Below are 230686 nucleotides of genomic sequence, written 5' to 3'. Positions count from 1 at the left end.
AACACGCTGGGTGGGCGAATCGGGAGTGACCAACTCAGGGTGCTCAGCCTCCAACTGCTGTAAGCGCTGAAATTTGCGATCGTAGTCAGCATCCGTGAGCGTCGGTTCATCGAGCACGTAGTAACGGTAGTTGGCCTCGTCCAAGGTGGCCCGCAGTTGGGTAATCTCTTCCAGCGGTTGAGAATCAGACTGACTCATTTGAATGGGTTCCAGACTCGCAGCAAAAGTGCAAAAATTTGAAAATACAAAATGTGCTGCGTATTGAACAGAAACACCCGCCTTCTGGCAAGAAGGCGGGTGTTACGCAGCAACTGATGCGTCGACGGTTAATGGTCGACGTTTACCGCGCTTGCATCTGACGGTGTAGCCTATGCCGACGCTCAAACTCACGCACTCGCTGGCGGGCGAATTCGATTGTTTGTGCGGTCATCACACTACGGTTTTCGTCTTTAAGCTCGCCGCCCATATGGCGAACCACGACCATGGCGGTTTCTACCATCGCCTCAAAGGCGGCTGAGCTATCAATAGCGCCGGGCAGCGGCATCAGCAGCGTGATACCGGGGGTCATAAACTCACCCATCTCTTCGATGGGGAAAGTGCCCGGTTTCACCACGTTGACCATCGAGAACTGCAGTTCGCTATCGTGACTCTCGGTTTCAAAGCGGTGAAAAACACCCATTGCACTACTGTAGCGCAACCCGCAAACCATCATCAGTTCCAGCAGTTTGGTACCGTCGAAACCTTCGGGGTCTCTAGAGAGAACGCTAATGACCACGACTTCTTCAGCACTGGAGAGTGTTTCCTTGGCGTGTTCACCGCTTACATCGTGGCGCAGGGCTTTTTCCAACGTTGGATGTATGCGGACACTCTCATTCACTCCAAGCTCGCTTTCAGCGTGGCGGTCATCAACGCCAAAGCTCTCTTCAAAACCCTCTTCAAAACCCTCTTCGTGGGCGGCATACTCACTGCCTTCATAACGAAGCGCTTCTTCATCGACAGCATGCTGCTGGGCAGCGAGCCTATCTGCAGCGGCCGCACTGGCCGCCGCTGCTTCACGATTTCGTTCTTCACGAGCTAGGGCCTGCTCTTGAGCGAGGCGGGCGCGCTCTGCTTCAGCGGCCTCTTTGGCTTCACGCTTCTGCTCTGCTTCCAGCGCTTTGCGTTCGGCCTTCTGCTTGGCCAAGGCTTGATCACGCACCGCTTTCTCAGCTTTCTTACGCTGTTTCTCTTTACGCCGCGCAATCAAACGACGCTTTAGCGAGCGCCCCATGCCTTCAAAGTCGACTAAGCGATACTCATCAACTTCATCATCGTCCAACTCGTCATATTCGCCCACTGTATCGGAGCGCAGTTGACGCCGTTTAGGTGATGAGTGCTGATTGGCATGTTTGGCAAATACCGCGTCTTCCGGCTCCGCTCGAAGTACAGGTTCTTGCTCTGAATGTGGCGGCACCATTTCACTAGTTGCTTCACTGGCGGCTGTTTCACTGCCAGCGGTTTCGTGAGCGGTAAGCGGTGACGTCTCAGCAGCGACAGATTGAGGCGTTTCAGCATCCGCTTCTGTCACTGAAGGAGTCGCCGTGTCAACGGCAGAGTAAGCAGGCTGCTCGGTATAGGGTTTCGATTGTGCAGAGGAATCCGGTTGTGAAGACGAATCCGGCTGCGAAGACATAGCCGCCTTGGTCTGCAACGTTTCTGTTTGCAAAGACTCATTTTGCAAAGAGTCCGTGATTGAGATACTGGGTTCGCGACGCTCATATTCAGCCGGCGAAGCAGTAGAAGTAGCCGATGCAGAAGTCATTGGCTGCTCTGCCTTAACCTCCGGCTTATAGGCTGTCTTAGCAGCAGTGCTATTAACGGCAACACTTGCCGCTGGTTTTGCAACTGGTGCTGCTCTATCCCGTTTCTCTGCCTTATCTGCTTTGCGCTTTGCCGCTTTAGCAGAGGCCGAACGTCTAAACTCGGAGAGCACCCTAGAGGGCCCAGGATGCTCTTGACGTTCTAACTTTGGTTTATTACCTAAGCCACTATAGTCTGCGGGTTTAACAACTCGAGCACCGCCATTAGGAAGTTCCCAATTGATCTCCGCGGCTTTAGCAGCCTCTTCGGGATCATCTAGCGAACTGCCGGAAAGATCTTTCTCCGCCTGATCTAGACGGGGTACACGTCGCTGACGCTGAAGCCTTCGCGCACCATCAATAACGATGAGCGATACCAACGCCAGTCCTAATATGATTAGCCACTCTCTTAGTTCCATGTCGAACGTTCCATGGTCGTCTTGCCGTTTGCTAAGGCACAGGGTCTAAAAAGGCATGCCTGAATTTGATAACTGTAACTGCTATTTAATAAGTGCTTGCCACCAAGCATAGCGCGATTATAGTGAAAATGGCCAATTTTTGCTGCATTTAACGCGATTTTCACGGCTTGGCAAAATTTTGAGACGCCTTAAGGCGAGAAATTTCGACCTTAACTTCAAACAAAAGTGCCACGATCATTTGATCTAACATCTATAAATAGCTTTATAAAGGAATCCTGGAAGCAAGAAAAGCCGTTTTCACAACCAACTCACCTGCCAGTGCATATTTTCTCTATAAGCAGTTTAACCATCCCCAGCGCTCTATTACTAAGGGTAATATAGTTAAGTTGGAGGCTTTGGGATATTTTTTTACGCTTTTAGCCTAGCATCAATCTCCCAATGTTAATCGCGTTCACGCTGATCTGTTACTCGCGCCCAGAAGTTTTCGGCCGCAACGCTTAATGGGGCTACTGGTCTCACGAGATGGATTTGCAACGCGATATCCCAGCTTTCATCAAACGCCCGCACCAATCGGCCATCGCTAATCTCTTGCTCTGCAAGGCTTTTTGGCAACCAAGCTACTCCTTTCCCCTCTAATGCCATCGACATCAATACAGCGGCGAGATGGCTACTAAACTGTGCTTTAAGCGCTAACACCTCGCCATTGTCGTATAAACGGTGAGCCACAATGCGCCCAAGGCCCGACGCTTCCGTATAAGCCAAATAAGGCAGTTGGTTGGCAGGGTTGCTCTCCCGTAACGAGCGAGCTACTAGTGCTATCAGGATGTCGTCGCCCACGTTTTGACTCACAAAGTGCTCCTGGGTCAATGGCGAAGGCACCTCAGGATGGCGATGACAGAGCAAAAAGGGTACCTCGCCACGCACCAAAAGTTGCTCGCAGCCCTGCATGCTGTCTGAGTGAAGTTGGATCGCTTCAATCGGCGCGCCATTCTCGGTTTGGCGAATCCAGCGCGGAAAAAAGGTAAAAGAGAGCGAATGAGTGGCGGCGAACTGAAGGGTCTTTGCCGCTTTACCGGCCACCTCTTGTGCTTCTTCGCGCAGTCGATACAGGCGATTTGTCGCTTCAAACGCTCTGGCTTGAATATGACTACCAGCTTCGGTAAGCGTGGTGCCCTGCGGTGTGCGTATAAACAGGCTGACACCCATCCACTGCTCTAACGAGCGAATGCGGCGGCTGAACGCTGGCTGGGTGATATGTCGCGCTTCTGCTGCCCGTACGAAGCTGCCGTGTTCTGCCAGGGCGATAAAATCTTCGAGCCAAACAAGTTCCATGAGCAATGCCGTTTCAGCATGGGGTAGCGCAGTAATAGCATTGGTCGCGCTGTATTGTCACGCTTAATGTGGAGCTGTTCACCACTCAGGAGCACACCATGCGCATCGTTGAAATTCGCGAGAAAACCGTTTCTATCGCTTCGCCCATTGCCAATGCCTATATCGATTTTTCCAAAATGACCTGCTCGCTTGTTGCCGTGGTCACGGATGTGATCCGTGACGGTAAGCCTGTGATTGGCTACGGGTTTAATTCTAACGGCCGCTATGGACAGGGTGCGCTGATGCGCGAGCGGTTTTTTGACCGTATTAGCGAAGCTGACCCTGAAAGCCTTATTGATCAAGCGCATAACAATCTTGATCCCTTTGCGATCTGGAAAACCTTAATGACCAATGAAAAGCCCGGCGGCCACGGTGAGCGCTCCGTAGCGGTAGGCACAATCGACATGGCCGTTTGGGATGCGGTGGCCAAAATTGAAGGTAAGCCACTCTATCGGCTGCTGGCTGATCGTTACCGTAATGGCCAGACAGACGACAAAGTGTGGGTCTATGCGGCAGGCGGCTATTACTACCCCGGTAAGGATCACAGCAAACTACAGGATGAAATGCGCAGTTACCTGGATCGTGGCTATAGCGTGGTCAAAATGAAAATCGGTGCTGCATCGTTAGCAGAGGATCTACGCCGAATCGAAGCGGTCATCAAGGTCGTTGGTGATGGTAGTCGCTTAGCAGTGGACGCCAATGGTCGTTTTGATCAAGCCACCGCTATCGCCTACGCCGAAGCGCTAAAACCCTACAAGCTGTTCTGGTACGAGGAGGCTGGTGACCCACTCGACTATGCCCTTCAAGCAGAGCTTGCCAACCACTACGAGCTGCCTATGGCCACCGGTGAGAACCTGTTCTCACACCAGGATGCGCGCAACTTGCTCCGCCACGGCGGTATGCGTGCCGACCGCGACTATGTGCAGTTTGATTGCGCACTCTCCTACGGCTTAGTGGAGTATATGCGTACCCTAGAAGTGATGGATGAGCTTGGCTGGTCATCGCGCCGCGTGGTTCCCCATGGCGGCCACCAGATGTCGCTGAATATTGCCGCGGGTTTACAGTTAGGCGGAAACGAATCCTACCCGGACGTTTTCCAGCCTTTTGGCGGCTTCGCGGATGGTATTCAGGTGGAGAATGGCTATGTGGGGCTGCCCGATATCCCCGGCGTGGGCTTTGAAGCGAAATCGGCGCTTTATGCGGTAATGCGCGAGCTTGGTGAAGGTTAACCTAATCAACCAATGCGGCTGCCTCTTCAATACCTACCGAGACTAACCGCGAGACGCCAGGCTCCTGCATGGTGACCCCCATCAGGCGCTCGGCGGCTTCCATGGCAATCTTGTTGTGGGTGATGTAGATAAACTGAACGTTTTCAGACATCTCTTTCACTAACCGGGCATAGCGGCCCACATTGGCGTCGTCCAAGGGGGCATCCACCTCATCCAGCATACAGAACGGGGCCGGGTTAAGCTGAAAGATCGCGAATACCAGCGACAGCGCGGTAAGCGCCTTCTCGCCGCCCGAGAGCAGATGAATGGTGCTGTTTTTCTTACCCGGCGGGCGGGCCATAATCGCCACGCCGGTTTCCAACAGGTCATCGCCGGTTAGCGTTAACCAGGCGGCACCGCCACCGAATACCCGCGGGAACAGGGTCTGTAAGCCGGTATTAACCTGATCAAAGGTTTCCCGAAAACGTACGCGGGTCTCCTGATCGATGCGCTTGATTGCCCGTTCAAGGGTTTCAAGCGCTTCGGTCAGCTCGGCGTGCTGCGCTTCCAGATAGTTACGCCGTTCGGCCTGCTGATCGTACTCTTCAATAGCAGCAAGGTTGATCGCCCCCAGGCGGCGAATCTTGTCCGTGGTGCTTTCCAGACGCTCCTGCCAACGTGTCTCAGTGGCCTCCTGAGGCAGTTGCTCGGTCAGGGTTTCGACGTTATGTCCTAATTCAGCCAGCTGTTCGTCCTGAGTCGCGGCTTTGAGTGCTAGCGCCTGGGCATCCATTCGCCGCTGCTGGAGTTGCTCGCGGCTCTGCTCCAGGTTGCGCTCGTGCTGTTGGCGGGCAAGTTCATCATTGCGTAGCTGCTCTGCCAGTCCCTGAGCCTGCTGTTTAGTGGCATTTAAGCGCCCCTCCTGCTGCTCGCGCTGGTGCAGCAGCTCTTCGAGCTCTTCTCCCGCCAGTTCGTCGGGCTCAAGCAGCATTTCCCGCGACTCTTCCAACTCGGCAATACGTAGCGAGAGGCGCTCTTCAGAGTCACTGGAACGCGCCTGCTGGGAGCGCAGGCTATCACGCTCGGCACTTAAGCGTTCCCTCTCAAGTGCCAGCGCCTGCTGCTGCGCTTTGAGCGGAGCGAGCTGTTGGGTTAACTGATCACGTGCCTCACGCTGCCGGTTGCGCTGCTCGGCGCTGGTTTCCCGTGCTTGCGCCGCGCTCTCTAACTGCTCCATCGCCACATGCCAGCGGGCGCGCTGCTCGTCGAGGGTAAGCGCTAACTCAGCTTCATCCTCTTGTAGCTGGGCAAGCTCTTCATCAAGCTCAGTGGCGCGACTCTCCAGATGCTCCAGGCGCTGGGCCAGGCTGCGCTCTTTTACCGCCAGCTGCTGCAGGGTGGCAGCGTGGGCACGCTCCTGCTCGGCCTGCTGCTCACGGGCCTGCTCCAGCGACTCAATGGCTTCACTGGCCGCTTCACACTGCGCTTCAGCGAGCGCCAGCGCTTCCTCTTCACTTTCACGTTGGGCGGTCAGTTCGGCGTAGCGGCGGCGGGTTAATAGCAGCCCATCAATGCCTTCACCGTTGGCCTGCTGGTTCAGCCAACCGCGGCCCAGCCAAACGCCATCCTGGCTTACCACGCTTTCACCGGGAGCCAGGTGCGCTACCTGCGCCTCCGCTTCCTCTGCCGTTTGCGTATAGTGAATGCTTGCTAACCACTCACCCAACGCACCAGCGCCCTTGACCAAACTGTCTAATCTTTGGCCGGACGTTGAGGCGGCTGGCGGTGTTTGATCAATCAGCCGCCACTCCGTGGCTAAGGCTTCCGGCAAAGCCGCTAGCTGATCACGCGCAACCAGGCGAGCATTAAGCCAGGGAGCCAGCAGCCAGGACACCAGCGTTTCCCAACCGGGCTCGACCTGCAGCACTTCACCTAACTGCGGGGCATCCGCCAAGCCATGCGCTTCCAGGGTCGTGCCGATAGCCGGATCGTGATCCACCAGGGCGGCATCAATCAACGCTTGAAGTGAGGCCAACTCACCCTGGCGCTGGCTGAGTTCAGCGCGCTGATTGTCCCGCGTCTGAGTGGCCTGCTGGTAGGCCGCCTTGGCGTCGCCATAGCGCTGCTGCCACTCATCGCGTTGGGTTTGAAAACCGTCCGCCAGCTCCTCTGCTTCGGTTAACTGGGCCTGACACACCGCATGCTCTTCGCGCAGCGCTGTCAGATCGGCTACTTCGCTGCGCTGCTGACGACGGCGCTGATTCTCCGCCTGTAAACGCTGAATACGCTGTTCAAGGTCGCGCAGTTGATCCTGGCTGCGGTCCGCATCACGGCTGGCATCGCGCCAGCGGGTTTCGGCATCGGCCCACTGCTGTTCAGCGGCTTCCAGCGCGGGGGTTGCGTCGGCTAGCGCCTGTTCCAGGCGTTCGAGCTGCTCCTCTAGCGCTTCATGCTCGGGGAGTAAATCTTCAAAGCGCTCGTCAATGGCGGCTAAACGCTCCTGATCCCCCTCACTAACCCGTCGCTGCTCATCCAGCTCACGTCGGGCGGTGGCGATATCATTGGCCAGCTGGGTTTCGCGGCTGCGTCGGTGAGCCTGATCCTGCTCTAAACGCGCAATCCGCGTGGTGGTCTCAAAGAACTGCTGCTGGTGGCGATCAAGCACCTCTGAGAGTTGGTCATGCTGCTCCCTGGCCTGCTCCAGACGGGTTTCGCACTGGCGGACACCGAAAACATCTTTTTCAACGGCTATTTCCAACTCGCGGACACGGCTCTCCTGATGCGATTGCTCCGCCCGCAAGGCGCGCCCGCGTAAAAGCGCAAGCTCGCCCTTGAGCCGATACTCCTGCTCCTTTAAGTCTTGATAGCGCTTGGCGGCTTCGGCCTGACGCTTGAGACGCTCCAGCTGTTTATCCAGTTCTTCGCGAATATCGTCCAGACGCTCCAGGTTCTCCTGGGTGCGCCGCATGCGGTTTTCGGTTTCCCGGCGGCGCTCTTTGTACTTGGAGATCCCTGCGGCCTCTTCCAGGGTCGAGCGCAGGTCATCGGGACGCGCTTCGATCAGCCGCGAGATCATGCCCTGGCCAATAATCGCGTAGGAGCGCGGGCCCAGGCCGGTACCCATAAACAGATCAGCAATATCGCGCCGACGGCACTTCTGACCGTTAAAGAAGTAGTTGGATTGTCCGTCCCGGGTGACCAAACGCTTAACGGCAATTTCCGCATACTGAGCGTAAACGCCCCCCATGCCGCCGTCGCGGTTGTCGAACTTGAGCTCTATGGAGGCTTGGCTGATCGGTTTACGGCCAGTGGAGCCGTTAAAGATAACGTCAGCCATGGATTCGCCGCGCAGGGTTTTGGCGGAGGACTCCCCCATGACCCAGCGAACGGCGTCAATAATGTTGGATTTACCACAGCCGTTGGGGCCCACGATGGCGGTCATATTGCCATCGAAAGGCACCGTGACCGGATCCACAAAGGATTTAAACCCGACTAAGCGAATCGACGTTAAGCGCATACCGAAGCGGCGTTCCCGTTGCGATTATTCAAAGACACGGTTAATCACCACTTCAACCGCCTCCGCGTCATTAATAGGCCCAATGCTGACGCTCTCAAGGTCGCCAAACAGATCCCCCGGTTGGGGCGTTGCTTGGCCAGAGGGAGAAACACGCACTATTAAGCGCGCTTCTCGCACCTGTGAGATCTGCGCCTGGGGCGACATAGCAGCGCTGTCATCTAGCGTCACCGTCATGGGCAGCTCAGATACCTGGGCGCGCACCACGGCGAGGGGCGGCAACTCACCCTCACTATCGCGGGCGGTAATAAACACGCTGTCATTATCGTCAACGCGCCCAGCAAGTTCGCTGTCTAACGCAACGCGAACCCGAATACCATTGCCCTCGGCAACGGCCTCCTCAGGTTCAATGCCCATGCGCTCCTGAGCCACGCGAATACCGTCGCGCAGCGAAGAGACAGTATTGGGGTCTTCGATATTGGCGATGGCCCGACGCCAGTGGTCGATGGCCTGTTGGTAATCACCGTTGTCGAAGGCATTGATGCCCAGTAAGCCCAGCACGGTGGGCTGGCGGGGATCCTGTTCCAGCGTCTCATCGACCAGTGCCTGCACTTCGTCGGTCAGCTCGCGTTCGGCCATAAAGAAACGAATTTGCGCCAGCTGCGCAAGCAACGGTGGAATGCGCCCTTCAATCTCGATCAGGCGCTCCAGGGCGTCCACCGCCTCGGGCATTTGCCCGGTTTCCCGGTAGAGCGGAAACAGCGTGCTCCACACGTTGGGATTATCCGGCTGGCGCTCGGCCTGCTCCTCCATTCGCTCGATATACATGGCGAGCGATCCGTCAGGGTCGTTGCGCACTTCTTGCTGCACGGCCAGTAGCACCAGGTCGCCCTCAGCGCCCTTTTGCTGATACCAAATGACGCTAACGGCCACCACAGCGAGCATGATCACGGGCACGACGATGCGGCCGGCGCTGGCTGTTTTTAACGGTGGACGCTCGCGAAAAGCGGTGTCCTCCAGCAGACTGCGCTCAAGCTCGAGACGGTCTTCCTCAAAACGTGCGGCATCTATATCGCCGCGTTCACGGGCGGCTTCCAGTGACGCCAAGCGGCGTTTAAAAATCTCCACGTTCTGCTCGGCGGAGGTGTCGTTGGCTTCAAAATCGCGCTGCTGGTCATGCAGGGCACGCGCGTTTCTGAGCGGCGAAACCAGCAGCCACAGCGCGGGAACCAGTAAAACGGCAATCGCAATCCAGAGCAGCGTCATGAAGACCTCTTACGGTTAGTCAGCGCTTCTATACGTTGGCGCTCTTCGGGGCTCAACGCTTTAGCAGAGGCGTTTCGGCGGGCGCGAATCATCAGTACGACCACAATAGCGCCCAGCAATACCAGACCAATGGGCAGGCCCCAAAGCAGATAGGTACGGCTCTCTAAACGGGGGTTATAGAGAATATATTCGCCAAATCGCTGCACCATATGATTGATAATTTCGATATCCGACTGGCCATCTTGCAGCAGTTGATAAACGCGCTCGCGCATATCTGCCGAGATAGGTGCGTCGGAGTCGTCAATCGCCTGGTTTTCACACAGTGGGCAGCGCATGGAAGCAGTTAAGTCGCGGTAACGCTTCTCCATCACCGGGTCGTCAAATTCGCGCAGCTCGATACCGCCTGCCGCTGCGCCAAACGCTATGAACAACAGTAGTAACGCTGCCATGGTTCGCATTAGCGCCATTTCTCCACCTCCGGCAGAATACGTTCCCGCACGTCTTGGGGTGATACATAGCCTTTATGGTGATAGCGAATGATTCCGTCGGCATCGACCAGGAACGTCTCCGGGGCACCGTAGACGCCAAGATCAAAACCCAGCTCACCTTCGGGGTCAAAAATATTAACCTCAAACGGGTCGCCAAACTCGCTGAGAAACTGCATGCCTTTCTCGCGGGTATCGCGGTAGTTAACTCCAACCATGCGAATGCCGCGATCAGCCAGTTCCAGCAGTTGCGGCATCTCCTGCTTACAGGCAGGGCACCACTCGCCCCATACGTTCACCAGGGTCACTTCGCCTTCTAATAGCGTTTGGTCTACGCGGCGATTTTCATCACGCAGGGTGGTAGCTTCAAAGCTCGGAAACTCCCGCGCCATCAGCGCTGAGTCACGCTGGGAGGGATCCAGCGAGAGGCCTTGATAAAAGAACAGTGCCAGGCCTAAAAACCCCACCGGCAGCAGCAGTAGCAGTAGCCGTCGCTTCATACCGTGGCCTCCCGCGCGCGACTGCCTTCACTGACCACTTTCGGCGCTTCACGGGTGACCACGTTGCGACGATAGCGTTTGTCGAGCACTGCCAGCACGCCGCCGAACGCCATCAGCAGGCCACCCAGCCAGAGCCAGCGGACGAACGGTTTGTACTGTACCCGCATCGCCCAACTGCCATCGCCAAGGTCTTCGCCCATGGCCACATAGAGGTCACGGAACAGCCCTGGGCGCAGGGCCACTTGAGTCATCGGCATACCGGTGGCCAGGTAAAGACGCTTTTCAGGTCGCATGGTAAAGCTGCGGCCTGAGTCGCCTCGCTGAACCTGAAGCATGGCGGTATCCGCCAGGAAGTTGGCCCCGCGCCGTTCGGTTAGCTCGGTCATGGTGAACTGATAGCCGGCGACTTCCACCGTGGTGCCCGGCGACATGCGTACGTTGCGCTCGATGTTATAGTTGGAGACAACCGTCACGCCTACGATAGTCACGGCAACGCCGATATGCCCCAACACCATGCCCCAGTAAGCCAGGGAGAGTTTACGAATACCGGCGATAAATGAGCTGGCGTGGCGGGTTTTATCAAATACATCGCGCACCATCGGCAGCACAATCCAGAGCGCGGAGATAATGCCCAAGGAGACAAACAGGTTCCATTCACCGCGGTACAACAGCGGCATCAATAGGCCTATCAGCAGCGCGGCAACGCCTGCTAACCACAATTTACGGGTCAGTTCCCCGGCCGCCATGCTCTTCCAACGCGTTACCGAGCCGAGCCCCATAAAGATACACATCACCACGGTAAGCGGCACAAACAGGGCATTAAAGTAAGGCGGGCCCACGCTGATTTTGCCCAGCCCCAAAGAGTCCAGGATGAGCGGATAGACCGTTCCCAGCAGCACGGTGACGGTCATAATCACCAGGAAGATATTATTGACCAGCAGCAACGCATCCCGGGAGAGCCAGTTAAAACCGACTTTATGACTCACGCGCGGCGCGCGTAGGGCAAACACAAGTAGCGACAGCGTTACCGTAATCGCCAGCAGCATCAGGATAAAGAAACCACGGGCCGGGTCGTTGGCAAACGCATGTACCGAGGTCAGTACCCCGGAGCGCACCAGGAAGGTGCCCATCAGTGAGAGCGAGAAGGTCGAGATCGCCAGCAGCACAGTCCAGCTTTTAAACGAGCCGCGCTTCTCGGTGACCGCCAGCGAGTGAACCAGCGCGGTGCCCGTCAGCCAGGGCAGTAGCGACGCATTTTCGACCGGATCCCAGAACCACCAGCCACCCCAGCCAAGCTCGTAATAGGCCCACCAGCTTCCCAGCGCGATACCTACGGTCAGAAACGCCCAGGCGATATTCGTCCACGGCCGTGCCCAGCGCGTCCAGGCGGCGTCCAAACGCCCCCCCATCAGCGCCGCAATGGCAAATGCAAACACCACGGAAAAACCTACGTAGCCCATGTAGAGCATTGGCGGATGCACCACCAGCCCGAAGTCTTGCAACAGCGGATTAAGATCCGCGCCATCCTGGGGCATATCGGGTAGCAGCCGCTCGAATGGGTTCGAGGTGATCAGAATAAACAGCAAGAAGCCGACGCAGACCATGCCCATCACGCCCATTACCCGCGCGACCATATCCCGCGGCAGATTGCCGGTGAACAGGCTGGCCGCAAAGCCCCAGCCCGCAAGCATAAAGCTCCACAGCAGCACTGAGCCTTCGTGGTTGCCCCACACGGCACTGAACTTGTAGTACCAGGGCAGCAGCGAGTTGGAGTTATTGGCCACGTTCGCCACGCTAAAGTCATCGAGCATATAGCTGGCGGTCAAACAGGCGTAGGCAATGGCAATAAACACAAACTGCCCCACGGCCATGGGCTGGCCGTAGGCCATCCATAGTGGGCGCCTAGTCGCCGCACCGGCCAGCGGCATCACCGCCTGCACCGCCGCCATTAGCAGTGCGATGATGAGGGCAAAGTGGCCAATTTCAGGGATCAGTTTGATAAGCATGTGTGCTCCGCTTGGGGCTTATTTGGTAAAAAGCCTAACCCTGGTTTTACTGTTTTGGTGTACTAAATTCTGCTGGTACTAGTATTCGCTTGCCTGGGGAACGCCCTCTTCATCCAGCCGCTTACCTACCTCGGCAGCTTTGGCCTGATAATCGGCAGGCGAATAGCCCGCCTCTTCAAGCGCCTGGGCCACTTCGGGGGGCATATAGTTTTCGTCGTGGCGGGCAAGCACCTTATCGGCGTACAAACGCCCGTCGCCCTGAAGCTCACCGACCACCACCACGCCTTGGCCTTCACGGAACAGGTCGGGCAGGATGCCGCTGTAGTAGACCTGCAGGTCATCGACGTAATCGGTCACGGTAAACTCGACGTCCAGGCTCTCGTGATCCCGGGATACCGAGCCCTCCTTTACCATGCCGCCAGCGCGAATCTGCCGCTCCATGGGCGCATCGCCCTGGGCGATCTGCACCGGGCTAAAAAACAGATTGATGTTAGAGCGCAGCGCGTAAAGGGTCAGCCCCACCGCAATCGCGGTCAGCGAGACCAAGCCAAGAATAACAAAGAGTTTCTGCTTACGTTTCGGTGTCATTGGGCGTTCCCCCTGGCGCTGTTGGCGCGTCTTGCGCGGCGTTTCAAGCCTTTGAGCAGTTGACGCTGTTCAGCACGCGCATGCCATACGGTGGCGAGCAGCAGCAGCGCAGTTACCCCCCAGGCAGACCATACATAAGGCGCGTGGCCACCCATGGCGAGAAATTCGGCAAATGAATCAAATGCCATTAGCGAGCCTCCTCGACCTGGCCTTTGACCAGATCCTGTACCCAGCGCTTGTTAGCTTCGCGGCGAAGAATTTCGCTGCGCGTACGCATCAGCGTTAAGGCAATAAAAAAACTGTAAAAACCCAGCACCATAATGACTAACGGCAGCCACATTTCGGTGGGCATTGCCGGGCGCGAGGTCAGAGTAAAGGAGGCAGGTTGGTGCAGGGTGTACCACCAGTCCACTGAGTACTTAATGATCGGGATATTGATCACCCCCACCATGGCCAGCACCGAAGCTGCCCGTGAGGCGCTATCGCGGCTGGTAAACGCCCCACGCAGGGCAATCACGCCCAAGTACAAAAACAGTAGAATCAGCATGGAGGTTAGCCGTGCATCCCACATCCACCAAGTCCCCCAGGTGGGCACGCCCCACACGGCGCCGGAGAACAGCGCCACAAAGGTCATGGCCGCGCCAAGAGGCGCCATCACTGCTGCCGCCATATCGGCGACTTTAATTTTCCAGACCATAAACACCAAGCCGGAAACCGCCATGGCGATAAAAATGGATTGGGCTAAAAAGGCCGCCGGCACATGAACGTAAATAATCCGGAAGCTATTACCCTGCTGATAATCCGCCGGAGCAAACGCGAGCCCCCACAGGGAGCCAGTGACGATCAACAGCGCCGCCGCAGCCCAGAACCAGGGCTGCAATTTGGCACTAATGCCGTAGAACCACTTGGGTGATCCCAGCTTATGTATAAAGGCCCACATAGCGTGTCCTGTCCTTAACCGTTGATACTGATGCGCAGCGATGCGGCAATCGCCCACGGCGCCAACATGAGTGAGGCGGCGAGCAGCGCGCCCAGAATCGCCAGATGCGCAGAGACACCGTCACCTAAAATGGCCGCTTGCACCGCGCCAGCGCCAAAAATGAGCACCGGAATGTACAGCGGTAGCACCAGCAGCGATAGCAGCACTCCGCCCCGCGCCAGGCCGACGGTTAACGCCGCACCGATGGCGCCAATCAAGCTCAAGCTTGCCGTACCCAGCGCCAGCGACAGGGCCAGCACGGCGTAACTACCCGCTGGCAGCGCCAGCATGATACCCAATATTGGCGCCATCAGTGCCAACGGTAGTCCGGTCAGCAGCCAGTGCACGGCCACTTTGGCCAAACTCAGCGCGACTAACGGCTGCGGCGCCAGTAGCAGTTGCTCCAGACTGCCATCGTCATAATCGCTACGAAACAGGCTATCTAATGAAAGCAGCGCGGCTAACAGCGCTGCGACCCACAGCAAACCCGGTGCGATCACCGCTAACAACTCAGGATCGGGTGAAATAGCGATCGGGAACAGCGTGATCACCAGGGCAAAAACACCAGCGGGTTGAGCACCTCGCCACGGCGTCTCAGCATCAGCGTTAAGTCACGCATGAGCGTGGCCTTCACTGCGGTCATTAACCCACCATTATGCTCACGCAGTGGCACTGCTAAAACCTGTTGATTGGTCTCCGAGCTTTGTGAAGAGCTGTGCAACCCTTTCTCCTTTACCCTAGGGATATCCGTCTGAGCAACGGTGAAGCGGTTAACTCGTGGTGTGTCGTTACCAGCACGCAGCCTCCCGCCTGAGCGTGGGCAACCAGCTGTTTCTCCAGATCAGCGACGCCGTGGCGATCAATCGCGGTAAAAGGTTCATCCAGTACCCATAGGGCGCGCGGCGTTAACGTTAAGCGCGCCAGGGCAACACGGCGCTGTTGGCCTGCCGAGAGCTGCCCTGCGGGCATGTCTTCAAAGCCTGCCAACCCAACCCGTTCAAGGGCTTCCAAGCGCTGCTCTTCATGCCCCCCTTCCCCGCTTAACGCCTGATACCAGGCTAAATTTTCTAACGGGGAAAGCCCTGACTTAATGCCCGGCGCATGCCCTAAATAGAGTAAATTCGCCAGGAAATGTTCACGTGCCTCGTTCATCGCAGCGCCATTCCAGAACAGTTCGCCCTGGTAGTCGCTGAGCTGCCCGGAGAGAATTTTCAAAAGGCTGGTTTTACCACTGCCATTGGGCCCTTCAATTCGCACTATCTCACCGCTGCGAACCTCCAGATCCAACCCTTGAAACAGCCAGCGGTCGTCGCGCTCACAGGCAAGTTGTCGGGCTTGTAGACACAGGCTCAAGCGTCTCTCCTGGCATATTGATTTCGCGTCGAACTCTACACGTAAAGGCCCTTTCTCGCCACTCACACAATGCGGCGCTGGGTCGCAGCGTGACCTCAATCAATATGTCGTTAGACTAATTATCGCTAGCACTGTATGCAAAAACAGGTCTACAATAAAAACCACTGTATGAAAGAACATGCAATGGAGATTTCCCAATGGCACTATCGATGGCAACACCTACGACTACGTTCGCCCGCAGACAACCCGCTCCGCGCCCTTACGCCATGACCTCTAGCGTTACCCGACGCAACACCTATGCACTCAAAGTGCGCGGCAATGCACTGCGCGATTGCAACTTGTTCGATGGCGATGTCATTATTATCCGTCGCTATCAACACGATACCCATACAGAAACCGCCGTTGCCGAAATTAACCAGCAAACGATTGCCTTGAGGCAGCTCTCTATCAGCCGCTTTGGCGTAGAGTTATGGCCAGAGGATACGTTGCAGCCAGCGCTGTTTTTGCATAACCGGGATATTCAGGTACTCGGTATGGTGATGGGTGTCGAACCACATCCCAGCGTTCATTTGAAAAGTGAGCCTACCTTCACGGAGCATTAATGCGCTATCGGGTTCCCGAGCTACCCATTGGGTCATGGCATACGGCCGACATCGAAGTCGAAAAAAGCCAATTTATCACCTGGATGTGCCACGCCCCTGATATTGATGCATTCACCCACCTGCTGACTGCGGCGAAAAATGCACACCCTACTGCCAGCCACCACTGCACTGCTTACATTGCCGGGCCACCCGGCGAGCAAAACCTGATTGGCTTTTCCGATGATGGCGAGCCTGGCGGCACCGCTGGCCGACCCATGTATCAGGTTCTCCAGGGTAGCCAACTAGGCCAGATTGGTTGTGTGGTCATTCGATATTTTGGTGGCACCAAGCTCGGCACCGGCGGTTTAGCCCGCGCTTACGCTCAGGCGGTTAGCCATGCCCTTGAAACGCTGCCTACCCGAGAAGTCGTTGAGCGCGATAGGTACACTCTGCGCCTCACCTTTGCCAATGAGGCGATTGCCCGCACCTGGTGTGAAGAGCGCGATGTCCCTATTGAACAAGCCGACTACGATGCTGATGGCGTGCGTCTAACCATTGGCTGGCCAAGGGACTGCCCGCTTGATCTTGCCCCGTTAGAAAACCGCTTGAAGAGCGCTATCGACATTTTCACTGACTAGATAGCCCGTCGGAATAGTCCATCGGAATAGCCCATCAAAAAAACGCGACATACTGCAAGTGTCAGTACGCCGCGCTTCTTTATTCACTCGTTCAACATTAACCCAGGTATTTAATCATTACCCCGGCCGCGACTGCCGAACCAATGACCCCCGCCACATTGGGGCCCATTGCGTGCATCAGCAGGAAGTTATGCGGATTGGACTCCAGCCCCACCTTGTTCGCCACCCGCGCCGCCATAGGTACGGCGGAAACGCCCGCAGCACCGATCAAGGGGTTGATGGGCATTTTGCTCACCAGGTTCATCAGCTTGGCCATCAGCACCCCGGCAGCCGTGCCGATGCCAAAGGCGACAATGCCCAGGCCTAATATCCCCAGCGTCTCAAACGAGAGGAAACTCTCGGCCATCAGCTTGGAGCCCACCGACAGGCCGAGGATTATCGTAACGATATTGATCAGGGCGTTTTGCGCGGTATCTGACAAACGTTCGACCACGCCACATTCACGCATCAAATTACCGAAGCAGAACATCCCCAGCAGCGGAGCTGCATCGGGCAGAAACAGCGCCACCAGAATCAGCAGCACCAATGGAAAGACAATCTTTTCCAGTTTTGAGACCGGTCGCAGCTGCGTCATCTTGATTTGACGCTCTTTCTGGGTGGTCAAAAGGCGCATAATCGGCGGCTGAATCAACGGCACCAACGCCATATAGGCGTAGGCGGCCACGGCGATAGCCCCCAGCAATTCCGGTGCCAGCACGCTGGAGACATAGATAGAGGTCGGGCCATCAGCGCCGCCAATAATACCAATGGCGGCGGCCTGGTTAAGCGAGAAATCCATGATCCCCACCGAGCTTAACGCTACAGCGCCAAACAGGGTGGCAAAAATACCAAACTGAGCGGCCGCGCCTAAAAACAGCGTGCGCGGGTTGGCCAGTAGCGGGCCGAAGTCAGTCATGGCACCCACGCCCATAAAGATAATCAGCGGGGCAATACCCGAGCCAATCGCGACTTTATAGAAGCTGTAGAGCATGCCATCGCTGTAGCCGGAGCCCACGGCAATGTCACGCGCGGCACGCAGTTGATCCGGCGCAACGCTATCGTGGGCAAGCGCTTTTAGCGACTCTCGCCAGGCTTCCGCATTTGCCAGTGGATCCAGCGTGGCGCCTAGCGCTGCCGCCATTTGCTGCAGCACGGCAGGTTTCGCCACCTCAATCGCTTGGTCGAGCGCTGAAATCGCCAGCCCCGCTTCGGGGATGTTGGCCAGGATGCCGCCAAAGCCAATCGGCACCAGCAGCAGTGGCTCAAACTTTTTATTGATGGCCAGGTAGAGCAGCAGTAGCCCCACCATAATCATGACCGCTTGGCCAAGCTCAAGGTTATATAGCCCAGAGCCTTCCCATAAGGTGACTAATTTATCCATTACCGGGCCCTTAGAGCTCGACCAGCGTATCGCCTACGGCTACGCTGTCGCCCTCGCTGACGTTAACCTTAGATACAGTGCCTGCGCTGCTGGCACGCACCTCGGTTTCCATTTTCATCGCTTCCAGGATGATCACCACATCACCTTCTGCGACGCTGTCGCCGGGGCGAACATTCACCTTGAAGATATTGCCTGCCAGCGGCGCATCAATGCTCTCACCTGTAGGAGCAGACACTTCCTCTTTGGGGGCGCCAGTGCTGGCGACCGTTTGCTCCTGCACTTCGCCCAGCTCACCACCTTCAGAAACCTCCACTACGAAGGCTTTGCCATTGAGCTTGACGGTGTAGGTTTCCGGGCCTTGGCTTGCGACCGGCGTTTTGCTTTCCGCCTTGACGGGCACCTTCTCTGCGCTAGCTTCAGCTGCTTGGGGAACAGGCTCAAAAGCGTCTGGATTGTCGCGGTTTTTAAGGAATTTCAAGCCGATCTGCGGAAATAGCGCGTATGTCAGCACGTCATCCACTTCGCGCTTACCTTCCGCCAAGCGGATACCCTCAGCGCTGGCCTTCTCTTTGAGCTCGGCGGCCAATCTATCCATTTCCGGCGACAGGTTATCCGCCGGGCGACAGGTAATCGGCTCCCCGCCTTCCAACACGCGCTTTTGCAGCTCGGCGTTAAAGGGCGCCGGGGCAGCGCCATATTCGCCTTTGAGCAGCGCCTGCACTTCCTTGGAAATCGACTTGTAGCGCTCGCCCATCATCACGTTCATCACCGCCTGGGTGCCGACGATTTGCGAGGTGGGTGTGACCAGCGGAATAAAGCCAAGGTCTTCACGTACGCGGGGGATCTCGCTGAGCACGTCGTCCAGCTTATCGCCCGCGCCCTGCTCTTTGAGCTGGCCTTCCATGTTTGTCAGCATGCCGCCCGGCACCTGAGCAATCAGGATGCGCGAATCAATACCGCGCAGCGAACCTTCAAAGGCAGCGTACTTCTTACGCACTTCACGGAAGTAGCCGGCGATATCCTCCAGCAGCTCAAGATCCAGACCGGTATCCCGGCCGGTGTCTTTCAGCATTGCCACCACGGATTCGGTGGGACTGTGACCATAGGTCATCGACATGGATGAGATCGAGGTATCGACGTTATCGATGCCCGCTTCTACCGCCTTCAAAATAGTCGACGTTGAGAGACCGGTAGTTGCGTGACAGTGTAGGTGCACCGGAATCGATAGCTCTTTCTTGAGCCGTGTGACCAAGTCGAACGCTGTGTAGGGCGTCAATAGCCCCGCCATATCCTTGATAGCCAATGAATCCGCGCCCAAACCGGCAATGGTTTTAGCGAGATCGACCCAGCTATCCAGGGTATGTACCGGGCTCACGGTGTAAGAGATGGTGCCTTGGGCGTGGCCTTCCACGTTACGCACTGCCTGGATAGCGCGCTCGAGATTACGCGGATCGTTCATGGCATCGAAAACGCGGAAGACGTCAACGCCATTGGTTTTGGCCCGCTCGACAAACTTATCGACAACGTCGTCCGCGTAGTGGCGATAGCCCAGCAGGTTCTGGCCACGCAACAGCATAGCCTGAGGTGTGTTAGGCATGGCCTCTTTTAAAGCACGAATACGCTCCCAGGGGTCTTCACCCAAATAGCGAATACAGGCGTCATAGGTGGCTCCACCCCAGGTTTCCAGCGACCAGTAGCCAACGCGATCCAGCTTTTCGGCGATCGGCAGCATATCATCCAGCCGCATCCGCGTGGCAAACAGCGATTGATGGGCATCGCGCAGCACGACATCGGTAATGCCTAGAGGGCGTTTTATTTCGTTCATGGTCTTGGCTCACAGTAGTAGAGTTGTAAGTTTGTAGTAAAAATAACAAAAAAATAGCCAAAAGAGGGCTGAAATGAAAAAAATTGAGAAAGTTAGCGACGCCGGGTTGAACGGTAACGGTGCACTGCAGCACTGATCACAGCCATAACCTCGTCACTTTGCGCTGCGGGGGGCGATGAGGGCGATGCTTTCTTACCCGTATCAACCGCAGCGGGAACGGGTTGAAAACGCCCAATAAGTTTCGACATCAGCGTAACGCTAATGACTAAAATCGTAAGAAAAACAAACACTACGCCCATTCCGAGCGCCATTAACGCCAATCCATCCTGCAACAGTTCCAGATCCTGCATAAGGCGCTCTCCTTGAAGCGAGGTGTCTTGAAGCACAGTTCAAGCACCATTGTTACGCACATCATTACGCCAATACGGTGAAAGGCGCTTGGCGCAGTAAGAGGAATGCACTAACCTGCCACACCCAGCATAAAATGCAATGGCGCGATAGTGGAAGTCATGGTTGTTAATTTACTACATAACGGCAGAATCGGCCTAGCCCCGATGGAAGGAGTGATCGACGCTCTGACCCGCGACCTGCTGACCCGACACGCAGGGTTCGACTGGACAGTCACGGAGTTTGTCCGCGTTGTTGATACCCGCCTGCCACCCAGAGTGTTTTATAAACACTGCCCGGAGCTGACGCAACCGCCTGTGGCAACGCCAAGTGGCATTCCCGTGCATTTACAGCTGCTGGGCTCTGACCCAGCCGCCCTGGCGGCCAATGCGCGACAGGCGCTTAGCCTGGGCGCGGTGAGCATCGATCTTAATTTTGGCTGCCCCGCCAAGCTGGTCAATCGTCACGACGGTGGCGCTTCGCTGCTACGCCAGCCTGAGCGCGTCTATCAAGCGGTCAAAGCTGTTCATGACGCTTTAGAGGGGGAAATCCCAGTGACCGCCAAGATTCGCCTTGGCTTCGCCAACCGCCGCCTCGCGGTTGCCTGTGCCCAGGCCACCGAGGCAGGAGGTGCTGCCCAGCTTGTGGTGCATGCGCGTACTCGAGACGAGGGCTACCGCCCACCGGCACACTGGGAATGGATCGGCAAAATACGCCGCCAGGTGTCCATTCCGGTGGTTGCCAACGGCGATATATGGACGCTGGAAGACTACTGGAAGGCTCGCACCCTGTCCGGGTGCCGCGATGTGATGCTGGGACGTAGCGCGCTGGCCGACCCTTGGCTGGCACCACGCATCCGCCATTGGCTGCAAACCGGCGAGCGGCTACCCGAAAGCAGCTGGGCGATGCGCGCCAATGTGCTCAAAGAGTACGCCGCCCTTCAGCGCCAACAGCTACCAGACCGCGTCGTGGTCTCCCTGGTAAAGCAGTGGCTCGCCCAAATGCGCCAGGGCAGCAGTGAAGCTGAACAGAATTTTCAGCGTGTGAAGCGGCTCACCGAGCTGGATCAACTACTCGACAGCCTGATTGTCGACGAACAGCACGCCGCGCTGGCCTAACCCCTCTCTCGACCCCCATCAATCAACAGGCAAAAAAAAGCGCCCTACCGTAAAGCGGGGCGCTACACACGATCGCAAGACCGGGGTGCGAGCCTTAGCCGGTCGGGCTGGAAACAGGTAATAAAGTCAGAAATAGGCGTTCAAAGTTCAGACTGGAAACAGAAAACCCGCCCTCAATGAAGAGAGCGGGTTTTGGAATCTGGCGCGCCCGGGAGGATTCGAACCTCCGACCCCCTGATTCGTAGTCAGGTACTCTATCCAGCTGAGCTACGGGCGCGTAATAGTTTGCTAACACTTAAACTTACCAAGCGCCACTTATCGAGACACTGACAATATATCAAAACACTGACAATGGAGAATAAGCAGCTAACCGAAAGGTGGCGCGCCCGGGAGGATTCGAACCTCCGACCCCCTGATTCGTAGTCAGGTACTCTATCCAGCTGAGCTACGGGCGCATACCTTCTAACATGCAATTGGCGGAGAGAGAGGGATTCGAACCCTCGATAGGGCTATAAACCCTATACTCCCTTAGCAGGGGAGCGCCTTCAGCCACTCGGCCACCTCTCCTTAACGGCACGGCGCGAATATTACCGATTTAGCCTTCTTGTGTCTAGTCTTCGACGGATTTTTTTCGCACCGGCCATATCTTACGTATAAGCTTACGCTTTAAGCATCGGTTCATTATGCGAGCCCGCGAGTCTTATTCCACTTCGTCTTCGCTGTTTCGTTCACGCTGAATACGCTGGTAAATCTCTTCACGGTGAACTGCCACATCTTTCGGCGCATTAACGCCAATACGTACTTGATTGCCTTTCACACCTAGCACGGTGACGGTGATTTCATCACCAATCATCAGGGTTTCGCCAACACGGCGAGTTAGGATGAGCATGGCTGATCTCCTTTTCAGACGTTTTATGCAACGGGATATGTCAGCCGGAGGCAACACCCTGCCATTATGCGACATAGTGCTGCCTGTCACCAATGACTCCGGCTCCATGACACCTTATACCTCCCGTTGAAAGAAAGCTCACCACCACACGGCAGTAAGTACCCCTTCAGCGTAGAAGGATTAAGGCATAAATGTTATTCAGATTCGATATCTGCCTTATCTAAACCAAAAGCTTTGTGTAACGCATTAACGGCAAGTTCCATATGCTTCTCATCAATAACGACCGAGATTTTAATCTCAGAAGTGGAAACCATACGGATATTGACGTTTTCGTCGGCGAGTACGCGGAACATTTTCGATGCGACACCCGCATGAGAACGCATACCTACACCCACTAAAGAAACCTTAGCAATATTATCATCGCCACGCAGCTCGCCGCCGCCTAAATCAGGAATCACCGTCTCTTCGAGCAGCTTCTTAGTGGCCTTGTAATCGCCTTTAGCAACCGTAAAGGTAAAGTCGGTATAGTCACCGGCCGGCGCCACGTTCTGCACGATCATATCAACTTCGATATTGGCATCGGCAATTGGGCCCAGGATACGTGATGCAACACCTGGCACGTCCGGGGTATTAAGCAGGGTTAATTTTGCTTCATTCTTGGTAAAGGCGATACCGGAGATCAGTGGTTCTTCCATAGCGTCCTCGTCTTGGTCTGCTTCTGCAACAATTAGGGTACCGGGACCATCTTCAAAGCTAGACAGTACCCGCAGGGGTACGTTGTATTTACCGGCAAACTCTACCGCACGGATCTGCAGCACTTTAGAGCCGAGACTGGCCAGCTCCAGCATCTCTTCGACGGTGATGCTCGTTAGCCGCTGGGCCTTGGAGCAAACACGGGGGTCGGTGGTGTAAACCCCATCAACATCGGTGTAAATTTGGCACTCATCGGCGCCTAGCGCGGCGGCTAACGCCACCCCGGTGGTGTCGGAACCACCGCGGCCCAGGGTGGTAATATTGCCTTCTTCATCAACCCCTTGGAAACCAGCGACGACCACTACCTGCCCAGCGTCCAGGTCGGCCTTCAGGTCTTCGGTTTCAATGCGCTGAATACGTGCCTTGGTATAGGCACTATCGGTATGAATACCTACCTGGGCGCCCGTGTGCGAAGTGGCTGGCACGCCGATTTGCTGAAGCGCCATGGCAAGCAGAGAAATAGTCACCTGCTCACCGGTGGACAGCAGCATATCCATCTCACGTGGCGCGGGATCTTCATTCAGCGCCTGCGCCATATCGGTAAGGCGGTTAGTTTCGCCGCTCATGGCGGAGACCACGACCACTACCTGATGACCTTGGTCGCGGAAACCCTTAACCTTTTCCGCTACGGCCTTGATACGCTCGACAGAGCCCACCGAAGTGCCGCCGAACTTCTGTACGTATAATGCCATATGCCGTTTTTCCTATGCGTTCGGGAATGGAGGGTGAAGTTGTATTTAAATAAATGAAGGCCGGTGACAATAATGCCACCGGCCCAAAGGTTTAGCTAAGTACGTTTTCCAACCATACCGGTACGCTCTTCAACGCATCCGGCAAGGCGTCGGGTTGACTACCTCCCGCTTGAGCCATATCGGGGCGGCCGCCGCCCTTTCCTCCCACCTGCGAGGCAACATGGTTCACCAGCTCACCGGCTTTCACTCGACCGGTCAGGTCTTGGGTTACCCCAGCGATCAGGCTTACTTTGCCCGACGCCTGGTCGGCAACACCGAGGATAATCACTCCGGAGCTTAGCTTGTTTTTAAGCTGATCGAGGATGCCACGTAGATCTTTGCCCGACACACCATCCAACTGTGTCGCCAGCAGCTTAACACCGTTGATCTCTTGCACCTGGCTGAGCATGTCGCTACCCGCAGCGCTGGCCAGCTTGGCCTTGAGCTGCTCAAGCTCTTTTTCCAGGCTGCGGTTACGCTCAACCAGTGACTCTACCCGGGCTTCAACCTGCTCAGGCTTGGTCTTCAACCGCTCGCCCAAGCGCTCAAGGCGGGCCTCCTGCTCGCGGAAATAGGCCAGCGCATTTTCGCCGGTGATCGCTTCGATACGGCGCACGCCGGAAGCAATACCTACCTCGCTTATTACATGACAGCAGCCAATATCGCCGCTGCGCGCCACGTGGGTACCACCGCACAACTCGATAGAGAAGTCGTCGGCACCAATGGTCAGCACGCGCACGTTCTCGGCGTACTTGGCCTCAAACAGCGCTGCCGCTCCCTTGGCCTTGGCTTGATCGAGGCTCATCTGCTCGACCTTGGTCGGCGCGTTAGCCAATATCTGCTCGTTGACCAGACGCTCGACTTCTGCCAGCTGTTCGGCGGTCATCGGCTCGAAGTGGCTAAAGTCGAAGCGCAGTCGCTCGGCGTTGACCAGCGAGCCTTTCTGCTGCACGTGGTCACCCAGCACCATGCGCAGCGCTTGGTGCAACAAGTGGGTGGCCGAGTGATTGCGGAGGGTGGCAGTGCGCAGACTGGCGTCTACTTCACCGCGTACGCTGGCACCGATGCTTAGCGAGCCTTCGACCATCATACCCTGGTGCAGGTGATGACCGTTCTTCTTTTGGGTATCGGTAACCTGGAAACGGCCACCGTCGACATACAGGTATCCGGTATCGCCCACCTGCCCACCAGACTCGCCATAAAATGGCGTGCGATCCAGCACCACGATGCCCTTCTGCCCCGCCTCCAGCGCGGCCAGGGCGTTGCCTTCGCTGTCGACCAGCGCGGTGACCTTGGCCTGGTCTTCCAAACGGTCGTAGCCGGTGAAGGCCGTCTCACCCTCCAGCTCGATGGAGGCGCTGTAGTCGGCACCAAACTGGCTGGCTGCCCTTGCACGTTCACGCTGGGCCTCCAGGGCTTGCTGAAAGCCCTCTTCATCCAGGGTGACACCACGTTCGCGGCAGACGTCGGCGGTAAGGTCGAAGGGAAATCCGTAGGTGTCGTAAAGCTTGAAGACGGTCTCACCCGGCAGCACCTTGCCGTCCAATTCCGCCAGGGCCGCGTTCAATAGCCCCATGCCATGATCCAGGGTGCGTGCAAACTGCTCCTCTTCTTTTAGCAGCACGCGGGCGATTTGATCGCTCGCTTCACGCAGTTCCGGATAGGCATCGCCCATCTCCGCATCCAGCGCTGCAACCAGCTTATGAAAGAACGGTTCTACCGCACCCAACTTATGGCCGTGACGAATCGCCCGGCGAATGATCCGACGCAGCACATAGCCACGCCCTTCGTTGGAAGGCAGCACGCCATCGGCAATCAGAAAGGCGCAGGAGCGGATATGATCGGCGATGACGCGCAGCGAAGGTGTCGAGGTGTCCGGATGCCCGGTCGCTTTGGCAGCGGCTTTCAACAGGTTCTGGAACAGGTCGATCTCGTAGTTGGAGTGCACGCCTTGCATGACAGCGGCGACACGCTCCAAGCCCATACCGGTATCGATAGAGGGTTTTGGCAGCGGGTTGAGCGTGCCCTGGGCATCACGATCAAACTGCATGAAGACCAGGTTCCAGATTTCTATAAAACGATCGCCGTCCTCTTCCGGCGTTCCCGGCGGGCCACCCCACACTTCAGGGCCGTGATCAAAAAAGATCTCCGAACAGGGGCCGCAAGGACCGGTATCGCCCATCTGCCAGAAATTATCCTTTGCGCCGATACGCGCAATGCGCTCGTGAGGCACGCCAATATCGTCGGCCCAAATGTTGTAGGCCTCGTCATCTTCGGTAAAGACGGTAACCCATAGTTTGTCTGCAGGCAGCCCAAGCCGCTCAGTGAGAAACTGCCAAGCGAAACGAATGGCGTCGTGCTTAAAGTAATCACCGAAGCTGAAGTTGCCCAGCATTTCAAAAAAAGTATGGTGGCGCGCGGTATAGCCCACGTTGTCTAAATCATTATGTTTACCACCGGCTCGCACGCAGCGCTGGGCGGAAGTCGCCCGCACATAGGGGCGCGGGTCGCGGCCTAAAAGACGTCTTTAAAAGGCACCATGCCTGCATTCGTGAACAGTAGGGTGGCATCGTTGCCAGGTACCAGTGACCCTGTTGGCACGATGGTGTGCCCCTGCTCTGCAAAGTAATCAAGAAAGGCCTTTCTGAGTTCTGCGCTCTTCATAGGGTATCCGTAACAAGAAAGCGTGATGTCCCAGGGCGCTGTCACCGCTACCCTCAGGGGTCGCAAAGCAGCCATTATAGCGCAGTTGTCAAACGACTAAAGCCAGACTTAGTGGCAGAATGGCAAACAGCTGTGTGGACAGCCAGATGAACAAGCGTATTAGAGCGCTATTAGAAATGTAAGAGGGGATGGGTTACGGGCTGTAGAAAACGTATTAGAGGCAGGAGAGCGCGTAGCGAATTTGCTCAAAATCGAAGCCGCGGCTGGCGAGAAAGCGCTCGCGTCTAGCGCGCTCTTTGGGGGTCTCACCAGGGCTATCAAAGCGCCGCGCCAGGGTTTCCCGGGCTAGCTCAAACCAGTCGACCTGCTCGCCCTTCTCCACCTCTTCAAAAGCGGTGGTAAGGGTTTCCTGGTCAACGCCGCGCTGGCGCAACTCGCCTTTAATACGAATAACGCCTTGGCCGCGCAGAATACGCGTGCGTACGAAACTGGCCGCAAAGCGAGCGTCAGACTGCAGCCCTTGTTCAACCAAGGTGTCCAAGCACTCATCAATAGCGGCATCGTCGAAGGATTTTTTCTTCAACCGCTGGGCAAGCTCGGCGCGGGAGTATTCGCGCCGAGCCAGTAAGCCAATGGCGATGTCACGGGGCGTGGCATCGCGCTGGGAGCTAAAGGCCATCAGACGCTCTTCGCTAACATCGGCTTCGCTAGCATCGTCTTAGAGCAGATCGTCATCGCCCGCGTCCAATTCTGCTGCTTCGGCTGGCGCATCTTCCTTCTCCTTTTTAGGGTCAGGCTTGGCCAACAGCTGCTCACGAATCTGCGTTTCGATTTCGAGCATAATTTCCGGGTGCTCTTCCAGGTAGAGCGCTGAATTGGCTTTACCCTGACCGATTTTCTTACCTTTATAGCTGTACCAGGCACCGGCTTTGTCGACGAGGTTACACTGCACGCCCAGATCAATGACCTCACCGGCGTGGTAGATACCCTTACCGTAAAGAATCTGGAATTCAGCCTGACGGAATGGCGGTGCCACCTTGTTTTTGACTACTTTCACGCGGGTTTCGTTACCGGTGACTTCATCACCCACTTTTACCGACCCGGTGCGGCGGATATCCAAACGCACGCTGGAGTAGAACTTCAGCGCGTTACCCCCCGTGGTGGTTTCAGGGCTACCAAACATGACACCAATTTTCATGCGGATCTGGTTGATGAAGATCACCAGGCAGTTGGCGTTCTTGATATTACCAGTGATTTTACGCAGCGCCTGAGACATCAAACGCGCCTGCAGCCCGACGTGGGAGTCCCCCATTTCGCCTTCGATTTCAGCGCGCGGGGTTAACGCAGCCACGGAGTCGATAACAATCACATCAACACCGCCGGAGCGAACCAGCATGTCGGTAATTTCCAGCGCTTGCTCGCCGGTGTCCGGCTGAGAAACCAGCAGGTCATCCAGGTTAACGCCCAATTTTTCGGCGTAGCTGGGGTCAAGGGCATGCTCGGCGTCCACGAAGGCACACACTTTGCCCTGCTTTTGCGCCTGAGCAATCACCGAGAGGGTCAGGGTGGTTTTACCCGACGACTCCGGGCCAAAGATTTCGCACACGCGGCCAAACGGCAGGCCGCCGATGCCGAGTGCGATATCCAGACCCAATGATCCGGTGGAAACCGACGGCATGACGACACGCGGCGCGTCGCCGAGACGCATAACGGTGCCCTTGCCGAACTGACGGTCGATTTGGGTGAGTGCAGCGTTTAGCGCTTTAGTGCGGTTGTCATCCTGAGCCATTCGGTGATTCCTCATAACAAGCTGTATAATTAGCCAGTAGTATGCCAAAGATTACGCCGTAAACAAATCCTTGATCACGCTTTCTCTCATCTATTTTCTTATGCGCCGTTCTGGATAAGCACCTTTTCCTTACCACTAGTGCGTCTTGCTCGCCTTTTCCCGCTCATTCAGGCGCGCCACCAGCCCTACCAAGGCCTGACGTACCGCCTGCTCTCGCACAGCCTGGCGATCGCCAGGGAAGTGAAAGCACTCTGCCTCCTGGGCAGCGGTATCTCCCCAGGCCAGCCAAACCGTCCCCACTGGCTTCGCATCGCTGCCGCCATCCGGCCCAGCCACGCCGCTAACGGCAACGGCCAATCCTGCGCCACTTTCACGGCAGGCCCCTGCGACCATGGCATTAACCACTTCTGCGCTTACCGCACCGTGCTCGGCCAGCGTGGCCTCAGGCACGCCTAACAAGCGAGTTTTAGCCGCATTCGAATAGGTCACATAGCCAGTCGTAAAGTAAGCAGAGCTTCCCGCAGTGGAGGTGATAGCGCTGGCAATGCCGCCCCCTGTGCATGACTCCGCGGCGGTCACTTCCACATCCAACTGCTTACACAGCCGCCCTAGCCGCTGAGCCAACAGGGTTAAATCAAGATTTTTCAGGCTAGTTTCGCTGGGCACTATCTTCGCTCCTTCAAGTGTGTCGTCTGTTCAGGCAAGCCGGGCTGCCGAAGCTAAGCGTTCATGCCAGCAGTGTAGACAACACATCGGTCTGCTCGGCAAATTTCTTCGCATTGGATTTTTTCAGTTGCACTAAATTGCGCAGTTTCCAACGAATACCCGGAAGTTGCTCTAGATGAGCAATATCCATCAGCGACCAATCAGGCTCTCCGGCCACTAGCGATAGCAAAAAACGACGTTCGCTTTCGTCTAGCCCCATTCGAAGTTCGCTTATCATTCGTTCGCGTGTTGTGAGCAATGCTTCGAGCGTCACGGGCTGGGACGTCATCCCATCGAAATTGTGTTTGTAGTCATAGCCGATATCCCTCCGTTGTGGACATAAAACCTCATGCACCGGACGGTTGTGACTGGCGAGGTAAACAACGAAGGCGCGGCGAATGCCGGGGGTGATCCCCTCATTTTCAAAAAGTTGAGACACATCGAATAGATCGCGTGGGTGCTGACGATCCAGGGCGGCGACCAGCTTGCCGCCATAGAGATCCTCCAACGAAGCGACGGGTATTTCCAGATCGGCCATCAATACATCACTGGCAACAGAGGTAAGAGAAGCTCGACGCACGGGCTGCACAGTGCCACGCAGCACACAATTAACTTCGATTTTAACCTCTGTGCCTCCTCGTCGCACCAGCAGCTTAGTCTCACCGGCTTCAGCAGGGGGTAAATGTGCTTGGAATCCCTGTTTAGTCAATCGATCAGCCGACTGCCGAATAGCGTCACTAATCCTCGCTAGTGCTTGCTGACGCGGTAGCCTGTAATCACAAAACAGCAAGTCGAGATCAACTGACAATCGCGGCATATCGCGCACAAAAAGATTGATGGCCGTACCACCTTTCAGCGCAAAGGTATCATCCACAAATACCAGTGGGGCGACTTGCGTGAGTAGGCGTGCTGTATCGAGATACGCAGAATTCATGGCTTTAGCACCAACAGACCATCAGCAGATTTAGACACCCAAGGCCGGTCACTGCCAGTCGGCAATATACTTGGATCAAGCTTGTCAGCCCACGGCAGCCCCCCTTCCCGACCAAGCTGTAGGCACAGCCTTACTGTCTTAACGCTGGAGCAACACTGCAAAAGCTCTTGCAGTACTTTAACGCGCAGGTTATAGGAACTTTCCACCAGTTCCTGGGCTTCCTGTAACGGCTGCCGCAAGCCAACTTCACTCAACAGCTCAAGCAACGCTCTTTCTGGCGACGAAACCAGCGGCGCCCCATCCCGCCTTTCAAAGGGGCGAACGTGCAGTAATGCATCGGGGTGTTCATCGAAAATGCGCTTGCGGTGATAATCGGCCGGGAAACGCTCTACAAACCAGCTCGGCAGCTGTCCGTCAGCCCAACCGTATAAGCGTAGAGTAGGCTGTTGCGCGAGGTAATGGCGCACCCCGTACCAGTCGAGCGCCGACTTACCGCCAACGTGAAGTCCCTTAAGCTTGTGTTGCAGCAAGAGAAGGCAAGGGTTCAACTGTAGCTCATCGTTTGGTCGGCAGTAGACGCCACGTGCCAAACGCAGTAGCCAGCCTGCTCGCACGTAGTACACAGCAAGGTCTGCCGAAATACCCAGAGACATCAGATCGGCTGCGGTAAAAGGCGCCCCTGGAGTCAGCTTGGTATAGAGAGCTTTTAGTTTGCCTGAAATATTCGTAGCCATGCTACGTTTTATACACCTTTTCCAAATAGAGATCTATTTAGCTTAACCTTTATAATCGTAGCCTGACTACGATTATATGCATTTTTACAAACCATCGTGGAAACACTCAAACACAACATATTGGGAGTCGAATATGGCGTCAGGCAAATAGCGGATATTTTTTCAGGCTAGTTTCGCGGGGCACTATCTTCGCTCCTTCAAGTGTGTCGTCTGTTCAGCGTAGAATACTGCGTTTAGCTTGCTCAAAGAACTTGAACCAAGAACTGGCTCAACGAACACGCCGTAAGCCGTAATGGTTTGCGCTACGCTTAATCAGGATGCCCATGTCACAGGCTATTCCCGCCAACACGCCAATGATCACCCAGTATTTAAAGATCAAACGCGAGCACCCCGAGGTACTGCTGTTCTACCGCATGGGGGATTTTTACGAACTGTTTTTCGACGACGCCAAGCGCGCCGCCGCGCTGCTGGATATTACCCTTACCCAGCGCGGCCAGTCGGGCGGCAAACCGATCCCCATGGCGGGCGTACCTTACCATAGCGCTGAAGGCTATCTCGCGCGTCTGGTTGCCGGTGGCGAGTCGGTGGCGATCTGCGAGCAGATTGGCGATCCCGCCACCAGCAAAGGCCCCGTCGAGCGCCAGGTGGTACGTATCGTCACCCCCGGTACGCTCCACGATGAAGCGTTGCTTGATGCCCGCCGCGACAACGTACTGGTGTCAGTCTCCCCCGGCAAAGAGAGGTGGGGGCTTGCCTGGCTGGAACTCTCCAGCGGGCGTTTTAACGTACTGGAAGTGGAGAGCGAAGCGGAGATGCTGGCGGAGCTCACTCGCCTCTCTCCCGCCGAACTGCTGGTGCCCGAAAGCCTGACGCTACCCGATACCTGGTCGCAAAAGCGCAGCCTGCGCCGCCAGGGGGAGTGGCTGTTTGACCTGGAGAGCGCTACTCGCAGCCTCTGCGACCAGTTTGAAGTGCAGGATTTACGCGGCTTTGGCTGTGCGCACTTATCCACGGCGCTGATTGCTGCGGGGGTACTGATCGATTACGCCCGGGACACCCAACGCTCGCGCCTCCCCCACGTGACCGCCATCAGCGTTGAGAACCGCGACGATGCGGTGGTAATCGACGCCGCCAGCCGCCGTAATCTGGAAATCGATATCAACCTGGGCGGCAGTAGCGATAACACTCTGGCCAGCGTGCTGGACACCTGTACCACCGCCATGGGTTCGCGGCTGCTCAAGCGCTGGCTCAACCGCCCGCTCCGCCAACGCGATATCGTGCAGGGGCGCCATGCAGGGGTGGCGCTGTTAAGCCTGGATGCCGCCTATATGCCACTGCGCGAAACGTTAAGCGCGGTGGGCGACGTGGAGCGCATTCTCGCCCGCGTGGCATTGTATAGCGCCCGTCCGCGCGATTTGGCACGGCTGCGCGATGCATTGGTAACGCTCCCGGAACTGGAGCAGCAGCTAAGCGAGGTAGAGAGCGGCAGCGCTTTGGACAACCTGCGCCCGCATATTCGTCCCTACCCGGAAATGGCCGATATGCTCAGCCGCGCGCTGGTGGAAAACCCGCCGGTGGTGATCCGCGATGGAGGGGTGATTGCCGACGGTTTTGATGCTGAACTTGATGAGCATCGCGGCATGGCCGAGAACGCGGGTGACTACCTTATTCAGCTAGAGCTGCGCGAGCGCGAGCGCACGGGCCTTGCCAACCTCAAAGTGGGCTACAACCGGGTACACGGCTACTTTATCGAGCTGCCGCGCTCCCAGGCTCAGCAGGCGCCAGCCGACTATATCCGCCGTCAAACGCTAAAAAATGCCGAGCGGTTTATTATTCCCGAGCTTAAAGAGTTTGAAGATAAGGCGCTGTCGGCCAAGTCCCGAGCGCTCACCCGTGAAAAATGGCTCTATGACCGCCTGCTGGGCGATCTCAATAACAGCCTTCACGCGCTGCAAAGCACTTCTCAAGCCTTGGCGGAACTGGATGTGCTGTGCGCCTTTGCCGAACGCGCCGAGGCGCTGAACTGGGTGCGTCCGACACTCACGGAAACCACCGGTATTCAAATCGACGCGGGGCGTCACCCGGTGGTCGAGCAGGTGAGCGAAACTCCCTTTGTGCCTAACGACGTGACACTCAATCCTGACCAGCATATGTTGATTATTACCGGCCCCAATATGGGCGGTAAATCGACCTATATGCGTCAAACGGCGCTCATCGCCCTGCTGGCCCACTGCGGTAGCTTCGTGCCCGCCGATGCCGCCGAGATCGGCCCACTGGATCGAATATTTACCCGCATTGGCTCATCGGATGACTTGGCGGGCGGGCGCTCTACCTTTATGGTGGAGATGACTGAAACCGCCAATATTCTCCACAACGCCACCCAGCAAAGTTTGATCCTGATGGATGAGATTGGCCGTGGCACCAGTACCTTTGACGGTTTATCCCTGGCCTGGGCAAGTGCGGAGCATCTCGCCAAGGGGCGTGCGCTAACCCTGTTCGCGACCCACTACTTTGAAATGACGGCGCTGCCTGAGCATATGGAAGGCGTGGCCAATATCCACCTCACGGCTACCGAACATGGCGACAGCATTGTGTTTATGCACCGCATCGAAGCGGGCCCGGCCAGCCAGAGCTACGGCTTGCAGGTGGCGCAATTGGCGGGTGTGCCCAATCATGTGATTAAGCGTGCCCGCGAAAAGCTGGTGAGCCTGGAACAACGCGATGTAGATAACACAGCACAGGCGCCGCGAACCACTCCCCAGCAAAACGATCTGTTCGCCGCCGCGCCGCATCCGGTGGTAGAGGCGTTGGAAAACATCGATGTGGATGATTTAACGCCGCGGGAAGCACTTGCACTGTTGTATCAGTGGCGAGACCTGATCTAATAGTGCTCATAACTTGGAAGGCCATAAGTGAGCTTCTAGTGCCAGGGCAGGTTGGAGCGAGGGTCTTGAAAAAGTAGCGCCCTAGGATGGGCTCACAGCGCCCTCGCGGAAACCTGTACTAGCATTGCTACCAACGAGAATCATATGGCGCTTGCCGACAGGTAGGCGCACCTCTAGAATGTCGCTCAAACTTTTAGCTTATAAAAAACGGCTGATTTATAACCATTCACGATTGACCATGGCTGAGAGACTCTCGGCCCTGCAAGAGGGATAGCAAGATGACGTTTGTCGTTACCGAGAACTGCATCCAGTGCAAATACACCGACTGTGTGGAAGTCTGCCCGGTCGACTGTTTCTACGAGGGCCCGAACTTCCTGGTCATTCATCCGGACGAGTGTATCGACTGCGCGCTGTGTGAGCCCGAGTGCCCCGCCGAGGCGATATTCTCCGAGGATGAGCTGCCGGATGGGCAAGAGGCCTTTATCGAGATTAATGCTGAAATGGCCGAAGTGTGGCCGAACATTGCCGAAAGAAAAGATCCGTTGCCGGACGCCGAAGAGTGGGACGGCAAGCCAGGTAAGCTTGAGAAATTAGAACGCTAAGGCTGACTATCCACTCATCAGCACTTCTTTTTAAAACCAGCGACCACGCTGGTTTTTTTATTGTGTCGCCGACAGTGGGTCGTCAAAAAGTGTGTTGTCCCAAACCCCAGACAAAAAAAGGCGGCCCGTAGGCCGCCCGCTCCAAGCACTTCCTCTGACCACTCCCTGGATCAACCTCCTCAGATGACATCCTTGCCGGGACTTACCTCACTGTATCACCCGGCGCATCTGACCTACATCCCGCTGCATCCTGACTGAAGCGTCCTTGCCTCCCCTAGTCCTGAATGCATTGTGGCATATCACAGCGGCTTCTCAACAAAGCCAAAATGCAAAAAGGCGAGCCTTTGCGGCTCGCCTTATTTTAAAAAACCAACAAAAACAAAAACTTAAAGTTAAATTAGTGAAAAAATAGGCAATTTCTTACCCAAAACGAGCGAATTTCGTCGGCATTTGTAAGATATCTCTTACAAAATTTTGAGACATCTCTTACAAACGCCTCGCAAAATTCGCTCGAAATTGGTTTTTTACTGCCCCTTAATTGCCTTCAAACCTGGGTAGGTTACCTCACCAAGCTCCGCTTCAATCACCAGCAAACGGTTGTACTTGGCAACCCGGTCAGAGCGGCACAGGGAACCCGTTTTGATCTGCCCGGCACAGGTACCCACTGCCAAATCGGCAATGGTGGTATCTTCGGTTTCACCGGAGCGGTGAGAAATAACCGCCGTAAAGCCCGCATCCTGGGCCATCTTGATGGCATCCAGCGTCTCAGAAAGCGAGCCGATCTGGTTGAATTTGATCAAGATAGAGTTACCAATCTTCTCATCAATACCGCGCTTGAGAATCTTGGTGTTGGTGACGAATAGGTCATCGCCCACGAGCTGTACTTTATCGCCCAACTTATCCGTTAGCGCTTTCCAGCCCGCCCAATCGGATTCATCCATGCCGTCTTCGATGGACACAATCGGGTAATCGGCGCACAGGCCTGCCAGGTAATCGGTAAAGCCTTGGGCGTCGTAGCTTTTGCCTTCACCAGAAAGGTTGTACTGGCCGTCTTTATAGAACTCGGAAGACGCACAATCCAACGCCAGGGTAACGTCTTTACCCAGTACGTAACCTGCATCTGCCACGGCCTGTTTAATCACCGCCAGCGCATCAGCGTTAGAGGCCAGATTAGGCGCAAAGCCGCCCTCGTCACCGACGGAGGTAGAGAGCCCTTTCGCCGCGAGCACTTTTTTCAGCGCGTGGAAAATTTCAGCGCCCATGCGCAGCCCTTCACGGAAGTTGGGCGCGCCCACTGGCTGCACCATAAATTCCTGTATATCGACGTTATTATCCGCGTGCTCGCCGCCGTTGATGATATTCATCATCGGAACCGGCATGCTGTACTGACCCGGCTGGCCATAAAGCTCGGCAATATGGGCATACAGCGGCACGCCTTTGGCGTTAGCAGCGGCTTTAGCGGCAGCCAGCGAGACGGCTAGAATGGCGTTAGCGCCCAGATTCGCTTTGTTCTCGGTGCCATCCAGCGCCAGCATGGCATCGTCCAGGCCACGTTGGTCACGGGCATCCATACCCAGCAGCGCATCACGAATTTTGCCATTGACCGCATCGACTGCTTTCAGCACGCCCTTACCCAGGTAGCGCGACTTATCGCCGTCGCGCAGCTCTAACGCTTCCCGGGAGCCGGTCGAGGCACCACTGGGTGCACAGGCTTCGCCGACAGCGCCACTGGCAAGGCGTACATGCGCCTGCACGGTGGGGTTACCGCGTGAATCCAGCACTTCCAACGCACTGATAGCAACAATTTTGGTCATGGCAGTGTCCTTTCCTGTTAGTTAGATAAAATTATTAATATAACGCCCTACTCAACGACGCCCTGATTAGCAAAAACAGCTTAGCGAATGGTTAGCGGTTCAAACCCCTTGACCAGCGCATCCAGCTGCACAAGCTGAGTTAAGAACGGCTCTAGCTGATCCAGCGGCAGCGCACAGGGGCCATCGCACTTGGCGTTGTCTGGGTCAGGGTGGGCCTCTAAAAACAGCCCGGCAAGGCCAACAGCCACACCTGCACGCGCTAACTCCGCCACCTGTGCGCGGCGCCCGTCTGCACTGTCGGCCCGCCCACCAGGGCGTTGCAGCGCATGGGTCACATCAAAAAATACCGGATAGCCGGTCTGCTTCATATCACCAAAGCCGAGCATATCCACAACCAGGTTGTTGTAACCAAAGCTTGAGCCACGCTCGCAGAGCATCAGCTGATCGTTACCCGCTTCCTGGAACTTGCTGAGGATATGGCGCATTTCATGGGGCGCCAAAAACTGCGGCTTTTTGATATTGATGACGGCGCCGGTTTTGGCCATGGCCACGACCAAATCAGTCTGGCGAGCCAAAAAGGCCGGCAGTTGAATAATATCAGCCACTTCAGCGGCTGCTTGCGCCTGCCACGGCTCATGCACATCGGTAATGATCGGCACGTTGTGGCGAGCTTTGATATCGGCAAGAATCTGCAGCCCTTTTTCAATACCAGGGCCACGGTAGGAGTGGATGGAGCTGCGGTTGGCTTTATCGAAGCTGGCCTTGAAAACATAGGGCAACCCCAGCTTCTGGGTCACAGTCACGTAGGCTTGAGCGACTTCGTCGGCAAGCTCCGCAGACTCCAGCACGTTCATACCGCCCAACAACATTAGCGGCAAGGAGTTGCCGGCGGTTAAGCCGGCAACGTTAATATGGCGCTCTTGCGATCCATCTTGAGACGGCTCTTGAGAACGGTCTTGAGAAGCCATGCTTTTGCCCTCTTATTCCTGCGCATTCGCATGGGCGCGACTACGCGCTGTTTTGTGATCCAGGGCGGCGTTAACAAAGCCCGAGAACAGTGGGTGTCCATCACGGGGCGTCGACGTGAACTCTGGATGGAACTGACAGGCCACGTACCAGGGGTGATCCGCCAACTCGACCATTTCCACCAGCGACTGATCAACGCTCTTACCCGAGATAACCAGCCCGGCTTTTTCAAGCTCATCGATAAACTGGTTATTAACCTCAAAGCGATGGCGATGGCGCTCCACAATCTCTTCGGAACCATAGGCCTCGCGTGCTTTAGAACCCGATGCCAAGTGGCACACCTGGCCACCTAAACGCATGGTGCCGCCTAAATCGGACGCCGCATCACGCAACTCGATTTTGCCTTCCGGGCTCAGCCATTCAGTAATCAACCCGACCACAGGATGCTGGGTTTCGTGAGTGAACTCGGTGGAGTTGGCATCCTTCCAGCCTGCGACGTTACGGGCGAACTCAATCACCGCTACCTGCATGCCCAGGCAAATACCTAAATAGGGTACGTTGTTTTCGCGGGCAAATTGAGCGGTCATAATCTTGCCTTCTACGCCACGCTCGCCAAAGCCCCCGGGCACCAGAATGGCGTCTTTACCCGCCAGTCGCTCGGTGCCGTGGCGCTCGATATCTTCAGAGTCAATATAGTCGACGTTGACCTTGATGCGACCTTGGATGCCAGCGTGAATCAGCGCTTCGTTGAGCGACTTATAGGCATCCAGCAACTCCATGTACTTACCCACCATGGCGATGCTGACTGATTTAAGCGGGTTGAGCTTGGCGTCCAACACCTTCACCCACTCGGAGAGATCGGCTTCGGGCGCTTCAAGGCGCAGCTTGTCGCAAACGATCTCGTCCAGGCCGTGTTCGTGGAGCATCAGCGGAATGCGATAAATCGTATCGGCATCCTGAAGCGGTACCACGGCACGCTCTTCGACGTTGGTGAACAGGGCGATTTTGCGCCGCTCGCTCTCTTCGAGCTCTACTTCGCTGCGGCAAATCAGGATATCAGGCTGGATACCGATGGAGCGCAGCTCTTTAACGCTGTGCTGAGTCGGTTTGGTTTTGGTCTCGCCCGCCGTTTTGATGTAGGGCACCAGCGTCAGGTGCATAAACAGCGCGCGATTGGCGCCCTGCTCGCTACGAATTTGGCGGATCGATTCCAGGAAAGGCAGCGATTCGATATCACCAACCGTGCCGCCAATTTCTACCAGCGCCACATCAAAGCCTTCACCGCCCGCGTACACGCGCTCTTTAATCTCATCGGTAATATGCGGGATAACCTGAACGGTACCGCCCAGGTAGTCGCCACGGCGCTCTTTACGCAGCACGTGCTCGTAGACACGTCCGGTCGTAAAGTTGTTGCGCTGGGTCATTTTGGTGCGAATAAAGCGCTCGTAATGGCCGAGATCAAGGTCGGTTTCGGCGCCATCTTCGGTGACGAACACCTCACCGTGCTGGAAGGGGCTCATGGTGCCCGGATCCACGTTGATGTACGGGTCGAGCTTGAGCATGGTGACCTTAAGGCCGCGGGCCTCTAAAATCGCCGCAAGCGAGGCGGAGGCGATGCCCTTGCCAAGAGAGGACACAACGCCGCCGGTCACGAAGATATATCGTGTCATGGATAACCTGTCGAAACGTGATCAGAAGGCACGGCAGAAAGCCACGCCAGGATGGGTCGACAGACTAGCAGATTACGGCTTAAGGCTCAATTTGAACTGAGCAGTCATTAAACCGCCCCAGCGATAGGTCTACGCGAGGGCGCTGTGAACCCTTCCCTGGGCGCTACTTTCGCCATCCTTGGCGAAAGACCCTCGCTACGACCTATCCCTGGAGCTGCTCTATGCATCAGACACGTTCTATACGCCTAGGTAATCCAGAATACCTTCCGCCGCCTGGCGGCCTTCGTAAATCGCCGTGACCACCAAGTCAGAGCCGCGCACCATATCACCACCGGCAAAGATTTTTTCGTTGCTGGTTTGGAAGGCGTACTGGCCGTGTTCCGGCGCGGTAACGCGATCGCGCTCGTCGACCTGAATATTGGCGCTATCGAACCACGGCGCTGGGCTGGCTTGGAAACCGAAGGCGATCACCACGGCATCCGCCGCAATGATCTCTTCAGAGCCGGGTACTACTTCAGGACGCTGACGGCCATTTTCGTCCGGCTCACCCAAGCGGGTGCGCACGACCTTCACGCCTTCGACCTTCTCTTCACCGACAACCGCGACCGGCTGACGGTTGAACAGAAACTCCACGCCCTCTTCACGAGCATTGGCGACTTCCCGGCGTGAACCCGGCATGTTGCCCTCGTCACGACGGTACGCACAGGTCACGCTGGTGGCGTTTTGACGAATCGAAGTACGGTTACAGTCCATCGCCGTATCGCCGCCGCCCAGCACCACCACGCGCTTACCCTCCATGGAGATGTAGTCGTTCGGGTCTTTTTCAAAGCCCAAGCAGCGGTTTACGTTGGCAATCAGGAAGTCGAGGGCCTTGTACACGCCGGGCAGGTCTTCACCGGGGAAGCCGCCTTCCATGTACTTGTAAGTACCCATGCCCAGGAATACCGCGTCGTACTCTTGCATCAGGGTCTCAAACTCGATATCGGTGCCGATTTCGGTATTCAGGCGGAACTCGACGCCCATCTCCTCAAAGACCGCCCGGCGGCGCTCCATCACGCTCTTTTCCAGCTTGAACTCGGGAATACCAAAGGTCAGCAGGCCACCAATTTCCGGGTACTTATCAAACACCACTGGCTTTACGCCGTTACGGGCCAATATATCCGCACAGCCCAGGCCCGCCGGGCCTGCACCAATAATGGCGACTTTTTTATCCGTCCAGGTGACGTGGGACATATCCGGACGCCAGCCCATGGCAAACGCGGTGTCGGTGATGTACTTCTCCACCGAGCCGATGGTGACCGCACCAAAGCCGTCATTTAGCGTGCAGTCACCTTCGCACAGGCGATCCTGGGGGCACACGCGTCCACATACTTCGGGCAGCGAGTTGGTTTTGTGCGACAACTCAGCGGCTTCAATAATGTTGCCTTCCACCACCAGCTGTAGCCAGTTGGGAATGTAGTTGTGCACCGGGCACTTCCACTCGCAGTAGGGGTTACCGCAGTGCAGGCAGCGATGCGCTTGACTGGCCGCATCAGTGGGCTTGAACGGTTCGTAAATTTCCGCAAACTCTTTAGCACGAGTACGGGCATCTTTCTTCTGTGGATCCTGACGACCCACATCGACAAACTGAAAATCGTTATTTAAACGGTTAGCCATGATCTCTCTCCTGTCAGCGTGAGGGGCATAAGCGGGTTATTGCGGCTGACGCCGAGACTGATCCAGCAAACTACCTAAACTGGCCGCTTTTGGCTTCACCAGCCAGAAATGGCGCGCATAGTCGCTGAAGTCTTCCAAAATAGCCGCCCCACGCGCGGATTCCGTCGCGGCCACATAGGCTTCGATCATTTCACGCAGGTGACGACGATACGCCTCCATCGCTTCAGTGTTAACGCGGTGAATTTCGACCAATTCGTGGTTGTACTTGTCCACGAAGGTGCGCTCTTCATCCAACACATAGGCAAACCCACCGGTCATGCCCGCACCGAAGTTCACGCCTGTCTCGCCGAGTACGCAGACCAGACCGCCGGTCATATATTCGCAGCAGTGGTCGCCGGCCCCCTCGATCACCGCGGAAGCGCCCGAGTTACGCACTGCAAAGCGCTCGCCCGCGGTACCGGCGGCGAACAGCGTCCCACCAGTGGCACCGTAAAGGCAGGTATTGCCGATAATGGCGGTTTTATGGCTCTCAAACTGACTGACTTTGGGCGGCACAATGACGATACTGCCGCCGTTCATGCCCTTGCCGACGTAGTCGTTGGCATCCCCTTCCAGGAAGAGGTTCAAACCACGGGCGTTCCACACCCCGAAGCTCTGCCCCGCCACACCGACAAAGTTTGCCGTAACCGGTGCCGCTTCCAGCCCCTCTTCACCGTAGCGTTTGGCGATAGCACCAGAGGTGAGTGCGCCCACACTGCGGTCACAGTTGGTAATGGTGAAATCAAACTCACCGCCCGACTGGCTTTCAATAGCATCTTTCAGCGCCGCCAGGACTTCCTGGTTTTTAGCGCCCGGATCGTGGGGCACGTTGCGGCTAACCCTGCAGAACTGCGGCGCATCTTTGGGTACAAAATCATTGGCCAGCAGCGGCGTTAGATCGAGCTTGCGCTGGGAAGCGGTATTGCCTTCCAGTACTTCCAGGAGGTCGGTACGGCCAATCAAATCAGTCAGCTTGCGCACGCCCAGCATGGCCATCAACTCACGCACTTCTTCAGCGATAAAGCGGAAGTAGTTCTTGACCATGTCCACCGTGCCGCGGAAGTGCTCGCCGCGCAGGAAGTCATCCTGAGTGGCGACCCCGGTGGCGCAGTTATTGAGGTGACAGATACGCAGGTACTTACAGCCCAGTGCCACCATGGGGGCGGTGCCAAAGCCGAAGCTCTCAGCGCCTAGAATCGCCGCTTTGACCACATCCAGCCCAGTTTTCAGGCCGCCATCGGTCTGCAGGCGAATCTTGTCGCGCAAGCCGTTGATCCGCAGCGCCTGGTGCACTTCCGGCAGCCCCAGTTCCCAGGGGGAACCGGCGTGTTTGATCGAGGTCAGCGGGCTGGCCGCTGTCCCGCCGTCGTAGCCTGATACGGTAATCAGATCCGCGTAGGCCTTGGCCACGCCGGTGGCGATGGTGCCAATTCCCGGCTCGGAAACCAGCTTCACCGACACCTGGGCATCCGGATTGACCTGCTTAAGGTCAAAAATCAGCTGGGCCAAATCCTCGATAGAGTAAATATCGTGGTGGGGCGGCGGTGAAATCAGCGTCACACCGGGCACCGCGTAGCGCAGCCGGGCAATCAGTTGGTTTACCTTACCGCCGGGCAACTGACCGCCCTCACCGGGCTTGGCGCCCTGGGCAACCTTGATCTGCAGCACTTCTGCATTGACCAGGTACGCCGGGGTAACGCCAAAGCGACCAGAGGCGATCTGCTTGATTTTCGAGCTGCGAATGGTGCCATAGCGGGCTGGGTCTTCACCGCCCTCACCGGAGTTGGAGCGACCACCGGCTTCGTTCATGGCCTGGGCTAGCGCTTCGTGTGCTTCCGGCGATAGCGCTCCCAGCGACATGCCGGCGCTATCAAAGCGTGGCAGCAGCTCTTCAACCGGTTCTACTTCTTCCAGGGCAATCGGGGTCTCGGCAGGCTTGAGCTTGAGCAAGTCACGAATGGTGGCCACCGGGCGCTCGTTCACCAACTGGGCGAACTTCTTCCACTTGGTATAGCTGCCCTCCTGAACCGCCGCCTGTAGCGACATCACCACATCGGGGTTATAGGCGTGATACTCGTGGCCGTGAACATACTTGAACATGCCGCCCTGGGAGATGCCTTTACGGGGAATCCAGGCATCTTTGGCCAGCAGTGCCTGCTGCATCTGAAGCTCGGCAAAACCGGCCCCTTGAATGCGCGAGGCCATACCCACGAAGCACAGATCCATTACTTCATCTGCCAAGCCCACGGCTTCAAACAACATTGAGCCACGGTAGGAAGCCAGCGTCGAGATACCCATTTTAGACAGGATCTTGAACAAGCCCTTCTGTATCCCTTTACGGTAGTTCTCACGTCCATCCGCCGGGTTACCGGTCAGTTCGCCGGTGCGGTGCATATCCGCCATGACCTGATAGGCGAGCCACGGATAAACCGCCGTAGCACCCACGCCAAACAGCACCGCCATTTGGTGGGCGTCGCGAGCGTAGCCGGTTTCCACCACGATGTTGGCATTGGGACGCAGCGCCAAACGGCCCAAGTGAGAGTGCACGGCACCCACGGCCAGGGCGGCCTGAATGGGGATCAACCCTTTGGCAAGCTCAGCATCGGTGAGTACCAGAATGACTTTACCGGCGCGCACCTGAGCTTCGGCCTCTTCACACAGTGCCTTCAGCGCCTGATGCAGGCTCTGCTGCTCAGGATCATAGCCTAGCGAAAGCGTATAGCTGGCAAAAGCCGGGTCGTCCTGGCTGACCAGGGCGGTAAACTTGCGCGGCGACAATACCGGCGTGGTCAAGATCAAACGGTGGGCGTGCTCGGGCGTCGCTTTAAAGACGTTAAGCTCCGCGCCACAGCAGGTTTCCAGCGACATCACGATCGCTTCACGCAGCGGGTCGATGGGCGGGTTGGTGACCTGGGCAAATTTCTGACGGAAGAAATCCGTGAGCAACCGCGGACGGCTCGACAGCACCGCCATGGGGGTATCGTCACCCATGGAGCCCACGGCTTCCTGGCCACTCTCCGCCAGCGGGCGCAGCACCTGGTCACGCTCTTCAAAACTCACCTGGAACATCTTCTGCTGAACGTTGAGCGAATCGGCATCCATGGTTTGGAAACGCGCCAGTTCGGTCAGCGCCGACTCCAAATAGCTGGCTTCCTGCTTCAACCAACGCTTATAGGGATAAGCAGATTTCAACCGTTCATCGATATCGGAGGTGTGCAATACTTCGCCGGTTTCGGTATCCACGGCGAGCATTTGCCCAGGGCCAACGCGGCCTTTAGCAACCACGTCTTCTGGCTTATAGCCGTAGGTGCCGATTTCAGAGGCCAGGGTAATGTAGCCGTTTTTAGTAATTACCCAGCGCGCCGGGCGCAGGCCGTTACGGTCAAGCATACACACCGCTTGACGACCGTCGGTCATCACCACACCCGCAGGGCCGTCCCACGGCTCCATATGCATAGAGTTGTATTCGTAGAAGGCGCGCAGCTCGGCATCCATGGTTTCAACATTTTGCCAAGCGGGCGGCACCATCATGCGTACCGCACGGTGCAGCTCCATTCCGCCAGTCAGCAGCACTTCCAGCATGTTATCCATGCTGGAGGAGTCAGAACCAGTGGTGTTGACGATTTCATCCAGCTCGGCGATATCCGGCAGGCGTTCGTTGACGAAATTCGCCTTACGCGAGTTCGCCCAACCACGGTTGGCTTCAATGGTGTTGATTTCGCCATTGTGGGCCAACAGACGGAACGGCTGGGCCAGCGGCCAGCGCGGTGCGGTATTGGTGGAGAAGCGCTGGTGGAACACGCAGATCGCGGTTTCCAGGCGCGGGTCGTTCAAGTCCTGATAGAACGCCGGTAGGTCTTCCGGCATCACCAGGCCTTTATAGGAGACCACTTCTGACGATAGCGAGGCGACGTAGAAATCCTCTTCATCGCGCAGCGCCTGCTCGGCACGGCGGCGGGCCATAAAGAGGTCAACGTCGAAGTGTTCGCCGTTGCCCGGCTGTACAAATAGCTGACGAATACGCGGCAGGCAGTCCAACGCCATGGGGCCACACACACTGGAATCAGTCGGCACATCGCGCCAGCCCAGCACGTTAAGGCCGCGCGCTTCCAGCTCGCGAACCAGGGTATCGCGGGCACGTGTTTCCCGGGCATCATCGTTGGGTAGAAATACTACGCCCACGGCAAAGCGGTCGCCCAGCTCGGCATCAAACGCCTCTTTGGCCAACGCCTGCATAAAAGGAATAGGCATTTTAAGCAGCAGACCGCAGCCGTCGCCTGTTTTGCCGTCGGCAGCGATACCGCCCCGGTGGGTCATGCAGGTCAGGGATTCAATGGCAGTTTTCAGCAAATCGTGGCTAGCCTGGCCTTCCATATGGGCAATCAGGCCAAAACCACAGTTATCGCGAAACTCGCCAGGCTGGTGAAGACCTCTATTCATGGGCGTGCCTCTACTAGTCAGCGTATTTTTTTAGCAGCGTGCTTGTGGTATAAAGGCAGGTTTTGCTTTTTTTATGGTGCTTATAACCTAGCCAGAATGGGGTATTTCCCACGTTCGCTGCCGCAACAAAATGGCCGGTCAGCATAGCGATTGGCACACGCTTTGCGCAATCTCTTGACGCCTACATCGTTACAGAAACCCTTTTCAAATCCTGTATTTGCATTCTCATTCAAAGAAAAAATACATATACTTCAAACACTTGTAATCGCATAAAACGTTATTTTAACGCTTTATATTTTCCATTAAACTTTAGTCTAAATAGCGCTTACAAGCCCATGCCGATAGCGCATAAGGCATACGGATTATATAAAAACAGCGTTCGACAAATGGGCTCACGATGTAGCCGAGCGAATAAAAACCCGCCCAATGAAACCACTCCTTCTAAAGAGAGGCACATTGGGCGGGCATAGTTGACCGGGTTTGCAACCCCCGGCCCTTAAGAGGAAGTGTTTGAAGGCTTCTGATTGGCCACTTAGCCAGACCAATCAGCGGCGCGGATAGCCATCCAGCAGAGTGCGTAGAACGTCTACGGGCGTGGCATCGCTGACGCAGGCATCGCCCAAGGCGTTAAGCAGCACCAGGCGAAGGCGGGTATCGATATTTTTCTTATCCAGCCGCATGCGGGCTAAAAAGTCATCACTGGACATATTCGTCGGTGCCGCCAACGGCAGCTCGGCGCTCTCAATCACTGCCAGGCTGCGCGCCAGGGCTGCGTCGTCGATCCAACCCAAGCGGTTAGAGAGCGTGGCCGCCATGGCCATGCCAGCGCCCACAGCTTCGCCGTGCAGCCAGTTACCGTAGCCCTGGTGGGCCTCAATGGCGTGGCCAAAGGTGTGGCCCAGGTTTAACAGCGCACGCACGCCCTGTTCGGTTTCATCCTCAGCGACAATATCGGCTTTGATTTGGCAACTGCGGGCGATGGCTTCGGCTACCACCTCGGGCTCAACATCAAGCAGTGCTGGCATATTGGCTTCCAACCAGCTTAAAAACGCTTCGTCGCGAATCAAGCCATACTTAATCACCTCGGCCATACCCGCCGACAGCTCTCGGCGGGGTAGGCTCTTAAGTGAATCAATATCCACCAGCACGGCCTTGGGCTGCCAGAAAGCGCCGATCATATTTTTACCCAGCGGGTGGTTAACGCCGGTTTTGCCCCCCACCGACGAATCCACTTGGGAAAGCAGCGTGGTGGGCACCTGGATAAACGCTACACCTCGCTGATAGGAAGCGGCGGCGTAGCCGACCATATCGCCGATTACCCCACCGCCTAAAGCAATTAGCGTGCAGCGACGATTAAAACCGGCCTCCAGCAGGACATCCCAAATACGCTTGACCTGCTCGATGGTTTTATACTGTTCGCCATCGGGAAGCACCACCGTGCGCACCTCAAGATGCTCCGGCAAGCTGGCGCAGAGCTTTTCCAGGTAGAGCGGTGCGATGGTCTCGTTGGTCACCACCATCACCTGCTGGCCGGCCAGATAAGGCGTTAGCATATCGGCACGGCCAATCAGCTCGGTGCCAATATGAATCGGGTAGCTGCGCTCGCCTAAAGCAACGTGAAGGGTGCGTGGCGCACTGGCTGTCGAGGTCATGGCGATACCTTATGGTTAAGCGTTCCAGCCGACGGAGATGAGGGCTCGAGTGGATCCACCAGCCGGTGCACCCGGCGCAGGATTTCATTGACCACCGCCCGAGGGCTGCGCCGGTCGGTGCGCACGGCAATATCCGAGGTGGCGCGGTAGAGCGGATCGCGCTGGGCAAACATATCGTTGAGCACCTGCTCACGATTGGCGCACTGCAGTAGAGGCCGGTTGCGATCTTTCGCCGTCCGTTTGAGCTGCTGGTCGACGGTGGTCAACAGGTAGACCACCGTGCCCCGCTCGCGCAGAGCGCGGCGATTCTCCTCCCGCAGCACCGCACCGCCGCCGGTGGCGACCACCACCGGAGAGAGCTGGGTTAACTCATCAATCATATGAATTTCCCGCAGGCGAAAGCCCTGCTCCCCCTCGACATCAAAAATCCACGGGATATCTGCCCCGCAGCGGTCTTGGATGGCGTGGTCACTGTCGTAAAACGGGCGCGAAAGCTCGGCCGCCAACAGGCGACCAATAGTGCTTTTGCCAGCCCCCATGGGGCCAATGAGAAATAAATTGGGTAAATCCTGCATCAGCGAACCGTTAAGCCATCGTCTAGGAGTCGTGGAGTAATAAAGACTAACAACTCTACCTTTTCATTGCTCTCTTCGGTATAGCGAAACAGTCTACCGAGCAAAGGAATATCACCCAAAAGCGGCGTTTTGGCGATTTGGCGCAGCTCTTCAGTGGTCAAAATCCCGCCTAACACCACCGTTTGGCCGTTATCTACCAGCACTTGGGTCTCAATTTGGTTGGTATCAATCGGCGGCTCACCGCCAAACTCCGATTCACGGAAACTATCATTTTTGATCACCAGATCCATAATAATACGGTTATCCGGGGTAATCTGCGGGGTGACTTCCAACGAAAGTACGGCTTCTTTAAACTCGGTATCCGGATTGTCGTTGCCATCGACACTCTGGAAGGCGCGCTCTTCACCCTGGCTAATTTTGGCGGTACGTTGATTGGCGGTGATAATTCTAGGCTGTGAAATGGTCTGGCTTTTCCCTTCGCTCTCCAGTGCGCGCAGCTCCAGATCCAGCAGGATATCGCCGGATAAATAGCCAAAGCTAAAGCCGGTGCCTGGCCCTGTGGCGGCGCCTAGATCTACTGCCAAACCTCCCTGCGCTCGGTTAATGCCATTCGGGTTGATATCGCGCCGACTGAAGGTGCCGTCTTCCCCCTCTTGAAAGCCGCGGGTGCTCGACACCCCCCAGTTAACCCCCAGTTCGCGGGAAGCGGTGTCCCTGGCGATGACAATGCGCGCCTCTATTTGCACCTGGCGGACGGCCACGTCCAGGCGGTCTATGATGCGCATGATATCGCGCACCTGGTCAGCCGTATCCTGCACCAGCAGCGTATTAGTGCGTTTATCAACGCTCACCCGACCGCGCTCGGTCAGTAGTCCAAAATCGTCGTCCCCGCGCAGCAGTTGGGATAAATCCTCGGCCCGGGCGTACTTGATCTGGATAAACTCGGTGACCAGCGGTGAGAGCGTTTCACGCTGGTTACGCGCCTCTAGCTTCTGGCGTTCCAGCTCGGCCAGCTCGTTGGCGGGGGCCACTACAATCACATTGCCCTGTTCACGGCTCGATAGCCCCTGGCTTTGTAGAATCAACGCCAACGCCTGATCCCAGGGCACGTCATTTAAGTTGAGCGTTACCCGCCCGGAGACGCTGTCGCTGGCGACCAAGTTTAACCCGGTGAACTGAGCCAGCGTGGCCAGCACCGAGCGTACTTCGATATCCTGAAAGTTAAGGCTCAAGCGCTCGCCGGTGAAGCGTTCACCCGTTGCTTCAGCGGATTGTGATTCCGGACTGGCGGGCTGCACTTCCACGCTCAGCACGCGACCACTTTGCGAAGAGATCATCGCATAAGCGCCCTGGGTGGCAACGGCCAACTGGGTGTTGCCTTGACTGGCGCGGGGCGTAATCCGGGTAATCGGCGTGGCAAAGTCGGTAACATCGTAGACCTGGTTTAGCGAATCTGGAATCGCCACATCGCGCAGATCTACCATCACCTGACCGGGCCCGCCTTCCCGCACGTTGGCCTCGACGCCTTCGCGATCAAAGGTGACGATCAACCGTCCGGCGCCGTCCGGGCCGCGGCGAAAATCAATATTTTCAATCTGCGGCCCTTCGTCCGTTTCAAGCCCCGCTGAAGCGACACGGGGAGAAGCATTAGACGAGCGGCTGGCGTCTGCAGCAAAGGTAATACGTAGACGATCCCCCAGCACACGGGACGTGAACGTCTGGGACTCGCTGAGATTGATCACCAAACGCGTACGGCCATTGCCCTCCAGCGCGGTAATGTGCTCGATACCGTGACGATTAACATTGATGCGCCGATCAGCAAGCCCGCTCTGTGTTGCCGCCAAATCCAGCGATACCCGGGGTGGAGAGTCCAACCGGTAGCTGCGCAGCTCCGGAATGCTGCCGGTAAACCGCAGGTCAAGGTGGGCGCCACCGTTCTCAGCGGGCTGAACATCAATATCAGTCAGCACCGAGGCAGTCGCCAATGAGGGCAATAGTGAAAATAGTGCGGCCATGGCCATGTAGAAAGTCATTCGCCAAGCTGTAACTGCCATGAGCTATTATCCGCTTACTCGTTGTTTTCGTTGATGACTAGCGACACTTGCCGCTCCTGCCACCCTTCAGGCTGGGTGAACACCCGTTCTGTCACGCGTATCTCTTGAGCGTTGATCTGGGCAATACGCCCATAGTCGGTGCCCAGATAGTTCCCCTCTTTCACGCTGGTCACGTTGCCATCCGGGGAGGCAATCAACGCCACCTGCCGCCCTCCCATACGCATGGTACCGACCAACCGCAGCTCTTGCAGTGAGAAGCGCTCCAGCGGCTCTGGGGTGCGCTGCAGGTCAGGTGCTAAAGCGCCTTCATTACGACTGGTGCCCTCCTTCTCCACTGCCTCTGGCGGCAGAAAGGGGCTACGTCCGTCGCTATACAAGTAGCTCAGCTCCTGGCCTTCGGGCAGCGCGACAGCCATAACCGACGGTTGCCCCCCAGGGGAGTGGCGAATGGCCGCCAACGTATCTTCTAGCTGTGCTAAACCGGCATCCGCACAGCCCGTTAGCGCTGCCGCTGAGAACGCCAGGATAATAGCCGAGACGGCCCTGACTGCAGGTGGCGCTGTTTTTTGTTTAGCGGTCATGGCGTATCCGCCCCCTCAGTAGAGGGTGCTTCGCTCTCCTCTACATAGCGGTAGGTACGCGCGAGTAGCGAAAGCCGCAGCGTATCACCACGACCATCAATGGGCTCCAGGGAAAAATCGTGCTGGGTCACCATACGGGGTAGCGAGGCAATGTCAGCACTAAAGCGCGCCAATTGGTGATAGCCACCGCGCACCTGTATATCCAGCGGTTGCTCGACATAGTGGGGCTGGGTTTGCGTTGGGCGCAGCCGAATCGTTTCAATGGTGAGGCGGTTGTCGACGGCGGCGTCGCTAATGCTATCCAGTAGCGAGGGGATTTCCGCATCGGTAGGCAGCATGGTACGTAAACGCCCCATCTGCCCCTCCAGGGTCGCCAACTGCTCGCGCATTTCCAGCAGAAAGGCCTCTTGAGAGGCTTGGCTGCGGTATTCGCTCAACAGCCTGACTTCTTGGCGCTGGGCGGCCATCAAAGCTTCGCGCTGTTCGCTCACCACTAACCACATCATGACACTCAGTGCGGCCAGCAGCGCCAGACAGCAGCTCAACACCTTTAATAGCCACGGCCAGCTGCCGGCCTCTTTGATGTCTAAATCCCGCCAGTCAACATCGCGCAGGCGCTGCCACGTGATAGCCCACTGTGCGCGGTTAAGCGTCATGGAAGCGCCTCCTCGACACTTTGCGGCAACGGAGCGGTGAGCTGCTCCACTTCAAAACGAAATACCCGGCCTGAGCCATTTTGCTCACTCTCTACTGCTGAGAGCGAGGGAACGGCAAACCCTGGCAGCGCGGCAATCCGGCGCAGCTGTTCGGAAACCTGACGCTCGCTGCCTGCCACCGCTGTAACGCTGACGCTGTTACCGTTTTTCGCTAAGCGTTGATAAATAACGCCATTGGCCACGCTCTCCGCCACGTCATTAAATAGCTGCACAGCAACCGTTCGTTCGGCCTGCAGCGCCTGAAAAACGGCGATCTGCTCGCCTAACCGTTGCGCGTCGCTGGCGTAGCGTGAAACGCCCTCAATATCGGCATTAAGACGCTCGATGTGGTCACTAATAGTGGCATTACGCTGCTGCTGGGCGGCCAGCTTGAGCTGATAAACATACGCGACAAGCAAACCCAGCACGACGCCAAGCACCAGCATGCCCGCCACCACGGCGTAGAATTTGCGGGTGCGCCGTTCACGCTGCGCTTCCCGCCAGGGCAGCAGGTTAATCGTCATGCTCATTGGTTAACTCTCACTGACTAACCCTCATGGCCAGACCACCCGCGGTAAGCATTGCCGGGGCATCATTGGTTAAGGCCTGAAGGTTTAACCGCTTATTCACCCGCATGCGCTGGAAAGGGTTGGCAATGGTCACCGACATACCGCTATCTTCAGCAATGCGCTCGGCAAGCCCGGGAATCACGCTCGATCCACCCGCCAGTACAATGTGTTTCACCTCTTGCTGACGCCCGGCGGTGTAGTAAAGCTGCAGGGAGCGTCCCACCTGCTGCACCACGGTTTCCAGAAAAGGGTTAAGGACACGCTCATGGTAATCGTCGGGTAGTCCGCCACGCTTTTTAGCGAAGCCCGCTTCCTCCATACTTAAGTCATAATGGTCGCGAATCGCATCGGTGAGCTGACGGCCGCCAAACACGGTGTCGCGGGTATAGACGATATGCCCACCGCGAACGACGTGGAAGGCATTCATATTGGCGCCAATATCCACCAACCCAACGCAGGCGGTGGGGCCATTCTCTACGTTTAGCTGGCGACGCAGCTCGGCGAGCGAACGCTCCATGGCAAAGGTTTCCACGTCCACTGCCGCAGGCTCTAAGCCCGCTCGCTCAAGCGTGTCGGTAAGCTGCGTCACATCCTGCTGCCGACAGGCGACCAGCACCACCTGCTGCTGCTCGTCGTCAAAGGGGGCGGGACCAAGGCACTCAAAATCAAATGCCACTTCATTGAACGGAAACGGAATATGGCGGTCTGATTCGGCCACGATGCGCTCTTCAATTTCCTCTTCACTTAGCCTGATAGGGAAGCTAAGCGTCTTGGTGATTGCGGCGCTGGCGGGAACAGCCACCGCCGCTTTACGGGTAGAGGGTTTGGCGTGCTCCACGGCGCGGCTAAGCACGCTGGCCACGTCATCAATATCGCGGATTCGGCGCTCCACGACGGCCCCTTCACGCAGCGGTCGTACGGCATAGCTTTCTACTTGGTAATTATCGTGGCACTGTTTAAGCTCAAGCAGCTTGACGGTCGCCGAGGTAATATCGACGCCGATCAACCCTTTACCAGGTTTTAGAAAGCGCATATTGGGTATGGCTCCGCCTGCTTATCACCCATTTTTCACATGTGGTTTGAGGTTACATGATTTTTAGTGACGTCACACGTGGATCAACTTAGCGACTATCAACACTGGTGGCCGCCGCCTCAGGTTCCTATAATGGCTGCCAATTGCATGATACGGCCGTTTAGATGCCGATCTTTTCATTCTTCCCAGGGTGCTCTCCGTACATGACGTTTCTTCGAAACCTTATTGTGTCGCTGTTTTTTCTCATCGTGTCGTTGGTCGGTGCTAGTGCGTTAGCCGTAGTGGGAGCCGCCATTTACTTTGCGCCGGGTCTGCCAGATGTACGCCAACTGCAGGACTTTGAACTGCATACGCCGCTGCGTATTTTTACCCAGGACGGTAAGCTGATTGGCGAATTCGGTGAAGAGCGCCGTATGGCGATCAACTTTGACGAAATTCCACAAGATATGATCGACGCCTTGACCGCGGCCGAAGATGCCAGCTACTTCGACCACGCCGGGGTGGATCCGCGTGGCTTGGCGCGGGCCGTGGTTCAACTGGCGATGAGTGGCGACATTCAATCCGGCGGTTCAACGATCACCATGCAGGTCGCACGTAACTATATGTTGACGCTCGATCAGACGTTTACACGCAAAATTCGTGAAATCCTGCTGGCGCTGCAAATGGAGCAGATACTCAATAAAGAGCAAATCTTCGAGCTTTACGTGAACAAGATTTTCCTGGGCAATCGCGCCTATGGTATCGCCGCCGCCGCTGAAACCTATTACGACAAGCCGCTTGCCGAGCTTAGCCTGGCGCAAACGGCCATGATTGCCGGTTTACCTAAGGCACCTTCTACCTTTAACCCGCTGGCTAACTCCGAGCGTTCGCTGATTCGTCGTAACTGGATCCTCTTCCGTATGCGCGAGCTGGGGCATATCGATGACGCCACCTACCAAGCGGCCGTTCAGGAACCCGTCACGGCCCGTCGTCACTACACCCAAGCTGAAGTCGATGCCTCCTATGTCTCCGAAATGGCGCGACAATATGCGGTAGAACGCTTTGGTGATGAGGCCTACACCGGCGGCTATCGGATTTACACTACGATTGATAGTGAGCTGCAGCCCTTTGCCCGCCAAGCGCTCGCCAACGGGCTAACGGCCTATGACCTGCGCCATGGCTGGCGCGGGCCAGAGCAGCGCGAGATTGCTGCAAGCCTTGTGGAAGCCCAGGAGCAAACCGCTACCCAAGGGCTTGAAGAGGAGCTTTCCGAGTCTCCTGAGATTCGCCAGACCGCACGTCAAGCTGCCCAGCGCAGCCAGACGGAAGTCGAAGGCATTGATGGCGACGTCAGCAACTGGGTGCAGGTGCTTGAACGTACCCCCAACTATGGGCTGCTCCAGCCTGCCATTGTGGTAGAGAGCAGTGGCCGCGAAATGCAGGTACTGACGCGTAACGGCGGTCTACAAACCATCGCCTGGGAGGGCCTCAACTGGGCGCGCCCTTATCTGAGCCCACGTAGCCGCGGCGCAGAGCCCAGCTCGGCGGAGGAGATTGCCGTACGTGGTGATATGATCCGCGTCGTTGAGAATGAAGATGGTTCACTGCGGCTATCACAGCGCCCGGACGCTGAAGGCTCGCTGGTCGCCCAAGACCCACGCACTGGTGCTATCCTCGCCTTACAGGGCGGTTTCGATTTTAACGCCAGCAAGTTCAACCGCGCAGTTCAGGCCCAGCGGCAGTCAGGCTCTATCTTTAAGCCGTTTATTTACTTAGCGGCCCTTCAGGATGGGGAAATGAACGCCGCCAGCGTAGTCAACGACTCGCCCGTAGTACTCAACGATGGCAGCAACTCGCTTTGGCGACCGGTCAACTCCAGCCGTGATTTCCAAGGCCCCATGCGCCTACGCCCGGCCCTTGCCCGTTCGCGCAACCTGGTGACTATTCGTGTACTACAGACCATGGGGCTTGACCACACCATTAGCTACCTGGAAGGCTTCGGCTTCTCTTCAGAGCGGCTGCCCCACGGGTTGTCGCTGGCACTCGGCAGCGCGACCTTAACCCCCATGGAAATGACCAACGCCTACGCGGTCATCGCCAATGGCGGCTTCCAAGTGTCACCCTGGTTTATTGAGCGGGTAACCCGTGACGATGATAACGAAGTGATTGATGAAGCCACGCCGCAGGTCGCCTGCCCCAGCTGTGCCGAAGATCAGGAAACGGTAGAGATCGATGGTCGCGAATACCCGATCGCCAAACGGGTAGCCGACCCGGCGGCGGTGTATATCCTGCGGGATATGCTGCGTGACGTCATCACCTCGGGTACCGGCCGCGGCGCACTGAGCCTTAACCGTGAAGATATCGTCGGCAAGACCGGTACCACTAACAGCCAGCGCGACGCTTGGTTTGCGGGCTTTAATAGCAACCTAGTGACCACGGTCTGGGTCGGTAAAGACAGCAATGAAACCATCTCTGAGTATGGCGCTCAGGCCGCTCTACCCATATGGGTAGAGTTTATGGGCGATGCCTTGGAAGGAACCCCGAATGCCGTGCCCGAACGCCCCGCGACGATTGTTACCGCCCGTGTAGACCCAGACACTGGCCAACGCTTAGCGGACGGCCAGTCTGGCGGGATTACCGAGCTGTTCCATCAGGATCACCTGCCGGATTACCAGCAGCGTCGCATTAGTCGCGAGCTGGAAGAGGCCAGTGGCTCTCAGGGTTCAGGCACCGCTGAGTCGATCTTCTAAACCAGCCAAACCCGTAGCACACCACACAAAAGGCTCACCAAGCAAAAGGCCCGGAGATTATCGCTCCGGGCCTTTTCTGTTACTGGCTACCCTTTGGTCGGTATGTAGGGTCGCCTAACGTTTAACCGCTAACGGGGGCCACAGGCGCTTCGCGCTTGCTGGCCAGCCAGTTAGCACCTATGGCAACGGTCATGACCACCACCCCGGCAATTTCGGTCATCAGATTGGGGTAGAACACCCCAAAAATCGCGGCGGTAATGGCGATGCGGGGCAGCCACGACATTCTGGTAAACAGATAGCCCTCCAACGCTGCGGCAAAGGCACCTAACGCCAGAATGGCAATCACCCCGTTCCAGATCACCACCGGCACTGGCCCGCCCATAATGATTTCTGGATTAAAGACCATAAACAGCGGAATCAAATAGAGCCCTTTGGCAAATTTCCATGCCTGGAAGCTGGTTTCCATTGGCTTGCTACCCGCAATCGCTGCCCCGGCAAAGCCTGCCAAGGCTATCGGTGGCGTCACGTTGGAGTCCTGGGAGTACCAGAACACCACCAGGTGAGCGACCAGAAGCGGAATGCCAAACTCCTGCGTAAGCGCAGGGCCCACCAGCACGATCAAGACGATGTAGCTGGCGGTGACCGGCAGCCCCATTCCTAAAATCAAGCTAGCCAACAGCACCATTAGCAGCGCGAGTAGAATGTTGCCGCCGGAGAAGGCCATCATCATGGATGAGAATTTCAACCCCAGCCCGGTTAACCCCACCACGCCAACGATAATGCCCGCCACTGCGCAGGCCATCGACACCGCCACTGCATTACGCGCACCCAACTCTAGTCCTTCTACCAGCTTCGCCAAGCCAGCACGCAGCATTCCTTTGGTAGCGCTCGCCGTTACCGGCTGGCCCTGCCTGGGCGCCACAAAAAAGAACCACAACCCATAACGTATCACCGCTACCAACACCATGGTGACAACTGCGTAGTAGCCTACCCGCATGGGCGACATACTCATTGCCAACAGCCAAACCAGCACGGCCAACGGCAGCAGGAAGTGCCAACCATCCTTCATGACTTGTCGCATCTGCGGCAGCTCGTCTTTGGGCAGGCCCTGCATTCCTTGTTTGAGAGCGATAATATGCACAAACAGATAAACCGTGGCGAAATACATAATCGCCGGCAGAATACTGACTTTGACGATATCCAGGTACGGCGTATTGGTGTACTCAGCGATCAAGAATGCCCCCGCCCCCATCAGCGGCGGCATAATCTGCCCACCGGTGGAGGCCGCGGCTTCGATACCGCCCGCCTGCTTGGGCTTGTAGCCCAGCCGCTTCATCAACGGAATAGTAAAGGCACCGGTGGTGACCACGTTGGCAATCGCACTGCCAGAAATCGAGCCCATACCCGCCGACGCTAATACCGCCGCCTTGGCTGGCCCGCCGCGCTGGCGGCCCGTCGCCGCATAGGCCATATCAATAAAGAATTTGCCTGCCCCGGTGCACTCCAAAAAAGCGCCAAAGAGGACAAAAATAAAGATATAAGTTGCCGCGACGCCTAGCGGCAAACCGAAGATACCCTCTTGCCCTAAATACAGTTGCCCAGCAACCCGGTCAATGGTGTATCCGCGGTGTTCAAGAATGCCCGGCATCCACTCACCTAGCCACGGCAGCTCGCCCCGCGGCCCGGCAAAGGCGTAGACAATCGCCAATAGGCCAATCACGGTCATACCAAAGCCTACCGCGCGGCGGCTGGCTTCCAGTACCGTTACCGTGGCAATACAGGCGACCAGAATATCGGTACTGTTCCAAAAGCCCGCACGGCTAAAAATCTCATCCAGGTTAAGTACTAAATACCCACCAGTGATGATCGCCCCAGCAAAAAAGACTAGATCAAGCCCCCAGCCCAATACACCACGCTTGCGAGTGGGGCCGAAGGCGGGAAACATTAGAAATGCCAGCACCATAATCAGCGCCAGGTGAATACTGCGCTGATAAAAAAGCCCTAAGGGCTGAATACCAGCGGAATAGAGCTGAAACAGGGAAAGACCCACCGCCACAATGGTGATCGACCACAGCACCATGCGGGGTTGAATCACATTACCGCCAGGCACCACGCTCGACGGCTGATTGGATTCGCTCATGAAGTCCTCGGAAGCGTTAACTAATGTCGTTTTTATTCACGCGGGGATGCGTGAGGGTCTATCAACTGAATGGTCACGCGTTTTCCAGCGGCGTGCTCACTTAGGCTCACTGATGCATGCTCACCGCTTGGCCACACCACACGATGATTAACAGCCGGTGACCCCACCCTCAACACATAACGGTTATTTGCTACAGGCTCGTTAATGGCATTAATCCAGTAACCGCCCTCACCGTCTGACACCTGCTCGCCGCGGCCAAAAATATGCCCAAGTCCGGCGGCGAAATCGGGTTGATGGCTACGCTCCAATTGCATGACGCCCGCTACATTACGATAGCAGTCCATCACCGTGAAATGTTCAACGGAGTGTTGCCACTTAATACACCAGCGACCGTCAGTAGGTACCGCTTCATCCACTAGCGTGTCGCCCTGTTCGGTCACTACAGCCAGGCGCATAAACGCCGACGCCGAAGCGGGGGAAGCCCCCACTTCGGCAAGCGGACAACATGCAATGAGTAGCGCCAACAGCCGTTGCTGCCACTGCATGGCAATATCCTTTCAGATCCTTTAGCGGTTACGGACGCAGACGATCCGGGATCTCAGCACCGACTTCTTCAAAGTAGCGTATTGCGCCCGGGTGCAGCGGTACGGGGGTTGACTCCATGGTGAACTCAACGGTGGTATCGTTAGCTGCTGGGTGAACCGCGATCAGCTCATCGGTGTTTTCAAACAGCAGTTGGGTCAACTGATACGCCAACTCTTCGTCCATATCGGCATTGACGACCAGCACGTTGGGAATACCGATGGTCTGAACAGCTTCGTCCATACCGTCATACATACCCGCAGCTAGCTCGTAGGGTGCAAATACCGCTTCTTCTTCCTGGGCATTGGCCACTTCTTCATCAGACAGGCCGATCAGGCGAATATCGCGGGTGGCTGCCAGATTAAGAATCGAGCTGGTCGGCGGCCCAACGCTCCAGAAACCGGCATCGATATCGCCATCGCGAATGGCATCAGCGGTTTCGTTGAAGTTAAGGCGTTGGGGAGTGAAGTCCTCATAGCTAATACCATTGGCTTCTAACAGCGCGCGGGCGTTTAGCTCGGTACCGCTACCCGGTGCACCAACAGAGACGCGCTTGCCAGCCAAGTCAGCGATGGATTCAATATCTGATTCTGCCAGGGTGACCAGCTGTACGGCGTTAGGGTAAACCGAGGCAAGCGCACGGGTGTTTTCAATCTGGCGACCTTCAAAGTCATCCGTGCCGGTATAGGCCTGGTAAGCGGTATCTGCGAGTACCAGCGCTAGGTCAGCATCACCGCGCATGATCAGCCCCATATTCTCAACCGAGGCACCAGTGACTTCGGCGGTCGCCTGGGCGCCTTCGATATGGTTGTTGATCATTTCGGCAAAACCGCCACCGATAGGGTAGTAAACGCCACCGGTACCACCCGTCGCGATTGAGAGCTGTTGAGCGCTTGCTGGAAGCGCAACCGCTAGCACAGATGCGGCGGCTGCCGTGGTGTATAGAGAGCGTAGAGTTCGCATGAGCGTTTCCTCTGTCCTGCTTGGACTTATAAGTATGGTTGACGATAAAGGAAGTGCTAAATCCCTGCTTCGGCTTGCCAACAACAGCCAACCTGAAGCGGTGAAGGAGAAGTTAGCACGGCTAATGCGTTAGATGCTAATAGGAGGTTATCAGCGCTGCAGAGGCGTGACCTCCTAGCCGTTGAGTCAAAAAGCGACGTATTAACCTCATGAAACGCTGCATAAATATCTTACACTATGCCAAATTGTTAATATTTATTGATAATGACCGTCAATTCCCGCCTCACCTTTATTATTGATTCTGCACAGGAGCCACACTGCTATGGAGCCCGGTTTTAAAGCGGAAACCAGTCAGGAGAGAGACGCGCCGCGGCAAAATCTCGCCATCAGCGCCTACCGTCAACTCAAGCATGACATCATTCGCGGCCGCTATGCGCCGGAACAGAAGCTCTTGATGAGCCGCCTGAAAGAGCAGTACGGCGCCAGTACCGGACCACTGCGGGAAGCACTCTCACAGCTGGTCGCTGACCGCTTGGTGGTGGCCATTAGTCAGCGCGGCTACCGGGTAGCGCCAATGTCGCTGGCCGAACTCAACGACATTTATGACGCCCGCGCACAGCTCGAAGGGCTGATCCTGCGCTTGGCTATCGAACGCGGCGACGATGAGTGGGAAGCCACGGTGCTGGCCACCGCGCACCGGCTGGCCAAGGTTACCGACATCAACACCCCCGACGACCTGCTCGACATCTGGGATCAGCGACACAAAGCGTTCCATACCGCCATTGCCAGTGGATGCAACTCCCCTCACCTGCTGCAAATGCGCAATACCCTGTTTGATCAGGTGGAGCGTTACCGCCACCTGTGGCTACAGGAAACGGTGATGTCGTCTAAAGCGTTAGCGCTTAAACGCCAGGAGCATGCCGCCCTGGTGGAGGTCATTCTAGCTCGTGACACCGCCCAGGCTGACACCTTAATGCGCGACCATTTGATGACCCCAGTGCCGATTATCACTCGTGTCCTCGAAGCACGAGGTATTAACTAAATTCTGCGTTTTAAAAAAATGTAGATATTTTTAAAAAACGGCGATACATTGGCTGCAAGCTATTTTGCCTCTATTCCTGACCACTTTCCGAGGAATCCACGCCATGACGCATTTCAACTGGGACGACCCGCTACTTCTGGAACAACAGCTCACCGATGAAGAGCGCCAGATTCGTGATGCGGCCTACGACTACTGCCAGGAAAACCTTCAGCCCCGCGTGCTGACCGCCTTCCGTGAAGAGCGCTTTGACCGCGAGATCATGACCGAAATGGGCGAGCTTGGTCTGCTCGGCGCCACCGTATCCCCCGAGTATGGCGGTGCAGGCGTTAACCATGTCGCTTACGGTTTGATTGCCCGTGAAGTCGAGCGCGTGGACTCTGGCTATCGCTCCGCCATGAGCGTGCAGTCATCGCTGGTGATGTACCCCATCGAGACTTACGGTTCTGAAGAGCAGAAACAGAAATACCTGCCCAAGCTTGCCAGCGGCGAGATGGTCGGCTGCTTCGGTTTAACCGAGCCCGATCACGGCTCCGACCCCGGCAACATGATTACTCGGGCGGAAAAAGTCGACGGCGGCTACCGCCTGACCGGCGCAAAAATGTGGATCACCAACAGCCCGATTGCTGATATTGCCGTGGTCTGGGCGAAATCAGCGGCTCACGACAATCAGATTAAAGGCTTTATTGTTGAGCGCGGCACCGAAGGCTTCACCACCCCCAAAATCGAAGGCAAAGTCTCGCTCCGCGCCTCGATTACCGGTGAGATCGTGCTGGATAACGCCTTCGTTCCCGAAGAGAACCTGCTGCCCAACGTTAGCGGCCTTAAAGGCCCGTTTGGCTGTTTGAACAAAGCGCGTTACGGCATCGCCTGGGGCGTGATGGGTACCGCGGAGTTCTGCTGGCACGCAGCGCGTCAATACACCTTAGACCGCAAGCAGTTTGGCCGCCCGTTGGCCGCCAACCAGCTGATTCAGAAAAAGCTCGCCGATATGCAGACCGAGATCACCCTGGGCCTGCAAGCCGCATTGCAGGTGGGTCGCTTGATGGATAGCGGCAACTGGGCACCGGAAATGGTCTCGCTAATCAAGCGCAATAACTGTGGCAAAGCGCTGGATATCGCCCGCCAGTCCCGCGATATGCACGGCGGTAACGGCGTTTCTGATGAGTACGGGGTTATTCGCCATATGGTCAATCTGGAGTCGGTGAATACCTACGAAGGTACCCACGATGTGCACGCACTGATTCTGGGTCGTGCTCAGACAGGCATTCAGTCGTTCTTTTGATCACCGCATTTTGACCACTTGTCACTTATTAACGGAGCCCCTATGAGCGAGCTAACCAAACCACTGGCCGGTATTAAAGTACTCGATATTTCCCGTGTGCTGGCCGGGCCTTGGTGCGGCCAAATGCTTGCGGATATGGGGGCGGACGTGATCAAGGTTGAACGCCCCGGTAGCGGCGATGACACTCGCCACTGGGGCCCTCCTTGGCTCGCGGGCAGCGAAGAGTCGGCCTATTACCTATGCGCTAATCGGGGTAAACGCTCGCTAACCGTTGATATGGCCAAGCCCGAAGGCCAGGCGGTGATTAAACAGCTGGTCGCTCAATCAGACGTGTTGATAGAGAACTTCAAGGTCGGCGGCCTGAAACGCTACGGCCTGGATTACGCCAGTTTAAAGACGCTTAATCCCAGGCTGATCTACTGCTCCATCACCGGTTTTGGCCAGGAGAGCCCCTACGCTCATCGCGCTGGTTACGACTTTATGATCCAAGCCATGGGCGGGATCATGAGCCTGACCGGCAAACCTGACAACGAGCCAGGCGGCGGGCCGGTAAAAAGCGGCGTCGCCTTTACCGATATTTTCACTGGGCTGTACGCCGCCAATGCGATTTTAGCGGCGCTTTATCAGCGCCGAGATAGCGGCCAGGGGTGTCATATTGATATGGCACTAATGGATGTCCAGGTGGGGGTACTCGCCAACCAGGCGCTCAACTACCTAACCTCTGGCAATGTGCCTCAGCGGTTGGGTAACGCTCACCCTAACATCGTGCCGTATCAGGCGTTTGCCACCCAGGATGGCCATATGATTATGGCGGTCGGCAACGACGAGCAGTTCAAACGTTTTTGCACGGTGCTTTCGCTACCGGCATTGGCGGAAGATCCTCGCTTTGCCACCAACGGCGCTAGAGTTAATAACCGCACGCTTCTCGTACCGCAATTGGAAGCGGCATTAGCCCAGCGCAGCACTGATGAGTGGCTAGCCGCCTTTGAAGCCGTTGGCGTCCCCTGTGGCCCGATCAATACGCTGGATCGGGTATTCGACGACCCTCATGTGAAAGCCCGCGGACTCAAGCAGACCCTGCCCCACGATCAGGCGGGTCAAGTGGATCTGGTCGCCAACCCTATCCGTTTTAACGGCGCCCAGATGAGTGCCACCACAGCACCGCCCCATCTGGGCCAGCACACTGAAAGCGTACTAGAGGAACTTGGCATTACCCTCGAACAGCGCAAAGCACTGCGCGATGCCGGGATTATTTAGCAACGCCAAGAATTACTCTTCCCCTCCTTAGCGCCTCACCCGGCGCTTTTTTTATGCCGTTAAGTGCCGCCGGGGTTGCGAGCCAGTAGATAAAGAGCAATTGGTTAGTACTTCACAGCAAATAGCTATACAATACCTGTACAAAAAACAACTCAACATATAAGCTGGTTAACGTTGAATGCTTCGATCTAGGCTTGAGGCATTATGCTTTCTCATATGATGACATTAATAGCGACATACGATCCCCTACCCAGGAGCAGCTATGAGTCAGTGTGCCCGCGTTAATGACCGTTGCAAACGCTGTGAAGGCGACTTGCCCTTCGAGTTCACCATGGCTTTTCAGCCCATTGTGGATCTGACGCTGGCGAAAATCGTTACCTACGAAGCACTGGTGCGTGGCCCACAAGGTGAATCCGCCTGGAGCGTTATTTCACAAGTCACGGATGATTTGCTGTATCGCTTTGACCAAGCCTGCCGGGTGAAAGCGATCGAAATGGCCAGCGCACTGGATATGCAAACCGACCTCTCGATCAACTTCTTACCCAACGCCGTTTATGAGCCGGAAGCCTGTATTCAGGCGACGTTAGACGTTTCCAAGCGCGTGGGCTGGCCCACCCGTCGACTTATTTTTGAGATTACCGAAACCGAACGCGTCCGTGACCGGCAGCATCTATGCAATATCATTGATGCCTATCGCTCCATGGGTTTTAAAACGGCACTGGATGACTTTGGCAATGGTTACGCCAATTTAGACTTACTCACCGATTTAACGCCGGACAAGCTCAAAATCGACCGTGAGCTGGTGATGAACTGCGATAGCGATTGTCGCCGCCAAGCGCTGTTAAACGCGATTATATTACTGGCAAAAGAGCTGGGTACAACGCTGATTGCCGAAGGCGTAGAGACCCGCGCAGAAGCGCTTTGGCTGGCCCGCGCCGGTATTGTTCGTCAGCAGGGTTTCTATTTCGCCAAACCCGCAATTAACTCCTTGGGCGCCGACATCACTCCCCTATTAGTGGGCTTAAAAAGTGAAGCAGAAAGTAGTTCAGGAGCGGTGAATGAAAGAGATTAGCCCCGATAAGCTCTACCAGCTTTTTAACCGCTCACAGCGCAATACGTTCAATGTTATTAAGACCGCTCCCATAGGGATCTGCATTACCGATTCCAAGGGCTTTTTTGAAATGGTCAACCCCGCCTACTGCGAGTTTTACGGCTACCGCGAAGATGAGCTTATCGGCCAACATTTTACACTGGTCGTCCCCGAGGCTTACCGCACACGTCTCTCGAAGCTCCATGATGCGTTTATCTTGGGAAGCGAGCATCAAGATCATCGTCAAGAGTGGGAGGTACGCTGTAAAAATGGTGAAGCTCGCACCATTATTGCCGAAGCTTCCCGCATTGAGGGAGATGACGGCGTACCACATAAAGTCACTTATATCGTTGATATTACCCAGCGAAAACGGTTGGAAGAGCGCCTTAAACAAGCCAATGAACGCCTGGAATATATGGCTCATCACGATGAACTCACAGGACTTTTAAATCGTCGTCAAGGGCTTAAACGCCTGGAAGAAGAGCTTGAACGCTGCAAACGGTATGGCAGTGCGTTAAGTATCGCGATGTTTGATTTAGATGAATTCAAAACAATCAACGACACATACGGCCACAGTGTCGGCGATGACGTGCTTCTGGAAGTCACGGAAGTTGTTAACCAACACCTGCGCTCGACTGACGTACAGATGCGCTTGGGTGGAGAGGAGTTTCTGATTCTCATGCCCGAAATCGAGGCGGAGTCAGCCTACATTGCAGTGGAACGTATCCGCCAGCGCGTTGCCGAAGTATCCTATTCCAAACATAAACTCAACATCACGCTATCAGCGGGCATCGCCAGTTACGCTGAAGCATCCAGTACGCGGCTACTTGATCGTGCCGACAAAGCGATGTACCAAGCTAAACAGACGGGGCGTAACCGTGTTGTCATTGCCTCGTCATCCCCGTAAGCAACGTTACTTATTACCACCATCAGCCCCCCTATCAGGCACCACTATTAAGCACTATGCTAAAAGATCAATCCTCATCAATTAGGAAGTAAGCCATGAGCAGCAATGCCGAACTGAACGAGCTAAAACATAAATACGTCGCTGCTGGCGCCGCAAGCCCCGCAACGGCGTTCGCCGACCACGCTGAAAACGCTGAGATTTGGGACGCGGACGGTAACCGCTTTATCGACTTCGCGGGCGGCATTGGCGTACTCAACGTAGGCCACCGCCACCCCAAAGTGGTCGCGGCGGTAAAAGCACAGCTCGATAAGTTGATGCACACCTGCCAAACGGTCATGCCTTATGAAGGCTACGTGAAAGTCGCCGAGAAGCTCAGCCAGATCGTGCCGGTGCGTGGCCATGCCAAAGTCATGCTGGCCAACTCGGGTGCGGAAGCGCTGGAAAATGCGGTCAAGATCGCGCGCGCGGCCACTGGGCGTTCCAACGTGATCTGTTTTGATGGCGGCTATCACGGTCGTACCTTCTTCACCATGGCCATGAACGGTAAAGTGGCGCCTTATCAGAGCGACTTCGGCCCGATGCCGGGCACCGTTTTCCGTGCGCCCTACCCGGTGCCTTACCACGGTGTTAGCGAAGACGAGGCCATTCGCGGCTTGAAGATGACACTAAAAACCGATGCCAACCCCAAAGACACCGCAGCCATCGTGCTTGAGCCGGTGCTGGGCGAAGGCGGTTTCTACCCGGCCTCTACCAGCTTCCTGACCAAGGTTCGCGAAATCTGCGATGAGCACGGCATGCTGATGATCATCGATGAAGTACAGTCGGGCTTTGGCCGTACCGGTAAGATGTTTGCCATTGAGCATAGTGGCGTTGAGCCGGACATTATGACCATGGCCAAAAGTATGGCCGATGGCATGCCGATATCTGCCATTGTAGGCACAGACAAGGTGATGGACGCTTCAGGCCCCAACTCGCTGGGCGGCACCTACACCGGCAGCCCCACCGCCTGTGCGGCAGCGTTGGCGGTCATGGAAGTATTTGAAGAAGAGAACATTCTGGAGAAGAGCCAGGCCCTGGGCGACAAGTTGGCCAAGCGCTTCAATCTGTGGGCCGACAAGTTTGATTGCATCGACAACGTGCGCAACATGGGCGCCATGGCGGCATTTGAGCTGGTGTCGAACAAGGCCGACCACACGCCTAACCCCGAGCTCGCTGCCGCACTGTGCAAGAAAGCCCGGGAAGAGGGCTTGATCCTGCTCTCCTGCGGCATGTATGGCAACACCATCCGCTTTTTGATGCCCGTCACCATTCAAGATGATGTGCTCAATGAAGGGTTGGATATTATTGAGTCTTGCCTGGATTCACTGGTGTAACACCATTTGAACCGAAACAAACGCCGCCCAATCGGGCGGCGTTTTGGTTTAACGAGGCCGACGATCGCCTTCCAAAAAGTTAGCCGTAAATACCGCTTTGCCATGGGTCTCAAACGACCACTTCATCACCTCGCTTAACGCTGCCATCACGGCATCGAACTCGCCAAATACCTGAGTGCTCATACGGTTGGGGTGTACTTCCAATCCCGTTGCCTCAAGACGTTTCACCACCTCTTTCACCACCTCTTTGACCACCGGCTTGAAGTCATCGGCCAGTGGGTAGTAGCTAAGCTGTACGGAAAGATACATAACGCCTCCTTACGCTGTGTTTGATGCTCTGCTAGCGGCAGACAATCGCTGCCAAGCAGACAAAATAGCGGCACGGGTCTCATCTGGGTGCTCCATAGGAAACATATGCGTGCCAGGGACTTCACTGACCGATAAGCCCTTTCGCTTCAAACGCTTGATCCGCGAAGCGGTCAGCAGATGAGACTCTTTTCCCGCCACCAGCTCAAGCGGCACACCCAAACGTTTCGGTAGGCGCGAAAGGTGATCGGGCAGATGGCGGAAAATCTCCACCTCAATCTGCGGATCAAAGGTCAGTTGCGCACTGCCGTCGTCTAACAAACGCGTCCCTGCTTCAATGTAGTCGTTGAGTGCCTCGGGGGTAAAGCGGCGAAACAGACCACGGCGACCCAGCGAGCTTGCCATCGCTTCGCGGCTCGGCCACACGGTGCGCCGGCCCAAGGTTTTACCTGCGGGTGTGACGCGGTCTACAAAGCCAAACCGCTTGGCAGCTTTCATTGCCCAGGCATCGGTGCCCAGCATCAACGGGGGATCAAGCATGATCACCCCGCAGAAGCGCTCAGGCTGCTTATCGGCGGCCATGGCCATCAAGGTGCCACCCAGCGAATGCCCCACACCCAACAGCGGCGTATCGCTTTCGGGTAGGTAGCTCAGCAACTCATCAACCAGGTTGCCCCAGTTGTGGTTCACCGGATAGTCAGGGTGGTGCCCCAGGCGATCCAGAGGATGGAGGTCAAACATCTCTGCCAGTGGATTTAGCAGGCTGCGATAGCTCAACCCTGGGAAACCATTGGCGTGGGCAAACACTAAAGGGGGACGTGAAGCGGCATCGACAGACATAGCGGGGCTCGTGGGTGGCCAAACGGAAAATGAATTATTCAAACTATCATACGTCTGTTTTAACGTGCTCCCGACACGTGGTCAATCGGGCAAAGGGTTAACAGGCTAATTAAAACAGCGACAGTTGATGCTCTTGGCTGTTTTCCGCCAGCCGGTAGCCCACACCCAGCAGACGCACGGGCCGCTCGCCTCTGGCCCAGCCAACGTTAAGCAGTGTTTCAAACTGCTCGAGGTTAGGCGCGGGGTCGGCGTGTTCGACGGTGGTTTGGGTAAAGTCGTTGAACTTCACTTTTACGATCAACCCGCGTACCGCCAGGGGTGGATCAAGCCGTGCGTAGCGACGCTCTAAATCCTCAATCAGCGCTGGTAACTCACTGCGGCAGGCATCCAGGCTGGGTAAATCCTGAGAATAGGTCTGCTCGGTGCTAATCGACTTACGCTCGCGGTGGGTTTTCACCGGGCGTTCGTCGCGCCCCCAGCTTAGCTCGTGCAGCCGCCGCCCAAAGCGGCCAAAATGTTCGACCAGTTCCGTTAGCTGGCGGCTACGCAAATCGGCGCAGGTGTGGATATCCAATCCCGCCAGCTTTTCCGCGGTGCGTGGGCCAACGCCATGGATTTTTTTCACTGGCAGTTGCTGCACGAAGCTGTCGACTTTGTCCGGCGTGATGACGCAGAGGCCATCAGGCTTGTTCCAGTCGCTGGCGATCTTGGCCAGAAACTTATTGGGCGCCACGCCTGCCGAGACAGTGATGCCCACTTCGCGGCTCACCCGTTCACGGATTGCTTCGGCCATGAGTGTCGCGCTGCCGTGATGCTGGGTGACCTCCGAGACATCCAGGAAGGCCTCATCCAGGGAGAGCGGTTCGATCAGTTCAGTCACATCGCGATAAATGGCGAAGACCTGACGGGCGACCTCTTTGTACTTGGCCATATCGCCACGAATGACGGTTAGATGCGGGCAGCGCTTGAGCGCTTGGCCCATGGGCATCGCGGAGTGAATGCCAAACTCACGGGCAGGATAGTTACAGGTGGCAACCACCCCGCGCTGCTCGACGCTACCGCCAATGGCAATCGGTATCTCTCGCAACGCGGGGTTATCACGCATTTCCACCGCAGCATAAAAACAGTCACAGTCGCAGTGAATAATCTTGCGCACTGGCTACCCGCCTAACTGTAAAAAACACAGTTTAGCATAGGCGCTATGTACCACAGAAGGTTCTTAGCACCTGCTCATTTTCCGTTGCAGGCGCTGCCAAACGGCGCGCTTCAACCGACTCATCGAACGGCTTGGTCACTACTGCCAATAACGTATGGAAAGGCGCAAAATCACCGTCGTAAGCGGCATCAATGACTTCTTGAACCCGATGGTTGCGAGGAATAATGACCGGATTGGCGTGACGCATGGCAGTGAATCGTTCGCTATCTTGATTGGCCACTTGCTCGTGTTGCCAGGTATCCAACCAGGTTGATAATTCATCAGGCTGCGTCGTCAGCGCCAGCAGCGCCTCACGGTGCTCATCACTCGGCGAGGAGGCGTATTGGGTGAGCGCATCAAAGGTGGCCGTCATATCCATCCGGCCCTGATGCATCTGAATTTCCAACGCTTCCATAAGTGGCACGGCCTGGTCGCTGCCTGCTGCAAGGCCAAGTTTATCGGCATGCAGGCGACGCTGTTCGGCGCTGAACAATGGCTCAAAGCGGCGAATGGCATCGGTGGCCTGCTCCACCAACGTCTCTCCTTCTTCATTCATTAACGGAAGCAGCGTTTCGGCAAAGCGGGCCAGATTCCACTGGGCTATCGCCGGTTGGTTGTCAAATGCATAGCGCTTACCCTGATCGATGGAGCTATAAACCTTCTGGGGATCAAACTGCTCCATAAAGGCACAGGGGCCGTAATCGATGGTTTCCCCAGCGATGCTGCAGTTATCGGTATTCATCACGCCGTGGATAAAGCCGACGCTCATCCAGCGGGCAATCAACACCGCTTGGCGGGCGACCACTGCCTCCAGCAGCGCCAAATAAGGGTCTTCGGCGCTGGCGGCTTCCGGGTAGTGACGCTCAATGACATGATCTGCCAGCGCTTTTAACGCCTGCTCGTCACGGCGAGCAGCAATAAACTGGAAGGTGCCCACGCGAATATGACTGCTGGCCACGCGGGTAAACACCGCCCCGGGCTCGGCCATTTGCCGCACTACGCGCTCTCCACTAGTCACCGCAGCCAAGGCCCGAGTGGTGGGAATGCCCATGGCGGCCATGAACTCGCTGACCAAATATTCACGCAGCACCGGCCCAAGCGGCGAGCGGCCATCGCCACCGCGGGAGAACGGCGTGCGGCCGCTGCCCTTTAGCTGCACATCGCGGCGCACGCCGTTCTGGTCGATCACTTCGCCCAGCAGCAGCGCCCGGCCATCGCCCAACTGCGGCACAAAGTTGCCAAACTGATGGCCCGCGTAACCTAAGGCCCCCGGCTTGGCATCGGGCATGGGCTGGTTGCCGCTGAACCACTCAGCAAGCGTGGCTGAGTCAGGAATCTCTTGAGCGCCCAGCTCATGGGCAAGCGGCGCATTGAACGCGATCAGCGCCGGGCTGGCCACCGGCGTCGCTTGGGTGGCGATCCAGAGGGGTTCCGGTAAGGTGGAATAGAGATGTTCGAATGGCAGCACGATAAGCTCCGCTTTATGTGGCAATGGCTATCTAATACCCTAGCATTCTACTCAACTAAACGCCGAGACGATGTTGCCAAACATGCCAAATGTTAAAAACAGCCAGCTAACGCCCCTCCCCCGTGATTTCTATAATCGCGACACGCTTGAAGTGGCGAGAGACATGCTCGGTTGCTGGCTGGTGCGCGAACATAACGGCGAGCAGATGGCGGCAAGAAAGCGCGCTAGCGCCTTTGCAGGTACCCCACAGAAGCCACACCATAGAAAGTGGCGGCACACTGTCATTCGCTGTTACAACCCATGCTATAGATACTTGCCTCTTCAATGAAGCGAGGCCGCAGCACGGTGGTGCAGAGGCCTCTGGCGAAGCTATTTTCTTAGCTTTAGAAATGTATCTTTAATCAGATATTTTGACCACCGGACACTTCAATCCGCTGCGCATTAACCCAGCGATTTTCAGCCCCAAGCAGACTGGCGACCACCGGACCAATATCGTCGGGTACGCCGACACGGCCAAGGGCCGTCATGCTAGCGAACGCGTCGTTATAATCTGGCGTATCACGTACCGCACCACCCAAAAAGTCAGTCTCAATCGCACCTGGGGCAATCGTGTTTACAGTAATGCCGCGGCTACCCAACTCTTTGGCCAAATAAACACTGAGTACTTCGATGGCACCCTTTGCTGCAGAATAGGCTGAGAACCCCGGGAAGGCGGCACGCGTTAGACCGGAAGAAAAGTTCACGATGCGTCCGCCATCGGTAAGCAATGGGAGAAGCGCTTGAGTCAGGAAGAACACGCCTTTGACATGAACATTGAATAGCAGGTCGAATTGAGCTTCTGTCGTCTCGGCAAAAGGCACCATTTCACCATGCCCCGCGTTATTAACAAGATGGTCAAAGCTGTCTCGCCCCCATTTAGACTTTAACGCCGAACGGACACTTTCGACGAAAGCGGGTATGGCATCGATCTCGCTAACGTCGAGGGGCAGCGCAACGGCTTTACGCCCCATGCTTTCAATTTCAGCTACAACGGCGTTTGCGCCCTCAACGCCACTGCGATAGGTGAGGATGACATCGCCGCCATGGCGGGCAATATTGATAGCAGTATTACGGCCAAGTCCGCGGCTGCCACCGGTAATAATTGAAATAGTCGTCATGAAAAGCTCCTGTGCTGGTGAGCATTGTGCCCATCAGTACTATCGCCGACACGCTCCTATTCTTGTTGCTGGATACTCGGCACCTTTTGCCTATTCCTCCAACAATGTTGCGAGACGAAAGGGTAGCGCTTAATGTTTAATTCATGAATGAAAACCTACTTGAGACAGTGCACCGATATGCAGAGGCACGCGTTGGTTCGACGACCAGCGTTACTCAAACACCTATCCCTGGTTTGACGATTATTCGTCAGACTAGGCCTACTGCATTACACTTCAATATAGACAAACCATTGGTGGCCATGGTGCTTCAAGGCAGCAAACGAGTCATCATGGGAAACCGCACTTATGACCTTGGTGCAGGCGAGTCCCTCGTGATTACCGCTGACGTCCCCACCGTTAGTCAGATCACGCGGGCTAGTATTAAAGCCCCCTACCTCTCGCTCGTACTTGAACTTGATCCCACCGTCATTGAGGATCTTGCCGTTGAGATAGATGCCAGCTCGCTAGACACCGATAGGCCCGTCCGTGTTGATACAACAGAGAGAGACGTTTCTGACGCTGCATTGCGCCTAATGCGTCTTATTGAGCGCCCAGGATCATTGGCTATACTCCAGAATCAGTTAATTCGAGAGCTACATTTTTGGCTGATGACAGGACGCCATGGCGCTGCAATTCGGCGCCTTGGTGTTGTTGGCAGCCACGCCAATCGCATTGCACGCGCGGTGTCATTCATCCGTCAACATTTTGCTGAGCCGCTCCGCATAGAGCAACTGGCAGAAACCGCCGGTATGAGCCTATCTTCGTTTTATGAGCATTTCAGATCCATCACTTCCCTGACGCCTCTCCAATTTCAAAAACAGCTCCGTTTGATCGAGGCTCGTAGGATGATGTTGTCGAAGGGAGAGATAATCAGCCACGCGGCTTACGCAGTTGGTTACGAGAGTGTCTCGCAGTTCACGCGCGAGTATAGCCGTCTGTTTGGATTGCCCCCAGGACGCGATATAAAAAACATCAAAGCGCGAACGCAGTCAGTGGCGTAGCCAGGCTCTTATTTCTCTTGCGACAAGCAATTGATCCCAAAGGGGTTACAAACAGTGCTAAGTATCCTGCAAACAGCGAACAGCCTGCTCCAGCACCGGTGTTAACGGCGCCCGCCACTGGTGGGTTAACAGCGCATCGGCCCGGGTCACACCGAGGGAAAGCGATGCCAGCGGTATGCCCCGATCATGGGCGGCGCGGCAGAAGCGGTAGCCGGAAAACACCATTAATGAAGTGCCTACTGCGAGCACTGCATCCGACTCAGCTAACGCTACCTGCGCGGCCAACCGCCGTTCGGCGGGCACCACATCGCCGTAAAACACCACGTCAGGTTTAAGAATGCCGCTACAGCGCGGGCAGTCGAAAATATGAAAGCTGCTGAAGTCAGTCTCTAAATCGGCGTCGCCATCCGGAGCGTGTCCCGCCTGCAAACCTGCAAAGCTAGGATTCATACGCGCCATTTCGGCATGCATGGCGTGGCGCATCATTTGATAGTCACACACCATGCACTTCACCATATCTGCCCGGCCATGCAGGTCGATCACCCGGCGCGAACCGGCGCGCTGATGCAAGCGGTCAACGTTTTGGGTCACCAACTGCTGGATATACCCCTGGGACTCCAGCGCGGCCAACGCGCGGTGCGCGCCGCTGGCTTGGGCTTCGCGCATGGCGCTAAAACCGATCAGCGCGCGGGCCCAGTAGCGCTGGCGAACGTGATGAGAACTCATGAAGTCGCCATGCTGCACCGGGGGTGGCCGCTTCCACTGGCCATCCGCATCACGATAGTCCGGAATGCCGCTGTCAGTACTCACACCGGCACCGGTAATCACCCACAGTTTGGGGTGCTGCTGAATAAACGCCGCCAGCTCCTCTCCCGCCTGAGCAATGCTTTCTGCCATTTCCACGGCCTGCGTCAATCGTTCACCTCTAGGCAATGTGGTTCAAACTCAACGATACTGTATAGCAACAGCGGGCCATGCAACGCGCCCTTTAACGGTTATTGTGCACCCAGGAGATACTCTTATGCAGCACGATCATGACATTATTATTGTCGGTGGCGGCATGGTGGGCGCCGCCCTGGCGGCCCGTGTGGGTCATGCTGGCTTCTCCGTCGGGCTGGTGGAGCAAGGCGACATCCCTGCTGAACCTAGCGGTGACTATGACCTGCGCATTTCATCGCTAAATGCACGCTCGTTAGCCTTTGTTAAGGCCAGCGGCACAGCGCTGCCGGAAGAGCGTAGCTGCCCGTTTCGGCATATTGATGTCTCCAACCAGGACGGCACCGGCCACTCGCTGTTTTCCGCTCAGGATAGCGGCATGGATGATTTCGGTATCTTTATCGAAAACCGCACGCTGCAGTATGCCTTATGGCAGCGCTTGGAACAGTTGCCCAGCGTCACCTGCTATACCCAGTGCGCGCCATTAAGCACGATCACCTCGAGCACTGGCCGCCTGCTGGAGCTGGATAACGGCAAAACCCTCAGCGCCCGCTTAATCGTCGGCGCTGACGGCGCAAAATCGACCCTGCGTGAGCTAGCAGGGATCAGCGTTAGCAGCTACGACTACCACCAGCGGGCCATGATCATTAATGTGGAAACCGAACTGCCCCAGCAGGATGTCAGTTGGCAGGTTTTCACCCCCACGGGCCCCATCGCCATGCTGCCCCTGCCTGGCCACCGCGCTTCCCTGGTGTGGTACGACACCGAGCAAGCCACCCAAGACCGTGAACAGCTGGACGATGAAGCGCTGAAAGCAGCGATTGAAATGGCCTTCCCCAAACGCCTGGGTAACCTCATCCGCATCGTCGCCCGGGCCAGCTTCCCCATCAAGCGCCAGCACGCCCACCGCTATATCGGCAAACGCCTGGCGCTGATTGGCGATGCCGCCCACGTGGTGCACCCGCTGGCAGGCCAGGGATTAAATATCGGCCTACACGACGCCGACACCCTGGCCGAGATTATCATTCAGGTCGCGACCCCGGTGACTACCTCAACCTACTCCGCTTTGAGTGTCAGCGCCGCGCGGCTAACCAGGCGATGATTGCCGCCACCGACAGCTTCCACCACCTGTTTACCGGCGCCAAGCCGCTGCGCCAGCTAGGCGATTTAAGCCTGCAGTTGGCCGAGCGCTTTCCGTTCGCCAAGCGCATGATGATGCAGCAAGCCAATGGGTTGAATCCGTTTAAAATGCGCTGAGTCTCGTTTGGGCCGACACCGCTTTACATGCATACAGCCAAAACGGCAGGCCAAGCAACCGACGATGGCATTAGCTTCAGCCGCGAGGACAGCCCACAGCTTCTCCTCGCGGGTGGCGGCGAAGCCACCGGCGCTGCATCACTGGCCATCCTCTGCTTCAGAGGTCGCCTGTACATGTCTCTCTACGGCATCAATCAGCGCTTGCATACCAAAGGGGTCTAAAGGTTCGCCATTGATGAAAAAGGTCGGTGTTTGGCGAATATGGTTTGCTCTGACATCCGCCATGTCTTGGTCGATCACCGCCTGTACGTCAGCAGAGATAAGTTGTTCCTCGGCAGCCGCTCGATCAAGACCCGCTTCGCTGGCGATATCCAGGATAGCGGATTCATCAAAACTGCCATGAGATGCCCACTGCTCCTGGCGAGCCAGCAGTGCTTCCAGTACCGGTTCGAACACCCCCTGACGACGCGCGACTTCCAACACACGAATGGCCTTATCAGATACGTCGCCGTGGAAAGGCGTGTAGCGCACGATTAGCCGCACTTTTTCCGGATAGGTTTCCAGAATACGTTTGGTAAGTGGGTAGAAGGCGCGGCAGGCTTCACAGGCTGGGTCGAAAAACTCAACAATCGTCACTGGCGCGTCTGCTTGCCCCAGGATTGGGGAGTGTGAACGCATCAAGGAACTATCGGCCTGGGCACCATTCTCACTGGCCGCCTCAGCTTGCATATCCAAGAGTGCAGGTTTTGATACCATCACGATGGCAGCCGTTAGCATCAACGTCCCCGCAAGCATAAAAGACGTTTTTTTGAACATTTTTCTCTCTCTGTTTAAAAGGTGTAGTTAAAAAGCCAGGTCGGGACGCTACGGCATTTAGCCAAATGGTAAATAGGCATCTAAACGAGCGTGCTTTGGCCTGTTACTCATGCCCATAAAGGTTGGCATCCTGATGCGCGTGATCAACATGCTCAAACTCCAAGCTGGAATGGACAATGTTGAAGCGCTTTTTTAGCTGATCTTTGATCGCTGCTTTCACTGATTCAAGCCGCTGCCAACCTGCTTCCGTCATGACCACGTGGCAATCAAGGGCGGCCGCATTTTCCTGCATCTGCCACAGGTGCACATGATGAATATCCTGGACACCCTCGATGTTCCGTACGGTTTCAATGACGCCTTGCCCGTCAATGTCAGGCGGAGATCCCAGCATCAGCGTGCGGATAGGGCCACCAATTTCTGAGAAGGCTAGGTAAAGAATATACAGCGCAATCCCTATCGTAATGGCGGGATCTACCCAACGCATGTCGTACAGCAAAATCAGTGAGCCACCGACGATCACGGCGATAGAGGCTAACGCATCGGATAAGTTGTGCAGAAACAGGGCGCGGATATTGACGCTTTCTTTCTGCATCGACCAAGTGAGCATGGCGGTAAGTGCATCGATCACCAGTGCGACGCTACCAATGATCACAATGATCCACCCCTCTATTTCAGGGGGATTTATCATGCGCATGGCGCCTTCATAAATCAGATAGACGCCGACGATAATGAGCGTGGTGTAGTTAATGAGTGCTGCCACTATCTCGATGCGGCCATAGCCAAAGGTCATGTGCGCATCGGCGGGCCGTCTAGCGATTTTGCGGGCGGCAAAGGCAATGACCAGCGCGGCCATATCAGAAAAATTATGCAGTGCATCCGCGATCAGCGATAGGCTTCCCGAAATAATGCCACCGACGATTTGGGCGACGGTTAAGAGCCCGTTCGCCCAAATGGCAATACTGACACGCCGGTCACCAGAGGCAGGATCCATGTGGACATGGCCATGATGATGTTCCATCTATTAATCTCACTTAGACTATTCGATTCCATTACTATAAAACCTCTAGCCACTAAAGCTTCAATCCCCGGACGCTGCCTATTTACACCACTAAGGGAAATACGCCTAATCGACTTCCGCCTCAAACGCATAATGACGTGACTGAATCCATTTAAAATGCGCTAGGGCCTACTACGCTGAGAGGATGGCCGTCTGCTGCGGCCTAAAACAATCACAACTACCCCTCTCTTAAGGTAAAACAACCCAATGGCATCTAAACGACAAACGCTGTTCACAACCATACTATGTTCCAGCCTTGGCCTGCTCTTGGCCTCTCCCCTTTGGGCTTGGGATGGCGTCGTAGAGAAGCAAACCTTCGAAATGGAGAGCTTCACCACCCAGGGCGGCGAGACAATTCCCAACGTGACAGTGGGTTGGGAAGCCTACGGTGAATTAAACGACGCCCGCGATAACGCCATTCTGATTACCCACTTCTTCTCAGGCACCAGCCATGCGGCAGGCCGCTATGAAGCAGATGGCGAACCCACCGGCTACTGGGACGCGATCATCGGCCCCGGCAAGCCACTGGATACCGATGAGTACTACATCATCTCCTCAGATACCCTGGTCAACCTCGGCGCCAATGATCCCAACGTCACCACCACCGGGCCTGCCTCTATCAACCCTGACACCGGCGAACCCTGGGGTATGGACTTTCCTGTGGTGACTATCCGTGACTTTGTCGAGGTACAGCGCGAGCTACTTGAAAGCCAAGGTATTGAAACGCTGCATGCGGTAATGGGTGCCTCCATGGGTGCACTGCAGGCGATTGAGTGGGCCAGCGCCTACCCTGACCGGGTCGAGCGCCTGATACCCGTTATCGGCGGCGGCGTAGCCGATCCCTGGCTGCTGGCCACGCTAAGCGCCTGGGCAGCGCCGATTCGGTTGGATGCCAACTGGAACGAGGGTAACTACTACGACGGCGAGCCCCCCACCGACGGCCTAAAGGAAGCACTGAAGCTGGTCACCCTAAACGCCAACCACTGGCAGTGGGCCAACGAAACCTTTAACCGCGACTGGGCCGATGAAGAGCGCGACCCAGCTCAAGATATCAACGCCCGCTACGCGATTGAGCAAACGCTGGATGATATCGCCGCCGCACGCGCCGCCACTTCTGATGCCAACCATCTGCTCTATCTGGTGCGCGCCAACCAAACCTTTATCGCAGGCCATGGCGACTCGTTGGAGGAAGGACTTGCCGCTATCGAGGCGCCCACGCTAATGCTCTACAGCGAAGACGACCTTGTCTTTGCCCCGGAAGGCGTTCGGCGCACAGCGGAGCTAATTGAAGCAGACGGCACTGAAGTGACGCTTGAAACCCTGGATGGCAATCGAGGCCACTTGGATGGCGTTGTTTCTATCGACCAGGCGAGTGATACGTTGCGGGCATTTTTGCAGTAAAGAGTGGAAGCGCTGGCCTCCCTGGGAGCCAGCGCGCTAACTCAATAGGATGCTCGAACGTGTCCAGAATCCTCCCAACCGAGATATGCAAAACTACATCCTCAAGTCAGTGGATAAATATTGTCTAGGTTAACTGCGTAGCCGTGCCGGTGGCAGCAGGTTGTTGAGTGCGGGCCGGTAGCGCGCTTGGCGTTGCGAACATTGCCCATATTGCCTTCTCACCCTTGGCGCTGAACACAATGGCCCGGGAATTCTCCGCTCGCTTCGCCCAGCCAAGCGCTTCTATACGGTTGAGAAACGCGGCGCCGAGGGCCCCCGCCAGATGGTCTTTGCGCTCACTCCAATCGAGGCATCCCCTACAAAATGAGCGTTTTGAAGACGCAACTTCATCTGTATCGATGCCTAATTGCTGAAACCAAACGCGCCCATACTCGGTGAGCTGCAACCCTCCCGAGTGCAGTTGAAAAATACCGGCCTGGAGCATCTGCTCATATACCCATACACCCAACTCCCCAGCAAGGTGGTCGTAACAGACACGAGCCTTACGGAGGGCGGGGTCACGCGGCCCGGTAACAAGATGGATACCTTCGCTTCTGACAGCGAGGCCCATCAGCGTCTCCAGGAGTTCAGCCACCTGCGTGCCCGCAAGCCTAAAATAGCGGTGGCGGCCCTGCTGCTCAACAGTCACAAGCGCTTCGTCCAGCAGCTTGCCCAGATGAAAACTCATGGTCTGCTTGGTAACACCGGCCATATTGGCCAGTTCAGTTGCGGTCAGCGCACGACCGGACATTAAGGCGCAAAGCACCTCCGCCCGAGCGTTATCGGCGATAAGTGCGGCGACACGCACAATGTTAGGGCTTTCACTCATCGTTCGATCCTGGTCGAACCACTCGGGGTGGTAATTCCCTATCTTTCATATTCGCCTTTCACGTTAGCCCTTTACATTAGCTTTCCGCATTAAACTTCCAAGGAGATAACCCCATGAGTATAACCTGCGTCATCCGCTACGAGATCGATCCCTTCCAGCTCAGCACCTTCAAGCAGTACGCCGAGAACTGGGGGAAAATCATACCGCGCTGCGGTGGCCACCTTATCGGCTACTTCCTTCCTCATGAGGGCACAAACAATGTTGCCTGGGGCCTAATTGCATTTGAGAGCCTGGCTGCCTATGAGGCCTACCGAGCGCGACTGAAGAGTGACGATGAAGGCCACGCGAACTTCACTATGGCCCAAGAGCGCAGGTTTATCCTCAAGGAAGAGCGCAGCTTCGTCGAAGTGGTGAACGGCACGCTGGGAATTGAACCCCTCAACATGGGGGGTGCTTTATGATCGCCGTGATATTTGAGGTGCTTCCCAATACGAACCGAAAACAAGACTACCTGGATACAGCTAACGCTTTGCGCCGACACCTGGAAGAGATCGACGGTTTTATATCGATAGAGCGCTTCGAGAGCCTTACGCAGCCTGGAAAAATTCTTTCGCTCTCTTTTTGGCGGGATGAAGGAGCCATAAGACAGTGGCGGACACTCGAACCTCACCGATCTGCCCAGAAAGCGGGTCGGCAGACGATCTTTGCCGACTACCGGCTCCGCGTCGCCACCGTTATCCGAGACTACGGGATGAACGACCGGCGCGAGGTGCCTGAGGATTCGCTTCAAGCACACCCATCATAGATCGGAGCGAGCTTTCCTTTCGCCGCCGATTGCCCAACGCTTTTACGTTCATCCTCCTAAGCTTTGTCTGAAAAGTCGGCGAGCGAAGGCCAGACAAGGCAAAAATTGACGAACAGACGGAGTTTACGTGGTGTAAATGAGTACTTTGAGCCGATTTTTAACGCCGTATGGTCGAGCGCAGCTAGTTTTCAGACAGAGCCTAGAGCCCAATTTGTCCCCATCAACAAGCGTGACACGGGTATGGTTCGGGAGCTCTTCAAGCTCAAATAAAATGCCTATAAGTTTATTTTTCACACCTCTTGACCTCAACCTAACTTGAGGTTTCAGAATAGCCTACGTCAAAGCCAACTCAAGCTTATTGCTTCAGATAACATTTTATTAAAACGTGTAGCTAAAAACCAAACCAACGCTCTTGAAAAAAGCAATTCAGAGGACTTTAAAATGAAAGTACTTGCCTTCGGCGCTAGCAACAGCAAAAGCTCCATTAACAAAAAGCTGGCCTTTTATGCAGCACAACAGATCAAAAACGCAGATATTTCGTTAATCGACCTTAACGACTTTGAAATGCCAATATTTAGTGAAGACAGAGAAAAGGAGTCTGGCATCCCTGAATTGGCGCATGCTTTTTATAATGCTATCGGTGAGGCAGATGTCATTGTCATGTCATTCGCAGAACACAACGGATCCTATACGTCAGCCTATAAAAATCTATTTGACTGGACATCACGAATAGATATGAAAGTATTTCAAAATAAACCCGTTCTTATGCTCTCTACCTCCCCTGGCCAAAGTGGGGCACAAAGTGTTTTAGCTTCCGCACAAGCGTCAGCGCCCTATTTTTCAGCAACCGTTATAGGTGCGCTTTCCTTACCAAGCTTTTTCGACAACTTTGATTTAGAGCAAGGTGTCGTCACTAATCAGCCATTTAACCGAGACTTAATGGGCCTGTTGAGTAACTTTTGATTTTATCTATTTTGGGAAAAAACCGTTTACAGGTTCGCACCCTCAGGCGCTATAGATACTTATAGCGCCTGCCATCACCAGTTACATAACCGGCATAAAGCGGAGATTGTGCACCCGCTGCGAGGCTGGGTTCTGAACAGCTAGCACTAACCTCATTTCAGTTCGGCGCCTATAGGGCTAGCGGTTGGCGTTTTCCTCGGCCACCTGGCGAAGCGCATCGACCAATACGTCGGCGGGCTGAGCACCCGAGACCAGATAGCGTCCATCAAAAATCAATGCCGGTACGGCGTTTACCCCTGCCTCCATAAATCGCTGTTCTGCTGCTCGAACTTCTTCCGCATACTGATCCGACCGAGCGATGGCCTCGGCAGTATCGCCGTCCAGCCCCACCTTAATGGCCTTCTCGCGCAGAACCGCTGGGTCGGCAGGATTTTTCGCTTCACCGAAGTAGGCATCAAACAGGGCCAACTGCAGGGGCGTTTCCAGGTTTTGCGTTCCGGCCCACACCAGCACGCGGTGGGCAGCGAAGGTATTGTTCGCCCGGCGCTCCAGGGCACCACGGAAATTTAGCCCAAGCTCCTCGGCCACCGCCATAATCTCGCGCTGGGACTGCGCCATGCTGGCAGCATCCTTGCCGTACTTGCGGCATAGGTGCTCTAGGATCGGCTCGCCCTCGGGCGGCATATCCGGGTTCAGCTCAAAGGGCTGCCAGACCAGCTCAACGTCGATCTCGCCATCCAGTATCTCTAACGCTTGCTCCAGGCGCCGATAGCCGATCGCGCACCACGGGCAGGCGACATCGGACACTAGGTCAATTCTTACCTTTTGCATTTTGTACATCCCTTCGACATATCCCAAAATTCGATCAAGCTAAAGAAAGTATGTTACGTGTATATAGTGAGTAACGGCAGTACTGGTAAGGAGACAGCCATGGAAAAAGCAGCGTTAGCGTTAAGTACCCTATTACTTATCAGCGGGTGTGCTCAAAACAGCAACCCCACCACATCAGGCGCGCCGGACTCAGGTGCGTCAACCGAGCACAGCGAGCCCCACCACCAGATAACCGATCAATGGGTTGGTCGATGGACTGGCGTAGAAGGATTATTCCTGGACATCAGCAAGAACGAGCCTGCAGGCCCCGGCCACTATCTGCTTGAAATGCAGTACGGCCTGGATGCAGATCAAAGCGGGACATACGAAGGCCAAGCAACCGCCGAGGGCATTCGCTTCAGCCGCGAGGACGGTCAACACCTGCTTCGCGCTGGCGACGGAGAAGCCACCGGCATGAAGTGGCTATTGGAAAAGGAAGATTGCTTAATAGTCGCAACAGGTGAAGGCTATTGCCGCGACTGATCTGCGCGACTGACCTTCGCGAAAAGCACTCAAGGAGCGGCGGGATGAAATCGGCTATTCGCCCGCCATTTCAGAAAAGTGGCCCGCTTTATCCAGGGTGTATTCACTAAAATCCCGCGCCAGGTAAAGCGAGCCCGAATAGGCGCGCAGGGCCTCTTGGCGGATCTCCTCAATGGAAGGCGAGGCAAGGGGGTGGAGCTGGTAACGGGGGCTAAAGTGCGTCAGCACTAGGTTGGGCAGTTGTGCTGATTCGGCAAACACCGCGACAAGCTTGGCGTAGCTATGCCCGACATCACTGGCCTTCTGGGCCATCTCTTCGGTGTAGGTGGCTTCGTGCACCAGCACCTGTGCCCCTTCGCAGGCATCCCTCAACAAGTCAGGCTGGTCATTGTCACCTGCGATCACTATTTTCCTGGGCTTGTTTTTGAAGATCAAGAAGTCATGGCTTTTTAACTGCTCGCCCGCGAACTCAATATCAAACCCTTGCTTCAACTGCCCCCACATGGGCCCTCTCGGAATGCCTTTTTGGGTCAGCTTTTCAATGTTTAAATCAGCGTCGACCTTTCGCTCCGTAAATCCATAAGCATAGGACGGCGCCCGGTGTGAAAGCCTGAACGTGGTAACCGCCATGCTTTCAAACTCAACGCTGGGCAGCTCGTCCGAGTCGATAAACTCCAAAGCGAAAGGTAAACATAGCTGCGTGACCTCACAGGTGGCCTCCAACCATGCCTTGATGCCTGCGGGCGCCACAATGGACAGTGGCGCTTTTCGGCCACCCATTCCCGCACTCGCCAGTATGCCCGGCAGCCCATAGCAGTGGTCGCCGTGCACGTGGGTAATAAAGATGGCTTTCAGCGAATGAAACGACAGCTTGGTGTGCAAGACCTGATGCTGAGTGCCCTCACCGCAATCGATCAGGTACCAGCCCTTCCCCTTGCTCTCGCGCAAGGCGATACCGGAGACGTTTCTGGTTTTGGTGGGTACGCCGGCGGAGGTTCCAAGAAACAATAAGTTCATAGTTTGATCATGATCTCGCTTATTCACTCGCTTTAGGGCTAAGGCACCGGATTGTCAGTTAGCTAAATTTAAACAGTAGTGCTTTTACAATGAACATCAGGCGTACATTAATGCAATTGAGGTCTATATATACTGCAAACTTGGCGGATACAGCTGGTGATTATAGCATTTAGTATCAAACCAATAACGCCGCGCTCTGCGTGAAATTTGTGCGACAGCAGCACTTTGTTATACGCTTCACTCTGCATCAGGTTACAACATCCACCATTTCTTGATAGTGCTTTTCGTCCAGTTCTTTAATCCAGTCAAAAATATCGGAAATAACAGAAAAACCTTCACCAATAAGGTTTTCAACGAAGTCTTCATTTGTTTCGATCAGGTCATTATGTGAATATTCGTTGATGAACTTCCGTATCTTCTCTTTGCCTTCATCTTCTGGGTTCACACTGGCTGAAACAGCTACATTGAATAGATTGGCAAAGTTGCCCCGATTTTTGGGAAACCTGAAGGATAAAAAGGCTTCCAGTAATTTGCGGGATAGATTAGCTGCAAGAAAGTGATCATCCGTTTCGAGGGCTTGCTTGTTCTTTAATGAATGCAGCCGTGAAAATATGTAGTGATATTCCGAATTATAAAGCGTCAATGCTGGTTCAGCATCCGCATATGTTGAAGCCCTTGGTCTTTCGTTGTTCGCTTTTACCACATAGAAATTTGCTATATTTTTATTGTCACGCTGATTCTTTCTAGAAATCCAGTCGCGAACCAATTTGAAGAACGTAAAATTGTGGGTCAATACAAATAATTGCTTTGCTTTCTCGCAATTCATTTTCATAAATGAATATGCGTGAAAAAGATGGTTTGAGTCGAAACTTGAAATAGGGTCGTCTACAACAACAATTGTGTTTTCAATATTGTTGCCGTTTTCCTTTAGCTTGGTAATAAAATAAACAAATGCAATGGCTGTCTTTTCACCTTCGCTCAAATTACCGTCAACAGGATCGGAATTATTACGGAGTATTTCATAGCCTTTTTTTACCGGGTTGAAACGAAGGGTTAATTCACTGCGACCAAGGAACTTATGAAGTGATTCATTAAACTGATCAGCGCCTAACCCTTCATTTGATAGCGAATCTTCAAGGCTTCGAATCTCACTGTTTCGATTGATTATATTTCCCTTTAACGCATCATTCGCGGCTGCACGGTCAACAACTTCCTTTTTCTTTTCGTGGTAACCGAAAGACTTAACTTCTGTGGTTGCATAGTGAAGTTCAAGCTGTTTCTTAGCGTTATCTGTTTCTTCTTTGAAGTTTCCCGACTTGTGGTTGTGCTTGCCAACAGCTGCGCCAATCGCTGTCATAGCGTCGTTAAAAGCCTTTATCGCAGATAAATTAATGGCTTCGATCGTAAAATCAGTTTCAAGCGGATTTTCGGTCTTCTCTTGCAGGGCCGTGTGCCAAGATGATATTTCTTCATTGAGGTCTGTGGTAGCCTTTTCCAAGGCTGTACAGGCTTCGCTGTACTCCTTTTTGATTTCTTCGTAAAAGTCGCTTTCTGCTGGCAGTAAAGGGGCTTGAATGTATTGACCTACTAGCCAACCATCAGCTTTCACAAGTCTGTCTTGAAAGGCTTTGTAATCGTCATTGAAATGGGCTTCAAGTTGTTTGGTGCGTTCGTCGCTAATGGTATGACCACAAAATTCACACTCGTTTGTATCGTGTCGCTTGTGAAGATCAAGACCAGTTTCAACCCAAGTTTTTATATCACCATGTTCAACAAGTCGTTGAATGGTTTTACTGACCACGCTGGTCTTCAGAAGATCATCAAGGCGTTCTTTTGCTTTGGTGAATGTTTGCTGTTTAATGGTCTGTTGTGTGAAGGTAATCGGGGTCTTCTGGTCTGGTTTAGCCGCATTGGTTAACTCGATAATTTTATCTTCATTAAGAAGCGGGTCACCTGTCTTCGTGACTTCAATATTTGCAGTAACAAACGCTTCAAATTTTCGTTTATCGTAATTTAAGTAATAGCGATCCGTTGTATCAATTGACTGAAGGCTTGTCTTCATGTGTCTTGCGCTATCAGTTCCAAATTTTGATACCGCGCCGTCAAGCTTTTTAATTTCTTCTGATTCTTTGCCATGCGCTTGCAAATCTATCTTTTGCTCTTCCTTCAGCTTCTCCAGTCTTTCACGCTCTTCAATCTTCGCTTTGTCTATAAGCAAAATACTTTTAACTACGCTATTCCATGAAATATTTTCGTCAATGAAGTCCTGATTAAAAGTGTAGATATTAAGATCTGATTCAGCGATGTTTGCATGGGTAATCGCCGTTCCGCCATCAACAATTATCGTAAATTCAGATGAAGGAAATTTAACTGGACTAATTTTATTTTCGATGCAACGAAAAACACCAGAAAGCGTAGACTTACCGCTTCCGTTCCAACCATAAAACAGGTTGTACCTTCCAAAATCTTTGGCATTGGCGTTTGTATGATTCAGAAAGATACCAAACTGCTTTAATTTTTGTATATTTTTTATTGACATAACATCCCTTATCTAAAAATCAAGCAGTGTTCAATTAGCGTATAACACATTGCTTACCGGTAAATTAGTCGCTAAGCGACTAATTTATCCGTTTTCAGCAACTTGTTATCCATTATTTTAACTGCGGCACGCCGTCAATATTTTCAAGCCACTTGTTTATCGATGATGTTTGCCTCTCAGAGATTTTACCCTTTGAAACGATAGTGCTTCTGACACCAGTTAGAAAATCAGCCTTTTCTGGCGGTAGCTTATTTATAGCCACATCAATCCAAAACAAGTAATTGTATATTCTTTGTAGCACTGGTGGACTCAGATTTTTTGGAGCTTTAGCCGCAATATTATTTATGTGGCTAATGTCAGATTCTGAAAGCCCATTACTGTTGTGCTTTTCATAGTATTCTTTCAATACTGAATATGAGCATTTGAGTTCTTTTACAAGCTTATGCTCTCTTAATATCAAGTATTCAATCGCTTTTTTCACAGGGTTGTCCTCGGATGCCCGACCTCGCCCTCCAGTACCACCACCTTCTCGATCATTTTTTGATAAAGTAAACTTTGTTAAATCAGGAATTCCAGATAACGCATCTTCCCCGGCATTATTTTTTGCACACGTCGGCCCTGCGTATGACAACTCTCCGGTCTCTAAATTTTTTAAAACATAGGCTTTAAGAGAAGTTAAATTCTTCGGACAGAAATCGCACTGCCTGGTAGTTTCAGTCAGATCACGTCTAATTACCTGATATTTCACAGTACCTCCTTGGATTCATAACGCCGCATTCAGCGGCTTGTCCGCTGCAATGTTTTGTGATGCCTTCTTAGCTGACATATCGCGCAAATCATATGCTTTGCCACTCTTCAGGAACCAGGGCTGGCGGCTTTGTCCAAGGCTCTTCGACCAACGATTCTTGAAACCAGTGGTCACGAAGGTTCGCGTGCTCGGTGATGATCAGTTGGAAACCGGGAACCTCCTCCTGAGTGAACTTTAGCAATAACTCAAACAGTCGGCGCACTGCATCTAGGTCAGCGTCGGCCTCTGTCTTCTGTATTGATCCATCGGCGTCGTTATAGACCTGCTCAGACGGAAAATATACCTGGGTCGGCTGATCGATCAGCAGGAAGCGAGGGATTGGCCGGTTATTCTTTGCAGCGAAAAGATGCAGCGCAAGCAGTGCCGATAGGTGGTAGGCCAGATGATTTTCGCCGCCTCCAGTCCGCGCCATCGGAACCGGGCGTTCGGGGCGATCAAAAATTATAGTCAACTGTGGCAGATTTAACCGCGCTGGGTAAGGACTGAACTCGGCATTGAACTTATGAATATAACGTGACAGGTTTACTGAGATATTGTTGAGGATCGAGGCTAAGCGCTCGTTGCTGTCATCGGCGCCAATCTGGTCTTCAAGCTGCTTAACCTTGTTATTAAGACGACGATTCTGCGCTTTCAACCGAGCGAGCTCGTCGTTCGGCAGAAGCGTCTCCAGAAACAGGCTGATGCGACCAACCACGCGCGCTGCCGCATTGTTGCGGGTGCCCATTTGAGATAAGACCTCGTTAGCCGAGATCGCCGCAGAGAGCTCTGCTTCCTTCTGCTTAATGGCGCCCACTATCTCGTCCACTTTGCTCGTCAGTTCAGCGAGGTAGGATTCGAGCTTTGGTCGCTGGCCAGTCGCGATACGCAATTCGCGGTCAAGCGACTCCAACTCGCCGAGCAAGGCCGCTGCGATTGAAGACTCCATCGCTAGGTTTCGTTCGCTAAACGGCCATTGCCATTCGCCGTTGTCCGGATTTTTCGGCAAAGCCTTGATCGACGCCAGTCGATCCAATTGTTCGAATGCCTCATTCTCGTAGCCACCCGCCCGCTTGGCAAACTGTCGTGCCGCATCGATCCTCGCTTGGGTGTCGCGCCGATCCTGGCGAAACTGGCTTAGCTCTTCTTCCAAAAGCGAAATCCGGCTGCCGTCATCGTCGGGTACCATTTCGGGTTTCCACGACAGCGCAGACCTCAGCGCCTCGATGATCCCGCTTCCGTTCGTGCTCCCCCCACTGCCAATGACGCCGACGCTTCTGGCTTCAGAATAGAGGCCGATGGCCTGCTCGTGCGATGTGTCGATAGCGTTGCGCGCCTGTTCCAACTGCTTGCTGTTAATCCTTAAATCCCGCAGGGCTGTGCGCAGCCGAGATTCCAGTTCATAGCGGTCGTGGGAAGAGACGCCGAGAAGGATCGGCAGCGTGTCACGGATGGCCTGAGGCTGGTACTGCTCGTTCTGGCGATAGAAAAGCTGATCTTTGTTGGCTATCAGCCCTTGCTTCTGGAACAGATAGTAGAGCGTGTGCTTGACGTTCGCGGCGTAACTGTCGCGGCTGTGTTCAAGCGCGACATCAGTGCAATTCTCGGGAATACCGAGCAGGCGCGACAGCAACTCCACAACGCTATCGTCATCAGCGTTGGCCGCCAAATCCTTGAACTCAGGCGTCTGCAACTGAGTACCACGTCGGAGCATCGCCATGCTGCAACTGGCTCCTGCGCTAGGTGGGCTCGGCTTAGCCACCAGAACCTGTTCTTTCTCGAACTGATAGATCACAGCGAACCACGCCACCTTGTCGCGAATAACGCCTTCGGGAACATTGAATGAGGAACGACCCATGCAATACTCTATGATCTCGGAGAGTGCAGACTTGCCGGTAGAGGAGCGTCCGGTGATGACGTTGAGCCCTTCGACCCTAAAGCAGATATCTCGGCGTTGACCGTCGTGGCTGTAGATATGGATAGAGCTAATCTTCATGGGCGAATCCCAAAAGTCGTGTAAACGGTCACCGGATCGGCAATGCGTGCGAATTCCCGTCCTAGGATTCGTGCCACTTTCTGGCAAGAGACGGTCTCGTCAGTTCCCCGGATGGTCTTGCGCACCTTGTTGGGCACGGTCTGAATGCAACCGTCATCCGCAACGACGATGCACCCCCGCTCCATCAGCAAGCCGAATCCTTCGAAGACATAGGGCAGCATCTTTGTCACTCGATCAGCGAATCCCAGTGTAATCTGCTGGTTCTTTTCCGTGGTCTTGAGGAGATAACTGCGCGGACTGCCTGCAAGGACTTCTCGCGAATCTTTGTGCAGGCACAATGGCAGTACCAGCAGAGAAAGAGAGAAAGGCATGCCACGAGTATCTTGTTCCTCGTAACTAGAGAGGGCACGGTACAGAACCAAACCGCAGAACGCTGGGTTGAACAGATTCCGAATCTCGACGGGGCGCAGGTTCCATTGCTTCACAAGGCCACTCCCAGCACTTTGCCAAGACGATCAAGGAATCCAGGATGCCAGTAGACCCTAGGTTCGGGCGTGGCATCAGCCAAAATATGAAAGCTTCCGCGGAGGACATAAGGCTCAGTAACCCGGGCGCGGATGCGTAAGGATTCGAGCTTACCTGTCTCGAACTCCGCCCAGTTATAGAGAGTCGCGCCGGCTTCACGAAGCGCGTTCTCGGCGCTATCATCTGCCAACTTTTCGAAAATGACATCCTTGTAGCGATTCCACTCGTCGGCAAGACGATCTTCGTATTCCTCGACCTCTCCTGACACCAGCAGGTTCTCGCGTGCCCAAGCGGATCGCTGCTCGAACGCACGATAATAATCTAGGACGGCGCTTCTGATCCGGCTGGAGGAGAGGCCGATCTCGCGGAGTTGCGCGACGAACAAGCGAGGATCTTCCTCGATATCAATCTCGCCTGCGGGCTGCTTTCCTCGGAAGGTGATGGGGAGGTTGTCCGTTTTGTATTCCTCGGCAAAGTTGGAGAGTTTGTCTGATACCTCGTAACCGAAAATTTCTTCCGTCCGCGCGTGTGTCAACTGCTTGATCACGGCGTCAGTCCACCAGCCTTCCAGTCGCTCGAACACAAACTCGCGGTGCTCGCGCCGGATGCTTCGCATGTGCTTATCCCTGATGATCGACGGGATATCATCGATACGCGGGCTGCCGTCTAGGATCAGAATACGTTCGAGAAAATCCTGCTTCTCTGGCTCACTCAGCTCGTTGAACGACACAGCGATCGGCGCGATGAGTTGCGACCTCGAGTTGGCGAGCGAGGCATTCGCCAGTTCAGTTAGTGTCGCCAAATCGCCTGAAGGCACGGGCTGGTCAGGGAGAAGACGTTCGAGAAACGAGCCAGCACTGACGGTACCAGTAGTAAACAGGAAGAACTGCAAGTTCGATGCGGAACCTCCATCACGTTTGTACCGCTCCAGCCAGATGTTCACCGACTTCCAAAAGTCTGTGGACAGATCGGCCAGCCTGTCTCCGACCGCCTTGTGCTTGAGTGATGCTAGGGATTTTCCGCCATCACCGTCGATGAAATCGAGGTCGTCGTCTTTTTCCAAGAAGACGGCGGTGTCCTCCGGCAATTGCAATAAATGGAGCAGGGCGAGACGCGCCTGGTAGATGTATCCCAAGCCTTGTTCGCTGGCTGAATATTTGTCGGTTTTTGTTGTCGTCATTGGCTCAGCCGATACCTAATTATATTATCAGAGGTCGCAGTCTACCCAGCGTCAATGTTGGCGACCATCCTTCTGATGGCCTTGATCCATACGGCACTGATTGCGATTACTCCCTCCGGCATAACAGTTAAGCATTTATACGCTTGTGCGGAGCATGGCGTATAACCGTGATTATATGGAAGGCTGCATAACCTCAATAAACTTGCCCAGTCATTCATTTAGGTTATGTAGCCACATCATTCGACTCTATCTCATTGATTCGCCTGAAGGCAAAGAAAAAATAGGCAACATAGCCACAAGCAAGGAGCTAGCGCGTTTTGCTCTGCCTAATCATACAGCCTAGAAAAGCACCACTACGTTATAAGAATCAGGCCTACGACGCTTATGAGCCCGTTAGCAGCCAACCAAAGCCAAGCGTGAAATGTCGAGGCGCGTAGAAGCACTAAAGATATGGCTTCTAACTAAGCGACACACTCACAACCTCCCCCTCAAACCACTGCTGCTTAAGCCCCCGCTGCTTTTCCAGAAGTAGCGTAAGGTAGTCACGCAACGGATGGGCAGATGGCAGCGAGGCAAGATGCTTACGAAGCCTACGTTGGTAATAAAACTGCTCAGCAGGCACGTGCAGTGGCGTGGCGTGTTGGATAAGCCATTCGATATCGGGCAGGAGTAAATGAGTGGCGCTGCTGTCAAGCGCTAGCGTGACGCCTTTAACATCGAAGTCACCGGCGTAGATGTGTGTTCGGCGGGTTTTGTGCCAAGCGTCGGAGAGTAAGGCAAAGCCGCCGCCGTAGTGGCTGTCGCCGCGGTAGACGACCAGCGGGTTTACGTAGCCGCTTAGCGCTGTTAGTTCCGGCGAGAACTCATAGAAGCTGTCCAGGTTTTCAACCTGAATGAGGGCGCTGAATGCGCTTAGCTTTAACCCCAGTACATCTACATCGCGAATAGCGCGTGGTTCGTTGGCAAGCCCGGTTGTTGGTTGAGGCGGAAAGCTGACGAGTACCCGCCGCGCACGGGGGCTTTCGCGGGTTGCCTTGTCTTCTTCCACACCCTCTTTCGCTTGGGCGCTGCTGGTCAGGCCGCTGAGTGAGCGGCCTAGTGGTGCCAGGCGGGCGCTTTCGAGTACGTCATTAATCTGAGCCAGCAAGGCCGCGTCAAAGCGCAGCGCTTTACTGTTAATTCGCGTGGCCAGGTCAATGTCGTGCTGATGGCACCAAGCCACTACGTCGTCTACCCACTGGCGGCGGGGCTTCTCCACCGTGGGCTGGCGGAGAAGTTCGCGGGCCACACCGTTAAGGCCATTGCGTGCGCGGCTGGGTAGGTTCATACGGCCAGCTGCAGTTCTACATCGTGGATCAGGCGCAGGTGATTGAATTGGCTGGCTTGGCTCTCCTGCTGTTTAAGTCGAAACGCCTTCTGGTCGCTGCGCGGCAGGCCCTGGTATTCGGAAATCACCTGGAAGAGCCAGATCTCATCCGGCCATTCCAGCGGGCTTGCGTGCAGGTACTCAAGGGCGCTGACCGGCTCCGCCTGGGGCTGGTCGATCACGCTTAAATAGAAGTGCTCCACATCCTGCTTGAGCGCCTGCTGGCGGGCGGCGGCTAGGCTGCTTTCTTGGGCTTGGGCAGGGGCTGCGGCTTCAACCGTTTGCGTGGTGTGGCGCGGCTGGGGTAGTTGGTGCAGCAGCTCGGCGAGCAACCGGCTATCCAGGTTGCGATCCAGCGCCGGGGCGGCGGCGGCGCTTAGCGGTGCGGCTTGATTGACCAGCCCTGGTACCTCGCTGCGCCTTGCATAGTTGCCTGGCACAAAGCCGGGGTGTTCGCGCATAAAGGCGGCCATGCCGCTGATCAGGCGGCTGCGCGCCTGCTGCTTGCGAAAGCGCGCCATCAGTTCGATCAAGCGGCGCTGCACTTCGCGCAGACCGGTGTAGTGGTTACTTAACTGCTGCTGCAGCTGGCTGATCAATAGCTTGCGCAGGCTGCCGTCGCTGCCCACTAGCTCGATCAGCTCGTCGAAGTCGATCAGCGCCAGGCCATCCAGTAGCCTCGCGATCTGCTTCTGGGCGCGGTCGTTTTCGCGGATTTTGTCGTTGAGCTGGCTGACGAAACCAAAATCGCTATTCAGCCGCTGCCATAGGCTGTCGATGGCATCGGCGAAGCGCCCATTCAGGTCATCGACTTCCTGGCGCAGGCGCATTAACTGCTGCTCCAGCCGCCAGTGCTCGCCGCGGCTGCGCGCCTCCCGGTAGCTGTGAACCAGCGCGCGAATCAGCTCCAGGGTTTCCGCTACATCGGCATTCACATGGCGGCGGGTCTCGTCGGCAAGCATCTCGGCGATCAGTTCGCGCACCTTGGGCGCCAGCTTCACGCCGCTTTGCTCGTCCGGCCGCCATAGAATGCGCGCCGCCAGCAGCTTACGCAGGGCGCTGTCGCTGAGTGATTCCAGCGGCACTTCATCGCGGGTGTAGGCCTGCATGAGAACATCGGCATGCTTGCCGAGCAGCGCCAGCCGCTCGCTACCGGTTTTCAGCAGGCGGCTTTCCAGAGCGTGTTCTCCACTATTCACACCCCTACTCACAACAGGGCCTCCTGGGAACCGGAGCCCTCCTCGCTGCCCTCTTCGATGGGCAGGTTCTCTTCATCGCGAATAAAGCGCACCAGATCCACCAGGTAGTCGATCTTGCCGGTGACCACGAATACCTGCCGCTCTGAATGGGGCTGGAGCAGGTAGCCGTGCTCTTTCAAGCGCTTGAAGACCTGCTTCACCTGGGCATCGAGCTGGTCACTCTGGGAGCCAAAGAAGCTGTCGGTAGCCAGGCGCTCCAGGCGTTCGCGCAGGCTCTGGTTGTCTTCGCACTTGGCGCTGAATTCGGCGGGTTTGAGCACATCGCCGGGGGCGGCCAGGGTATCGCGGCCTAGGGCTTCTTGAACCAGCTGCAGCCACTCCAGCAGCGGCAGCAGGCTATTGAGGGTATCACCGAGCTGGCGGGAGAGCTGATCACGGGCGTTGTCATTGAGCTGACGCCAGGCCAGAAAATAGACGCTGCCATCTTCATTGCTGGCCAGCCGCCGGTTAAGCGGCCGCAGGTAGGTGTCGATCTCTTCCCGGGTCTCTTCATTGGTGAGATGACGATAGCCGCTCTCATCGCTGATCGGGCAGACAAACTCACCGGCCAGCAGGCGCTCTAGCAGTGGGCCATGTTCGATCATACCGTCACCTCCTGCTGACGCTCCTGGAGCCGTTCGGCCAGGCGGCTTAGCCGTGGCTCGATGCGTTTTAACACTCGCTTGTTGGGGTTGGCCTCATCGCGATCAATCAGGTAGCGGTTGGCGAACAGCAGCAGCACATCGGACTCGGGGTTGGGAAACGCGCCGACGATATGAATGCGGTTGCTGTCGCAGGCGTCGAACAGTTTTTCGACGTTGTGGTACGCCAGGGTACCGATCTCATCGATGGGCCAGTGAATAGCGATTTCCGCATCGCCGCGCAACAGGCGGGTGAAGGCGAGCAGGAATTTACACAGAATCAGATACGCCATGCCGTGGCTGGAGGACTCCAGCAGTTGGCGGTCATTCTTGATCACCAGATCGGTGCCGCCCTCGTTCAGGTGCAGTTCCAGGCGCAGCAGGCTTTCGAAGCTGTACTGCTGGTCGCTGCGCAGCAAATCGACCACATCCGCCAAGGCGTTGAGGTAGTCGTCGCTGGGTAGCGTCTGGCCGGATTCCCGCCACTCTTTATAGCGCTGGGCAAACAGCTTCAGCGGCTCCCAGAAGCCGAGTTCATCGATGGTGGACTGGATGCGCACTTCGGCCTTGGTGATGCCTTCCAGCCGCAGGTCATCGGCAACCTCTTCAGAAAGCCGGCGGCTCTGGGCGCTGATGCGCCGGTTCAGATCGCGGAACACGGTGAAGAACTTATCCAGGTCGTCGCTCAGGTTGCGCCCTTCCTGAATCAGCTGCTGCTGTTGATCTTCGAGCAGTTTGAGCATATCGCGCAGTAGCGGCAGCTGTAGGCGCGGATTATCGCTCTGCAGCTTGCTGCGTTCGCTCTCCAGCGCTTCGGCGAAGCCGCTGCTGGCGTCCTTGATCAGTTGGCTTTCCACTTCCAGGCAGCCACGGCGCAGCTGCTCGATAAGCTGGTGGCGATTGCCCAGTGCCTGGCGGGCGCGCTCGATGCGCTCGTCCACATCGCCCAGTGGCGTGCCGGGCGCCTGGCCGTCGGGTTCAATGGCCAAGGTTTCCAGCTGGGTGAGTAGCGGCTTCAAGGCTTCCAGGCAGGCGTATTCGCTCTCCCGCTGGGTTTTCAGCGTGCTGATCGTGCTTTGGTGGGTTTTGCGCGCCGCCTGAAAGTCATTTTTCAGGTGCTCTTTATCGCGTTGAAGCTTTTGCTCCGCCTGCTCCAGCTCGGCTTCTTGCGCGACCAGCTGCGGCTTATGCTGGCCCCACTCGACCCGCATAAAGCGGGTGTATTCGGTGAGTTCATCCTGTCGGGCGGCGGTGACGCGGATGCGTTCATCCTGGCTTGCCAGCCGCTCCTTGGTATCTTTTAGCTTGGCGGGGTCGACACCCTGCTCGGCCAGTTCCTGGCTAAAGGCCTCTTCCAGTTCCGCGCGCTGGCGTTTGTGTTCGGCATTGGCGTCGCTCAACTGCTGCTTATACTGGCGCAGTTGGGCATCCAGGCTATCCACCTGGCTTTGGCCGTCGGCTTTTAGCTCTAACAACTGGCTTTGATGGGTCTCGCTAAGGGCGGCAAGGGCCTGCTGCTTCTCTTCGCGCAGCTCCTTTTGCGCCTGCTCCTGGCTGGCTAACGCGGTTTGATGGGCGGCGCGCCGCTCCTGCTGGCGCTTGGTATGGCGCTCCTGCTGCTGGCGTCGGGCCTCTATCGCAAACTCGACTTCCTGCTCGGCGCGCTTGTGGGCCATGCGGCCCTGATCCTGGGCTTCGTCGGCCTGCTGTACGCGCTCGTTGTGCTGTTTAAGCGCTTTCTCGGCGGCCTGGCACTCTGACTGAACGCGGCGCTTGGCGGTGTCCGCCTCTTCGATGGCGGCCAGCAGGCTGGCTTCATCCTGGGCATAATCTGGCAGGGCAATGGCGGAAAGATCCAGCGCCAGCCCGAACAAGTCATCGCTCGCGCCTTCTGCCAGCTGCGGGGCAAGGTCACGCCGCTCTAGCAGCTCTGGCGCAATCACCTTACCTAACTGCTGCTCCCAACCGGGGCGGTGATAGCGCAGGAAGTGGCGCAGGCTGCCCTGCTCCGGGTCGCGCTGCTGATAGAGCGCAAAGCAGCGCTGCTCGGCGCGCTCCAACTGCTGGCGAAGTTGCACCAGCTGCTGTTCGGCACTGTCGCGCTCGCGTTTGCGGCTTTCAAACTCCCGGCGCAGGCCATCCAGGGTAGCGGCGGATGCGTTGCGCTCCTGCTGGGCCTGATCCAGCCGCGCCTGGGCAAGCTCCGCTTCGGATGCCTCTTCGGCGGTCTGGGTCGAGAGCGAGAGCTGCGCTTTTAGTTCGGCGAGCTGCTCGACGCCGAGCTCCAGCTGCGCCTGATACTCGCCCTCCAGGCGCTGGCGCTCCTTTTGATAGCGCTCGTTGAGCTGCTGTTCGGCCTCCCACTGCTGCTCCCGGCGCAGGGCTTTCTCTTCGACCAGGGCGTCGATCAGTTCCTGGGATTCACGGGTCTGGCGGGCCAGCGCCTCAGACAATTCGCGCAGCCGACCGTCCAGGCGCGCCTGGCTCTCTTTTACCGCATCCTGCATCACGTTCAGGTGCTTTTGCAGCTGGTCGCGCTGCTCCCGCCACTGGGGCAGCGCGTTGATGTCGCGCTCCAGGGCGGGCATATCCGCCTCGGCGTATTGCTCGTACTGGGTTTGCAGATCGTTGAGGCGGCGCTGGGTCTGCTGCAAATCGCTGACCACTTCGCTGTGGCGGTCGTTAAGTTTATCCCGCGCTTCAGCGTAGTCGCTCTCCCGCTGCTGGAATTCGCGCTGATGGTGGGCAAGCTCAGCATCCAGATCGGCCATTTGCCGCTCGGCCCGCTGGCGGTCATCTTCAAGCTGGGGCTTTAGTTGCCATAGCGTGGCATCTAGATCGGCCAGCTCACGGTCGATTCCGCCCAGCCGGGCCAGCGATGCCTGCAACGGCTCCAGGCGCATGGATTGGCGCATCTGGGCGATCCACTCACGGGCCTTGGTGTTGCGAATCCGGGTCACCGGGAGTTCGACGCCATCCTCTTCGAAAATCGCCGCCAGCATGGTTTTGAGGGTGTCCATCTTGCCCTCTTTGGCGTGCACCGCCGAGACCAGCTTTTCGATATGGCGGATACGCCGCTCGGGTTTGACCAGGCTGAACTGCGACGCGATCTGGCGCAGCTTAAGGCCGTCACGGCTGTTGCCATGCAGTTGGGTAAAGTCGTTCTGGATCACCGAGCGAAATTCAGAGGTCGCGCCCAGCTTGGGCGACACCGGCGTGCCGTTGCGCCGCAGGCCGCTGGCCCACTGGGTGTAGTCCAGCGCCGCCACGCCCGCGTCGCTTTCCACCAGATAGTCTTCCGGCTGGTAGGGCGCGCCGACAAAGCGGTACTCCACCCCGCCATCGGCCTTGCGGGTCAGCACCGCCTGGCAGATGTTACCCGCTTCGCGGCGGTATTCGTACACCAGATAGCTATTGCGGTGAGGCAAATAAAACGCGTCGAACTTCATACGCGTCTTGGGCACGACCTTGTTGGGTAGCTCGCCGTAAAATACCGGCACCAAGCGCTGTAGCGTGGTTTTACCGGAGGCGTTGGTGCCACAAATATTGGTGTGGCCATCCACACTCAGTTCCACCACCCCTTCCAGGTGGCCGTGAATCATCACGATGCGTAGCAGGTGGGCCATGCCGTGTCCTTTCGATGACTATTTCAATGACGATCCGGATCGTTTGCTGATCGCTGAAGGTAGCCATTTTGCCAGACACCTTGATGGCTTGTCTTACTCATTACGCCTTACCCAGCAACCCCTCAAAAAAACTCACCGCATTGGCTTCCAGTCCTTCCAGGTAGTAACCGCCCTCCTGTACCACCAGCGTAGGAACATTCAGACCCGCCACCCTGCGGCCAAGCTCACCAAACCCCGCGGTTGAAACGGCGACCTTGGCTTGGGGGTCGAGTTCGTAGATATCGAATCCCAGCGCCAGCACAATGGCGTCCGGCTCGAACAGGTGAATGGCTTGGCAGGCTTGCTCCAGGCGGTCAAAAAACACTTCCTCTTCTGAGTTATGGGGCATCGGTAGGTTGATGTTGTAGCCTAGCCCGGCTCCCTGCCCACGCTCATCATCGAAGCCGGTCACCGCTGGATAGAAGTTGGTGGTATCGCCATGGATCGAGATATACAGCACATCGTCGCGCTGGTAGAAAATCTCCTGAATGCCCTGCCCGTGATGCATATCAGGGTCTAACACCACGATGCGCGGGTAGCGGGTTTTGAGATGCTGCGCGGCAATGGCGGCGTTATTGAGAAAGCAGAAGCCGCCGGCGGAGTCGATGCCCGCGTGGTGGCCCGGCGGGCGCGATAGCGCATAGGCAAACCGATCACCGGCCAGCAGGGCCTCGGCGCCGGCGACCGCGCTTTGCGCTGACCAGTATGCCGACTGCCAGGTATGTTGCCCAACCGGCGCGCTGCCGTCGGCCATATAGCGTCCGGCTTCTGCCAATATGCCGCGTAAGGCGTTGGGCGAACGCACAAAGATATTGGAGATCACTTCCTCTCCCCAGTCTTCGTCAAGAGCATGCCAGCGCCGATAGGCGCTTTCGAGAAAGCGCAGATAGGCCAACGAATGCACCGCCCTTAGCGGCGCGACACCGTAGTCGGCAGGAGATTGGGTATCAAAACCCAGCCGTTTGGCCGCCGCCAGTAGGTGCGTGGCACGCTCGGGCACTTCCTGGGGCGTGCGCATTTTGCCACGGGAGAAGTACGTTTGCGGGTGATGAAGCAGTTGGTCAGCGTGGAAGAACGTCTTCATCGGCACTCTCTCCGGTTTCGCCCACCCCCTTGACCACAAATTTGCGAGCAACGCCTATGTGGTAGTCGATCGCCTCACGGCAAGCGTCAGGGCGGCCGCTATCCAGCGCTTCCAGAAGTTGGAAGTGGCTTGTGGCGATGGTCTCGGGGGCTTCATGGGTTTTGGTGATTAGGGTGATGCACAAGCGCAGCTCATGGGTTAGATCATCAAAGGCGCGCAGCAGCCGCTCGTTGCCCGCGTAGTGCAGCATCAGCCGGTGAAACTGCAGATCTTCTTCAATGCGCCGGGTGCCATCATTGCTTTCAGCTGCCTCACACAGCACCTCCACCTGCTGCGCCAGCGCACGCTTGGCCTCAGGCGTATAGCGTTCCACCAAGCGGTGAATGGCATGGCGTTCAAGACACAGCCGTAAATCAAACACATCTTCGAGTTCAACGGCATTCAACGCACGAACAAAGAAGCCACGCCGGGGTTTTGAGATCAATAAGCCGCGACTTTCGAGCAGCCGGGCAGCCTCGCGAACCGGCGCGCGGCTAACGCCCAAGTCCCTGGAGAGCTGCACTTCAGAGAGCCGTTCGCCGGGTAAAAAGTGTTGGCTAATAATCGCTTGGGTCAAATAGTCAGCCACCTGCTCGACCAGGTTCTGCTGCTGAATAAAGGCCCTGGGAGCCACCGTTGATGAAGCCATAAAATTTACTCATAGGGCATAGTGCGTACTTTCCAGTATGACGAAAAATACACACCTGTCGACGAACGATTGCCGACTGTCGACAGTTTTACCAGTGACTGCTATGGTCAAAACAGGCTCTTAATAACCATCACAACTGGGCCTAACAGACACGCCTCGCTCGCCTAACGACGACGTAATCCCCTTACGTTCTAATAAACCGAGGAGCAGGAAACATGAAAAAACCCTTAGCGTTGGCTATTTCCGCTGCAGCACTTGCCTTTACCTCCGCCGCTCTGGCCGATGACCCCAAGTCGGGCGGAACGGTTAACACCATTATTCAACCTGAGCCGCCAGGCCTGGTGCTGGGCATGGTTCAAAATGCCCCCACCCGCACCGTATCGGGCAATATCTACGAAGGCCTGCTGCGCTACACCACCGACCTGGAACCGATGCCCCAATTGGCGGAGTCCTGGGAGGTAAGCGATGATGGCCGTACCTATACCTTCCATCTGCGTGAAGGCGTTACCTGGCATGACGGTGAACCCTTTACCGCCGATGACGTGGTGTTCTCCGCCGATGTGTTCCACCGCGAGTTGAACCCCAGTGCCCGCGCCGTGCTGCAGCATGTGGAGAGCATCGAAGCCACCGACGACCACACCGTGGTGTTTACCTTGACACAGCCCTTTGGCCCCTTCCTGCTCTCCTTTGAAGCGGGCACCTTTACCATGGTGCCAGAGCACCTCTACGCAGGCACAGATTTCCGCAATAACGAAAACAATGATCACCCGATAGGCACCGGCCCGTTTAAGTTCTCCAACTGGGAGCGGGGCACGGTGATTGAGCTGGTCAAAAACGATGACTACTACGAAGAGGGCCTGCCCTACCTTGATGGCGTAAACTGGCACATCATCCCCGACGGCGCCTCCCGCGCGGTGGCGTTTGAGAACGAGACCATCGATGTGTTGCCCAGCGGTACCGTCGAGAACTTCGATATTCCCCGCCTGGCCGAGATGGATAACGTCTGCATGACCGAAGAGGGCCACGAGTACTTCAGCCCCTTTGCCATGCTGTGGATGAACAATCGCGAAGGCCCCACGGCGGATAAGCGCTTCCGCCAGGCGGTGATGTACGCCATGGATCGAGAATTTGCCAAAGATGTGTTGTGGAATGGCCTGGGCAATGTGCCGCTCTCCGCTTTTGGCTCCAATGCGCGCTTCCAGAACGACGACCTGGAACCCTACGACCACGACCCAGACCGCGCCCGTGAGCTGCTTGAAGAGATGGGCTACGACGGCGAAGAGATCACCATTCTGCCGCTGCCCTATGGGGAAACCTGGACACGCTGGGCCGAGGCCGTGCAGCAAAATCTGCGCGAGGTGGGTATTAACGTTGAAACCCAAGCCACCGATGTGGGCGGCTGGAACCAGCGCCTGGGCGACTGGGATTACGACCTAGCCTTTACCTACCTGTTCCAGTACGGCGACCCGGCGCTTGGCATTTCGCGTACTTACCTCTCGGACAACATCGAAAAAGGCTCGCCCTGGAATAACGTCGAAGGCTACGAAAACGAGCGCGTCGACGAACTCTTCAACGAGGCCGCCACGGCATTCCCCGACGAAGAGCGGGAGGCGCTTTACCGCGAGGTACAGGAGATCCTCCACGAAGATGTACCCGTTGGGTGGCTGATGGAGCTGGGCTTCCCGACTTTGTATCGCTGTGATGTGCAGAACCTGGTCACCTCCGGCGTGGGTGTCAACGACGGCTTTAAGGATGCCTGGCTAGACCGCTAGTTTTAGCCAAATCCGCGCCCAGGAGGTGATCACCTCCTGGGCGATTCAGCCATGTCATGAAGGTATCCGTCAGGAAGATCTCTATGGTTTACGCTCGCTTAATTCTTATGCGGCTACTTAAGGCCGTCGTTGTGCTGTTTTTAATCGTTATTTTTAATTTCGTTCTTATTCAAATGGCCCCTGGCGATCCGGCGGCTATTTTAGCGGGGGAAGCGGGCGCCACTGACCAGGAGTTTTTAAATCAGCTACGCGAACGCTTCGGTCTCGATCAGCCTATTTACGTGCAGCTGTGGCGCTACGTATCGGGCATCGCCATGCTCGATTTCGGCTACTCCTACCGGCTGGGCGTGCCGGTGTTTGACCTCATCATGGCGCGCCTACCCGCCACCCTACTGCTGACCGGTACCGCCTTTGTGCTTTCGCTGGTGCTCGGCATTGTGGCCGGTTCAATGGCCGCGGCAAGGGTCAAAAAGCCCTCTGGTTCGATCATTATGGCGCTAGCGCTGATCTTCTACGCCACGCCGCTGTTCTGGGTCGCGCTGATGTCGGTGGTGGTGTTTTCTGTCTACCTGGGCTGGCTGCCTGCCTACGGCCTTTACACCGTGGGCGCAGGCCATACGGGCTTGGCTCTGGTGCTTGATGTTGCCAAACACCTTGTCCTGCCAGCGACCACTTTAGCGCTGTTCTTTATGGCGATTTACACCCGCATGACGCGCACCTCCATGCTAGACGCCGCTCAGCAGGATTACGTCAAAACCGCCCGTGCTAAAGGTTTGAAACCAAGCATTATTCAGCGCCGCCACGTGCTGCGTAACGCCCTGCTGCCGATCATCACGTTAGCGGGCCTGCAGGCGGGGCAGATGGTCGGCGGCGCGATCCTGACCGAAACCGTGTTTGCCTGGCCAGGCATCGGGCGGCTGATGTTTGAAGCGCTGCAGCAGCGCGACTACAACCTGCTGCTGGGTATTTTCTTCTTCTCGGCGGCGCTGGTCATCGTCTTCAATATCATCACCGATTTGGTCTACAGCCTGGCTGATCCACGCATCAAGAAGGGGGCCGCATGAGCTTTTTCGCACGCTTCGCGCAAAACCGTGGCGCCCTCGTCGGGCTGATCATCCTGCTGCTGATTATCGCCATGGCGATACTGGCGCCGCTGCTGTTTCCTGAATCGCCCTGGCGCATGGTGCAGCGGCCCTTTTTACCGCCGCTATCCCAAGATGGTTTTCCCCTGGGCACCGACACCATGGGCCGCAACGTGGCCTCCGGCTTGATGCACGGCGCCTGGGTCTCGCTGTTGATCGGACTGGTATCCACCAGCGTGGCACTGCTGATTGGAGTCCCTTTGGGGGCCATTGCTGGCTACTACGGCGGCATTATTGACGACGTATTGATGCGCTTTACCGAGTTCTTCCAGACCATCCCCAACTTCGCCCTGGCAATTGTCCTGGTGGCCATCATGCAGCCCAGCATCACCTCGATTGTGTTGGCGATTGCGATTGTCAGCTGGCCGCCGGTGGCCCGCTTAGTGCGCGCCGAATTTATGTCGCTGCGCAACCGTGAGTATGTCGAGGCCGCGCGCTTGGTCGGCCAGTCCAACACCACGATTATTCTGCGCCAAATTCTGCCCAATACGCTGTCGCCGATTATCGTGCTGGCCTCGCTAATGGTCGCCACCGCGATTTTGCTGGAGTCGGCGCTGTCGTTTCTCGGCCTGGGCGATCCTAACGTGATGTCCTGGGGCTATATGATCGGTGCGGCGCGCACGGTGATTCGCCAGGCTTGGTGGCTAAGCTTCTTCCCTGGGGTGGCGATTCTGCTCACCGTGCTGGCGTTAAATCTCGTCGGCGAAGGGTTGGATGACGCCTTGAACCCCAAACTGTCCCGCGAGCGCTAGGCGTTTGTTATGGCTGGAGTACCTGTTATGAATGAAGCTTCAACAGAAACCGTGCTTAGCATTCGCGACCTCAACATTGCACTCCCCAAAGGGGCGGATCGCGCCCTAGCGGTGGAGGACGTTAGCTACGAGGTGAAGCGCGGGGAAATCATGTGTGTAGTAGGCGAGTCCGGCTCTGGCAAGTCGATGGCTGCCAACGCCGTCATGGGGCTGCTGCCCAAAGGCGTTCGGGCCACCCAGGGCGAGATACTGTTCGAGGGGCAGGATCTTCTCGCCCTGACCGAGAAGCAGCATCGAGCCCTGCGCGGGCTCAAAATCGGCATGATATTTCAGGAGCCAATGACCGCCCTCAACCCCTTAATGCGGGTAGGCGCGCAGATTGCTGAAGTGTTTGAGGCTCACGGCCAGCTCACCCCCAAAGAGCGCCAGGCCCGCGCGCTGGAGCTGCTGATCGAAGTGGGCATTCCACAGCCGGAAAAGGCTATTCGCGCCTACCCGTTCGAGCTTTCCGGCGGCCAGCGCCAACGGGTGATGATCGCCATGGCACTGGCGCTGGAACCCATTCTGCTGATTGCCGACGAGCCCACCACGGCGCTGGATGTCACCACCCAGGCGCAGATTCTGGAGCTGATCCGCGACCTTCAGCAGCGCCGCGGTATGTCGGTGATGTTTATCACCCACGACTTTGGCGTGGTGGCCGAAATTGCCAATCGCGTCTGCGTGATGCGCCACGGCAAGATTGTTGAACTGGGTGACGCCAAACCGGTGCTGCAAAACCCGCAAGATGCCTACACTCAAGCACTAATCGCGGCGATTCCCAGTAATGCAGTACCGCCCCACCGAGAGACCAGCCAGGTTGCCCCGCTACTGGAGATCAAACAGCTCAATAAGGTGTTCCGCTCACGAGGCGGTTGGCTTAAACCTGCCCGGGAAGTGCGCGCCCTGGAAGATGTCTCGCTTACTCTCGCTCGCGGCGAAACGGTGGGGATTGTGGGAGAATCCGGTTCTGGCAAATCCACCCTTGGCCGCTGTGTGGTGCGCTTGGAGTACCCTGACAGCGGCGAGCTGCTATTGGATGGGGTGAACCTTTCCCAGCTCAAAGGCGATGCGCTGCGCCGTGAGCGCCACCGGGTGCAGATGATCTTTCAAGACCCCTACGCCTCGCTCAACCCACGCACCAAAGTGGGTATGGCGATTGCCCAGGGGCCGATTGCCAACGGCACGCCCAAAGCCGCGGCGCTCAAGCAGGCGGGCGAACTGCTCGATATGGTGGGCTTGGGTGCCAGCGCCGTGGAGCGTTTCCCCCACGAATTTTCCGGTGGCCAGCGCCAGCGCATTGGTATTGCCCGAGCACTGGCGCTAAACCCCGAGCTGATCGTGGCGGACGAAGCCGTCTCGGCGCTGGATGTGTCGATTCAAGCCCAGGTACTGGAACTGCTGGAGGAGCTTAAACAACGGCTGTCGCTCTCGCTGCTGTTTATCACCCACGACCTCCGTGTCGCCGCGCAAATTTGTGACCGCATCGTGGTCATGCAGTATGGTCGCATCGTCGAGCAAGGCAGCGCCGAGCAGATTTTCCTCGCCCCGCGTGAGGCGTATACCCAAGACCTGCTCAAGGCGATTCCCGGCCGCGAAGCACCCGTGGCCGCAACAGCGTAATTTACCGAATGGACAAGACAAGCTAAGGAACACCCATGCAAATAACCCTGGAGACGCTGCGCGCCATTGTCGGCCCGACCCACGTGTTAACCGGAGATGATGTCAGTAGCCGCAGCGTCGATTGGATGACCGGCACGCCCTGTCAGGCAGGTGCTATTGTGCGCCCGGCGGATACCGAACAGGTCGCCGCGTTAATGCGAGCTTGCCACACCGCACAGCAGCCTGTTGTCACCCACGGCGGCTTAACGGGCTTGGTACACGGCGCGGAAGCCAGCCCCGATGAACTGGTGATATCTCTTGAACGCATGAGCTCCATTGAAGAGATTGATCAGGTGGGGGGCACCCTCACCGTGCAGGCGGGCGCACCGCTGCAGCGGGTTCAGGAAGCGGCTAAAGAGGTCGGTCTGCAGTTCCCGCTGGATCTGGGCGCCCGGGGCAGTTGCACCATTGGCGGCAATATCGCCACCAACGCTGGCGGTGTTCGGGTGATCCGCTACGGCATGATGCGCCAGCAGGTGCTGGGTCTGGAAGCGGTGATGGCGGATGGCCGCGTGGTCAGTTCCATGAACCGCATGCTGAAAAACAATGCCGGTTTCGATTTAAAGCAGCTGTTTATCGGTAGCGAAGGTACCCTGGGCATTGTGACCCGCGCGGTACTGCGCCTGCAGCCGCCGACTCCCAGCGAGCAAACGGCGATGGTGGCCTGCCCTTCGTTTGAGGCACTTACCGGGCTGCTTAGCCATATGGGCAAAGCACTCGGCGGTAGCCTCGGCGCTTTTGAGGTGATGTGGCAAAACCACTACCGACTGCTTACTGAAACCCTGGGCCGCCACACCCCGCCGATTGCCACTGAACATCCCTTTTATGTGATCATTGACTCCCTGGGCAGCGACGCCGAGCGCAATGCCACCCAGTTCAGCGAAGCATTGGAAAGTGCGTTAGAGCGCGAGCTGATTGTCGATGCGGTGATTGCCCAATCCAGCACCCAGCGCGATGGCCTATGGGCGATTCGTGAAGATATCGAAGGGCTGGTCAAGGGCTTGGCGCCAGTGCTTACCTTTGACGTTAGCCTGCCCATTGCCGATATGCAGCGCTATACCGATGCCCTGGAAGCGCAGCTAACCCAGCGCTGGGCAGAGGCGCGCTTGGTAGTGTTTGGCCACCTGGGCGATGGCAACCTACATATTTCTGTTTGCGCCGGGAGTGCCGAGCCTGAAATACGGCGTGAAGTGGAGGCGATGGTTTACCAGCCGCTGGCCACACTGGGCGGTTCAGTCTCCGCCGAACACGGCATCGGCCTGGAAAAACGGCCCTGGCTAGGCACCTGCCGCTCCAGTGCCGAGATTGAGTTGATGCATACGCTCAAGCAGTCGCTAGACCCACTCTGCCTTCTCAATCGCGGTAAAGTATTGAGCTAATTATTGTTTTTAGGAAATCAACATGCCCCGCTACCCCAACCACTTAACCAGTGAAGGCCCTGTTAATCCGTTTCCGGGCATTAAGGTGTTAGAACGCCGACTTGGCAAGGAAATCCCCCATCGGCTGGGCTCTAACGAAGGTCTGGATATGCCTCACCGCGCCCTGCGCGAGCACTTTGGCGATGCCCTGGCCGAACACGTTTACTGCTACGGCGACGCCGAGGCGCTGGGTGTTCGCCAGCGCTTGAGCGAACAGCAGGGTATTCCACTGGAAACGCTACTGGTGGATGCGGGTGCTGACAGTCTGATCGCCCTGGCCCTGCGCACTACCTGCGAACCAGGTGAAAGCGTGGTGGGCACCGCAGGTACCTACCCCACCTTTGGCTATTTCGCCAAAGGCCAGGGGTGCCACTTGGTTGAGCCTAGCTATTATGAAGCACCCGGCGTGTTGGCCCCCGACCTGGAAGCCCTGACCGCCGCTGCCCATCAGGAAAACGCCCGCTTGGTTTATCTGGCCAATCCGGATAATCCCAGCGGCCACTTGCACAGCGACAGCGCCATCCTCGAGCTGCGCGACGCGCTGCCCGATACCTGCTGGCTGCTGCTGGACGAAGCCTATGGGGACTTTCGCGACGATGCCAACAGCGAGTTCGCTGGCAAAGCAATCCCAGGAGTGATTCGTCTACGCACGCTTTCCAAGGCCCACGGCCTGGCGGGGCTGCGCATCGGCTACGCCATCGCCGACCCTGAAGTACTGGCGATGATGATGAAAGTGCGCATTCACTACGCGGTATCGTCGCTGACCCTGGCCGCCGCCGAAGTGGTACTCGATCATCCAGACGAAGTGCATCAGCACGTTGCCGATGTAAAAGCCCGCCGTGAGCAGTTGGCAGAACACTTTCGCGCACTCGGTGCCGACGTACTCCCCAGCGCCACCAACTTTATCGGCATTCGTCTGCCCAGCGCCGACCTCGCTGCCGAGGTACACCAGCAGCTACTCGCCGAAGGCGTTTTGGTCGCGCGTTTGGCGCATCCAGAACTTGCCAATGTGATACGTATCACGGCGGTACAAGCAGCACTGGAGCCTGGAAAATTGGCGGCTCTCGAACAGGCTATTAAGGCTTAAGCCGGCGTTAACCAATGCCTGAAATCGTCCAGCTCTCCGCGTACCGCCTGGCGATATAAGCCCTGCAGTTGCGCCGTCACGCTGTCGGGGCTGATCGGCTCATTGACAGGCGGCGCACCCACACGGGTGCCGATATGGCGCCCATCCAGCTCGCGAAGAGGCAGTATTTCGGCGGCGGTGCCAGTTAGGAACGCTTCATCGGCGGTATACAGCTCGTCGCGGGTAATCCTACGCTCACGCACTTCGATACCCAGCACTTTTTGCGCCAGTTGAATCACGCTGTCCCGGGTAATGCCTTGCAGGCACGACGTCACTTCCGGGGTGTGCAGCACGCCATCGCGGAGTAAAAAGACGTTAGCCGCCGAGGCTTCGGCCACATAGCCTTCTGGGTCGAGCATGATGGTTTCATCAAACCCGGCTTTGAGGGCGGTGTTCAACGCCAGTATCGAGTTGACGTAATGGCCGTTGGTCTTTGCCCGACACAAGCTGATATTAACGTGGTGACGCGCCCAGGAGGAGGTTAGTGCGCGCAAGCCGTGGGTCGCGGCCTGGGGCGAAATGTATGGGCCTAAATCCCAGGCGGCCACCATAACGTGGGTGGTTAAACCTTGAGCACGCAATCCCATACCTTCCGCGCCGAAAAACACCGTGGGCTTGAGATAGGCACTGCTCAGGTTGTTTTTCGCCAGGCACTGGCGCTGGGCGTCGATCAGTTCCGCTTCGCTAAACGGCAGCGGCATATCCAGTGAGTGGGCGCTCTCCGCCAATCGTCGGGTGTGCTCGGCAGCACGAAAAAGATGCGTGCCGCTGGGGCCTGCGTAGGCGCGTATGCCCTCGAAACAGCCCATGCCGTAGTGCAGTGTATGAGACAACACATGCACCTTGGCGTCGCGCCATGCGCGCCATTCGCCATCCTGCCAAATCCAGCCATCGCGGTCATAAAGCGGTGTCATTGTTTGCGTTGCTCCCACTGTTGGCGCCAGTCGTCTATTAACATCTGCTGGTGCGGTTGCAGGGCCTGGTAGCCCCAGGCGGAAATTTCATCGTTTTGCGGATCGGGCACAGCAATGGCACTGCCCGCCAGGGTCTGGATCACCGCGTGGCCGCAGAGCGGCGCATAACCTTCGGAGTAGCCGCCTTCGTGAATAAATACCAGCTTGCCTTCACAGCAACGCTCGGCCAGGGCTTTAAGCTGGGCGGTCATGGTGGCAAACGCTTGGCTATTGAGCAGCATTTTACCCAACGGATCTTTGGCGCAGGCGTCGTAACCGCAGGCCACCACGATGAGCTCAGGGTTAAAGGCTTCCAACGCGGGCAGCACCAGTTTTTCCATGGCGTAGGCGTAGGCACCCAAGCCACAGCCCGGCGGCAACGGCAGGTTGAGATTGGCGCCCAGGCCTGCGCCTTCGCCCTGCTCGTCAAAACTGCCGGTTTCCAGCGGGTAGTTCGCCGCCTGATGAAGTGAAACGGTCAACACATCGGGCTCGCCATAAAATGCCGCCTGCTGACCGTTGCCGTGATGAACATCCCAATCGAGTATTGCCACGCGTTTGACCTGCCCCAAGGCGCGGGCGCGCATTACTGCCACGGGAATATTGCCCAGCAGGCAGAAACCACGGCCCTGGTCGGCTTCGGCATGGTGACCCGGCGGGCGGCATAAGGCGTAGGCGTTACTTACCTCCCCCAGCGCCACGGCTTCAACGGCGGCGACGGCCAGCCCTGCGGAGTGTGTTGCTGCTGCCCAACTGCCGGGCATATAAGGTGCGCAGTCGCCGCCGTTGCCGCCTCGGGCTTTATCCCCCGCCTGTAGCTGATCTAAATAACGCGGGCTATGAAAGCGCAGCAGATCATCCAGCGTCGCGGCCGTCGGTTTCACCACGCGGAGCTCATCCATCAGCCCGCTGACTTCGAGGATATTCTTCAGCCGCCGTTTGCTCTCCGGGCTTTCCGAGGCGGCCTGGGGCTGTAAAAACTCACCGGGCGCGGAAAACACCCCAATCGCGCCCAGATCGTGCCAAAAGCAGCGTTCGTGCCAGTAAAAACCGGTTGTGCTCATGCCGTAAAGCCCTGCATAAAGGCAGCCAGGTTGGCGCTTAGATGTTCGGTAGGGTAGCCGCCTTCTTGCACCACAACGGTGGGCAGCGCCAGCGCAGCCAAACGTTTACCAAGCTCGACAAAGGCGTCTGTTTCCACGGTGAGCCCTGCCAGCGGGTCATCCTTATGGGCGTCTAAGCCTAATGCGACGACCACGGCCTCTGGCTCGTAGCGCTGCAGGTGATCAATCAGAATCGCCAGGGCATCGAGATAAACGTCTCCATCGCTGCCTACCGGCAAAGGCAGGTTAACGTTAGCGCCTACGCCCTCCTCGCAGCCCTCTTCATCAACGCCGCCCCAAAAGAAGGGATAAAAATCGCTAGGGTCAGCGTGCAGCGAACCTGTCCATACATCGCTGCGTTTATAGAAAATATCCTGGGTGCCGTTGCCATGGTGCAAGTCCACGTCAATGATCGCCACCTTGGCAAAGCGCTCGCGCAGCACCGTGGCGGCCAGCGCTGAATTGTTCAGCAGGCAAAAGCCCCCGGCGCGCTCAGGCCCGGCATGATGACCCGGCGGGCGGCACAGTGCGTAGGCGGCTGGTGCGCCATTAAGCACCTCTTCTGCCGCCGCTTCGGCGCTAGCCGCTGAGGCGAGAGCGCCTTGAAAGCTCGTCGCTCCCAGCGGGCAGGCCATATCGTGCAAATGCCAGCCTGCCTGGCCAATCGGATGGCGCGGGTAGTGGTAGCCACCTCCGCAAGGGTGAATGTTGGGCGCAACCACTTCCGCCGCACTGGGCAGCGCCTGCCAGCGAGCGTAAATGGTGTCCAAAAACGCGAGATAACGCGGCGTATGAATCTGTTCCAGGCGCTTGCGCAGCGTAGGTGAATCGGCCTCGGCAGGCGTGGACAGGGTCAGCCCTGCCGATGCCAGCCCCTGGGTAAGCAGATCAGCGCGCACCGGCCCTTCCGGCGAGGGCGCGGGCTGGCCGCGCAGCAGAAACGTCGGCGGCGCATGCAACGCCTGGTCAGGGTGATAAAAACACTTCATGGGTCGCAGTCCTTAGCCAAATTACAGCAGTGACGGAATCCAGGTAGAGAGCGCTGGAAACGCCGCCAGCAACACAATCACCACCAGGAACGACACGTAAAACGGCAGCGATGCCACGATTGCCCGTTCATAAGGCACCTCGGCTATTCGCGCGGCGGTCATCAGCGTCATCCCCACTGGCGGTGTCACGTTGGAGATATTGAGCACCACGATCATCAGGATCGCGAAGTGGAGTGGGTCAAAGCCCAGCTGGATCATCGCTGGCACCAGCACCGGGGCAATGACCACCAGTGCGGGCAGCACATCCATCACCGTGCCAATCACCAAGAGTAGCAGACACACCAGCATCAGTTGCACAAAGGCCGCATCGCTCAAAGTGGTGATCATGCTGGCCGCATCCCTGGCGATGCCCGAGCGGGTAACGAACCAGCCCAATACCGCCGAGGTTGCCAGTAGAAAAACACCACGCCGGAGAAGCGCACCGTGGTCACCAGCGCATCCCAGATTTTGCGCCAGGTCAGATTACGGTAGAAGATCACGCCAATCACGATGGCGTAAACCGCCGCAAAGCCGGAGGCTTCGGTAATCGTGGTGAGCCCCGAGAGAATCCCGCCAAGAATAATCAGCGGCACCACCATCGCAGGCAGCGCGACTAACAGTGCGATGATGGCCGCCTTAAAGGGTGTAGATGCCTGTTTCGGGTAGTTGCGCTTCCAGGCTAGGAAGAAGCTGACGCCCAGCAGCGCCAGCGCCATCAACAGACCGGGGATAATGCCACCGGCAAACAGGTCAATCACCGAAATATCCCGCAGCAGTGTGGCGTACACCACCATCACCACGCTTGGGGGAATAATCGGCCCGATGATGGAAGAACAGGCGGTCACCGCAGCGGCGTATTCGGCATCGTAGCCCTGCTTTTTCATCTCAGGAATCATGATCTTGCCGATGGCGACGGTATCGGTGACCGCCGCGCCGGTGAGACCCGCAAAGAATACCGAGACCGAGATATTCACGTGGGAGAGTGACCCGCGCACCCGGCCGAACAGCGCATTGTTGAAGGCGATCAGCTTGTGGGTCAGCCCGCCTTGGTTCATCAGCTCAGCGGTGAAAATAAAGTAGGGCACGGCAATCAGCAGAAAGCCCGAAACGCCGGAGAACATGCGGTCGGCAATGATACCGAGCATGCGCTCTCCGCCGATGGCAAAGCCACCCGCCAACCCCGACATGGCCATCACCACCGCTACCGGTGCGCCGATAAACAGCAGCACGACAAACGCAATAATTGCAGGGGTCATGAGCGGTGCTCCCCGTCAGTGGTGTCGATGAGTTCGCTAATCACGTCCTGCTCATCAATGAAGTGCTCAAGCAGGGCAAAGCCATGCACAAGATGCAGCAACATGATGACGCCACTGAGAGGCACCACGATAGCGGTCACCTTGCTGGGAATACGGATTTGATCGGAGACCATGTAAACCTGGGTGGCACTGGCGAAGTAATCCCAGCCGTACCACGTCAGCAGCAGTGCAAACAGGCCAATCACCGCCAGGCAGAGCCCGGCAGCCACTTGCACCATCACGCGGGGCAAGCTGCGAACCAGCAGGGTCATGGCGACGTGCTCGCCATAGCGCAGCGAAATCGTCATGGAAAGAAAGCCGATCCAGGGCAGAAACAGCCGCGCCAGCGAGTAAGTCCAGCTAAGCGTGCTGCCGGTGATCAGCTTGTAGAGAAACGCAGTGAACGAGATGCCCAGCATCGCCAGAATACAGCCCACACACATCACGATGGCCACCTGATTGACGAGGTCGCTCAAGCGGCGCAAAGGAGTTAAAACGCCCATGGTTTTTCCTCACGCTGGGGCCTCACATCGCCCCAGCGTATATCGTTCGCTAACCGTTATTGGCTCTGTTTTTATTGACCCCGGTTTTACTGACCCAGGCTTTATTGGCCCTGCATTTATTGACCATAAGTGCGGTAGTCGTCTTCTGCCAATTGCTGACCCACGCGCTCGACTTCGTCAAGCAGTCCCTGTACGCGGGCTTCGTCCATGCCGAAGTCATCGACGATCCACTCCTGCCAAGCGGGGCGGGCAATTTCCGCCATCCGCTCACGCTCGGCGTCGGGCATCAGGTAACACTCTTCAAAGCGTTCACAGGACTCCATCCAACTCGCCGTTGCCAGTGCGCCAGACATGCCGTGGCTCAGTTGAATCGCTTCCCTAGCGGAGCTGATCACCGCCTGCTGATGCTCTTCCGGCAGGGACTGATACCACGACTCGCTGACCACCCAAGGGGCGCTGTTATACACATGCCCGGTGAGCGTGGTGTAGTCGGTGACCGCATCGAAGTTGAAGGTGGTGTTGAGCACCGGCGCATTGAACTGGCCATCGGCAAGACCGGTTTCCAGCGCGGTAATCAGCTCGCCCCAGGGCAGGGGCGTGGCGGAAGCCCCCAGAGAGCGCATAATCGCCACATGGGCAGGGTTCTCTTCGGTACGAATATTGAGCCCTTCCAAGTCTTCGACGGTCTCAATCAAACGCACGTTATTGGTAAAGGCGACAAAACCACCGCCATCGTCGAAGGTGCCCAAATAGCGCATATCGGCAGCTTCGACGGTGCCGGACATAAAGTCGGCGAACCATTCGCTGTCAAAGAAGCTCCACGCCTGGCGCCAGTTGGTAAACAGGAAAGGCGCCGTGACGACTTGATAGTCTTCGTAGAAGGAGGACATCGCCCCGGCAGACATAATCGTCGACTGTAGCGTTCGCCCGCCCTGCACTTCCGAGCCGTTTTCTACCTCGGAGCCCAACTGGCCGCCGCCGAAGATCGTGACCTCAAGATCCCCGTCGGTGCGCGCTTCTACCAAATTCTTGAAGTGCACCAGCGCCGGATAGATCTCGTTATTGCTCATATCCTCGGGCAACTGCGTGGCGATCACCATTTCATAGGATTGCGCCTGGGCATTAGTGCTGGAGATGGCCAGCGGCAGTGCCGCTAGCGCGGCGATAAATACGTTTTTTTTAGCGTTCATAACACACCTCGTTTTGATTATTGGTCGGTCTTCGTTATGAGTGACGTGGCTACCCATCGGGTAGCGATGGTGTTGTTGTTATGGCAATCGTTATGACTGTTCGGGCAGTGACTCCCACACTTCAATAGCGGCGGCTAAATCTTCCAGTGAAGCGCCTACCGATTTGAAAAGCGTGATAGCTTCCGGTTTAGAGCGACCCGGTTTGGCCCTGGAGAGCACCTCGGCAAGCTCCGCCTGGATCTGCTCGAACTGGAACTCACCTTCATCGATGGCTTGCAAAATGTCGCCCGCCTCGCCTTTGGCACCGGCGTAGGTGTCCACAAACACCTCCGCGCGGCGCAGGCATAAGGCATCGGTTTCGCGCATTTGTGGGCGAAACGCGCCGATCAAATCCAGGTGGGTGCCGGGCGTTAGCCACTCACCCTTGATCAGCGGCTGAGTGGAGAGCGTGACACAGCTAATGATGTCCGCTTCTGCCACGGCATCCGCTAATTCCTCCACCACGTGGGTTTCGAAGCGTTCGGCGTACTCGTCGGCAATCGCCGCCGCTTTGTTGGGATTACGGCCCCAGATCAGCACCCGCTTGATGGGACGAACGCTGGCGTGGGCTTCGATCACCATGGGCGCCAACTTGCCGGTACCCACCACCAGCAGCGTTTCTGCGTTTTCATTGGCCAGGGCCTGGGCGGCCAGCGCAGAAGCCGCCGCCGTGCGACGCCGGGTTAGCTCGCTGCCATCAATACAGGCTAACGGCTGGCCGTGCTTACCCTCGCTGAGCAAATAAAGCCCAGAGATCGCCGGGATACCGTGGTCGGCATTTTGCGGAAACACGTTGACCATTTTGACGCCGATATAGCCCGCCGCTTCCCAGGCGGGCATTAGCAGCATGGTGGCTTCGCCATCCGGCCGGTGCATCGCATGGTGATGGCGGGGAGGAGACTCCACGCCATTCACGAACGTCGTGTGTAGCCGCTTGATCAAGCCGTCCCATGTCAGGTGGCGCGTGACCTCTTGGGCAGAAACAACCCGCATATCAGGCCTCCGGCAGCGCGGCTACCACCATGATTTCCACCTTCCACTCGGGCTTGGCGAGCTGGGCTTCAAGGGCTGCACGCACCGGCGGGCGACCGGGTACCACCCAGGCGTCCCAAGCGGCGTTCATCTGGTCAAACTCCGCCATGCTGGTGACCCAGATTTGTGCTGAAATCAGATGCTCTTTCGAGGTGCCCGCCTGAGCCAGCAGTTGATCAATACGCGCCAGTACCTGCTCGGTTTGGCCGCGCATATCCACCGTAGCATCAGTGGGAACCTGGCCTGCGAGGTAAACGGTGCCGTTGTGAATCGCCACTTGGCTCATCCGTGCATTGCTGTCCTGATAGGTAACGCCCATGGTGTTTCTCCTTGAAAAAAGCTTTTCTGATATAAGGCTTCTTCAAAGACTAAAGCGCACGGCAATAAATTACTTGCCCGACACTGAGGTAGATTTGCCCGTAAGTCATGCAGGCAGCTTTCAGCGAGAATCGAACGGGAGGGAGGGCACTAACGGTCTGTGGAAGGGGAGATCTCAAAGTAGCGCCGATAAGCGCGGGAGAAACTGCCCTGGTCGCGAAAGCCGACCAGCATGGCAATATGCCCTAGGCTAAGGGTGCTATGGCGGACTAACGTACGCGCGTGTTCCAAGCGCCTGCGCTGCACATAGGCCAGTGGCGTCACGCCGGTTAGTTCGCGAAAGCAGCTGTGAAAATGCCCGGGGCTCAAGGCACATAGCGCGGCGAGCTGCTCTACACGAATCTCGTCGGCCAAGTGTTGATCCAGCCAAGCGTCCAAACGGGCCAGGTCGAGGCGTTCACTAATACAGTGCTGCCCCAGTTGCCCAGCGGCGGTGGGCGTCGCATCCTGCAAATACATATAAAGCGCGCGCAGCAGCAGAATCGCAATTTCGTTCTGTAGCGCCGGGCACTGTTCAAGCTGATTGGCCAGGGCGTGGGTGAGCTGGTTTAACGCCGGAGGCACGCTAAAAAAGCGCGGTTTATCGAATAGGCGCTCAATCTCGCTGCCTTTTTCAAGCGTGGCCAAGTGCGCCACCGGGATATCCAGCACCAAGGTACGGTTGCTGCCATCTCCCTGAAACTCGTGATGACGCGACGAGGGAATCAGACAGCCACGGCGGGCGGTCACCCTTTCCCCTTGCCCTTCCATGGAGAGCTCTGTGACGCCACAGGTGGCCAAAATCAACTGGTGAAAATCATGGGTATGGGCCACCTGCTCTTGGGCTAAGTTGCGGCTATGCAGCTCAAAAAGGGCCATGTGAAATACCATTTTCGATAAATGCGAGTTATTCACTATAAAACGGCTAAGCAGCAAAAAGCGAGGAGATCGCCAACCGTGGGTAAACGCTCCACTGGAGTGGCACCATGCGGATGAAAAGCTGTCATCTGCCAGTCATGGGCTCGGGTTAGGGTGGAAATAAGCTGCCATTAGAGTTCAAACAACATGCCTCAGCGTCGACGCCCTCCTCTCAGCGCTTCTCTCAGTGACCAGGAAGTCGCAGCCCTCACCCAGTTAGCCAATGGAAATGCGCTGCACCGGCAGCGTGAAGCTGACCGTCAGACGCGGCAGGCATCTGCGTTGGCGCTGCTTCACGCAACGGCGTCACCGGCTGAGACGCAGCCGGGAAGCATAAAAATATTGATGATTTCGGATGTCTACTTCCCCCGCGTCAACGGCGTGTCTACATCTATCGCCAGTTTTCGCAGTGCCCTTGAGCGCCTGGGCCACTCGGTCACGCTGATCTGCCCCAATTACCCATTGGGCCAAGTGGACGAACCAGGCGTGATACGCATCCGTTCGCGCCGGATACCCGGCGATCCGGAAGATCGCATGATGCGCTATCGTGATCTGCTCGCCCTGACACCGCAGCTTGCAGATGTGACTTTTGACCTTATTCATGTCCACACGCCCTTTACCGCCCACTATGCCGGCATTGCTCTGGGTCGTCGGCTTAACATTCCAGTGGTTGCCACGTATCACACGCTTTTTGAAGAGTATATTCATCACTATATCCGCTGGCTTCCGCGGCGCTGGCTACGCCTTGCCGCGCGGCGGCTTTCGGCACACCAGTGCCAGCAACTCGACGCCTTAGTGGCCCCCTCCCACGCAATGCAGCAAGCGCTCACTCGTTATGGTGTCACCGCGCCCACCAGGGTGATTCCCACCGGTCTTTCGCTGGAGTCGTTCTGCCACACACAGGGAGCTCAGCATGACAGCGACTTTCGATCCCACTATGGCCTGCCCCAGGAAGCGCGACTGCTGCTCTATGTGGGTCGTGCCGCTTTTGAGAAGAACATAGACTTTCTGATCGACATGCTGCCCAAGGTATTAGCCGAACACCCCACCACCCGGCTCATCATTACCGGCGAAGGCCCGGCCCATGACTCGCTGGTTCAGCGCGCCCAGGAAAAAGGCGTGGCCGAGTCGGTGCTGTTTCTCGGTTATCTTGACCGCAACGGCCCACTGCAAGCCGCCTACCGCGCCGCCGACGTTTTTGTGTTTGCATCACGCACGGAAACCCAGGGGCTAGTGCTGCTGGAAGCGATGGCCCTAGGCACACCGGTGGTTTCCACCGCCGCGATGGGCACGCTGGATGTACTAAAAGAAGGAGAAGGTTGCCTGATTGCCGAGGATAACCATGACGACTTCGCCGCCAAGGTCAACCGCCTGCTAAACGATAACCCCCTGCGCCAACAGCTCGCCGAACGCGCCCAAACCTACGCCGCTAGTTGGCACGAAGATGCTAAGTGCGTAGAACTCGTGAGTCTTTACCGAAAGCTTGCGACTGAGCGGTTGGCTAGTGTGAGAAAGTAAGCGCCGAACTCTCCGTTGACACTTTGTGGACACATTCGGGCACCTAGGAAGGGAAAAACTCAAATTATGGGCACAAAAAAAGGCACCTAAGTGCCTGATTTTAAAGTTGGTGCCGGTGGCCAGACTCGAACTGGCACACCCGTAAAGGCGGCGGATTTTGAATCCGCTGCGTCTACCAATTCCGCCACACCGGCAATGGCTGCGCATTATACGTAAATGTCGAGGTAGGTCAATCACATTGACTGACTTTATGCAGCCAAAGCGCTATCCTATGCCGCCTGTTTGATCAACGTTAAGAGTTATACGCCATGCAGCGCGCGGATTTTCATTACGAACTACCCGACGAATTAATTGCTCGCTACCCTTCTGAACAGCGTAGCGACTGCCGTTTGCTGTGCGTGGATGGCCAGAGCGGCGCGTTGGAACACCGCCGTTTTCCCGATTTGCTTGAGCTTTTAGAGCCCGGCGACCTGTTGGTGTTTAACGACACCCGGGTGATTCCAGCGCGCCTGCACGGCCATAAGGCCAGCGGCGGCAAAGTAGAGATGCTGCTGGAGCGCCCGCTGGATGCCCACCGTGGCTTGGCGCATATTCGTTCGAGCAAATCGCCGAAACCCGGTACCGAGCTGATTTTCGAAGGCGATGTTCATGCCATTGTAGAAGGCCGCCGTGATGCGCTGTTCGAGCTGCGCTTTTTGGGCGATACGCCGATGATTGCGCTGCTGGAAAAGCACGGCCATATGCCGCTGCCGCCCTATATCACCCGCGAAGATGAGCTGAGCGACCGTGAGCGCTACCAAACTGTTTACGCCCGGCGCGATGGGGCCGTCGCTGCGCCGACCGCAGGATTGCACTTTGATCAGCCGCTGCTGGATGCCCTGGCGGATAAAGGCATTAACCGCGCCTTTGTTACCCTGCATGTGGGCGCAGGCACCTTTCAGCCGGTGCGGGTGGACAATATTCTTGAACACCATATGCACAGCGAGTGGATCGAGGTTACCGAAGAGACCTGCCAACAGGTGCGCGAGACCCTGGCAGCAGGTAAGCGCGTAGTGGCAGTCGGCACCACCAGCGTGCGCTGCCTGGAAAGCGCCTGCATGAAAAGCAGCGATGGCCAGATCGCGCCCTATAGTGGTGACACCGACATTTTTATCTACCCCGGTTACCAGTGGCGCTGTGTGGATGCTTTAATTACCAATTTCCACTTACCTGAATCGACCCTGCTGATGCTGGTCTCCGCCTTTGTGGGCTATGACACCATCATGCACGCCTATCAACGGGCAGTGGCCGAGCGCTATGCGTTTTTTAGCTACGGCGATGCCATGTTGTTAACCCGCTAGTTGTTGACTCAACCCTGCACCCGTCGCGCCAAACGAACGAGATTAACGAGTTACTTTATATGCGAAACGAATGCTTTATGCGCTTTGAGCGCCTGGCCGACGATGGCCGTGCCCGCCGTGGCCGCCTCCACTTCCCCCGCGGCACAGTAGAGACCCCAGCGTTTATGCCGGTGGGCACCTACGGCACGGTCAAAGGCATGACGCCGGATTCCGTCAAAGAGATCGGCGCTGAAATCATCCTGGGCAACACTTTTCATCTGTGGCTGCGCCCCGGCACCGAGGTCATCGAAGCCCACGGTGATCTGCATGACTTTGCCCAGTGGGATAAACCCATCCTCACCGACTCCGGCGGCTTCCAGGTCTTTTCGCTAGGCGAGACGCGCAAGATTACCGAGCAGGGCGTGCATTTCCGCTCGCCGGTGGATGGCAGCAAAGTCTTTATGGGGCCGGAAGAGTCCATGGCGGTTCAGCGCTCGCTGGGCTCGGATGTGGTAATGATCTTTGACGAGTGCACCCCCTACCCGGCCACCTTTGAGGAAGCCGAGAAATCCATGGAGCTATCGCTGCGCTGGGCCAAACGCTCCCGCGAAGCTCACGGCGATTCGCCTTCTGCGCTGTTCGGTATCATTCAGGGCGGCATGCACCCAGAGCTGCGCGAGCGTTCGCTCAAAGGGCTGCTGGAGATCGGCTTCGATGGCTTGGCGATTGGCGGCCTCTCGGTGGGCGAGCCTAAAGAAGAGATGATCAAGGTGCTCGACTACCTGCCCACCTGGATGCCGGATGAGATGCCTCGCTACCTAATGGGCGTCGGCAAACCCGAAGACCTGGTGGAAGGCGTGCGCCGGGGTGTGGATATGTTCGATTGCGTGATGCCCACGCGCAACGCCCGTAACGGCCACCTGTTCACCTCGGAAGGCACGGTCAAAATTCGTAACGCCAAGCACCGTTTGACACCCGTCCGCTTGATGAAGAGTGCGATTGCCATACCTGCCAGAATTTCTCGCGGGGCTATTTGCACCATTTGGATCGCTGTAATGAAATGCTCGGCTCGATGCTCAATACCATCCACAACTTACGCTACTACCAGCGTGTAATGGCTGATTTGCGCGCGGCAATTGAAGCGGGTACATTGACGACCTTTGTGGAAGGCTTCTATGCACGGCGCGGCTTACCAGTGCCCCCGCTCAGCCAGCCCTGACGAATTAATCGCCACGCGCCTTGGCGGGTGGTTTAAACTGTTTGGCCATGTTTTAAAAAACCATGTTTTAAAAACCAGGCTTTTAAAAACCAAGCAACTAAAAACCTAAGCTTTTCTAACTCAGGAGTTCTCTGCAATGCTGGATTTCTTCATCTCACCAGCTCATGCCCAAGAAGCCGCTGCTGGCGGTGGTATTGCGCAAATCGTCATGCTGGTCGGCTTCGTGCTGATTTTCTATTTCCTGTTGTGGCGCCCGCAAGCCAAACGCGCTAAGCAGCACAAGCAGCTGGTGTCCAATTTGGACAAAGGCGATGAGATCGTCATTGGCGGCGGTTTGGTAGGTCGTATCACTAAGGTGAGCGACGAATTCCTCACCATCGAGATCTCTGAAGGCACCGAAGTTAACGTGCAGAAGAACGCCGTTGCCGCCGTACTGCCTAAAGGCACCATCAAGTCCATCTAAGCCGTGTAACGCCCCCTGCCGATTAAGTGCCAGCCACCCCGGCAGGGGTGACATGGTATGAATGATGGTGAACTTTGCTGTGTACGGCTTGTCCGTGCACAGCATTCCGTTTGTAATTGAAGGCAGGGCTTGCATGCTCAACCGTTACCCCCTGTGGAAGTATCTACTGATACTGGTCGTCCTGGTGGTTGGCCTTATCTACTCGCTTCCCAATCTATTCCCCGAAGACCCCGCCATCCAAATCAGCAGCGCCCAAGGCGACTCGCTGGATGCGCGCCAGATAGACCGCGTTGAAACCGCGCTTAGCGAAAACGACATTGAGATCAAAGCTCTCGAAGAAGAGAACGGGCAGTGGCTCATTCGTTTGCGCCATGACGATGATCAACTCAACGCACGCGACATTGCCTCTGACCTGTTAGGCGATGATGCAACGGTAGCGCTGAACCTCGCCGAAGCCACCCCCGAATGGCTTCAAGCGTTCTCCGCTTCGCCCATGACGCTGGGCCTTGATTTACGCGGCGGTGTGCACTTCCTGCTCGAAGTGGATATGGATGCCGCGCTTACCCAGCGCCTGGAGGTTAACGCCAGCGCCATGCGTGAGCTGCTACGCAGTGAGCGTATTCGCTATCGCAATACCGATGTCGAAGAGCGCACGCTGTCGATCGATTTTGCCAGCAGCGAAGACCGCGACACCGCGAGGCGCCTGATCAGCCGTGATTTCCCTGACTTTGAATACAGCAGCGAAGGCGATGGTCGTGCCTCGACGCTCGTCATGACGCTTAGCGATCAATCGGTCAGCGAAATTCAGGATTACGCGATCAACCAGAACTTGACCACCCTGCGCAACCGGGTCAACGAACTGGGGGTTGCGGAGCCCATGGTGCAGCGCCAAGGCCCCAACCAAATCGTCGTGGAACTGCCCGGTGTTCAAGACACGGTGGCGGCCAAGCGTATTGTGGGCGCTACCGCCAACCTGGAATTCCGTTTGGAAGCGCGCAACGATACACCGGATAACGAAACCGAAACGTTTAACTTCCGTAACGACCCTGCCCGCTCAGCAGAGCTAATGCGCGATGTGATTATTACCGGCGATAGCGTTTCCAGCGCCAGCAACAGCTTCGATGAAAATGGCCGTCCCCAGGTCAACATCAACCTGGATGGCACCGGTGGCACGCTGATGAATCGCGCCACACGCACCAATATCGGTCGCAATATGGCGGTGCTGTTCATTGAGCATAAGAGTGAAGACACCGTCGTGGTCGACCCGGAAACGGGCGAAGAGACCATCGAGCGGGAGCCCTATGTTGAGCGTGGTCTGATTAGTCTGGCGACAATTCAGAGTGCCCTGGGCAACAGCTTCCGGATCACCGGATTAGACTCGCCAACGGAAGCTGCGGAACTGGCCTTGCTGCTTCGCTCTGGCTCCCTGGCAGCCCCCATCTACTTTGTGCAAGAGCGTACGATTGGGCCAAGCCTGGGCGCTGAAAATATCGAGCGTGGACTGCTTTCAGTGCAGATTGGTCTGCTCCTGGTCGTGCTGTTTATGCTGGTGCGCTACAAGGTGTTTGGTGTGTTTGCCAACATCGCCCTGGCACTGAACTTAACGCTGCTGGTCGCGGTGATGTCGATGCTGGGCGCCACGCTAACGCTGCCGGGCATTGCCGGTATCGTGCTGACACTGGGTATGGCAGTGGATGCCAACGTGCTGATTTTTGAGCGAATACGCGAAGAGCTGCGTAACGGCATGTCCGTCCAGCAGGCCATTCAAGCTGGCTACGAACGTGCCTTTTCATCAATAGTCGACGCTAACATCACTACGCTGCTGGTAGCCGTTATCCTATTTTCGATTGGCACCGGCCCCGTCAAAGGGTTTGCGGTTACGCTCTCTATCGGCATTTTGACGTCGCTGTTCACCGCTCTAATGGTGACTCGCGCCATGGTCAACTTGGTTTATGGCAGCAAACCCGTCAAAAAGCTGTGGATTTAATCCACGTGCTTAGCCCAGAACTTAAGAGGTGGTAATGAAACCCCTATCACATCTGCAAATCGACTTTATGGGGCGGCGCAAGTTTGCGTACATCGTCTCGGCTGCCATGTTAATCGCGTCGATTGCTGCCATCATTATTCTACAGCTGAATTTCGGGCTGGACTTTACCGGCGGCACGCTAATTGAGGTGCGCTACGGCGCAGCCCCTTCATTAGACGCCATTCGGGTACTGCTTGAAGATAGCGGCTTTCAGGATGTCTCCGTGCAAACCTTTGGAGCCTCAACTGAAGTATTGATTCGTCTTCAGCAGGCGTTTGATGCCGACGTAGGTGGTGAGGTCGTTAACCTGCTGCGCTCCAGTGGCGATAGCGTGGATCTTGTGCGCTCTGAGTTTGTTGGCTCCCAGGTGGGTGATCAACTGCGCGACCAGAGCGGGCTGGGTATGCTGGTCGCCCTCGGCGTGGTAATGCTCTACGTCGCCTTCCGCTTTCAGTACAAGTTTGCGATCGGCGCCCTGCTGGCGCTACTGCACGATGTAGTGATTGTGGTCGGCGTTTTTGCGCTGTTTCAGCTCGATTTCGACCTTACCGTATTGGCGGCGATCCTGGCGGTTATCGGCTACTCGTTGAACGATACCATCGTGGTTTATGACCGCGTCCGCGAAGCCATCCGCACCTCGCGGATCGACGACATGCCGCAGATCTTCAACGAAGCGATTAACGCCACGCTCTCGCGCACACTGGCAACCTCGGGCACCACCATACTGGTACTGCTCGCGCTGCTACTGTTGGGCGGGGATATGATCGAGAACTTCGCCATTGCGCTGCTGGTCGGCATCGTGGTGGGTACGTTCTCATCGATCTATATTGCTGCGGCACTACTGCTACCGCTGAAGCTGTCGCGGGAAGATTTGATTCCCACCAAGAAAGAGCTCGACGAAGAAGAGGAAGAGCTGCCTTAACGGCGCACCCTTTACTCCTCTTATTTAGCCTACAAAAATGCCTCTGCTGGAAACCCAGCAGGGGCATTTTTTCGTCTTGAAAGCTTATGTCTTTAAAGCTTTTGCCTTTAAAGCTTATGTCCTGAAAGATTCAGCAGCGCTGCTTAAAAGTGCGGCGTTAACTGCTTAATCAGCGCCTTGTAGAGACGCGGCCCAGCGGCCATTAACTGCCCTTCCACTTTCACTGTGGGCTGGCCGTCCGGCGTGCCCATTAAGGCGCCCGCCTCTTTCAGGAACAGCGTGCCTACTAGCATATCCTGCTCTTCCAGGCCAAGCACGAAAGCGCTATCCACTCGCCCAGTGGCCAACTCACACAAATCCAGCAGTCCACAGCCGGTGGCCAGCAGGTTCTCTACCTGTGGGGCAAGCTGCTGTGAAACGGTTAAATAGGCAGGTAAATTGCGCGGGCGTAGCCAAACTTCCGGCAGGCTCATGGCCATACGCGTACCGGTAATGGCGGTTGGCTTGCTAACGCGCATGCGCTTGTCGTTGTGCTGGGCGCCGCGACCGCGGCTGGCGATATATTCATCGTCGGCGAACGGGCAGATAATCACTGCGTGTTCGGGACGACCTTTAATAAGACACACCACTGAGAGTGCAAAGCCCTTACCGGCGACGGCTAAATTGGAGTAGCCGTGCATTGGTTCAATTTTCCAGACGATATCCGCGCCTTCGCCTTCTCCTGCGCGATGCGGGGTGAAGCGGCCGGTAACACCGTGCTGGGGATAACCTCGCTCCAACTGCTGAACAATCGTCGCTTCGGCCTTGCGCGCCGTCTCGTCGAGCAGGCGGTCAAGGTTAAATTCATCGTGCGCGTTTTCAATACGTTCGCGTACGCGTAGGAAGTGTTCAACGGCGCCGCGTGCAGCACGCAACGTAAATTGGACCATCGGATTCATGATCGGGCCTTGTGACAGTGATGTTAAAGAACGTGATGCTAAGCATAGAGCATTAAGTAGGCGCAGGGGCCGCCTTTGGCGCGCAATTCTAGCAGACCGCTCTCGGGCATACCACCGACTCATGCTAGACTGCGCGCTTTACGCGATAATAATCACCCTCTTTATTCACCGATCCTTTTTATTCACCGAGCCTTATTCATGCTTGAGCGCATACGTATTATTTTAATCGGCACCAGTCATCCTGGTAACATCGGCGGCGTCGCCCGCGCCATGCACAATATGGGGTTGGCCGATTTGGCCCTGGTCGCTCCTCGTTGTGAAGTGATCACCCAGGACAGTATTTCCCGTGCTTCCGGTGCGGATCACCTGCTGCACCAAGCCAAAGTTCACGCCACGCTGGAAGACGCAGTAGCCGACTGCACCCTGGCGGTGGGCGCCAGCGCTCGCTCGCGCACCCTGCCCTGGCCAATGCTGTCGCCCAGGGAGTTAGCTGACCGCCTGCCTACCGAGTGCCAGGCCGCTGATGCTCGCGTGGCACTGGTGTTTGGGCGCGAAGACAGCGGCCTGACCAACGCCGAGCTACAGCGCTGCCACGCCCACGTGCATATTCCCACCAATGCCGACTTTAGCTCGCTCAATCTGGCTGCGGCGGTGCAAGTACTCGCCTATGAGTGCCGCATGGCCTGGCTAAATCAAGCAGATGGCAAAGCGGGTGCGTCCGCACCAGTGCCCAGCGATAACGATGACCTGGCCACCCACGCCGAGCTAGAGCGCTACTTCGAACACTTAGAGCGCACGCTGATTGGCATTGATTTCCACGACCCAGATCAGCCACGACAGCTAATGGCGAGACTGCGCCGCTTATACCTGCGCGCCCGCCCGGAGCGTATGGAAATGAATATTCTGCGCGGGATTTTGTCGGCCACCGAGAAGGCGGCGAACATCAAGCCACCCAAGCCGTAAACAGTGAGAACAGTAGCGTTAAACTTGAAGTTGACGCTGCACGCCCCAACTTCGCTACTCTTAACGTGATTCCACTATTGATACTCCAAGCACCCGTGGTGATATTTCAATAGCCAGACGCCGCCCTTTAACGCCAAGGAACACCTCATGTTTCAACGTCTACGTGAAGACATCAACAGCGTATTTGACCGCGACCCGGCCGCACGTAACTTTCTTGAGGTGCTGACCAACTACCCGGGCCTGCACGCCCTATTGCTGCATCGCTGCGGCCACTGGCTGTGGAAAAAAAACCTCAAGTGGCTGGCACGGACGCTATCGACATTTTCACGCTGGCTGACCGGCATTGAGATTCATCCAGGCGCCACTATTGGGCGACGGTTTTTTATTGATCACGGCATGGGCGTGGTGATTGGCGAAACAGCGTTAGTGGGCGATAACGTTACACTCTATCAAGGGGTCACCCTGGGCGGCACCAGTTGGAACAAAGGCAAGCGCCATCCCACCTTGGGGGATGGAGTCATTGTCGGCGCGGGTGCCAAAATATTGGGGCCCTTTACGGTGGGCGCTGGGGCAAAAATTGGCTCTAATGCAGTCGTCACCAAGGAAGTACCGCCGGGCGCCACGGTGGTGGGCATTCCCGGTAAAATCGTTAAACGCGCTGACCCCGATGTGGAAGAGGCGCTGGATGTAGATCCGGCACGCCGCGAAGCGATCTGTCAGAAGTTTGGCTTTGATGCCTACGGCGTCAGCCAGGATATGCCCGACCCCGTGGCCCGCTCCATGCAGGCGATGCTCGACCATATGCACGCCGTGGATGAGCGCATCGAGCGCATGTGTTCGACCCTGCGCAAGCTGGATGACAACTACCGCGACGGCCAGCTACCGGCGCTGCGTGACGAAGATTTTGCCGACATCCTGGACGAAAGCGATACCGGCTGCGCTGGCCTTGGCAAGCACTCGGCAGACGCGTCGGCCAGTGAGCAAGAAACGCTGCCGCCGCGTAATGGTTGACCAAAGCACTCAGGTTTTCCCATAATGGCAGCACATTTGCCGTTAGTGCGCTGAGCATACAGCGTCGAGGGGCTTGCCATGCGCTTGACCACCAAAGGCCGTTACGCCGTTACTGCCATGCTCGATTTAGCCTTGCATGCCCACAACGGCCCAACCAGCTTAAGCGATATCTCCCAGCGCCAAGAGATATCGCTCTCCTATTTAGAGCAGCTTTTTGCTCGCCTGCGCCGTGCAGGTTTGGTCAATAGCGTGCGCGGCCCAGGCGGCGGCTATCTGCTTTCGCAGCCGGCGGATGCCATCAGCGTTTCAAAGGTGATTGACGCGGTAAACGAAAGCGTCGATGCCACCCGCTGCCAGGGGCTTTCCGACTGCCAACAGGGTGACACCTGCTTGACCCACCATTTGTGGTGCGAGCTCTCTGTGCAGATACGCCATTTCCTTGACGATATGACCCTGGCACAACTGATGCTCCGCCCTGATGTCATACGTATTGCGTCGCGACAAAAACAGCGTGCTGAGGCAGGCATTCTCGCCTCTTCACCCTGACGCTACAGTACAGACCCGATTACCCAAAACGATCAACCGCTGGAACGTAACGATGACCACACCCACGCTGCCCATTTACCTGGACTACGCCGCCACCGCGCCGGCGGATGCCCGCGTGGTTGAGGTGATGCAGCGCTACCTGACGGTTGACCAGCTATTTGCCAACCCGGCTTCGCGCAGCCATATGTTAGGCTGGCAGGCAGAGCAGGTGATTGAGCAGGCGCGACGCCAGGTGGCCGACGCCATTGGTGCCGATCCGAGAGAGATCGTCTGGACCAGCGGCGCTACCGAAGCAGACAACCTGGCGCTGATTGGCTTTATGCGCGCTAACCGCGAGCGCGGTCTGCACTTGGTAACCTCAACTATCGAGCACAAAGCGGTGGTGGATACTGCCCATGCGCTGGAACAAGAGGGCTTCGAGGTCACCTGGCTAACGCCGGGGCGAGATGGCTGCATTCAACCCGAGCAGCTGCGCGCCGCGATGCGCGACGACACCGCGCTGGTCTCACTGATGGCGGTTAACAACGAGCTGGGCAGCATTAACGACATTGCCGCTCTATCGGCCGTTGCCCATGAGTTTGGCGCAGCGTTTCATACCGATGCCGCCCAGGCGGTTGGCCGAATCCCCCTGGACGTGGTCGGCCAGCAGATTGATCTGATGTCGCTGTCTGGCCATAAAACCTACGGCCCCAAAGGCGTTGGGGCGCTGTATGTGAAACGCCACCCGGATATTCGCGTTGAGGCGCTGATACATGGCGGTGGCCATGAACGCGGTATGCGTTCAGGCACCCTGCCGACCCACCAAATTGCCGGCATGGGTGAAGCCTTTGCGCTGATGCAGCAGCAGTACGACGAAGACAACGCCCATATTACGCGCTTGCAACAGCGCTTTCTGGACGGCCTGGAAGGCGTCGAGGGCATTTTTGCCAATACACCTCTCGACCGTGCTGTTCCCAATATTCTCAACCTGGCGTTTGAAGGCGTGGATGGAGAGTCGCTGCTAATGGCGCTGCGCGATGTTGCGGTTTCGACCGGTTCGGCGTGCAACTCTGCCAGCGTCGATCCATCCTACGTGCTGCTCGGCATCGGCACGCCCCGCGCGCTGGCACTCTCATCGCTGCGTTTTAGCTTCGGGCGCTTTACCACTGAAGCCGACATTGACCATGCGCTAACACTCATACGCCATGCGGTGAGCGGTTTACGTACACCGCCCCGTCAAGCGGCTGACTAGCTGACTATTTTAAGGAGGACGCCCCATGGCAACACTCAATATTACCCCGGCTGCCGCACAACAGATTCGCCACGTGCTCGACGAGCGCGGCCAAGGCCTTGGCCTACGCGTCTCGGTCAAGCCAAGCGGCTGCTCTGGCTATAGCTATGTGCTTGATTTTGCCGATACCGTCAATGATGACGAAGTGCATTTTGAAGCCCATGGCGCCAGCGTTTATGTCGCCCCCGATGCGGTGGAGATGCTCAACGGCAGCGAAGTGGATTACGTCAGCGAAGGGCTGAACCGCTTTTTCCGCTTCAATAACCCCAACGTCAAAGATGAGTGCGGCTGCGGTGAAAGCTTTACTGTCTAACGCCAACTTCATCGCCGGTATTCATCCCCGGGCTTAAGCGCTATAATCGCGCCCCTGGATACACAGGCTCCGGTAGCTGGGTTACGCCAGCATGCTTTTTTCAATGCACTGCTGCTTAAAAACGCTAGCTGCCGAAGCACTATTAACTGACTCATTTCTGGGCCGCCCTGGCCTTCTAGGGCGGCACTTTTTGCTTAAGCCTTTTTCAAGGAGACCATTTACATGGCTACTGAACGCACTCTTTCTATTATCAAGCCTGACGCCGTTGCCAAAAATGCCATCGGCGAGATCATTGCCCGCTTTGAAAAAGCTGGCCTAAAAGTCGTCGCAGCCAAAATGGTTCATCTCTCTGAAGAGAAGGCGGGTGGCTTCTATGCAGAGCACAAAGAGCGTCCGTTCTTTAAAGACCTGGTGGGTTTCATGACCTCTGGCCCGGTCGTTGTACAAGTGCTTGAAGGTGAAGGCGCCATCGCTAAAAACCGTGACCTGATGGGCGCGACTAACCCGAAAGAAGCGGCACCCGGCACTATTCGCGCCGATTTCGCGGAAACAATCGACGCCAATGCTGTCCATGGTTCTGACTCCCCGGAAAGCGCTGAGCGCGAAATTAGCTACTTCTTTGGCAACGACGAAATCTGCCCGCGCTAAGCCTTTAAGGTAGCGCCGCCGAATCAACTTTCGTTGCCGGCCATTTTGCGGGGGCTAGTCCCCCGCCCCTTTCTATAACGCTGACCGCCATGACCACCACTGTAGCCCAACATACGCCCGCCCCACCGACTGACGCCAATAGCTCAGATGCCGCCAGCACGCCTGCTGCAAAAGCGCCCCCTGAGCGTCAAAACCTGCTTGGCATGTCCCGCGAGCAGATGGAAGCCTTCTTTCTGTCGATTGGCGAAAAGAAGTTCCGTGCTGCGCAGCTGATGAAGTGGATTCACCAGGAAGGCAGCGATGACTTTGCTGCCATGACGAATCTCTCCAAAGCGCTGCGTGAAAAACTGGCCAGACTGGCAGAGATACGTGGCCCTGGGGTTGTCTATGAAGGCACCTCCAGTGATGGCACCCGTAAGTGGGTGTTGGAAGTGGAGGATGGCAGCTATGTAGAAACGGTGCTGATCCCGGCGGAGAACGGCAAGCGCCGCACGCTATGCGTTTCCTCCCAGGTCGGTTGCTCGCTGGACTGCAGTTTCTGCTCCACCGGCAAACAGGGCTTTCAGCGCAACTTGACCGCTGCTGAAATTATCGGCCAGGTGTGGGTCGCTCAGCGCAGCGTTGGCCCGCGGCGGGATACGGCGAACCGTCCGGTGACCAACGTGGTAATGATGGGCATGGGCGAACCGCTGCTCAACTTCGATAACGTTGTGCCCGCCATGAAGCTGATGCTCGATGACAACGGCTATGGCTTGTCCAAGCGCCGTGTGACGCTGTCGACCTCTGGCGTGGTGCCGATGATCGACAAGCTTGGCGACGAAATGGACGTTAGTCTGGCGATTTCACTGCATGCGTCGACTGACGAATTGCGCAATGAGCTGGTGCCCATCAACCGTAAGTACAATATTCGCGCGCTGTTGGATGCTTGCCACCGCTACCTCTCCAAGTGCCCGGATAACCGTCAGGTCACCATTGAGTACACGCTGATCAAGGACGTCAATGATCAGCAGGAGCACGCCGAGCAGCTTGCTGCACTGCTTAAAGAGCTGCCGTGCAAGATCAATTTGATCCCTTTTAACCCGTTTCCCAACTCTGGATACGAAAAACCGTCGCGCAACCAAGTGATGCGCTTCCAGCAGTGGTTATATGATTTAGGCTACAACGCGACGGTAAGAACGACCCGAGGTGAAGATATTGATGCCGCTTGTGGTCAGTTGGTTGGTCGCGTGAAAGACCGCACCAAACGCAGTGCACGCTATATCCAGTCAGTACAGCTTGATGCGGACTAGGGTAAAGGGTAGAAAACCGGCCTTGTCTTGACTTCCGCTTGGCACGGCGCTTTGATGGTCACGGTTTTTATTTAGATGAACACTGTTGTATGTATTGCCTTACGAGCTGTTGGACGTTCACCACACGAGGATTTACATGATCGCTCACTGCAGGCGCCAACACCCATCACGGGTGCCCATGCTCACCGTACTGATCGGTAGCTTGTGGCTGGCCGGCTGTGCCTCGTCCAACAACCATACAGCGCAAACCAATCCCGCGGCGGCAGACGCTTATACCCAGCTAGGCGTTGCCTATCTGGAGCGTGACAATCTTCCCCGCGCACTCAACGCACTGGATCGAGCGCTTGAAATTGCCCCACGCCATGCCGAAGCACTGCAGGCACTGGCCCTGGTTTACCAGCGTCAGGGCGAAAGCGACCTTGCCAACGACTATTTTCAACAGGCGGTGAATGCCGAACCTGACTTCACCCGCGCCCGTAATAACTATGCCGCATTCTTGTACGGCCAGGGCCAGTTCAATGCCGCCTGTGAGCAGTTAGAAACCGCATCACAGGATGCCCAGTACGCCAACCGTGCCCAGCTGTTTACTAACCTGGGGCAGTGCTACCTGGCGCTGGAAGAATATGACAAAGCGCGTGCTCGGTTGGAGCGCGCGCAAAGTATTGATCCGCGTAACTCACGCGGCTATTTAATGTTAGCTGAACTCGAATATTCGCAGGGCAATTACTCTCAGGCCTGGGCACCGCTGCAAACCTATTTACAGCTTGCCGAGCCCGACCAAGCAGCGCTAAGAATGGCGGTTGATATCGCACAGAAGCGCGGCGAGCATAGCGTCGCCGCCGAATACCAGCGCCTGCTTGGCAACGACTGACTGATAGACGCCCTGATCACCGCTTATTTAATGAAGGATGCTCAGCCATGAGCGATACACAGTCACAAGAAAACGTCATTGATAGCCCAAGCACTCACGTTACACCCACTAGCGCCTCTCCTGGCGAACTACTTGCACGCCAGCGCGAGCAGTTGGGCATTCCGCTCACCGACGCGGCCCGGGCGCTCAACTTGCGCCCCGCCGTGGTGGCAGGGCTTGAGCGGGATGACTACCAAGAGATTCCTGTCGCTACTTATCGCCGCGGCTACCTGCGCTCTTATGCCAAATACCTGGGCATGGATGACCGGCTGGTGCTTGAGGCTTATCAAGCCCGTAGCGGCGCCACCGACACCGAACGCAAAGTCACCCCGGTCTCCACTGCCAGGCCGCCCTCCCGCATTGGCGCTTGGCTGTTTAAGCTGGTGACTCTGCTGGTCATTGTGGGGCTCATTGCCGTCACCGTGATGTGGTGGCAGAGCCGGGGGGGTAACGAGCCGCCGGGCTTTGGCTCCACTACCCCGGAAGAGACCGCTACTGCACCAGCAGAACCTGCCAGTGAAGCAGCTGAAACAGAAGAGAGCGACGGTTCAAGCTTCACCAGTGGCGACGAAAGCGCGACGCTGCCCAGTAATGCCACCAACGTCACGCCTTCATCGACGGCTGAGCAAGATCAAGCTCCTAGTGCGCAGGATGACGCTGACGCCATTGCAGGGCTGGACGAGTCTATTCTGGATAGCGACAGCGGCGCTGACGCCGAAAGCGATGAACCGAGCAGCACTGGCCAGGGTGAAGGTGAGCAGAGCGCTACCGAGCAGGACAGCGCCGAGAGTGAGCAAACCGCTGGCACCGAGCAAACCGCCAATGCCAATGTCCTTGAGCTGACGTTTAACGAGCAGTCATGGACGGAAATTTTTGATGCCACCAACCAGCGCGTCTTCGTTGGCCTACAAACGCCCGGCACCTCGACGACCGTCGAGGGTGAGCCCCCGTTTCGTTTAACCGTGGGAAATGCCACCGGCGTCGAACTGCGCTACCAAGGCGAGGAAGTCGACCTTCCCGCCCGCGCAGGCGCCAACAACGTCGCCCGATTTACCTTGGGAGAGTGACCCGTCTTATGCACGCCCCTTCTCCGATAAAACGCCGCCATTCCCGCCAGATTCAGGTCGGAAACGTCGCGGTGGGCGGTGATGCCCCCATTGCCGTTCAAAGCATGACCAATACCAACACCCTGGATGTCGCCGCGACCATGGCCCAAATCCAGCAGCTGGAAAAAGCCGGTGCGGATATCGTGCGCGTCTCAGTGCCCGATATGGACGCCGCCGAAACCTTTGGTCAGATCAAAAAGCTGGTCAATGTACCGCTCGTTGCCGATATCCATTTTGACTACAAAATCGCCCTACGGGTCGCCGAACTCGGCGTTGACTGCCTACGCATCAACCCAGGCAACATCGGCCGTGAAGACCGGGTACGCGCGGTGGTTAGCGCCGCCCGCGACCATGGCATTCCGATCCGGATCGGCGTCAACGCAGGGTCGTTGGAAAAAGACCTGCAGAAGAAGTATGGCGAGCCCACCCCAGCAGCGCTGGTGGAATCCGCCATGCGCCATATTGATTACCTGGATCGCCTGGATTTCCCCGACTTCAAAGTCAGCGTCAAAGCCTCGGATGTGTTTATGGCCGTGGCCGCCTATCGCGACCTTGCCGCACGCATCGAACAACCGCTGCACTTAGGCATTACCGAAGCGGGTGGACTGCGTTCGGGCACGGTAAAATCATCGATTGGCCTGGGCATGCTGCTGATGGACGGCATCGGCGACACGATTCGCGTCTCGCTGGCGGCCGACCCGGTGGAAGAGATCAAGGTCGGCTTTGATATGCTGCGCAGCCTCAAACTGCGCTCTAAAGGTATTAACTTCATCGCCTGCCCCAGCTGCTCGCGGCAGAATTTTGACGTTATCAGCACCATGAACCAGCTCGAAGAGCGGCTGGAAGACGTGATGACGCCGCTCAACGTCTCAGTGATCGGCTGCGTGGTCAACGGCCCCGGCGAAGCCAAAGAGACCGATATCGGCCTGACCGGCGGCAGCCCCGCCAACCTGGTGTATATCGACGGCAAGCCCGCCAGCAAACTGCGTAACGACCACCTGGTAGATGACCTGGAGCAGCTGATTCGCGAAAAAGTGCGCGAAAAACAGCAGCAGCAAGACGCGATGATTGCCCGCAGCGTTTAACCGCTGGGGCTGGCTGCCAGCCTGGGTGAACCACGCCTGATGGCAGAATAAGGAGTTTTCTTTGAGCAAGTCCGCCGTTAAAAAGATTCAAGCCATTCGTGGTATGAACGACCTACTGCCCAGCGATAGCCCACGCTGGCAATTTTTTGAAGCCAAAGTACGCCAGTTGATGCTGCGTTATGGCTTTAATGAAATTCGCACGCCTATCGTTGAGCAAACCGCGCTGTTTGCACGCTCGATCGGTGAAGTCACCGATATCGTCGAAAAAGAGATGTACACCTTCGACGATCGCAACAGCGAGAGTTTGACCCTGCGCCCCGAAGGCACCGCCAGCTGCGTGCGCGCGGCCATGGAGCACGGCCTGCTGTACAACCAGACTCAGCGGCTGTGGTACCAGGGGCCGATGTTCCGCTATGAGCGCCCGCAAAAAGGCCGCTACCGCCAGTTCCACCAGATTGGCGTTGAGACCTTCGGTTTTGATGGTCCGGATATCGACGCCGAGGTGATCCTGCTTTCGGCACGCCTGTGGCAAGAACTGGGGTTGATGGAGCACGTCACCCTGGAGCTTAACTCGCTGGGTTCCTCTGAGGCGCGGGCGGCTTATCGGGATACGCTGGTCGGCTACTTCGAGCAGCACCTAGACATCCTCGATGAAGACTCCAAGCGCCGTTTAACCAGTAATCCACTGCGTATTCTTGACTCAAAGAACCCGGCCATGGCGGAGATGCTCGACGCCGCGCCACAGCTGATGGATCACCTGGATGACGAATCCCGGAAACACTTTGAGCAGCTCACCAAGATGCTCGAAGCGGCGGGAATACATTATGTGATTAATCCGCGCCTGGTGCGTGGGCTCGACTACTACTGCCGCACCGTCTTCGAGTGGACGACGACGGCACTGGGCAGCCAGGGTACCGTCTGCGCTGGCGGGCGTTACGATGGCCTGGTCGAACAGCTGGGCGGCAAGCCAACCCCGGCAGTGGGCTTTGCCATGGGTATTGAGCGGCTGATCCTGCTACTCGACACCCTTGAGCTGATTCCCGCGGACGCCCTGGGCGGCTGCGATGTCTACTTGCTGCCCATGGATGATAGCGCCACCACGGCCGCCATCACCCTGGCGGAGCAACTGCGTGGCGAGCTGCCTGAACTGCGACTGCAGCTTCATTGCGGCGGCGGCAGTTTTAAAAGCCGCATTAAAAAAGCCGATAAGAGTAGTGCCTCAATAGCTATCCTGCTCGGCGAAGATGAAATCAACCAGCAGTCGGCCACCGTCAAATTTCTGCGCGACGACCGCGAACAGCAAAGCGTCTCCCAAGCAGCATTGGGTCACACGCTGCGCGAACTACTAACCACTGACGCGTAAGCCCAGGCCGCGCGTATAAGCTTGGCAGGCGGCTAGCCTGCTCGAACACGACTGTTTGCACATATGAACATTTTGCATGTGAACATCTAGAAATAGGAGCCCGCCCGTGGTGGAGCTGAGAAGCGAAGAAGAGCAGCTAGACGCCGTCAAGCGCTGGTGGAAAGAGAACGGCATGTCGTTGATTGCAGGCGCTGTCCTGGCAGCGGCGGGGGTATTCGGCTGGAACGCCTGGCAAAACTATCAACAGGGCCAAGCCGAAGCAGCCTCCATGCGCTACCAACAGCTGGTCAATATGACCGCTGGCGACGAGCTTGACGAAGAGCAGTTGGCAAGCGCCCGGGAAATGGTCAGCGAACTGACCGACGAGCATGGCAAAACGCTCTACGCCGAACTCGCTCTGCTGCTTGATGCACGTCTGGCGGTTCAACAGGGCAATTTGGAAGGCGCGCGAACCGCACTGGAAAGCGCAGCCAACTCCTCACGCCGCTATGTGCAGAGTCTTGCGTGGCTGCGGCTGGCCCGAGTCGAGCTCGCTGACGGCAACCCGACCCAGGCACTGGCGCTGCTAGACGAGCCGATTAGCGACGCGCTAGCGGCCCAACGCGCCAACGTGCGCGGCGATGCCTTTTTCGCCCAGGGCGATACCGAGGCGGCCCGCGAGGCATGGGAGACCGCTCTGCAACTGGCACAAACTCAAGACCAGCCGCTTTACGGCGTGCAGTTCAAGCTTGATGATCTCGGCGCTGAGGAGGCGACACAATGACGTTTGGTAACCCAACGAAACAGCTAGTACGCGCAAGCTTAGGCGCGCTGTCGCTGGCCCTGCTGGTCGGTTGCGCGAGCAAAGGCGAACCTGCTTATACACCTAAAGAGCTGCGCAGTTTCGACGAAACTTCCTCGTTAGAGACGCAGTGGCGGCGCAATGTGGGCGATGGCCTGGGCCATGCCCGTTACCCCATCGCCCCTTCCCGTGAAGGCGACACCGTGTTTGCGGCAGATGCCGAAGGTGTGGTGATGGCGATGAACGCCGATAGCGGCGACGTCGAGTGGAAAATCGACCTGGATACGCCTATTTCCAGCGCGTTAACGGCGATTGCCGGTCAGGTTTACCTGGCCAGCGGAAACGGTGAAGTGATTGCGTTGGATCAACGTGACGGCAGCGAAGAGTGGCGCTCACGGGTCTCCAGCGAAGTACTCGCCGCGCCCCAGGCTAACCAGCAACTGCTGGTCGTACAAAGTGTCGATGGTCAAGTGACTGCTTTGGATCGCGCCACGGGTTCAGAGCGCTGGGTATACACCAGTTCACAGCCGTCACTCACCCTGCGCGGCACCGGTACGCCGATGGTCATTGATCCGGTCAGTTTCGTTGGCTTGGCCAATGGCCGCCTGGCCACCCTGGATAACCGCAGCGGCCAGCCGCTGTGGGAGATGCAGATAGCCACCCCACGCGGGCGGAGCGAAGTAGAGCGCTTGGTTGATCTTTCCGGCCAGCCGATCATCAGCCCCGATGGCCGCCTGTTTGTGACCAGCTATAACGGCCGTGTGGTGGCGCTGGAAGCGACCCAAGGTGACGTGCTTTGGGAAGCGGATCTCTCCAGTCGTCATACCCCGATTCTGGTTGGCGACTTCCTGTTTGTGGTCACCGATGACAGCCAGGTGGTCGCTCTCGACGCTAATAGCGGCCGCGAAATTTGGCGCAACGACGATTTAGAAGATCGCTGGTTGACCGCCCCGGCCTTCGCCGATGGCCGCTTGGTCTTTGGTGATTTTGAAGGCTATCTACACCTGATCGATGCACGTGAAGGCAACATCGTCGGCCGTACTCGGGTGCACAGCTCGGGCATTAGCGTTCGTCCGGTCACGGAAGGCAGCACCATTCATGTCCAGGCCAACAACGGTCGCCTGGAAACCCTGGAAGTAACTCCATGACACCCGTCATTGCTTTAGTCGGTCGCCCCAATGTGGGTAAATCGACGCTGTTTAACCGCCTAACGCGCTCGCGTGATGCACTGGTGGCCGACTTTCCTGGCCTCACCCGCGACCGCAAGTACGGCAATGGCATGCTGGGCGATAAGGTCTATACCGTGATTGATACCGGCGGTATCAGCGGTGACGAAGAAGGCATCGACGCCGCCATGGCGGAGCAGTCACTCGCCGCCATTGATGAAGCCGATATCGTGCTGTTTATGGTCGACGCTCGCGCCGGCCTTATCGCCGCTGACCAGGCGATTGCCAACCACCTGCGGGTTAATCAGAAAAAAACCTGGCTGGTGGTGAATAAAACCGACGGGCTGGAAGAGCATTCGGCTATGGGCGACTTCTGGTCGCTCGGCCTCGGCGACCCCTGGCCCATTGCGGCCGCCCATGGGCGCAACGTTTCCACTCTGATTGATGTGGTACTCGAACCGTTTCCCGAACGTGATGCCAGCATTCCCGCGGACACCGGCAGCAAAGGCATTCGCATTGGCGTCATTGGTCGCCCCAACGTGGGTAAATCGACCCTGGTCAATCGCCTGCTGGGCGAAGATCGGGTCGTCGTATTTGATGAGGCGGGCACTACCCGCGATGCCATCGAGATTCCTTTTGAGCGCCGCGGCAAGCCCTATGTACTGATTGATACCGCGGGTATTCGGCGGCGCAAGAACGTGCGCGAAATCGCCGAGAAGTTTTCCATCATCAAGACACTGGATGCGATCAAAGAGTCCCATGTGGTGATCATGGTACTGGATGGCTCCAGCGGTCTGGTGGAACAAGACCTGCACCTGCTCGACTACGTATTGACCACCGGTCGTGCGCTGGTACTGGCGGTGAATAAGTGGGACGGCCTGGAAACCGAAGCCAAGGATAAAATGCGCACCGAGGTGAAGCGCCGCCTGGGCTTTGCGGATTACGCCGAGCTGCACTTTATTTCGGCCCTGCACGGCACGGCGGTGGGTGATCTCTACCCCTCGATTGATCGCGCCTTTGCCGCCGCTAATGCCCATTGGTCTACCAACCGCCTCACCACCCTGCTCCAGGACGCGGTCAGCCAAAACCCACCGCCGATGGTACACGGGCGACGCATTAAATTGCGCATGGCTCACCAGGGCGGCAGCAACCCGCCGATTATCGTCGTCCACGGCAACCAAACCGAAGCACTGCCGGAAGCCTACCGTCGCTACCTGACCAACACCTTCCGCAAGGTGCTCAAGGTACGTGGCACGCCGATACGCTTCGAGTTTCGCTCGGGCAGCAACCCGTTCGATAACATGGCGGGCGCCAGCGACAAAGAGAAAGCCAAAAAGCGCGAGCTGAACCGCACTAAAGAGGCGCGCAAGAGCCGTCGCTAGAACGTCTAGTTTATTGCTATTTGAATTCGCCCGCTTGTATCGTCAAGCGGGCGTTTTGGTTCTAGCCTTAAATAAGCGCCTGAGCGCTCAAATTCTCTTGACAGAAAATGACTTCGGCCCTCAAATAGCCGCGTTTATTAGCCCGAACCTAGTAAGTTCGCATCAATACCTTACGCTTGGCATTGTTATATCCCACTACCTTACGCCCTACTTAAGGGGAGTCTTATGCTTTATATTGCTCGCTACTGGCGTTGGCTGACCCTGTTTGGCTTTGCCAGCCTGCTCACGGGCTGTCTCGCTCTCCCCCAAACCGGCCTGTTTGCGTTTCGTTTGGCGGTAACCTCACTGGGGGTCGAGGATGTTCGCATTGGGCCTTACAGTATCAATGCGGGGCTAGATACAAGTGATCTAACCAGCCTGATTGCTTCCAGCCTTGGCGCTGGCAGCCTGCCCGTTCAGGCCACCATTGCCATGGGACTGGGCTTACCCGCAGGTATGCCCCCGGTGGAGATGTCGGGCTTTCGCTGGATGCTCGACATGCCTGGCGTTGATCCTGTGGAAGGTAACTATGAACAGGACGTCACGCTGACCTCTGGCGACGATGCCAATTTACGCCTACCGGTTGCCTTTGATGTTCTCGCCACCGACACCCAACGCATGGCGCCCGTGCTGGAGCTTGCCAGCCAGCTGGCCTCCCAAGGCGAGCTACCGCCCGGCAGTCAACTGGCCATCACGCCAGGGGATCTGCGCGGCTTAGGCATGCGGCTTCCTGCTGGTTTGCTAACGCCCACCATTCGACTAAACGTAGGTGCCGACGGGCAGTTAGTCCCCCAGCGTTGAGGATTTGTGTCTAGGAGCTTGCAGCCGATCGTCTGCGACCTAGCCTTGGTTCAGAGGTGGCCAATTCAGCATCCATACTCATCCTCTAGGTGGGTTATGATGGGGGGATTGATTTACTGCTATCAGCGGTTATCTTGTGTCCAAGAAACCTATCCGTCTAGAAGGAAACCGTCTTATGCGCTGGCTTCGCCCCCTTGCTATTACCGCACTAAGTGCGTCTATCGCCGCTTGTACTACCTCGCCTACCGGGCGCTCACAACTGTTGTTGCTCTCGGATAGCGAACTAAACGAGATGGGCCGTCAGGCATTCACGCAGTATCAGCAGGAACTACCCACGGCCGATCAGGCCAGTCATCGCTACGTGCAGTGTATTGCCGACGCCATCGTGGCGGAGCTCCCCGCCCAACAGCAACAGCTAGATTGGCAAATTCGCGTATTTAAATCCGAACAACCCAATGCCTTCGCGCTACCCGGCGGCTATATGGGCGTGAATACCGGCATGCTGGATATTGCCACTAGCCAAGACCAGTTGGCTTCCGTAATTGGTCACGAAATTGGTCACGTACTGGCCAATCATGCCAATGAACGCGCCTCTACCGAGAGCGCCACCTCGTTAGGCCTGTCAGTTATTTCCAGTAGCTCGGGCATGCAGTCCGCCGGAGGTCAACAATTGATGGGCGTACTCGGTATGGGCGCGCAGTACGGCATTGTACTGCCGTTCTCACGAGCCCATGAGAGTGAGGCAGATGTCATCGGCCTGGATCTAATGGCACAGGCCGGTTTTGATCCACGTGAAAGCGTTACCCTGTGGGAAAATATGCAGGCGGTTTCGGGCGGCGCATCACCGCCTCCCTGGATGTCGACCCACCCAGGACAGGGCCAGCGCATTGAAGGCCTGCAAGCCAATATGGATCGTGCCCTGGCCCGCTATGAACAGGCGCGCAGCAGTGGTCGCACCCCCAACTGCCCACGTCCTTAACGGCGCTTGAGGTTTAAATGGTTAAGCTGGGTTTACTGCTGCTGGTATTGCCGCTGTTTGTGCTAATGGGCGTCTACTTTTGGGAGCTCAACGACGTCCGTGCGTGCCAGCTTGATGGCGGCCATTGGGACTATCTCGAGGGGGTCTGTCGCGACACGCCACAGCCGTTTGTCTCCTGGCTCCAACGCTCGCCGCTGTTAGTTAATGGCGGCATGCTGCTTTCAGTAGTGGGGCTGGCGATGTGTACGGTGGGGTTGTACGTTAAGCGCGCTAAGTGAAGCGTATTTAGCAGGGTCACTAAACAACGGGGGCGGATACTGTATCCGCCCCCGCTTTTTTAGCAGCGTTAGTTGGATGCGGCTATGAATAGTTAAGTGATTGCCGCAGCATTTCGCGCACGGACGCGGTTTCAGGACGCACATTGCGCCACAGGAAAAACGACTCGGCGGCCTGTTCGACCAACATGCCCAATCCGTCGAGCAGTTTCGCCCCCCGTGGGCCCGCCCACTGTAAAAACACGGTCGGCTCGGATCCGTACATCATGTCGTAGGCCCAGGCGTTAGCATTAAACAACGTATCCGGCAATGGCGGTAAATCGCCTGAGAGGCTGGCGCTGGTGCCGTTAATCACTACATCAAATGTACCGTTCACGGTATCAAAACCGCCGCCGCGGATAGACCCTAGATCGGCAAAATCGCTGGCCAATTGCTCGGCTTTGGCGGCGGTGCGATTAACCACGACGACTTGCCTGGGCTGCTCGGCAAGCAGTGGCTCCAGAATACCGCGCACAGCGCCACCGGCGCCTACCACCAATATACGCTTTCCCGCTAACGCCACGCGGTGATAGGCCAAATCGCGTACCAAGCCAATGCCATCGGTGGTATCGCCGTAGGTACGGCCATTGCCGCCCAGAATCAGCGTATTCACCGCCCCCGCACGACGGGCGCGGTGACTCAAGGTGTCGCACAGCGCGAAGGCATCCTCTTTGAACGGCACGGTCACGTTGGCACCCCGCCCCCCCGCATCGATAAAGGCGCGCCAGGCACTGGCAAAGCCATCCACCGGCGCCTCTTCAGCGCTGTACTCAAGCGCCTGCTGGGTTTGATGGGCAAACTCGGCGTGGATCTGCGGTGATTTCGAGTGCTTGACCGGATTGCCAAACACGCAGTAGCGATCAGTCATGATGGCTCTCCGCTATGGGTTGGGAGACATCTCCAGCAAATTCACCGAGCCAGTCACGGGGTTGCAAGAACGCCTGCAAACGCGCTTCGGCGCTACCCGGCTCTGGCTCAAAAGCATACTCCCAGCGCGCCATTGGCGGCATAGACATCAAAATTGACTCCGTGCGCCCGCCGCTCTGTAGCCCGAACAGCGTGCCGCGATCCCATACCAAATTGAACTCCACGTAGCGGCCACGGCGGTAGAGCTGAAAATCCCGCTCGCGCTTGCCCCAGGCGTCATTTTTGCGACGCTCAACGATGGGTAGATAAGCCGCTAAGAAGCTGTCGCCCACCGCTCGCTGAAGGGCAAAACAGTCGGCAAATTCACCTTCGTTCAGGTCATCGAAAAACAGTCCGCCTACGCCGCGGGTTTCATCGCGGTGTTTGAGGTAGAAGTACTCGTCGCACCAGGCTTTATAGCGCGCATAAACGTCGTCGCCAAAGGGCTCGCAGGCGGCTTTTGCCACTTGGTGCCAGTGCACCACGTCTTCCATCACGGGATAAAACGGCGTTAGGTCAAAGCCGCCGCCAAACCACCACACCGGCGGCTCGCCGGCTTTCTCGGCAATAAAGAAGCGCACGTTGCCATGGCTGGTGGGCACATGGGGATTTTCCGGGTGTAGCACCCAGGAAACACCCACCGCGTGAAAGCTGCGCCCGGTCAGTTCAGGGCGCGCGGCGGTGGCCGAAGGCGGCAACTGAGTGCCATAGACATGGGAAAAGTTGACGCCACCCTTTTCAAACACGCCGCCATGGGTCATCACCCGTGATCGACCGCCGCCCCCCTCTGCACGCTCCCAGCTATCTTCCTGGAACTGTGCAGCGCCATCGGCTTTCGCCAATCCGGCGCAGAGCCGATCCTGCAGATCAAGAAGGTAGCGTTTAACGTCATCAAGGTGCTCGTGGGCCACGGGAACTCCTGGGGCATTGGTGGGTGGTAATGGGTAAATAGTGAATAGTGAATGGAGAATAGTAAGTCGTTAGAGAGCCGGTTAAGAGCGCATGATTTTACCGGTGGCCAGGTCTCTAATGGTGCTGGGCTTAGCATTGCCGCCTAGCTCGCCTTGCACCACATGAGCCACTTCATCGCCAAAAATTTTAGTAATCTCGTCAGCGCTCATGGCGGGCGGCTCCCCCGAACGATTGGCCGAGGTGGAGACCAGCGGGCCCCCAAAGGCTTCGCACAAGGCTTTCATTACCGGGTGGTCGGTCACCCGCAGCGCTACACGGTCGTGGGCACCGCGCACCAGCCCATGGCTGCGACCATAATCAGGCACTAGCCAGGTATTGGGCCCCGGCCAGCTTGCCGCCAGGGGCGCATGCATCGCAAGGGGGAGCTGGCTCAGCCAGGGTTGAAACTGGGCCACATTAGCAGCAACGAGGATAACGCCTTTGGCGGGGTCGCGCTCTTTCATGCGCATTAGATGGGCTAAGGCTGCGTCGTTTTCGGGGTCACAGCTCAGCCCCCAAACCGCTTCGGTGGGGCAGGCAATCACCCCACCGGCACGTAACGCGCTAATCGCAGGGGCTAGATCGGTCGCCAAACTCATGCTCTCTCCTCACGGCTAACATGCCTTTAATGGCTTTATCCTATCATGGCCTTGGCAGCCGCACCCAGCCTCCCGCCTGCTGGGTTACCCACCCCTCTAACTCCAGCATCAGCAAGCGCTGCTGGCAGTCGCTGACCGCCACACCGGTGGCGTGCACCAACAGATCAATCGGCGTCGGCGTGGCCGAGAGTGACATTAATAAGGGGTCGGGCAAGGTCTCGGGCAGCGGCGCTTGTTCAGGTGGTTTTTCGGCTTGCTCGGGTGAGGTTGGCTGAGTGGCGTCATCGGACGGGATAAACGCCTCCGCCCAGTGGCCAAGATCGCTAATGATGTCGTCGACACTGCAGGCCAGGTGGGCGCTGCCCTGACGCAGCAGTGTCAGGCAGCCGCGGGCCTGGACGTTGTGCAGCGAGCCGGGCAGCACAAACAGCTCCCGATCTTGCTCTAAGGTGAGCCGCGCGCTCACCAGCGAGCCGCTTTTTTCGGTGGCTTCGACCACTAACGTGCCGAGTGAGAGGCCAGTAACGATTCGATTACGGCGCGGAAAAAATGCCGGGCGGGCCACGGTGCCTGGCGGATGTTCCGACACCACCAGGCCACCGGGTAGAGAACTAAGCTGCTCGTGAAGATCACGGTGGGAGGCGGGATAGATCACATCCACACCGCAACCGAGTACGGCAATTGTGCGCCCACCGGCATTCAGGGCCGCCCGCTGGGCTACGCCGTCAACCCCTAACGCCATGCCGCTGACCACACACCAACCGCGGCGGGCCAGATCTCGGGCAAAAATTTGCGCATTGTGGTTACCTTCGCCGGTTGGACGGCGCGTGCCGACTATAGCAAGTTTGGGGCCCTCCAGGGCGTCAAGATCCCCCTGGGCCCAGAGCACCACGGGTGGGTCGGGCAACTCATTTAACAGCGCAGGCCAGGCGGGGTGGTCGCGATGCAGCACATGGCGACTTGGGCCGCTCTGCTGCCACGCCAGGGCCTCATCAACCACCTTTTGCAACGAGCTGCGGGCGGGATGTTCAAGCCACAGGCGCAACTCGCTGGCTGCACGGCTGGGCAGCGCTGCCAGCCAGCCTTCCGGCCACTGCGGCTGACGAGCTAATAATTGCGCAATTCTCAGCGCCCCCATACCCGGCAACGCATTGACCACCAGCCACGCCTGGGCGTCCATACTCCCTCCTATCTTTAAACGTCTTGATTTACCGCCCGTTAGTTCGTCGCTGACCCAACCTCATCGCCCACCTCCAGCATCCGTGACGCCTGGGTCACCAAGGCATAGCTGACGCGATCATAGGGCTTAAATACCATCACTGTGCCCGCTTCACTGCTCGGCAACTGAACCAGTTCTTGGGTACGCGGGTCGTTAATCAGCTCACCCTGTTGATTGACTTGCAGCACATGACCCGCCTGTAACCCATCCAGGGTGCCAAGATCCAGCGCGACGATCTGGAAACGGCCAATAAAGCGCACGCCACCTGGCACGGCAATCACATGACCTTCGACGGCATTGAGCGGCGCACGGGGCAAAAACTCCTCGCTCAGCTCGCGCGCCTCCAATGGCAACACGATATCGTTAACCCGTACTTCCTGATGGGAGCTAACGACGTCAAGCTGCGCAATATCGCCGTCACTGCTGACATGGCGAGCGAGGCCCACGTTAATCAGCTCTAAGCCCAGCGGCGTGCCATCCATTGCCAGGTAGGGCTCCGACTGCCGATAGATGCCCAACTGACCATGGCGTGGCACATCACCCCGCACGTATAACCGATCCCCCGCACCGCTGATCAAGCGGCGATCATCTCCCGCCACTACGTAGGCCAGCTCCTGCAACGCCTCGGCATCATCGACAACGCGGTGCTCGCGTAGAAAGGCTCGCGCTTCCTCCAAGACGATAGGTTCGATCGCTTCACGATGGGGCAAAGTACGTACCTGCGGAGAGAGTTTTATGACGCTTTGATCACGCTCCCCAGCAGCGGCATCGACACTCAAAAGCAGCACTGCACTCATCAGCAAACCGCTTAAAGCTAACCGATAGGCGTATTGCTTTACCGCCATTCTGCTCTCCCCCAATAAAATGCATCAGCGCGATGATTATGTTGCTGCTGAAACCCTGTGCGTATCGGGTGCGCATGCCCAGAAACGTTGACAGCATGTTATAGTGACCCATCATAAAGTACCTAGGTTAGAAGACGCTCGTCACTGCCTAGCTTGACTTAATTCAGACTCAGCATAACGGTGATTGTAACGCCATGGCCAAACTTCCTATTCTTGAATTCCCCGATGAGCGCCTGCGCACCAAGGCCGCTCCGGTGGAAACCGTCGACGATGAGGTACGCCAACTCGTCGACGATATGCTGGAGACCATGTATGACGCACGGGGTATCGGCCTAGCCGCGACCCAGATCGATGTCCATCGCCGTGTCGTGGTCATGGATGTCAGCGACGATAACTCCCAGCCGCTGGTGCTTATCAATCCGCGCTATACCCCGATTGGCGACGAGAAAGAGCCGCTCTCAGAAGGCTGCCTGTCGATTCCCGAGCATTACGCCGAAGTGCCGCGCTACCTTAAAGTGCAGCTCAACGCGCTGGATCGTAATGGCGATGCCTACGAACTGGAAGCGGAGGGCCTGTTGGCACACTGTATCCAGCACGAGTACGACCATCTTGAGGGCGTGCTGTTTGTGGACTACCTGTCGCCGCTAAAGCGTGACCGTATCCGCAAGAAAATGCAGAAACGCCATAAGCAGATGCAGGACGCCTAAGCCTTTTTCCTACTTACATTTCAGCTAAGCCAGGTAGCCCTCTCTCTATGTCAAGATTGCGCGTTGTTTTTGCCGGCACGCCTGAATTCGCCGCCTCCAGCCTTGCCGCGCTGCTGGAAAGCCAGCACGAGGTGGTGGCGGTGTATACCCAACCCGACCGCCCCGCTGGCCGTGGCCGCAAGCTAACGCCCGGCCCGGTCAAACAGCTGGCTCTGGCACACAGCCTGCCTGTCTATCAGCCCCAAACGTTAAAAGCGCCAGAGGCTCAAGCCGAGCTGGCCGCGCTCGAGGCCGACATTATGGTTGTCGTCGCCTATGGTCTGCTGCTACCCCAGGCCGTGCTGGACATACCGCGACTCGGCTGCATTAACGTTCACGCTTCGCTGCTGCCCCGGTGGCGTGGCGCAGCGCCGATTCAGCGCGCAATTGAAGCGGGCGACAAGGTATCCGGCGTAACCATTATGCAGATGGATGCTGGCCTGGATACCGGCGCGATGCTCACGGAAGTGCGCACGCCTATTACAGAGCGCACCACCGGCGGCGATTTGCATGACCGCCTCGCCATTCAAGGCGCCAATGCGCTGATCAATACCCTGGACGATCTGGCCACTGGCACCGCTCGCGCCACGCCTCAGCCGGAAGAGGGCGTTACCTATGCCGCCAAGCTGAGCAAAGCGGAAGCCGAGCTCGACTTTAACCAGCCAGCTCACCTGCTCGCCAGCAAGATTCGTGCCTTTAACCCCTGGCCGGTGGCCTGGTGCGCATTAGGCGATGATCGCTTGCGGCTACTAATGGCGAACGTCGAAGAGGGCGAGCATCCAGCCTGCGAGCCCGGCACACTACTCAATCACGGCGATGATCATCTGCGGATTGCCTGTGGGCAAAACGGCCGCGAGGTACTTTGTGTGACTAGCGCACAGTTGCCTGGCGGTAAAGCCATGTCCGTACGTGACTTACTGAATGCGCGCCACGCGCGCCTTGCTACCGGCACTCGTCTTGGTGCTCGTTTTGATGCTCTTTTTGATAAACCAGCGGCCCAGGCCAGCGAAGGAGAAGCACCATGAGCCAAAAGCGCTCCCCTCAAGGTGGTGGCAGTGGTCAGGAAGTCCGCGCTGCTGCGGCCCGCGCCTTGGCCCCGGTGCTTAGCGACCAGGGTTCCCTGGCGGGGCTGGATGAGCACAGCGTGGTGGCCCGCGACCGCGGATTGCTCAAAGAGCTCTGCTTCGGCACCTGCCGCCGCTTACCACGCTTGGAAGCCCTTGCCGGCGTGCTGCTGAAACAGCCGTTTAAAAAACGCGACAGCGATATTCAGGCGCTGCTGCTGCTGGGTATTTACCAGTTGCTGTATATGCGTATTCCCGCCCATGCGGCGGTAGGCGAAACCGCTGGCGCTGCGCGCTTACTGAATAAGGAGTGGGCCACTCGCGTATTAAATGGTTGCTTGCGGCGGCTACAGCGCGAATCCGAGGCACTCCAGGCCCAGGTAGACCGGGACGAGAGCGTCGCGCTAGAACATCCGCCGTGGCTCCTCAACGCCTTGCGTCAAGCATGGCCAGAGCAGTGGCGCAATATTATTGAGGCCAACAACCACCCTGGGCCGATGACATTAAGGGTCAATCAGCGCTACAACGACCGTGAAGCCTATTTGGGCATGCTCACCGAACAGGGGTTAAACGGCCACTTATGCCCCCACGCCCCAGACGCCATCACCCTGGAAACGCCCTGCGATGTCACCGCGTTGCCCGGCTTTGACGAGGGCCACGTTAGCGTTCAGGACGAGGCCGCTCAGCTCTCAGCGGCACTGCTTGGCCCAGCCCTGGCACCACGGCCAGGCGCTCGCGTACTTGATGCATGCTGCGCGCCAGGCGGTAAAACGGCCCACTTGCTCGAGCAGTTTGATATTGCCCTAACGGCGATCGATAGCGATAACCAGCGCTTGGCGCGGGTGGAAGATACGCTCAGCCGCCTGGGTGTTGAGGCGGTGCTAGAACACGCCGATGCCACCGAGCGCGACTGGTGGAGCGGCACCCCCTTTGATGCCATTCTGCTCGACGCCCCCTGCTCCGGCACTGGCGTTATTCGCCGCCATCCCGATATCAAAAAGCTGCGCCGCAAGGATGATATCCGGCCGCTTGCCAAGCTTCAGCGCCAGCTGTTAGACAACCTTTGGCCCATGCTGCGCGAAGGCGGTACCCTGCTGTACGCCACCTGCTCGGTGCTACCGGAAGAGAACAGAGAGCAGATCGAGGCGTTTCTCGCCCGTACCCCCAACGCCCACGTCACCACGCCTAACGATGTTGCCTGGGGAATCACCAGCGGCGCGGGTCGCCAACTGTTTCCGGCCCAGAGCAGTCACGATGGCTTTTTTTATGCCAGACTAGAGAAGCGCACTGCCTAGATGCTAACTGTTGCTGTGTGGCAGTGAATTTATGACAAGGAAGGAGACATTTATGAGTCATCACACCTACAAGCATGTGGAACTGACCGGCTCTTCCGAGAAGGGTATTGAGGAAGCGGTACAGAACGCACTGGCCAAAGCATCAGAAACGATTAACCACATGCGTTGGCTGGAAGTCGTCGATACCCGCGGCCATATTGAAGATGGTCAAGTAGCCCACTGGCAGGTCACGGTTAAAGTGGGCTTTACGCTAGAGTAATCCCCACCTGCTTTTCGGCGGCGGCTGGTTTACACTGGCCGCCGTCTTTATTGCAGCGCATGATAGGTCACCGACCGGCCTTACCGCTTGGTCTTAATGGCATCGCGCGCTGGCGCTTTTAATGGAACCGATGCTCAGCAATGAAAATCATCATTCTCGGCGCCGGCCAGGTCGGCGGCACACTGGCAGAGCACCTCGCCCGCGAGGAGAACGACATCACCGTCGTTGATACTGACGCCAAAAAACTGCGTGAGCTGCACACCAAACTCGATATCCGCACCGTCACCGGAGCGGGCTCCTACCCCATTGTACTGCGCCAGGCGGGCTGCGAAGACGCCGATATGCTGATCGCCGTCACCAATAGCGACGAGATCAATATGATCGCCTGCCAGGTTGCCCACACACTATTCCGCACCCCGACCAAAATTGCCCGGGTGCGCGCCACGGCGTACCTGACCCGTAAAGGCCTCTTCGCTCACGAAGCGATTCCCATTGATGTACTCATCAGCCCCGAGCAGGTGGTCACCGACCACGTACGCCGCCTGATTGAGCACCCCGGCGCCCTACAGGTGCTGGAGTTTGCCGGTGGGCTGGTACAGCTGGTGGCGGTGAAAGCCTTCTACGGCGGCCCGCTGGTGGGCCAGGACTTAGCCTTTCTGCGCCGCCATATGCCCAACGTGGATACCCGCGTAGCCGCCATTTACCGGCGTAACCGGCCGATCATCCCCCGCGGCGACACGGTGATCGAAGCCGACGATGAGGTCTTCTTCCTCGCTGCCCGTCGTGATATCCGCGCAGTGATGAGCGAGCTACGCCGGGTCGAACGGGATTTCCGCCGCGTCGTGATTGCCGGGGGCGGCAATATCGGCGAGCGGCTGGCGGAGCATTTGGAGCATAGTCACCAGGTCAAGATCATCGAACACAGCCTGGAGCGCTGTACCACCCTCTCCGAGCGGCTAGATCGCACCGTGGTGCTCCACGGCAGTGCCACCAGCAAGCGTCTACTGGAAGAGGAGAATATCGAAGAGTGCGATATCTTCTGCGCGCTGACCAACGACGACGAAGTCAATATCATGTCGTCGCTGCTCGCCAAGCGCTTGGGGGCGAAGAAGGTGCTGACGCTGATTAACAACGCTGCTTACGTTGACCTTGTGCAGGGCGGCGAGATCGATATTGCCATCTCACCCCAGCAGGCCACCATCGGCAGCCTGCTCACCCACGTGCGCCGGGGCGATATCGTCAACGTCCACTCCCTGCGTCGCGGCGCCGCCGAGGCCATTGAAGCCATCGCCCACGGCGATAAGCAGTCATCGAAAGTGGTGGGCCGCACTATTCGTGAGATCGACCTGCCCGATGGCACCACGATTGGTGCGATTGTGCGCGGCAAAGAGGTCATCATCGCCCACGGCGATGTGATGATAGAGAGTGGCGACCACGTGATTCTGTTTGTGATCGACAAGCGCCGCATTCGCGATGTGGAGCGCCTGTTCCAAGTCGGTTTAACGTTCTTTTGATAACCCCCGAGCTACTGCCAATGGCAGCTAATAACAGGAGCATGCGACAACCATGAGTCTGCGGGTTATTTTGCGTATTTTAGGGCTGCTGCTCATGCTGTTCAGCCTGACCATGCTCCCCCCTACGCTGATCTCACTGTGGTTTCGCGACGGCGTGTGGAGTGCCTTTATTAGCGGCATTGCGATCTCAGTCTCCACCGGGCTGCTGCTCTACCTGCCTAATCGACGCTCGCAAAAAGAGCTGCGCATCCGCGACGGCTTTATTATTGCCGCGATGTTCTGGACGGTGCTGGCACTGTTCGGCTCGCTTCCGCTAATGCTATTTGGTGAAGGTTCACTGGGTATCACCGATGCGGTGTTTGAGTCGTTTTCCGGTTTAACCACCACCGGCGCCACGGTGATCACCGGTATCGATTTTTTACCCGAATCGATTCTCTACTACCGCCAGCAGCTTCAGTGGCTGGGCGGCATGGGTATCGTCGTTCTGGCCGTTGCCATTTTGCCGACCCTGGGGGTGGGTGGTATGGCGCTTTACCGCACCGAGATCCCAGGGCCGCTTAAAGACTCCAAACTCACACCGCGTATCACCGAGACCGCCAAGGCGCTGTGGTACATCTACGCCACGCTGACGTTAGCTTGCATGATTGCCTATATGCTAGCGGGCATGAGCTGGTTCGATGCCTTGAGCCATAGCTTTTCGACGGTTGCTATCGGTGGTTTTTCCACCTACGACGCCAGCATCGGCTACTTCGATAGCGCCGCCATCGAAATGATCTGTGTCGGCTTTATGTTGATTTCAGCGTTCAGCTTTAGCCTGCACTTTATCGCCTGGCGTGAAAAAAGCTTGATGCACTACTTTCACGACCCCGAAGCGCGTTTTTTAATGCTATTTTTGCTCGCGCTGTCAGTGATCACCGTGCTCTCTCTTTGGTTAACCGACACCTATGACGCGCTGCGCGGCCTGCGCCACGGGGTTTTCCAAGTTGTGTCGGTGGCCACCACCGCAGGCTTTAGCGTTGCCGACTTCTCCATGTGGCCCGGTGCCCTGCCCTTTCTGCTGTTTGTGGCAGCCTTCGTAGGTGGCTGCTCCGGCTCTACCGGCGGCGGCATGAAGGTTATCCGGATTATTTTGATCATCAAACAGGGCATGCGCGAGATTATGCGGCTGATTCACCCCAACGCGGTGATTGCGGTCAAAGTGGGCAAGGTCAGCGTTCCCGACAGCATTGCCCAAGCAGTCTGGGGGTTCTTTTCGGTTTACGTTCTGCTGTTCTTTTTAATGCTGGTGGGGGTAATGGCAACCGGGGTTGACCAGGTAACCGCCTGGTCGACGGTGGGCTCGGCCCTCAACAACCTCGGCCCTGCGCTGGGTGAATCCCACACGCACTACGGCGACATGCCCAGCCTGGCCAAATGGATATTGGTCATGGCCATGCTGCTCGGTCGCCTGGAAATTTTTACGGTACTGGTGCTGTTTACGCCCGCTTTCTGGCGGCGTTGAACCTCCACCAGACCCACTTATTTGATCGAATTGAGAGCTGTTAATGAACCACGATGATACATCTCCCCAAGAAACGCCCAACGCAGAGGCGGGGTCGCTGGCTGAAACAGCGACCCCGCTTCCCCCTACCAGTGGGCCATTAAAAACGTTCACCATTGGCGAAACCCGCTACACGCTGCTGGGCACTGCTCACGTGTCGGCGGAAAGCGCCGACGATGTTCGCACCCTATTGGATAGCGGTGCGTTTGACGCCGTCGCCATTGAGCTCTGCGATGCCCGTCACCACAGCATGGCTAACCCGGATGCCATGGGCGAACAGGATCTGTTTCAAGTCTTTAAACAGGGTAAAGCGGGCATGGTGGCCGCGAGCCTGGCGCTGGGCGCCTTTCAGCAGCGGATTGCCGATCAATCCGGCATTCAGCCGGGTGCCGAAATGCGTGCCGCCGTTGAGGAAGCCAGCCGTCGTCAGCTACCGCTGCTGCTGGTCGATCGCGATGTCGGCATAACGCTGAAGCGCATTTACAGCAATGTGCCCTGGTGGCAGCGCTTCTCGCTCTTCTCAGGCCTGCTGGGCAGCGTGTTATCCCGCCAGGATATCTCCAAAGAGGATATCGAAAAGCTCAAAGAGGGCGATATGCTGGAGGCCACCTTCAGCGAGTTTGCCGCCGAATCCGAAGCGCTCTATACACCGCTGATTCGTGAACGCGACCGTTATATGGCGCTGCGTTTGGCCGAGGAGGCGCCGCCGGGGCGCTACCAACACGTGTTAGTGGTGCTTGGCGCAGGCCACCTCAAAGGCACCGGCGAGCATCTTGAAGCCCCACTGCCCGCCGAGCCAAAGGTCGAGCGCGAAGCGCTGGAAGCCACCCCGCCGCCGTCCAGGATTTGGAAAGCGCTACCATGGTTGATTACCGCACTGGTGCTGACCGGTTTTGCGATTGGTTTTTCCCGCAACACCGACCTTGGCTGGCAACTGGTCGTTGAGTGGTTCCTGATTAACGGGATTCTCTCCGGCGGCGCAACCATTATCGCCATGGCGCATCCGGTGACCGTGATTGCCACCTTCTTTGCCGCGCCGCTCACTTCGCTGAATCCCACTATCGGTGCGGGCTTTGTGGCGGCGGGGGTTGAGCTCTTTATGCGCAAACCCAAAGTGCGCGATTTTTCATCGCTACGCCACGATGTCACCCAGTTAAAAGGCTGGTGGCAAAACCGGGTATCGCGCACCCTGCTAGTGTTTATTCTCGCCACGCTAGGCTCCGCGGTGGGCACCTGGGTGGCCGGATTCCGAATTGCTGGCGCTCTGTTTGGCGGCTAGGCGCCGCATCGCCGCAGTAGGCGGGTCGATTTTATGATGCAATCGGCTCGCCGCATAGCTATCGTTGAACACATCAAAGTAGTCATCCAACACGTCCGCTGCCGCTGTATCGCCCCCCTGGCGGAGCAGCTCAATTGCCACTTCCGCCGTGCATAAATGCGCTTTTGACGCCGGTTTGCGCAGCCGATAGCGCGTCTCGCGTTCGGTTTGCAAGGGCAGCACAGGCAAATCATCCAGGTAAGGGCTTTTGCGGAACATACGCCGCGCCTGACGCCAAGTACCATCCAAAATAACAAATACCGGGATGCGCGCCTGGGCTTTCGCCGCATGAACAGTTTCTATCCCCACCACACGGTCGGCATAGTCGGGCTGATCGTCCGGAAAAATCACAAAGGGCGCGTAGCGGGGATCTTTCAGCAACGCGGCTAGCTGGGCATCCGGCGCCGTACGGTACCAGGTAAACACCTGGGTCGTGGTGATCACATCGCCAATCAAGCGCCCGGTATTGGTCGGTTTAAAGTGCTCCAAGGGGTGCGTTAACAGCCACACCTGAGCCACGCTCTCCGCCTTCACTTTATACGGGCACAAGCAATTGAGTACCGGCAAATTGCAGCCTTCGCAGCGGGTAACAAAACTGCCGCGGGCTTTAAACTCACGCCTGGGCGGCCGCGGATATTCACTGGTGGGAACATCTTCAGAACCAACGACAGAGCGATCATTCACAGCGCTTTCAAAAGCAGACATCCGCGCTCCAGAAGAGGGAAACAACTAACAGTGAAAAGGGCGTGGAGTATAAATGAACGCGCCATATTTTGACGAATGTTTCCACCACACCACCGTAAACCTAAAAACCTTTCAACGTTGACACCCAAAGCGCAACGCCGCTAAAGTCTCGTCAACTATTAAAGGTAAAAAGGTTTACACCCCATGACCGTGCCCCATGAGCTATCCCACCAGCAGCGCCAAGAGCAAGGCTATCCGCAGCGTCACGACTGGACGCTGGATGAGATCAACGCGCTGTTTGCGCTACCGTTCAACGACCTGCTGTTTCAAGCCCAGCAGGCACACCGTGCCCATTTCGATGCCAACGCGGTGCAGGTCTCAACTCTTCTCTCGATTAAAACTGGCGCCTGTCCAGAGGACTGCAAATACTGCCCACAATCCGGCCACTACAATACTCAGCTAGAGAAAGAGAAACTGCTGGAAATCGAAAAAGTCGTCGAACAAGCCAAGGCAGCGAAAGAAGCCGGTGCCAGCCGTTTTTGTATGGGCGCGGCATGGCGCAGCCCCCGGGATAAAGACTTGCTGCTGGTGGAAGAGATGGTTCGTCAGGTAAAAGCAGTGGGCCTGGAGACCTGTATGACGCTGGGTATGGTGGACGGTGAACAGGCCAGCCGACTGGCCACCGCCGGGCTCGATTACTACAACCACAACCTGGATACCTCGCCGGAGTTCTACGGCGAAATCATCACCACTCGCACCTACAGCGACCGACTGGAAACCCTCTCTAACGTGCGCGATGCAGGCATGAAGGTCTGCTCCGGCGGCATTCTCGGCATGGGCGAAGATGCCCAGGATCGTAGCGCCCTGCTGCAACAGCTGGCCAAGCTCTCCCCGCACCCGGAATCCGTGCCCATCAATATGCTGGTGAAAGTCCCCGGCACACCGCTGGAAAACGTCGAAGATCTAGACCCCATCGAGTTTATCCGCGCCATTGCTGTCGCCCGTATTATGATGCCCCAGAGCCATGTGCGGCTCTCCGCTGGCCGTGAGCAGATGAACGAATCGACCCAGGCGCTAGCGTTTTTGGCAGGCGCCAACTCGATCTTCTACGGCGACAAACTGCTGACCACCGGCAACCCTCAGGCGGATCGTGACCGTGCTCTATTTGCTAAGCTGGGCCTGCATCCGGAAAAGCGTGAGACCTGCGAGAGCGAAGATACCCAAGCGGCGCGCCTCGCCCAACAGGCCCAACAGCAGGTGCACGCCGAACTGGTTGCCGAGCTGGCGGTAGATGCCAGTGTCTAAAGCGTGGCAACAGCGTCTGGCCGACGCCCGCGCCCATCGTCAACACACGGAGCGCTGGCGAACTCGTCAGGTAGCCAAAAGCAATACCCTCGACTTTGCAGGTAACGACTACCTGGGTCTTGCCCAAGACCCGCGTGTTAGCGAGGCCCAGGCAGCGGGCGCTCGCCTTTACGGTGCAGGCGCCGGTGCATCGCATCTGGTCAGCGGCCATAGGGAAGTTCACGACGCTCTGGAAGAGGCCCTGGCGCGCTGGACAGGCCGCGAGCGTGCTCTGCTGTTCTCTACCGGCTATATGGCCAACCTGGGCGTGCTGCAAGCGCTGGCAGATCGTCATACCGCTATTTTCCAAGATCGCCTCAACCACGCATCGCTCATCGATGGCGCTGCGTTAAGCGGCGCCCGCTCACGGCGCTACCATCACCGTGACATAAGCGATCTGGAAAACCTGCTGGGGCGCAGTGAGTGCGCACATAAACTCGTGGTTAGCGATGGCGTGTTTAGCATGGATGGCGATGTGGCTGACATCGCCAGTTTGGTCACCGTCAGCCAACGCCAAAGTGCATGGCTAATGGTGGACGACGCTCACGGCGTAGGCGTACTGGGTGAAAATGGCAGCGGCTGCGTGGGTAGCGCCTGGGGCAGTACCGAGGTGCCGATTTTGGTTGGCACCCTGAGCAAAGCACTGGGTACCGCTGGGGCCTTTGTGGCCGGCGATGCTGCCCTTATCGACCACCTGATTCAGTTTTCGCGCAGCTATATTTACACCACCGCCCAGCCGCCAGCCATTGCCGCCGCCACCCTCAAAGCGCTTGAGATCGTTCAGGGTGAACCCGAACACCGTGCCCAGCTCAACGCCAATACTACTTACTTCCGCCGCGAAGCGCTGAAACTAGGGCTACCACTCAGCAGCTCTGCCACACCTATTCAGCCGCTAATCTTGGCAGATGAAGCGCGCACTTTACGCTGGGCGGGTCAGTTGCAAACACGAGGTATTTCCGTGGGCGCCATTCGCCCGCCAACGGTGCCCAAGGGAGAGGCCCGGCTGCGCATCACCCTAAGCGCCCGCCACCAGCGGTGCGATATTGACTCGCTGTTAGCCGCGCTCGACCAGTGCCAGCATCAAGAGGCGTTATGCAGCCCCTGCGTTTAATGCTGCTCTCCGGCTGGGGAGTCGACCAGCGTATCTGGCAGCCACTGGAGGAGCACTGGCCCGCCCATTTGGCTGCCCAGGGGGTCGATTGGCCTGGTTATGGCGAAGCCCTTGCGCTAGGCGCTAACGCTACGCTTTCAGGGCTCGCGAAGGAGATGGCCGTGCCACTAGCCAGCGATGCGGTATGGGTCGGCTGGTCATTGGGTGGGTTACTGGCAGCGGCACTACTTGAGGAACTGCCCCCACCACGCGGGCTGATTCTACTCGGTGCCGGTAACACCTTCTGCGCTACCGACGGTGTCACTTCCGGCGAACTAAGCGCCTTTCGACGCGCCTTTCAGCGCGACCCCACCGCGACCTGGCAGCACTTTTTGCGCTGGCAGGCGCAAGGCGAGCCCAGCCCCAGACAGGCATACCGGCAGTTGGGTGATTTACTGGGGGATACGCTACCCGCCGACATCACCACACTCGCTGCAGGCCTGGACTGGCTGGCGTCGATTGATAATCGCCAGCGCCTAGCGGCGGCACCTTGCCCAGTGGTACGGCTCACTGGCGAACACGATCCATTAATCGGCCCCGCCCAACGCCGCGCCAGCGAGCTTTTAACCGGTGTTGGCCACTGTCCCATGCTCTCCCAGCCCCAGGCGCTGGCTGCTGCGATTACCCACCATGCCACCCAGATGGCTAACGCCGATAGGGCGGTTTTATGAACGCGCTAACGATGAAAAGCGATGCCAACTGGCAGGCACGGGTTGCTCACGCTTTCTCCCGGGCCGCCCCACGCTACGATATGCTCGCCAGCGCACAGCGGCAAATAGGTCAACGGCTGAGGGATTCGCTACCCGACAGCGCCTATAAAATACTCGATCTAGGGTGCGGCACCGGCTACTGGACGCAGCGCTTGGCTGAACGCTACCCCCGCGCTCAGGTGACCGGGTTAGATTTAGCGCCCGGTATGCTGGCGAAAGCCCGCCAGCGCTATGGTGACAATATCCACTGGCAGCAGGGCGACGCGGCGGCGCTACCGTTTGATGCCCATGCCTTTGATCTGGTGTTTTCCAACTTGGCGGTGCAGTGGTGCCGCGATATCGGCGCGGTGATGCATCAGCTTTACCGCGTTCTCACTCCCAGAGGGCAAGTGCATATCACTACGCTGCTACCCGGTACTCTGGAAGAGATCGCCTTTGCCTGGCAGCGCCCCGAAGCGTTGCTGCAACCACCTCATCGCGCCAACGTCGAACGGGCTATTAGTAAAAGCGGCTTAACTATCAACCAACAAACGACCACCGTTGAGCGCTTTTACTACCCCGACCTGCAAGCCGTGATGGCATCCATTAAAGGCGTTGGCGCGCAGCTTCCCCGGCCGAACACAAGCCTTACCCGAGCGGATATCGCCGCTGCAAAGCGCGCTTTGAGCAACTGCGCCAGCCGGAGGGCCTACCGGTGAGCTATCGCTGTTTAACGCTGCAACTGGAAAAATCGCCATGAACGTCTGGTTTGTAACGGGCACCGATACCGATGCGGGTAAAACATTAGTGACCAGCGGCTTACTGCACGCCGCCCACCAACAGCAGTTGAGCACGCTGGGCCTTAAGCCGGTGGCTTCAGGTAGCGAGCAGACCAGCGAAGGCCTGCGTAACGATGATGCAGTGGCGTTACAGCAGCAGAGTGTGCCTCCGGTCGACTATGCCACGGTGAATTCCATCGCCTTTGCCCCCGCCATAGCGCCTCATCTCGCCGCGAAGGAGGCGGGCCAGCCGCTTGAGGTTAGTGCCATCGTGAGTTCACTAGGCGAAACGCTTAGCCAAACACCCAGGGACTTCACCCTGATTGAAGGCGCCGGTGGCTGGCGCGTGCCATTAAACGACCAGCAGGATTTTGCCGACCTGGCGATAGCCCTAGAGTTACCGGTGATCCTGGTCGTCGGCTTAAAGCTAGGCTGCTTAAATCATGCCCGCTTAACGGCGGAAGCCATTCGTGCCGACGGCTTGGCACTCGCCGGTTGGGCGGGCAGCGTGGTGGATCCTGCCTTTGCGGCCGAACCTGCCCGTTTTGAAGCCAACATCGCGCATCTAAATACTAAACTGGCCGCCCCCTGTTTAGGCATTATTCCCCATCTTGATGCCCCCAGTGCAGAGGCTGCCGCCCCCTATCTCTCCCTGGAGCCGTTATGAAAACACCGGTTTGGCATCCTTATGCACACCTAAAAACCCAAACGCCCGCGCCCAAGGTGATGGGCGGTGACGGCGCTCACTTTGTGCTTGAGAGCGGCGAGCGTCTGCTGGATGCCACCTGCTCCTGGTGGTGCATGATCCACGGCTACGGCCACCCACGCCTGGTATCGGCCATTCGCGAACAGGCCGGCGAGCTGTGCCATGTGATGCTTGGCGGCTTAACCCATGAGCCCGCCGACCACCTGGCCCGCGAACTGGTGCGCATTACCCCCGCCGGTCTGAATCACGTTTTCTATTCGGACAGCGGCTCGGTGGGTATGGAAGTGGCGATGAAAATGGCGCTGCAGTACCAGGTGCTTACCGGCCACCCCGGCAAGCAAAAGATGCTCTCGCTGATGAAGGCGTACCACGGCGACACCACCGGCTGCATGGCGGTGTGCGACCCTGAAGAAGGCATGCACAGCCTGTTTGCCAGTCTGCTGCCCCAGCACCACTTCGCCCCGGCGCCCACAGCCCCTTTTGATGCCACCGATGAGCAGATCGAACACGATCTTAGCGCTCTGCGTAGCGTATTGGAGCGCCACCATCATGAGATTGCCGCGCTGCTGATGGAACCGCTTTTACAAGCGGCGGGCGGCCTCAATATGACCTCGCCCGCCTATGTTGCTGGCGCCAGGGCACTGTGCGATGAGTTTAATGTGCTGCTGATCTTTGACGAAGTGGCCACCGGTTTTGGCCGCACCGGCAAGCTATTTGCCGCTGACCACGCGGGCATTACGCCAGATATAATGGTTCTCTCCAAAGGTTTGACCGGCGGCTATTTAGGCCACGCCGCCACCTTGGCGACGGATCGAGTTCACGACGCCTTTATCGGCGACAGCCCCCAGCACGCCTTTATGCACGGGCCGACGTTTATGGGCAACCCGCTGGCCTGCCGCGTGGCACTGGAGAGCCTGCGGGTATTCGAGGAAGAGGATTACCTTGGCAAGATAGCGGCACTTAACCGCTTACTGCGCCGCGAACTGCTGGAAGACCGCGCGCTCAACGCGCATACCGGCGTTGCCGACGTGCGGGTGCTGGGCGCCACTGCGGTGATTGAAGCGCACTCCGCCGAGGCACTAAAAGGCGTAGGCGACTTCGCCCGGGAGCGGGGCGTCTGGCTGCGCCCCATTGGCCGCTGGCTCTATACCATGCCCGCCTATATCACCTCTGAAGCGGAGATGGCAAAGATTACCGACGTCATGAAAGCGTGGTTTCTGGATCAATAAACAGCTCAGGAAAGCAGTAGATTACCCTGCTGTTTCCAGCGATTTACCAGCGCTGGCACCCCCTCACCGGCGGTGGTGTTAATCGCCAGCACGCCCGGCGGGCTAAGGCTATCCGCTTCTGGGTCGACCAGTGCGCAGGGGGTGTCGTAATCGATGTACGAAAGCAGCGAAGCGGCGGGCATGACCGCCAGCGACGTACCGACGACCAGCAAAAAGTCGGCCTGACTAACAAGCTCACAGGCATCGGCAAACAGCGGCACTGACTCGCCAAACCAAACCACATCGGGACGTAGCTGGCTGCCTTTATCGCAGACCTGACCCAGCTCAATTCCCCCCTTGAGCAGTGGGTAGCGCATGCGTTCGTCGATGGAGGAGCGCGCTTTCAAGATTTCACCATGTAAGTGAAGCACCTGGCGGGAGCCTGCCCGCTCGTGCAGGTCATCAATATTCTGGGTAATGATACTGACGCTGAAACCGTCTTGCTCAAGAGCAGCCAACGCTCTATGGGCGGCGTTGGGCTTAGCGCGGCGAATCTGCTCCCGGCGCTGATTGTAAAAATCCAACACCTGCTGCGGGTTACGCTGCCACGCTTCGGGGGTAGCCACATCCTCAACTGGATGGTTCTCCCACAGGCCATCACTGGCACGAAAGGTTTTAATCCCGCTCTCGGCGCTAATCCCCGAGCCGGTAAACACCACCAAATGCGGGCTTGCTGCCATGACTACCTCGTCGGTTATGATTCACTACACCTTCAATCGCCATCTAATATACTAGCTGGCCAATACTGCCTGCAAAGCGCTGCTTATTGCGATAAGGGTAAACATCAATGACGCGACCATCGATAATAGCCTGCTGCAGTTCCAGCCAGTAATCCGGGTCAAAGAGTTCAGGATGCTGGTGCATGAACATATCGCGCAGCGCTTTATTGGCAAACATAAAAGGCCCAAACTCTTCTGGAAAGATATCGTTGGGGCCGATGGAGAGCGTTTCGCCTCCCTGAAAGTCATTACCGTAGGATTTTGGGATATGTCGGAAACGGCACTCGGTGAGGTAGCAGACCTCATCATAGTCGTAGAAGATCACCCGGCCATGGCGCGTCACACCAAAGTTTTTCAGCAGCATATCGCCAGGGAAAATATTCGCTGCCGCCATCTGCTTAATGGCGTTGCCGTAATCCTTGAGTACCATCTCCTTTTCTTTGTCGTTGCACTGCTCCAGATAGATATTCAGCGGTGTCATCATCCGCTCGGTATAGCAGTGCTTGATGATGACTTTGTCATCTCGTAGCACCACCGTTGAAGGCGCCACTTCCAGCAGATGCTCCAAACACTCGGGGGCAAAGTGATCCTGACGAACAATAAAGTTTGAAAACTCCTGGGTATCAGCCATGCGCCCTACCCGGTCATGGCGCTTTACCAGCCGATACTTCTCGCGCACCACGGCATGGGTCACCTCTTTGGCCGGGTCGAATTTATCTTTAATGATCTTAAACACGGTGCGAAAGCTGGGCAGTACAAACACCGCCATGACCATGCCGCGCACCCCCGGCGCAATAATAAATTGATCTGCGCGCTTGGCGACCTGACGGTTCAAGGCCCGGAAAAACTCGGTTTTACCATGCTTAAAGAAGCCGATAGCTGCGTAGAGTTCGCCTTCCGGTTTGTGCGGCATCAACTGCTGAAGGTAGTCGACAAACTCCCTGGGCACCGCTACCTCAACCTGGAAGTAGGCGCGGGTGAAGGAGAAAATAATCGACACCTCGTCGGTTTCGATCAGTACCGTATCAAGGTGCAGGCTGGAGTCGCCCCCTTGCTGCTCACCAAATCCTTCCCCGTGGAGTACCGGCAGTACCAGCGGCACCTGCTCGCCGCCGCCCAGGATCCGCCCCACCAAATAGGCGCCTTTATTGCGATAAAAGACACTATTCAGCAACTCGATTTCAGCATCACTGGCGTTCAAAATCGCCGAGGGTAAGTGCTGCCGTAAGAAGGTGGCGCCGAGATGGGTATCCTGGTCTATTTCCGCAAAGCGATTTTCGAAGGGCGCATCGATAAGCGCCCATTTGAGCGCGCCCTGCCAGTCGCCGTTAACCTGTTTGCGACGGCATAGGTCAATTCCCGAGCGGTGGGCGGCATCCTCCCGGGAGCTATATACAAACATCCAATCGTTGCGGATATGGCGGTGGTGGAAAATGGCGCAGAACAGCGAGTTAAAGAAGGTTTCAGCGAGTTCATAATCGAGTCGGTGACTGATCAACTCAGCGTAGTGGTTGCGCGCCTCGCGCCAGCACTCACAGTGAGAAACCACCTCGGGATCAAAAGTACGCTTTAAGCGCCCCAGAGTGTCATCAATCTTTTCCTTATAGAGATTGATGCGCTCGGCGGATGCTTGCTGCGTTTCGCGCCACGCCGCGTCACGGAAACGACGGCTGGCATCGGCAGTGATCTCTTTAAAACGCGCGCGATACTCATCGAAGCCATGCAAAATCGTCGTCGCTAAGCGGTATGCAGGGGAGTGCTTCACGGGCCAGGCTCCAGATTATTTTTACCAGCTTCGCGTAACTGGAAACCATATGCGAGACGACCTTGGTGGGTACCCTGTGCTCAGTTAGCGCAAGGGCTCTATATGTTTGACCTCTAAGCAAAAGGCTCCGGAAGTGCGGTCAGCAATCAAAAAGCCGAGCTGGTGAATCTCGCTTGGCGTTATTGCTGGGGCGTCACTCAATACCGTTCCCCGCTGCACTGCCTCAAAAGCATCCCATGAAAAGTGCAGCGTCTCCCAGGCATCTTGATCAGGTGCAAATTTCACTCGGTACGCTGAAGCATCGCCCAGAGCGGTGCTTTTCAGACGTAGTTGATAGGTACGCCCGTCGCCCCGCACGGTCAGCGCGATGCCCTGCGCATCCGCTAGTGTTGGCTCAAAACCGTTGGGCTCGCGGCGAACGGAGGCAAAGCCACCCCCGTTTTCAAGCGACACCTCGCCCTGAAAGCGACCTACGCCATCGGTAACGCAAAAACCACTCCTTGAAACGCCGCCCATCACGCCATCATCAACGGAGTACCAGCGCTGCTGCTCGTTTCGACTATTAAATGTCAACGCCATGGCGACTCCTTATCATTAGCCAGAAAAGCCTCTTTGCCGCAGGGCAAAGAGGCTTGTTCAGCCTAGGCGATTAGCCTCGCAAATTACAGCTTCGCTGTCGTGACCGCTGGTTCTGAATCACTATCATCCAGTTCTTCAGGTGACGCGACCACCAGCGCAAACTCCTCCTCGGCGGTTTTCGCTACGAGGTGATTCTTGCTGTAGAGGAAGAAGTAAGCTGCACCAACAATAAACAGCACGATGGTGTAGTTAAAGGCGCGTGGGTCGAAGGCATATACCCCGGTGAGCGCGACCAGAGAAAGCACCAGTGCAATCCCTGAGGTGACGACACCACCAGGTGTTTTATACGGACGCGGCAGGTCGGGCTGTTTTACCCGCAGTAGAATATGGCTAAGTGCCATCAGTGCATAAGAGATCGTCGCACCGACCACGGCCATTCCCAGCATCAGGTCGCCTTCACCGCTTAACGACACCAGAAAGCCAAACACGCCGGGCACGATCAGGGCAAGATAAGGCACTTTACGGCCACTGGTCAGCGACAGTGCCTTGGGCAGGTACCCCGCACGGGAGAGCGCAAACACCAACCGGCTGTAGCCGTAAATGATAGAGAAGAAGGAGGCAATCAGCCCCGCCAGGCCCAGCACGTTCACCACGGTTGCCAGGGTCGGGTTACCTGCTGCATTCAACGCATCCACCAGCGGCACGCCGCTTTGACCGATCATCTCGGCACCCGCCGCACCGGCCAGCAGCACCACGACTAACAGCGCGGTGAAGAGCAGGAACAGCATCGCACCGATAATGCCTTTGGGCATGTCCCGGGCAGCATCCTTAGCCTCTTCGGCAGCCAGCGGTACGCCTTCTACCGCCAGGAACAGCCACATACCAAAGGGTAGTGCCGCCCAGACGCCGTACCAGCCAAAGGGCATAAAGGTGCTCGCACCCGCCGCATCGGTGGGGGCAATATCGAACAGGTTGGCGGCATCAAAATCACCGATCAGGGCGACCGCAGTGGCCAGGATGGCAAACACTGCCAAGCCACTGATGACCATCATGACCTTTAGCGCTTCCCCCACACCCGCCAAGTGAATGCCGATAAACAGCGCGTAGAAAATGAGGTAGACCAGCGGTCCGTTGATACCCAGCAACGACTCTACGGCGGCACCGATGAAGATCACAATGGCCGCCGGTGCCAGGGCATACTCGATCAATACGGCCAGCCCGGTCAGATAGCCGCCAGCAGGCCCCATTGCCTGGCGGGCAAAGCTGTAGCCGCCCCCAGCCGCAGGTATCGCCGCCGACATTTCCGCCAGTGAAAGCACCAGCGCTAAATACATCAGTGCCATTAAACAGGCAGCAATCGCAAAGCCGCCCCACCCCGCTTCGGCGATACCAAAGTTCCAGCCAGCGAAGTCACCGGAAATCACATAGGAAACCCCTAGCCCCGCCAGCAGCATCCAGCCGGCGGTGCCTTTGCGCAGTTGGCGCTTGGCCAAATACGCTTGATCAACAGATGGTTGTGTCATCTTTTTACCCTCATGGTGTGGAACGAAAGTGTCGTCAGCGGCGTGCTTTGCTATAGGCTGCTTACTGCGTTCCATATTGTTATGGGAGAATTGTTACGCCCTGATTGTTAAACGTTTATTGTTATACGTCTGCTGCTATACAGCGTTTGCCGTGGGCCAATGTCGTTAATCAGCGACCAGAAAGTTGCGTGTTGAACCGGAAGAGGCATCACCTTCCAGCACATCGTCTTCACTGCGGTCTTTTAACTTAACCCCGGATACCTTGAGCTGCCGGGCCTCTTTTAACAGCAGAAAGAAGCGTCGAGCAGCCTCCTCCACTTGTAGACCTGCCGGGCGTACGTTGGAAATACAGTTGCGCCGATCATCTTTTAGCCCCGGTTCCGGTGCCCAGGTCATATACAGCCCCAGGCTGTCCGGCGAGCTTAGCCCTGGTCGTTCACCGATCATCACCAGCACGGCATCGGCATTAAGCAGTGCACCCACCTCATCACCTATGGCCACTCGGCCCTGCTCAACTATGGTTAGCGGCGCTAGCTGCCAATCCGCGGCATCTTTATCAAGCATCTGATAAAGCGCGCTAAGAAACGGCGCACTGTTTTGCTGAACGGCCAGCGCAGAAAGCCCATCGACAATCACCACCGCAAGGTCATAGCGCTGCTGAGACTCAGCGGCTTTCTGTAGGTACTCACGGGTCTGGTCGTTAAGGCGACGGCCATAGTCGGGCCGCTGCAGGTACATGGCACGATCCTGGGCGTGGCTGTGCAGGCGGAGCGGTGCTTCAGACAAACTTAGGGCTTGGGTTAGCTCTGCGGAGAGTGCTTCCACATCCAGCGGGCAGTGAACCGCATCCTGGGCTTGGGCATGGGCGAGTTGAAACGCCAGCAGTTTGCTGGTCGGCAGGCTGACCCCAGCGCGCCCCAGGCCAATTCGTGCGTCGGTAAAGGCGTTTAGCCGCTCCCAGGGGTTCTCCACCACGATGGGTGATGATGGATCATGTGCCATGGTGCGGCTCCTTGGGCAGGTGGCGCAGGCTGTTGGCAAAGGCGGCGGGAAACTGGTCGTTGAGCCGGTGGGTGCTCACATCCTGGAAAATCTGCATCTCTTCGAGCCAACGCTCAAACTCCGGCGCGGCCTTCAGCCCCAGCACCCGCCGGGCGTAGAGCGCGTCGTGAAAGGAGGTAGTCTGGTAATTGAGCATAATGTCATCAGAGCCGGGGATACCCATTATGAAGTTGCAGCCCGCCACGCCGAGCAGCGTGAGCAGGTTATCCATATCGTTCTGGTCAGCTTCGGCGTGGTTGGTGTAGCAGACATCGCAGCCCATGGGCACGCCCAGCAGCTTGCCGCAGAAGTGATCCTCCAGCCCGGCCCGGGTGATCTCTTTACCGTCGAACAAGTACTCGGGGCCGATAAACCCCACTACGGTGTTAACCAACAGCGGATTAAATTTGCGCGCCACCGCGTAAGCGCGAGCCTCGCAGGTTTGCTGGTCGAGCCCGTGATGAGCGTCAGCGGAGAGCGAGCTGCCCTGGCCGGTTTCGAAATACATTACGTTGCGCCCCACTGTGCCGCGATTGAGCGACTGCGCCGCTGCTTCGGCTTCGGCGAGAGTACTCAAGTCAAAACCAAAGCTACGGTTGGTGGCCTCGGTGCCGCCAATGGATTGAAACACCAGATCGACCGGGGCGCCCTGCTCTATAGCTTCCAGCGTGTTCGTTACGTGGGTAAGCACGCAGGATTGGGTGGGGATCTGATACTTCTGAATCACCTCATCCATCAGGCGCATCAGCTTGACGCTCTGGGCGACGTTATCCGTCGCGGGGTTGATGCCAATCACCGCATCACCGCTGCCGTAGAGCAGGCCATCCAGTATGCTCGCCGCAATGCCGGTCACATCATCGGTGGGGTGATTGGGCTGCAGTCGTGTGGAGAGTCTTCCCGGCAGACCAATCGTATTGCGAAAAGCAGTCGTGACTTGGCACTTTTTAGCCACGAGGATCAAATCCTGGTTGCGCATCAGCTTGCTGACGGCAGCGGCCATTTCGGGGGTAATACCCGCTTTTACCTGCGTTAATACGTCACTAGTCGCGTGATCGGAGAGTAGCCAGTTACGAAAATCGCCGACGGTAAGGTGACGGAGGGGGGCGAAAGCGTCGGCGTCATGGTCATCGATAATCAGCCGAGTGATTTCATCCTCTTCGTAGGGGATCAAGACCTCATTCAAAAAGGTGGTGAGCGGCAGTTCCGCCAAAACCATTTGAGCGACCACCCGCTCTTCGGCGCTCTCGGCCATTACCCCGGCCAAGCGGTCGCCGGAACGGGGCGGTGTGGCTTTGGCCATCAGCTCAGCTAGACTGGCAAAACGGTAGCGGCGGCTCCCCACCGTCGTGTGATAGGTCTGCGTCATGGGGCCTTCCTTTTTTATATTTCAATTTCTACGTATATTTTTAGACACAGCGTCAGGCATACGCGTTGAGGTATAAAACTTGCTTGTTTCTACCATAGCGCTATCACTAGTCAGGTAGTATCGAGTTTTGGCAAACCCACTAACATTTCACAAATTCAAATAAATACAAAACGTTATGGCAAAACATAAATTATGATTAGCCAAATTAACACTGCGAGGTGCGCTTCATGACCACGCTCGACAGCTCATTTGCACCAACAAGGTGCATTCAAGAGGCCTTTGATGCCGATGAGCATGCGCAAAACCTGACGCGCTGGCAGCAGGAGTACGATCAGCTTAGCCCTGGCAGCTTCTATGGCCGCCTGGATGAAGTGGCACTTGAAACCATGCAGGTGTTTAAGGAGTACACCGGGCAGGCACTACGTCAGGATTGCCGGGTGTGGCCAAACTCGCTGTGGATCGGGATTCCTACCACTCGCCAGGGTACGCGTATCAATGGTCAACCGCTTAGCGCGGGCGAGGTGATGTGCCGCCCTGGCGGACGGGACTTTGAGCTGGTCACCCCCGAAACCTTCGATATCTATGGACTAGTGATTCAGCTACCAGCGTTAGCAGAGGCTGCCCAACGGCAGGGTGTGAGCCTGGATAAACGCTGGCAGGAGAGACCACGTCGGCCTGCGCCCAAGCAGACGCTGAATGCCTTATCGTTTCTTATCGAACGTTTACTCACCAGCCAAACGCTGACGATCGCCAGCCATATTCATCAAGATATTCTGCTTATGGCGCTACTGGAACTGCTACAGGCAGAGCAGCCTAGCGCCGAACTGCCCCCCAGCTACGCCCATCGCAAGGACGTGGTTGATCGTGTTAAGCGCTATGTAGACGAACATTTGGATGGCCCGGTGACCATGGAGGAGCTTTGCCAGTTGACCCATGTTAGCCGTCGCACGCTGCAATACAGTTTTACGACCATTTTAGGCATTAGCCCACTACAGTTTTTACGCCTGACACGGCTGAATCGCGTACGCCGGGCGCTGCGGGCGGCATCGCCGGAGCAGTCGGTAACAGACATTGCGACCTATTGGGGCTTCTGGCATCTGGGCCAATTTGCCCACGACTATAAGCAGCAGTTTGGGGAGTCACCTTCTCAAACACTTAATGGGAAAGCGTTTTGAGCCAATCGCGGATAGGCTATACAAGCCAGCCTTCCGCGGGCCTGATTAACTGCGGTAGTTATTAAACACGCGTTAGTAAGCTTAGTTAAAGGTCGGCAGGTGCTTGGATTCACGCCCTGGCAGACCACAATCAAACCAACTGTGGTGCGCCTTGCTGTTGTCCCAAATGTGATAATGCAGTTGCGACAGCATCACCGGGTCATCTAGAAAATCCAAACGCTCCAACCGACTCATCGCCGCTGGCCCCATTCTTACACCACGTGCCACCCGCTCGGCCCGGCGTCGACGTATTGGTTCAACATCGGTATGCCGTGATGTAGCTAAGGCAGTGGCCAACGCATTGGGCACAGGGTCTACCACCACTTGGGCAAAAGAGGGCGCCGCCATGCCTGTGTTCATACGGGAGAGCAAGCTCACCATGCGCCGCAGTACCCGAGGCGGTTGCGTTTCGTCGGGAATCCGGAACAACCGCCTTCGGAAGCAGAACCGCCCTAACGAGACACGGCTCGACAGCGCGGATACCGGGATCGACAGCATCAAGGCGACGACGATGGGCGAGAGCCACCACAGAAAGGTTGGTTCCATAACGTAAACACCCGCTGCCCACACAGCCCCTATTAGGGTTTGACTCCAATGAGCGCGAAAGGCATCCCCCCAGGTCGTGTCGCTATTTTCCCGCGATGGTGAGCGCCACTGAACCGCCCGCCCCATTAATGACGTAAGCACAAAGCGAGTGTGAAACAGCATCCTGACTGGCGCCAATAGCATCGAGAATAGCGACTCAAGCACCATGCTCGCCAACACCTTGAGTGGCCCGCCAAATTGACGACTACCCTGTATCCACACCAGCAATACGCTGAGCAGCTTAGGCAAGAACAGCAGTAAAGCCGTCACACCAAACAGTCCTACTGCTAAGGAGGGGTTCCACTGCGGCCAAACAGGAAACAGCATCCCCGGCTCAGGAAAGTAGTCGGGGGTGCTAAACGTATGTACGGCTAAAAGTGCGGTAGACAGTACTAGGAAAAGACACCATAGCGGCGCAGAAAGATAAGACATTAAACCGGTCAGAAAAACGGCACGGTGCACGGGATGAATGCCTTGGGAAAAAAACAGCCGGAAGTTCATCAAATTGCCGTGGCACCAACGTCGGTCGCGATTGAGCTCATCGAGCAGATTCGGCGGCATTTCCTCATAGCTGCCTTCCAGTTGGTAGGCAATCCATACCCCCCAACCGGCGCGGCGCATCAGCGCCGCTTCGACAAAATCATGGGATAAAATCTCCCCAGACATCGAGCCTTTACCGGGCAGTGGCGCCAGGATGCAGTGCTGCATAAACGGGGCGAGGCGAATGATCGCGTTATGGCCCCAGTAATGCGACTCACCTAACTGCCAAAAATGCAGCCCGGCGGTAAACAGCGGCCCGTAAACCCGCGTCGCAAACTGCTGCATGCGCGCGTATAAATTGAGACGTCCGGAAGCACGTGGCGCCGTTTGGATAATACCAACATTGGCGTGCACCTCCATCATTTGCACCAGCCGGGTAAGGCATTGGCCACTCATGACGCTATCGGCATCCAATACCAGCATATAGCGATAGAGTGCTCCCCAGCGCCGGCAAAAATCGTCAAGGTTTCCGCTCTTACGTTTCACACGACGCTGTCGACGGCGATAGAAGACCTGTCCGAAGGCCTCCAGGTCGCGGCACAACACCAACCAGGCATAGGTTTCTTGAATGGCAGTATCGGGATCGGACGTATCGCTCAGGATGAAGATGTCAAAATGGCGATCATTACCCGTGCTGCGCAAAGACTCCAGAGTGGCGCGCACCCCGGCAAATACCCTGGCAACGTCCTCGTTACAGATGGGCACCAGCAACGCTGTGCGTGCCTCATCATCAATCGGCTCGTCGCCAACCTCGCTGTCTATGGCGTAGCGGTCATGGCTTCGTAATAGCTGGAAAAACCCCATCAAGGCAGTCCAAAACCCGGCGGATACCCAGGCGAATAGCAACACAAATAACGACAGGATAGCTATCTCAAGCCACTGCAGGCCCTGGCCAGGGAGGACGGTACGCATCTGATTGGCAGCGATGATACTTTGACCGAAAATCAGCACTAGCAAAACCCAGCGTCGCCTAGTGGCGACCCACTTCCAGGACGCGGAGGGTGACTCTCTTCTGCGCCGACGAAAATCACCATTTGCCCAGCGCTTGAAGCGGCGACCAATATTCACAAAAGGATTCGTCGACCACTGCTGGGGGGCCAGCGGCGTTCGCTTCATTGCTGGCGCAGTGCGGAGACGTGTAATGCCCGATGCGTCCGTTGACAGCACTTCCGGTGGCGCTAGTGGCGGCTCTGCATAAGCAAGCGCCAAGCGCCTACCCACTGACAAGGCTGCCGGATCATCACTCTCTTTACTCTGCCACTCTCTCTCACCACCCAACGCCGCGTGAAGCGAAGCCATCTCGTGTTTATCAAGATCACCGACCAGTAACTTGTAGCGCTCCTCACGATCCTGGGTCTCCAGCGCTAACCGCTCTAAATAGATATCCGTTGGCGTTGCCTGCAAAGAAGACAGTGTTTCAGCCATTGGCGGGCAACCTATAGTACCAAGTCTCAGATAGTGGCTTGCCATCAAGCATTAGCCTGGCCCTGATATCCAAAGGCTGATTGCCGTTATTGCGCTTCACATTGACAAACACACGCCAACCGTTCGTGGCCGGATTATGCACAACGCGACTAGCGGCCAATTCGCCATTATCGCCTACGCTGGCTTCAACGCTCAGATTGGCGCCGTTGCCGATACCTTCAAGCGAGGGCCCGACAAAGTCTAGAACGAAGGCAAGTGTACCATCGGGCTCACGCACCAGGTCATCGCGAATCACCTCACCCCGTGAGCGACGCGTCTCTGCCACCCAGGCAAGCTCAGGATCAAGGTGACGGCTTTCATTTGCGGTGAACGTAATGCGGTAATCGAATTCCAGCGGTGCTCCTGGTTCATACGTTTCGTCAGCCAGCCACATCGAGACGATGTTGTCATTGGTCTCGTTGTCTGTCGGAATCTGAATCAGCTCAACGCTACCGGCTCCCCACTCGTTGCGTGGCTCAACCCAGGCGCTTGGGCGCAAATCATAACGTGCATCAATATCCTGATAATCGCTAAAATTATGGCCACGCTGCATCAAGCCATAACCGCGTAACTGAGGTGTGGCATGCCTATTCATCATCAATCTGGCCGGATTGGCTAGCGGGCGCCACAGCCAGCCATTCTGAGCATCGCTGATTAATAGCCCATTCGAGTCATGCATGGCCGGGATATAGTGTTGTGTCGAGGAAGGCTGCTCCGGGCCGTAGAGATACATACTGGTTAACGGTGCAATCCCCAGCTTCTCGACAGCCCGACGCAAATATAGCCGCGACTGTACGTCGACGATGGTGTCTTCTCCGGGACGTAGCACGAAGCGGTAGGCACCGGTAACGCTTGGCGAGTCAAGCAGGGCGAAAATCGTCAAGTACTGACTTTCTGGGCTTGGTTCGACAATCCAAATTTCGCTAAAGCGTGGGAACTCTTCGCCCGACGATAATCCTGTGTCAACGGCCAACCCTCGTCCTGAAAGACCGTAAACCTGACCACTGCCCACGGCGCGAAAATAGCTTGCGCCTAGAAATACCATCACCTCCTTACTATCAACGCCGTTGGGTGAGTGGTTGATTCTGACGCCGGCGATACCCACGCCATCGCTCTGCATAACATCGTCGGAGATGTCTAAATCACCATAGGTAAAGTCGTCAGGACTGTAAGCAAAGCCGTGAACCTCGCCCTCCTGATCAATACTGTTTAATTGGATAGCACTGGCATAATGCATTCCTTCAGGGATAAAGCTCAGCGTAAAAGGTGCGCCTTTACCGCTCCATACGTCGCGATCGCGCTTGTACTGTATTTGCGAATACTCGGTATAGCTGAGTTCACGCAACTGATCCGGCAAGGACGTTTCTGGGGCACGGTAGCCCTGCTGGGCCAGTTCCTCGGCCCTTCGAGCGACATCATCAAAGCCAAACGCAAAAGCCTCAAGGGGGATGCTCCCAACAAGCAGCCCGCATAGAAGCGCTGCTGAAAAACAACCTTTGCGACTTGAGAATTTACTTTGCAGGGTCGATTCACTCATTTAGCGCAATGCTCCTGTACAATCCTTTGACTGAATTCAAATTCGCTTATTTGCCGAACCGACATACGTATAGAGTCCTTTCGATCAGCTAAATGCGTCCTTTTGCTATTACTCACCATCGCTAAAGCACACACCGTGAGCGCATATGAAGTTGAGATTACAGCTTAGGTATAGCATGAGTCTAGACTACTTGGCACCCTGACTGACCGGGCTTTTTGAAAGGGATGAAGAAAAAATTAGAACTTGCTCAATATGTTGAGCAAGTGTGATTAGGCGCTATAGTAAGGTGGTCGTCTACAGACTTAAGCCTTTTCACTGAGAACTATTGTAAGCCGCAGTAGCCATTGGCATGCATAACCTTTCATAACCTAGCTGCCTAAGCTAACTGAGCCAACGATGGGCAAACTGTGAAGCTGCCAAGGGCCGATCAAAGTAGTAGCCTTGCCCCTGGGCACAGCCCATTGCGAGCAATGCATTAATCTGGTTGCGGTTTTCAATCCCTTCCGCAATGGTCTCTAGACCCAGCGTATTCGCCATGGCAATAATCGTTGCCACAATGACACGGTCATTGTCGCTGGTGAGCATATCGCGGACGAAGGAGATGTCGATTTTGATCTTATCGGCGGCAAAGCGCTTCAAGTAAGCAAGCGACGAGTACCCGGTGCCAAAATCATCAATAGACAACCCTAACCCCTTGCTCTTTAACACTTCAGTGATTGCAATTGCCTTTTCAGGGCTCTCCATGATGCCGCTTTCGGTAATTTCAAGACTCAGCTGTGACGCTTCAACGGCGAACTGGGCACAGCGATTGAGTACGATGGCGACCAGGTCATCCTCTTCAAACTGCTGGGCGGCAATATTAATCGCCAACTGGCCAGGCATGGAGTGCCCCTGCTCTCGCCATGCAGCAAGCTGCCTGCAGGCTTCTTCAATGACCCAGTTGCCAAGCGCAACGATCATGCCGCGCTCCTCGGCAATGGGGATAAATTTGCCCGGTGAAACCTGGCCCAGCTCCTCATCGTGCCACCGGCACAGTGCCTCGGCGCCAATTAACCGGCCGCTGTGTAAATCTACCTGAGGCTGAAAGTGCAAACTCAGCTGTTTCTCTGCAATGGCTGATGCTAAGCGTTTGGCGATATGCAGCTGTTCAGCCACAATGCGCTCCATCCAGGGCTCAAATACGCACACGGGAAGCTTTTGCCGTTTTGCTTGGTACATGGCAATGTCGGCGTGTTTCAGCAGCTCTAATGGCGTTACCGCATCCTGGGGATAAAGCGCGAGGCCGATGCCCACGGAAAGCTCGAAAGAGTGTTGCTCAACCATAAAGGGCAGTGCGATGCTGTCACACAGCCGCTGAGCCGTCGCTAACGCGCTGTTTGCCTGGACACCGGGGCATACCACCACAAACTCATCGCCACCTAAACGGGCCAGGTACTGCCCCTCCGTTAGCGACGCCGCAAAGCGTTCGGCCACGGCCTTAAGGACTAAATCACCCAGATCGTGGCCAGCGGTATCATTGATCTCTTTGAAATGATTAAGATCCAGCAGCAATAGCGCCAGTTCAGTGGTTTGGGGATCAGCGACCACGCATTCCAAGTGGCGCATAAAGGCCGACCGATTAGGCAATTGGGTGCCAGCATCACAAAAGGCCAATTGGCGAATACGTACTTCGTCTTGCTGGCGCTCTAGCTCTGAAGCGGCCCGCGCGGCGAATATCTGCAGTACGTTGCGCATCACCTCCACATCGTTCAGCGGCTTTTTAAACATGACACCAATAAGCCCCATGGGCTGGCCATGGCTATCATCCAACCGCCGCCCAACATAGCCGTTTACCCACGAAAGCGCCCCGTTGCTCTCGGCAGGCAGCATAATGGCGGCGCCCTCGTGCACGATACACTCCTGCTCTATCATGACCTTGTGACAAGGGACGCCGGGAAGATAATAAGCAAAATTATCCTGGCACTGACCATGGAAATACAGCGTTAAGGTATGAGCAATATCGGCATCCTGCTCATCCAGTAACGCTATAAACCCCACTTCGGCAGATAACGCCTCAGCCATATGGGCGGTTAATTGATGCAGAAACGCTTCGCCATTTTCCGCTGATACAGCAGTGGCCACGCTAACCACAGCGTGCTGGAAACGTTGCTGCTCATGAAGGGTGTTAATCAAATCTTCGTTGTATCGACCAATGCGCTGCAGCGCTAGCTTTTTATGTAACAGACGTTCGCGTGTTTGACTCTCCGCTAACTGGCGCGCCAATTCGGCGCCTGCCAACGCCGCTGCGATACGTAATACTTCGTCGGCATACGGAGGAAGCCTCAGGACAGAGGAGTGCATCAGTACAATAGCGCCCAAAAAGCCGCCGCCAGGTGCCGCGATAGAGATGCCCAAATACCCTTCTGCCTTCAAGGCCGCCAGACGCTGGTCATCCGGAAACTGCTCGCGAATCTGGCAGGCAACGAATAGACGTGAGTGATTGGCGACCTGCTGGCATGGTGTGTCCTGGAGCGAATAGGGAGCCAGCTCAATGAACTCACCTTGAGACCACACCGCCAGGGTTGTCGAAATACTCTGATGGCTATCAACATGTTCAACAACAACGTGATCCACGCCGAGAATATCCGCCAAGGATCTCACGAGGTGGTGAAAAAACCCCTCTTCACTGACATAGGACAACTTATCCGCCAGCTGTCGAAAAATCTCTGGTGCAGAAGTAGGGTGCATGCTATTAAGCGCCTTCAGATTTAAATATCAAGCTTCTATCCCGTTTTCTTGAACACTCTATTTGAAAAACACATACGTCTACCGCACAAACGTTATTCGACAGTTTTATTCAAACGCTAAAACTTAAAAAACGAACATCATTCAACGCTAACGATAACTCTTCTTTAAAACATTGATGCCAATCTTAAAAGCAAACTCAACTCAAACACGAACATTCAATCTATTCAGCTTCTACCTCTCAAATAACCTTCAGCCGTGCACTTCATAGCTGAGGTTTTTCATTTCTCCAGCTATGTTTTTAGATAGTTGATTAAATTCATATCCGACAATTATTCATTTCAGCGAGTAAGCAAATGAAACAAAAAGTAACTATCAGCATCCAAATCAACCTTAGAAGATGATATTCAACCTAAACAGTCCTTCATGTCAATAGGTCGTTCCTCAACCATCTAGGTCTAATGGAGGGCATCGTGAACAAAACAGAACAGGAACGGCTAGCGGGCAGTATTGGCCGAGCCATTGCCAAACAGCGGGTTCGCAGTCAATTGACCCAAGAAGAGGTTGCTGAGCGCTTAGGCGTTGGCAATGAAGCCGTTTCGCGTATCGAGCGCGGGCGGGTGATCCCTAATATCGTGCGCTTAATTGAGCTTGCTGAAATTTTCAACTGCGAAGCCGCGGAGCTGCTTGGCCAAGCAAGCTTTCATATTGATGACCAGTCAAGCAGAATGAAGCAACTTTTAGCCCCTTTAAATCAAAATGATAGAAAATTAGTGATCGATATTGTTGAAAACTTAACTACGCGCCTTCAGAAAGGGTAAAAAAATAATGACAACAACACATCCACGATTTAAAAATCAGACCATAATAAACCTTATAATCAAAAAAATTAATCTTTTTCAAAACTCAAAAATCTTGATTCAACATAAATAAAGGAACTCATTTTTAAATATCAGACTTATAAACCAGCACCACACCGTCAGTGCCCTATTGGTTGAATAATGGCGTTTATGCTATAGGTAACCAGTCACCACTGCTCAGCCATCGCAGCGCTGCGCTGCAAAGAGGCGCTATGCTCAACACCACTGCCTGGAACCGACTGCGCTATACGGTTTACGCACCTTTTTATGATCCGGTCGCGGCCCGCGTGTTTCGCAGGCCGCGGCGCATAGCGCTTGGCCAAGTGGACTGGGAGCCCGGCATGCGCGTGCTGTTGGTAGGCGCGGGGACAGGGTTGGATCTGCCTTTCCTGCCCCAGGACATCGAATTACACGCCACTGATATAGCCCCTGCCATGGTCAAGCGAACGGTTAAACGGGCGGCTGCGCTGAATAGAGACATGGAGTGCGGTGTGATGGATGCCGAAGCACTCAGTTACCCCGATGAGCACTTTGATGTAGTGGTTATGCACTTGATTCTGGCGGTGATGCCCGACCCACGACAAGGGCTTGCCGAAGCGCACCGGGTGCTTAAAACCGGCGGGCAACTGTGTGTAATGGATAAGTTTCAGTCGGATGCACAACCTGCAGGGCCAGGCCGGCGCATCTTGAACCTGCTTACATCAGCCCTTGCAACCGACATTACCCGACAAGCGGAGCCTCTGCTCACCGACGCTGGGTTCCTGATTCGCCACGACGAACCGGTGCTAATGAATGGCCTATTTCGTGCACTCCTAGCCGCGAAACCCACACCCTCTAATCGCTAAGCGTGTGACTTTTTACCGCTGTGTGTAGGCTAGCAGTTGCTAAGTAAACTATCTAAGCTGTCTCTCTCTTACCGATGCCACTCGGATCCAGCGAATGACAGCCTCAACCCTCCCCTCTATCCACACTGGCAAACTGCTTTTTGCCCTGATTAGCCGCCTGCACCTCTATATCGGCCTCTTCGTCGGCCCTTTTATACTAATTGCGGCCCTCTCCGGCATCGCTTACTTACTCAGCCCACCGCTTGAAGAGTGGCTTTACCACGACACCCTGTATGGGGTTAACCAGGGAGAGCCTCAGCCACTTGCCGAACAAATTGCGGCGGCACAACGCTACCTGGACAGTGCCACCTTGCCAAGCGCAGTGCGCCCGGCACCGGAACCCGGCAGCACGACCCGACTGATGTATAGCGAGCCAAGCCTTGGCCCATCAGAGCACCGCGCTGTATTCGTTGACCCCATTTCGTTGGAAGTGACGGGTGATTCAACCGTTTACGGTACCAGTGGCATCTTGCCACTACGCACCGCGATTGATCACTTTCACCGCCAGTTGTTAATGGGTAACGTAGGGCGTCTTTATAGTGAACTGGCCGCCTCATGGCTATGGGTGGCTGCGCTAGGCGGTGTGCTACTATGGATTCGTCAGCGCCGCTCGCTGGGAGCGCTTGTCAGCCCTCACCGGACTCGCCGGCGCCACGCAACGCTTGGGCTGGTACTCTCGCTGGGGTTACTGTTCTTTTCAGCCACCGGGCTTACATGGTCACAGTGGGCGGGGGGCAATATTGCGGAACTTCGTCATGCCTGGGGCTGGGGCACGCCAAGCGCCTCAACGGCGTTGAACGATACCGATAGCCAAGTCGTCGACGAACATGCCGAACATCACGGCCATATGGCTATGGTAGCCACGTCTATTACGCCAGAAGATTTTGATCGGGCACTGAATGCTGCTCGTCAGGCGGGCCTCAGCGCAGCGCGCATGCAACTAACGCCCCCAAGCACTCCCCAGCAGGCATGGCGGGTAGCGGAAATTGACCGTCAATGGCCCACTCAGGTAGATCAAGTGGCACTGCATCCACGCTCAATGGCAGTGACTGATCAAACCGACTTTGCCACTTTTCCTTGGGCAGCCAAACTCACCCGCTGGGGGATTGACCTGCATATGGGGGTGCTGTTTGGTGTTGCGAATCAAATCGTGCTGGCGTTGATCGCCGCCGGGCTTGTGACATTGATCGGATGGGGTTATTTAATGGCCTGGAGGCGGTTACGCGCAGCAAGCGGTCAGCGCTTTCCGACGGTGGCTGAGCCATTTTCGCAACTGCCGCTCTCGGCCAAAATAGGCCTGCTGGCAGGTGCTATTGCAGTGGGCCTGGCGCTGCCTGTATTGGGCGCCAGCCTAGCGATTTTTGTGGTGATCGATGCGCTGCGCTGGACTATTAAAAAGCGCTACACTGCCCGCACACTAAATGCCCGCCATTCGAATACCATGAGGTGAACGATGCCCAAAGCCCCCGTTAAGCGCTTTCGCCGCTTACCCGATGACGAGCAGTCGCGCATCATTGAAATGGCCTGGGAAGACCGCACGCCATTTGAAGCCATCGAAACACTGTTTGGCCTTGGCGAGCCGGATGTCATCGAGGTGATGCGTCATCAGCTCAAACCCGCCTCGTTTCGCCTATGGCGCAAACGTGTCACCGGCCGTACGACCAAACACCAAGCCCTGCGCTCGCCGGATGTGCTACGTGGATATTGCCCGACGCAATATAAGCGCTGAGATCCAATAGCAGATACGAAACTGACCAGACCTCCTCTGAAACAGGTCTTCCTCGAAGCACTTATAGTGTTATATTATCACATAACATAAACCCGTTTAGAGGTGACCTAGCAATGACCGCATTTACTCCCTTGCCCGTGACGGTGCTCTCGGGTTTTTTGGGTGCTGGTAAAACCACCGTCCTCAATCATATTCTCGCCAACCGTGAAGGCCGCCGGGTGGCGGTCATCGTTAACGATATGAGCGAGGTGAACATCGACGGTGCACTGGTGCGGGGTGGCCCTGGTGAGTCGGCGCTGGATGGCGATGTTGCTCTGAACCGCTCTGAAGAGCGCTTGGTAGAGATGAGTAACGGCTGTATCTGCTGCACCCTGCGCGAAGACCTGCTGATTGAGGTCAGCCAGTTGGCCCGGGAAGGCAAGTTCGATTACCTGGTCATTGAGTCCACCGGGATTTCCGAGCCGCTGCCCGTGGCGGAAACCTTCACCTTTGAAGATGAAAGCGGCCAGAGCCTCTCCCACGTCGCCCGGCTGGATACGCTAGTGACCGTAGTGGATGGCGCCAACTTTCTTGAACAGTACCGCGAAGCGCAAAGCCTCGCTGAAGCGGGCGAAAGCTTAGGCGAAGACGACGAGCGCAATGTCGCCGACCTGCTGGTCGATCAAATCGAGTTTTGCGATGTGCTGTTGATCAGCAAGACTGACCTGATCAGTGAGAAAGAGTTAGCAGCGCTAAAGGCTATCCTATACTCGCTGAACCCCGACGCTGAGCTGGTGCCGATCACCCAGGGCGGCGTGCCACTGGATAAAGTTCTGGATACCGGCAAGTTCAACTTTGAGCGCGCCCAACTAGCCCCAGGCTGGCTAAAAGAGATGCGCGGCGAACACGTTCCCGAAACCGAGGAGTACGGCATTGGCAGCTTTGCTTATCATGCCCGTCGCCCCTTCCATCCGCAGAAATTTCATGACCTGCTCAATCAGGAGTGGTTTGGTAAGGGCCTGCTGCGCTCGAAAGGCTTCTTCTGGCTCGCCACTCGCCCCCAAGCCGCCGGTCAGTGGAGCCAGGCAGGCGGCATCGCCCACCACGGCCCAGCCGGGGTATTCTGGAAGGCAATTCCTGAAGAGCGTTGGCCTACCGACCCCGAAACGCGTCAGTTTATTATGGAGAAGTGGCAGGAGCCGTTCGGAGATATGCGCCAGGAGCTGGTGTTTATCGGCCAGAACCTGGATCAAGCCAAGATGCGTGAAGCACTGGATGCCTGTCTGCTGAGCGAGGCGGAGCTACTGGAAGGCGTGGAAGTATGGAAGGGACTGCCCGACCCTTTCCCGGCCTGGGAGTAGGTGCTAGCAGTTAGCTTAAGAACAAAAAGAGAGGCTGCAGCCTCTCTTTTTTTGCCACCTATTTTTTAAAGCTAAGCGTCTTACTGCAGCATACTGGGCAACCAAGTCGCGAGGCCCGGAAACACGATCAGCACCGCCACCAGCAGCATCGAACAGAGGATATAGGGAATCGCCGCCGAGTATATTTCGCTCATGGTCGTACCCGCGGGCGCAACACCTTTCATCACAAAAAGCAGTAGTCCTAACGGTGGCGTTGAGAAGCTGATTTCAAGCGCCAGCAGAACAACGATACCGAACCACACCAGGTCAAATCCAAGCGCCTGGGCAAGTGGGAAGAAGATCGGCACGGTGAGCATCATGATGGAGATCTGCTCCATAAAGGTGCCCAGTACCAGTAGCACCGCAAACATTGCCAGGAGCATCAGAATCGGCGACAGATCAAAACTGGTTGCCCAGCCGATCAAACCACCTGAAGCACCTGAGAAGCCGAGCAACTGGCTAAAGGTTGCCGAGCCAAACACGATTAAGTAAGCCATCAGCGTGACTTTCAGTGCCCCGGTGACCGACAGCTTAAACGCCTCCCAGGTCATGCAGCGGAAAATAAACGCCAGGATAATCACGCCCAAAGCCCCAAAGGCGGCGGCTTCTGAAGGCGTAGCAAACCCCATCAGCATCATCGCGACAATGATCACCATTACGCTGAGCATGGGCAGAATATCGGTCACTATCAACTTGAGCTTGGCGCTAAGCGGCACCGGCTCTAACTCATAGACTGGCGCGGCCTCCGGATCCAACTTGGTCTGGATAAAGATAGTGGCGATATAGAACCCCGCCAGCGTTAGCCCCGGCAGAATACCGGCGATAAGTAGCGCACCAATATCCACTTTCGCCAAAGTAGCTAACAGCACCGCCAACGCAGAAGGTGGAATAATGATTGCCAAACCGCCGGTGCCCAGAATGGGGCCAATCGCCATTTTCTTCTTATAGCCGCGCCGCTCCATTTCCGGCACCAGCAGCGATCCCATCAGCGCCGTAGAGCCCATGGAGGAGCCGCTTAAGGTAGAAAACGCCGTGCCACCGACCACCGTCACATACGATAAGCGCCCCGGCAGCTTGCCCATCAACTGGTCGACGGCATTGAACATTTTCATGCCTAAGCCAGTACGGAAAAACAGTTCACCCATCAGCAAAAACAGCGGGATAGGCACCAGATTAAAGCTCGATAGTGCGCCAAACCCGTTGTTGAGCATCTGCAAGATGCCGGTTTGGCCGCCCATAAAGTGCCAGGCACCAATCACATTGGCGGCCAAAAATGCCAAGGCAATGGGCGTACCAATCGCCATGAAAAGGAGAATCAGCGAGAGTAGGAAAGCGAGCGCAAAGTACCATTCCATTATTCTTTAATCCCCGCTTCGCCGCTGTGAAGAATTTCATGGCCCACCACAAAGCGGCCAAACTCGATCGCCATCAGGGTAAAGCTGATAGGGAAGACAATGGTGAGTATCCATTTCGGCACAAAGAAAGCCCGCACGTCATAGTCAGTGCGCTCAATATTGAGCAGCACCAGATCAAGCCCCTTCCACGCCAGCACGCCGCACACCATGACACAGAGCAGTGACACCCCACGGCTTAGGATATTCAGCGTGGCTGGTGGCAACACCGAGGTCAGCAGTTCAATGTGCACATGCCCTTTTTGGCGCACCAGCCAGGGAGCTCCGAGCAGAGTGAGGTAGAACATGGCGTATTCGGTGGAGAGGAAAAACCATGCTGAGGGCTGAAGACCCAAGTTACGAATCACCACCGAAAGCACCACGGCCACCATCAGCCAAACCAGCATGATGGCGGCCAGCAGGGCCATGCCGTTGAGCAGCAGCAGATAGCCGCGTTGTGCGTAGCGCATAAGAAACCCTAGAAAATAGCCACACAAATAGGGCGCTTGATCGCTCGGCGCCCCTACGTTTCTATAAATCGTTGAATTTTTCGATCAGCGTATCGTAATGTTCAAGCCCCATAGGATGGCGCTCCATCTGGCCGCGCATACGCTCCCAGGTAGCATCCCGGGCAGCGTCTGCGAAACGCTGCGCTGCTTCGCCTTCCAGAGTGATGACCTGCATGCCCTCGGCCTCAAGCTGAGCCTGCTGCTCCTTGGCTAATTCAGCCAGTTGTTCGGCGCTGTCGCGCTCATGCTCAATAGCGACCTCCTGAAGAATTTGCTGCGACTCTTCGCTGAGCTGGTTCCACTTATCCAGGTTAACGATCACCCCCATATCGGTAGAGAAGAAGGCAGGGTCAACCCGATAGTTAAGAAAACGATCCCAATTGAGGTCTTTCAGGCCAATTTGCGTCCAGCCGGTCGCGTTCACCACGCCCCGCTCCAGGGCCGCGTAAACATCGGTGGTCGGCAGGCTGATGGGCTGCGCGCCCAGGTACTCCTGGAAGAAGGCGTCATATACCGGGTTACTGCGTAAGCGTAGGCCTGAAACGTTTAGATTACCTTCGCCATCAATAGTGGGCTCATCAATGGTGTAGAAGTTGTAGCTGACCCCGCTGTCGAACCAGCCCAAGTAGTAGGTGCCCATCTTCTCCTGATGAATTTCATTAAGCAGGTCGATGCCGCCATTTTCACGGGCGAAAATAGCATTGGTATTGGAGGCCACCATGGCATCGCGCTCAGGCACGGTACCGGCGTAGAAACTTGCCGCAGTGTAGGCCATATCGACCACCCCGTTGCGCACTGCGTCGGGCTGTTCGGAGAGACCGATGACTTCAGGGCCGCCACGCACATTGATCTTCACCACGCCTTCACCGCGTTCGTTAACCTTATCGACGAACTCGAGAAAGCTCTGGGTATAGATCAGCGAGGGGGGAAACGCATGCACGGCGGTGATTTCATCAAGCGCCAGCGCCTGGGCGGAAGCCAGGGCGGTGAGCATGCCCAGGGTAAGCGTTACTTTTTTCATTCGTTAGTCTCCTGCACGAGGTAGTCTGCGTTATAGCGTTTATTGTTTCTGTGTCTTTCTTATAAGCCGTTTTTATAAACGTCTGCTGTAAGCGTGCGTGCTGTTTTTATGGACATTCACTCTTGGTATAGCGTTACTGCCACTACTCTTTACTTATAATGGCGCTTTCTGGCGGCTGCGCCGCCGTCCAGGGGAACTGCGCTGCGTAGTGGGCTGCGAACTCGGTAATGGTGCCAGCATGCTGGCGAGTCATATCGATATCATCCCAGCCGTTGAGCAGTTTGGTACGCCATACGGGGTTAATGGAAAAACTGACTTCCACTTCGGCGACACGAATAACCTGCTTCTCCAAATCAACGTAAATTGCGGCCGGTGCATCACCAAGGGCTGCCAGCAGGCGTTCGGCGTCATCCTCTTCAACGACAGCAGGCAGTAAGCCATTATTGACGGCGTTTGAGGCAAAAATATCGCCAAAGCTCGGCGCCACCACGCAGCGAAAGCCGTAATCGACCAGCGCATAGACCGCCGCCTCACGAGAGGATCCCGCACCAAAATTACGCCGACTGACCATCACCTCGGCCTTATCCGCGTTGGGGCGATGCAACGTAAACTCTAGGTTGGGTATGCCCTGCTCGTCGTGGCGAACGTCGTAAAGCAGAAACTGACCGTACCCCACGCTGCGCGGCTCTTTCATAAAGCGTGCAGGAATTAGCTGATCGGTATCCACGTTCGCTGCGGCAAGCGCCACCCCAAGGGTGTTTAATACGGTAATCGGTTGCATTAGCGCGCTCCTGAAGGCTGACCGGGTGAAGCAGCGGCCATTGGAAGCGTACGTACATCCGTCAGCCGTCCATTGACCGCTGCCGCCGCCACCATGGCAGGTGACATCAAGTGGGTACGCGCACCAGGTCCTTGGCGGCCCTTAAAGTTGCGGTTGGTGGTGGAGGCGCAGCGTTCACCGTTGGCGACCAAATCCCCGTTCATGCCTACGCACATGGAGCAGCCTGAGTGGCGCCACTCAAGCCCCGCATCGATAAAGATACGGTCTAACCCCTCGGCTTCGGCCTGGTTTTTTACCAGGGTCGAGCCGGGTGAGACCATGCCAGGTACGCGGCTCTTGTGACCGGCCAGCACGGCGGCAGCGGCGCGTAAGTCTTCAATGCGAGCGTTAGTGCAGGAGCCAATAAAAACCCGGTCAATGGTGATATCAGTGAGCTTTTGCCCCGGCGTTAAGCCCATATAGGCCAAACTATCCCGAGTCTGGCGAGCTTTTGCAGAGTCGCTAAGCTGTGCGGGGTCAGGTACGGCGCGATCAATAGGCAGCGCCTCTTCGGGAGAGACGCCCCAGGTCACCGTGGGCGCGATTTCGTCCGCATGCAGAGTCACTTCAAGATCAAAGCTGGCATCGGGATCGCTGTAGAGGGTTGACCAGTAGGCGCAGGCTTGCTCGAAGGTCTCCCCTTTCGGGCTCCAGGGGCGCTCGCGCAGGTAATCGAAGGTGGTTTGGTCCGGGGCAATCATGCCGCAGCGCCCCCCCCCTCGATCGAGAGATTGCACAGCGTTAAGCGCGCTTCCATGGAGAGCGAACGAATCGCCTCGCCAGCGTACTCAATGGCGTAGCCTCGTGCGCCGTCGGCGCCCAGGCGTGAAATCCAGGTCAACGCGATATCCTTGGCGGTGATGCCCTCGGCCAATTGGCCATCCACGGTAATCCGCATCACCTTGGGCTTGCTCTGCCACAAGGTTTGTGTGGCCAGCACGTGGGCCACTTCCGAGGCGCCAATCCCAAAGGCAATGCTGCCAAAGGCGCCGTGGGTGGCGGTGTGGCTATCGCCGCACACCATCACCATGCCCGGCTGGGTAAGCCCCTGCTCGGGGCCTAGCACATGCACGATACCCTGGCGCGGGTCATCAAGACCAAACAGCGTCACCCCATGCCGATGGGTATTGTGAGAGAGCTGCTCAATCATCGAGCGCACTTTGGGGTCGGCAACGCCAGCCAAATCACGGGCTAGCGTCGGTACGTAGTGATCAGCAATGCCAAAGGTTAAATCGGGTCGTGCTACGGGCAACGCGCGCTCAGCCAGTTTATTGAAGGCGTGAAAGGAGCCTTCGTGGACAAAATGGCGGTCAATCCACAGCAGGCTCTGTCCGCTTTCACTGCGGTGAACCTCATGGGCCTGCCAAACTTTGTCAAACAGCGTTGTTGGGGTACTCATTGTCGTCGCTCGTTGCCTCGGCCTTTGTTGGACTTATCATTCTCACCCAATACAACTAGCGCAGTTTCACAACACAGGTCAAATGTATTTTTTATAATTTTAAATCTGTATTAAATTTAATACATTAAAATATAGGCTAAATCTCTATATATCTTTCCCGCTGGTGGGCATTCCGCTCACTTTGGGCTCCCAGTAGCGAGAGTTATCGTCGCCGTTGCGCTCCAGGTCAATCTGGAAGCGATAACGATCCGGACGGTAAAGTGCATCCAGATGTTCTACCCCCCGGCCCTGCTCATCAAACACCACGCGGGTGAGTGAGATCAGTGGCGACCCCACGGCCACATCCAGCGCCTCCGCCACTTCATGGCTAGCCAAAGTAGCGGAAATCGATTGGGAAGCGTGGTCGACCTTTACCCCACTGCGCTCTAGCAGCACAAACAGCGGTGTATTGGCTAAATCCATCTCGTTGTAGTGCAGGGCAATCGATTCAGGCACATGGGTGACCAAATGAGAAAACGGCTTGTCATCAACCATGCGCACCCGTACCGAGCGCTGAACTTTTACGCTCTGCGCCATACCCAGCCGCTCGCGGATCATTTCAGGCGGCAGCACATAGGCAAACTCCAGCAACCGCACCTGGGAAGCCTGGCTCATCTTGACCATATTGGGCATCAGATTTGAGACACTGGCGGTCATCACCGTGGCATCCAACGGCTGCTCCAGCACCACCGTGCCCACGCCGGCTTTACGCTCTACCATGCCTGTCGCTTGCAGCGCTTCCATGGCACGCCGAACGGTGACTCGCGACACCCCATGCTGCTCCGCCAGTTTATTTTCGCCGGGCAATTTACTGCCCGCAGGCAGCCGTCCACTCAAAATAGCGTCTTTCAGCAGCAGGTAGATGCGGTGGGATTTAGTGCCGCCTACCGCGGAGGATTGTGCCTCACTCATCCACGCCTCTCCTCAGGATGTTGTTCGAAAAATTCATATCATACTTGACGCAGGGATAATAATAGACATAAAAATGTATTACATATAATACATATCAACAGCCAACTAGTAACACAATTACTGCCCTTTGAAAGCCATTATTACAGAACCAGCACCCAGAAGTATCGCTAACCAGGTGGCTCTCGATAAGCCGCGCTGACGCTTACCAACACTTAATGAGATTGTTATGACACGCCAACAGATTGCTTCTCAGCAGGCCTCACGACAGCCCACCCAGCTTAAACAGCAGTTGCAGAAAAGCTCTATTGTCGTCGCCCCCGGCGTGTTTGACGCCCTTGGCGCTTCACTTGCCGAGCAGGCGGGCTTCGATACGGTCTACCTTTCCGGTGCCAGCCTGGCCTATACCCAGCTGGGGCGGCCGGATATTGGCCTGCTCAGCATTACCGAAATTTGTACGGCAATGTCGCATATTCGCGAACGCACAAATTTATCTGTTGTGGTGGATTGTGATACCGGCTTTGGCAACGCCATGAACGTGATGCGCAGCGTGCGCTTGCTGGAGCGTTCGGGCGCCAACGCCATTCAGTTGGAAGATCAAACCTATCCGAAGCGCTGCGGTCACCTGCGCGGTAAAACCCTGGTCTCCAAAAGCGAAATGGTGGGCAAACTACATGCCGCACTGGACGCACGGGAAAACGACAGCACGCTGATTATCGGTCGCACCGATGCACTTGGCGTGGAAGGCACCGACAGCGCCATTGAGCGTGCACAGGCCTATTACGAAGCGGGCGTGGATATGCTGTTTATCGAAGGTATCCGTAGCGACGAAGATATCAGCAAGATCATGACTCAGTTCAAAGGCAAGGTGCCGATTATGGCCAATATGGTCGAAGGTGGCGACACCCCGTTGCAGAACGCCCAGGCGCTGGAAGACCTTGGTTTCTCACTGGTGATTTTCCCCGGCGCGCTGGTACGAGCGATTACCCATATGGCCAGCCGTTTCTTTGCCACGCTAAAACAGGATGGCACCACCGATGCCTTCCGCGACCAGATGCTCGATTTCAAACAACTTAACGACTACTTAGGCACCCAGGCGATGCTGGAGCTTGGCGAGCAGTACGACAATCGCTAACGCTCGCTTCTCAACGCGTGCCAATGACTTATAAATAAGCAATTTCAGGAGACGACAATGCAGACCACCGATAAAACGGCGAAAGAGATTTTTAACGACGTGATGGCCAACCCCCAGCGGGTACCTTTTGGCTTCGGCAATAAAGCGGTGCTGGTCAACGTTGACCCGCAAAAGGCCTACACCCGCACCGATCTCTTTAAAACCGCTTACGAAACCGACCCCAAGCAGTTGGAGTACACCAACCAACTGGCACGCGGTTTTCGGGAGAAAGGGTGGCCGGTAGTCTGGACCCATGTGGCTTTTTTAGACTCCGCCGAAGATGCAGGCGTTTGGGGCACCCGCTCCGATACCCCCGATTCGCTGCAAAACATCAAGTACGGCTCCGAGCGCGCTGAGTTCGACGAGCGCTGTGACATCGACCGCAGCCGCGACGTGATCTACACCAAGCGCATGCCCTCGGCGTTTTTTGAAACGCCACTACAGTCGCTGCTGGTGTGGCACCAGGTCGATACGGTGATTATCACCGGCGGCTCTACCTCTGGCTGCATTCGCGCCACCGCCGTGGAGAGCCTCTCCCGGGGTTACCGCACTATCGTGCCGATGGAGTGCGTCGCAGATAAACACGAAAGCTACCACTACGCCAACCTCACCGACCTGCACCTTAAATATGCTGACGTGTTGCCGGTTGCCGATGTACTCGCGTGGCTGAACGGTAACGCCTGAGACATCACAAGCCACCGCTAAGCTTAAGAGGAGCCGGTTATGAAAGAGTCATTAGGCGTTTACGACTACTGGGCCTACGACCAGCGGCCCAAAATCGAGTGGCCCGGAGGTGCCAGAGTGGCCTTTTGGGTCGCGCCCAATATCGAGTACTACGAACTCGACCCGCCGCAGAACCCACAGCGCAGCCCCTGGCCGCATCCGCACCCATCGGTGCCCGGCTACAGCATTCGCGATTACGGCAACCGGGTTGGCCACCAGCGCCAGATGGCGTTGCTGGAGAAGTACGGCATTCGCGGATCAATATCGCTGTCGGTGGCGCTCTGCGAGCACCACCCTGAGATTATCCAAATGTGCCGCGAGCGCAACTGGGAGTTTTTCAGCCACGGCATCTACAACACCCGCTACACCTACGGCCTGAGCGAAGACCAAGAGCGGGCGATGATCCGCGACAGCATGGAAACCATTCACCGCCACACCGGTCAGGCCTGCGCGGGCTATCTGGCCCCTGCACTCTCCCACTCCGAGCGCACCCTGGATCTGTTTGCCGAAGTGGGCGAAGAGCTATTTGGCGACAAAGGCGGGCTTTACACCTGCGACCTATTCCACGACGACCAGCCGACGCCGATCAGCGTTCGCTCCGGTAAGCGGTTTATCTCCATGCCCTACTCGCTGGAGATGAACGACACCATCGTCTACGCGGTGAACAAAGTGGAGCCGCGCCAGTACGCCACCATGCTCAAGCGCCACTTTGACCATCTCTATTTAGAAGGCGCGGAGTCCGGCACCGTGATGTGCATTCCCACTCACAACTACCAAGTGAGCTGTCCGCACCGAATCAAGGCGTTTGAAGAGGCGCTGGAGTACATCACCGGCCACCCGGATGTTTGGGTCGCCACCGGCCGTGAGATTGCCGATTACTACTTGGCCAACTATTACGATGCCGCACTCGACAGCATTGCGATCCAGGCCGCCACCGCCAGTAAACAGGGGTAACGCTATGGCGCTTAATGACGACTATCTCGACTACCCTTACCGCCGCCACGGCTACGATCATGAGCGCTATGAATGGTCGATGCTGAGTGAACGCCCACCGGTCACCTGGCCCGAGGGCAAAACCCTGGCGGTGTGGATCAATATCTCGCTGCAGTTCTACCCACTTAACCAACGCGGCAAGCCGTTTAAAGTGCCTAACGGCATGACCATGCCCTACCCGGATCTGCGCCACTTCTCGCTGCGGGATTACGGCAACCGGGTGGGAATCTATCGCGTGCTCAAAGCGCTGGCGGCGCACAACATCACGCCCACCTTTGCAATCAATGCGCAGTTAGCGGAGCAGACGCCCTATCTGATGCAGCGCTTGAAAGAGCACGGCGGTGAATTTATCGCCCACGGCTGGAACATGGATCACCTGCACTACGGCGGCCAGCCGGTTGAAGAGGAAGCCGAGCTGGTCAAGCGCTCTGTGGACACTCTGCGCCGCGTCACCGGTCAACCTATTCGCGGCTGGCTAAGCCCGGCCAAGCACCAGAGTTTCAACACCCCTGACCTGCTGGCAGAAAACGGCATTGAGTACTGCGCCGACTGGGTGAATGACGATATGCCATATTCCTGTGAAACCAAGACGGGCAGTTTGACCATGATGCCCTTGGCGACTGAAATTGAAGATCAGTTCGTGATGAGCCAGAACCTGCATTCGGAAGACTCCTGGGTAACCCAGGTAAAAGACGCCTTCGATTTTCTGCTGGAAGAGTCCCGCGAACAGGGTGGCCGCCTGTTTGCCCTGAACCTGCACCCCTGGCTGGTGGGCCAGCCCCACCGCATAGCCTGCCTGGAAGAAGTGCTGGCCCATATCAGTGGCCACCCTGAGGTATGGCAGGCTCCGGCGGGCGAGATTATGGATGCCTTCCACCATGCAACGGAGCAGGCGTAATGGCGGTACTTCCTTATACACACGAAGGCTTCGACGCCCACCTTCCGCTGCTGATCATCGGCGCGGGCGCCTGCGGCTTGGTCGCGGCATTGGCCGCCCAGGAAGCGGGCGTAGAGCTTGCCGTTTTAGAGCGCGACGCGCTTCCCCGGGGCAGCACGGCGATGTCGTCGGGCTTTATTCCCGCCGCCAATACGCGCTTTCAGCATGATTTGGGCGTCACTGACTCTGCTGAAGCCATGGCGGAAGATATTCAAAAGAAGAACGGTTTTGAGGCAGACCCCGCTATTGTCGAACTACTCGCCACTCAATCAGGCCAAACCATCGAGTGGCTGGCGGATCAGCACGGCGTGCCCTTTGAGCTGGTGGAGGGCTTTCTCTACCCCGGTCACCGCCACCTGCGCATGCATGCTACGCCAAGGCGAACCGGCGAAGAGCTGATGGGCGCGTTGCTCAATGCTGCCGAAGCGGCAGGCATTGATATTCTGACCCAGGCACGGGTAGTGGATTTGCACGTGGATAACACCCAGCGCGTAAAGGGTGTCACTCTGGAGCGCCCAGATGGCAGCCGCGAAAGCATTGGCTGCGACGCGCTGATTTTGGCCTGCAACGGCTATGGTGGTAACTCAAAACTGGTAGAGCGTTATCTGCCAACGCTGAAACATGCGCTCTACTACGGCCATGAAGGCAATCAAGGTGATGCGCTGCTGTGGGGTCAGGCCATGGGCGCCAGCACTAAAGACTTGGGCGCCTGCCAGGGCCACGGCTCGCTGGCGACGCCCCATCAGATTTTGATTAGTTGGGCGCTGATGATGCAAGGTGGCATCCAGGTCAATCTAAACGGCGAGCGCTTCTCCAACGAGCATGGCGGTTACTCGGAACAGGCGGCCAAGGTCTTGGCCCAGCCAGAACAAATTGCCTGGAACCTTTATGACGCCCGCATTCACGAATCGGCCCAAGCCTTTGAAGATTACCGCAATGCCCAGGAGAGCGGCGCGGTGCGCAGCTTTGCCAGCCTTGAAGAGATGGCGACTGGCTTGAGCCTGCCACTCGCCACACTGCAGGCTACTTTCATGGAGATGCAGCAGCATGCCGAACAGCAAACGGCGGATGCGTTTGGCCGCCGTTTTGAGACGGTGAACCTGCTCAAGCCACCCTACTACGCTATTCGTGTGACCGGCGCGCTGTTTCATACCCAGGGTGGTTTAGAGGTAAATCGCTCCGCGCGCGTGCTCAATACCCAAGGCCAGGCGCTGCCTAACCTATTCGCCGCAGGCGGTGCTGCTCGCGGTGTTTCAGGCTCCAACGACAGCGGCTACCTTTCTGGCAATGGACTGCTGAGTGCCGTGGTGCTGGGTGCCGTGGCGGGCAAAAGTGCAGCGGAGTTGTTACATCTAAAACTCAGCTCGGCAGTGCTTCCTTAGCGCCACGGTGCTAGTAGTTTGGTGCTAGTGCTCCAAGCATCATTTCCGCCCACTGGCGCACTTCAGGATAGGCGCGCTGCTCAAAAACCGCGAAACCGTTAAGAGTGCGAGCTTTGAGCGAGGTGAAAATCGGCATGGTTAAACCGCACAAAAAGTGCGCCACCCGCTGGGCGCTGGGCGGCTGGCCAAACTGTTCGGTGTGACGCTCAATCAGCGGCGTGGCATAGCGCTGAAAATCAGCAGCCGTTAATGCGGGCTGTGGCGCGGCATCCGGTAGTTTTACCGGATGGCCGTAACACACCGAGCAGTGGCCACATAGCCCCTCCTCACTCTGAAGGGGGGCATTAAACGTACTATCGCCAAAGTGCTCTGCCAGCCGCCGCGTTAGGCAGCTCTCCGACTCAAATAGCGCCAGCATCGATTGCAGCCGCTCAATTTCGATGCCCTCACGATGCAAGCACTCGTCATATAGTTGGCTCGCCAGCGTCTCAATGGCAAAACCGGGCTGACACACCTCGTAAACGTCAGTCATCCGCTTGCCTTCCAGAGTTAGCCAGCCCTTATCTTGAAAGTACTCAAGGGCAGTGATCACTCGGGCACGGGAGGCGTCGATCTGCTGAGCTAGCCCCGCTTGGTGTAGGCGATCAAAATCCACCGTTCCCCAGGTGCGAGCGATAGGAATATTGTCGACCAGCAAACGCACAAAGGCCGCCCGTTCACCTTGAAAGCGCCCCACCAGAACCTCTGGTTCGATGTGATAGCGCAACCGATACTCGGCGAGAAACGCAAAGCGCGGGGCAATAATGCCGTGCATCTCCAGCCGCACCAGCAGCGTCTTTAGCGGCAGCGGGCGGATATTGGTATCCCGGGAAAGCGTATTCAGCAGCACCTCCCACTGGCGATCTGCCGATTGGCCTGCCGCAGCGATCTCTTCCAGCAGGCGGTAGATGCCCGCGTATTCGGGTGTATCGCCGTAAACGAAGTTTTCCAGCACCCGCAAGCCATCCCGCCCGGCCATGGTCAGGCAGGTGGAAGACAGGCCGTCACGCCCCGCCCGACCAATCTCCTGGCTGTAGTTCTCGATGGATTTGGGCAGGTCATAGTGCACCACGTTGCGAATATCGCCCTTATCGATGCCCATCCCAAAGGCGATGGTGGCCACGATGCAGGGCGATTCACCACCCATAAACTGGCGCTGAATTTCATCCCGCCGCTGGGAATCTAACCCAGCATGGTACGCCTGGGCGACGATGCCCTGGGCCGTCAGAGCGTTCGCCACACGTTCAGCGGTTTGTTGCAGGGTGACGTAAATAATCGTTGGCGCTTCGCTGCCCGGCTGCATCTGGGGTTTAAGCCACTCAATCAACTGCTGCTGACGATCCTCCATAGCGGGTGCCACCAGCAGTTCGAGATTAGGGCGGTAAAAGCCGGTGGTGATGACGTTCTCTGGCGCGATAGCAAACTTCTCGCCCATATCGGCAATCACCGTGGGTGTCGCAGTGGCGGTAAGCAGCAGCACCTGGGGAATGGCAAAATCGCGCTGGTAATCCGGCAGCTTCAAATAATCAGGGCGGAAGTTATGCCCCCACTCGGAGAGGCAGTGGGCTTCATCGACTACCAGCAGCGATATCTGAACCTGGCGCAGAAAGTAGCGAAAGCGCTCGTTCTTAAGCCGCTCCACTGAGATCATCAGGATTTTCAGCTCACCGCTTTTAGCGCGCTCCATGACATCGCGCGTCGTTTCGCGGTCTTGAGTGGAATCAATGCTAGCGGCAGCCACGCCATGGCGGGTTAGAAAAGAGAGCTGATCCTGCATCAGCGCCAGCAGCGGTGACACCACCAGGGTGAGATGCGGCAGATGCAGCGCTGGGAGCTGGTAGCAAAGCGACTTTCCCGCACCGGTGGCGAAAATCGCCGCCGTGGAGTGGCCATCCAACACCCTGGACACCACCGCCTGCTGGCCGCCACGAAAGTCGTCAAAACCGAATACGTCTTTCAGCGTTTGCTGGGGTGATATAGGGGGCATGAATACTCCTTGATAGCGGACTTCCGACTTAAAACGCTTTCTCCAGCGCAAAGCGCGGCTGGGTGAGACCTTCTTTAGTCACCGTTTCAACAAACATGTCGAGCGGGCGCACCCAGAGGCCGTATTCACCGTAGAGGGCGCGGTAGACGACCAGGGGCTCTTCGCTTTCGCTGTGCTGAGCAGTGCCGAGTACTTCGTAGAGGCTGCCTTTGTAGTGGCGGTAAATACCGGGAACGGGCGCGGTCATTGGGTTTCCTCTTGAGTGGCGTTTGCAGCAGTTGGCTGGTTGGCTTTTTTGGCCAAGCGTTCCAGCACTTTTGAGGCGGCGACGAAGCCAAAGGTGCCGGTCAGAAATGTGGCGGCGCCAAAGCCAGAGGCGCAGTCCAAGCGCGTGGCATCACCACTGCCGGGCTTTTGCAGGCAGACTTCACCGTCGGCGCCGGGATAGATCAACTGCTCGTCGGAGTAGACGCACTCCACCGAGAAGCGCCGCTTGGGGTTGCGGGAGAAGCCGTAGTCCCGACGCAGCCGGGAGCGCACCTTGGATAACAGCGGGTCATGCTCGGTGCGCGTCAAATCAGCGACTTGAATACGCGTCGGGTCGGTCTGCCCGCCCGCCGCGCCGGTAACGGTAATGGGGATTTTGCGCCGCTTGCACCAGGCAATCAGCGCGGCTTTGGCAATCACGCTGTCGATGGCATCCACCACGTGGTCAGCGTCATCAGGAATCCGCTCGGCCAGGTTGGTGGGTGTGACGAAGGCGCTGTCGGCCACAATCTCGATTTCTGGAGCAATCAAGCGGCAGCGTTCGGCAAGCACTTCCACCTTGGGCTGACCAATGGTGCCATCCAGGGCGTGGAGCTGGCGGTTGACGTTGGAGACGCAGACGTCGTCCAGATCAATCAACGTCAGCTTGCCAATGCCCGAGCGTGCAAGTGCCTCCACCGTCCAACTGCCTACCCCGCCGACGCCCACCACCACCACGTGGGCATGACGAAACGTCGCGGCTGCACGCTGGCCATAAAGACGGCGAATGCCGCCAAAGCGAAACTCATAGTCACTTGATGAGTCGGCAGTGGCAGCCGATGACGGGTTCAATGACACAGTGGAGGACATAGCAGACTCACTTATAGCGCTTGGAGGGCTGAAGGCGTTTTCTGGGGCGGGGTACGCACGCTGTCCATCGGCAAATGCCCTGCCCAACCAAGCTGATTAAACAGCGCAATCATGGTCTCATCCAAAGCACAGCTCAACTGCACGCGCTTGTCTAACAGCGGATGGTCAAAGGCCAAATAGGTGGCCGCCAGCAGTAAGCGCGGCGCCCCCATCTGCTCGGCAAAAAAACGGTTGTGGACACTTTTACCGTGCTTGGCATCGCCAATAACCGGATAGCCCCGCCGGGAGAGGTGGCGGCGAATCTGGTGGCGCCGCCCGGTTAGCGGCCGCGCCTCCACCAGTGAGTAACGCGCCACCGGGTAGCGGTCGACCTGCACCGGCAGCTCGACGCTATCCAGGCGGCGAATATCGGTCATCGCGGGCATAGCGGGCATTTCCGCCTTAGGCCGCGTACCGTCTTCTTCCCGCAGCGGGTAATCCAATCGTTCGCTTTCCGGCGCTTTACCGCGTACCACCGCCAAGTAGCGCTTTTCTACGTGACGCTCGCTAAAGGCTTCGCTGAGCAACCCGGCAACCGCTGAAGAGAGCGCAAACACGATCACTCCAGAAGTAGGACGATCCAGCCGATGAACTGGGTATACCCGTTTACCAAGCTGGTCACGCAAACGCTGGAGTAGAAATTCAGTTTCGCCACGGGCCAGCGCCGAGCGGTGCACGAGAAGCCCTGATGGCTTGTGCACTGCAACTAGATGCTCATCCTGATAGAGGATGTTAAGTGGCGTCATAACGCTCCCGAGTAAAAGCTGGCAACAAAAAAGATCGATCACAATAGCAACAGGTCGCTATTGTCGCGGCTAGGCAGTGAGATGTCATCCAAGCAATGCGGCATCACTTCCCCTTGTTTACTCAGGAGGCGCATGGATATCCGTCAATAGCTGTGAATTTGGTAAAAACGGCAGCTTCCCAGCCGGTATATGCTCGTTAATAAACGCCAAAAAAGCCTGGGTAGCACTCGGCAAGGTGCGATTGGCGAGGGTTTGGACTTCGATAAAGCGGGAGTCCATGCCCTGGTCTCGAATAGGAATCGCGACGACACGATGTTGATAAATGCGGTAACGAACGGAGATCTCACCAGCCAGCGCCACGCCTCCCCCCAGCATAGCGAAGTTAATCAATGCTTCGGTGTAATCGCTGCTAAAAATGGATTCAAACGCTAAATTTTGGCGACTACAGCAGATATCAAACAGCTGCCGCAGAGTCGTTTCTGGCGAGGGTAGCGCCAGTGGATAACGCTGTAGCTGCGCTAACGTTAGGTGTTTTTTCGCGGCTAGCTCATGGCCAGGTGAAACCAGCGCCATAATCGGCGCGGGTTGTCTAAGCGCGACGCTAATATCTGCTTCGGGCTTTAGACTGAAGGTAATACCGATGTCTGCATTGCCCTCCCTGACATGCCGGGTCGCCTGGGCAGGTGGCCCCACCATCAAATGAAAATGAATACCGCTGTAGCGCTTGCGAAAAGCGGCGATGGCCGCCGGTAAAAAATCCACGGCAAAGCCTTCTGAACTAGCCAAGCGCACCTTGCCCCGCTGCAATCCACGCAGCGCCAGAATTTCACTGCCAATACGGTCGGCTTCCAGCTGCATATGGCGGGCGTGCACCGCCAACAGTTCGCCTGCGGCGCTCGGCACCATGCCCCGGGCACGGCGTTCAAACAGCAGCGTATCCAACTCACTTTCCAGCCGGGCAATCTGACGACTGATCGCCGAAGGCGCCACGTTTAGCTTCCCCGAAGCCTCACTGATGGAGCCGCAGCGCACGACTTCTAAAAAATAGCGTAACGCGGTTTCTTGTAGCACCCGTGAATTCATAAAGGCTTCCTTCGCCATCATCATTGCCGAAACGGCAATGATAAATTCTAAACATTGCACTGGCGGCATGACTAATCAATAGCTTAGTTTTAACTCAGTGGGCAATTCATCCAACACAATAAAAGCCCCGCTGGTACGCCAAACGCTCATAACCTTTCTTAGTAAAAAATAACGGGGTATGACATGCATCCACAACGCAAACTCGCTCGGGCTGTTTCCGCTTGGGCTGCTTCAATTACGTTACTCGGCTTCGCCACGTCGGCAGTGGCGGGCAAGGCCAATGACACGCTGGTCTATGCCTCTGACAGCGAACCTGAGAACGTTAGTCCCTACCACAACAACCTGCGCGAAGGCGTTATCCTCGCCCATCTGGCCTGGGACACGCTGATTTACCGCAACCCTGAAACCAACGAGTACGAACCGCGCTTGGCGACAGAGTGGGAGTGGGTCGATGACTCGACCTTGGATCTTGTGCTTCGCGAGGGAGTGACCTTTCACAACGGCGAGACCTTCGACGCCGACGATGTTGTTTTCACCTTTAACTATGCGGTGTCACCGGAGTCACGGGTGGTGACACGCCAGAATGTCGACTGGATCGACAGCGTCGAGAAACTGGATGATTATCAGGTTCGCATTCATCTCAAGGAGCCTTTCCCAGCGGCCCTTGAGTACCTCGCTGGCCCGATGCCGATTTATCCCGATGAGTATTTTCAGGAAGTCGGTATCGAGGGCTTTAGCCGCGAGCCCGTAGGCACCGGCCCTTACCGGATTACCAATGTCCGCCCAGGGGATGGCGTCAGCTTGACGCGCTTTGATGACTACTTTACCGATAGCCCCATTGGTCAGCCGGAGATCGCCAATATCGAGTTCAAGGCGATTGCCGATGCGGACTCCCGTATGGCGCAGTTAATGTCCGGTCAAGTCGATTGGATTTGGCGCGTACCATCGGATCAAGCTGAATCGTTAGACGGTATGCCCCAGCTTAGCGTGCTCGGTGGCGAAACCATGCGCGTCGGCTATATCGGCCTGGACTCCGCGACCCGAGAAGATTCGCCGTTACATGATATTCGCGTGCGCCAAGCTATTAACCACGCCATGAACCGGGAAGGCCTCGCTAATGATCTAGTACGCGGCGGCAGCCAGGCCCTCTACGCCCCCTGCTTTCCCACCCAGTTCGGCTGTGAAACACAAGACGTTATCGAGTATGAGTACAACCCTGAAAAAGCCCGTGAACTCCTCGCCGAAGCGGGTTACGCCGATGGTTTTGATATCGACCTTCACGCCTACCGGGAACGCGACTATGCCGAAGCGATGATTGGCGATCTACGCGCCGTAGGCATCAATGCCAACCTGCGCTTTATGACCTCCCCCGCGCTACTTGAGCTTCAGCGTAACGGCCAAACCGATATGTCTTTTAAAGCCTGGGGCTCCTTCTCTATTAACGATGTATCGGCCTTCGTGAGCGTCTACTTCACAGGCGGTATTGACGATCTCTGGCAGGACAGCCAAGTGCAAGAGTGGCTTCAGACCGCCGACACCTCGGTAGATCCTGATGTGCGCTCAGAGCACTATCAAAAAGCGTTCGCCCGCATCTCCGAGCAAGCGTACTGGGCGCCGCTATTCTCCTACTCCACCTATTACGCCCACACCGCTGATCTCGACTTCACCGCCTACCCCGACGAACTCCCCCGTTTCTACGAGGCGAGCTGGAAGTAACGGCGTGTGATCAACGTAATGGCAGCCGTGGCAATCTCGCCACGGCTCGCTTTCCGCAGCGAGGGAGTGATGCTTTATGTGGGCATTTGTTTTCAAGCGCACGCTGATAGCGCTTAGCGTCGCGTTCACCATTTCGGTGCTCTGCTTTAGTCTGCTACAGCTCTCGGGTGACCTGGCACTCTCCATAGGCGGCCCCGAGGCCACCGCCGAGCAGGTAGAACAAATCAGAACGGATTACGGCCTGGATCGCCCGGTGATTCAGCAGTTTACCAGTTGGCTTTGGGGAGCCGTACAGCTCGACTTTGGGCGCTCTTACTATTACCAGAGCGATGTCATGGATCTGGTGGTCGAGCGCTTACCGGTGACCATGACCCTGGGGGTGATGTCCTTGGCGATTGCCCTATTCGTATCTATTCCACTCGGGGTAGTGGCCGCGCTCAAGCGTGGCAGTTGGATAGACCGCATGGCCATGGCGATTGCGGTGACCGGTCAGGCGATGCCGAATTTCTGGTTTGGCTTAACGCTGATCATCCTGTTTGCCGTCAAGCTGCAGTGGTTTCCAGCCGCAGGCAGCGATAGTTGGCAAGGCTTTGTGCTGCCCGCCGTTGCGCTGGGCTACTACGCCACCCCCGCCATGATGCGGCTCACCCGCAGCGGCATGCTGGAAGTGCTTGAGGCGGATTACATCCGCACCGCGCGAGCCAAAGGGCTGCGAACTGGTTCGGTGATCTTCAAACATGCGCTACGCAATGCGGTGATTCCTGTCGTAGCGCTGGCGGCTGTGGAGCTGGGCTTTATGCTCGGCGGCTCGGTGGTTATCGAGACCGTCTTTTCGCTGCGCGGTCTGGGGCAGCTGGCCTGGAACGCCATTTCCCGCAATGACTATCCGGTGGTTCAGGCCATCGTTCTGATCATTGCGCTGTTTTATATCGTGCTGACGCTACTTGCCGACATTCTCAACGCAGTTTTAGACCCACGCCTACGCGCGCGCTAACGGAGAACACCATGGCACACACCCTTTCCTCACCGGTGGCGGCAGAGCAACACTTAGTCGGCAGTTGGCAATCTCGCCTACTGCGCAGCACGCTCAATAACCGCAGCTTAACCATAGGATTATTGATCATCACTTCACTAGGGATTGTGGCGCTTCTGGCCCCTTGGCTAGCCCCCCATGATCCCTATTTACAGAATACCGCTAACCGCATGGTGCCACCTATTTGGCACGAAACCGGAAGCTGGACGCACCCCTTAGGCACCGACCGCCTTGGCCGCGACTATCTGAGCCGGCTGATTTATGGCACCCGCATTTCACTCTTTATCGGCATCGTAGTCGCGCTGATTTCCGGTTTGATTGGTACCACCTTGGGCGTGTTAGCGGGCTACTTTGGCGGGCGCATTGATGCGGTGGTGAGTTATCTGCTCACCACCCGTCTGGCCATGCCGGTGGTGTTAGTGGCGCTTGCCATGGCCTCGCTGATCGGTGGTTCGATGCTCACCGTTACGCTGCTGTTAGGACTACTGCTCTGGGATCGCTTTGCCGTGGTTGCCCGCTCGGCCACCCAGCAACTGCGTGACGCCGAGTATGTCCAAGCCGCCCAGGCATTGGGCTGCCCCCTGCACTACATTCTGCTGCGCGAAGTGCTGCCCAATATCGTCGGTGCCCTCATTGTGGTGGCCACCCTGGAAGTCGCCAACGCCATTTTGCTTGAAGCGACGCTGTCGTTTCTGGGCATGGGCGTGCAGCCGCCATCACCCTCCTGGGGGCTGATGATCGCCGAAGGCAAAGCCTATATGTTCTTTCAGCCCTGGGTGATTACGATCCCCGGCAGTGCCCTGTTTGTGCTGGTGCTGGCGATTAACCTGCTAGGTGATGGGCTGCGCGACCTAAGCGCACCGGGAGGCCGCAATGAGTAATCAATCATCCGTTGAGCGTTCAACAGCGCCAGCCCCACCACTACTGAGCGTAAAACAGCTACGTGTTGATTTACCCGTCGCCAAAGGCACGCTTCACGCCGTGCGGGGCATCGACTTTCACGTTGAGCGCGGTGAAATGCTCTGCCTGGTAGGCGAGTCTGGGTGTGGCAAATCCATGACCTCGCTGGCATTGATGGGCCTGCTACCGCGCAAAGCGCAGATCAACGCCGACTGTCTCAACTTTGACGGCGTTGATCTGCTCACGGTGTCTGAGCACGAGCGCAGCAACCTGCGCGGTGCGCGCATGGCGATGATTTTCCAGGAGCCCATGACCGCCCTCAACCCCGCCTACACCCTGGGTAATCAGCTCTGCGAAGCGTTGCGCCGTCACCAGCGGGTATCGCGTAAAGCCGCCCACGACCGTGCGCTCTATTTACTCAAGCGGGTGGGTATCAGCGCCGCCGAAGAGCGTATGCGCCAATACCCTCACCAACTCTCGGGCGGGCTGCGCCAGCGAGTGATGATTGCCATGGCGCTGATGTGTGAACCCGACCTGATCATCGCCGATGAGCCCACCACAGCGCTGGACGTGACGATTCAGGCGCAAATTCTGCACCTGCTACGCGACTTACAGCAGGAGTTTGGTACCGCGGTTATCTTCATTACCCACGACCTGGGCGTCGTTGCCCGCATTGCCGACCGTGTTGCCGTGATGTATGCCGGTGAGGTGATTGAAACCGCCTCTGCCCAGGCGCTTTTTCACGCTCCCAGCCACCCCTATACCCAAGGATTACTGCGCTGCATACCGACACCTGGCAAAACGCTGCCGGGCAGCCGTTTGCAGGCCATTCCAGGGGTAGTACCCAGCTTGGTAGATAAGGTCGAGGGCTGTGCCTTCTGTAATCGCTGCGACCATGCGGATGAGCGTTGTCACTCCACTCCACCCTTACAAACCGTCGCCGACGGACACCTATCGCGCTGCCACTTTGCCCATCAGCTGGCCAACCCGGCAACGATAAACGCTCAGGAGGTAATACTATGAGCAGTGCCGAAATCCCTCTTGACCCGCTTGCCCTTGAGCTCTGCGCGCTGTCCAAAACATTCAAACTGGGCGGCGGGATGCTGCATAAAAGCCGTACCTTAAAAGCCGTCAATAATGTATCGCTGCGCGTTCCCCGCGGTCAGGTGATGGGGCTGGTGGGCGAATCAGGCTGCGGTAAAAGTACCCTGGCCAAAATGCTGCTGGGGCTGACGCTCCCTAGCGCAGGCGATGTGCTGATCAATGGCAAAGCGATTGTTAACGCTAACCAAAAGGCACTGGCCCGCCATATACAGCCGATTTTCCAGGATCCTTATTCGTCACTTAATCCCCGCCAGCGGATTGCCCAGATCGTTGGCCTGCCGCTGCGTATTCATGCCATTGGCACCCCCAAGGAGCAGGCCGTAAAAGTCGAGGAGATGCTCGATATGGTCGGGCTGCCCAAACGCGCGGCCCAGCAATACCCAGGGCAAATGTCTGGCGGGCAGCGCCAGCGGGTGGCGATTGCCCGAGCGCTGATTATGCGTCCTGACCTGGTGATTTGTGACGAACCCACTTCCGCACTGGATGTGTCGGTTCAGGCCCAGATTCTCAATCTCCTGCTCGACCTTAAGGATGAATTTGGCCTTACCTACCTGTTTATTAGTCACGACCTTGCCGTGGTTGAGCACCTAGCGGATCGGCTGGCGGTGATGTACCTGGGCCAAATTGTCGAAGAGGGTACTCGTGAACAAATCTTCACCGCGCCTCGCCACCCTTACACCCAAGCGCTGTTGGCTTCTGCGCTGACCCCAGAACCTGGATTGGGAGTACCGGATATCGGCCTTGGGGCGGGGCAACCCGACCCTACACAGCCACCTTCGGGCTGTGCCTTTCATCCTCGATGCCCCGTTGCTCAGCCCACATGCTCACAGCAGGCGCCAACGCTGAGCGCTATTGCTCAGACGTCTGATCAGGCGACTCGTCAGGGCAATCAGGCGCGTGTCGCCTGCCACTTTGCCTAACAGCTGTTAATTAACGCCTCACGTTAAAAGGAATAGTTATGTCGCGCCAACACGCCTTAGACAATGCCAAAGCCTATTTTGATAGTGGTGAGTTTTATGCTCAGCTTGCCCCGCGTATTGCCATCCGCAGTGAAAGCCAGGAACCCAATCGGCTGGCGGAGCTTCACGGCTACCTCACTGAACAGATTATTCCGGACATCGAGCAGCTCGGTTTTACATGGGAAATCGTCGATAATCCGGTGGCAGGGTTTGGGCCCTTTCTTATCGCGGAAAGAGTTGAGCCAGAGGCCGCCTTCAGCGTATTAACCTACGGCCATGGCGATGTAATACGTGGCTATGATGACCAGTGGGCCGACGGGCTGTCACCTTGGCAAATCACCCAGCAGGGGGATCGCTGGTATGGCCGTGGCACCGCCGATAACAAAGGCCAGCACACGATTAATTTAGCCGCCCTGGGCTGTGTGATAAAAGCCAACGGCGGGCGTCTGAGCTATAACGTGAAGCTGGTGCTGGAGATGGGCGAAGAGACCGGTTCACCGGGGCTAAAAGAGGTCTGCCACCGCTATCGCGAGCGGCTGGCGGCCGATGTGTTTATCGGTTCGGATGGCCCCCGTTTGAACGCTGACGCCCCCACGCTGTTTTTAGGTTCACGGGGTTCCTTCAATTTTGACCTTAAACTCCAGGCCCGTGAAGGCGCCCACCACTCGGGTAACTGGGGCGGCGTGCTCAAAAACCCTGCCGTGCGGTTAACCAATGCAATTGCCACCTTGGTAGACGCCAATGGGGTGATCCAGATTGAAGGGTTACGCCCAGCGCCTATACCCGACGCCGTGCGCCAAGCGCTTGCCTTACTCGAGGTAGGGGTTGGTGACAATGCACCCGCCATCGACACCGACTGGGGGGAGCCAGGGCTATCCCCCGCTGAGCGCCTGTTTGGCTGGAACACGCTAGAAGTGCTCGCCATGAAGGCAGGCAACCCGGACGCCCCGGCCAATGCGATTCCCCCCCACGCCTACGCCCACTGCCAGCTGCGTTATGTGGTGGGCAGCGACCAGGATAACTTTTTAGCCCATTTGCGCCACCACCTGGATCAACACGGCTATCACGATATTAAAGTGAGCGCAGCGCGCATGTCACAGATGAATGCGACGCGGCTTGATCCTGAAGACCCCTGGGTGAGCTGGGCGTTAACCTCAATGCAGCTATCGACCCATAAAACCCCCACGCTACTGCCTAACTTGGGCGGTTCATTACCCAACGACGTATTTGCCGAGACGCTGGGCTTACCCACACTATGGGTTCCCCACTCCTACCCCTCCTGTTCGCAACACGCCCCCGACGAACACCTGTTGGGAAGCATTGCCTCAGAAGCGCTTATATTAATGGCGGGGCTATTCTGGGATTTGAGTGCCCAAGGTGCAGAGATTCATAAGGAGCGAGCGTCATGCAAGAGCCACTAATACGACAAGCCTGCGATTGGCTAGAGGGGCAGCAGCAGGCAATGGTTGACTGCCTGGAGGCCCTGGTCAATATCGATTCCAACAGCTATGACAAAGCGGGCACGGATGCGGTGGCCGACCTGATTACCCAGTGGCTCGAACAGGATGGCATCACGGTGATACGCCACCAACGCCCCAACTCAGGCGATATTTTAGAGGCCCAACTGGGTGAGGCTGGCCAAGGCCATGCGCTACTTATGGGCCACCGGGATACGGTTTTTCCGACCGGCACCGTGGCAAGCCGAGGCTATACGCAAAAAGAGAACCTTGGCTTTGGCCCTGGCGTGGCCGATATGAAAAGCGGTCTGGTGATGAACTGCTTTGTGCTACGCGCGTTAAGCCGTTTGCCCAACTGCCCGCTACCCGTTCGCGCGCTGTTTACCGCCGACGAGGAGATAGGCTCGCCGGATGGGCGGGCGTTTATTGAAGCTGCCGCTGAGGGGGCTCGCGGCGTCTTGAACGTCGAGCCTGGGCGCATCAGCGGCAATGTGGTGACGGGGCGTAAAGGAGGTGCTGGTTTTTTGATCAACGTCACCGGCAAAGCCGCCCACTCTGGCGTTAGCCATGCCGATGGCGCCAGCGCCATCGAAGCGCTCGCCCAAAAAATCATCAGACTGCACGCCTTGACCGATTACGAGGCAGGCATTACCACCAATGTGGGCACCATCACCGGCGGGGTATCACGCAATACCGTCGCGCCTTCTGCCTCCGCGCAGTTGGATATCCGTTTTGTCACCACAGCGCAACGTGACCAGCTTTATCTAGCCATTGAGGCGATAATCGCCGAACCTGAGATTCCCGGCACGCTAGCCACCATTGAGCAGACGTCGGAGTTCTTCCCGCTTGAAGAGCGTATGAGCAGCGCGCTGTTTGCGCTTTATCAATCGCAAGCTAAAGCGATCGGTTTTGCGGTTGATGGCGAATTTACCGGCGGCTGTTCCGATGCGGGCTGGACGGCCAGCTTAGGCATTCCCACTCTATGTGGCCTCGGCCCGGTCGGTGCGAAAATGCATACTGATGAGGAGTACTGCTTACTCGATACGCTGGTGCCGCGGACGCAAGCACTAACGGCTACTTTACTGAATTTACAACATATCTCAGCAGATTCTCGCTAGGCGGGTGGCGAAGTAACGGCTCGCCAGCTACCTTGAATAAGCAACGCTGCCACAGCGTTTCCATGGATTCGGAAGGAGATCACCATGCGCTATTCAACTATACGTTTCTCAACACCGCTTACCGCTATTGCCGCCTCGCTGCTGCTCGCTACCTCAGCGGCACAAGCGAATGAAACGCTTGATGTCGAGATGCATAAAGTCAGCACCGAGGGTAATGAAGAGTCAATCGGTACCGTATCCCTTGAGCATACGGATCACGGCTTACTGCTGACCCCTTCGCTAACGGATCTTGAACCCGGTGTTTACGGTTTTCACGTTCACCAGAACGCCAGCTGTGATCCTGCCGAGAATGACGACGGCGAAATGACCGCGGCTTTCGCGGCGGGCGGTCACTATGACCCCGAAGAAACCGGCACCCACCAGGGCCCCTATGGCGAAGGCCATCTGGGCGACCTCCCTGTGCTGACCGTTAATGAAGATGGCGAAGCTAACCTACCGGTTTTGGCGCCGCGCCTGAGCATGGAAGATATGCCGGGTCGCAGCATCATGATTCATGAAGGTGGCGACACCTACAAAGATGAGCCCCATCTTGGCGGCGGCGGCACCCGTATGGCCTGTGGCGTCGTGGAATCTTAATACGTGAGACTTTAAAAAAAGCTCATTGGTAAAAGCGGGGTCGTAACATCAGACGCTGCTGATAAGGGAAAACGGGCAGCTATGGCTGTCCGTTTTTTGTTTACGGCCCACTAAAGTCTAACTGTGATTTTATAGCACTTATCTGTAAATTCAGCCCTGCTTAAGAAGTGCCTGCTTGTGTGCTCATTGGCATGCTCGCCCATCCCTTTACTGCTCTAGGTACCTTAGATGATCACCTTTATTGTATCGATCCTGCTGCTCATAGCGGGCTACTTTACCTATGGGAAGTTCGTTGAGCGCGTGTTTGTGACTAACCGTAAACGCCAGACGCCCGCCTTCAGCATGCGCGACAACATCGACTATGTGCCGATGAACACCACGCGCAACTCGCTTATCCAGTTACTGAACATTGCCGGCGTTGGCCCTATTTTTGGCCCGATCCTCGGCGCGCTGTATGGCCCGGTCGCCTTTGTGTGGATTGTGATTGGCTGCATCTTTGCTGGTGCCGTGCATGATTACCTGACTGGTATGATCTCGATCCGTAACCACGGTGCCCATTTACCGCAACTGGCCGGCAAGTTTCTGGGTAAAGCGATGAAGCACGTCGTCAATGGCTTCGCGATTCTGCTGCTTCTGCTGGTCGGTACGGTCTTTGTGACCTCCCCCGCGGCGCTGCTGGCCAATATGACCTCGCTGTCGTTGACGCTGATTATCGTCGCTATCTTTATTTACTACCTGATCGCCACGCTGCTGCCAATTGATAAAGTCATTGGCCGTATCTACCCCTACTTTGGCGCCCTGCTGCTGTTCAGCGCTGCAGGTATCGGTATTGGCCTGGTGGTCACCGGTGCTCCGATCCCCGAGCTCTCGTTCCAGAACATGCACCCCGACGCTGCGCCGATCTTCCCGCTGCTGTTTTTAACCATCTCCTGCGGTGCGCTTTCCGGTTTTCACGCCACCCAAACGCCGATCATCTCGCGCACCACGCAAAACGAAACCAATGGGCGCAAAATCTTCTACGGCATGATGATCACCGAAGGCATTATCGCAATGATCTGGGCGGCCGCCGCCATGAGCCTGTTCTACGGCGACCAGTCACTCTCTGATGTACTGGCAGCAGGTGGCCCTGCCGCGGTGGTCAGCGAAGTGTCTACCACTATGCTGGGCGCGATCGGCGGCACCCTGGCGGTACTCGGCGTTATTGTGCTGCCGATCACCTCGGGCGATACCGCTTTCCGCAGTGCCCGAATGATCATTGCCGACTACCTGAAAGTGGAGCAGAAGCCCATCGTTAAGCGGATTCTGATTGCATTGCCACTTTTTGTAGTCTCCTACGCGCTCACCCATATGGACTTCACGCTGCTGTGGCGCTACTTCTCCTGGGCCAACCAAACCACCGCCGTGATCGCGCTATGGGTAGGTACCATGTACCTGGTGCTATCGCGTAAGCCTCACTGGATCACCTCGATCCCTGCTACCTTCATGACCATGGCAACGTTCACCTACTTAGCCTACGCGCCGATCGGCTTTGGTCTGCCGCTGCAGCTAAGCTATGTGGTGGCGGCACTGGGCACACTGCTCTGCATTGCCCTGTTTATGAAGCGTGTACGCCGCTTGAGCCGGGCGACCTTTGCGGTAGATGAACCCGCCGACAACTTCCGCACAAACGAAACTTTCGCCACCACCGTCGCGAAATAACCCGTCGCTACCCGGCCCCAGGTGCCGCTCGATAGCTAAAAAGCGCTGATTTTTCAGCGCTTTTTTATATCCGTTGATTACCTCTCATGCTGTCCTTTCTACCGCTGCTTGACGCCTGGTGGTGCTGGTGGCAGCGGGTATTGGCGGTGTCGCTTTCCAGTCTTGCAGGCTCTCGCCGACCAGCGCGTTAGGCGCACAGAGCTCCCGCCCAGCTCTGTTTTCTACCTACCATTGTCTACCTACTTTTTTTACCTACCATGCAAAATGGGCAGCCACTGGGCTGCCCATTGCAACTGAACCACTACGCCATTACTCCAGCGGTATTGACCAGAAGTAGGTCTCGCCACTGCTGTCGTCGACACCGTCGTTGTCGCTGACTAGCCAGGCATAGCCCTGCTCATTGATGGCCATGCCTTCGATCTTGTCCACTACAAAACCATTGTAGCTGGCCAGATCGGGAATCAGGTCGCGCACGAGATGTTTCTCAACCACCGGTAGCTCACCGCCTAGTGGCGCTGGTGCCAAGCCTTCCAAAGCGACCCGGGTCACCTGCTTGACCTGGGCATCTGCGCCGATGCGGTTGTCGCGCTCAATCAAATAGAGGTCGCCTTGGTAAGCGGTAATCTCAGACAGGCCGACCCACCCTTCATCGACACGATCCAGCGGGTAGTGAACAGCACCCCACTCGCCACTGTCGAGATCGTAGCGCAGCAGCTTGGCCATGCCTTCGGGGTCATCCTTCCAGGGCCGCTGCACCGCCAGCCAGAGCTGATGATCGATCCGGGTCACGCCCTCCAACCCCCACTTCAGTGCCTGCTGGGCAAGCACCTCGGGGAGCGCAATACCCTGATCAATCTCACCGTCAGCGCCAACATGATAGAGGGTGTTGGCAAGCCCTTTGTCATTGCCTTCGGAAGCGATCCAGAAGCCCCCTTCGCCATCGCTGGTGATGCCTTCCATATCAAGCCCCAGCGCAGGCTCACCATCACGGGTCACCTCCAACGCGGCGGTAATCCGCGCGGGTGACGTGGAAGGATCAATGGTAAAAATGCGCGGCTGAGCGCTGTAGAAGCTGTCGTTGACCGCATAGAGCACGCTATCAGCGGCGACCATGCCAGAGAGTGCGCCCCAGCCGATCAGCTCATCGCTGCCCGCCGAGGTGAGCGTGGGGTAGACCGCGGGCGAGTCCTGATACTGGTAAATCATGACATGGGAGCGCGGGCCGCCCTCTTCGCCCAGGTCAGTCTCGTTGGCGGTCGCCAGCAGGCCGCGACTGGGAATCGCCACCGCGCCTTCCGGGGAAAGACCCGAGGGGAGTAGTTGGCTGAGCTGCGGTTCGGTAGGGTTGCTGACGTCGTAAACACCCACCAGCGACCCCCGCTCGGAGAGCAGGAATACATAGGGCGTGCCGTCAAAAACAGCAAACTCCATGCCTTCCGGCTCGCTGCCCTTGGCATCCGAGCGCTTATCGGGGTAGTGGCCAACCTCAATCACGGCGTGCTCGAAATCCACCCCAGACTCATACACTAAGCGGCCGCTTTTATGAAAGATACTCCAGCCCCGGGAGCCGCCATCCATATCGCCCTCGTTGGCAATGGCAAAGTGATCGCTGTCAATCCACTGCAGCGCATCCGGCTCACGCAGGCGCTGGGACTGCTGCTCATTAAAGAGCAGCGCACCATCATCACTGGCATCAATCCCGTCCAGATCCACCGCCCCGGCGCTGAAGTGGGACACCACTTTGCCAGCATGGTCGATCACCGCCAGGTGGTTATTCTCTTGCAGGGTGACCGCAATCTCACCTAAAGCATTGATATCGACAAACTCCGGCTCGGGATCCTCCGGGGCGATCTCCGCAAGCCCGGTCACGTCGGCGTAGAGCAGGCTGTTACAGTTCACTTCTCCTGCATCATTGATCTCCACCAGAGCAACAGAGCCACCAGGCATCTGCGGCACACGACCGTCGCCGGCGTCTTCATCGCGCTCGTTCTCAATGGCCACGGCGACGAAACGCCCCTCGGGCGCCGCTGAGGCCACCACACTATCGGGCTGACCATTCAAGGGGCAGGAGGCAAGTATTTCACCGCTTTCGATATCGATGGTGAGCAGCTGCCCGGAAGGCTCGCTATAAGAGACCGAGGTATTCACCCCGGCATAGGCGATATTGTCGAGCACCGTCACTGCGGTGGGCTCGCCACCGACATCAATATTGCCCAGCGGCTGCGGATTAGCGGGGTCGCTAATATCAATGCGCCCGATCACGCCCAGCGGGCTGTCCGAGTAAACCAGCGTCATACCATCGCCGGAGGCAGCGATAATTTCCGCCGAGGTTTCGCGACTACGATCTTCGCCCTCAGTCATGTTACTGGGGATAGCGAAGCTGGCAATGCGGTTGAAGTACTTATCCGCCGCGCTGACCGAATGTGAAGCAGCCAGCGTAATAGCGAGCGCCAACAGTGAGGGTGTACGTGTGAATGTCATGATGAAGGTTGATTCCTTGCCTGAGCCGAAGAAACATCTGGTTATGTCATTAAACGTGCAGCATCAACTGGACTATCAAACAGCATGACCGTGTCAGGCTTATGACATTCGAACGCAGGTTTTCACAGGAAATGGTAATAGAGCGGGGGTGCCGAAAGCGCCATGAGGCTTGAGATGTCTTAGGATGAACAAAGCCAGTCAGTGAGTACTGACTGGCTTCTGTGTATCTAATTTGAGTGTCTAGCTAGTGTGGGAGTCTAGCTTTTGTTAAGCGAGCAACAGCGAGTGAATTACTCGTCGCCAGCCATCTGCATTTGACGCTGCATATAGTTCTGGATGCCCACTTTGTCGATCAAACCAAGTTCGGTTTCGATGTGATCGATGTGATCTTCTTCATCAGCAAGGAGGTCACGCAGCATATCGCGGGTGACGTAATCCTTGACGCTTTCGCAGTAGGTGATCGCTTCAATGTAGTCGTTGCGACCGTCGTGCTCGATTTTCAGATCGCTTTCGAGCATCTCTTTGACGTTTTCACCGATGTGCAGCTTGCCCAGATCCTGCAGATTAGGGATACCTTCAAGGAATAGGATGCGCTCAATGATCTTGTCAGCGTGCTGCATCTCTTCGATGGACTCATCGTACTCCCATTTGGCGAGGGCTTTCAGGCCCCAATCTTTGTACATTTTGGCATGCAAAAAGTACTGATTGATAGCAACCAGTTCGTTGCCGAGCGCCTTATTGAGATGCTCAATAACTTTCGTATCACCTTTCATAACGTCACCTTTTCTACTGTAATGCTGATGTTTAATCTAGTTTAGACAATACGATCAAGCAGTTACGTTTGGAGAAGAGTATAGACGCAAATAGCTATACTCCCAGCGTTTCTGAGAGTATAGATAAGATGACTAAAAGTTCAAGCAAATCAGTTATTTGCTAAAGATAACCCTAACAATAGTGATTCGCGTCACACAGCGTAAGCGAGTCCCAGATCGGCCTCTTGGCGTGCTTCCTGAACGGCATCGCGGGTAATTGATTTAGCATAGCACGCGCACTTGCCGCACTGCGTTGCGCAGCCGGTTGCCTCGCGTACTTCTCGCCAGCTGCGCGCTCCGTCGCTAACGTGCTGGCGAATTTGATGGTCGGTTACTCCCTTGCACACGCAAACGTACATGGCGACACCTCATGGAAATCATGAGATGAATGTAAATGATTCGCATACATCTTATCAAGTAGAAATCACTGCTTTTTGCTATCCATTCGTCTTAATAAGCAGGAGTAGCAAAATAACGTACTGGCGTAAAAGCATTTTTCGCCACATGCCGACTGAAATTATTTTTTCGGTAAAACCACCGTTTGCGTGTTGGATGCGATATCCGGCCAGCTACGCCGCTGTTGATCAAACAGCACCCATAAGTAACCCAAACCCAAGGCCAGTAGCGAGAGCCACGCCACCGCGCAGCGAATTAGGCACTGCTTCAGATTCAGCGAACGGCCATCTGCCGTTTGCACCCTCAGCCGCCACGCCTGCATGCCCAAGGTCATCCCCCCGCGCGACCAGGAAAAAACAAAAAACAGCGTGACAAAAAACACCAGCATGAGGCGCAGGCTCCAAATATCACTGGCCGTGGTGCCAATCTCTTCGGGCTGCTGTCCCAGCACATAGCGGAAAAACAGCATATGCACGACGTCACCGCGATCCAAATCGCGGTGACCAAAAAGCCGTCGTACAGCATGGCGCCCAAACGGCGACCAAGGCCCGCTGGCCATACGCTGTCCAACTGAGTAAAGCGTCGTGTCTCCCTCATTCTTTCTCAGCTCCTGGGTGTTTATTAGCGGTTTTTAGGCGCTAAAAAGTAGCGCCACTGTTGCGGCATTAACCGTTGCGACGCAGAAAGTAGATCCCGACACCGGCGCATGCCAGTGTCGGCACCAGAACCGCCCAAACGGGAGAGAAGCCAAAAATCGTCGAGGCGGGCGCCAGCAGATCCTGAACGTACTTAAAGCTCAGCCCGGTGACAACGCCGTAAAACACCCGGGTACCGGCAGCCACGGTGCGCAGTGGGCCAAATACAAAGGAGGCGGCAATCAGCACCAGCGAACCCATGGTGAGCGGCATCAGCATCTTCTGCCAAAAATAGAGCAGTGCCTGGTCATTCTGCAGGTTCTGCTCTTCAAGGAACTGGGCATAGGCCCACAGCTCGCTGGGCGCCTGACTCTCAATATCGCGCAGCAGCCGCTCTAGCTGGGTGGGCGTAAAGGAAGTGTCCCAGCCCATGCTTGCCGTCTGTTCGGACTCGGTGTGGTCGGCAAAAATGCGTGTGGTCGCGACATTTTCCAACCGCCAGGCATCATCTTCCCAACGGGCGCGCTGAGCGTAGGTAGCTTCGACTAGCTGGCGGTCATCAAAACGGTAGCGGGTTAAATCAAGCACCACATCATCGGCACGAATCGCGCCGAAACGGTAGACGCTGTTACCCTCGATCTGCCAGCCGCTGCGGCTGGTCAGCATAGCGCCTTCGCCCTGAAGCTTTTCCAGCCGCCACGCCTCGGCATACTGCTCGGTGCGCGGGCTGACATACTCGGCGACTAACAGCACCACAACGACCACCACCAGCACTGGCTTCATCACGCCCCACACAATGCGTGCCAGGGAGCGCCCCGCGGCGCGCATAACGGTGAGCTCATTGCTAGAGGCCATGCTGCCTAAACCAATGAGTGCGCCAATCAACACCGCCACCGGGGCGTACTGATAGAAACGCCAAGGCGTGCGCATGAGCAGGTAAAGGAGCGCATCAAAGGCGGTATAGCCCGCCTGAACATCGCCTAAATCATCGATATAGGCATGGTAATATCCAGCCCCAGCAGCACACATTGAACGACGACAATGGCCGCCAGCACGTTGCGGGCAATGTAACGATCAAGACGATCAAGCACCATCAGCGCATCCCCTTACGTTGCGAGCGCCACAGCATTAGCAGGCCCAATCCTAAGAACACTCCGTGTACCGGCCACACCCCCAACGTAGTCGACCAGGTATCGCTGCCAATGGCATCGACCACTGCCAGCAGCAGGCTGAGATAGGCGACGTATAAAAATACAGCGGGCAGCAGTTTGCCAAAGCGCCCCTGGCGGGGATTAACCCGGGAAAGCGGTTGCGCCATCAAGGCCAACACAAACACCATTAAGGGTAGACCCGCACGCCACTGCCATTGGGCCTGGGCACGGGGGTTGGGGTTGTTCCACAGTGCAGGCGTGGTGGCATACTCCAAGGAATCGAGTTCCTGTCGATCGCGATTCAACCCCAATCGTAACGTGTAGCGCTCAAAGGTGAGTCGCTCAGCGCTTTTATCGCCCGGGGTCACCCCATAGCGCTCACCGTCATCCAGCACCAGGAAACGGCTACCCGTTTCGAGGCGGGTTTCCTGATAGCCCGATGCCGCCCGGGTAACGTAGTCGTGAGTGCCTTCGTCGCCGGGCTGGTTCTGCTCGTGCACCAGCACATCCTGCATTTCCGTACCGTCGCTAGAGAAGCTGCCGATGTAAGCGGTACGGCCACCGCCAAATTCTTGAAAGCGCCCTGGGGCCAGTACCGAAACGTCCAGGCGGCTACGCTGCTCTTCCAACGCAGTTTCGGTTTGCAGCGCCCCCAAAGGCGTCAACCAAAGGCTGCAGACCCCGACCAGTACCGCCACCACGCTGGCGGGCAGCAAGGTCACTTTCAACAGCCGAGTGGGGCTCATCCCGCAAGCGACCATCACGGTGATTTCGCTGTTCATATAGAGCTGCCCGTAAGCGAGCAGAATGCCTAGAAAAAACGACAGTGGTAGGATCAGTTCCATAAAGCCAGGCAGGTGAAACATCATCAGGCTGCCCAACATGGTGACAGGGATATCGCCTTCGGCTGCGTCCGAAAAATAGCGGATAAAGCGGCTGCCCATGATCACCAACAGCAGAATCCCAGCAACCGCTGACATGGTGAGTAACACTTCGCGAGTTAGATACCGAAATAAAATCAACGCGCTCTCCGGCTAGACGTGCAGGATGCCATGCAATAAGCGTATGGCTTGGGTACACTAATCAAACTATCCACAGTCCCTTTTCAAAATCAAAAGCAACGGGGCATTATCCCGAATCCCTCGATGCTTGTCTTGTTGGAGCCGTCATGGAATTTTCCGTTCAGACCGCAAACCCAGCCAAAGCTGAAACACCTTGTTTGTTGGTGCCGGTTTTTAAAGGGGGTGACTTACTGCCCACTGTCGCCAAACTGGACGACGCCAGCGAGCGTCTGATCGGCCAATTGCTGGAGCGGGGTGACTTTGACGCCGCACTGGGTAATGTACAGATGGTGCCCTTTGCACCGGGCCTGGGCGCCGAGCGCATACTACTGATTGGTTTGGGTGAGCGCGAAAAATGCCAGGAAGCGGCCTTTATCAAGGCGCTGGATGCGGCCATGGCCGCGCTGGTGAAACTGCCTATCGACGAAGCCAGCGTGGTATTTGCCGATGTTCCGTTGACTGACCGCGACCCGGCCTGGAAAGCGCGTAAGGTCATGGAAGCCGTTGAACGGGCGATTTATCGCTTTGATCAGTTCAAATCGTCGCCTGCGCCAGCCCCCAGCCTAGCCAAGCTGACGTTAATCATTAGCGATGCCGATGCTGTTGCGCAGGTGAAGCAGGGGGCGTTAGTGGGCAACGCCATTGGCCAAGGCATCAACTACACCCGAACCCTGGGCAATCTGCCCGCGAACATCTGCACGCCCCGCTATTTAGCCGAGCAGGCGCAGCAGTTGGGGCGCGACTCACAAGGCGCGCTCGAGGTCGACATTCTCGATGAAGATGCGCTGGAAGCCCTGGGCGCAGGCTCGCTACTATCCGTAGGCCGCGGCAGCAACGAGCCGACACGCCTGATCGTAATGAAGTACCAGGGCGCTGAAAATGCCGACGAAGCACCCCATGTCTTGGTCGGCAAAGGCATTACCTTCGATACCGGCGGTATTTCGCTCAAGCCCGGCGAAGGCATGGACGAAATGAAGTTCGACATGTGCGGCGCGGCCAGCGTGTTTGGCACCGTTAAAGCCGTGTTGGCAATCAAACCCAAACTCAATCTGGTGTTTATCGTTGCCGCCGCGGAAAACATGCCCGACGGCCACGCCACCAAGCCCGGCGATATTATCAAGACGCTTAAAGGCCTCACCGTCGAAGTGCTTAATACCGACGCAGAGGGCCGCCTGGTGCTGTGCGATGCGCTGACCTACGCCGAGCGCTTTACCCCCGCAAGCGTGGTCGATATTGCCACCCTCACCGGCGCGGTGATTGTTGGTTTAGGCCACCACGCCACCGGCCTGCTCTCCAACGACGACGATCTCGCGCTGGATCTGCTGGACGCGGGGGAAGCCGCTTGGGATCGCGCTTGGCACCTGCCACTGTGGGACGAGTACCAGGAGCAGTTGGAGTCCAACTTTGCCGATCTGGCCAATATTGGTGGCCGCCCGGCAGGCACCATTACCGCCGCCTGCTTCTTATCACGCTTTGCCGACCACTTCCCCTGGGCACACCTGGATATCGCTGGCACCGCCTGGCACTCCGGCAAGCAGAAAGGCGCTACCGGACGCCCCGTTGGGCTGTTAACCCAGTACCTGCTTGACCGTGAAGCAGACGCCCAGGTAGAAAATAGCGACGTCTAACAACACAATCAGGCAATCAACGGTTGCCTTTATTTGACGCAACCGTTACACCTAAACACATTAGCGTGTGCCTTATTTCAAGGCACACGCTACGCCCACTTTAACGCTTATATTACGACGCCTATTATTTGCCCTTCAGGGCTTGGATCAAGTAGAGAGAATATGCCGTGCCCACTAACTTTGAGATTTTGCCATCCAACCAGCCGATAGCCGATGAGATCCGTGACAACATTCTCAAAAACCCCGGCTTTGGCAAACACTTTACCGATCACATGGCCCATGTGCGCTGGACCGTTGACGCCGACTGGCACGGCCACCAAGTGCGCCCTTACGGCCCGCTAACCCTCGACCCGGCTGCTTCTGTGCTGCATTACGGCCAGGAGATTTTTGAGGGCATCAAAGCTTATCGCCACGCCGACGGCTCGATCTGGACATTCCGCCCGGAGAAAAACGCCGAGCGCTTCCGCCGCAGTGCCCGCCGGTTAGCACTGCCGGAACTTTCCGATGAAGACTTCATTGGCTCGCTAAAAGCGCTGCTAGCGCAAGACCAAGCCTGGGTGCCTACACCGGCTAACGCTTCTGATGAGTGCAGCCTCTATCTGCGCCCGTTTATGATCGCTTCAGAAGCCTTCTTAGGCGTTCGCCCCGCCCACGAGGTCGACTACTACGTGATCGCCTCCCCCGCTGCGGCGTACTTTAAAGGCGGCATTGCACCGGTATCGATCTGGCTCTCTTCTAACTACAAGCGCGCGGCCCCCGGCGGCACCGGCTTTGCCAAATGTGGCGGCAACTACGCTGCTTCATTGGCCGCGCAGAAAGAGGCCGAAGCCCATCAGTGTGGTCAGGTCGCGTTCCTGGATGCCGCTGAAAACAAGTGGGTGGAAGAGCTGGGCGGCATGAACTTGTTCTTCGTCTTCAAAGATGGCCGTTTGGTCACCCCACGCCTAACCGACACTATTCTGGAAGGCGTGACCCGCAACTCGGTACTGACGCTGGCCAAGGATGAAGGCCTAACGCCGGAAGAGCGCCCGATCAGCATTGACGAGTGGCGTGAAGGCGCGGCGTCCGGCGAGATCACCGAAGTATTTGCCTGCGGTACCGCTGCAGTCATTACCCCGGTGGGCGAACTGGTTTCCGAAAACGAGCGTATCAAGCTAGCGGCCGGTGGCAATAATGAGATTGCCATGCGCATCCGCACCAAGCTGCTCGACCTGCAGTACGGTCGCAGCGAAGATAAGTACGGCTGGCTCACCCAGTTGGTTTAAGCAGTTTTAAAACCAACGCTTATCTTTTCAGCACCGCCGCACTCATGCGGCGGTGCTGTTTGTAATCGACGTATCTGCAATCGTTTTACCTGGAACCGCTATGGCGCGCATTGATTTCTACATTCTGCCCGATACCACCCTGGAAGCGCGCTTGCAGTTTGCCTGCAAACTGGCCGAGACCATCTGGCGTAAAGGCTACCGCCTGCATCTGCACTGCGAAGACAGAGCCCTCGCCGAGCAAGCTGACGACGCGCTATGGAATTTCCGCCCGGATGCCTATTTACCCCACGCCCTGGAAGATAGCGAAATGGCCGCCAGCGTACCCATCACACTAGGCTGGCAGCAGTTACCGGTGCCCACGGAAGAGACCGCCCTACTCAACCTGCACCCCGATATTCCCGACGGCGTAGAAAACTACGCGCGAATTGCCGAGATCATTAACCAGCACCAACAAGTGCTGGTCGCCAAACGCGCCTGCTGGCAGTGCTATAAAGAAATGGGCCATGAGGTTGTGCCGCATAAGTTGGGGTAGACAGTCCTGAAGCATATGACATTATGCTCAAAAAATCAGGCTTATACCATTTCTTTTGCGCGCACAAGCCCCTTTTTGTAAGCCAACGCTTAAAAATTTGTAAGCTATTTCTTACATGCGTAAGAGATCGACGCTTCGTGACCTCTAGGGGTTGCGCTTCGCTAATACCCCGCTATTCTAGCCACTTGTTATTTGCGATTTTTGTTTCAAGGAGCTGGGCAATTCAAACGAACTCGTCTACACCCGAACGGGCGAATAGCATGTTATTTGCTTTATCGACGCGAGCCCCCTCAGAATAACAAGCGCTATGGTGAGATGACCGTTATGCATTACATCCATAATACTTTCATAGGTCAAAATATGGTTACTACTACTTAAATTCACAGTCTATTATTGGATGATAAAAAGGAATAAATTTAGCATCAGCGCTGTGTATAACCGTAGATTTAAGCTTTAATTCCAGCAGGCAAAGACGGCTAAGTGCCTATTTAAAATCAATCGCGCGATTAATTTTAAACAGGTGGCTAATATAAATCTTATCAATCATCAAAAAACTCACTATGCAGGAACAGATAACGTGAAAGAAGAAAGTAAAAACGAATTTCAGGCATCAAAAAAGCCTTTTAATTTTTCTAACTTAGGATGGGGCAGAAAGACCTACCTCATCATAATCTGGTTATTTACTATAGCAATATTATGGGTTGGAGCAAACGATATAATAAAAGAACCAGCGGATGATGTCCCTGTTGCAGTATATGTTTTATTATTATTTTTATTTCTCGCTTCTGCTTGCTGGAAACATTATGCAATTTCAAAAAGAAGAACCACTCACTTATTAATAATAGGCCTCCTCAACTTACTTTACCTCAACATTCTTGACGCAATTTTTATTTTTCTTTTCCGAAGTATCAGTAAAAAAGAAATCAGCCCTCCTCCCCCAAATGTTACATAAACACAGATCGATATTGGCACATCTATCGATGAAGATGACTAAGCTCAACTATTCGCGCCCACGAATCCCTAATTTTAATCAACATCTACTTCCTCGTCGGTTCGTCGACGCCTAATGGCACGGCCAAAAACACGTGACCCCGCACTTGGCGGGGCCATCAACAGAAGTCGGCAATCTCTGTCAGTACGTCTTCGCCTTAGCCACCCTGTTGCTGCATCTGCTCCTGCATCTGTTGTTGCATTTGCTCCTGTTGCTGAGCCACGGCCTCATCCAGTTGATCGCGCTGCTCCTGAGTGAAAACGCCTTCGATCTGAGACTGTATAAGAATGCTATCCGCAGTCATTTCGGCCGTTAGGTCACCAAGACGCTCTGCATCCGCCCGAATGGCCGCTTCATCGTAATCAGGCTGAACATGCTCACTGAGCTGCTGTTGCAACTGCTGGGCTTCCTGCTCATTGGCACCAACGTCATCTTGCATCTGAGTCAAAAGGTTGCTGAGTTCTTCCTTCTGCCCATCATTCAGATCCACCATTTCGTCGAGTTGGTTAACTTGGTCATCGACACTGGGGGTACCGCCTCCCATTTGCTGGGCCATGGCGGGTACACTGAATATCAGTGCTGCAACTGCTGGAAGGAAAAGCTTGGCTACTTGCATAAAAACTCCAATTGCGAACAAATTTGTATTTCCTGCCCGACGAAATCCTGACGGGTCTTGCGGTTCGACAATGCTGTTTTTAGAAAATTCGTCGTAACGGCAAATTGTTGATTACCCTTAGCGGGCTCTGGCCGTGCCCTTCGCCCTCATGGAGACGTAAACGTGTTCACGCGCTACCCGCTTGTTACGATTGTCATCGCCCAACTGTTTGGCACTTCGCTATGGTTTAGCGTTAATGGCGTTGGCTTGGCGCTGCAGGAGGCCGTGGGCCTTAGCGAAAGTGATTTGGGCCTGCTCACCATCGCCGTTCAGGCCGGGTTTATTAGCGGAACGCTAGCCATTGCCACCACGGGTTTGGCCGACCGCGTGCGCGCCTGCCACCTGTTTGCGGTATCGGCTGTTCTCGGTGCGCTGATCAATGCCGCTTTTATTGGCTTGGCCGAGAGCGTGACGCTCGCCGCTGTGGCGCGCTTTGCCACAGGGCTCTGCCTGGCGGGTATCTATCCACTGGGCATGAAGCTGGTGGTGAGCTGGACGCCCAGCCACGCAGGCGCCGCGCTGGGTTGGCTGGTGGGCATGCTGACCCTGGGCATTGCCTCACCGCACCTGCTGCGCGGCTTAACGCTGCATCTACCCTGGCAGTGGCCGCTGCTGCTGGCTTCACTGCTGGCGCTGGTTGCCGCGCTGATGATTTTCAAGCTAGGCGTTGGCCCGCATCTACCAGCCACCGCCAAAAGCGGCCGCCCCTGGGCAGGGTTAGCCGCATTCAGGCAGCCGCGCTTTCGTGCCGCCGCGCTGGGCTATTTCGGCCACTGTTGGGAGCTTTACGCGCTGTGGGCGCTGGTGCCGTTTCTGGTTGCCCGTGAGCTGGAGCGGTTGGGTGCCAGTAACGGCGCCCAGCCGTGGCTAAGCTTTGTGGTCATCGCGCTGGGGCTGCCCGGCTGCGTGCTAGCAGGCAAATGGAGTCGACAGATGGGCAGCGATCGAGTCGCGTGCGTCGCCTTGGCAACCTCGGGTGCACTATGTTTGGTTTACCCCCTGTTGGGCAGCTTCTCGCCCTGGCTCCTGCTGGCACTTCTCGGCGTATGGGGCGTTAGCGTGATTGCCGATTCCGCGCAGTTCTCTGCGCTGGCCAGCGCCACCGCCCCGCCCGAGCGGCTAGGGGCGGCGCTGGCGATGATGAACGCGATAGGCTTTGGCTTGACCATCCCCTCCATCGCCCTGGTCACCGCGCTGTGGTCGAGCCAGTCATTGGCGGTGATCTGGTGGCTGCTGCCTGGGCCTATTCTTGGACTACTCGCCATGCGCGGGTTCTCTGCCCATACCATAGCGATCAATAATCGAGGGTGAGTAGCACCTGACGGCCACGCCGCTCACGCGGTATACTCTTGCGCTATACATTTTTCTCTTTTGCACATTTCTCGCCAGCCGTGAGCCAACTCCCCATGGAAAAGACCTACCAACCCGAACAGATCGAAACCCGCTGGTACGAGCGCTGGGAAGCCGACAACCGTTTCGCCCCCACCGGCCAGGGCACGCCTTTTTCGATCATGATTCCACCACCCAATGTGACCGGCAGCTTGCATATGGGGCACGCGTTCCAGGACACCATTATGGATACCCTGACGCGCTGGAAGCGGATGCAGGGTAACAACACCCTGTGGCAGGTAGGCACCGACCACGCCGGTATCGCCACCCAAATGCTGGTAGAGCGTAAAATCGCCGCTGAAGAGGGCAAAACTCGCCATGACCTCGGCCGTGACGCATTTATCGATAAGGTCTGGGAGTGGAAACACGAGTCCGGCGGCCATATTACCCGCCAACTGCGCCGCATGGGCGCTAGCGTCGACTGGTCTCGCGAACGCTTCACCATGGATGACGGCTTCTACAAAGCGGTTCAGGAAGTGTTTGTGCGTCTGCACGAAGAGAAGCTGATTTATCGTGGCAAGCGTTTGGTCAACTGGGATCCGACGCTGCACACCGCCATTTCCGATCTGGAAGTGGAAAACAAAGAGCAGCAGGGCAGCTTCTGGCACTTCCGCTACCCGCTCGCAGATGGTGTCAAAACCACTGACGGCAAGGATTACCTGGTCGTGGCCACCACCCGCCCGGAAACCCTGCTGGGCGATACCGGTGTGGCAGTTAACCCGGAAGACGAGCGCTACGCATCGCTGGTCGGCAAATTTATCGAACTGCCGTTGGTCGGTCGCCGCATCCCGGTGGTCGCCGACGAGCACGCCGATATGGAGAAAGGCTCCGGCTGCGTAAAGATCACCCCCGCCCACGACTTCAATGACTACGAAGTCGGCAAGCGCCAGAACCACCTGCTGATCAACGTCTTCTCCAAAGACGCGACGATTCTTGAGCAGGCCGAGATCTTCGATCTTAAAGGCCAGCCCCAGCCAGCCGAAGATGCCAGCCTGCCTGCCAAGTACGCGGGGCTTGATCGCTTTGAGGCACGTAAGCAGATCGTTGCCGATATGGATGCCCTGGGCCTGCTGGAGCAGGTCGAGGCCGTTAACAATACTCTGCCCTATGGTGACCGCTCCGGCGATGTGATCGAGCCCCTGCTCACCGATCAGTGGTTTGTGGCGGTGGAGTCACTCGCCAAGCCCGCTATTGAAGCGGTGGAGAATGGCGATATCCAGTTCGTGCCCAAAAACTACGAGAATATGTACTTCGCCTGGATGCGCGACCTGCAGGACTGGTGCATTTCACGCCAGCTGTGGTGGGGTCATCGTATTCCAGCGTGGTATGACCCCGAAGGCAACGTCTACGTCGCCCGCAGCGAAGAAGAAGCCCGGGAGAAGCATGCAATCGATCCCGAGGTGGTGCTTACTCAGGACGAAGACGTACTGGATACCTGGTTTAGCTCGGGCCTATGGACTTTCGGCACCCTCGGCTGGCCGGAGCAGACGCCGGAGCTGGAAACCTTCCACCCCACCAGCGTGCTGGTTACCGGCTTTGATATCATTTTCTTCTGGGTTGCCCGGATGATCATGATGACCCTGAAGTTCACCAAGCAGGTGCCGTTCAAGACGGTTTATGTGCACGGTTTGGTGCGCGACGGTCAGGGCCAGAAAATGTCCAAATCCAAGGGCAACGTACTCGACCCCATCGACCTGATAGACGGCATCACGCTGGAGGAGCTGCTCGAAAAGCGCACCGGCAATATGATGCAGCCGAAACAGGCCAAGGCGATTGCCAAAGCCACTAAAGAGGAGTTTAAAGACGGCATTGAAGCCCACGGCACCGATGCGCTGCGCTTTACCTTCCTCTCCCAGGCCACCACCGGGCGTGATATCAAGTTTGATATGAGCCGCCTGGACGGCTACCGCAACTTCTGCAACAAACTGTGGAACGCCTCGCGCTACGTGCTGATGAACGCTGAAGGCGAAGATTGCGGCACTGGTGGTGAAGAGGTTGAGCTTTCTCTGGCCGACCGCTGGATTATCTCGCAGCTGCAGAAAACCGAAGCCCAGGTCACCAGGGCGATGGAGGAGTATCGCTTCGACCACGCCTCCCAAGCGCTTTATGAGTTCGTTTGGAATGAGTACTGCGACTGGTACCTGGAGCTCTCCAAGCCTGTTTTATGGGACGAAAATGCCACGGCAGAAGCCAAGCGGGGCACCCGTCGCACATTGGTACGCGTGCTGGAAACTATTCTGCGCCTCGCCCACCCGATGATGCCGTATATCTCTGAGGAGATATGGCAGCGTGTTGCACCGCTGGCAGGCGTGTATATGGGTGAGGGTGCGACGATCATGCTGCAGTCCTGGCCGGAAACCGACGAGAGCAAAATCGACGACCAGGCCAGCCTGGATATCGAGTGGCTGAAAGGCGTCATCATCGCCGTACGTAATATCCGCGCTGAAATGAACATCGCTCCCGGCAAACCGCTCGACGTGCTGCTGACCAAAGGCAAGCCCGAAGACGCCGAGCGCCTCGAGAGTAATCGCCGCTTCCTGTCCAAACTCGCCAAGCTGGAGAGCGTTACCTGGCTTGAAAACCCAGACGACGCCCCGCTCTCAGCCACGCAGTTGGTGGGCGATATGGAAGTACTGGTACCGATGGCCGATCTGATCGACAAGGACGCTGAAATCGCACGTCTTAGCAAAGAGATCGAGAAGCAGGACAAACTGATCGGCGGCATCGAGAAGAAGCTTGGCAACGACGGCTTTATCGCCAAAGCCCCTGTCGCTGTGGTGGATAAAGAGCGCGCCAAGCTGGCCGAATTCCAAGCCACCAAACAGCTGCTGGAAGAGCAGAAAGCGAAGATTGAAGCTTTGTAAGGTTGGTTAGTTAAAATAGTCCAACCCAAAACGGCACCTCATAGGTGCGTTTTGGGTTAGAGGCACTGACGAATATAAGTAAGTTGGCCAGGATTAGGGCCATAGGGCATTCGCCTATGGCGAGAAGCGGCAACCCCGAAAAGCTTTGGGCTGCTTAAACGCCAAACAATGTGCTACTATGTAATACATAGCAACACAAACGGAGCGTAAAAATGAAAAGCGAAATGCTCAGCACACGCATTGATCATGATACAAAAGTTGCCTTCACTACTATCTGCGATGAGGTTGGCCTGAGTCCCTCTCAAGCGCTCAAGCTATTTGCACGTGCAGTCATCAACCATGGCGGCATCCCCTTCGAGCTGAAAGCTCGACAGCCCAATGAAACAACCTCAGCCGCTATTGATGAGCTCATCCAGGGTAAAGGACACAAAGCCGCTTCGGTTAACACGATGATGGATGAATTAACCGAAGCCAACGTAAGCAATGTATAGCCTCGAATACTCAACGCAGTTCAAGAAAGACTTCAAAAAAGTCACCAAAATGCCCATTGCTGACATACTGGAAGTCGGAAACATTATTTCCCAGCTTCAGCGCGGCGAGCCATTGCATCCTAAGCATGTAGACCACGCGCTAACAGGAAACTGGTATGGGTTCCGCGATTGCCATATCAAACCAGATCTCGTACTCATCTACAGAGTCGCAAATAAAAATCTGCAACTCGCAAGAATCGGATCTCATAGCGATCTTTTCTAGCCCCCTCCAGTTCATTTGGCTTGTAAAGCCCTAAGCCCCATAACCCGCTATTATTCGCATCACTTCTATTAGCCAATTTATCCGAAACATCATGGCTAAAACTGTCGGCTACTATGCCGATTCGCTCAGACGAAGTATTATTTTGTATTATCCAACCGCATGACCCGCCAGTTCAGCGACTAAGGGCAGAGCCTCCAACCCTCGAAACGCCAGATCCAAACGCGCCTGCCACTCGCGGCCGTGGAAAGCTGATGCGACCTGTTGGCCCACTGTCACCTCACTTAACCACATTTTCTTACAAAACGTGTAAGGTTGGTACAACAACGGCCACTAAGTGGCATCGCTGATTCAGCAACGACACGGACTGCTCTATGCCGATACCGACTGAAGCGCGTTTACAGGCGCTGGCAAGTGAATTAAAGCGGGCCGGAATTACCTACCACGAGCTTACGCCGATGGCGGATACTGGGCTTGCCCATGACCATGTGTGGATTCACCGCAGCGAGGGCGATGACTGGGTGGCGCGACTGCCCAAGCAGAGCCAGATGAACCTGCCGCCTGAAGAGAACCTGGCTTACCAAACCGCCTGTTACCAGCGCTCTAGCCCTGGCGGGCATACGCCAAAGCTGTATAGCACACTTGCGCCGAACGAGGCACTGCCACGGGGCGGGCTGCTGGTCGAAGCGATCCGCGGCCGCTTGGCGCAGCTGCCAGAAGATCTTCCCGCCATCGCGGATGCTCTAGCCAGCCTGCATAGCCAACCCTTGCCCAGCGCCGCGAAGCAGGCTCCACTGCTTGCCCCTGAAGACCCGTGGCAGGCGATGATAGAAGAAGTTCGCCAGCAAGCGAACTGGTTGGCCGATGCGCAGCTTTCGAGCAAAGTCACTCAGCGCATTAAACAGGAGCTGGATCTACTTCCCCCCCGTTTAAGCGATGCCACACCGACACTGATTAGCTTTGACACCCACCCTGGCAACTTCTTGATCCGCGACGATGGCCGCGCAGTGCTGGTGGATTTAGAGAAGTGTCGCTACGGCCTGCCAGGCATCGATCTCGCCCACACCAGCCTTTACACCTCCACTACCTGGGATGTAAACAGCCGGGCGGTGCTATCGCTGAATGACGTGATTAATTTCTACCGTCGCTGGCAAGCCGATATGGAAGCGTCGCCCGACACCGACACCCTGGTTGCCTGCCGTCGCGCCACCTGGCTCTGGTCATTAACCTGGTGTGCCAAGTGGCGCGCCCAGCACTTGAACGCCAAAGATGGCCAGCAGCTCGGTGAAGACTGGTCGGCAGAGCTCACCGACCCCAACGTGATTGACCATGTGCGAGACCGTGTTGAGCACTACCTCTCGCTACCCATTATCGATCACGTTCATAGCGAACTGCAGTGCTTGCAGGCCTCTCTATAACGTTTTGATCTCCTAAACAGAGAAATGCGATGCCCATTAACCATCCCCCTTTACGCCTCACCCTCGCTACAGCGATGTTAACCCTTGCGTTGCCTACCATGGCCAACCCTGCCCCTGATGATTGGCAAGGCGTTTTAGCAGAAGCCGAAGGCCAAACCGTTTACTGGAACGCCTGGGGTGGCGATACTCGCACCAATCGCTATATCGACTGGGTGGCAGAGCAACTGCAGGAGCAGTACGGCGTCGAAGTGGAGCATGTCAAACTGGACGATACCGGCAGTGCAGTGGCGCGGGTGTTGGCCGAAAAGCAGGCGGGTAATCACGAAGAGGGCAGCATCGATCTTATCTGGATCAACGGCGAGAACTTTGCCGCCATGCGCGAAAATGACCTACTGTTCGGCCCCTTCGCCGAAGCGCTACCCAATTTTGCGCTCACCAACGCCGACGATAACCCCGAGGTCGTTACCGACTTTACGCTTCCCACTGAGGGCTATGAGTCACCCTGGGGTAAGGCGCAGATCACTTTTTTTTACGACAGCGACCAAACCGAGACACCGCCAAAGGATATCCAGGCACTACTTGAGTGGGCCCAAGCCAACCCCGGCCAGTTTAGCTATCCGCGTATCCCCGACTTCACCGGCAGCACCTTTTTAAAGCAGGCGCTAATCGAGCTTACCGAGCAGGACGAGGCACTTTACCAGCCGGTTTCAGAGAGCGATTTCGAGGCTGTGACCGAGCCACTGTGGGCCTACTTGGATGCATTGCACCCGCACCTGTGGCGCAGCGGGCGCACCTTTCCCGACTCGGGCCCCAACCTGCGCACCTTGATGAGCGACGGCGAGTTAAGTCTGGCGTTTTCTTTCTACCCCACCGACGCTGCCGTCGCGGTGATGGAGTATGAACTTCCCGATAGCGTGCGCAGCTATGTGCTGGAAGGCGGTACCCTGGGTAACGTCCACTTTGTAGCGATTCCCTATAACTCACCTCATAAAGCCGGGGCCATGGTGCTTGCCGACTTTTTACTTTCGCCACAAGCCCAGGCCGAAAAGCAGTCATTGGCGATGTGGGGCGACCGCAGCGTGCTGGATATCGATCAATTAGACGCTGACGCCCAAGCGCTGTTTGAGCAAGGAGAACGCCACCCTGCTGAGCTACCGGCTGACGCGCTGTCCAACACCCTGCCTGAGCCGCACCCCAGCTGGATGACCGCGCTTCAAGACGCCTGGCTTGAGCGTTACGGCGTTAACTAGACCATGCTGCGACTGGCCCCTGTACTCATCATTGGCTTGCTGGTACTGCCCGTGGGGTCGGGGCTACTCATGGTACTACTGCCCGCGTTTGGCTATTTGCCTGCGTTAGGTGGGCATAGCGCCAGCTTCGCCCCTTGGCAGATGCTGTTCGCCCAGTCGGGGCTAGGCCGTTCGGTGGCGGTGAGCTTTGCCAGCGGGTTGGTGAGTTCGGCCGTGGCGCTGGCGATTGTGGTGCTGTTTTTGGCCGCCAGCCGTGGCACCTGGTTAGACCTAGCTATTCGGCGGTTGGTATCCCCCCTGCTCGCTATTCCCCATGCGGCTATCGCCTTTGGGTTTGCCTTTTTGATTGCTCCATCAGGCCTGATTGCACGGTTGATATCGCCATCGCTAACCGGCTGGGAGCGCCCCCCGGACACGCTGATCATCAATGATCCCTGGGGGCTCTCACTGATGGCGGGGCTGGTGCTAAAAGAGGTGCCCTTTCTGCTGTTGATGAGCCTGGCAGCACTGCCGCAATTAGCGCCCGAGAAGCGCCTGATGCTGGCACGCTCGCTGGGCTACTCGCCCACCATTGGCTGGTTAAAAACGGTACTGCCTTCGCTCTACCCACTGATTCGTCTACCGGTGTATGCGGTAATCGCCTACGCTACCTCGGTCGTCGATATGGCGCTGATTCTTGGCCCGAAGCTGCCCCCCACGCTGAGCGTGTCTATCTTGGGCTGGTTCAACGACCCGGATATTAGCCAACGCTTGATGGCCTCAGCGGGAGCGGTGCTGCAGTTGGGCGTCACCCTTGCTGCACTGTTGTGCTGGTGGCTGCTGGAGCAACTGGCCCGCCTGCTGACACGGCGCTGGCTGACCAACGGCAGCCGTCGGCAGGGTGAAGTCACCCTACGCGCAGTTGGCCGCTCGGCGTTACTATTTTCGAGTATCACCGCGCTGGCGGCACTGCTCGGCCTGGGGCTATTTTCATTGGCCGGTTTTTGGCGTTTCCCCGAGCTGCTGCCGCAAATGCTTACGCTGGATCACTGGCAACGCAGCGGCCCTATGCTGGTCACACCGCTTATCAATACCGCGTTGATTGGGCTGATTGCCACCACGATCGCCACAGCACTGGTGCTGGCAACGCTGGAAAATGAACACCGTCAGCATATTCAACCCAAGCGCGCGTTATGGTTACTCTATTTGCCCCTATTAGTGCCGCAGATCGCCTTCCTCTTTGGCCTGGTCGTGGCGGCAGAAAGCCTGGGTATGCGCCCTCAGCTTGGCTTGGTAATCTCGGGCCACCTGCTCTTTGTGCTGCCCTATGTGTACCTCTCCCTGGCTGAAACCTACCGCCGCCTCGATCCCCGCTGGCTAAAGGTAGCGCGTTCACTGGGGGTGTCACGTAGTGCCGCGTTTTGGCGGGTTCGTCTGCCGCTGTTACTCGCGCCGCTGTTAACAGCCTTTGCGGTAGGTCTGGCGGTGAGTATTGGCCAATACTTACCCACTCAGCTACTTGGCGCGGGCCGTGTGACCACAGTGACCACAGAGGCCGTCGCCCTTGCCTCTGGCAGCAATCGGCGCTTAATCGGTGTTTGGGCATTAGTGCAGGCGGGCCTGCCGTTGATTGGCTTTATGCTTGCGTTAGGGGTGCCCCGTTTATTGGCTACCCACCGCCGTGATCTAGCTACCTAAGAGAGGCATTGTGACGACTTCTTTATGTGCGCCGCTCAGCCCTGAGCAAACACTACGTCTTGGGCAAACACTACGCCTTGAACACATTAGCATCGCCCTGGCAGGCCGAGAGTTACTGGCCGTGGATGCCGCTATTGCCCCTGGTGAGGTGCTCACGGTAATGGGGCCTTCGGGGTCGGGCAAATCCACCTTATTGGCCTATATTGCAGGTTTTCTTGACCGCGAGTTTACCGCCAGCGGCGGCGTATGGCTGGGCGAACGCGATTTACTCGGCCTGCCCGCCGAGAAGCGTGGTATTGGGCTGCTGTTTCAGGATCCACTACTATTTCCTCACCTCAGCGTGGGCGGCAACTTGCGTTTCGGGCTACCTCGCCACAGCAAAGAGAAGCACCAGCAGGTTAGCCTGGCCCTGGAGCAGGTTGGTCTTGCGGGCTTAGAGTCCCGCGACCCCGCCACCCTTTCCGGTGGCCAGCAATCACGCGTGGCACTAATGCGCCTGCTGCTCTCCAAGCCCAAAGCGGTGCTGCTGGACGAACCGTTTTCCAAGCTGGATACGGCGTTACGCCAGGAGATGCGTGCGCTGGTGTTTAGCCAACTGCGTGAAGCAGGCCTGCCTGCACTGCTGGTCACCCACGACCACGCGGATGCCAAGGCGGCGGGAGGGGCAATTATTGAACTCGGCTGACCCAGCGCCTCGGTTAAGCATCATTATTCCCATGTTCAACGAAGCCGACGGTATTGAAGCGGCCCTGGTGCCGCTGCAATCTCTGCGCGCCCAGCACCTCTCGGCACAGGTCGAAGTGATTGTGGTCGATGGCGGTAGTGGCGATGACAGCGTTCGCATCGCCAAACCGCTGGCTGACCGGGTGCTCAGCAGCCCACCAGGGCGAGCACTGCAAATGAACCTGGGCGCACGGCACGCCAGTGCCCCAGCGCTGCTGTTCCTACACGCGGATACCCTACTGCCCGAGGGCGCCGTTGAGCAGATAACCCACGTACTCATCCACCACGCCTGGGGGCGCTTTGATATTGCGCTTTCAGGTCGTAGCCGCTGGCTGCCCGTGGTGAGTTGGATGATGAATCAGCGCTCGCGGTTAACCGGCATTGCCACCGGCGACCAGGGCATGTTTGTGCACACCCATACCTTTAAAGCCGTCGGCGGCTTTCCCGAACAGCCGCTGATGGAAGATATTGCGCTCTCTAAACGGCTCAAACAGGTATCGCGCCCCGCCTGCCTAACGGCGAAAGTGATAAGCTCTGGCAGGCGCTGGGATCAGTTCGGCGCTTGGAAAACCATCCGCCTAATGTGGCGATTGCGCTATCGCTACTGGCGCGGCGTGAGCGCAACCCAACTCGCCAAGGAGTATCGCGATGCCCGCTGAAACACCCCACCTGCACCTGCTCGCCAAAGCGCCGCTGGCGGGGCAGGCCAAAACGCGCTTGGCGCCCCTGCTAGGTTTAGAAGGGGCTGCCAATGCCCACGCGGAGCTGGTACGCCACTGCGTCGCCAGCGCCTGCAAAGCGCTGCCTGCTGAAAACGTCACGCTATGGACGGCGCTTGATCACGTACACCCGCTGTTTATCGAGCTTCGCAAAGCCTTTGGTGTGGCGCTGTGCGCTCAACCAGAGGGTGATTTAGGCGCACGGGTTCACTATGCCCTGAACAGTACGCCAGGGCCTGCCATGCTGATGGGCAGCGACTGCCCGAGCATCACCAGCGAACTGATCACGGCCTGCGCGCAGCAACTGGCCCGTTTTGATGTGGTGCTGTTACCCGCCGAAGATGGCGGCTACGGCTTTGTGGGTACCCGGCAAGACTACCCGGCACTGTTTGAAGATATTCCATGGGGTACTAAAAGCGTACTGACCACCACTAAGCAGCGCATTGGACAACTGGGGTTGAGCGCCGCCTACCCGGCAATAATTTGGGATGTGGATCGCCCGGAAGATTGGCAGCGCTGGAAAAGTGCTCCCGTCTCAGTGTAAGGAAACGGGCGACCCTCTCACAGAGTAACCACCGATACTGACCTTATTAGCGCTGGAGTTTTTATTGTGACCCGACAACGTTTGATGATTGCAGCGCTACTGATCACTGCCATTGGTGTGTTTATCCTCAGCGGCGCCCACCAATGGTTCACCCTGGAAACCCTCAAGACGTACCAGAGCGACTTTCAGGCGGCCTTTAATCAATACCCGTGGCAGGTGGCGGGCGCCTTCTTTGCCGTTTATGTCGTGATGACGGCCCTTTCACTCCCTGGCGCCACGCTATTAACCCTGCTGGGTGGCGCGCTGTTTGGGCTTGGCTGGGGGCTGCTGATTATCTCCTTCGCCAGCACCATGGGTGCCACCCTGGCCTTTTTACTCTCGCGCTTTCTATTCCGTAACCCTATCGAAAAGCGATTTCCCCGCCAGTTCGCCGCCGTAAATCGCGGTGTCGAGCGGGACGGCGCCCTCTACCTCTTCACCCTGCGTTTGGTGCCGGTGTTTCCATTTTTCATGATCAACCTGGTCATGGGCCTGACGCGGATCAAGACCATCACCTTTTACTGGGTCAGCCAAGTCGCCATGCTGCCCGGCACCGCTATTTATGTAAATGCGGGTGGGCAGTTGGGAGACTTGGAGAGTCTGGGGGGCGTTCTTTCGCCAACGCTTATCACTTCGTTCCTGCTGCTGGCCATCTTTCCCTGGATCGCCCGGCGCATTGTGCTGCTGGTGCAGCAGCGCAAGACATATAAAGGTTTTACCCGACCCGCACACTTTGACTACGACATTGTGGTGATCGGCGGCGGCTCGGCGGGGCTGGTGACCAGCTATATCGCTAGTGCCGTACAAGCCAAGGTGGCGCTGGTGGAGAAACATCAAATGGGCGGCGACTGCCTGAACACTGGCTGCGTGCCCTCCAAAGCACTCATCCGCGCCGCCCGCGCCGCCCATGAAATGCGAACCGCCCACCGCTTCGGGGTGACCGCCAGCGAGCCAGAGATCGACTTTGCCAAGGTAATGGGCCACGTCAAACAGGCGATTAGCGATATCGAACCCCACGACAGCGTGGAGCGCTATCGTGGCTTGGGCGTTGAGGTCTACCAGGAGCACGCTAAACTCACCTCGCCATGGGAAGTTCAAGTCGGTGTAAAAACCCTCACCGCCCGCCATATTGTGCTGGCCACCGGCGCAAGACCCCGGTTGCCCTCGCTGCCAGGTATTGAGAGCGCCCCTGTTTTAACGTCCGAAAACCTCTGGTCGCTGACCGAACTGCCCAAACGCTTAGTGGTACTGGGTGGCGGCGCCATTGGCTGCGAGCTCAGTCAGAGTTTTGCCCGTTTGGGCAGTCAGGTGACGCTGGTGGAAGGGCTGTCTCAACTACTGAGTCGTGAGGATCAAGAGGTTGGTGAGCTGGCTGAAAGCACTTTGGCTGAAGAAGGTGTGATGGTGATGACCGACGCCAAAGCGCTGGAAGTGCTTAACGAGAATGGCGGCTATCAGCTAGCGGTGGAGCATCATGGCGAGCGCAAGTTGATCCCCTTTGACTATTTGCTGGTGAGCGTGGGTCGCCAGGCCAATGTTGAGGGCCTAGGACTGGAAGCGCTGGGAATCACAACCACCCAAGCAGGCGCTCTTGAACTTAACGAGCGGCTGCAAACCCGCCTTCCCAATATCTGGGCCTGTGGTGATTTAGCCGGGCCTTATCAGCTTACCCACGCCGCCGCGCATCAGGCGTGGCATGCGGCAGTCAATGCCCTGTTCGGCGAACTGAAAAGCTTCACAGTGGACTACCGCTATATGCCTGCAGTCACCTATACGCAACCGGAAGTCGCCAGAGTTGGGCTGAATGAAAAGGAGGCCAAGGCACAAGGAATTGCCTTCGAGATCACCCGCTACGCCATGAGCGAAAGTGACCGCGCTATTGCCGAAGGCGCCACTCAAGGCTTTATCAAGGTGCTTACCGTGCCCGGCAGAGACAAAATCCTGGGCGCCACCATCGTGGCGGAAAACGCCGGTGAATGGCTGAGCGAATTTACTCTCGCCATGAAGCACGGCCTGGGCCTCAACAAGCTGCTGAGTACCATTCACCCCTACCCAACGATGGGCGAAGCAGCCAAAGCCACGGCGGGCGCATGGAAAAACGCTCATAAACCTGAACGGGTGCTGGCACTATTGAAGCGCTACTTCAATTGGCGGCGCGGTGACAACACAGCGGAAAAGAGTGACGCCTAGCCGCCCCTATCAAATTTAGCTAGGAGGCGATAACCCAGCTAGTCATTCCGGTCATTCACCGGCGGGTGTGCCTTGGCAAATGTCTCCATGATATCGCGCACCACTTTACGCTGGGCAGCGGGCAGACCACGGTAGAGCAACAGCAACTGGCGCTCTTCATTGGTCGATGACATGTCCCAATTGGCGGGAGGTTCACTAACGTTATAAGCGCTGCTACCGCCGTAGCGCAGGTGGTGCGGGTCGACTAACAACCAGCGGGCCAACACCTGAAGTTTATCCTGACTGGGGATTGAGTCACCGCGCAGCCAACGCCTTACGGCCTGAAACGTAATCGGCTTGCCCCAGTAGCGAAGGTTAAATTCCCGCTCAAGCACTGACGGTCGCGCTTCGTACCCGGCTGCTTCTAGTGCCGCTTTCAAACGCTCGGCGAACATGATTTTTTCATTCATGCCGCCAATGTGAAGCGATTGTTCAATAATAGTTGAATAACGGTTCACCTTTTGATTGAATCATTAATTCAATTTCGAGTTTTCGCTTAGCAGTATTAGGCGAGTGGCTATGCTAAGCGCTGAAGAGCGGCGCTTGAGGAGTCATTCATGATGAGTGGCACACTATCTTCATCGGTGCAAAATCTCGACAACCTGTGTCAAAAGCTGGCGCTACTATGCGGCTCGGCAACGCCTCTGGAGCTTTTGGAACTGCTGGCTAAAACGCTCCACGCGCTTACCCAGGGTCAACCAGTGGTACTTTATCGCCGCTTAAGCACCGGCAACCTTCGTTTGGCATACTGCTATCCGCTGGAAAGTACGCTGGCCTCTCATCACGAGCTGCTCGCTATTCGTTGTTATGAGGATCTGGCGACCTCAGACCTGCAACTTTATGAGCTAGAGGGCGAACATGAGGTGTGGGGGTATATTGGGCATCCGCCTGCGGTTCACGCTGGGCCTGGCAAGTGGATCCAGCTACTCGTCGACATTGCATCCCAACGCTTACGCCTGTTAAAAGCAGAGCGTATAGCTGCCCGCCACTCTGGTTTAAAGTCTCGCCGCAGGCTGCTCTCCCGGGATATTAAACGACTCACCTCAATCGATGATATTTTGCAGCATCATGGCACCAGCTGGTGCAATATATTTCAGGCCGAAGGCATTGCGCTGGCTTATCAGGGCGATCTTCACTGCTTTGGCGACTGCCCCACCAAGCACCAGCTGTTTCATCAATTGCAGCAGTTGAACCAGCAAAACACCCTTGACGAAATTACCGAGCTGAATGGCAGTTGCCAAGGCGGCTTGGCAGCCCCTCTTAGTGTTGCGAATGCCCCTTTAGGCTGGTTGCTGTTGTTTCGCCAGCAGCCGCTCCTCCCTGCGTTGGTAGCTAATACAACGCTCCAAGACGCCTTGAGTTATTGGATGCCTCTGGAAGCCTCCATGATCATCGATGTGGCTGACGATATAGCAGTGGCCATAACGGCCCATGAGGTTGTTCACCTCAACCGCCAGTTAACCAAGACCAATCAGCGTCTTGAGGGCCTGGCCCATACCGATCCCTTAACGAAATGCTGGAACCGCTACTACACGGAGCTGGTGATGGAGGATTTGATCCACTCTTCTATCAGTTTCGCCATGTTGATGTT

195 protein-coding genes, 4 tRNA genes and 9 pseudogenes (2 of these 208 only partly in view) are annotated in these 230686 nt (G+C 56.7%); 98 read left to right on the top strand and 110 right to left on the bottom strand.

Annotation, left to right across the window (positions count from 1 at the left end):
* The 3 genes from ligA to OM794_RS03855 all read right to left on the bottom strand — a co-directional run.
* On the bottom strand, positions 1-198 hold the beginning of the coding sequence (gene ligA, locus OM794_RS03865; protein WP_226250399.1) for an NAD-dependent DNA ligase LigA. Its footprint begins 1836 nt before the window's first position; only the first 198 of its 2034 coding nucleotides appear in the window; the start codon lies at positions 196-198; its stop codon lies off the left edge, out of view.
* 142 nt (positions 199-340) lie between these two features.
* A complete protein-coding gene (locus OM794_RS03860; protein ID WP_265154270.1) occupies positions 341-2257 on the bottom strand; it encodes a cell division protein ZipA C-terminal FtsZ-binding domain-containing protein in 1917 nt (638 codons plus the stop codon).
* A 441-nt stretch (positions 2258-2698) separates the two neighbouring features.
* Complete coding sequence (locus tag OM794_RS03855; protein WP_226250402.1) at positions 2699-3589, bottom strand: LysR family transcriptional regulator; 891 nt, start codon at positions 3587-3589, stop codon at positions 2699-2701.
* A 98-nt stretch (positions 3590-3687) separates the two neighbouring features.
* On the opposite strand from OM794_RS03855, the gene OM794_RS03850 reads away from it, so the two are divergent.
* On the top strand, positions 3688-4857 hold the full coding sequence (locus OM794_RS03850) for a mandelate racemase/muconate lactonizing enzyme family protein (RefSeq protein WP_226250403.1): 1170 nt from the start codon (positions 3688-3690) through the stop codon (positions 4855-4857).
* 1 nt (position 4858) lies between these two features.
* Here the strand turns inward: OM794_RS03850 and smc are convergent, their stop codons facing one another.
* The 10 genes and pseudogenes from smc to ccmA form a co-directional block, all read right to left on the bottom strand.
* Entirely contained in the window at positions 4859-8353 is a 3495-nt protein-coding gene (smc, locus tag OM794_RS03845) for a chromosome segregation protein SMC (RefSeq protein ID WP_226250404.1), read from the bottom strand.
* Between the two features lie 24 nt (positions 8354-8377).
* Entirely contained in the window at positions 8378-9616 is a 1239-nt protein-coding gene (gene ccmI / locus OM794_RS03840; protein WP_226250405.1) for a c-type cytochrome biogenesis protein CcmI, read from the bottom strand.
* Positions 9613-10083 carry a cytochrome c-type biogenesis protein gene (locus OM794_RS03835; protein ID WP_226250406.1) on the bottom strand — a complete coding sequence of 157 codons (471 nt, stop codon included), beginning with the start codon at positions 10081-10083 and terminating at the stop codon, positions 9613-9615. Before OM794_RS03835 ends, ccmI begins: the two co-directional genes overlap by 4 nt.
* On the bottom strand, positions 10074-10601 hold the full coding sequence (locus OM794_RS03830; protein ID WP_226250407.1) for a DsbE family thiol:disulfide interchange protein: 528 nt from the start codon (positions 10599-10601) through the stop codon (positions 10074-10076). The genes OM794_RS03835 and OM794_RS03830 overlap by 10 nt, the downstream gene beginning before the upstream one ends.
* On the bottom strand, positions 10598-12607 hold the full coding sequence (locus tag OM794_RS03825; protein WP_226250408.1) for a heme lyase CcmF/NrfE family subunit: 2010 nt from the start codon (positions 12605-12607) through the stop codon (positions 10598-10600). The genes OM794_RS03830 and OM794_RS03825 overlap by 4 nt, the downstream gene beginning before the upstream one ends.
* Before the next feature lie 78 nt (positions 12608-12685).
* Positions 12686-13195 (bottom strand): cytochrome c maturation protein CcmE, encoded by a 510-nt coding sequence (ccmE, locus tag OM794_RS03820; protein WP_226250409.1) that lies wholly within the window; start codon positions 13193-13195, stop codon positions 12686-12688.
* Positions 13192-13383, bottom strand: coding sequence for a heme exporter protein CcmD (gene ccmD, locus OM794_RS03815; protein WP_088700657.1), 192 nt, complete (start codon positions 13381-13383; stop codon positions 13192-13194). Before ccmD ends, ccmE begins: the two co-directional genes overlap by 4 nt.
* Positions 13383-14135, bottom strand: coding sequence for a heme ABC transporter permease (locus OM794_RS03810; RefSeq protein ID WP_226250410.1), 753 nt, complete (start codon positions 14133-14135; stop codon positions 13383-13385). The genes ccmD and OM794_RS03810 overlap by 1 nt, the downstream gene beginning before the upstream one ends.
* 14 nt (positions 14136-14149) lie before the next feature.
* A pseudogene (ccmB, locus tag OM794_RS03805) lies at positions 14150-14817 on the bottom strand (heme exporter protein CcmB).
* Positions 14818-14906: 89 nt separating this feature from the next.
* Positions 14907-15527, bottom strand: a complete 621-nt coding sequence (gene ccmA / locus OM794_RS03800) for a cytochrome c biogenesis heme-transporting ATPase CcmA (protein WP_226250411.1) — start codon at positions 15525-15527, stop codon at positions 14907-14909.
* A 197-nt stretch (positions 15528-15724) separates the two neighbouring features.
* Here ccmA and OM794_RS03795 point away from each other — a divergent pair, with 197 nt between their 5' ends.
* Both OM794_RS03795 and OM794_RS03790 read left to right on the top strand, forming a co-directional pair.
* A complete protein-coding gene (locus OM794_RS03795) occupies positions 15725-16129 on the top strand; it encodes a LexA family protein (RefSeq protein ID WP_226250412.1) in 405 nt (134 codons plus the stop codon).
* On the top strand, positions 16129-16746 hold the full coding sequence (locus tag OM794_RS03790) for an IMPACT family protein (RefSeq protein WP_226250413.1): 618 nt from the start codon (positions 16129-16131) through the stop codon (positions 16744-16746). The genes OM794_RS03795 and OM794_RS03790 overlap by 1 nt, the downstream gene beginning before the upstream one ends.
* 97 nt (positions 16747-16843) lie before the next feature.
* On the opposite strand, the gene OM794_RS03785 is transcribed toward OM794_RS03790, so the two are convergent.
* The 3 genes from OM794_RS03785 to OM794_RS03775 form a co-directional block, all read right to left on the bottom strand.
* Entirely contained in the window at positions 16844-18166 is a 1323-nt protein-coding gene (locus OM794_RS03785) for a sodium ion-translocating decarboxylase subunit beta (RefSeq protein ID WP_226250414.1), read from the bottom strand.
* A gap of 10 nt (positions 18167-18176) precedes the next feature.
* Positions 18177-19991, bottom strand: coding sequence for a sodium-extruding oxaloacetate decarboxylase subunit alpha (gene oadA / locus OM794_RS03780; RefSeq protein WP_226250415.1), 1815 nt, complete (start codon positions 19989-19991; stop codon positions 18177-18179).
* A gap of 92 nt (positions 19992-20083) precedes the next feature.
* On the bottom strand, positions 20084-20341 hold the full coding sequence (locus OM794_RS03775) for an OadG family protein (protein WP_211595798.1): 258 nt from the start codon (positions 20339-20341) through the stop codon (positions 20084-20086).
* A gap of 159 nt (positions 20342-20500) precedes the next feature.
* Here OM794_RS03775 and OM794_RS03770 point away from each other — a divergent pair, with 159 nt between their 5' ends.
* Positions 20501-21496 carry a tRNA dihydrouridine synthase gene (locus tag OM794_RS03770; RefSeq protein ID WP_226250416.1) on the top strand — a complete coding sequence of 332 codons (996 nt, stop codon included), beginning with the start codon at positions 20501-20503 and terminating at the stop codon, positions 21494-21496.
* Between the two features lie 200 nt (positions 21497-21696).
* Here the strand turns inward: OM794_RS03770 and OM794_RS03765 are convergent.
* From OM794_RS03765 to OM794_RS03715, 11 genes and pseudogenes are all read right to left on the bottom strand, one after another.
* A tRNA-Arg gene (locus OM794_RS03765) sits at positions 21697-21773 on the bottom strand.
* A gap of 101 nt (positions 21774-21874) precedes the next feature.
* Positions 21875-21951: transfer RNA gene (locus tag OM794_RS03760), tRNA-Arg, on the bottom strand.
* Between the two features lie 19 nt (positions 21952-21970).
* Positions 21971-22063: transfer RNA gene (locus tag OM794_RS03755), tRNA-Ser, on the bottom strand.
* Positions 22064-22196: 133 nt separating this feature from the next.
* Positions 22197-22385, bottom strand: coding sequence for a carbon storage regulator CsrA (csrA, locus tag OM794_RS03750; RefSeq protein WP_088700650.1), 189 nt, complete (start codon positions 22383-22385; stop codon positions 22197-22199).
* A gap of 194 nt (positions 22386-22579) precedes the next feature.
* Positions 22580-23830, bottom strand: a complete 1251-nt coding sequence (locus tag OM794_RS03745; RefSeq protein WP_088700649.1) for an aspartate kinase — start codon at positions 23828-23830, stop codon at positions 22580-22582.
* Positions 23831-23921: 91 nt separating this feature from the next.
* Positions 23922-26533 (bottom strand): annotated as a pseudogene (gene alaS / locus OM794_RS03740) (alanine--tRNA ligase).
* A 214-nt stretch (positions 26534-26747) separates the two neighbouring features.
* Positions 26748-27212, bottom strand: a complete 465-nt coding sequence (locus OM794_RS03735; RefSeq protein ID WP_226250418.1) for a regulatory protein RecX — start codon at positions 27210-27212, stop codon at positions 26748-26750.
* A gap of 39 nt (positions 27213-27251) precedes the next feature.
* Positions 27252-28322: a recombinase RecA gene (gene recA / locus OM794_RS03730; RefSeq protein ID WP_226250419.1), complete on the bottom strand. Its 1071-nt coding sequence runs from the start codon at positions 28320-28322 to the stop codon at positions 27252-27254.
* Between the two features lie 135 nt (positions 28323-28457).
* Positions 28458-28991 carry a CinA family protein gene (locus OM794_RS03725; RefSeq protein WP_226250508.1) on the bottom strand — a complete coding sequence of 178 codons (534 nt, stop codon included), beginning with the start codon at positions 28989-28991 and terminating at the stop codon, positions 28458-28460.
* 58 nt (positions 28992-29049) lie between these two features.
* Positions 29050-29961, bottom strand: coding sequence for a nucleotidyl transferase AbiEii/AbiGii toxin family protein (locus tag OM794_RS03720; protein ID WP_226250420.1), 912 nt, complete (start codon positions 29959-29961; stop codon positions 29050-29052).
* The gene (locus OM794_RS03715) at positions 29958-30695 is read right to left on the bottom strand and encodes a type IV toxin-antitoxin system AbiEi family antitoxin domain-containing protein (protein ID WP_226250421.1); all 738 of its coding nucleotides are present in this window, start codon (positions 30693-30695) and stop codon (positions 29958-29960) included. Before OM794_RS03715 ends, OM794_RS03720 begins: the two co-directional genes overlap by 4 nt.
* Positions 30696-31018: 323 nt before the next feature.
* On the opposite strand from OM794_RS03715, the gene mutS reads away from it, so the two are divergent.
* Positions 31019-33580: a DNA mismatch repair protein MutS gene (mutS, locus tag OM794_RS03710; protein WP_226250422.1), complete on the top strand. Its 2562-nt coding sequence runs from the start codon at positions 31019-31021 to the stop codon at positions 33578-33580.
* A gap of 278 nt (positions 33581-33858) precedes the next feature.
* Positions 33859-34182, top strand: a complete 324-nt coding sequence (fdxA, locus tag OM794_RS03705) for a ferredoxin FdxA (protein WP_007111508.1) — start codon at positions 33859-33861, stop codon at positions 34180-34182.
* A 524-nt stretch (positions 34183-34706) separates the two neighbouring features.
* On the opposite strand, the gene eno is transcribed toward fdxA, so the two are convergent.
* From eno to pilM, 12 genes are all read right to left on the bottom strand, one after another.
* The gene (gene eno / locus OM794_RS03700) at positions 34707-35996 is read right to left on the bottom strand and encodes a phosphopyruvate hydratase (protein WP_226250423.1); all 1290 of its coding nucleotides are present in this window, start codon (positions 35994-35996) and stop codon (positions 34707-34709) included.
* A gap of 80 nt (positions 35997-36076) precedes the next feature.
* A complete protein-coding gene (kdsA, locus tag OM794_RS03695; protein ID WP_226250424.1) occupies positions 36077-36964 on the bottom strand; it encodes a 3-deoxy-8-phosphooctulonate synthase in 888 nt (295 codons plus the stop codon).
* Between the two features lie 12 nt (positions 36965-36976).
* Entirely contained in the window at positions 36977-38632 is a 1656-nt protein-coding gene (locus OM794_RS03690) for a CTP synthase (protein WP_226250425.1), read from the bottom strand.
* Positions 38633-38869: 237 nt separating this feature from the next.
* Positions 38870-40288 (bottom strand): FAD-dependent oxidoreductase, encoded by a 1419-nt coding sequence (locus OM794_RS03685; protein WP_211595794.1) that lies wholly within the window; start codon positions 40286-40288, stop codon positions 38870-38872.
* A 36-nt stretch (positions 40289-40324) separates the two neighbouring features.
* Positions 40325-44767: a glutamate synthase large subunit gene (gene gltB / locus OM794_RS03680; protein ID WP_226250426.1), complete on the bottom strand. Its 4443-nt coding sequence runs from the start codon at positions 44765-44767 to the stop codon at positions 40325-40327.
* Between the two features lie 545 nt (positions 44768-45312).
* Positions 45313-46419 carry a 3-dehydroquinate synthase gene (gene aroB / locus OM794_RS03675; protein ID WP_226250427.1) on the bottom strand — a complete coding sequence of 369 codons (1107 nt, stop codon included), beginning with the start codon at positions 46417-46419 and terminating at the stop codon, positions 45313-45315.
* Complete coding sequence (aroK, locus tag OM794_RS03670) at positions 46416-46994, bottom strand: shikimate kinase AroK (RefSeq protein WP_226250428.1); 579 nt, start codon at positions 46992-46994, stop codon at positions 46416-46418. The genes aroB and aroK overlap by 4 nt, the downstream gene beginning before the upstream one ends.
* The gene (gene pilQ / locus OM794_RS03665; RefSeq protein ID WP_226250429.1) at positions 46994-49048 is read right to left on the bottom strand and encodes a type IV pilus secretin PilQ; all 2055 of its coding nucleotides are present in this window, start codon (positions 49046-49048) and stop codon (positions 46994-46996) included. The genes aroK and pilQ overlap by 1 nt, the downstream gene beginning before the upstream one ends.
* Positions 49049-49062: 14 nt before the next feature.
* Positions 49063-49629, bottom strand: a complete 567-nt coding sequence (locus OM794_RS03660; RefSeq protein WP_226250430.1) for a pilus assembly protein PilP — start codon at positions 49627-49629, stop codon at positions 49063-49065.
* On the bottom strand, positions 49626-50285 hold the full coding sequence (locus tag OM794_RS03655) for a type 4a pilus biogenesis protein PilO (protein ID WP_226250431.1): 660 nt from the start codon (positions 50283-50285) through the stop codon (positions 49626-49628). The genes OM794_RS03660 and OM794_RS03655 overlap by 4 nt, the downstream gene beginning before the upstream one ends.
* Entirely contained in the window at positions 50282-50854 is a 573-nt protein-coding gene (locus tag OM794_RS03650; RefSeq protein WP_226250432.1) for a PilN domain-containing protein, read from the bottom strand. Before OM794_RS03650 ends, OM794_RS03655 begins: the two co-directional genes overlap by 4 nt.
* 10 nt (positions 50855-50864) lie before the next feature.
* Entirely contained in the window at positions 50865-51926 is a 1062-nt protein-coding gene (gene pilM / locus OM794_RS03645; RefSeq protein ID WP_226250433.1) for a type IV pilus assembly protein PilM, read from the bottom strand.
* A gap of 203 nt (positions 51927-52129) precedes the next feature.
* Between pilM and OM794_RS03640 the strand changes: the two genes are divergently transcribed.
* Complete coding sequence (locus OM794_RS03640) at positions 52130-54655, top strand: penicillin-binding protein 1A (protein WP_226250434.1); 2526 nt, start codon at positions 52130-52132, stop codon at positions 54653-54655.
* A 121-nt stretch (positions 54656-54776) separates the two neighbouring features.
* Here OM794_RS03640 and OM794_RS03635 read toward each other — a convergent pair whose 3' ends face one another.
* From OM794_RS03635 to OM794_RS03625, 3 genes are read right to left on the bottom strand one after another with little or no spacing between them, the layout of a single operon-like run.
* Complete coding sequence (locus OM794_RS03635; RefSeq protein ID WP_226250435.1) at positions 54777-56795, bottom strand: TRAP transporter permease; 2019 nt, start codon at positions 56793-56795, stop codon at positions 54777-54779.
* 32 nt (positions 56796-56827) lie between these two features.
* Positions 56828-57340: a DUF1850 domain-containing protein gene (locus tag OM794_RS03630; protein WP_226250436.1), complete on the bottom strand. Its 513-nt coding sequence runs from the start codon at positions 57338-57340 to the stop codon at positions 56828-56830.
* A 28-nt stretch (positions 57341-57368) separates the two neighbouring features.
* The gene (locus OM794_RS03625; RefSeq protein ID WP_226250437.1) at positions 57369-58340 is read right to left on the bottom strand and encodes a TAXI family TRAP transporter solute-binding subunit; all 972 of its coding nucleotides are present in this window, start codon (positions 58338-58340) and stop codon (positions 57369-57371) included.
* A 322-nt stretch (positions 58341-58662) separates the two neighbouring features.
* On the opposite strand from OM794_RS03625, the gene csiR reads away from it, so the two are divergent.
* The 6 genes from csiR (at position 58663) to gabT (ending at position 65291) form a co-directional block, all read left to right on the top strand.
* Positions 58663-59382 carry a DNA-binding transcriptional regulator CsiR gene (csiR, locus tag OM794_RS03620; protein WP_226250438.1) on the top strand — a complete coding sequence of 240 codons (720 nt, stop codon included), beginning with the start codon at positions 58663-58665 and terminating at the stop codon, positions 59380-59382.
* A 103-nt stretch (positions 59383-59485) separates the two neighbouring features.
* Positions 59486-60664: an acyl-CoA dehydrogenase gene (locus tag OM794_RS03615; RefSeq protein ID WP_226250439.1), complete on the top strand. Its 1179-nt coding sequence runs from the start codon at positions 59486-59488 to the stop codon at positions 60662-60664.
* Between the two features lie 42 nt (positions 60665-60706).
* Positions 60707-61921 carry a CaiB/BaiF CoA transferase family protein gene (locus OM794_RS03610; RefSeq protein WP_226250440.1) on the top strand — a complete coding sequence of 405 codons (1215 nt, stop codon included), beginning with the start codon at positions 60707-60709 and terminating at the stop codon, positions 61919-61921.
* Between the two features lie 262 nt (positions 61922-62183).
* On the top strand, positions 62184-62993 hold the full coding sequence (locus OM794_RS03605; RefSeq protein WP_226250441.1) for an EAL domain-containing protein: 810 nt from the start codon (positions 62184-62186) through the stop codon (positions 62991-62993).
* Positions 62980-63918 (top strand): diguanylate cyclase, encoded by a 939-nt coding sequence (locus OM794_RS03600; RefSeq protein ID WP_226250442.1) that lies wholly within the window; start codon positions 62980-62982, stop codon positions 63916-63918. Before OM794_RS03605 ends, OM794_RS03600 begins: the two co-directional genes overlap by 14 nt.
* A 95-nt stretch (positions 63919-64013) precedes the next feature.
* Positions 64014-65291 (top strand): 4-aminobutyrate--2-oxoglutarate transaminase, encoded by a 1278-nt coding sequence (gabT, locus tag OM794_RS03595; protein WP_211595786.1) that lies wholly within the window; start codon positions 64014-64016, stop codon positions 65289-65291.
* Positions 65292-65339: 48 nt separating this feature from the next.
* On the opposite strand, the gene OM794_RS03590 is transcribed toward gabT, so the two are convergent.
* The 5 genes from OM794_RS03590 to OM794_RS03570 all read right to left on the bottom strand — a co-directional run bounded on the left by OM794_RS03590 (position 65340) and on the right by OM794_RS03570 (position 70257).
* A complete protein-coding gene (locus OM794_RS03590) occupies positions 65340-65600 on the bottom strand; it encodes a thiamine-binding protein (RefSeq protein ID WP_226250443.1) in 261 nt (86 codons plus the stop codon).
* A 9-nt stretch (positions 65601-65609) separates the two neighbouring features.
* Positions 65610-66437 (bottom strand): alpha/beta fold hydrolase, encoded by an 828-nt coding sequence (locus OM794_RS03585; RefSeq protein ID WP_226250444.1) that lies wholly within the window; start codon positions 66435-66437, stop codon positions 65610-65612.
* A gap of 109 nt (positions 66438-66546) precedes the next feature.
* Positions 66547-67593 (bottom strand): DNA polymerase IV, encoded by a 1047-nt coding sequence (gene dinB, locus OM794_RS03580; RefSeq protein ID WP_211595785.1) that lies wholly within the window; start codon positions 67591-67593, stop codon positions 66547-66549.
* Between the two features lie 43 nt (positions 67594-67636).
* Positions 67637-69100 carry a protein adenylyltransferase SelO gene (locus OM794_RS03575; RefSeq protein ID WP_265154263.1) on the bottom strand — a complete coding sequence of 488 codons (1464 nt, stop codon included), beginning with the start codon at positions 69098-69100 and terminating at the stop codon, positions 67637-67639.
* 401 nt (positions 69101-69501) lie between these two features.
* On the bottom strand, positions 69502-70257 hold the full coding sequence (locus tag OM794_RS03570; RefSeq protein ID WP_226250446.1) for an SDR family NAD(P)-dependent oxidoreductase: 756 nt from the start codon (positions 70255-70257) through the stop codon (positions 69502-69504).
* A gap of 143 nt (positions 70258-70400) precedes the next feature.
* Here OM794_RS03570 and OM794_RS03565 point away from each other — a divergent pair, with 143 nt between their 5' ends.
* On the top strand, positions 70401-71297 hold the full coding sequence (locus OM794_RS03565; protein ID WP_226250447.1) for an AraC family transcriptional regulator: 897 nt from the start codon (positions 70401-70403) through the stop codon (positions 71295-71297).
* A gap of 57 nt (positions 71298-71354) precedes the next feature.
* On the opposite strand, the gene OM794_RS03560 is transcribed toward OM794_RS03565, so the two are convergent.
* Positions 71355-72194 carry an NAD-dependent protein deacetylase gene (locus OM794_RS03560; RefSeq protein WP_226250509.1) on the bottom strand — a complete coding sequence of 280 codons (840 nt, stop codon included), beginning with the start codon at positions 72192-72194 and terminating at the stop codon, positions 71355-71357.
* A gap of 124 nt (positions 72195-72318) precedes the next feature.
* Here OM794_RS03560 and OM794_RS03555 point away from each other — a divergent pair.
* Positions 72319-73490: pseudogene (locus OM794_RS03555) on the top strand (UbiH/UbiF/VisC/COQ6 family ubiquinone biosynthesis hydroxylase).
* Between the two features lie 138 nt (positions 73491-73628).
* On the opposite strand, the gene OM794_RS03550 reads toward OM794_RS03555, so the two are convergent.
* A complete protein-coding gene (locus OM794_RS03550; RefSeq protein WP_226250449.1) occupies positions 73629-74306 on the bottom strand; it encodes a DsbA family protein in 678 nt (225 codons plus the stop codon).
* 103 nt (positions 74307-74409) lie between these two features.
* Positions 74410-75324, bottom strand: a complete 915-nt coding sequence (locus OM794_RS03545; RefSeq protein ID WP_226250450.1) for a cation diffusion facilitator family transporter — start codon at positions 75322-75324, stop codon at positions 74410-74412.
* Positions 75325-75570: 246 nt separating this feature from the next.
* On the opposite strand from OM794_RS03545, the gene OM794_RS03540 reads away from it, so the two are divergent.
* Entirely contained in the window at positions 75571-76764 is a 1194-nt protein-coding gene (locus OM794_RS03540; protein ID WP_226250451.1) for an E22 family MetX-like putative esterase, read from the top strand.
* A gap of 124 nt (positions 76765-76888) precedes the next feature.
* Here OM794_RS03540 and OM794_RS03535 read toward each other — a convergent pair whose 3' ends face one another.
* Positions 76889-77632, bottom strand: a complete 744-nt coding sequence (locus tag OM794_RS03535; protein WP_226250452.1) for an ArsR/SmtB family transcription factor — start codon at positions 77630-77632, stop codon at positions 76889-76891.
* A 113-nt stretch (positions 77633-77745) separates the two neighbouring features.
* Here OM794_RS03535 and OM794_RS03530 point away from each other — a divergent pair, with 113 nt between their 5' ends.
* The 3 genes from OM794_RS03530 (at position 77746) to OM794_RS03520 (ending at position 79400) form a co-directional block, all read left to right on the top strand.
* Complete coding sequence (locus OM794_RS03530) at positions 77746-78093, top strand: NIPSNAP family protein (protein WP_226250453.1); 348 nt, start codon at positions 77746-77748, stop codon at positions 78091-78093.
* Positions 78090-78437, top strand: a complete 348-nt coding sequence (locus OM794_RS03525; RefSeq protein ID WP_226250454.1) for an antibiotic biosynthesis monooxygenase family protein — start codon at positions 78090-78092, stop codon at positions 78435-78437. The genes OM794_RS03530 and OM794_RS03525 overlap by 4 nt, the downstream gene beginning before the upstream one ends.
* A gap of 441 nt (positions 78438-78878) precedes the next feature.
* Positions 78879-79400: an NADPH-dependent FMN reductase gene (locus OM794_RS03520; protein ID WP_226250455.1), complete on the top strand. Its 522-nt coding sequence runs from the start codon at positions 78879-78881 to the stop codon at positions 79398-79400.
* Between the two features lie 177 nt (positions 79401-79577).
* On the opposite strand, the gene OM794_RS03515 is transcribed toward OM794_RS03520, so the two are convergent.
* Positions 79578-80231 (bottom strand): DsbA family oxidoreductase, encoded by a 654-nt coding sequence (locus OM794_RS03515; RefSeq protein ID WP_226250456.1) that lies wholly within the window; start codon positions 80229-80231, stop codon positions 79578-79580.
* 99 nt (positions 80232-80330) lie between these two features.
* Here OM794_RS03515 and OM794_RS03510 point away from each other — a divergent pair, with 99 nt between their 5' ends.
* Entirely contained in the window at positions 80331-80753 is a 423-nt protein-coding gene (locus OM794_RS03510) for a hypothetical protein (protein ID WP_226250457.1), read from the top strand.
* Between the two features lie 54 nt (positions 80754-80807).
* Here OM794_RS03510 and OM794_RS03505 read toward each other — a convergent pair whose 3' ends face one another.
* From OM794_RS03505 to OM794_RS03450, 12 genes are all read right to left on the bottom strand, one after another.
* Entirely contained in the window at positions 80808-81770 is a 963-nt protein-coding gene (locus OM794_RS03505; RefSeq protein ID WP_226250458.1) for a ribonuclease Z, read from the bottom strand.
* 247 nt (positions 81771-82017) lie between these two features.
* Positions 82018-84309 (bottom strand): AAA family ATPase, encoded by a 2292-nt coding sequence (locus OM794_RS03500; RefSeq protein WP_226250459.1) that lies wholly within the window; start codon positions 84307-84309, stop codon positions 82018-82020.
* A 112-nt stretch (positions 84310-84421) separates the two neighbouring features.
* Complete coding sequence (locus OM794_RS03495; protein WP_226250460.1) at positions 84422-85057, bottom strand: hypothetical protein; 636 nt, start codon at positions 85055-85057, stop codon at positions 84422-84424.
* A gap of 88 nt (positions 85058-85145) precedes the next feature.
* A complete protein-coding gene (locus OM794_RS03490; protein WP_226250461.1) occupies positions 85146-87089 on the bottom strand; it encodes a DUF3732 domain-containing protein in 1944 nt (647 codons plus the stop codon).
* Positions 87086-87574: a three component ABC system middle component gene (locus OM794_RS03485; RefSeq protein WP_226250462.1), complete on the bottom strand. Its 489-nt coding sequence runs from the start codon at positions 87572-87574 to the stop codon at positions 87086-87088. Before OM794_RS03485 ends, OM794_RS03490 begins: the two co-directional genes overlap by 4 nt.
* A complete protein-coding gene (locus tag OM794_RS03480) occupies positions 87571-88794 on the bottom strand; it encodes an ABC-three component system protein (protein WP_226250463.1) in 1224 nt (407 codons plus the stop codon). Before OM794_RS03480 ends, OM794_RS03485 begins: the two co-directional genes overlap by 4 nt.
* 457 nt (positions 88795-89251) lie before the next feature.
* Positions 89252-90121: a hypothetical protein gene (locus OM794_RS03475; RefSeq protein ID WP_226250464.1), complete on the bottom strand. Its 870-nt coding sequence runs from the start codon at positions 90119-90121 to the stop codon at positions 89252-89254.
* Positions 90118-91371: a hypothetical protein gene (locus tag OM794_RS03470; RefSeq protein ID WP_226250465.1), complete on the bottom strand. Its 1254-nt coding sequence runs from the start codon at positions 91369-91371 to the stop codon at positions 90118-90120. Before OM794_RS03470 ends, OM794_RS03475 begins: the two co-directional genes overlap by 4 nt.
* The gene (locus OM794_RS03465; protein ID WP_022520046.1) at positions 91368-92003 is read right to left on the bottom strand and encodes a condensin complex protein MksE; all 636 of its coding nucleotides are present in this window, start codon (positions 92001-92003) and stop codon (positions 91368-91370) included. Before OM794_RS03465 ends, OM794_RS03470 begins: the two co-directional genes overlap by 4 nt.
* Positions 92000-95665 carry an ATP-binding protein gene (locus OM794_RS03460; protein WP_226250466.1) on the bottom strand — a complete coding sequence of 1222 codons (3666 nt, stop codon included), beginning with the start codon at positions 95663-95665 and terminating at the stop codon, positions 92000-92002. Before OM794_RS03460 ends, OM794_RS03465 begins: the two co-directional genes overlap by 4 nt.
* Before the next feature lie 100 nt (positions 95666-95765).
* Entirely contained in the window at positions 95766-96788 is a 1023-nt protein-coding gene (locus tag OM794_RS03455) for a histone deacetylase family protein (protein WP_226250467.1), read from the bottom strand.
* Positions 96766-97476 carry a GntR family transcriptional regulator gene (locus OM794_RS03450; protein WP_226250468.1) on the bottom strand — a complete coding sequence of 237 codons (711 nt, stop codon included), beginning with the start codon at positions 97474-97476 and terminating at the stop codon, positions 96766-96768. The genes OM794_RS03455 and OM794_RS03450 overlap by 23 nt, the downstream gene beginning before the upstream one ends.
* Positions 97477-97691: 215 nt before the next feature.
* Between OM794_RS03450 and OM794_RS03445 the strand changes: the two genes are divergently transcribed.
* From OM794_RS03445 to OM794_RS03420, 6 genes are all read left to right on the top strand, one after another.
* Positions 97692-99248, top strand: coding sequence for an ABC transporter substrate-binding protein (locus tag OM794_RS03445; protein WP_226250469.1), 1557 nt, complete (start codon positions 97692-97694; stop codon positions 99246-99248).
* A gap of 83 nt (positions 99249-99331) precedes the next feature.
* A complete protein-coding gene (locus tag OM794_RS03440; RefSeq protein ID WP_226250470.1) occupies positions 99332-100312 on the top strand; it encodes an ABC transporter permease in 981 nt (326 codons plus the stop codon).
* Positions 100309-101142 (top strand): ABC transporter permease, encoded by an 834-nt coding sequence (locus tag OM794_RS03435; protein WP_008959734.1) that lies wholly within the window; start codon positions 100309-100311, stop codon positions 101140-101142. Before OM794_RS03440 ends, OM794_RS03435 begins: the two co-directional genes overlap by 4 nt.
* A gap of 27 nt (positions 101143-101169) precedes the next feature.
* Positions 101170-102801, top strand: coding sequence for an ABC transporter ATP-binding protein (locus tag OM794_RS03430; RefSeq protein WP_226250471.1), 1632 nt, complete (start codon positions 101170-101172; stop codon positions 102799-102801).
* 35 nt (positions 102802-102836) lie between these two features.
* Complete coding sequence (locus OM794_RS03425; protein ID WP_226250472.1) at positions 102837-104219, top strand: FAD-binding oxidoreductase; 1383 nt, start codon at positions 102837-102839, stop codon at positions 104217-104219.
* A 22-nt stretch (positions 104220-104241) separates the two neighbouring features.
* Entirely contained in the window at positions 104242-105345 is a 1104-nt protein-coding gene (locus OM794_RS03420; protein WP_226250473.1) for a pyridoxal phosphate-dependent aminotransferase, read from the top strand.
* Here OM794_RS03420 and OM794_RS03415 read toward each other — a convergent pair.
* From OM794_RS03415 to OM794_RS03375, 9 genes and pseudogenes are all read right to left on the bottom strand, one after another.
* Positions 105342-106298 (bottom strand): branched-chain amino acid transaminase, encoded by a 957-nt coding sequence (locus OM794_RS03415; protein ID WP_226250474.1) that lies wholly within the window; start codon positions 106296-106298, stop codon positions 105342-105344. The genes OM794_RS03420 and OM794_RS03415 overlap by 4 nt on opposite strands.
* Entirely contained in the window at positions 106295-107401 is a 1107-nt protein-coding gene (locus OM794_RS03410; protein ID WP_226250475.1) for a class II histone deacetylase, read from the bottom strand. The genes OM794_RS03415 and OM794_RS03410 overlap by 4 nt, the downstream gene beginning before the upstream one ends.
* On the bottom strand, positions 107398-108429 hold the full coding sequence (locus OM794_RS03405) for a histone deacetylase family protein (protein ID WP_226250476.1): 1032 nt from the start codon (positions 108427-108429) through the stop codon (positions 107398-107400). Before OM794_RS03405 ends, OM794_RS03410 begins: the two co-directional genes overlap by 4 nt.
* 21 nt (positions 108430-108450) lie before the next feature.
* A pseudogene (locus OM794_RS03400) lies at positions 108451-109655 on the bottom strand (TRAP transporter large permease).
* A 65-nt stretch (positions 109656-109720) separates the two neighbouring features.
* The gene (locus tag OM794_RS03395; RefSeq protein WP_226250478.1) at positions 109721-110266 is read right to left on the bottom strand and encodes a TRAP transporter small permease; all 546 of its coding nucleotides are present in this window, start codon (positions 110264-110266) and stop codon (positions 109721-109723) included.
* A gap of 116 nt (positions 110267-110382) precedes the next feature.
* Positions 110383-111456 carry a TRAP transporter substrate-binding protein DctP gene (gene dctP, locus OM794_RS03390; RefSeq protein WP_226250479.1) on the bottom strand — a complete coding sequence of 358 codons (1074 nt, stop codon included), beginning with the start codon at positions 111454-111456 and terminating at the stop codon, positions 110383-110385.
* A 90-nt stretch (positions 111457-111546) separates the two neighbouring features.
* Entirely contained in the window at positions 111547-112488 is a 942-nt protein-coding gene (locus tag OM794_RS03385) for an ornithine cyclodeaminase family protein (protein ID WP_226250480.1), read from the bottom strand.
* 1 nt (position 112489) lies between these two features.
* On the bottom strand, positions 112490-112846 hold the full coding sequence (locus OM794_RS03380) for a RidA family protein (protein WP_226250481.1): 357 nt from the start codon (positions 112844-112846) through the stop codon (positions 112490-112492).
* 149 nt (positions 112847-112995) lie between these two features.
* The gene (locus OM794_RS03375; protein WP_035576688.1) at positions 112996-113763 is read right to left on the bottom strand and encodes a helix-turn-helix transcriptional regulator; all 768 of its coding nucleotides are present in this window, start codon (positions 113761-113763) and stop codon (positions 112996-112998) included.
* A gap of 186 nt (positions 113764-113949) precedes the next feature.
* Between OM794_RS03375 and OM794_RS03370 the strand changes: the two genes are divergently transcribed.
* The gene (locus OM794_RS03370) at positions 113950-115320 is read left to right on the top strand and encodes a glycosyltransferase (protein ID WP_226250482.1); all 1371 of its coding nucleotides are present in this window, start codon (positions 113950-113952) and stop codon (positions 115318-115320) included.
* A 107-nt stretch (positions 115321-115427) separates the two neighbouring features.
* Here OM794_RS03370 and OM794_RS03365 read toward each other — a convergent pair.
* Positions 115428-115514 (bottom strand) — tRNA-Leu (locus OM794_RS03365).
* Positions 115515-115628: 114 nt separating this feature from the next.
* Here OM794_RS03365 and queA point away from each other — a divergent pair.
* From queA to secF, 5 genes and pseudogenes are all read left to right on the top strand, one after another.
* On the top strand, positions 115629-116660 hold the full coding sequence (gene queA, locus OM794_RS03360) for a tRNA preQ1(34) S-adenosylmethionine ribosyltransferase-isomerase QueA (protein ID WP_226250483.1): 1032 nt from the start codon (positions 115629-115631) through the stop codon (positions 116658-116660).
* A gap of 77 nt (positions 116661-116737) precedes the next feature.
* Positions 116738-117858, top strand: a pseudogene (tgt, locus tag OM794_RS03355) (tRNA guanosine(34) transglycosylase Tgt).
* Between the two features lie 136 nt (positions 117859-117994).
* Positions 117995-118321, top strand: a complete 327-nt coding sequence (yajC, locus tag OM794_RS03350; RefSeq protein WP_071695382.1) for a preprotein translocase subunit YajC — start codon at positions 117995-117997, stop codon at positions 118319-118321.
* Positions 118322-118454: 133 nt separating this feature from the next.
* Complete coding sequence (gene secD, locus OM794_RS03345; RefSeq protein ID WP_226250485.1) at positions 118455-120308, top strand: protein translocase subunit SecD; 1854 nt, start codon at positions 118455-118457, stop codon at positions 120306-120308.
* 34 nt (positions 120309-120342) lie between these two features.
* Positions 120343-121269: a protein translocase subunit SecF gene (gene secF / locus OM794_RS03340; protein WP_226250486.1), complete on the top strand. Its 927-nt coding sequence runs from the start codon at positions 120343-120345 to the stop codon at positions 121267-121269.
* Positions 121270-121412: 143 nt separating this feature from the next.
* Here secF and OM794_RS03335 read toward each other — a convergent pair whose 3' ends face one another.
* Positions 121413-122207 carry an inositol monophosphatase family protein gene (locus tag OM794_RS03335; RefSeq protein ID WP_226250487.1) on the bottom strand — a complete coding sequence of 265 codons (795 nt, stop codon included), beginning with the start codon at positions 122205-122207 and terminating at the stop codon, positions 121413-121415.
* 198 nt (positions 122208-122405) lie between these two features.
* Between OM794_RS03335 and OM794_RS03330 the strand changes: the two genes are divergently transcribed.
* The 17 genes from OM794_RS03330 (at position 122406) to OM794_RS03250 (ending at position 138137) form a co-directional block, all read left to right on the top strand.
* Positions 122406-123170: an RNA methyltransferase gene (locus OM794_RS03330; RefSeq protein WP_226250488.1), complete on the top strand. Its 765-nt coding sequence runs from the start codon at positions 122406-122408 to the stop codon at positions 123168-123170.
* A 147-nt stretch (positions 123171-123317) separates the two neighbouring features.
* Positions 123318-124181, top strand: coding sequence for a serine O-acetyltransferase (cysE, locus tag OM794_RS03325; RefSeq protein WP_226250489.1), 864 nt, complete (start codon positions 123318-123320; stop codon positions 124179-124181).
* Positions 124182-124259: 78 nt separating this feature from the next.
* Positions 124260-124727, top strand: coding sequence for a Fe-S cluster assembly transcriptional regulator IscR (gene iscR, locus OM794_RS03320; RefSeq protein WP_022520074.1), 468 nt, complete (start codon positions 124260-124262; stop codon positions 124725-124727).
* A gap of 52 nt (positions 124728-124779) precedes the next feature.
* Positions 124780-125958 carry an aminotransferase class V-fold PLP-dependent enzyme gene (locus OM794_RS03315; protein WP_226250490.1) on the top strand — a complete coding sequence of 393 codons (1179 nt, stop codon included), beginning with the start codon at positions 124780-124782 and terminating at the stop codon, positions 125956-125958.
* Positions 125959-125983: 25 nt separating this feature from the next.
* Complete coding sequence (locus OM794_RS03310; protein ID WP_088700568.1) at positions 125984-126310, top strand: HesB/IscA family protein; 327 nt, start codon at positions 125984-125986, stop codon at positions 126308-126310.
* Positions 126311-126532: 222 nt separating this feature from the next.
* The gene (ndk, locus tag OM794_RS03305; RefSeq protein ID WP_088700567.1) at positions 126533-126958 is read left to right on the top strand and encodes a nucleoside-diphosphate kinase; all 426 of its coding nucleotides are present in this window, start codon (positions 126533-126535) and stop codon (positions 126956-126958) included.
* 89 nt (positions 126959-127047) lie between these two features.
* Entirely contained in the window at positions 127048-128247 is a 1200-nt protein-coding gene (gene rlmN, locus OM794_RS03300) for a 23S rRNA (adenine(2503)-C(2))-methyltransferase RlmN (protein ID WP_088700566.1), read from the top strand.
* A gap of 136 nt (positions 128248-128383) precedes the next feature.
* Complete coding sequence (pilW, locus tag OM794_RS03295) at positions 128384-129118, top strand: type IV pilus biogenesis/stability protein PilW (protein ID WP_226250491.1); 735 nt, start codon at positions 128384-128386, stop codon at positions 129116-129118.
* Positions 129119-129165: 47 nt separating this feature from the next.
* Positions 129166-130224, top strand: coding sequence for a RodZ domain-containing protein (locus tag OM794_RS03290; protein ID WP_226250492.1), 1059 nt, complete (start codon positions 129166-129168; stop codon positions 130222-130224).
* Positions 130225-130232: 8 nt separating this feature from the next.
* A complete protein-coding gene (gene ispG / locus OM794_RS03285; RefSeq protein ID WP_265154257.1) occupies positions 130233-131348 on the top strand; it encodes a flavodoxin-dependent (E)-4-hydroxy-3-methylbut-2-enyl-diphosphate synthase in 1116 nt (371 codons plus the stop codon).
* Positions 131349-131409: 61 nt separating this feature from the next.
* Positions 131410-132711: a histidine--tRNA ligase gene (gene hisS / locus OM794_RS03280; RefSeq protein WP_226250493.1), complete on the top strand. Its 1302-nt coding sequence runs from the start codon at positions 131410-131412 to the stop codon at positions 132709-132711.
* Between the two features lie 106 nt (positions 132712-132817).
* A complete protein-coding gene (locus tag OM794_RS03275; RefSeq protein ID WP_265154255.1) occupies positions 132818-133474 on the top strand; it encodes a YfgM family protein in 657 nt (218 codons plus the stop codon).
* Positions 133471-134640, top strand: coding sequence for an outer membrane protein assembly factor BamB (gene bamB, locus OM794_RS03270; protein ID WP_226250494.1), 1170 nt, complete (start codon positions 133471-133473; stop codon positions 134638-134640). The genes OM794_RS03275 and bamB overlap by 4 nt, the downstream gene beginning before the upstream one ends.
* A complete protein-coding gene (gene der / locus OM794_RS03265) occupies positions 134637-136040 on the top strand; it encodes a ribosome biogenesis GTPase Der (protein WP_226250495.1) in 1404 nt (467 codons plus the stop codon). The genes bamB and der overlap by 4 nt, the downstream gene beginning before the upstream one ends.
* A gap of 225 nt (positions 136041-136265) precedes the next feature.
* Positions 136266-136880, top strand: a complete 615-nt coding sequence (locus OM794_RS03260) for a hypothetical protein (RefSeq protein WP_226250496.1) — start codon at positions 136266-136268, stop codon at positions 136878-136880.
* Between the two features lie 175 nt (positions 136881-137055).
* Complete coding sequence (locus OM794_RS03255) at positions 137056-137859, top strand: M48 family metallopeptidase (protein ID WP_226250497.1); 804 nt, start codon at positions 137056-137058, stop codon at positions 137857-137859.
* A gap of 17 nt (positions 137860-137876) precedes the next feature.
* Positions 137877-138137, top strand: coding sequence for a hypothetical protein (locus OM794_RS03250; RefSeq protein WP_226250498.1), 261 nt, complete (start codon positions 137877-137879; stop codon positions 138135-138137).
* A gap of 82 nt (positions 138138-138219) precedes the next feature.
* Here the strand turns inward: OM794_RS03250 and aroE are convergent, their stop codons facing one another.
* The 5 genes from aroE to OM794_RS03225 all read right to left on the bottom strand — a co-directional run bounded on the left by aroE (position 138220) and on the right by OM794_RS03225 (position 142693).
* Positions 138220-139041 carry a shikimate dehydrogenase gene (aroE, locus tag OM794_RS03245; RefSeq protein ID WP_226250499.1) on the bottom strand — a complete coding sequence of 274 codons (822 nt, stop codon included), beginning with the start codon at positions 139039-139041 and terminating at the stop codon, positions 138220-138222.
* Entirely contained in the window at positions 139034-139990 is a 957-nt protein-coding gene (hemF, locus tag OM794_RS03240) for an oxygen-dependent coproporphyrinogen oxidase (RefSeq protein ID WP_226250500.1), read from the bottom strand. Before hemF ends, aroE begins: the two co-directional genes overlap by 8 nt.
* Positions 139991-140071: 81 nt before the next feature.
* Positions 140072-140629, bottom strand: a complete 558-nt coding sequence (locus OM794_RS03235; protein ID WP_226250501.1) for an L-threonylcarbamoyladenylate synthase — start codon at positions 140627-140629, stop codon at positions 140072-140074.
* A gap of 43 nt (positions 140630-140672) precedes the next feature.
* Complete coding sequence (gene dprA / locus OM794_RS03230) at positions 140673-141809, bottom strand: DNA-processing protein DprA (RefSeq protein WP_226250502.1); 1137 nt, start codon at positions 141807-141809, stop codon at positions 140673-140675.
* Positions 141810-141847: 38 nt separating this feature from the next.
* Positions 141848-142693, bottom strand: a complete 846-nt coding sequence (locus OM794_RS03225; protein ID WP_226250503.1) for a peptidoglycan-binding protein — start codon at positions 142691-142693, stop codon at positions 141848-141850.
* A gap of 194 nt (positions 142694-142887) precedes the next feature.
* Here OM794_RS03225 and def point away from each other — a divergent pair, with 194 nt between their 5' ends.
* The 7 genes from def to OM794_RS03190 all read left to right on the top strand — a co-directional run bounded on the left by def (position 142888) and on the right by OM794_RS03190 (position 150390).
* Positions 142888-143400: a peptide deformylase gene (def, locus tag OM794_RS03220; RefSeq protein ID WP_088700541.1), complete on the top strand. Its 513-nt coding sequence runs from the start codon at positions 142888-142890 to the stop codon at positions 143398-143400.
* Positions 143401-143447: 47 nt separating this feature from the next.
* The gene (fmt, locus tag OM794_RS03215; protein ID WP_226250504.1) at positions 143448-144464 is read left to right on the top strand and encodes a methionyl-tRNA formyltransferase; all 1017 of its coding nucleotides are present in this window, start codon (positions 143448-143450) and stop codon (positions 144462-144464) included.
* A complete protein-coding gene (gene rsmB, locus OM794_RS03210) occupies positions 144461-145798 on the top strand; it encodes a 16S rRNA (cytosine(967)-C(5))-methyltransferase RsmB (RefSeq protein ID WP_226250505.1) in 1338 nt (445 codons plus the stop codon). Before fmt ends, rsmB begins: the two co-directional genes overlap by 4 nt.
* Positions 145799-145850: 52 nt before the next feature.
* A complete protein-coding gene (locus OM794_RS03205) occupies positions 145851-146057 on the top strand; it encodes a dodecin (protein WP_088700538.1) in 207 nt (68 codons plus the stop codon).
* Positions 146058-146197: 140 nt separating this feature from the next.
* A complete protein-coding gene (trkA, locus tag OM794_RS03200) occupies positions 146198-147571 on the top strand; it encodes a Trk system potassium transporter TrkA (RefSeq protein WP_265154250.1) in 1374 nt (457 codons plus the stop codon).
* A gap of 52 nt (positions 147572-147623) precedes the next feature.
* Positions 147624-149072 (top strand): TrkH family potassium uptake protein, encoded by a 1449-nt coding sequence (locus OM794_RS03195; protein WP_226250193.1) that lies wholly within the window; start codon positions 147624-147626, stop codon positions 149070-149072.
* Positions 149073-149115: 43 nt separating this feature from the next.
* The gene (locus tag OM794_RS03190) at positions 149116-150390 is read left to right on the top strand and encodes a TraB/GumN family protein (RefSeq protein WP_226250192.1); all 1275 of its coding nucleotides are present in this window, start codon (positions 149116-149118) and stop codon (positions 150388-150390) included.
* Here the strand turns inward: OM794_RS03190 and OM794_RS03185 are convergent.
* Positions 150325-151134: a tRNA-uridine aminocarboxypropyltransferase gene (locus OM794_RS03185; RefSeq protein ID WP_226250191.1), complete on the bottom strand. Its 810-nt coding sequence runs from the start codon at positions 151132-151134 to the stop codon at positions 150325-150327. The genes OM794_RS03190 and OM794_RS03185 overlap by 66 nt on opposite strands.
* 183 nt (positions 151135-151317) lie before the next feature.
* Here OM794_RS03185 and bioB point away from each other — a divergent pair, with 183 nt between their 5' ends.
* From bioB to bioA, 6 genes and pseudogenes are all read left to right on the top strand, one after another.
* Positions 151318-152418 (top strand): biotin synthase BioB, encoded by a 1101-nt coding sequence (gene bioB, locus OM794_RS03180; RefSeq protein ID WP_226250190.1) that lies wholly within the window; start codon positions 151318-151320, stop codon positions 152416-152418.
* Complete coding sequence (bioF, locus tag OM794_RS03175) at positions 152405-153568, top strand: 8-amino-7-oxononanoate synthase (RefSeq protein ID WP_226250189.1); 1164 nt, start codon at positions 152405-152407, stop codon at positions 153566-153568. The genes bioB and bioF overlap by 14 nt, the downstream gene beginning before the upstream one ends.
* Positions 153550-154278, top strand: coding sequence for an alpha/beta fold hydrolase (locus OM794_RS03170; protein ID WP_226250188.1), 729 nt, complete (start codon positions 153550-153552; stop codon positions 154276-154278). Before bioF ends, OM794_RS03170 begins: the two co-directional genes overlap by 19 nt.
* A pseudogene (locus OM794_RS03165) lies at positions 154275-155056 on the top strand (methyltransferase domain-containing protein). The gene OM794_RS03170 and the pseudogene OM794_RS03165 overlap by 4 nt, the downstream one beginning before the upstream one ends.
* A complete protein-coding gene (bioD, locus tag OM794_RS03160; protein ID WP_226250186.1) occupies positions 155053-155742 on the top strand; it encodes a dethiobiotin synthase in 690 nt (229 codons plus the stop codon). Before OM794_RS03165 ends, bioD begins: the two are co-directional and overlap by 4 nt.
* Entirely contained in the window at positions 155739-157010 is a 1272-nt protein-coding gene (bioA, locus tag OM794_RS03155; RefSeq protein WP_226250185.1) for an adenosylmethionine--8-amino-7-oxononanoate transaminase, read from the top strand. Before bioD ends, bioA begins: the two co-directional genes overlap by 4 nt.
* 5 nt (positions 157011-157015) lie before the next feature.
* Here bioA and OM794_RS03150 read toward each other — a convergent pair whose 3' ends face one another.
* The 6 genes from OM794_RS03150 to OM794_RS03125 form a co-directional block, all read right to left on the bottom strand.
* Entirely contained in the window at positions 157016-157729 is a 714-nt protein-coding gene (locus tag OM794_RS03150) for an SIR2 family NAD-dependent protein deacylase (RefSeq protein ID WP_226250184.1), read from the bottom strand.
* A 43-nt stretch (positions 157730-157772) separates the two neighbouring features.
* Entirely contained in the window at positions 157773-159533 is a 1761-nt protein-coding gene (aceK, locus tag OM794_RS03145) for a bifunctional isocitrate dehydrogenase kinase/phosphatase (RefSeq protein ID WP_226250183.1), read from the bottom strand.
* An 84-nt stretch (positions 159534-159617) separates the two neighbouring features.
* Positions 159618-160112, bottom strand: a complete 495-nt coding sequence (locus OM794_RS03140; protein WP_226250182.1) for a CIA30 family protein — start codon at positions 160110-160112, stop codon at positions 159618-159620.
* An 83-nt stretch (positions 160113-160195) separates the two neighbouring features.
* A complete protein-coding gene (eat, locus tag OM794_RS03135; protein ID WP_226250181.1) occupies positions 160196-161635 on the bottom strand; it encodes an ethanolamine permease in 1440 nt (479 codons plus the stop codon).
* A gap of 165 nt (positions 161636-161800) precedes the next feature.
* Positions 161801-162637: an ethanolamine ammonia-lyase subunit EutC gene (gene eutC, locus OM794_RS03130; RefSeq protein ID WP_226250180.1), complete on the bottom strand. Its 837-nt coding sequence runs from the start codon at positions 162635-162637 to the stop codon at positions 161801-161803.
* Positions 162627-164042 (bottom strand): ethanolamine ammonia-lyase subunit EutB, encoded by a 1416-nt coding sequence (locus tag OM794_RS03125; RefSeq protein ID WP_226250179.1) that lies wholly within the window; start codon positions 164040-164042, stop codon positions 162627-162629. The genes eutC and OM794_RS03125 overlap by 11 nt, the downstream gene beginning before the upstream one ends.
* Positions 164043-164269: 227 nt before the next feature.
* Between OM794_RS03125 and OM794_RS03120 the strand changes: the two genes are divergently transcribed.
* Positions 164270-165217, top strand: a complete 948-nt coding sequence (locus OM794_RS03120; RefSeq protein ID WP_226250178.1) for a helix-turn-helix domain-containing protein — start codon at positions 164270-164272, stop codon at positions 165215-165217.
* An 81-nt stretch (positions 165218-165298) separates the two neighbouring features.
* On the opposite strand, the gene mdoH is transcribed toward OM794_RS03120, so the two are convergent.
* From mdoH to OM794_RS03105, 3 genes are all read right to left on the bottom strand, one after another.
* Positions 165299-167806 carry a glucans biosynthesis glucosyltransferase MdoH gene (mdoH, locus tag OM794_RS03115; RefSeq protein WP_226250177.1) on the bottom strand — a complete coding sequence of 836 codons (2508 nt, stop codon included), beginning with the start codon at positions 167804-167806 and terminating at the stop codon, positions 165299-165301.
* Complete coding sequence (locus tag OM794_RS03110) at positions 167799-169382, bottom strand: glucan biosynthesis protein G (RefSeq protein WP_226250176.1); 1584 nt, start codon at positions 169380-169382, stop codon at positions 167799-167801. The genes mdoH and OM794_RS03110 overlap by 8 nt, the downstream gene beginning before the upstream one ends.
* A 381-nt stretch (positions 169383-169763) precedes the next feature.
* Entirely contained in the window at positions 169764-172109 is a 2346-nt protein-coding gene (locus OM794_RS03105) for a putative bifunctional diguanylate cyclase/phosphodiesterase (RefSeq protein ID WP_226250175.1), read from the bottom strand.
* A 470-nt stretch (positions 172110-172579) separates the two neighbouring features.
* Here OM794_RS03105 and OM794_RS03100 point away from each other — a divergent pair, with 470 nt between their 5' ends.
* The 5 genes from OM794_RS03100 to zigA all read left to right on the top strand — a co-directional run bounded on the left by OM794_RS03100 (position 172580) and on the right by zigA (position 176919).
* Entirely contained in the window at positions 172580-172927 is a 348-nt protein-coding gene (locus OM794_RS03100; protein ID WP_170938452.1) for a helix-turn-helix domain-containing protein, read from the top strand.
* A 251-nt stretch (positions 172928-173178) separates the two neighbouring features.
* Positions 173179-173811 (top strand): class I SAM-dependent methyltransferase, encoded by a 633-nt coding sequence (locus OM794_RS03095; RefSeq protein ID WP_226250174.1) that lies wholly within the window; start codon positions 173179-173181, stop codon positions 173809-173811.
* A 94-nt stretch (positions 173812-173905) separates the two neighbouring features.
* The gene (locus tag OM794_RS03090; RefSeq protein WP_226250173.1) at positions 173906-175300 is read left to right on the top strand and encodes a PepSY-associated TM helix domain-containing protein; all 1395 of its coding nucleotides are present in this window, start codon (positions 173906-173908) and stop codon (positions 175298-175300) included.
* Between the two features lie 3 nt (positions 175301-175303).
* Positions 175304-175579, top strand: coding sequence for a TIGR03643 family protein (locus OM794_RS03085; protein WP_088698365.1), 276 nt, complete (start codon positions 175304-175306; stop codon positions 175577-175579).
* A 113-nt stretch (positions 175580-175692) separates the two neighbouring features.
* Positions 175693-176919 carry a zinc metallochaperone GTPase ZigA gene (gene zigA, locus OM794_RS03080; RefSeq protein WP_226250172.1) on the top strand — a complete coding sequence of 409 codons (1227 nt, stop codon included), beginning with the start codon at positions 175693-175695 and terminating at the stop codon, positions 176917-176919.
* A gap of 80 nt (positions 176920-176999) precedes the next feature.
* On the opposite strand, the gene OM794_RS03075 is transcribed toward zigA, so the two are convergent.
* The 6 genes and pseudogenes from OM794_RS03075 to OM794_RS03050 all read right to left on the bottom strand — a co-directional run bounded on the left by OM794_RS03075 (position 177000) and on the right by OM794_RS03050 (position 183049).
* A complete protein-coding gene (locus OM794_RS03075) occupies positions 177000-178313 on the bottom strand; it encodes a TRAP transporter large permease (RefSeq protein ID WP_226250171.1) in 1314 nt (437 codons plus the stop codon).
* The gene (locus tag OM794_RS03070; RefSeq protein WP_226250170.1) at positions 178313-178819 is read right to left on the bottom strand and encodes a TRAP transporter small permease; all 507 of its coding nucleotides are present in this window, start codon (positions 178817-178819) and stop codon (positions 178313-178315) included. The genes OM794_RS03075 and OM794_RS03070 overlap by 1 nt, the downstream gene beginning before the upstream one ends.
* Positions 178820-178880: 61 nt before the next feature.
* Positions 178881-179879, bottom strand: coding sequence for a TRAP transporter substrate-binding protein DctP (gene dctP / locus OM794_RS03065; RefSeq protein WP_226250169.1), 999 nt, complete (start codon positions 179877-179879; stop codon positions 178881-178883).
* Between the two features lie 142 nt (positions 179880-180021).
* Positions 180022-180660, bottom strand: a complete 639-nt coding sequence (leuD, locus tag OM794_RS03060) for a 3-isopropylmalate dehydratase small subunit (protein ID WP_226250168.1) — start codon at positions 180658-180660, stop codon at positions 180022-180024.
* Positions 180660-182098: pseudogene (gene leuC / locus OM794_RS03055) on the bottom strand (3-isopropylmalate dehydratase large subunit). Before leuC ends, leuD begins: the two are co-directional and overlap by 1 nt.
* 144 nt (positions 182099-182242) lie before the next feature.
* Entirely contained in the window at positions 182243-183049 is an 807-nt protein-coding gene (locus OM794_RS03050) for a GntR family transcriptional regulator (RefSeq protein WP_226250166.1), read from the bottom strand.
* A 226-nt stretch (positions 183050-183275) separates the two neighbouring features.
* Here OM794_RS03050 and OM794_RS03045 point away from each other — a divergent pair, with 226 nt between their 5' ends.
* From OM794_RS03045 to OM794_RS03025, 5 genes are read left to right on the top strand one after another with little or no spacing between them, the layout of a single operon-like run.
* Positions 183276-184181: an isocitrate lyase/PEP mutase family protein gene (locus tag OM794_RS03045; RefSeq protein WP_226250165.1), complete on the top strand. Its 906-nt coding sequence runs from the start codon at positions 183276-183278 to the stop codon at positions 184179-184181.
* Positions 184182-184238: 57 nt separating this feature from the next.
* Positions 184239-184904, top strand: coding sequence for an isochorismatase family protein (locus OM794_RS03040; RefSeq protein ID WP_226250164.1), 666 nt, complete (start codon positions 184239-184241; stop codon positions 184902-184904).
* Between the two features lie 39 nt (positions 184905-184943).
* On the top strand, positions 184944-185897 hold the full coding sequence (locus OM794_RS03035) for a polysaccharide deacetylase family protein (protein ID WP_226250163.1): 954 nt from the start codon (positions 184944-184946) through the stop codon (positions 185895-185897).
* A gap of 4 nt (positions 185898-185901) precedes the next feature.
* Positions 185902-186834, top strand: coding sequence for a polysaccharide deacetylase family protein (locus tag OM794_RS03030; protein ID WP_226250162.1), 933 nt, complete (start codon positions 185902-185904; stop codon positions 186832-186834).
* Positions 186834-188255, top strand: a complete 1422-nt coding sequence (locus tag OM794_RS03025; RefSeq protein WP_226250161.1) for an FAD-dependent oxidoreductase — start codon at positions 186834-186836, stop codon at positions 188253-188255. Before OM794_RS03030 ends, OM794_RS03025 begins: the two co-directional genes overlap by 1 nt.
* A 10-nt stretch (positions 188256-188265) precedes the next feature.
* On the opposite strand, the gene OM794_RS03020 is transcribed toward OM794_RS03025, so the two are convergent.
* From OM794_RS03020 to OM794_RS03000, 5 genes are all read right to left on the bottom strand, one after another.
* Positions 188266-190281 carry a RecQ family ATP-dependent DNA helicase gene (locus OM794_RS03020; protein WP_226250160.1) on the bottom strand — a complete coding sequence of 672 codons (2016 nt, stop codon included), beginning with the start codon at positions 190279-190281 and terminating at the stop codon, positions 188266-188268.
* Positions 190282-190309: 28 nt separating this feature from the next.
* Complete coding sequence (locus tag OM794_RS03015; protein WP_226250159.1) at positions 190310-190528, bottom strand: DUF1653 domain-containing protein; 219 nt, start codon at positions 190526-190528, stop codon at positions 190310-190312.
* The gene (gene tcdA / locus OM794_RS03010) at positions 190525-191397 is read right to left on the bottom strand and encodes a tRNA cyclic N6-threonylcarbamoyladenosine(37) synthase TcdA (RefSeq protein ID WP_226250158.1); all 873 of its coding nucleotides are present in this window, start codon (positions 191395-191397) and stop codon (positions 190525-190527) included. The genes OM794_RS03015 and tcdA overlap by 4 nt, the downstream gene beginning before the upstream one ends.
* Before the next feature lie 11 nt (positions 191398-191408).
* Positions 191409-192182 (bottom strand): pseudouridine synthase, encoded by a 774-nt coding sequence (locus OM794_RS03005; RefSeq protein WP_226250157.1) that lies wholly within the window; start codon positions 192180-192182, stop codon positions 191409-191411.
* A gap of 117 nt (positions 192183-192299) precedes the next feature.
* Positions 192300-193265 carry a LysR family transcriptional regulator gene (locus tag OM794_RS03000; RefSeq protein WP_226250156.1) on the bottom strand — a complete coding sequence of 322 codons (966 nt, stop codon included), beginning with the start codon at positions 193263-193265 and terminating at the stop codon, positions 192300-192302.
* Positions 193266-193448: 183 nt separating this feature from the next.
* Between OM794_RS03000 and OM794_RS02995 the strand changes: the two genes are divergently transcribed.
* The 9 genes from OM794_RS02995 to OM794_RS02955 all read left to right on the top strand — a co-directional run bounded on the left by OM794_RS02995 (position 193449) and on the right by OM794_RS02955 (position 203886).
* Complete coding sequence (locus OM794_RS02995) at positions 193449-194981, top strand: ABC transporter substrate-binding protein (RefSeq protein ID WP_226250155.1); 1533 nt, start codon at positions 193449-193451, stop codon at positions 194979-194981.
* 76 nt (positions 194982-195057) lie between these two features.
* Positions 195058-195975, top strand: coding sequence for an ABC transporter permease (locus tag OM794_RS02990; protein WP_211596241.1), 918 nt, complete (start codon positions 195058-195060; stop codon positions 195973-195975).
* 11 nt (positions 195976-195986) lie between these two features.
* On the top strand, positions 195987-196895 hold the full coding sequence (locus OM794_RS02985) for an ABC transporter permease (protein WP_226250154.1): 909 nt from the start codon (positions 195987-195989) through the stop codon (positions 196893-196895).
* Positions 196888-197937, top strand: a complete 1050-nt coding sequence (locus OM794_RS02980; protein ID WP_226250153.1) for an ABC transporter ATP-binding protein — start codon at positions 196888-196890, stop codon at positions 197935-197937. Before OM794_RS02985 ends, OM794_RS02980 begins: the two co-directional genes overlap by 8 nt.
* A complete protein-coding gene (locus OM794_RS02975; protein WP_226250152.1) occupies positions 197934-198938 on the top strand; it encodes an ABC transporter ATP-binding protein in 1005 nt (334 codons plus the stop codon). The genes OM794_RS02980 and OM794_RS02975 overlap by 4 nt, the downstream gene beginning before the upstream one ends.
* 38 nt (positions 198939-198976) lie before the next feature.
* Positions 198977-200398 carry a M20 family metallopeptidase gene (locus OM794_RS02970; RefSeq protein ID WP_226250151.1) on the top strand — a complete coding sequence of 474 codons (1422 nt, stop codon included), beginning with the start codon at positions 198977-198979 and terminating at the stop codon, positions 200396-200398.
* Positions 200383-201552, top strand: a complete 1170-nt coding sequence (locus tag OM794_RS02965; protein ID WP_226250150.1) for a M20 family metallopeptidase — start codon at positions 200383-200385, stop codon at positions 201550-201552. Before OM794_RS02970 ends, OM794_RS02965 begins: the two co-directional genes overlap by 16 nt.
* Before the next feature lie 84 nt (positions 201553-201636).
* The gene (sodC, locus tag OM794_RS02960; RefSeq protein WP_088698388.1) at positions 201637-202188 is read left to right on the top strand and encodes a superoxide dismutase family protein; all 552 of its coding nucleotides are present in this window, start codon (positions 201637-201639) and stop codon (positions 202186-202188) included.
* A gap of 228 nt (positions 202189-202416) precedes the next feature.
* Positions 202417-203886 (top strand): carbon starvation protein A, encoded by a 1470-nt coding sequence (locus OM794_RS02955; RefSeq protein ID WP_226250149.1) that lies wholly within the window; start codon positions 202417-202419, stop codon positions 203884-203886.
* 309 nt (positions 203887-204195) lie between these two features.
* Here OM794_RS02955 and OM794_RS02950 read toward each other — a convergent pair whose 3' ends face one another.
* The 6 genes and pseudogenes from OM794_RS02950 to lptF form a co-directional block, all read right to left on the bottom strand.
* Positions 204196-206367 (bottom strand): esterase-like activity of phytase family protein, encoded by a 2172-nt coding sequence (locus OM794_RS02950; RefSeq protein ID WP_226250148.1) that lies wholly within the window; start codon positions 206365-206367, stop codon positions 204196-204198.
* Positions 206368-206657: 290 nt separating this feature from the next.
* Positions 206658-207140: a bacterioferritin gene (gene bfr / locus OM794_RS02945; protein WP_009288515.1), complete on the bottom strand. Its 483-nt coding sequence runs from the start codon at positions 207138-207140 to the stop codon at positions 206658-206660.
* A gap of 191 nt (positions 207141-207331) precedes the next feature.
* Positions 207332-207538 (bottom strand): (2Fe-2S)-binding protein, encoded by a 207-nt coding sequence (locus OM794_RS02940; protein WP_088698395.1) that lies wholly within the window; start codon positions 207536-207538, stop codon positions 207332-207334.
* A gap of 158 nt (positions 207539-207696) precedes the next feature.
* Positions 207697-208172: pseudogene (locus OM794_RS02935) on the bottom strand (RDD family protein).
* A gap of 68 nt (positions 208173-208240) precedes the next feature.
* Positions 208241-209304: pseudogene (gene lptG, locus OM794_RS02930) on the bottom strand (LPS export ABC transporter permease LptG).
* Positions 209304-210383 carry an LPS export ABC transporter permease LptF gene (gene lptF, locus OM794_RS02925; RefSeq protein ID WP_226250146.1) on the bottom strand — a complete coding sequence of 360 codons (1080 nt, stop codon included), beginning with the start codon at positions 210381-210383 and terminating at the stop codon, positions 209304-209306. Before lptF ends, lptG begins: the two are co-directional and overlap by 1 nt.
* Positions 210384-210529: 146 nt before the next feature.
* Here lptF and OM794_RS02920 point away from each other — a divergent pair, with 146 nt between their 5' ends.
* The 4 genes from OM794_RS02920 to OM794_RS02905 all read left to right on the top strand — a co-directional run bounded on the left by OM794_RS02920 (position 210530) and on the right by OM794_RS02905 (position 214799).
* On the top strand, positions 210530-212050 hold the full coding sequence (locus tag OM794_RS02920; RefSeq protein WP_226250145.1) for a leucyl aminopeptidase: 1521 nt from the start codon (positions 210530-210532) through the stop codon (positions 212048-212050).
* Between the two features lie 167 nt (positions 212051-212217).
* On the top strand, positions 212218-213315 hold the full coding sequence (locus tag OM794_RS02915; protein ID WP_088698400.1) for a branched-chain amino acid aminotransferase: 1098 nt from the start codon (positions 212218-212220) through the stop codon (positions 213313-213315).
* Positions 213316-213415: 100 nt separating this feature from the next.
* Complete coding sequence (locus tag OM794_RS02910; protein ID WP_226250144.1) at positions 213416-213847, top strand: DNA polymerase III subunit chi; 432 nt, start codon at positions 213416-213418, stop codon at positions 213845-213847.
* A gap of 577 nt (positions 213848-214424) precedes the next feature.
* A complete protein-coding gene (locus OM794_RS02905) occupies positions 214425-214799 on the top strand; it encodes a hypothetical protein (RefSeq protein WP_226250143.1) in 375 nt (124 codons plus the stop codon).
* A gap of 196 nt (positions 214800-214995) precedes the next feature.
* Here OM794_RS02905 and OM794_RS02900 read toward each other — a convergent pair whose 3' ends face one another.
* Complete coding sequence (locus OM794_RS02900) at positions 214996-215454, bottom strand: Spy/CpxP family protein refolding chaperone (RefSeq protein WP_226250142.1); 459 nt, start codon at positions 215452-215454, stop codon at positions 214996-214998.
* 162 nt (positions 215455-215616) lie between these two features.
* Here OM794_RS02900 and OM794_RS02895 point away from each other — a divergent pair, with 162 nt between their 5' ends.
* From OM794_RS02895 to OM794_RS02880, 4 genes are all read left to right on the top strand, one after another.
* Complete coding sequence (locus tag OM794_RS02895) at positions 215617-216804, top strand: MFS transporter (protein WP_226250141.1); 1188 nt, start codon at positions 215617-215619, stop codon at positions 216802-216804.
* 95 nt (positions 216805-216899) lie between these two features.
* Positions 216900-219746 carry a valine--tRNA ligase gene (locus OM794_RS02890; RefSeq protein WP_226250140.1) on the top strand — a complete coding sequence of 949 codons (2847 nt, stop codon included), beginning with the start codon at positions 216900-216902 and terminating at the stop codon, positions 219744-219746.
* A 212-nt stretch (positions 219747-219958) separates the two neighbouring features.
* The gene (locus tag OM794_RS02885) at positions 219959-220237 is read left to right on the top strand and encodes a type II toxin-antitoxin system RelB/DinJ family antitoxin (protein ID WP_226250139.1); all 279 of its coding nucleotides are present in this window, start codon (positions 219959-219961) and stop codon (positions 220235-220237) included.
* Positions 220230-220499, top strand: a complete 270-nt coding sequence (locus OM794_RS02880; protein WP_226250138.1) for a type II toxin-antitoxin system YafQ family toxin — start codon at positions 220230-220232, stop codon at positions 220497-220499. The genes OM794_RS02885 and OM794_RS02880 overlap by 8 nt, the downstream gene beginning before the upstream one ends.
* Before the next feature lie 147 nt (positions 220500-220646).
* Here the strand turns inward: OM794_RS02880 and OM794_RS02875 are convergent, their stop codons facing one another.
* Positions 220647-220769, bottom strand: a complete 123-nt coding sequence (locus tag OM794_RS02875; protein WP_264167910.1) for a hypothetical protein — start codon at positions 220767-220769, stop codon at positions 220647-220649.
* A 101-nt stretch (positions 220770-220870) separates the two neighbouring features.
* Here OM794_RS02875 and OM794_RS02870 point away from each other — a divergent pair, with 101 nt between their 5' ends.
* The 7 genes from OM794_RS02870 to OM794_RS02840 all read left to right on the top strand — a co-directional run bounded on the left by OM794_RS02870 (position 220871) and on the right by OM794_RS02840 (position 229056).
* Positions 220871-221914 (top strand): aminoglycoside phosphotransferase family protein, encoded by a 1044-nt coding sequence (locus OM794_RS02870; RefSeq protein WP_265154247.1) that lies wholly within the window; start codon positions 220871-220873, stop codon positions 221912-221914.
* A 29-nt stretch (positions 221915-221943) separates the two neighbouring features.
* Positions 221944-223164, top strand: coding sequence for an ABC transporter substrate-binding protein (locus OM794_RS02865; protein ID WP_226250136.1), 1221 nt, complete (start codon positions 221944-221946; stop codon positions 223162-223164).
* Positions 223165-223167: 3 nt separating this feature from the next.
* Positions 223168-224841, top strand: a complete 1674-nt coding sequence (locus tag OM794_RS02860) for an ABC transporter permease (RefSeq protein ID WP_226250135.1) — start codon at positions 223168-223170, stop codon at positions 224839-224841.
* 10 nt (positions 224842-224851) lie between these two features.
* Positions 224852-225526, top strand: a complete 675-nt coding sequence (locus tag OM794_RS02855; RefSeq protein ID WP_226250134.1) for an ATP-binding cassette domain-containing protein — start codon at positions 224852-224854, stop codon at positions 225524-225526.
* Entirely contained in the window at positions 225513-226223 is a 711-nt protein-coding gene (locus OM794_RS02850; RefSeq protein WP_226250133.1) for a TIGR04283 family arsenosugar biosynthesis glycosyltransferase, read from the top strand. Before OM794_RS02855 ends, OM794_RS02850 begins: the two co-directional genes overlap by 14 nt.
* Positions 226213-226827: a TIGR04282 family arsenosugar biosynthesis glycosyltransferase gene (locus tag OM794_RS02845; protein WP_226250132.1), complete on the top strand. Its 615-nt coding sequence runs from the start codon at positions 226213-226215 to the stop codon at positions 226825-226827. The genes OM794_RS02850 and OM794_RS02845 overlap by 11 nt, the downstream gene beginning before the upstream one ends.
* A 66-nt stretch (positions 226828-226893) precedes the next feature.
* On the top strand, positions 226894-229056 hold the full coding sequence (locus OM794_RS02840; protein ID WP_226250131.1) for an FAD-dependent oxidoreductase: 2163 nt from the start codon (positions 226894-226896) through the stop codon (positions 229054-229056).
* A 38-nt stretch (positions 229057-229094) separates the two neighbouring features.
* Here the strand turns inward: OM794_RS02840 and OM794_RS02835 are convergent, their stop codons facing one another.
* Entirely contained in the window at positions 229095-229490 is a 396-nt protein-coding gene (locus tag OM794_RS02835; RefSeq protein WP_320442898.1) for a transcriptional regulator, read from the bottom strand.
* Between the two features lie 162 nt (positions 229491-229652).
* Between OM794_RS02835 and OM794_RS02830 the strand changes: the two genes are divergently transcribed.
* On the top strand, positions 229653-230686 hold the 5' portion of the coding sequence (locus OM794_RS02830) for a GGDEF domain-containing protein (protein WP_226250130.1). The gene runs 364 nt beyond the window's last position; only the first 1034 of its 1398 coding nucleotides appear in the window; it begins with the start codon at positions 229653-229655; the stop codon falls past the right edge of the window.

This window comes from Halomonas sp. BDJS001, from assembly GCF_026104355.1.
GTDB lineage: Bacteria > Pseudomonadota > Gammaproteobacteria > Pseudomonadales > Halomonadaceae > Vreelandella.
Note: the sequence above shows the minus strand (reverse complement) of the source record. Positions and strands in the feature narration are given on the sequence as shown.

What these genes read in the sequence shown, in the direction of transcription:
- OM794_RS03075 (WP_226250171.1), bottom strand. Translation starts at nt 178,313, where the DNA reads ATGGAATGGTACTTTGCGCTCGCTTTCCTACTCTCGCTGATTCTCCTT.
- OM794_RS03790 (WP_226250413.1), top strand. Translation starts at nt 16,129, where the DNA reads ATGCGCTATCGGGTTCCCGAGCTACCCATTGGGTCATGGCATACGGCC.
- OM794_RS02990 (WP_211596241.1), top strand. Translation starts at nt 195,058, where the DNA reads ATGTGGGCATTTGTTTTCAAGCGCACGCTGATAGCGCTTAGCGTCGCG.
- aroK (WP_226250428.1), bottom strand. Translation starts at nt 46,994, where the DNA reads ATGCAGGATTTACCCAATTTATTTCTCATTGGCCCCATGGGGGCTGGC.
- OM794_RS03550 (WP_226250449.1), bottom strand. Translation starts at nt 74,306, where the DNA reads ATGTTCAAAAAAACGTCTTTTATGCTTGCGGGGACGTTGATGCTAACG.
- ccmI (WP_226250405.1), bottom strand. Translation starts at nt 9,616, where the DNA reads ATGACGCTGCTCTGGATTGCGATTGCCGTTTTACTGGTTCCCGCGCTG.
- OM794_RS03005 (WP_226250157.1), bottom strand. Translation starts at nt 192,182, where the DNA reads ATGACGCCACTTAACATCCTCTATCAGGATGAGCATCTAGTTGCAGTG.
- OM794_RS03810 (WP_226250410.1), bottom strand. Translation starts at nt 14,135, where the DNA reads ATGTGGGCCTTTATACATAAGCTGGGATCACCCAAGTGGTTCTACGGC.
- mdoH (WP_226250177.1), bottom strand. Translation starts at nt 167,806, where the DNA reads ATGGCTGAAACACTGTCTTCTTTGCAGGCAACGCCAACGGATATCTAT.
- bioA (WP_226250185.1), top strand. Translation starts at nt 155,739, where the DNA reads ATGAAAACACCGGTTTGGCATCCTTATGCACACCTAAAAACCCAAACG.
- OM794_RS02860 (WP_226250135.1), top strand. Translation starts at nt 223,168, where the DNA reads ATGCTGCGACTGGCCCCTGTACTCATCATTGGCTTGCTGGTACTGCCC.
- OM794_RS02870 (WP_265154247.1), top strand. Translation starts at nt 220,871, where the DNA reads ATGCCGATACCGACTGAAGCGCGTTTACAGGCGCTGGCAAGTGAATTA.
- OM794_RS03515 (WP_226250456.1), bottom strand. Translation starts at nt 80,231, where the DNA reads ATGCAAAAGGTAAGAATTGACCTAGTGTCCGATGTCGCCTGCCCGTGG.
- OM794_RS03585 (WP_226250444.1), bottom strand. Translation starts at nt 66,437, where the DNA reads ATGTCTGTCGATGCCGCTTCACGTCCCCCTTTAGTGTTTGCCCACGCC.
- leuD (WP_226250168.1), bottom strand. Translation starts at nt 180,660, where the DNA reads ATGCAACCGATTACCGTATTAAACACCCTTGGGGTGGCGCTTGCCGCA.
- OM794_RS03405 (WP_226250476.1), bottom strand. Translation starts at nt 108,429, where the DNA reads ATGAAGTGTTTTTATCACCCTGACCAGGCGTTGCATGCGCCGCCGACG.
- ndk (WP_088700567.1), top strand. Translation starts at nt 126,533, where the DNA reads ATGGCTACTGAACGCACTCTTTCTATTATCAAGCCTGACGCCGTTGCC.
- OM794_RS03625 (WP_226250437.1), bottom strand. Translation starts at nt 58,340, where the DNA reads ATGCGAACTCTACGCTCTCTATACACCACGGCAGCCGCCGCATCTGTG.
- OM794_RS03415 (WP_226250474.1), bottom strand. Translation starts at nt 106,298, where the DNA reads ATGACACCGCTTTATGACCGCGATGGCTGGATTTGGCAGGATGGCGAA.
- dctP (WP_226250479.1), bottom strand. Translation starts at nt 111,456, where the DNA reads ATGAACGCTAAAAAAAACGTATTTATCGCCGCGCTAGCGGCACTGCCG.
- OM794_RS03335 (WP_226250487.1), bottom strand. Translation starts at nt 122,207, where the DNA reads ATGAATCCGATGGTCCAATTTACGTTGCGTGCTGCACGCGGCGCCGTT.
- mutS (WP_226250422.1), top strand. Translation starts at nt 31,019, where the DNA reads ATGTCACAGGCTATTCCCGCCAACACGCCAATGATCACCCAGTATTTA.
- OM794_RS03520 (WP_226250455.1), top strand. Translation starts at nt 78,879, where the DNA reads ATGAAAGTACTTGCCTTCGGCGCTAGCAACAGCAAAAGCTCCATTAAC.
- OM794_RS03460 (WP_226250466.1), bottom strand. Translation starts at nt 95,665, where the DNA reads ATGGCCCACCTGCTACGCATCGTGATGATTCACGGCCACCTGGAAGGG.
- OM794_RS03640 (WP_226250434.1), top strand. Translation starts at nt 52,130, where the DNA reads ATGACGTTTCTTCGAAACCTTATTGTGTCGCTGTTTTTTCTCATCGTG.
- OM794_RS02900 (WP_226250142.1), bottom strand. Translation starts at nt 215,454, where the DNA reads ATGCAAGTAGCCAAGCTTTTCCTTCCAGCAGTTGCAGCACTGATATTC.
- OM794_RS03825 (WP_226250408.1), bottom strand. Translation starts at nt 12,607, where the DNA reads ATGCTTATCAAACTGATCCCTGAAATTGGCCACTTTGCCCTCATCATC.
- aroE (WP_226250499.1), bottom strand. Translation starts at nt 139,041, where the DNA reads ATGACTGATCGCTACTGCGTGTTTGGCAATCCGGTCAAGCACTCGAAA.
- OM794_RS03310 (WP_088700568.1), top strand. Translation starts at nt 125,984, where the DNA reads ATGGCAACACTCAATATTACCCCGGCTGCCGCACAACAGATTCGCCAC.
- zigA (WP_226250172.1), top strand. Translation starts at nt 175,693, where the DNA reads ATGACCGCATTTACTCCCTTGCCCGTGACGGTGCTCTCGGGTTTTTTG.
- OM794_RS03030 (WP_226250162.1), top strand. Translation starts at nt 185,902, where the DNA reads ATGGCGCTTAATGACGACTATCTCGACTACCCTTACCGCCGCCACGGC.
- OM794_RS03770 (WP_226250416.1), top strand. Translation starts at nt 20,501, where the DNA reads ATGGTTGTTAATTTACTACATAACGGCAGAATCGGCCTAGCCCCGATG.
- OM794_RS03565 (WP_226250447.1), top strand. Translation starts at nt 70,401, where the DNA reads ATGAATGAAAACCTACTTGAGACAGTGCACCGATATGCAGAGGCACGC.
- OM794_RS03050 (WP_226250166.1), bottom strand. Translation starts at nt 183,049, where the DNA reads ATGAGTGAGGCACAATCCTCCGCGGTAGGCGGCACTAAATCCCACCGC.
- ccmE (WP_226250409.1), bottom strand. Translation starts at nt 13,195, where the DNA reads ATGACACCGAAACGTAAGCAGAAACTCTTTGTTATTCTTGGCTTGGTC.
- bioF (WP_226250189.1), top strand. Translation starts at nt 152,405, where the DNA reads ATGCCAGTGTCTAAAGCGTGGCAACAGCGTCTGGCCGACGCCCGCGCC.
- gltB (WP_226250426.1), bottom strand. Translation starts at nt 44,767, where the DNA reads ATGAATAGAGGTCTTCACCAGCCTGGCGAGTTTCGCGATAACTGTGGT.
- OM794_RS03795 (WP_226250412.1), top strand. Translation starts at nt 15,725, where the DNA reads ATGGCACTATCGATGGCAACACCTACGACTACGTTCGCCCGCAGACAA.
- OM794_RS03430 (WP_226250471.1), top strand. Translation starts at nt 101,170, where the DNA reads ATGAATGAAGCTTCAACAGAAACCGTGCTTAGCATTCGCGACCTCAAC.
- OM794_RS03410 (WP_226250475.1), bottom strand. Translation starts at nt 107,401, where the DNA reads ATGAGCACAACCGGTTTTTACTGGCACGAACGCTGCTTTTGGCACGAT.
- OM794_RS03380 (WP_226250481.1), bottom strand. Translation starts at nt 112,846, where the DNA reads ATGGGCGTTACCTATCAGGACAGCAATGCACGGATGAGCCAAGTGGCG.
- OM794_RS03655 (WP_226250431.1), bottom strand. Translation starts at nt 50,285, where the DNA reads ATGACGCTTAACCGCGCACAGTGGGCTATCACGTGGCAGCGCCTGCGC.
- OM794_RS02910 (WP_226250144.1), top strand. Translation starts at nt 213,416, where the DNA reads ATGGCGCGCATTGATTTCTACATTCTGCCCGATACCACCCTGGAAGCG.
- eno (WP_226250423.1), bottom strand. Translation starts at nt 35,996, where the DNA reads ATGACCAAAATTGTTGCTATCAGTGCGTTGGAAGTGCTGGATTCACGC.
- OM794_RS03630 (WP_226250436.1), bottom strand. Translation starts at nt 57,340, where the DNA reads ATGCAGTGGCAGCAACGGCTGTTGGCGCTACTCATTGCATGTTGTCCG.
- OM794_RS02880 (WP_226250138.1), top strand. Translation starts at nt 220,230, where the DNA reads ATGTATAGCCTCGAATACTCAACGCAGTTCAAGAAAGACTTCAAAAAA.
- OM794_RS03490 (WP_226250461.1), bottom strand. Translation starts at nt 87,089, where the DNA reads ATGAAGATTAGCTCTATCCATATCTACAGCCACGACGGTCAACGCCGA.
- cysE (WP_226250489.1), top strand. Translation starts at nt 123,318, where the DNA reads ATGTTTCAACGTCTACGTGAAGACATCAACAGCGTATTTGACCGCGAC.
- OM794_RS03745 (WP_088700649.1), bottom strand. Translation starts at nt 23,830, where the DNA reads ATGGCATTATACGTACAGAAGTTCGGCGGCACTTCGGTGGGCTCTGTC.
- OM794_RS03445 (WP_226250469.1), top strand. Translation starts at nt 97,692, where the DNA reads ATGAAAAAACCCTTAGCGTTGGCTATTTCCGCTGCAGCACTTGCCTTT.
- bioB (WP_226250190.1), top strand. Translation starts at nt 151,318, where the DNA reads ATGACCGTGCCCCATGAGCTATCCCACCAGCAGCGCCAAGAGCAAGGC.
- OM794_RS03125 (WP_226250179.1), bottom strand. Translation starts at nt 164,042, where the DNA reads ATGACGCAGACCTATCACACGACGGTGGGGAGCCGCCGCTACCGTTTT.
- def (WP_088700541.1), top strand. Translation starts at nt 142,888, where the DNA reads ATGGCCAAACTTCCTATTCTTGAATTCCCCGATGAGCGCCTGCGCACC.
- eutC (WP_226250180.1), bottom strand. Translation starts at nt 162,637, where the DNA reads ATGGCACATGATCCATCATCACCCATCGTGGTGGAGAACCCCTGGGAG.
- OM794_RS03500 (WP_226250459.1), bottom strand. Translation starts at nt 84,309, where the DNA reads ATGTCAATAAAAAATATACAAAAATTAAAGCAGTTTGGTATCTTTCTG.
- smc (WP_226250404.1), bottom strand. Translation starts at nt 8,353, where the DNA reads ATGCGCTTAACGTCGATTCGCTTAGTCGGGTTTAAATCCTTTGTGGAT.
- secF (WP_226250486.1), top strand. Translation starts at nt 120,343, where the DNA reads ATGAAACCCCTATCACATCTGCAAATCGACTTTATGGGGCGGCGCAAG.
- OM794_RS03120 (WP_226250178.1), top strand. Translation starts at nt 164,270, where the DNA reads ATGACCACGCTCGACAGCTCATTTGCACCAACAAGGTGCATTCAAGAG.
- trkA (WP_265154250.1), top strand. Translation starts at nt 146,198, where the DNA reads ATGAAAATCATCATTCTCGGCGCCGGCCAGGTCGGCGGCACACTGGCA.
- pilM (WP_226250433.1), bottom strand. Translation starts at nt 51,926, where the DNA reads ATGCGCTTTCTAAAACCTGGTAAAGGGTTGATCGGCGTCGATATTACC.
- OM794_RS03420 (WP_226250473.1), top strand. Translation starts at nt 104,242, where the DNA reads ATGCCCCGCTACCCCAACCACTTAACCAGTGAAGGCCCTGTTAATCCG.
- OM794_RS03015 (WP_226250159.1), bottom strand. Translation starts at nt 190,528, where the DNA reads ATGACCGCGCCCGTTCCCGGTATTTACCGCCACTACAAAGGCAGCCTC.
- OM794_RS03465 (WP_022520046.1), bottom strand. Translation starts at nt 92,003, where the DNA reads ATGATCGAACATGGCCCACTGCTAGAGCGCCTGCTGGCCGGTGAGTTT.
- OM794_RS03690 (WP_226250425.1), bottom strand. Translation starts at nt 38,632, where the DNA reads ATGACACGATATATCTTCGTGACCGGCGGCGTTGTGTCCTCTCTTGGC.
- fmt (WP_226250504.1), top strand. Translation starts at nt 143,448, where the DNA reads ATGTCAAGATTGCGCGTTGTTTTTGCCGGCACGCCTGAATTCGCCGCC.
- recA (WP_226250419.1), bottom strand. Translation starts at nt 28,322, where the DNA reads ATGGCTCAGGATGACAACCGCACTAAAGCGCTAAACGCTGCACTCACC.
- sodC (WP_088698388.1), top strand. Translation starts at nt 201,637, where the DNA reads ATGCGCTATTCAACTATACGTTTCTCAACACCGCTTACCGCTATTGCC.
- OM794_RS03235 (WP_226250501.1), bottom strand. Translation starts at nt 140,629, where the DNA reads ATGAGTTTGGCGACCGATCTAGCCCCTGCGATTAGCGCGTTACGTGCC.
- OM794_RS03195 (WP_226250193.1), top strand. Translation starts at nt 147,624, where the DNA reads ATGAGTCTGCGGGTTATTTTGCGTATTTTAGGGCTGCTGCTCATGCTG.
- OM794_RS03435 (WP_008959734.1), top strand. Translation starts at nt 100,309, where the DNA reads ATGAGCTTTTTCGCACGCTTCGCGCAAAACCGTGGCGCCCTCGTCGGG.
- OM794_RS02950 (WP_226250148.1), bottom strand. Translation starts at nt 206,367, where the DNA reads ATGACATTCACACGTACACCCTCACTGTTGGCGCTCGCTATTACGCTG.
- OM794_RS03855 (WP_226250402.1), bottom strand. Translation starts at nt 3,589, where the DNA reads ATGGAACTTGTTTGGCTCGAAGATTTTATCGCCCTGGCAGAACACGGC.
- OM794_RS03525 (WP_226250454.1), top strand. Translation starts at nt 78,090, where the DNA reads ATGATCGCCGTGATATTTGAGGTGCTTCCCAATACGAACCGAAAACAA.
- bamB (WP_226250494.1), top strand. Translation starts at nt 133,471, where the DNA reads ATGACGTTTGGTAACCCAACGAAACAGCTAGTACGCGCAAGCTTAGGC.
- OM794_RS03475 (WP_226250464.1), bottom strand. Translation starts at nt 90,121, where the DNA reads ATGAACCTACCCAGCCGCGCACGCAATGGCCTTAACGGTGTGGCCCGC.
- OM794_RS03315 (WP_226250490.1), top strand. Translation starts at nt 124,780, where the DNA reads ATGACCACACCCACGCTGCCCATTTACCTGGACTACGCCGCCACCGCG.
- rsmB (WP_226250505.1), top strand. Translation starts at nt 144,461, where the DNA reads ATGAGCCAAAAGCGCTCCCCTCAAGGTGGTGGCAGTGGTCAGGAAGTC.
- OM794_RS03150 (WP_226250184.1), bottom strand. Translation starts at nt 157,729, where the DNA reads ATGGCAGCAAGCCCGCATTTGGTGGTGTTTACCGGCTCGGGGATTAGC.
- OM794_RS03450 (WP_226250468.1), bottom strand. Translation starts at nt 97,476, where the DNA reads ATGGCTTCATCAACGGTGGCTCCCAGGGCCTTTATTCAGCAGCAGAAC.
- OM794_RS02865 (WP_226250136.1), top strand. Translation starts at nt 221,944, where the DNA reads ATGCCCATTAACCATCCCCCTTTACGCCTCACCCTCGCTACAGCGATG.
- OM794_RS03510 (WP_226250457.1), top strand. Translation starts at nt 80,331, where the DNA reads ATGGAAAAAGCAGCGTTAGCGTTAAGTACCCTATTACTTATCAGCGGG.
- OM794_RS03020 (WP_226250160.1), bottom strand. Translation starts at nt 190,281, where the DNA reads ATGCCCCCTATATCACCCCAGCAAACGCTGAAAGACGTATTCGGTTTT.
- OM794_RS03440 (WP_226250470.1), top strand. Translation starts at nt 99,332, where the DNA reads ATGGTTTACGCTCGCTTAATTCTTATGCGGCTACTTAAGGCCGTCGTT.
- OM794_RS03530 (WP_226250453.1), top strand. Translation starts at nt 77,746, where the DNA reads ATGAGTATAACCTGCGTCATCCGCTACGAGATCGATCCCTTCCAGCTC.
- OM794_RS03455 (WP_226250467.1), bottom strand. Translation starts at nt 96,788, where the DNA reads ATGAAGACGTTCTTCCACGCTGACCAACTGCTTCATCACCCGCAAACG.
- yajC (WP_071695382.1), top strand. Translation starts at nt 117,995, where the DNA reads ATGCTGGATTTCTTCATCTCACCAGCTCATGCCCAAGAAGCCGCTGCT.
- OM794_RS03035 (WP_226250163.1), top strand. Translation starts at nt 184,944, where the DNA reads ATGAAAGAGTCATTAGGCGTTTACGACTACTGGGCCTACGACCAGCGG.
- OM794_RS03045 (WP_226250165.1), top strand. Translation starts at nt 183,276, where the DNA reads ATGACACGCCAACAGATTGCTTCTCAGCAGGCCTCACGACAGCCCACC.
- OM794_RS03835 (WP_226250406.1), bottom strand. Translation starts at nt 10,083, where the DNA reads ATGGCGCTAATGCGAACCATGGCAGCGTTACTACTGTTGTTCATAGCG.
- OM794_RS03605 (WP_226250441.1), top strand. Translation starts at nt 62,184, where the DNA reads ATGAGTCAGTGTGCCCGCGTTAATGACCGTTGCAAACGCTGTGAAGGC.
- OM794_RS03615 (WP_226250439.1), top strand. Translation starts at nt 59,486, where the DNA reads ATGACGCATTTCAACTGGGACGACCCGCTACTTCTGGAACAACAGCTC.
- bfr (WP_009288515.1), bottom strand. Translation starts at nt 207,140, where the DNA reads ATGAAAGGTGATACGAAAGTTATTGAGCATCTCAATAAGGCGCTCGGC.
- ccmD (WP_088700657.1), bottom strand. Translation starts at nt 13,383, where the DNA reads ATGGCATTTGATTCATTTGCCGAATTTCTCGCCATGGGTGGCCACGCG.
- OM794_RS03000 (WP_226250156.1), bottom strand. Translation starts at nt 193,265, where the DNA reads ATGAATTCACGGGTGCTACAAGAAACCGCGTTACGCTATTTTTTAGAA.
- ispG (WP_265154257.1), top strand. Translation starts at nt 130,233, where the DNA reads ATGCACGCCCCTTCTCCGATAAAACGCCGCCATTCCCGCCAGATTCAG.
- OM794_RS02975 (WP_226250152.1), top strand. Translation starts at nt 197,934, where the DNA reads ATGAGCAGTGCCGAAATCCCTCTTGACCCGCTTGCCCTTGAGCTCTGC.
- OM794_RS02965 (WP_226250150.1), top strand. Translation starts at nt 200,383, where the DNA reads ATGCAAGAGCCACTAATACGACAAGCCTGCGATTGGCTAGAGGGGCAG.
- gabT (WP_211595786.1), top strand. Translation starts at nt 64,014, where the DNA reads ATGAGCAGCAATGCCGAACTGAACGAGCTAAAACATAAATACGTCGCT.
- OM794_RS03720 (WP_226250420.1), bottom strand. Translation starts at nt 29,961, where the DNA reads ATGAATTCTGCGTATCTCGATACAGCACGCCTACTCACGCAAGTCGCC.
- OM794_RS02970 (WP_226250151.1), top strand. Translation starts at nt 198,977, where the DNA reads ATGTCGCGCCAACACGCCTTAGACAATGCCAAAGCCTATTTTGATAGT.
- OM794_RS02920 (WP_226250145.1), top strand. Translation starts at nt 210,530, where the DNA reads ATGGAATTTTCCGTTCAGACCGCAAACCCAGCCAAAGCTGAAACACCT.
- OM794_RS02980 (WP_226250153.1), top strand. Translation starts at nt 196,888, where the DNA reads ATGAGTAATCAATCATCCGTTGAGCGTTCAACAGCGCCAGCCCCACCA.
- dctP (WP_226250169.1), bottom strand. Translation starts at nt 179,879, where the DNA reads ATGAAAAAAGTAACGCTTACCCTGGGCATGCTCACCGCCCTGGCTTCC.
- OM794_RS03290 (WP_226250492.1), top strand. Translation starts at nt 129,166, where the DNA reads ATGAGCGATACACAGTCACAAGAAAACGTCATTGATAGCCCAAGCACT.
- OM794_RS03085 (WP_088698365.1), top strand. Translation starts at nt 175,304, where the DNA reads ATGCCCAAAGCCCCCGTTAAGCGCTTTCGCCGCTTACCCGATGACGAG.
- OM794_RS03560 (WP_226250509.1), bottom strand. Translation starts at nt 72,194, where the DNA reads ATGGCAGAAAGCATTGCTCAGGCGGGAGAGGAGCTGGCGGCGTTTATT.
- OM794_RS03425 (WP_226250472.1), top strand. Translation starts at nt 102,837, where the DNA reads ATGCAAATAACCCTGGAGACGCTGCGCGCCATTGTCGGCCCGACCCAC.
- bioD (WP_226250186.1), top strand. Translation starts at nt 155,053, where the DNA reads ATGAACGTCTGGTTTGTAACGGGCACCGATACCGATGCGGGTAAAACA.
- OM794_RS02940 (WP_088698395.1), bottom strand. Translation starts at nt 207,538, where the DNA reads ATGTACGTTTGCGTGTGCAAGGGAGTAACCGACCATCAAATTCGCCAG.
- OM794_RS03660 (WP_226250430.1), bottom strand. Translation starts at nt 49,629, where the DNA reads ATGACCGCTAAACAAAAAACAGCGCCACCTGCAGTCAGGGCCGTCTCG.
- OM794_RS03505 (WP_226250458.1), bottom strand. Translation starts at nt 81,770, where the DNA reads ATGAACTTATTGTTTCTTGGAACCTCCGCCGGCGTACCCACCAAAACC.
- OM794_RS03330 (WP_226250488.1), top strand. Translation starts at nt 122,406, where the DNA reads ATGCTTGAGCGCATACGTATTATTTTAATCGGCACCAGTCATCCTGGT.
- der (WP_226250495.1), top strand. Translation starts at nt 134,637, where the DNA reads ATGACACCCGTCATTGCTTTAGTCGGTCGCCCCAATGTGGGTAAATCG.
- OM794_RS03070 (WP_226250170.1), bottom strand. Translation starts at nt 178,819, where the DNA reads ATGCGCTACGCACAACGCGGCTATCTGCTGCTGCTCAACGGCATGGCC.
- OM794_RS03715 (WP_226250421.1), bottom strand. Translation starts at nt 30,695, where the DNA reads ATGGCTACGAATATTTCAGGCAAACTAAAAGCTCTCTATACCAAGCTG.
- pilQ (WP_226250429.1), bottom strand. Translation starts at nt 49,048, where the DNA reads ATGGCAGTTACAGCTTGGCGAATGACTTTCTACATGGCCATGGCCGCA.
- iscR (WP_022520074.1), top strand. Translation starts at nt 124,260, where the DNA reads ATGCGCTTGACCACCAAAGGCCGTTACGCCGTTACTGCCATGCTCGAT.
- kdsA (WP_226250424.1), bottom strand. Translation starts at nt 36,964, where the DNA reads ATGGCTTCTCAAGACCGTTCTCAAGAGCCGTCTCAAGATGGATCGCAA.
- OM794_RS03775 (WP_211595798.1), bottom strand. Translation starts at nt 20,341, where the DNA reads ATGCAGGATCTGGAACTGTTGCAGGATGGATTGGCGTTAATGGCGCTC.
- OM794_RS03850 (WP_226250403.1), top strand. Translation starts at nt 3,688, where the DNA reads ATGCGCATCGTTGAAATTCGCGAGAAAACCGTTTCTATCGCTTCGCCC.
- OM794_RS03025 (WP_226250161.1), top strand. Translation starts at nt 186,834, where the DNA reads ATGGCGGTACTTCCTTATACACACGAAGGCTTCGACGCCCACCTTCCG.
- OM794_RS03105 (WP_226250175.1), bottom strand. Translation starts at nt 172,109, where the DNA reads ATGCACCCTACTTCTGCACCAGAGATTTTTCGACAGCTGGCGGATAAG.
- OM794_RS03370 (WP_226250482.1), top strand. Translation starts at nt 113,950, where the DNA reads ATGCCTCAGCGTCGACGCCCTCCTCTCAGCGCTTCTCTCAGTGACCAG.
- OM794_RS03535 (WP_226250452.1), bottom strand. Translation starts at nt 77,632, where the DNA reads ATGAGTGAAAGCCCTAACATTGTGCGTGTCGCCGCACTTATCGCCGAT.
- OM794_RS02985 (WP_226250154.1), top strand. Translation starts at nt 195,987, where the DNA reads ATGGCACACACCCTTTCCTCACCGGTGGCGGCAGAGCAACACTTAGTC.
- OM794_RS03735 (WP_226250418.1), bottom strand. Translation starts at nt 27,212, where the DNA reads ATGGCCTTTAGCTCCCAGCGCGATGCCACGCCCCGTGACATCGCCATT.
- OM794_RS03540 (WP_226250451.1), top strand. Translation starts at nt 75,571, where the DNA reads ATGGCATCTAAACGACAAACGCTGTTCACAACCATACTATGTTCCAGC.
- OM794_RS03545 (WP_226250450.1), bottom strand. Translation starts at nt 75,324, where the DNA reads ATGGAACATCATCATGGCCATGTCCACATGGATCCTGCCTCTGGTGAC.
- OM794_RS03140 (WP_226250182.1), bottom strand. Translation starts at nt 160,112, where the DNA reads ATGGCGTTGACATTTAATAGTCGAAACGAGCAGCAGCGCTGGTACTCC.
- OM794_RS03095 (WP_226250174.1), top strand. Translation starts at nt 173,179, where the DNA reads ATGCTCAACACCACTGCCTGGAACCGACTGCGCTATACGGTTTACGCA.
- tcdA (WP_226250158.1), bottom strand. Translation starts at nt 191,397, where the DNA reads ATGTCCTCCACTGTGTCATTGAACCCGTCATCGGCTGCCACTGCCGAC.
- OM794_RS03650 (WP_226250432.1), bottom strand. Translation starts at nt 50,854, where the DNA reads ATGAGCATGACGATTAACCTGCTGCCCTGGCGGGAAGCGCAGCGTGAA.
- OM794_RS03635 (WP_226250435.1), bottom strand. Translation starts at nt 56,795, where the DNA reads ATGAGCGAATCCAATCAGCCGTCGAGCGTGGTGCCTGGCGGTAATGTG.
- OM794_RS03830 (WP_226250407.1), bottom strand. Translation starts at nt 10,601, where the DNA reads ATGAAGCGACGGCTACTGCTACTGCTGCTGCCGGTGGGGTTTTTAGGC.
- secD (WP_226250485.1), top strand. Translation starts at nt 118,455, where the DNA reads ATGCTCAACCGTTACCCCCTGTGGAAGTATCTACTGATACTGGTCGTC.
- OM794_RS03225 (WP_226250503.1), bottom strand. Translation starts at nt 142,693, where the DNA reads ATGGCGGTAAAGCAATACGCCTATCGGTTAGCTTTAAGCGGTTTGCTG.
- OM794_RS03090 (WP_226250173.1), top strand. Translation starts at nt 173,906, where the DNA reads ATGACAGCCTCAACCCTCCCCTCTATCCACACTGGCAAACTGCTTTTT.
- csrA (WP_088700650.1), bottom strand. Translation starts at nt 22,385, where the DNA reads ATGCTCATCCTAACTCGCCGTGTTGGCGAAACCCTGATGATTGGTGAT.
- fdxA (WP_007111508.1), top strand. Translation starts at nt 33,859, where the DNA reads ATGACGTTTGTCGTTACCGAGAACTGCATCCAGTGCAAATACACCGAC.
- OM794_RS03860 (WP_265154270.1), bottom strand. Translation starts at nt 2,257, where the DNA reads ATGGAACTAAGAGAGTGGCTAATCATATTAGGACTGGCGTTGGTATCG.
- queA (WP_226250483.1), top strand. Translation starts at nt 115,629, where the DNA reads ATGCAGCGCGCGGATTTTCATTACGAACTACCCGACGAATTAATTGCT.
- OM794_RS02995 (WP_226250155.1), top strand. Translation starts at nt 193,449, where the DNA reads ATGCATCCACAACGCAAACTCGCTCGGGCTGTTTCCGCTTGGGCTGCT.
- OM794_RS02890 (WP_226250140.1), top strand. Translation starts at nt 216,900, where the DNA reads ATGGAAAAGACCTACCAACCCGAACAGATCGAAACCCGCTGGTACGAG.
- OM794_RS02835 (WP_320442898.1), bottom strand. Translation starts at nt 229,490, where the DNA reads ATGTTCGCCGAGCGTTTGAAAGCGGCACTAGAAGCAGCCGGGTACGAA.
- OM794_RS03170 (WP_226250188.1), top strand. Translation starts at nt 153,550, where the DNA reads ATGCAGCCCCTGCGTTTAATGCTGCTCTCCGGCTGGGGAGTCGACCAG.
- OM794_RS03610 (WP_226250440.1), top strand. Translation starts at nt 60,707, where the DNA reads ATGAGCGAGCTAACCAAACCACTGGCCGGTATTAAAGTACTCGATATT.
- rlmN (WP_088700566.1), top strand. Translation starts at nt 127,048, where the DNA reads ATGACCACCACTGTAGCCCAACATACGCCCGCCCCACCGACTGACGCC.
- OM794_RS03255 (WP_226250497.1), top strand. Translation starts at nt 137,056, where the DNA reads ATGCGCTGGCTTCGCCCCCTTGCTATTACCGCACTAAGTGCGTCTATC.
- OM794_RS03040 (WP_226250164.1), top strand. Translation starts at nt 184,239, where the DNA reads ATGCAGACCACCGATAAAACGGCGAAAGAGATTTTTAACGACGTGATG.
- OM794_RS03375 (WP_035576688.1), bottom strand. Translation starts at nt 113,763, where the DNA reads ATGGCCCTTTTTGAGCTGCATAGCCGCAACTTAGCCCAAGAGCAGGTG.
- OM794_RS03110 (WP_226250176.1), bottom strand. Translation starts at nt 169,382, where the DNA reads ATGAGTGAATCGACCCTGCAAAGTAAATTCTCAAGTCGCAAAGGTTGT.
- oadA (WP_226250415.1), bottom strand. Translation starts at nt 19,991, where the DNA reads ATGAACGAAATAAAACGCCCTCTAGGCATTACCGATGTCGTGCTGCGC.
- OM794_RS02885 (WP_226250139.1), top strand. Translation starts at nt 219,959, where the DNA reads ATGAAAAGCGAAATGCTCAGCACACGCATTGATCATGATACAAAAGTT.
- OM794_RS03480 (WP_226250463.1), bottom strand. Translation starts at nt 88,794, where the DNA reads ATGACGACAACAAAAACCGACAAATATTCAGCCAGCGAACAAGGCTTG.
- OM794_RS03205 (WP_088700538.1), top strand. Translation starts at nt 145,851, where the DNA reads ATGAGTCATCACACCTACAAGCATGTGGAACTGACCGGCTCTTCCGAG.
- pilW (WP_226250491.1), top strand. Translation starts at nt 128,384, where the DNA reads ATGATCGCTCACTGCAGGCGCCAACACCCATCACGGGTGCCCATGCTC.
- eat (WP_226250181.1), bottom strand. Translation starts at nt 161,635, where the DNA reads ATGACACAACCATCTGTTGATCAAGCGTATTTGGCCAAGCGCCAACTG.
- OM794_RS03685 (WP_211595794.1), bottom strand. Translation starts at nt 40,288, where the DNA reads ATGGCTAACCGTTTAAATAACGATTTTCAGTTTGTCGATGTGGGTCGT.
- csiR (WP_226250438.1), top strand. Translation starts at nt 58,663, where the DNA reads ATGGAGCCCGGTTTTAAAGCGGAAACCAGTCAGGAGAGAGACGCGCCG.
- OM794_RS03250 (WP_226250498.1), top strand. Translation starts at nt 137,877, where the DNA reads ATGGTTAAGCTGGGTTTACTGCTGCTGGTATTGCCGCTGTTTGTGCTA.
- OM794_RS03260 (WP_226250496.1), top strand. Translation starts at nt 136,266, where the DNA reads ATGCTTTATATTGCTCGCTACTGGCGTTGGCTGACCCTGTTTGGCTTT.
- OM794_RS02955 (WP_226250149.1), top strand. Translation starts at nt 202,417, where the DNA reads ATGATCACCTTTATTGTATCGATCCTGCTGCTCATAGCGGGCTACTTT.
- dprA (WP_226250502.1), bottom strand. Translation starts at nt 141,809, where the DNA reads ATGGACGCCCAGGCGTGGCTGGTGGTCAATGCGTTGCCGGGTATGGGG.
- OM794_RS03185 (WP_226250191.1), bottom strand. Translation starts at nt 151,134, where the DNA reads ATGTCTGCTTTTGAAAGCGCTGTGAATGATCGCTCTGTCGTTGGTTCT.
- aroB (WP_226250427.1), bottom strand. Translation starts at nt 46,419, where the DNA reads ATGACCTCGACAGCCAGTGCGCCACGCACCCTTCACGTTGCTTTAGGC.
- OM794_RS03600 (WP_226250442.1), top strand. Translation starts at nt 62,980, where the DNA reads ATGAAAGAGATTAGCCCCGATAAGCTCTACCAGCTTTTTAACCGCTCA.
- OM794_RS03785 (WP_226250414.1), bottom strand. Translation starts at nt 18,166, where the DNA reads ATGGATAAATTAGTCACCTTATGGGAAGGCTCTGGGCTATATAACCTT.
- OM794_RS03385 (WP_226250480.1), bottom strand. Translation starts at nt 112,488, where the DNA reads ATGCGGGTTGTTTCTGCCCAAGAGGTCACGCGCCACCTGACATGGGAC.
- OM794_RS03570 (WP_226250446.1), bottom strand. Translation starts at nt 70,257, where the DNA reads ATGACGACTATTTCAATTATTACCGGTGGCAGCCGCGGACTTGGCCGT.
- OM794_RS03395 (WP_226250478.1), bottom strand. Translation starts at nt 110,266, where the DNA reads ATGGGCGTTTTAACTCCTTTGCGCCGCTTGAGCGACCTCGTCAATCAG.
- OM794_RS03590 (WP_226250443.1), bottom strand. Translation starts at nt 65,600, where the DNA reads ATGTATCTTTCCGTACAGCTTAGCTACTACCCACTGGCCGATGACTTC.
- OM794_RS02845 (WP_226250132.1), top strand. Translation starts at nt 226,213, where the DNA reads ATGCCCGCTGAAACACCCCACCTGCACCTGCTCGCCAAAGCGCCGCTG.
- OM794_RS03190 (WP_226250192.1), top strand. Translation starts at nt 149,116, where the DNA reads ATGAACCACGATGATACATCTCCCCAAGAAACGCCCAACGCAGAGGCG.